Origin of the sequence: Rhodoferax sp. GW822-FHT02A01 (assembly GCF_038784515.1) — a bacterium.
GTDB lineage: Bacteria > Pseudomonadota > Gammaproteobacteria > Burkholderiales > Burkholderiaceae_C > Allorhodoferax.
This window is the reverse complement of sequence record NZ_CP152376.1, coordinates 4,158,637-4,389,322: the sequence shown is the minus strand read 5'-3', so window position 1 is coordinate 4,389,322 and position 230,686 is coordinate 4,158,637. Positions and strand designations below refer to the sequence as shown.

Annotated in this window: 207 protein-coding genes and 2 tRNA genes (2 of these 209 running past the window's edge); 89 read left to right on the top strand and 120 right to left on the bottom strand. The window is 59.7% G+C overall.

Translation table 11 applies throughout. The annotated features are described in order from the left end of the window. Together fabI and AAGF34_RS20810 are read left to right on the top strand one after the other, a co-directional pair. Nucleotides 1-165, top strand: partial view of an enoyl-ACP reductase FabI gene (gene fabI, locus AAGF34_RS20815; RefSeq protein ID WP_342617619.1) — the final stretch only. Its footprint begins 633 nt before the window's first position; 165 of the gene's 798 nt are visible here — the last part of the coding sequence; its start codon lies beyond the left edge, outside the window; it ends in the stop codon at nt 163-165. Nucleotides 166-182: 17 nt separating this feature from the next. Beyond that, on the top strand, nt 183-1,499 hold the full coding sequence (locus tag AAGF34_RS20810) for a hypothetical protein (protein WP_342617618.1): 1,317 nt from the start codon (nt 183-185) through the stop codon (nt 1,497-1,499). Between the two features lie 42 nt (nt 1,500-1,541). On the opposite strand, the gene AAGF34_RS20805 is transcribed toward AAGF34_RS20810, so the two are convergent. Further along, complete coding sequence (locus AAGF34_RS20805) at nt 1,542-3,812, bottom strand: arginine/lysine/ornithine decarboxylase (RefSeq protein WP_342617617.1); 2,271 nt, start codon at nt 3,810-3,812, stop codon at nt 1,542-1,544. 132 nt (nt 3,813-3,944) lie between these two features. Between AAGF34_RS20805 and AAGF34_RS20800 the strand changes: the two genes are divergently transcribed. The 4 genes from AAGF34_RS20800 to nifH all read left to right on the top strand — a co-directional run bounded on the left by AAGF34_RS20800 (nt 3,945) and on the right by nifH (nt 7,132). Then, nucleotides 3,945-4,370 carry an NfeD family protein gene (locus AAGF34_RS20800; protein WP_342617616.1) on the top strand — a complete coding sequence of 142 codons (426 nt, stop codon included), beginning with the start codon at nt 3,945-3,947 and terminating at the stop codon, nt 4,368-4,370. Between the two features lie 27 nt (nt 4,371-4,397). Continuing rightward, entirely contained in the window at nt 4,398-5,306 is a 909-nt protein-coding gene (locus tag AAGF34_RS20795) for a stomatin-like protein (protein ID WP_342617615.1), read from the top strand. A 48-nt stretch (nt 5,307-5,354) separates the two neighbouring features. After that, on the top strand, nt 5,355-5,786 hold the full coding sequence (locus AAGF34_RS20790) for a PilZ domain-containing protein (RefSeq protein ID WP_342617614.1): 432 nt from the start codon (nt 5,355-5,357) through the stop codon (nt 5,784-5,786). A gap of 458 nt (nt 5,787-6,244) precedes the next feature. Next, nucleotides 6,245-7,132 (top strand): nitrogenase iron protein, encoded by an 888-nt coding sequence (gene nifH, locus AAGF34_RS20785; RefSeq protein WP_342617613.1) that lies wholly within the window; start codon nt 6,245-6,247, stop codon nt 7,130-7,132. Between the two features lie 146 nt (nt 7,133-7,278). On the opposite strand, the gene AAGF34_RS20780 is transcribed toward nifH, so the two are convergent. The 4 genes from AAGF34_RS20780 to AAGF34_RS20765 all read right to left on the bottom strand — a co-directional run bounded on the left by AAGF34_RS20780 (nt 7,279) and on the right by AAGF34_RS20765 (nt 9,642). After that, nucleotides 7,279-7,368 (bottom strand) — tRNA-Ser (locus tag AAGF34_RS20780). A gap of 52 nt (nt 7,369-7,420) precedes the next feature. Beyond that, nucleotides 7,421-7,603, bottom strand: a complete 183-nt coding sequence (locus AAGF34_RS20775) for a hypothetical protein (RefSeq protein ID WP_342617612.1) — start codon at nt 7,601-7,603, stop codon at nt 7,421-7,423. A 145-nt stretch (nt 7,604-7,748) separates the two neighbouring features. Then, the gene (locus tag AAGF34_RS20770) at nt 7,749-8,186 is read right to left on the bottom strand and encodes a DNA polymerase III subunit chi (protein ID WP_342617611.1); all 438 of its coding nucleotides are present in this window, start codon (nt 8,184-8,186) and stop codon (nt 7,749-7,751) included. Between the two features lie 4 nt (nt 8,187-8,190). Then, complete coding sequence (locus AAGF34_RS20765; protein ID WP_342617610.1) at nt 8,191-9,642, bottom strand: leucyl aminopeptidase; 1,452 nt, start codon at nt 9,640-9,642, stop codon at nt 8,191-8,193. 24 nt (nt 9,643-9,666) lie between these two features. Between AAGF34_RS20765 and lptF the strand changes: the two genes are divergently transcribed. The 5 genes from lptF (at nt 9,667) to AAGF34_RS20740 (ending at nt 14,459) form a co-directional block, all read left to right on the top strand. Beyond that, the gene (gene lptF, locus AAGF34_RS20760; protein ID WP_342617609.1) at nt 9,667-10,779 is read left to right on the top strand and encodes an LPS export ABC transporter permease LptF; all 1,113 of its coding nucleotides are present in this window, start codon (nt 9,667-9,669) and stop codon (nt 10,777-10,779) included. Beyond that, a complete protein-coding gene (lptG, locus tag AAGF34_RS20755) occupies nt 10,776-11,882 on the top strand; it encodes an LPS export ABC transporter permease LptG (RefSeq protein ID WP_342617608.1) in 1,107 nt (368 codons plus the stop codon). The genes lptF and lptG overlap by 4 nt, the downstream gene beginning before the upstream one ends. Further along, nucleotides 11,879-12,250, top strand: a complete 372-nt coding sequence (locus AAGF34_RS20750; RefSeq protein WP_342617607.1) for a CbiX/SirB N-terminal domain-containing protein — start codon at nt 11,879-11,881, stop codon at nt 12,248-12,250. Before lptG ends, AAGF34_RS20750 begins: the two co-directional genes overlap by 4 nt. Before the next feature lie 84 nt (nt 12,251-12,334). After that, nucleotides 12,335-13,300: a CysB family HTH-type transcriptional regulator gene (locus AAGF34_RS20745; protein WP_342617606.1), complete on the top strand. Its 966-nt coding sequence runs from the start codon at nt 12,335-12,337 to the stop codon at nt 13,298-13,300. Beyond that, entirely contained in the window at nt 13,290-14,459 is a 1,170-nt protein-coding gene (locus tag AAGF34_RS20740) for a pyridoxal phosphate-dependent aminotransferase (RefSeq protein ID WP_342617604.1), read from the top strand. Before AAGF34_RS20745 ends, AAGF34_RS20740 begins: the two co-directional genes overlap by 11 nt. Before the next feature lie 33 nt (nt 14,460-14,492). Here AAGF34_RS20740 and hrpA read toward each other — a convergent pair whose 3' ends face one another. Further along, nucleotides 14,493-18,425, bottom strand: coding sequence for an ATP-dependent RNA helicase HrpA (gene hrpA, locus AAGF34_RS20735; RefSeq protein ID WP_342621147.1), 3,933 nt, complete (start codon nt 18,423-18,425; stop codon nt 14,493-14,495). A gap of 127 nt (nt 18,426-18,552) precedes the next feature. Between hrpA and argA the strand changes: the two genes are divergently transcribed. Next, nucleotides 18,553-19,899, top strand: a complete 1,347-nt coding sequence (gene argA / locus AAGF34_RS20730) for an amino-acid N-acetyltransferase (protein WP_342617603.1) — start codon at nt 18,553-18,555, stop codon at nt 19,897-19,899. A gap of 2 nt (nt 19,900-19,901) precedes the next feature. Continuing rightward, nucleotides 19,902-20,906, top strand: coding sequence for a formylglycine-generating enzyme family protein (locus AAGF34_RS20725; RefSeq protein WP_342617602.1), 1,005 nt, complete (start codon nt 19,902-19,904; stop codon nt 20,904-20,906). Nucleotides 20,907-20,930: 24 nt separating this feature from the next. On the opposite strand, the gene AAGF34_RS20720 is transcribed toward AAGF34_RS20725, so the two are convergent. The 3 genes from AAGF34_RS20720 to AAGF34_RS20710 form a co-directional block, all read right to left on the bottom strand. Continuing rightward, entirely contained in the window at nt 20,931-21,443 is a 513-nt protein-coding gene (locus AAGF34_RS20720) for a disulfide bond formation protein B (RefSeq protein WP_342617601.1), read from the bottom strand. Between the two features lie 113 nt (nt 21,444-21,556). Next, on the bottom strand, nt 21,557-25,330 hold the full coding sequence (locus AAGF34_RS20715; protein WP_342617600.1) for a translocation/assembly module TamB domain-containing protein: 3,774 nt from the start codon (nt 25,328-25,330) through the stop codon (nt 21,557-21,559). Further along, nucleotides 25,330-27,177: a BamA/TamA family outer membrane protein gene (locus AAGF34_RS20710; RefSeq protein WP_342617599.1), complete on the bottom strand. Its 1,848-nt coding sequence runs from the start codon at nt 27,175-27,177 to the stop codon at nt 25,330-25,332. The genes AAGF34_RS20715 and AAGF34_RS20710 overlap by 1 nt, the downstream gene beginning before the upstream one ends. A 143-nt stretch (nt 27,178-27,320) precedes the next feature. On the opposite strand from AAGF34_RS20710, the gene AAGF34_RS20705 reads away from it, so the two are divergent. Then, nucleotides 27,321-27,593, top strand: a complete 273-nt coding sequence (locus AAGF34_RS20705; protein WP_342617598.1) for an oxidative damage protection protein — start codon at nt 27,321-27,323, stop codon at nt 27,591-27,593. Between the two features lie 5 nt (nt 27,594-27,598). Further along, complete coding sequence (locus tag AAGF34_RS20700) at nt 27,599-29,455, top strand: FAD-dependent oxidoreductase (protein WP_342617597.1); 1,857 nt, start codon at nt 27,599-27,601, stop codon at nt 29,453-29,455. Here the strand turns inward: AAGF34_RS20700 and AAGF34_RS20695 are convergent. Continuing rightward, nucleotides 29,425-29,907, bottom strand: coding sequence for a DUF2917 domain-containing protein (locus AAGF34_RS20695; RefSeq protein ID WP_342617595.1), 483 nt, complete (start codon nt 29,905-29,907; stop codon nt 29,425-29,427). The two genes, AAGF34_RS20700 and AAGF34_RS20695, sit on opposite strands and share 31 nt — an antisense overlap. A 107-nt stretch (nt 29,908-30,014) precedes the next feature. Between AAGF34_RS20695 and AAGF34_RS20690 the strand changes: the two genes are divergently transcribed. Next, nucleotides 30,015-31,016 (top strand): LysR substrate-binding domain-containing protein, encoded by a 1,002-nt coding sequence (locus AAGF34_RS20690; RefSeq protein WP_342617594.1) that lies wholly within the window; start codon nt 30,015-30,017, stop codon nt 31,014-31,016. Here AAGF34_RS20690 and AAGF34_RS20685 read toward each other — a convergent pair. The 9 genes from AAGF34_RS20685 to AAGF34_RS20645 all read right to left on the bottom strand — a co-directional run bounded on the left by AAGF34_RS20685 (nt 31,013) and on the right by AAGF34_RS20645 (nt 43,047). Continuing rightward, on the bottom strand, nt 31,013-34,174 hold the full coding sequence (locus AAGF34_RS20685) for an EAL domain-containing protein (RefSeq protein WP_342617593.1): 3,162 nt from the start codon (nt 34,172-34,174) through the stop codon (nt 31,013-31,015). The two genes, AAGF34_RS20690 and AAGF34_RS20685, sit on opposite strands and share 4 nt — an antisense overlap. Before the next feature lie 80 nt (nt 34,175-34,254). Then, the gene (locus AAGF34_RS20680) at nt 34,255-35,466 is read right to left on the bottom strand and encodes an ABC transporter substrate-binding protein (protein WP_342617592.1); all 1,212 of its coding nucleotides are present in this window, start codon (nt 35,464-35,466) and stop codon (nt 34,255-34,257) included. 61 nt (nt 35,467-35,527) lie between these two features. Then, nucleotides 35,528-36,496, bottom strand: a complete 969-nt coding sequence (locus tag AAGF34_RS20675) for an ABC transporter permease (RefSeq protein ID WP_342617591.1) — start codon at nt 36,494-36,496, stop codon at nt 35,528-35,530. After that, entirely contained in the window at nt 36,489-37,601 is a 1,113-nt protein-coding gene (locus AAGF34_RS20670; RefSeq protein WP_342617590.1) for an ABC transporter permease, read from the bottom strand. The genes AAGF34_RS20675 and AAGF34_RS20670 overlap by 8 nt, the downstream gene beginning before the upstream one ends. Then, nucleotides 37,598-39,133, bottom strand: coding sequence for an ABC transporter ATP-binding protein (locus tag AAGF34_RS20665; protein WP_342617589.1), 1,536 nt, complete (start codon nt 39,131-39,133; stop codon nt 37,598-37,600). The genes AAGF34_RS20670 and AAGF34_RS20665 overlap by 4 nt, the downstream gene beginning before the upstream one ends. A 56-nt stretch (nt 39,134-39,189) precedes the next feature. Beyond that, a complete protein-coding gene (locus tag AAGF34_RS20660) occupies nt 39,190-40,170 on the bottom strand; it encodes a BMP family ABC transporter substrate-binding protein (protein WP_342617588.1) in 981 nt (326 codons plus the stop codon). A 61-nt stretch (nt 40,171-40,231) separates the two neighbouring features. Beyond that, on the bottom strand, nt 40,232-41,170 hold the full coding sequence (locus AAGF34_RS20655) for a nucleoside hydrolase (RefSeq protein WP_342617587.1): 939 nt from the start codon (nt 41,168-41,170) through the stop codon (nt 40,232-40,234). A 15-nt stretch (nt 41,171-41,185) separates the two neighbouring features. Then, nucleotides 41,186-42,106 (bottom strand): pseudouridine-5'-phosphate glycosidase, encoded by a 921-nt coding sequence (locus AAGF34_RS20650; protein ID WP_342617586.1) that lies wholly within the window; start codon nt 42,104-42,106, stop codon nt 41,186-41,188. Next, the gene (locus AAGF34_RS20645) at nt 42,103-43,047 is read right to left on the bottom strand and encodes a carbohydrate kinase family protein (RefSeq protein ID WP_342617585.1); all 945 of its coding nucleotides are present in this window, start codon (nt 43,045-43,047) and stop codon (nt 42,103-42,105) included. The genes AAGF34_RS20650 and AAGF34_RS20645 overlap by 4 nt, the downstream gene beginning before the upstream one ends. 51 nt (nt 43,048-43,098) lie before the next feature. Here AAGF34_RS20645 and AAGF34_RS20640 point away from each other — a divergent pair, with 51 nt between their 5' ends. The 12 genes from AAGF34_RS20640 (at nt 43,099) to AAGF34_RS20585 (ending at nt 53,715) form a co-directional block, all read left to right on the top strand. Continuing rightward, nucleotides 43,099-44,034: a ribokinase gene (locus AAGF34_RS20640; RefSeq protein WP_342617584.1), complete on the top strand. Its 936-nt coding sequence runs from the start codon at nt 43,099-43,101 to the stop codon at nt 44,032-44,034. Nucleotides 44,035-44,039: 5 nt separating this feature from the next. Further along, nucleotides 44,040-45,032: a nucleoside hydrolase gene (locus AAGF34_RS20635; protein WP_342617583.1), complete on the top strand. Its 993-nt coding sequence runs from the start codon at nt 44,040-44,042 to the stop codon at nt 45,030-45,032. Nucleotides 45,033-45,043: 11 nt separating this feature from the next. Then, nucleotides 45,044-45,886, top strand: a complete 843-nt coding sequence (locus AAGF34_RS20630) for a 2OG-Fe(II) oxygenase family protein (RefSeq protein ID WP_342617582.1) — start codon at nt 45,044-45,046, stop codon at nt 45,884-45,886. A gap of 86 nt (nt 45,887-45,972) precedes the next feature. Next, a complete protein-coding gene (locus AAGF34_RS20625; RefSeq protein WP_342617581.1) occupies nt 45,973-46,764 on the top strand; it encodes a sulfite exporter TauE/SafE family protein in 792 nt (263 codons plus the stop codon). 16 nt (nt 46,765-46,780) lie between these two features. Next, nucleotides 46,781-48,592 (top strand): nitrite/sulfite reductase, encoded by a 1,812-nt coding sequence (locus tag AAGF34_RS20620; RefSeq protein WP_342617580.1) that lies wholly within the window; start codon nt 46,781-46,783, stop codon nt 48,590-48,592. A gap of 22 nt (nt 48,593-48,614) precedes the next feature. Continuing rightward, nucleotides 48,615-49,001: a DUF934 domain-containing protein gene (locus tag AAGF34_RS20615; RefSeq protein ID WP_342617579.1), complete on the top strand. Its 387-nt coding sequence runs from the start codon at nt 48,615-48,617 to the stop codon at nt 48,999-49,001. Continuing rightward, entirely contained in the window at nt 48,998-49,798 is an 801-nt protein-coding gene (locus AAGF34_RS20610; protein ID WP_342617578.1) for a phosphoadenylyl-sulfate reductase, read from the top strand. The genes AAGF34_RS20615 and AAGF34_RS20610 overlap by 4 nt, the downstream gene beginning before the upstream one ends. Next, nucleotides 49,795-50,727 carry a sulfate adenylyltransferase subunit CysD gene (gene cysD / locus AAGF34_RS20605; protein WP_342617577.1) on the top strand — a complete coding sequence of 311 codons (933 nt, stop codon included), beginning with the start codon at nt 49,795-49,797 and terminating at the stop codon, nt 50,725-50,727. The genes AAGF34_RS20610 and cysD overlap by 4 nt, the downstream gene beginning before the upstream one ends. 1 nt (nt 50,728) lies before the next feature. After that, the gene (locus AAGF34_RS20600; protein ID WP_342617576.1) at nt 50,729-52,066 is read left to right on the top strand and encodes a GTP-binding protein; all 1,338 of its coding nucleotides are present in this window, start codon (nt 50,729-50,731) and stop codon (nt 52,064-52,066) included. Nucleotides 52,067-52,186: 120 nt separating this feature from the next. Then, entirely contained in the window at nt 52,187-52,516 is a 330-nt protein-coding gene (gene fdxA / locus AAGF34_RS20595) for a ferredoxin FdxA (protein ID WP_342617575.1), read from the top strand. Between the two features lie 18 nt (nt 52,517-52,534). Next, nucleotides 52,535-53,626, top strand: coding sequence for an NAD(P)/FAD-dependent oxidoreductase (locus AAGF34_RS20590; RefSeq protein WP_342617574.1), 1,092 nt, complete (start codon nt 52,535-52,537; stop codon nt 53,624-53,626). Nucleotides 53,627-53,639: 13 nt separating this feature from the next. Next, nucleotides 53,640-53,715, top strand: a tRNA-Asn gene (locus tag AAGF34_RS20585). Nucleotides 53,716-53,929: 214 nt separating this feature from the next. On the opposite strand, the gene AAGF34_RS20580 is transcribed toward AAGF34_RS20585, so the two are convergent. From AAGF34_RS20580 to AAGF34_RS20535, 10 genes are all read right to left on the bottom strand, one after another. After that, nucleotides 53,930-54,373 carry a hypothetical protein gene (locus AAGF34_RS20580; RefSeq protein ID WP_342617573.1) on the bottom strand — a complete coding sequence of 148 codons (444 nt, stop codon included), beginning with the start codon at nt 54,371-54,373 and terminating at the stop codon, nt 53,930-53,932. 110 nt (nt 54,374-54,483) lie between these two features. Beyond that, a complete protein-coding gene (locus AAGF34_RS20575; RefSeq protein ID WP_342617572.1) occupies nt 54,484-55,248 on the bottom strand; it encodes a hypothetical protein in 765 nt (254 codons plus the stop codon). Next, nucleotides 55,229-57,013 carry a GspE/PulE family protein gene (locus tag AAGF34_RS20570; RefSeq protein ID WP_342617571.1) on the bottom strand — a complete coding sequence of 595 codons (1,785 nt, stop codon included), beginning with the start codon at nt 57,011-57,013 and terminating at the stop codon, nt 55,229-55,231. The genes AAGF34_RS20575 and AAGF34_RS20570 overlap by 20 nt, the downstream gene beginning before the upstream one ends. A 46-nt stretch (nt 57,014-57,059) precedes the next feature. Then, entirely contained in the window at nt 57,060-58,349 is a 1,290-nt protein-coding gene (locus tag AAGF34_RS20565; RefSeq protein ID WP_342617570.1) for a type II secretion system F family protein, read from the bottom strand. After that, a complete protein-coding gene (locus AAGF34_RS20560; RefSeq protein ID WP_342617569.1) occupies nt 58,346-58,828 on the bottom strand; it encodes a type II secretion system protein in 483 nt (160 codons plus the stop codon). Before AAGF34_RS20560 ends, AAGF34_RS20565 begins: the two co-directional genes overlap by 4 nt. A 79-nt stretch (nt 58,829-58,907) precedes the next feature. Then, nucleotides 58,908-59,393, bottom strand: coding sequence for a prepilin-type N-terminal cleavage/methylation domain-containing protein (locus AAGF34_RS20555; protein ID WP_342617568.1), 486 nt, complete (start codon nt 59,391-59,393; stop codon nt 58,908-58,910). Continuing rightward, a complete protein-coding gene (locus AAGF34_RS20550; RefSeq protein ID WP_342617567.1) occupies nt 59,380-59,829 on the bottom strand; it encodes a type II secretion system protein in 450 nt (149 codons plus the stop codon). The genes AAGF34_RS20555 and AAGF34_RS20550 overlap by 14 nt, the downstream gene beginning before the upstream one ends. Nucleotides 59,830-59,914: 85 nt before the next feature. Continuing rightward, nucleotides 59,915-62,326 carry a cohesin domain-containing protein gene (locus AAGF34_RS20545; protein ID WP_342617566.1) on the bottom strand — a complete coding sequence of 804 codons (2,412 nt, stop codon included), beginning with the start codon at nt 62,324-62,326 and terminating at the stop codon, nt 59,915-59,917. Between the two features lie 38 nt (nt 62,327-62,364). Further along, nucleotides 62,365-62,910, bottom strand: a complete 546-nt coding sequence (locus tag AAGF34_RS20540) for a hypothetical protein (RefSeq protein WP_342617565.1) — start codon at nt 62,908-62,910, stop codon at nt 62,365-62,367. 60 nt (nt 62,911-62,970) lie between these two features. Beyond that, entirely contained in the window at nt 62,971-63,414 is a 444-nt protein-coding gene (locus AAGF34_RS20535) for a hypothetical protein (protein WP_342617564.1), read from the bottom strand. Nucleotides 63,415-63,818: 404 nt separating this feature from the next. Here AAGF34_RS20535 and gspG (AAGF34_RS20530) point away from each other — a divergent pair, with 404 nt between their 5' ends. Then, nucleotides 63,819-64,235, top strand: coding sequence for a type II secretion system major pseudopilin GspG (gene gspG, locus AAGF34_RS20530; protein WP_342617563.1), 417 nt, complete (start codon nt 63,819-63,821; stop codon nt 64,233-64,235). Between the two features lie 57 nt (nt 64,236-64,292). On the opposite strand, the gene AAGF34_RS20525 is transcribed toward gspG (AAGF34_RS20530), so the two are convergent. The 5 genes from AAGF34_RS20525 to AAGF34_RS20505 form a co-directional block, all read right to left on the bottom strand. Continuing rightward, entirely contained in the window at nt 64,293-64,571 is a 279-nt protein-coding gene (locus AAGF34_RS20525; RefSeq protein WP_342621146.1) for a c-type cytochrome, read from the bottom strand. A gap of 88 nt (nt 64,572-64,659) precedes the next feature. After that, entirely contained in the window at nt 64,660-65,424 is a 765-nt protein-coding gene (locus AAGF34_RS20520) for a hypothetical protein (protein WP_342617562.1), read from the bottom strand. Between the two features lie 10 nt (nt 65,425-65,434). Then, nucleotides 65,435-65,803 carry a hypothetical protein gene (locus AAGF34_RS20515; RefSeq protein ID WP_342617561.1) on the bottom strand — a complete coding sequence of 123 codons (369 nt, stop codon included), beginning with the start codon at nt 65,801-65,803 and terminating at the stop codon, nt 65,435-65,437. Between the two features lie 232 nt (nt 65,804-66,035). Beyond that, nucleotides 66,036-66,827 (bottom strand): hypothetical protein, encoded by a 792-nt coding sequence (locus tag AAGF34_RS20510; RefSeq protein WP_342617560.1) that lies wholly within the window; start codon nt 66,825-66,827, stop codon nt 66,036-66,038. 7 nt (nt 66,828-66,834) lie between these two features. Next, complete coding sequence (locus tag AAGF34_RS20505; RefSeq protein ID WP_342617559.1) at nt 66,835-74,055, bottom strand: FG-GAP-like repeat-containing protein; 7,221 nt, start codon at nt 74,053-74,055, stop codon at nt 66,835-66,837. A 1,156-nt stretch (nt 74,056-75,211) separates the two neighbouring features. Between AAGF34_RS20505 and AAGF34_RS20500 the strand changes: the two genes are divergently transcribed. From AAGF34_RS20500 to AAGF34_RS20490, 3 genes are all read left to right on the top strand, one after another. Then, nucleotides 75,212-75,607, top strand: coding sequence for a hypothetical protein (locus AAGF34_RS20500; RefSeq protein ID WP_342617558.1), 396 nt, complete (start codon nt 75,212-75,214; stop codon nt 75,605-75,607). Then, the gene (locus AAGF34_RS20495; RefSeq protein ID WP_342617557.1) at nt 75,608-76,297 is read left to right on the top strand and encodes a hypothetical protein; all 690 of its coding nucleotides are present in this window, start codon (nt 75,608-75,610) and stop codon (nt 76,295-76,297) included. A 161-nt stretch (nt 76,298-76,458) separates the two neighbouring features. Then, nucleotides 76,459-77,370, top strand: coding sequence for a hypothetical protein (locus tag AAGF34_RS20490; RefSeq protein ID WP_342617556.1), 912 nt, complete (start codon nt 76,459-76,461; stop codon nt 77,368-77,370). Nucleotides 77,371-77,483: 113 nt separating this feature from the next. On the opposite strand, the gene AAGF34_RS20485 is transcribed toward AAGF34_RS20490, so the two are convergent. After that, a complete protein-coding gene (locus AAGF34_RS20485) occupies nt 77,484-78,002 on the bottom strand; it encodes a helix-turn-helix transcriptional regulator (protein WP_342617555.1) in 519 nt (172 codons plus the stop codon). A gap of 335 nt (nt 78,003-78,337) precedes the next feature. On the opposite strand from AAGF34_RS20485, the gene AAGF34_RS20480 reads away from it, so the two are divergent. From AAGF34_RS20480 to AAGF34_RS20455, 6 genes are all read left to right on the top strand, one after another. After that, on the top strand, nt 78,338-79,372 hold the full coding sequence (locus AAGF34_RS20480) for a hypothetical protein (protein ID WP_342617554.1): 1,035 nt from the start codon (nt 78,338-78,340) through the stop codon (nt 79,370-79,372). Between the two features lie 91 nt (nt 79,373-79,463). Further along, entirely contained in the window at nt 79,464-80,447 is a 984-nt protein-coding gene (locus tag AAGF34_RS20475) for a lysozyme inhibitor LprI family protein (RefSeq protein WP_342617553.1), read from the top strand. 23 nt (nt 80,448-80,470) lie between these two features. Further along, a complete protein-coding gene (locus AAGF34_RS20470; protein WP_342617552.1) occupies nt 80,471-80,935 on the top strand; it encodes an HAD domain-containing protein in 465 nt (154 codons plus the stop codon). A 349-nt stretch (nt 80,936-81,284) separates the two neighbouring features. Further along, the gene (locus AAGF34_RS20465) at nt 81,285-81,782 is read left to right on the top strand and encodes a hypothetical protein (RefSeq protein ID WP_342617551.1); all 498 of its coding nucleotides are present in this window, start codon (nt 81,285-81,287) and stop codon (nt 81,780-81,782) included. A gap of 113 nt (nt 81,783-81,895) precedes the next feature. Continuing rightward, entirely contained in the window at nt 81,896-82,216 is a 321-nt protein-coding gene (locus AAGF34_RS20460) for a hypothetical protein (RefSeq protein ID WP_342617550.1), read from the top strand. Between the two features lie 225 nt (nt 82,217-82,441). Continuing rightward, nucleotides 82,442-83,023 (top strand): hypothetical protein, encoded by a 582-nt coding sequence (locus AAGF34_RS20455; protein WP_342617549.1) that lies wholly within the window; start codon nt 82,442-82,444, stop codon nt 83,021-83,023. Between the two features lie 147 nt (nt 83,024-83,170). Here the strand turns inward: AAGF34_RS20455 and AAGF34_RS20450 are convergent, their stop codons facing one another. The 3 genes from AAGF34_RS20450 to AAGF34_RS20440 all read right to left on the bottom strand — a co-directional run bounded on the left by AAGF34_RS20450 (nt 83,171) and on the right by AAGF34_RS20440 (nt 86,344). Continuing rightward, nucleotides 83,171-83,917 (bottom strand): hypothetical protein, encoded by a 747-nt coding sequence (locus tag AAGF34_RS20450; protein WP_342617548.1) that lies wholly within the window; start codon nt 83,915-83,917, stop codon nt 83,171-83,173. A 130-nt stretch (nt 83,918-84,047) separates the two neighbouring features. After that, nucleotides 84,048-84,989 carry a hypothetical protein gene (locus tag AAGF34_RS20445; protein WP_342617547.1) on the bottom strand — a complete coding sequence of 314 codons (942 nt, stop codon included), beginning with the start codon at nt 84,987-84,989 and terminating at the stop codon, nt 84,048-84,050. Nucleotides 84,990-85,690: 701 nt separating this feature from the next. Then, on the bottom strand, nt 85,691-86,344 hold the full coding sequence (locus AAGF34_RS20440; RefSeq protein ID WP_342617546.1) for a hypothetical protein: 654 nt from the start codon (nt 86,342-86,344) through the stop codon (nt 85,691-85,693). Between the two features lie 1,124 nt (nt 86,345-87,468). Between AAGF34_RS20440 and AAGF34_RS20435 the strand changes: the two genes are divergently transcribed. Both AAGF34_RS20435 and AAGF34_RS20430 read left to right on the top strand, forming a co-directional pair. Beyond that, nucleotides 87,469-88,401: a hypothetical protein gene (locus AAGF34_RS20435; RefSeq protein WP_342617545.1), complete on the top strand. Its 933-nt coding sequence runs from the start codon at nt 87,469-87,471 to the stop codon at nt 88,399-88,401. A gap of 559 nt (nt 88,402-88,960) precedes the next feature. Beyond that, the gene (locus AAGF34_RS20430; protein WP_342617544.1) at nt 88,961-90,043 is read left to right on the top strand and encodes a hypothetical protein; all 1,083 of its coding nucleotides are present in this window, start codon (nt 88,961-88,963) and stop codon (nt 90,041-90,043) included. Between the two features lie 282 nt (nt 90,044-90,325). Here the strand turns inward: AAGF34_RS20430 and AAGF34_RS20425 are convergent, their stop codons facing one another. From AAGF34_RS20425 to AAGF34_RS20410, 4 genes are all read right to left on the bottom strand, one after another. Then, nucleotides 90,326-91,372 (bottom strand): AlpA family phage regulatory protein, encoded by a 1,047-nt coding sequence (locus AAGF34_RS20425; protein WP_342617543.1) that lies wholly within the window; start codon nt 91,370-91,372, stop codon nt 90,326-90,328. Between the two features lie 87 nt (nt 91,373-91,459). Further along, nucleotides 91,460-92,797 (bottom strand): integrase, encoded by a 1,338-nt coding sequence (locus AAGF34_RS20420; protein WP_342617542.1) that lies wholly within the window; start codon nt 92,795-92,797, stop codon nt 91,460-91,462. A gap of 260 nt (nt 92,798-93,057) precedes the next feature. Beyond that, entirely contained in the window at nt 93,058-94,014 is a 957-nt protein-coding gene (locus AAGF34_RS20415) for a GGDEF domain-containing protein (RefSeq protein WP_342617541.1), read from the bottom strand. Nucleotides 94,015-94,286: 272 nt separating this feature from the next. Next, nucleotides 94,287-95,573 (bottom strand): DUF2325 domain-containing protein, encoded by a 1,287-nt coding sequence (locus AAGF34_RS20410; protein WP_342617540.1) that lies wholly within the window; start codon nt 95,571-95,573, stop codon nt 94,287-94,289. A gap of 323 nt (nt 95,574-95,896) precedes the next feature. On the opposite strand from AAGF34_RS20410, the gene AAGF34_RS20405 reads away from it, so the two are divergent. Continuing rightward, nucleotides 95,897-96,577, top strand: a complete 681-nt coding sequence (locus tag AAGF34_RS20405; protein WP_342617539.1) for a PEP-CTERM sorting domain-containing protein — start codon at nt 95,897-95,899, stop codon at nt 96,575-96,577. A 65-nt stretch (nt 96,578-96,642) separates the two neighbouring features. Here AAGF34_RS20405 and AAGF34_RS20400 read toward each other — a convergent pair whose 3' ends face one another. The 23 genes from AAGF34_RS20400 to gspG (AAGF34_RS20290) form a co-directional block, all read right to left on the bottom strand. Further along, nucleotides 96,643-97,380, bottom strand: a complete 738-nt coding sequence (locus AAGF34_RS20400; RefSeq protein WP_342617538.1) for a DsbC family protein — start codon at nt 97,378-97,380, stop codon at nt 96,643-96,645. A 21-nt stretch (nt 97,381-97,401) separates the two neighbouring features. Further along, nucleotides 97,402-98,043, bottom strand: coding sequence for a hypothetical protein (locus AAGF34_RS20395; RefSeq protein ID WP_342617537.1), 642 nt, complete (start codon nt 98,041-98,043; stop codon nt 97,402-97,404). Then, entirely contained in the window at nt 98,043-98,906 is an 864-nt protein-coding gene (locus AAGF34_RS20390; protein ID WP_342617536.1) for an ankyrin repeat domain-containing protein, read from the bottom strand. Before AAGF34_RS20390 ends, AAGF34_RS20395 begins: the two co-directional genes overlap by 1 nt. Then, complete coding sequence (locus AAGF34_RS20385) at nt 98,893-100,440, bottom strand: putative porin (protein ID WP_342617535.1); 1,548 nt, start codon at nt 100,438-100,440, stop codon at nt 98,893-98,895. The genes AAGF34_RS20390 and AAGF34_RS20385 overlap by 14 nt, the downstream gene beginning before the upstream one ends. A gap of 36 nt (nt 100,441-100,476) precedes the next feature. Beyond that, on the bottom strand, nt 100,477-101,145 hold the full coding sequence (locus AAGF34_RS20380; protein WP_342617534.1) for a hypothetical protein: 669 nt from the start codon (nt 101,143-101,145) through the stop codon (nt 100,477-100,479). After that, a complete protein-coding gene (locus AAGF34_RS20375) occupies nt 101,142-101,552 on the bottom strand; it encodes a biopolymer transporter ExbD (protein ID WP_342617533.1) in 411 nt (136 codons plus the stop codon). The genes AAGF34_RS20380 and AAGF34_RS20375 overlap by 4 nt, the downstream gene beginning before the upstream one ends. 2 nt (nt 101,553-101,554) lie before the next feature. Beyond that, the gene (locus tag AAGF34_RS20370; RefSeq protein WP_342617532.1) at nt 101,555-103,276 is read right to left on the bottom strand and encodes a DUF2341 domain-containing protein; all 1,722 of its coding nucleotides are present in this window, start codon (nt 103,274-103,276) and stop codon (nt 101,555-101,557) included. Nucleotides 103,277-103,376: 100 nt separating this feature from the next. Continuing rightward, the gene (locus AAGF34_RS20365; protein WP_342617531.1) at nt 103,377-113,747 is read right to left on the bottom strand and encodes a filamentous haemagglutinin family protein; all 10,371 of its coding nucleotides are present in this window, start codon (nt 113,745-113,747) and stop codon (nt 103,377-103,379) included. A gap of 30 nt (nt 113,748-113,777) precedes the next feature. Further along, nucleotides 113,778-115,337, bottom strand: coding sequence for a ShlB/FhaC/HecB family hemolysin secretion/activation protein (locus tag AAGF34_RS20360; RefSeq protein WP_342617530.1), 1,560 nt, complete (start codon nt 115,335-115,337; stop codon nt 113,778-113,780). 141 nt (nt 115,338-115,478) lie between these two features. Next, nucleotides 115,479-116,948, bottom strand: a complete 1,470-nt coding sequence (locus tag AAGF34_RS20355) for a hypothetical protein (protein WP_342617529.1) — start codon at nt 116,946-116,948, stop codon at nt 115,479-115,481. 77 nt (nt 116,949-117,025) lie between these two features. Next, nucleotides 117,026-117,805, bottom strand: a complete 780-nt coding sequence (locus tag AAGF34_RS20350; RefSeq protein ID WP_342617528.1) for a PEP-CTERM sorting domain-containing protein — start codon at nt 117,803-117,805, stop codon at nt 117,026-117,028. A 217-nt stretch (nt 117,806-118,022) separates the two neighbouring features. Continuing rightward, nucleotides 118,023-118,805 carry an XrtB/PEP-CTERM-associated transcriptional regulator EpsA gene (gene epsA / locus AAGF34_RS20345; protein ID WP_342617527.1) on the bottom strand — a complete coding sequence of 261 codons (783 nt, stop codon included), beginning with the start codon at nt 118,803-118,805 and terminating at the stop codon, nt 118,023-118,025. Beyond that, nucleotides 118,802-119,272 carry a type II secretion system protein gene (locus AAGF34_RS20340; protein ID WP_342617526.1) on the bottom strand — a complete coding sequence of 157 codons (471 nt, stop codon included), beginning with the start codon at nt 119,270-119,272 and terminating at the stop codon, nt 118,802-118,804. Before AAGF34_RS20340 ends, epsA begins: the two co-directional genes overlap by 4 nt. Further along, entirely contained in the window at nt 119,259-119,618 is a 360-nt protein-coding gene (locus AAGF34_RS20335) for a prepilin-type N-terminal cleavage/methylation domain-containing protein (RefSeq protein ID WP_342617525.1), read from the bottom strand. The genes AAGF34_RS20340 and AAGF34_RS20335 overlap by 14 nt, the downstream gene beginning before the upstream one ends. A gap of 1 nt (nt 119,619) precedes the next feature. Beyond that, entirely contained in the window at nt 119,620-120,096 is a 477-nt protein-coding gene (locus AAGF34_RS20330; RefSeq protein WP_342617524.1) for a type II secretion system protein, read from the bottom strand. Beyond that, complete coding sequence (locus tag AAGF34_RS20325; protein WP_342617523.1) at nt 120,093-122,183, bottom strand: secretin N-terminal domain-containing protein; 2,091 nt, start codon at nt 122,181-122,183, stop codon at nt 120,093-120,095. Before AAGF34_RS20325 ends, AAGF34_RS20330 begins: the two co-directional genes overlap by 4 nt. Next, nucleotides 122,180-122,686 (bottom strand): hypothetical protein, encoded by a 507-nt coding sequence (locus AAGF34_RS20320; RefSeq protein ID WP_342617522.1) that lies wholly within the window; start codon nt 122,684-122,686, stop codon nt 122,180-122,182. Before AAGF34_RS20320 ends, AAGF34_RS20325 begins: the two co-directional genes overlap by 4 nt. Further along, the gene (locus tag AAGF34_RS20315; RefSeq protein ID WP_342617521.1) at nt 122,686-123,228 is read right to left on the bottom strand and encodes a hypothetical protein; all 543 of its coding nucleotides are present in this window, start codon (nt 123,226-123,228) and stop codon (nt 122,686-122,688) included. Before AAGF34_RS20315 ends, AAGF34_RS20320 begins: the two co-directional genes overlap by 1 nt. Further along, nucleotides 123,225-123,752 carry a PilN domain-containing protein gene (locus AAGF34_RS20310; protein ID WP_342617520.1) on the bottom strand — a complete coding sequence of 176 codons (528 nt, stop codon included), beginning with the start codon at nt 123,750-123,752 and terminating at the stop codon, nt 123,225-123,227. Before AAGF34_RS20310 ends, AAGF34_RS20315 begins: the two co-directional genes overlap by 4 nt. A gap of 3 nt (nt 123,753-123,755) precedes the next feature. Beyond that, on the bottom strand, nt 123,756-124,586 hold the full coding sequence (locus AAGF34_RS20305) for a hypothetical protein (protein ID WP_342617519.1): 831 nt from the start codon (nt 124,584-124,586) through the stop codon (nt 123,756-123,758). Further along, complete coding sequence (locus AAGF34_RS20300) at nt 124,573-126,249, bottom strand: GspE/PulE family protein (RefSeq protein ID WP_342617518.1); 1,677 nt, start codon at nt 126,247-126,249, stop codon at nt 124,573-124,575. The genes AAGF34_RS20305 and AAGF34_RS20300 overlap by 14 nt, the downstream gene beginning before the upstream one ends. After that, nucleotides 126,246-127,436: a type II secretion system F family protein gene (locus AAGF34_RS20295; RefSeq protein WP_342617517.1), complete on the bottom strand. Its 1,191-nt coding sequence runs from the start codon at nt 127,434-127,436 to the stop codon at nt 126,246-126,248. The genes AAGF34_RS20300 and AAGF34_RS20295 overlap by 4 nt, the downstream gene beginning before the upstream one ends. A 2-nt stretch (nt 127,437-127,438) precedes the next feature. Next, nucleotides 127,439-127,852, bottom strand: a complete 414-nt coding sequence (gene gspG, locus AAGF34_RS20290; protein ID WP_342617516.1) for a type II secretion system major pseudopilin GspG — start codon at nt 127,850-127,852, stop codon at nt 127,439-127,441. 181 nt (nt 127,853-128,033) lie between these two features. On the opposite strand from gspG (AAGF34_RS20290), the gene AAGF34_RS20285 reads away from it, so the two are divergent. Continuing rightward, entirely contained in the window at nt 128,034-128,678 is a 645-nt protein-coding gene (locus tag AAGF34_RS20285; protein WP_342617515.1) for a lytic transglycosylase domain-containing protein, read from the top strand. Here the strand turns inward: AAGF34_RS20285 and phoB are convergent. Then, nucleotides 128,661-129,353 (bottom strand): phosphate regulon transcriptional regulator PhoB, encoded by a 693-nt coding sequence (phoB, locus tag AAGF34_RS20280; protein ID WP_342617514.1) that lies wholly within the window; start codon nt 129,351-129,353, stop codon nt 128,661-128,663. The genes AAGF34_RS20285 and phoB overlap by 18 nt on opposite strands. A 252-nt stretch (nt 129,354-129,605) precedes the next feature. On the opposite strand from phoB, the gene AAGF34_RS20275 reads away from it, so the two are divergent. The 25 genes from AAGF34_RS20275 (at nt 129,606) to AAGF34_RS20155 (ending at nt 157,044) form a co-directional block, all read left to right on the top strand. Continuing rightward, nucleotides 129,606-130,514 (top strand): EpsD family peptidyl-prolyl cis-trans isomerase, encoded by a 909-nt coding sequence (locus AAGF34_RS20275; RefSeq protein ID WP_342617513.1) that lies wholly within the window; start codon nt 129,606-129,608, stop codon nt 130,512-130,514. 22 nt (nt 130,515-130,536) lie between these two features. After that, entirely contained in the window at nt 130,537-131,961 is a 1,425-nt protein-coding gene (locus tag AAGF34_RS20270) for an undecaprenyl-phosphate glucose phosphotransferase (protein WP_342617512.1), read from the top strand. Between the two features lies 1 nt (nt 131,962). After that, a complete protein-coding gene (gene epsL, locus AAGF34_RS20265) occupies nt 131,963-133,156 on the top strand; it encodes an XrtB/PEP-CTERM-associated polysaccharide biosynthesis outer membrane protein EpsL (protein WP_342617511.1) in 1,194 nt (397 codons plus the stop codon). A gap of 19 nt (nt 133,157-133,175) precedes the next feature. After that, a complete protein-coding gene (epsE, locus tag AAGF34_RS20260) occupies nt 133,176-133,985 on the top strand; it encodes a polysaccharide export protein EpsE (RefSeq protein ID WP_342617510.1) in 810 nt (269 codons plus the stop codon). Between the two features lie 2 nt (nt 133,986-133,987). Beyond that, complete coding sequence (epsF, locus tag AAGF34_RS20255) at nt 133,988-135,364, top strand: chain length determinant protein EpsF (protein WP_342617509.1); 1,377 nt, start codon at nt 133,988-133,990, stop codon at nt 135,362-135,364. Next, on the top strand, nt 135,361-136,239 hold the full coding sequence (gene epsG / locus AAGF34_RS20250; protein ID WP_342617508.1) for a chain length determinant protein tyrosine kinase EpsG: 879 nt from the start codon (nt 135,361-135,363) through the stop codon (nt 136,237-136,239). Before epsF ends, epsG begins: the two co-directional genes overlap by 4 nt. Before the next feature lie 68 nt (nt 136,240-136,307). Further along, nucleotides 136,308-137,195, top strand: a complete 888-nt coding sequence (gene xrtB, locus AAGF34_RS20245; RefSeq protein ID WP_342617507.1) for an exosortase B — start codon at nt 136,308-136,310, stop codon at nt 137,193-137,195. Between the two features lie 4 nt (nt 137,196-137,199). Next, nucleotides 137,200-137,886, top strand: a complete 687-nt coding sequence (epsI, locus tag AAGF34_RS20240) for an exosortase-associated protein EpsI, B-type (protein ID WP_342617506.1) — start codon at nt 137,200-137,202, stop codon at nt 137,884-137,886. Further along, a complete protein-coding gene (locus AAGF34_RS20235; RefSeq protein ID WP_342617505.1) occupies nt 137,883-138,911 on the top strand; it encodes a glycosyltransferase in 1,029 nt (342 codons plus the stop codon). Before epsI ends, AAGF34_RS20235 begins: the two co-directional genes overlap by 4 nt. Continuing rightward, nucleotides 138,911-140,197 carry a lipopolysaccharide biosynthesis protein gene (locus AAGF34_RS20230; protein ID WP_342617504.1) on the top strand — a complete coding sequence of 429 codons (1,287 nt, stop codon included), beginning with the start codon at nt 138,911-138,913 and terminating at the stop codon, nt 140,195-140,197. The genes AAGF34_RS20235 and AAGF34_RS20230 overlap by 1 nt, the downstream gene beginning before the upstream one ends. Continuing rightward, nucleotides 140,194-141,357 carry a glycosyltransferase family 4 protein gene (locus tag AAGF34_RS20225; RefSeq protein WP_342617503.1) on the top strand — a complete coding sequence of 388 codons (1,164 nt, stop codon included), beginning with the start codon at nt 140,194-140,196 and terminating at the stop codon, nt 141,355-141,357. The genes AAGF34_RS20230 and AAGF34_RS20225 overlap by 4 nt, the downstream gene beginning before the upstream one ends. Then, the gene (locus AAGF34_RS20220; protein ID WP_342617502.1) at nt 141,350-142,921 is read left to right on the top strand and encodes a hypothetical protein; all 1,572 of its coding nucleotides are present in this window, start codon (nt 141,350-141,352) and stop codon (nt 142,919-142,921) included. The genes AAGF34_RS20225 and AAGF34_RS20220 overlap by 8 nt, the downstream gene beginning before the upstream one ends. 3 nt (nt 142,922-142,924) lie before the next feature. Continuing rightward, on the top strand, nt 142,925-145,291 hold the full coding sequence (locus tag AAGF34_RS20215; RefSeq protein WP_342617501.1) for a glycosyltransferase: 2,367 nt from the start codon (nt 142,925-142,927) through the stop codon (nt 145,289-145,291). Between the two features lie 10 nt (nt 145,292-145,301). Continuing rightward, nucleotides 145,302-146,414 (top strand): glycosyltransferase family 4 protein, encoded by a 1,113-nt coding sequence (locus tag AAGF34_RS20210; RefSeq protein ID WP_342617500.1) that lies wholly within the window; start codon nt 145,302-145,304, stop codon nt 146,412-146,414. Beyond that, nucleotides 146,411-146,995, top strand: a complete 585-nt coding sequence (locus AAGF34_RS20205) for a hypothetical protein (protein ID WP_342617499.1) — start codon at nt 146,411-146,413, stop codon at nt 146,993-146,995. The genes AAGF34_RS20210 and AAGF34_RS20205 overlap by 4 nt, the downstream gene beginning before the upstream one ends. After that, nucleotides 146,992-147,816 carry a hypothetical protein gene (locus AAGF34_RS20200; protein WP_342617498.1) on the top strand — a complete coding sequence of 275 codons (825 nt, stop codon included), beginning with the start codon at nt 146,992-146,994 and terminating at the stop codon, nt 147,814-147,816. The genes AAGF34_RS20205 and AAGF34_RS20200 overlap by 4 nt, the downstream gene beginning before the upstream one ends. Then, the gene (locus tag AAGF34_RS20195) at nt 147,813-148,655 is read left to right on the top strand and encodes a glycosyltransferase family 2 protein (RefSeq protein ID WP_342617497.1); all 843 of its coding nucleotides are present in this window, start codon (nt 147,813-147,815) and stop codon (nt 148,653-148,655) included. The genes AAGF34_RS20200 and AAGF34_RS20195 overlap by 4 nt, the downstream gene beginning before the upstream one ends. Next, nucleotides 148,652-149,866: a glycosyltransferase WbuB gene (locus AAGF34_RS20190; RefSeq protein ID WP_342617496.1), complete on the top strand. Its 1,215-nt coding sequence runs from the start codon at nt 148,652-148,654 to the stop codon at nt 149,864-149,866. Before AAGF34_RS20195 ends, AAGF34_RS20190 begins: the two co-directional genes overlap by 4 nt. Nucleotides 149,867-149,869: 3 nt before the next feature. Further along, entirely contained in the window at nt 149,870-151,033 is a 1,164-nt protein-coding gene (locus AAGF34_RS20185) for a glycosyltransferase family 4 protein (protein WP_342617495.1), read from the top strand. After that, nucleotides 151,014-153,266 (top strand): glycosyl hydrolase family 28-related protein, encoded by a 2,253-nt coding sequence (locus tag AAGF34_RS20180; RefSeq protein WP_342617494.1) that lies wholly within the window; start codon nt 151,014-151,016, stop codon nt 153,264-153,266. Before AAGF34_RS20185 ends, AAGF34_RS20180 begins: the two co-directional genes overlap by 20 nt. A gap of 45 nt (nt 153,267-153,311) precedes the next feature. Further along, nucleotides 153,312-154,223, top strand: a complete 912-nt coding sequence (locus tag AAGF34_RS20175; protein WP_342617493.1) for a hypothetical protein — start codon at nt 153,312-153,314, stop codon at nt 154,221-154,223. 160 nt (nt 154,224-154,383) lie between these two features. Then, nucleotides 154,384-155,067: a hypothetical protein gene (locus AAGF34_RS20170; RefSeq protein ID WP_342617492.1), complete on the top strand. Its 684-nt coding sequence runs from the start codon at nt 154,384-154,386 to the stop codon at nt 155,065-155,067. Between the two features lie 6 nt (nt 155,068-155,073). Beyond that, nucleotides 155,074-156,114, top strand: a complete 1,041-nt coding sequence (locus tag AAGF34_RS20165; protein WP_342617491.1) for a trypsin-like serine protease — start codon at nt 155,074-155,076, stop codon at nt 156,112-156,114. Further along, nucleotides 156,000-156,584 carry an NAD(P)H-dependent oxidoreductase gene (locus tag AAGF34_RS20160; protein WP_342621145.1) on the top strand — a complete coding sequence of 195 codons (585 nt, stop codon included), beginning with the start codon at nt 156,000-156,002 and terminating at the stop codon, nt 156,582-156,584. The genes AAGF34_RS20165 and AAGF34_RS20160 overlap by 115 nt, the downstream gene beginning before the upstream one ends. Nucleotides 156,585-156,654: 70 nt before the next feature. After that, a complete protein-coding gene (locus tag AAGF34_RS20155) occupies nt 156,655-157,044 on the top strand; it encodes a surface-adhesin E family protein (RefSeq protein ID WP_342617490.1) in 390 nt (129 codons plus the stop codon). On the opposite strand, the gene AAGF34_RS20150 is transcribed toward AAGF34_RS20155, so the two are convergent. The 5 genes from AAGF34_RS20150 to AAGF34_RS20130 all read right to left on the bottom strand — a co-directional run bounded on the left by AAGF34_RS20150 (nt 157,041) and on the right by AAGF34_RS20130 (nt 160,392). Continuing rightward, nucleotides 157,041-158,300: an N-6 DNA methylase gene (locus AAGF34_RS20150; RefSeq protein WP_342617489.1), complete on the bottom strand. Its 1,260-nt coding sequence runs from the start codon at nt 158,298-158,300 to the stop codon at nt 157,041-157,043. The two genes, AAGF34_RS20155 and AAGF34_RS20150, sit on opposite strands and share 4 nt — an antisense overlap. Before the next feature lie 104 nt (nt 158,301-158,404). Beyond that, entirely contained in the window at nt 158,405-158,536 is a 132-nt protein-coding gene (locus AAGF34_RS20145) for a type I restriction-modification system subunit M N-terminal domain-containing protein (RefSeq protein WP_342617488.1), read from the bottom strand. After that, the gene (locus AAGF34_RS20140; protein WP_342617487.1) at nt 158,533-159,222 is read right to left on the bottom strand and encodes a hypothetical protein; all 690 of its coding nucleotides are present in this window, start codon (nt 159,220-159,222) and stop codon (nt 158,533-158,535) included. Before AAGF34_RS20140 ends, AAGF34_RS20145 begins: the two co-directional genes overlap by 4 nt. Then, a complete protein-coding gene (locus tag AAGF34_RS20135) occupies nt 159,215-159,895 on the bottom strand; it encodes a hypothetical protein (protein WP_342617486.1) in 681 nt (226 codons plus the stop codon). Before AAGF34_RS20135 ends, AAGF34_RS20140 begins: the two co-directional genes overlap by 8 nt. Before the next feature lie 86 nt (nt 159,896-159,981). Next, entirely contained in the window at nt 159,982-160,392 is a 411-nt protein-coding gene (locus AAGF34_RS20130; protein ID WP_342617484.1) for a PPC domain-containing DNA-binding protein, read from the bottom strand. Nucleotides 160,393-160,472: 80 nt separating this feature from the next. Here AAGF34_RS20130 and AAGF34_RS20125 point away from each other — a divergent pair, with 80 nt between their 5' ends. Continuing rightward, nucleotides 160,473-160,826 carry a hypothetical protein gene (locus AAGF34_RS20125; protein ID WP_342617483.1) on the top strand — a complete coding sequence of 118 codons (354 nt, stop codon included), beginning with the start codon at nt 160,473-160,475 and terminating at the stop codon, nt 160,824-160,826. Nucleotide 160,827: 1 nt separating this feature from the next. Beyond that, on the top strand, nt 160,828-161,424 hold the full coding sequence (locus AAGF34_RS20120) for a zeta toxin family protein (RefSeq protein ID WP_342617482.1): 597 nt from the start codon (nt 160,828-160,830) through the stop codon (nt 161,422-161,424). A gap of 52 nt (nt 161,425-161,476) precedes the next feature. On the opposite strand, the gene AAGF34_RS20115 is transcribed toward AAGF34_RS20120, so the two are convergent. The 4 genes from AAGF34_RS20115 to AAGF34_RS20100 form a co-directional block, all read right to left on the bottom strand. Then, nucleotides 161,477-162,073 (bottom strand): RES family NAD+ phosphorylase, encoded by a 597-nt coding sequence (locus AAGF34_RS20115; protein WP_342617481.1) that lies wholly within the window; start codon nt 162,071-162,073, stop codon nt 161,477-161,479. A 9-nt stretch (nt 162,074-162,082) separates the two neighbouring features. Further along, nucleotides 162,083-162,553, bottom strand: coding sequence for a hypothetical protein (locus AAGF34_RS20110; protein WP_342617480.1), 471 nt, complete (start codon nt 162,551-162,553; stop codon nt 162,083-162,085). A gap of 167 nt (nt 162,554-162,720) precedes the next feature. After that, nucleotides 162,721-163,530 (bottom strand): hypothetical protein, encoded by an 810-nt coding sequence (locus AAGF34_RS20105; RefSeq protein WP_342617479.1) that lies wholly within the window; start codon nt 163,528-163,530, stop codon nt 162,721-162,723. Continuing rightward, entirely contained in the window at nt 163,527-165,293 is a 1,767-nt protein-coding gene (locus AAGF34_RS20100) for a DUF4357 domain-containing protein (protein ID WP_342617478.1), read from the bottom strand. Before AAGF34_RS20100 ends, AAGF34_RS20105 begins: the two co-directional genes overlap by 4 nt. A 228-nt stretch (nt 165,294-165,521) precedes the next feature. Here AAGF34_RS20100 and AAGF34_RS20095 point away from each other — a divergent pair, with 228 nt between their 5' ends. Further along, nucleotides 165,522-166,394 (top strand): tetratricopeptide repeat protein, encoded by an 873-nt coding sequence (locus tag AAGF34_RS20095; RefSeq protein WP_342617477.1) that lies wholly within the window; start codon nt 165,522-165,524, stop codon nt 166,392-166,394. Between the two features lie 94 nt (nt 166,395-166,488). Continuing rightward, entirely contained in the window at nt 166,489-167,121 is a 633-nt protein-coding gene (locus AAGF34_RS20090; RefSeq protein WP_342617476.1) for a hypothetical protein, read from the top strand. Between the two features lie 13 nt (nt 167,122-167,134). On the opposite strand, the gene AAGF34_RS20085 is transcribed toward AAGF34_RS20090, so the two are convergent. Both AAGF34_RS20085 and AAGF34_RS20080 read right to left on the bottom strand, forming a co-directional pair. Further along, complete coding sequence (locus AAGF34_RS20085; RefSeq protein WP_342617475.1) at nt 167,135-167,710, bottom strand: MOSC domain-containing protein; 576 nt, start codon at nt 167,708-167,710, stop codon at nt 167,135-167,137. A gap of 14 nt (nt 167,711-167,724) precedes the next feature. After that, on the bottom strand, nt 167,725-168,804 hold the full coding sequence (locus tag AAGF34_RS20080; RefSeq protein WP_342617474.1) for a 3'-5' exonuclease: 1,080 nt from the start codon (nt 168,802-168,804) through the stop codon (nt 167,725-167,727). Between the two features lie 92 nt (nt 168,805-168,896). Here AAGF34_RS20080 and AAGF34_RS20075 point away from each other — a divergent pair, with 92 nt between their 5' ends. From AAGF34_RS20075 to AAGF34_RS20065, 3 genes are read left to right on the top strand one after another with little or no spacing between them, the layout of a single operon-like run. Continuing rightward, nucleotides 168,897-169,802 (top strand): CoA transferase, encoded by a 906-nt coding sequence (locus AAGF34_RS20075; protein ID WP_342617473.1) that lies wholly within the window; start codon nt 168,897-168,899, stop codon nt 169,800-169,802. Nucleotides 169,803-169,814: 12 nt separating this feature from the next. Next, nucleotides 169,815-170,897, top strand: coding sequence for an FAD-binding oxidoreductase (locus tag AAGF34_RS20070; RefSeq protein WP_342617472.1), 1,083 nt, complete (start codon nt 169,815-169,817; stop codon nt 170,895-170,897). Nucleotides 170,898-170,929: 32 nt separating this feature from the next. Then, nucleotides 170,930-171,850, top strand: coding sequence for a TIGR02285 family protein (locus AAGF34_RS20065; protein WP_342617471.1), 921 nt, complete (start codon nt 170,930-170,932; stop codon nt 171,848-171,850). 27 nt (nt 171,851-171,877) lie between these two features. Here the strand turns inward: AAGF34_RS20065 and AAGF34_RS20060 are convergent, their stop codons facing one another. Further along, on the bottom strand, nt 171,878-174,238 hold the full coding sequence (locus tag AAGF34_RS20060; protein ID WP_342617470.1) for a YgiQ family radical SAM protein: 2,361 nt from the start codon (nt 174,236-174,238) through the stop codon (nt 171,878-171,880). 235 nt (nt 174,239-174,473) lie between these two features. Between AAGF34_RS20060 and AAGF34_RS20055 the strand changes: the two genes are divergently transcribed. The 8 genes from AAGF34_RS20055 to AAGF34_RS20020 all read left to right on the top strand — a co-directional run bounded on the left by AAGF34_RS20055 (nt 174,474) and on the right by AAGF34_RS20020 (nt 180,881). Further along, on the top strand, nt 174,474-175,316 hold the full coding sequence (locus AAGF34_RS20055) for an ABC transporter substrate-binding protein (RefSeq protein WP_342617469.1): 843 nt from the start codon (nt 174,474-174,476) through the stop codon (nt 175,314-175,316). 69 nt (nt 175,317-175,385) lie between these two features. Further along, nucleotides 175,386-176,072, top strand: a complete 687-nt coding sequence (locus tag AAGF34_RS20050) for an ABC transporter permease (RefSeq protein ID WP_342617468.1) — start codon at nt 175,386-175,388, stop codon at nt 176,070-176,072. Continuing rightward, nucleotides 176,069-176,782 carry an ABC transporter permease subunit gene (locus AAGF34_RS20045; protein WP_342617467.1) on the top strand — a complete coding sequence of 238 codons (714 nt, stop codon included), beginning with the start codon at nt 176,069-176,071 and terminating at the stop codon, nt 176,780-176,782. Before AAGF34_RS20050 ends, AAGF34_RS20045 begins: the two co-directional genes overlap by 4 nt. Before the next feature lie 5 nt (nt 176,783-176,787). Continuing rightward, complete coding sequence (locus AAGF34_RS20040) at nt 176,788-177,918, top strand: succinylglutamate desuccinylase/aspartoacylase family protein (protein WP_342617466.1); 1,131 nt, start codon at nt 176,788-176,790, stop codon at nt 177,916-177,918. A gap of 29 nt (nt 177,919-177,947) precedes the next feature. Further along, entirely contained in the window at nt 177,948-178,736 is a 789-nt protein-coding gene (locus tag AAGF34_RS20035; RefSeq protein ID WP_342621144.1) for an ATP-binding cassette domain-containing protein, read from the top strand. A gap of 4 nt (nt 178,737-178,740) precedes the next feature. Next, on the top strand, nt 178,741-179,637 hold the full coding sequence (locus AAGF34_RS20030) for an acyltransferase (protein WP_342617465.1): 897 nt from the start codon (nt 178,741-178,743) through the stop codon (nt 179,635-179,637). Between the two features lie 69 nt (nt 179,638-179,706). After that, complete coding sequence (locus AAGF34_RS20025) at nt 179,707-180,288, top strand: chromate transporter (RefSeq protein ID WP_342617464.1); 582 nt, start codon at nt 179,707-179,709, stop codon at nt 180,286-180,288. Further along, complete coding sequence (locus tag AAGF34_RS20020) at nt 180,285-180,881, top strand: chromate transporter (protein WP_342617463.1); 597 nt, start codon at nt 180,285-180,287, stop codon at nt 180,879-180,881. The genes AAGF34_RS20025 and AAGF34_RS20020 overlap by 4 nt, the downstream gene beginning before the upstream one ends. Here AAGF34_RS20020 and rlmB read toward each other — a convergent pair. Continuing rightward, entirely contained in the window at nt 180,878-181,660 is a 783-nt protein-coding gene (gene rlmB, locus AAGF34_RS20015; RefSeq protein ID WP_342617462.1) for a 23S rRNA (guanosine(2251)-2'-O)-methyltransferase RlmB, read from the bottom strand. The genes AAGF34_RS20020 and rlmB overlap by 4 nt on opposite strands. Nucleotides 181,661-181,714: 54 nt before the next feature. On the opposite strand from rlmB, the gene AAGF34_RS20010 reads away from it, so the two are divergent. Next, nucleotides 181,715-182,302: an HD domain-containing protein gene (locus AAGF34_RS20010; RefSeq protein ID WP_342617461.1), complete on the top strand. Its 588-nt coding sequence runs from the start codon at nt 181,715-181,717 to the stop codon at nt 182,300-182,302. Here AAGF34_RS20010 and AAGF34_RS20005 read toward each other — a convergent pair. Continuing rightward, the gene (locus AAGF34_RS20005) at nt 182,274-182,942 is read right to left on the bottom strand and encodes an ABC transporter ATP-binding protein (RefSeq protein ID WP_342617460.1); all 669 of its coding nucleotides are present in this window, start codon (nt 182,940-182,942) and stop codon (nt 182,274-182,276) included. The two genes, AAGF34_RS20010 and AAGF34_RS20005, sit on opposite strands and share 29 nt — an antisense overlap. 49 nt (nt 182,943-182,991) lie before the next feature. Here AAGF34_RS20005 and AAGF34_RS20000 point away from each other — a divergent pair, with 49 nt between their 5' ends. Then, nucleotides 182,992-183,600: an arylesterase gene (locus tag AAGF34_RS20000; protein WP_342617459.1), complete on the top strand. Its 609-nt coding sequence runs from the start codon at nt 182,992-182,994 to the stop codon at nt 183,598-183,600. An 18-nt stretch (nt 183,601-183,618) separates the two neighbouring features. Here AAGF34_RS20000 and AAGF34_RS19995 read toward each other — a convergent pair whose 3' ends face one another. The 23 genes from AAGF34_RS19995 to AAGF34_RS19885 all read right to left on the bottom strand — a co-directional run bounded on the left by AAGF34_RS19995 (nt 183,619) and on the right by AAGF34_RS19885 (nt 205,524). Next, nucleotides 183,619-183,801: a hypothetical protein gene (locus AAGF34_RS19995; protein WP_342617458.1), complete on the bottom strand. Its 183-nt coding sequence runs from the start codon at nt 183,799-183,801 to the stop codon at nt 183,619-183,621. A 17-nt stretch (nt 183,802-183,818) separates the two neighbouring features. Beyond that, nucleotides 183,819-184,640, bottom strand: coding sequence for a DUF2189 domain-containing protein (locus AAGF34_RS19990; protein WP_342617457.1), 822 nt, complete (start codon nt 184,638-184,640; stop codon nt 183,819-183,821). Nucleotides 184,641-184,703: 63 nt separating this feature from the next. Then, the gene (locus AAGF34_RS19985; protein WP_342617456.1) at nt 184,704-185,909 is read right to left on the bottom strand and encodes a PLP-dependent transferase; all 1,206 of its coding nucleotides are present in this window, start codon (nt 185,907-185,909) and stop codon (nt 184,704-184,706) included. A gap of 20 nt (nt 185,910-185,929) precedes the next feature. Continuing rightward, on the bottom strand, nt 185,930-186,454 hold the full coding sequence (locus tag AAGF34_RS19980) for a phosphoribosyltransferase (RefSeq protein ID WP_342617455.1): 525 nt from the start codon (nt 186,452-186,454) through the stop codon (nt 185,930-185,932). Between the two features lie 36 nt (nt 186,455-186,490). After that, entirely contained in the window at nt 186,491-187,867 is a 1,377-nt protein-coding gene (locus AAGF34_RS19975; RefSeq protein ID WP_342617454.1) for an adenylosuccinate synthase, read from the bottom strand. An 11-nt stretch (nt 187,868-187,878) separates the two neighbouring features. Then, complete coding sequence (locus AAGF34_RS19970) at nt 187,879-189,039, bottom strand: ATP phosphoribosyltransferase regulatory subunit (protein WP_342617453.1); 1,161 nt, start codon at nt 189,037-189,039, stop codon at nt 187,879-187,881. Between the two features lie 52 nt (nt 189,040-189,091). After that, nucleotides 189,092-189,283, bottom strand: a complete 192-nt coding sequence (locus AAGF34_RS19965; RefSeq protein WP_342617452.1) for a DUF2065 domain-containing protein — start codon at nt 189,281-189,283, stop codon at nt 189,092-189,094. Between the two features lie 12 nt (nt 189,284-189,295). Next, a complete protein-coding gene (gene hflC / locus AAGF34_RS19960; protein ID WP_342617451.1) occupies nt 189,296-190,201 on the bottom strand; it encodes a protease modulator HflC in 906 nt (301 codons plus the stop codon). A 9-nt stretch (nt 190,202-190,210) separates the two neighbouring features. Further along, a complete protein-coding gene (gene hflK / locus AAGF34_RS19955) occupies nt 190,211-191,590 on the bottom strand; it encodes an FtsH protease activity modulator HflK (protein WP_342617450.1) in 1,380 nt (459 codons plus the stop codon). A 38-nt stretch (nt 191,591-191,628) separates the two neighbouring features. Beyond that, nucleotides 191,629-192,801: a GTPase HflX gene (hflX, locus tag AAGF34_RS19950; protein ID WP_342617449.1), complete on the bottom strand. Its 1,173-nt coding sequence runs from the start codon at nt 192,799-192,801 to the stop codon at nt 191,629-191,631. A 48-nt stretch (nt 192,802-192,849) separates the two neighbouring features. Next, a complete protein-coding gene (gene hfq, locus AAGF34_RS19945; protein ID WP_342617448.1) occupies nt 192,850-193,098 on the bottom strand; it encodes an RNA chaperone Hfq in 249 nt (82 codons plus the stop codon). 99 nt (nt 193,099-193,197) lie between these two features. Next, the gene (der, locus tag AAGF34_RS19940) at nt 193,198-194,541 is read right to left on the bottom strand and encodes a ribosome biogenesis GTPase Der (protein WP_342617447.1); all 1,344 of its coding nucleotides are present in this window, start codon (nt 194,539-194,541) and stop codon (nt 193,198-193,200) included. Nucleotides 194,542-194,558: 17 nt separating this feature from the next. Beyond that, nucleotides 194,559-195,665 carry an outer membrane protein assembly factor BamB gene (bamB, locus tag AAGF34_RS19935; RefSeq protein WP_342617446.1) on the bottom strand — a complete coding sequence of 369 codons (1,107 nt, stop codon included), beginning with the start codon at nt 195,663-195,665 and terminating at the stop codon, nt 194,559-194,561. A gap of 29 nt (nt 195,666-195,694) precedes the next feature. After that, complete coding sequence (locus AAGF34_RS19930) at nt 195,695-196,390, bottom strand: tetratricopeptide repeat protein (RefSeq protein WP_342617445.1); 696 nt, start codon at nt 196,388-196,390, stop codon at nt 195,695-195,697. 12 nt (nt 196,391-196,402) lie between these two features. Next, the gene (gene hisS, locus AAGF34_RS19925; RefSeq protein WP_342621143.1) at nt 196,403-197,689 is read right to left on the bottom strand and encodes a histidine--tRNA ligase; all 1,287 of its coding nucleotides are present in this window, start codon (nt 197,687-197,689) and stop codon (nt 196,403-196,405) included. A gap of 41 nt (nt 197,690-197,730) precedes the next feature. Then, nucleotides 197,731-198,999, bottom strand: coding sequence for a flavodoxin-dependent (E)-4-hydroxy-3-methylbut-2-enyl-diphosphate synthase (gene ispG, locus AAGF34_RS19920; RefSeq protein ID WP_342617444.1), 1,269 nt, complete (start codon nt 198,997-198,999; stop codon nt 197,731-197,733). Beyond that, nucleotides 198,999-199,907: a helix-turn-helix domain-containing protein gene (locus tag AAGF34_RS19915; RefSeq protein WP_342617443.1), complete on the bottom strand. Its 909-nt coding sequence runs from the start codon at nt 199,905-199,907 to the stop codon at nt 198,999-199,001. Before AAGF34_RS19915 ends, ispG begins: the two co-directional genes overlap by 1 nt. Next, nucleotides 199,900-200,727 carry a type IV pilus biogenesis/stability protein PilW gene (pilW, locus tag AAGF34_RS19910; RefSeq protein WP_342617442.1) on the bottom strand — a complete coding sequence of 276 codons (828 nt, stop codon included), beginning with the start codon at nt 200,725-200,727 and terminating at the stop codon, nt 199,900-199,902. Before pilW ends, AAGF34_RS19915 begins: the two co-directional genes overlap by 8 nt. Then, nucleotides 200,724-201,875 (bottom strand): 23S rRNA (adenine(2503)-C(2))-methyltransferase RlmN, encoded by a 1,152-nt coding sequence (gene rlmN, locus AAGF34_RS19905; RefSeq protein ID WP_342617441.1) that lies wholly within the window; start codon nt 201,873-201,875, stop codon nt 200,724-200,726. The genes pilW and rlmN overlap by 4 nt, the downstream gene beginning before the upstream one ends. Before the next feature lie 8 nt (nt 201,876-201,883). After that, nucleotides 201,884-202,309: a nucleoside-diphosphate kinase gene (gene ndk, locus AAGF34_RS19900; RefSeq protein WP_342617440.1), complete on the bottom strand. Its 426-nt coding sequence runs from the start codon at nt 202,307-202,309 to the stop codon at nt 201,884-201,886. A 67-nt stretch (nt 202,310-202,376) separates the two neighbouring features. Further along, nucleotides 202,377-203,684: a pseudouridine synthase gene (locus AAGF34_RS19895; RefSeq protein ID WP_342617439.1), complete on the bottom strand. Its 1,308-nt coding sequence runs from the start codon at nt 203,682-203,684 to the stop codon at nt 202,377-202,379. Next, nucleotides 203,681-204,382, bottom strand: a complete 702-nt coding sequence (gene scpB / locus AAGF34_RS19890; protein ID WP_342617438.1) for an SMC-Scp complex subunit ScpB — start codon at nt 204,380-204,382, stop codon at nt 203,681-203,683. The genes AAGF34_RS19895 and scpB overlap by 4 nt, the downstream gene beginning before the upstream one ends. A 125-nt stretch (nt 204,383-204,507) precedes the next feature. Further along, entirely contained in the window at nt 204,508-205,524 is a 1,017-nt protein-coding gene (locus tag AAGF34_RS19885; RefSeq protein ID WP_342617437.1) for an RluA family pseudouridine synthase, read from the bottom strand. Nucleotides 205,525-205,538: 14 nt separating this feature from the next. On the opposite strand from AAGF34_RS19885, the gene AAGF34_RS19880 reads away from it, so the two are divergent. Further along, nucleotides 205,539-206,342: an outer membrane protein assembly factor BamD gene (locus tag AAGF34_RS19880; RefSeq protein ID WP_342617436.1), complete on the top strand. Its 804-nt coding sequence runs from the start codon at nt 205,539-205,541 to the stop codon at nt 206,340-206,342. Here the strand turns inward: AAGF34_RS19880 and AAGF34_RS19875 are convergent. Further along, nucleotides 206,311-208,305: an ATP-dependent DNA helicase gene (locus tag AAGF34_RS19875; protein ID WP_342617435.1), complete on the bottom strand. Its 1,995-nt coding sequence runs from the start codon at nt 208,303-208,305 to the stop codon at nt 206,311-206,313. The genes AAGF34_RS19880 and AAGF34_RS19875 overlap by 32 nt on opposite strands. Continuing rightward, a complete protein-coding gene (locus AAGF34_RS19870) occupies nt 208,306-208,509 on the bottom strand; it encodes a YdcH family protein (RefSeq protein WP_342621142.1) in 204 nt (67 codons plus the stop codon). A 113-nt stretch (nt 208,510-208,622) separates the two neighbouring features. On the opposite strand from AAGF34_RS19870, the gene AAGF34_RS19865 reads away from it, so the two are divergent. Then, nucleotides 208,623-209,384, top strand: coding sequence for a protein phosphatase 2C domain-containing protein (locus AAGF34_RS19865; protein WP_342617434.1), 762 nt, complete (start codon nt 208,623-208,625; stop codon nt 209,382-209,384). Here the strand turns inward: AAGF34_RS19865 and AAGF34_RS19860 are convergent. The 8 genes from AAGF34_RS19860 to AAGF34_RS19825 form a co-directional block, all read right to left on the bottom strand. Next, nucleotides 209,350-210,003, bottom strand: coding sequence for a hypothetical protein (locus AAGF34_RS19860; RefSeq protein ID WP_342617433.1), 654 nt, complete (start codon nt 210,001-210,003; stop codon nt 209,350-209,352). The two genes, AAGF34_RS19865 and AAGF34_RS19860, sit on opposite strands and share 35 nt — an antisense overlap. After that, nucleotides 210,000-211,103: a cell division protein ZapE gene (gene zapE / locus AAGF34_RS19855; protein WP_342617432.1), complete on the bottom strand. Its 1,104-nt coding sequence runs from the start codon at nt 211,101-211,103 to the stop codon at nt 210,000-210,002. Before zapE ends, AAGF34_RS19860 begins: the two co-directional genes overlap by 4 nt. A gap of 22 nt (nt 211,104-211,125) precedes the next feature. Next, entirely contained in the window at nt 211,126-212,553 is a 1,428-nt protein-coding gene (lpdA, locus tag AAGF34_RS19850; RefSeq protein WP_342617431.1) for a dihydrolipoyl dehydrogenase, read from the bottom strand. Nucleotides 212,554-212,698: 145 nt separating this feature from the next. After that, nucleotides 212,699-213,958 carry a 2-oxoglutarate dehydrogenase complex dihydrolipoyllysine-residue succinyltransferase gene (gene odhB, locus AAGF34_RS19845; RefSeq protein ID WP_342617430.1) on the bottom strand — a complete coding sequence of 420 codons (1,260 nt, stop codon included), beginning with the start codon at nt 213,956-213,958 and terminating at the stop codon, nt 212,699-212,701. A gap of 17 nt (nt 213,959-213,975) precedes the next feature. Beyond that, nucleotides 213,976-216,846 carry a 2-oxoglutarate dehydrogenase E1 component gene (locus AAGF34_RS19840; protein WP_342617429.1) on the bottom strand — a complete coding sequence of 957 codons (2,871 nt, stop codon included), beginning with the start codon at nt 216,844-216,846 and terminating at the stop codon, nt 213,976-213,978. Nucleotides 216,847-217,038: 192 nt separating this feature from the next. Then, complete coding sequence (locus tag AAGF34_RS19835; RefSeq protein WP_342617428.1) at nt 217,039-218,934, bottom strand: propionate--CoA ligase; 1,896 nt, start codon at nt 218,932-218,934, stop codon at nt 217,039-217,041. 100 nt (nt 218,935-219,034) lie between these two features. Next, nucleotides 219,035-220,732 (bottom strand): AarF/UbiB family protein, encoded by a 1,698-nt coding sequence (locus tag AAGF34_RS19830; RefSeq protein WP_342617427.1) that lies wholly within the window; start codon nt 220,730-220,732, stop codon nt 219,035-219,037. Nucleotides 220,733-220,743: 11 nt separating this feature from the next. Beyond that, a complete protein-coding gene (locus AAGF34_RS19825; protein ID WP_342617426.1) occupies nt 220,744-221,352 on the bottom strand; it encodes an isochorismatase family protein in 609 nt (202 codons plus the stop codon). Nucleotides 221,353-221,580: 228 nt separating this feature from the next. Between AAGF34_RS19825 and AAGF34_RS19820 the strand changes: the two genes are divergently transcribed. Continuing rightward, nucleotides 221,581-222,138, top strand: coding sequence for a C40 family peptidase (locus AAGF34_RS19820; RefSeq protein ID WP_342617425.1), 558 nt, complete (start codon nt 221,581-221,583; stop codon nt 222,136-222,138). Nucleotides 222,139-222,148: 10 nt separating this feature from the next. Next, nucleotides 222,149-223,408: a DEAD/DEAH box helicase gene (locus tag AAGF34_RS19815; protein ID WP_342617424.1), complete on the top strand. Its 1,260-nt coding sequence runs from the start codon at nt 222,149-222,151 to the stop codon at nt 223,406-223,408. Nucleotides 223,409-223,456: 48 nt separating this feature from the next. Here the strand turns inward: AAGF34_RS19815 and AAGF34_RS19810 are convergent, their stop codons facing one another. The 6 genes from AAGF34_RS19810 to AAGF34_RS19785 all read right to left on the bottom strand — a co-directional run bounded on the left by AAGF34_RS19810 (nt 223,457) and on the right by AAGF34_RS19785 (nt 228,800). Further along, nucleotides 223,457-224,776 carry an MFS transporter gene (locus tag AAGF34_RS19810; protein WP_342617423.1) on the bottom strand — a complete coding sequence of 440 codons (1,320 nt, stop codon included), beginning with the start codon at nt 224,774-224,776 and terminating at the stop codon, nt 223,457-223,459. A 61-nt stretch (nt 224,777-224,837) separates the two neighbouring features. Continuing rightward, nucleotides 224,838-225,872 carry a MerR family transcriptional regulator gene (locus tag AAGF34_RS19805; RefSeq protein ID WP_342617422.1) on the bottom strand — a complete coding sequence of 345 codons (1,035 nt, stop codon included), beginning with the start codon at nt 225,870-225,872 and terminating at the stop codon, nt 224,838-224,840. Nucleotides 225,873-225,976: 104 nt separating this feature from the next. Further along, the gene (locus AAGF34_RS19800; protein WP_342617421.1) at nt 225,977-226,699 is read right to left on the bottom strand and encodes a metalloregulator ArsR/SmtB family transcription factor; all 723 of its coding nucleotides are present in this window, start codon (nt 226,697-226,699) and stop codon (nt 225,977-225,979) included. Nucleotides 226,700-226,704: 5 nt separating this feature from the next. Next, nucleotides 226,705-227,058, bottom strand: a complete 354-nt coding sequence (locus tag AAGF34_RS19795) for an antibiotic biosynthesis monooxygenase (protein ID WP_342617420.1) — start codon at nt 227,056-227,058, stop codon at nt 226,705-226,707. Continuing rightward, nucleotides 227,055-227,402: an NIPSNAP family protein gene (locus AAGF34_RS19790; protein ID WP_342617419.1), complete on the bottom strand. Its 348-nt coding sequence runs from the start codon at nt 227,400-227,402 to the stop codon at nt 227,055-227,057. The genes AAGF34_RS19795 and AAGF34_RS19790 overlap by 4 nt, the downstream gene beginning before the upstream one ends. Before the next feature lie 87 nt (nt 227,403-227,489). Continuing rightward, on the bottom strand, nt 227,490-228,800 hold the full coding sequence (locus AAGF34_RS19785) for an aspartate aminotransferase family protein (protein WP_342617418.1): 1,311 nt from the start codon (nt 228,798-228,800) through the stop codon (nt 227,490-227,492). A gap of 115 nt (nt 228,801-228,915) precedes the next feature. Here AAGF34_RS19785 and AAGF34_RS19780 point away from each other — a divergent pair, with 115 nt between their 5' ends. After that, nucleotides 228,916-229,785: a LysR family transcriptional regulator gene (locus tag AAGF34_RS19780; RefSeq protein ID WP_342617417.1), complete on the top strand. Its 870-nt coding sequence runs from the start codon at nt 228,916-228,918 to the stop codon at nt 229,783-229,785. Nucleotides 229,786-229,859: 74 nt separating this feature from the next. On the opposite strand, the gene AAGF34_RS19775 is transcribed toward AAGF34_RS19780, so the two are convergent. Continuing rightward, a protein-coding gene (locus AAGF34_RS19775; RefSeq protein ID WP_342617416.1) for a Fic family protein crosses the window boundary here: on the bottom strand, nt 229,860-230,686 show its 3' portion. The gene runs 370 nt beyond the window's last position; only the last 827 of its 1,197 coding nucleotides appear in the window; its start codon lies off the right edge, out of view — the gene reads right to left on this strand; the stop codon is at nt 229,860-229,862.

Sequence of the window (230,686 nt, the reverse complement as noted above, 5' to 3'; positions counted from 1 at the left end):
GCCCATGTGGCCGACACTTCGCCTTTGCGGCGCAACGTGACGATTGACGAGATCGGCAACGTGGCTGCCTTCCTGCTCAGCGACTTGGCCAGCGGCATCACGGCCGAGGTCACCTATGTGGATGGCGGGCACAGCAAAACGATGGGCGCTGTAGCTGCCGAATGAAAAGCAATAATGCGGGTATGAAAACACCTATTCCTTTGCATCAACTTCCCTCCAAAAGCCTTTTCCAGAAGGGCGACGTTTTTGTTCTGTTCGGTGAGCTGTTCGGTCGCGGCTATGCCAACGGCCTGGTCAACGAAGCGCGCAAGGCCGGCATGCAGATCGTGGGCATTACCGTAGGACGGCGTGATGAAGACAACGCCCTGCGCCCACTGAATGCCGAGGAACTGGCCACCGCCGAACAGGCATTGGGCGGCAAGATCATCAACATCCCGCTCATGGCGGGCTTTGACCAGGATGCCCCCGCGGGCGGTCCCACGCCCACCGAAATGCTGGGCAGCATGACGCTCAAGACCTGGACGGAGCACAAGCTGGACTGGGCCCACATCGAGAAGTGCCGCGAAGTCGGCGTCAAACGCTTTACGACCGCGGTTGCAGAGGCCATGGCCCAGATCGATGCCCTGATCCCGCAAGGCCGCAACGTATTTTTTGCCCACACCATGGCCGGCGGCATTCCCAAGGCCAAAGTGTTTCTGGCCATTGCCAACCGGGTGTACAAAGGGCGCGGCGAGCGCTTCATGTCGTCCCAGGTGCTGCTCGACAGCGACCTGGGCAAGCTGATCCTGATGAACTTCGACGAGGTCTCCGCCAACACGTTTGGCCACCTCATCCAGGCCAGCGCCGCCATCCGCTCGCGCGTGGAAGCTGCGGGCGGCCAGGTTCGCTACTCGGCGTATGGCTACCACGGAACGGAAATCCTCATCGGCGACGAGTACGTGTGGCAGACCTATACCAACTACACCCAGGGCCTGGCCAAGATGCGCCTGGAGCGCATTGCGCAGGCTGCCTGGCAGCAAGGCGTCAAGGCAACCGTTTACAACTGTCCCGAAATCCGGACCAACTCCTCCGACATCTTTGCCGGCGTGGAGCTGCCACTGATCCCGTTGCTCAATGCGCTGAAAAAGGAGAGCGCCGGAGCCTGGACCGATGGGCAATGGCAGGCCTGCCAGGCCCTGTTGGTCGACGGCGTTTCGCTGGAGTCGGTGCTGCAGAAGGTGCTGGACTTCCAGACCAACCCTACGATGCAGCCTTTCCGGAATTTCGAAGCATGGCCCATGCCCAACCAACAGGATCAGGCCGACCTCACCATTGGCACGTCAGACGAAGTGCAGAAATTGCACAAGGACAGCAAGGCGCTGATAACCGACTTGCTCAGCAGCCTGGTGATTGAAGCCACAGGCCCCTTGATGTTCCGCGAATCGTCCGCGCCGACAGGCCCGGTGCTGTGGCTCAACCACGACATCATTGCCCGTCAGCTGGGCCAAATCCACGCCTGAGCTGCGTTGTAGATGGCGTCGACGTGACGCCATCTACGCTTTTTACGCCCTGACGCAGTCCGCGAAATAGTGGACCTTGCCGTCGGCATCCACCTCTTCCACCAGGCCGTGCACATCGGTCTCAAAGCCCGGGCAACGGGTATTGAACTCGCGTGAGAACTTGAGGTAGTCCACGATCTTCTTGTTGAAGACTTCCCCCGGAATCAGCAGCGGGATGCCGGGTGGGTACGGCGTCACCAGGCCCACGGTGATGCGGCCTTCCAGTTCGTCAATGGCCACGCGCTCGGTCTTGCGTTGGGCAATGTGCGCGTAGGCGTCGCTGGGCTTCATGGCCGGCGTCAGATCGCTCAGGTACATCTCGGTGGTGAGACGCGCAATGTCGTACTTGGCGTACAAGGCATGCAGGTGCTGGCAGAGGTCTGCCAGGCCCATTTTTTCGTAGCGTGGATATTTCTTGCAGAACTCCGGCAGGATGCGCCACATGGGCTGATTCTTGTCGTAGTCGTCCTTGAACTGCTGCAGCGCGGTCAACATGCTGTTCCAGCGGCCCTTGGTGATGCCGATGGTGAACATGATGAAGAAGCTGTACAAGCCGGTCTTTTCCACCACCACGCCGTGTTCGGCCAGGAACTTGGTCACGATGCTAGCCGGGATACCTGTCTTGGCGAACTTGCCGTTCAGGTCCATGCCGGGCGTAACGATGGTGGCCTTGATCGGGTCCAGCATGTTGAAGCCGGCGGCCATTTTGCCGAAACCGTGCCAGTTGGCCTTGGCGGTCTTGCTCTCGCCCTTGATGACCCAGTCAGATGCGCGGCCAATGCCCTCGTCCGCCAGCTTGTCCGGTCCCCAGACCTTGAACCACCAGTCGTCACCGTACTCTTCGTCCACCTTGCGCATGGCGCGGCGGAAGTCCAGCGCTTCGGCAATGCTTTCTTCCACCAAAGCGGTACCTCCCGGAGGCTCCATCATGGCGGCGGCCACGTCGCAGCTGGCAATGATGCTGTACTGCGGCGAGGTGGAGGTGTGCATCAGGTAAGCCTCGTTGAACAGCGGACGGTCCAGCTTGACCGTCTGCGAGTCCTGCACCAGCACGTGGCTGGCCTGGCTGATACCGGCCAGCAGCTTGTGAATGGACTGGGTGGAATACACCACGGCGTGCTTGGGGCGCGAACGCTTCTTGCCCATGGCGTGGTACGTGCCATAGAAAGGGTGGAACGCAGCGTGGGGCAGCCACGCCTCGTCAAAGTGCAGGTTGTCCACGTAGCCGTCGAGCATGTCCTTGACGGTTTCGGTGTTGTAGAGCACGCCGTCATAGGTGCTCTGGGTAATGGTGAGCACGCGGGGCTTGACCTTCTTGGCGTCCACGCCCTTGAGCAAAGGGTTGGCCTTGATCTTGGCCTGGATGGCGGCGGGCTCGAACTCTTCGCGGGGAATCGGGCCAATGATGCCGAAATGGTTGCGCGTGGGCTTGAGGAACACCGGCACCGCGCCGGTCATGATGATGCTGTGAAGCACCGACTTATGGCAGTTGCGATCCACCACCACCACGTCATCGGGCGCCACTGTGTGGTGCCAGACAATCTTGTTGGAGGTGCTGGTGCCGTTGGTCACAAAGAAGCAATGGTCGGCATTGAAGATACGCGCCGCATTGCGCTCGCTGGCACCGATGGCGCCGTCATGGTCCAGCAACTGGCCCAGCTCTTCCACGGCATTGCAGACGTCGGCACGCAGCATGTTTTCGCCAAAAAACTGGTGAAACATCTGGCCCACCGGGCTTTTCAGGAAAGCGACACCACCCGAGTGGCCGGGGCAGTGCCAGCTGTAGGAGCCGTCTTCGGCGTAATCCAGCAAGGCCTTGAAGAACGGCGGCTGCACGCCTTCCAGATAGCTCTTGGCTTCCCGGATGATGTGGCGTGCCACAAACTCCGGCGTGTCCTCAAACATATGGATGAAGCCGTGCAGCTCGCGCAGGATGTCATTGGGAATATGGCGGCTGGTCTTGGTTTCGCCGTACACGTAGATCGGCACGTCCAGGTTTTTGCGGCGCACTTCTTCTATGAAGTGGCGCAGGTTCAGCACTGCGGGGTCCAGATCGGGGCCGGGTGTGAACTCTTCATCGTCAATCGACAGGATGAAGGCACTGGCGCGGCTTTGCTGTTGCGCAAATTGACTTAAGTCACCGTAGCTGGTGACGCCCAGCACCTCGAAGCCCTCCGACTCTATGGCCTGCGCCAGGGCACGGATGCCCAGACCCGACGTGTTCTCGGAGCGAAAGTCCTCGTCGATGATGATGATGGGAAAGCGAAACTTCATGAAAGGCCTCCAACGACTGGGCGAAAATCAGCAAATAGGCGCGAAGTGTAAGTACATATGGTGTGGGTTTTATGGTGCCCCTCACTATTTGGCCCACAATGTGGCGTCATCAACACATCGGGATTCCTGAATATGGCTGAATCGACCGTCTGGTGGCTCATTACTGGAGGCGCCGTGGCAGCCGAGCTGCTGACCGGCACGTTTTACCTGCTGATGCTATCCATCGGCTTTGCGGCGGCAGCGGCGGCTGCGCATCTGGGACTGGGGCTTGCCGCGCAAATCGTGACGGCGGCTGTGGTGGGAGGTGGCGCCGTGGTGCTCTGGCACCTGCGCCAGATGAAGCGCCACAAAGAACCGGCCGCGCAGGCCAATGCCAATGTCAATCTGGACATTGGTGAGACCGTGCAGATCGACCAATGGAACCCCGACGGCACTGCCGATGTCCATTACCGGGGCGCCCGCTGGACGGCCATTCACCGTAGCGGTGTAGTCCCCAGTGCCGGTCCCCACCGGGTTGCCGAATTGGTAGGCAACCGTCTTCTGGTCGACAAGGCCTGATTCTGAATTACCCAACCTGGAAGCACCATGGAAATTGCAATCGTCTTATTGGTTATCGCAGTACTGTTCATCAGCCGCAGCGTCAAAGTCGTGCCGCAGCAGCACGCCTGGGTGGTGGAGCGCCTGGGCAAGTACCACGGCACCCTCACCCCGGGCCTCAACATCCTGGTGCCCTTTGTGGACAAGGTGGCCTACAAACACGTCCTCAAAGAAATCCCGCTGGATATCGCCAGCCAGGTGTGCATCACCAGGGACAACACCCAACTGCAGGTGGACGGCATTCTGTACTTCCAGGTCACCGACGCCATGCGGGCCAGTTATGGCTCAAGCAATTACATCGTGGCCATATCCCAGCTGGCGCAGACCAGTCTGCGTTCGGTCATCGGCAAGCTGGAGCTCGACAAGACGTTTGAAGAGCGTGACATCATCAACGCCCAGGTGGTAGCGGCCATTGACGAGGCGGCGCTGAACTGGGGCGTGAAGGTCTTGCGCTATGAAATCAAGGACCTGACGCCGCCTAAGGAAATCCTGCATGCCATGCAGGCCCAGATCACCGCCGAGCGTGAAAAGCGTGCCCTGATTGCCGCGTCTGAGGGGCGCCGCCAGGAGCAGATCAACATCGCCACCGGCGAACGCGAAGCCTTCATCGCCCGCTCCGAAGGCGAGAAACAGGCCGCCATCAATCAGGCCCAGGGCCAGGCCGCATCCATCACGGCAGTGGCGGACGCCACCGCACAGGCGATCGAACGCATTGCTGCCGCCATCCGCCAACCTGGCGGTGAACAGGCGGTGCAGCTCAAGGTTGCGGAAAAGGCGGTGGAGGCCTATAGCAAGGTCGCAGCCGACGCCACCACCACTCTCATCATTCCCGGCAATATGAGCGAAGTGTCCACGTTGATTGCAACCGCAATGAAAATGGTGCAAAGCACAAAATAGCCTGTACGCCGGATTAAACTGGGTATCCATACTGCCACGGAGATAGCCTTGCCACCCAGCGAATCCAAAGCAACCGTTTACGTCCAGGCGCCTAATCGCAGAGCAGACTCCCGCCACGCGCCTATAGACCGCGCGGCAGTCTGGTTCAATCTCGGACTGGCCATTGGAGAAACCTGCGAACTCAAAGACGTCAGCATGTCGGGTTTCGGCATTCAGTGTGACGAGTGGCAGCTGCCCGTCTTCCTGGGGGCCGAGGGCAAGTCCTTTTACTGCGTCTTGCTACTGGGTGAAGCCCACTTCGGCTGCATGGCGCGAGTCGCGGCCACCCAGGGCAACCAATACGGGCATGTCGGATTTCATTTTGAAGCCATTCCGGAGAACAGCATTCGCCTGCTGCACGGGCTGATCGAGTGCATGGCCCAGCGCGATGAGCGGATCCGCGCGTTGGAAGCCCTGACGAAGAACGCAGTGACCAAATAGGTTAGCCAGGACCACTGACGAAGGCCTCAACCCGATTGAGGTATTTCAAGGCGACGCGCGCAGTTGCTCGAAGTATGTGACGTTGACTACATCACCGCGTAGCAATGAAGACAACGATTGTTTGGATTGTTGGCAAATGCCGCTGCACCTTGCTGCATTTGGTGTTTTGTCTGGGCGCTTCGGCTTCACTTCGAAGAGTCGCATTTCCCGAGTGATACATGGCCGCCGCCACTCGCCAAGGAGCCTTGATTGCTCAATCTATTGCCGGAGTGAGGGTGACCTGTTGGCCAATTCCGCGACGATGGAAAAAACATGGCACGGAAGGTGCGGTTAGGACGTTGCGCGGACAAAAGTCCTGCCGAATCGTGGTCCTTCTAACGAGAGTCGCAGACACGTCAGGCTGACATGGTCGTGGCTACGCAACCTTGTTCTTCAACCTCTCTGAATGGATCATCCCAATGGCTAAACTTCGGCAAATCGCCTTCTATGGCAAAGGTGGTATCGGTAAATCAACCACCTCTCAAAACACCCTGGCCGCACTGAGCGATCTGGGCCAGAAGATTCTCATCGTCGGCTGCGACCCCAAGGCCGACTCCACCCGCCTGATCCTGCACGCAAAGGCCCAGGACACCATTCTGTCCCTGGCTGCGGAAGCCGGCTCTGTGGAGGACCTGGAACTCGAAGACGTGATGAAAGTGGGTTACAAAAACATTCGCTGCGTGGAGTCCGGTGGTCCTGAGCCAGGTGTGGGCTGCGCCGGTCGCGGCGTGATCACCTCAATCAACTTCCTCGAAGAAAACGGGGCCTATGACGGAATGGACTACGTGTCCTACGACGTGCTGGGTGACGTGGTGTGCGGCGGCTTTGCCATGCCCATCCGCGAAAACAAGGCACAGGAAATCTACATCGTCATGTCCGGCGAAATGATGGCCATGTACGCAGCCAACAACATCTCCAAGGGGGTTCTCAAGTACGCCAACTCGGGCGGTGTGCGCCTGGGCGGCCTAGTCTGCAATGAGCGCCAGACCGACAAGGAATACGAACTGGCTGAAGCACTGGCCGGCATGCTGGGCTCCAGGCTGATCCACTTCGTACCGCGCGACAACATCGTGCAGCACGCCGAGCTGCGTCGCATGACCGTGATCGAATACGCACCTGATTCCAAGCAGGCCGACGAATACCGAACCCTGGCCAGCAAGGTGCACAACAACGCCGGCAATGGCACCATTCCCACCCCCATCACCATGGATCAGCTCGAAGACATGCTGATGGAATTCGGGATCATGGAAACCATCGATGAAACGCAAGTGGGCTTGAAAGCTGCTGAGGTGGCCGCAGCCGCTTAATACGAGCCGGGCTGGCTCCTCGGTTTTACAAAAACACAACGCACAAACGAAAAAAGCGATTGCAGTGCAATCGCTTTTCCGTTGGGTGGGTTTTTGGGCGGATTGCTGGAACAACCCTCTTGAAGCCCGAATGAATGCTAACTATCTGGCGGAGCAGGCGGGATTCGAACCCGCGGTGGGTTTTACCCCACGCACGCTTTCCAGGCGTGTGACTTAAACCGCTCATCCACCGCTCCAGAGCCTATGATTCTAACATCAAGATCTGACTAAATTCCGCGAATTGGCAGATCAATCGTGATCGCGCTGCATGTTTGGCAAGGCCTGCTCAATGGCTTCGCGTACAGCTTCCTCTATTTGCAGATGCAAAGAAGGGAGCAGGGTGCTGAATTGCGCCTCAAACAGCTCCAGGGCTATTGAGCGCAGCTCCGCCTCCAGCTGCGGGCGCACTTGCCAGATGACTTTTTGCGCCAAGGCGTTCCGGTCAATTTGCTGCGGCACAACGTTGGTGGGTGCGGCGGGCGACGCTGATGGCGCGGGCGCCGTCCCACCTGCAGGTGGTTGCACGACCTGCGTCAGGGTAGGAACGTAGCGGGGAGGCATGCGGTTTGGCACAGTGTCACTCCCCTGCCCTGGTTGTCAGATCATGCCGAGTGATGGTGTAGCCCAATTCCGTATAACGCTTCCAGCGGCGACGCGCCTGGCTGCGATCCTGCTCATCGGTACTGACCACTTCAATCACCCGCTGGAACTGCTCAAAGCCCTGGGGCACATCGTCCGACAGATTGACCAGGATCGGCACATCGGCATGCAAGGGCTGATCCGCACTCTGCAGCAGGACTGCCGAACGGGCTTTGACTGCGGCTGGTGCCGTAGCGTCGCAATGGGTGATGAAATCCACCGGCCCCAGATTCCAGAGCGCCTTGTCCAGTTCTCCCACCATCTGCGCACTGGAGCGCACCAGCAAGCGCGCGCCCGTGGCACTGGCTTTGCGCAGCAGCCGGCAGGTGTAGACCAGCCTGTCCGGCGCACCGAAGTGAAAGGCTATTTCGGTCACTTGTCTACTTGGCTGCCGCTTGTGCGGGGGTCAGGAGGTACTCGACCAACAGTCCTACGGGGCGACCGGTCGCGCCCTTGGCTGCCCCACTCTTCCAGGCAGTGCCCGCAATGTCCAGGTGCGCCCACGGATACTTTTCCGTAAAGCGTTGCAGATACTTGGCCGCGGTCACGGCGCCTGCCGCACGACCAGCCACATTGGTCACGTCGGCAAACTGGGTCTTGAGGCCCTCGGCATATTCCTCGTCCAGCGGCATGCGCCAGCACAGGTCCTGCGCAGCATCGCCGGCAGCGCCCAGCGCCTGGGCCAATGCCTCATCCGAAGAGAACAATCCGCTGCGAACCGCACCCAGTGCCACCACACAGGCACCAGTGAGCGTGGCAATGTCAATCACCGCCTTGGGTTTGAAGCGCTCGGCATAGGTGAGTGCATCGCACAGCACCAGGCGACCTTCTGCATCGGTGTTGAGAATTTCGATGGTCTGGCCGCTCATGCTGGTCACCACATCGCCGGGTTTGACGGCACGGCCATTGAGCAGGTTTTCGCAGGCGGGGATCAGCCCCACCACGTTGATGGCAGGCTTGAGCTCGGACAGCGTGCGGAACACGCCCAGCACGCTGGCGGCCCCGGACATGTCGAACTTCATTTCGTCCATCTCGGCTGCAGGCTTGATGGAGATGCCGCCGCTGTCGAAGGTGATGCCTTTGCCCACCAGAACCGTCGGCGCCGCAGACTTGGCCGCGCCGCTGTACTTCAGCACGATGAAGCGCAGAGGCTCTTCCGATCCCTGTGCCACGGCCAGGAAGGCGCCCATGCCGAGTTTGGTAACGGCCTTCGCGTCCAGCACATCACAGGTGATGCGGGCATGTTTTGCCAGGCTTTGCGCAGCTTTTGCCAGCACCGTGGGCGTCGCATGGTTGGCCGGACGGTTGGCCCATTCCTTGGCAAACTCCACTCCCGCAACCACCGCGGTGGCGCGCTCGAAGCCGCCAGCCAGCTCATCCGCGTTACCCGCGCCCACCAACACCGATTGCAACACCCGGGCTTCGCCCTTGGACTTGGTCGTCGTGTAGCTGTAACTGGCATCTGCCGTGGCGGCCACGGCAGCGCGCAAGGCAGCAGCGCTGGGGTTGGAGGCAAACACCACCACCAGCTTCTTGAGCTTGTCGGACTTGGCTGCGGCATAGGCCGCACTCACGGCGCTTCGGACCTGTTTGGCGCTACCGTCCCCAATGCCGGCCAGCACCACGCGGGCAGCTTGCACCACCGGCGGCTTGTACAAGGCCAGGACTTTTCCCGCTTTGGTCTGTGCATCGCCGTCCTTGAGGGCACGGCCTATCAGAGCGGAGAACCCATCCTTGGCGGGTTTGTAGTCATCACCCAGCAACACCAGCAGCGCGTCGCATTTTTCGGTGGCAGCCTGAGCAAGGCTGAGGGACTTGAGTTCAAAGTTCATAATTCGGGTTCTTCCTTCGACGCAATGTTATTCCATTCCTCCATCCGCAAAGAACTTGCCCGTAGTTTCGGGGCCACGCTGGTCGTATTGGCAACCGTGGTCATGACCATGACGCTGATCCGCACCGTCGGAGAAGCCTCACGCGGAACCTTCAACCCCACCGATGTGATGATCGTCATGGGCTACACCGTGCTATCGGACATGCCCACCATCCTGTCCATGAGCCTGTTCATCGCCATCCTGAGCGTGCTCACCCGCATGTACAAGGACAGTGAAATGGTGATCTGGTTCGGCAGTGGACGTGGACTGACTTCGCTACTGACACCATTGCTGCGCTTTGCCTGGCCCATTCTGGTGATCATCGTGGTCCTGGCTTTCCTGATTCTTCCCTGGGCGTTTGGCCGTATCGAGGACCTGCGTGACCGCTATGAGAAGCGTGGGGATATTGCCCGCATCCAGCCAGGGCAGTTTCAGGAATCCGCCAATGGCGACCGTGTCTTCTTCATCGAAAAGAATTCCGAAAACAAGGAAGTCGGCAACAACGTCTTCATCGCCACCAACGAACAAGACAAGCAGACCATTACCTCCGCGCGCAGCGGCCATATTGAAGTCATTGGGCCGGACAAGTTCCTGGTACTGCAAAACGGACAACGCCTGGAGCGCAATGTTGGCAAGGCAGACATGACCGTGAGCGAGTTTGAACGCTACGGTGCCCGCGTGGGCGCCGATGACGTTTCAGCCCGTACCTACATCCCATCCAGTTCCCTGACAACCATGCAACTGCTGCAGGAGTCCAATCCGCAGTATCTGGGCGAGCTGTCCTGGCGCATAGGCCTGGTGCTGGCAGCATTCAACTTCATCATCATTGGCGTAGCCGTCGCGGGGACCAACCCGCGCGTAGGCCGGGTGGCCAACCTGGGATTCGCTTTCCTGATCTTCGTGGCGTACTTCAACTTCCTGGTTCTGGGCAAGAGCTGGGTGGAGTCCGGGCGCATGCAGTTCGCTCCGTTTCTGTTGGGGCTGCATGGCGCCGCCCTGGTTCTGGGGCTGCTCTGGCTGGCCAAGCGCAACAACAATTGGGTCTTGCGTCTGAAACGGCACAACACAGACCAGTCCACCGAAAGCAGCCCCTCATGAAAACCGTTCGTCGATTGCTGTACCGCGAGGTGGTCATCGCCGTGGCACTGGTGACCCTGGGCTTTGTGGCGCTGTTTTTCTTCTTTGACCTGGTGGAAGAGCTGCAGTCTGTCAACCGTAGCGGAGCCCTGGGCTATCGCATCCCGCAGGCGCTGATCTATATCGGCCTGACCATGCCCAACCACATCTACGAACTCATGCCCATCACGGTGTTGATCGGCACGATCTTCGTCATGGCCCGGCTGGCGCAGAGTTCGGAGTTCACCATCCTGCGCACCAGCGGCTTGGGCCCCTGGCGGGCACTGCGCACCCTGCTCACCTTGGGCTTGGTCTTCGTGTTGTTCACCTTCGCCGTGGGCGACTACATCGCGCCGCTGGCCGACAGGACGGCGCAGCTTCTCAAGGCCCGGTTTCAAGGCCAGGTGACGGTGGGCAAGACCGGCGCATGGCTGAAGGAAAAGCAGGCCTACGGCAGTTTTGCGGTCAATGTGGGCGCACTCTCGGGTGATGGCGACATGAAGGATGTGCGCATATTCGAGTTTGACAACCGAGGCCATCTGGTGTCCGTCACCCAGGGACAGACCGCCACCTTTGGCGAGCACGATGACTGGTTGCTCAGCGGCGTGGATCGCACCGAGTTCACCACCGTCGACAACCAGTCCGGCCATGTGGATAGGACCTTCCCGCCCAGCTTTCGCTGGCCCACGGGCGTAACTGCCGAAATGGTGGCTGCGGCCGTGTTGCGGCCCGAGCGCATGGGAACCATCGACCTGTTCCAGTACATGCAACACCTGAGCTCCAACAACCAGTCGGCCCAGAAATACGAAATCCAGTTCTGGAAAAAGGTGTTCTACCCCTTGAGCTGTCTGGTGATGGTGGTGCTGGCCCTTCCCTTTGCCTACTTCCATTTCCGCTCCGGCAGCATTGCGAGCTATGTGTTCGGTGGCGTCATGGCGGGCATCAGCTTTGTGCTGCTGAACAACGTGCTCAGCGACCTGGGCACCCTGCAAGGCTGGCAGCCCTGGTTTACCGCAGCCCTGCCGGGGCTGATCTATTCCATACTGTCCCTGACCGCCTTCACCTGGCTGGTTCTCAAGCGATGAGCGCTACTGCCCCACATGCCATCGTGCTATTCGCGCACGGATCGCGTGACCCTCTGTGGCACAAGCCGATGGAGGCAGTGGCGCACCAGATTGCCCAATCCCACCCCCACGTGCTGGTGCGTTGCGCCTATCTGGAGTTGAGCACGCCCGATCTAGCAACCGTGTGTCATGCATTGGTCGACCAAGGTTGCCGGGAAATTGCGGTTCTTCCCATGTTTCTGGGGGTTGGAAAACACGCCCGGGAAGATCTGCCGTTGCTGATTGCCGGATTGCGCCAACAACACCCCGCCGTCCAATTCGATCTCAAGCCGGCGGTCGGGGAAGACCCGCGCCTGATACAGCTTCTGGCTGGCATTGCAGCTGAGTAAGCGTGGCTTCGGCCTACGCCTGTTGTGGATAATGATCTTGGTTATTATTCCTTTTGGGTATTAAAAGATCACACTGGCAACCCCATGAACCTTCACCAATTCCGTTTTGTGCAGGAAGCTGCGCGCCGCAATCTCAATCTGACCGAGGCCGCCAAAGCACTCCATACCTCCCAGCCCGGCGTGTCCAAAGCCATCATTGAGCTGGAAGAGGAGCTGGGCATCGAAATCTTCGCCCGCCACGGCAAACGCCTCAAACGCATCACCGAGCCGGGCCAGCATGTGCTGCGCAGCATCGAGCTCATCATGGGCGAAGTGGGCAATCTCAAGCGCATTGGCGAGCAGTACAGCACCCAGGACAGCGGCACGCTGTCGATTGCAACCACCCACACCCAGGCCCGCTACGTGCTGCCCGAAAAAGTGGCAGCCCTGCGCGCCGCCTACCCCAAGGTCAACATCAGCCTGCACCAGGGTGCGCCCGGCCAGGTTGCGCGCATGCTGATCGACGATGTGGCCGAAATCGGCATTGCCACCGAGTCTCTGTCGGACTACGCTGAACTGGTCACCCTGCCCTGCTACGAGTGGCAACATATGCTCGTAGTGCCTGCGGACCATCCGCTGGCCAAGCAGGAACACTTCACACTGGCCGACATCGCCAAAGAGCCGCTGATCACCTACCACCCGTCTTTCACGGGCCGCACCAAGATTGACACCGCGTTTGCCCACGCCCATCTGGAGCCACGGGTGGCACTGGAAGCCATCGACTCCGACGTGATCAAGACCTATGTGCGACTGGGCATGGGCATTGGCATTGCAGCTGAAATGGCGGTCCAGGACATCCTGGAAGACTGCGCCAACAACGGTGGCAAGGGTGGACTGGTGGCGCGCCCTGCAGGGCAACTGTTTGGAAACAACATCACCCGCGTGGCATTCAAGCGCAGCGCTTACCTGCGCAACTTTGTCTACACCTTCGCCGAGTTACTCAGCAACCGCCTGAGCCGCGATCTGATCATCAAAGCCATGACCGGGCACGTAAACGACTATGAACTCTGAAACCCGATTCAGCACTCCGGCGATCAACAGCCGCCTGCCCAACGTGGGCACCACCATCTTTACCGTGATGTCGGCGCTGGCCTTGCAGCACAAGGCCGTCAACCTGGGCCAGGGCTTTCCGGACTTTGCCTGCGATCCGGCCCTGGTCGATGCCGTCACCCAGGCCATGCAGGCCGGCCACAACCAATACCCGCCCATGATCGGCGTGCCGGCCCTGCGTCAGGCCATTGCTTCCAAGGTGCAGGCCCTGCACGGCCACAGCTACAACCCGGACACCGAGATCACCATCACCGCCGGGGCCACGCAAGCCATCATCACCGCCATCCTGGCCATCGTGCATCCGGGCGACGAAGTCATCGTGCTGGAGCCCTGCTACGACAGCTATGTGCCCAATATCGAACTGGCCGGTGGCATTGCCGTGCGCGTACCGCTCACACCCGGCACCTTCCGCCCGGACTTTGACAAGATTGCCGCAGCGCTCAGCCCGCGCACCCGCGCCATCATCATCAACTCCCCGCACAACCCCAGCGCCACCGTGTGGACCGAAGCGGACATGCGCACGCTGCAGGATCTGCTGGCGCCCACCGACGTGCTGCTCATTAGCGATGAGGTCTATGAGCACATGGTGTTTGACGGGCAGACGCACCAAAGTGCCGCCCGCTTTCCGGCGCTGGCGGCGCGCGCCTTCATCGTCTCCAGCTTTGGCAAAACCTACCACGTCACCGGCTGGAAGGTCGGCTATGTGGCTGCCCCGGCAAGCCTGACAGCGGAATTCCGCAAGGTGCACCAGTTCAATGTGTTCACCGTCAACACCCCTGTGCAATACGGTTTGGCCCAGTACATGGCTGACCCCACTCCGTACCAGAACCTGCCCGCCTTCTACCAGCGTAAGCGGGACCTGTTCCGCGATGGCCTGGGCAAGACCCGGCTGCGCCTGCTGCCCAGCCAGGGCAGCTACTTCCAGTGCGTGGATATTTCCGAGGTCAGTGACCTCAATGAAGCCGACTTTTGCCAGTGGCTCACCAAAGAGATTGGCGTGGCTGCCATTCCGCTGTCTGCCTTTTACGGCAACGGATTCGACCAACGCGTGGTGCGCTTCTGCTTCGCCAAGCAGGACGCCACCCTGCTTACGGCACTGGAGCGGCTGCAAAAGCTCTAAGCGCGCACTGGGCCCCGCGCTTGGCGGGGTGCCTCAGCTCAGTTGCGCCCAGGCCTTGTCCAGCCGCTTGACGCTGACCGGCTGCGGTGTGCGCAGCTCTTGCGCAAAGAAGCTCACCCGCAGCTCTTCCAGCAGCCAGCGGAATTCCAGCATGCGGTCGTCCACCACGCCTTTGCGCTCGGCCACCAGACGCCAGTAGCGCTGCTCCAGCGGACGCAGTTCGGCCAGCCGGGCGGCATCGCGCGCAGGGTCGGCGCGGTACTTTTCCAGGCGCAGGGTGATGGCCTTGAGGTAGCGGGCCAGGTGCTGCAAGCGGTCCCAGGGTGCGGCATGCAGAAAGCGCTTGGGCATGAGGCGCTGCAACTGCTGAGCGGCGTCGGCGGTGGCCTCTGCAGCGTTCTTGCTGTCCTTGATCTTGCGGGCGGCGGCGGCGTATTCCTGCAGGATGACTCCCGCCAGCCGCGCCACCTCGGTGGCAATCAGCGTGAGGCGGCCACGCCCCTCCTCCACCCGCTTCTTGAAGGCAAATTCGTCTGTGGGCAGCGGGTCCAGCAAAAAGGCGCGATCCAGTGCCAACGCAATGATCTGCTCACGCAATTCCTCGAGGGTGCCGCCTGAGGTGGCACTGTCCTTGGCGCCTTCGGTACGGCCCACCTGCATATAGGCCACAGCCATCTTCTGCAGGTCAGGAATGTTCTTTTCCAGGTACTTGAGCGCGTCCTTGATCTGCAGTGCAAACAGGCGGCGCAGGCCGGCGCGGTGCCTGGCGGCGGCCGTCTCGGGCTCATCAAACACTTCGATGGTGACCGCGTCGCCGCCGTCAATCAGCGCCGGAAAGCCGATCAGCGTCTGGCCGCCCTTGCGGATTTCCAGCAGCTCGGGCAGTTCGCCAAAGGTCCATGCTGTGTGGCGCTTTTCCGTGGCCACGGGTGGCGTTGCGGGTTGTTTGCTGGCACTTGGGTTCGGCGAAGCGGCAACCGGCTTTGCACCATGCGCTTGCGCCGTTTCTCTCGTAGCGGCCGGCGCAGCTGTCGCAGCGCCTTGGCCCAGCTTCAAATTGGCCAAAGCCTGAAACGCTCCGCGCGCCTGCTTGCCCCATTCGGCCTTGAGCGCACCCAGGTTGCGGCCATGGCCCAGTACCCGGCCATGCTCATCCACCACACGGAAGTTCATGAAAAAATGCGGGGGGAGCATGTCCACCTTGATATCGGCCCGCACCACATCCACCGATGTGGCGTCACGTACCAGCTTCAGCACCGCATCGGTGAGGCTGCCTGCGCCAAAGCGTGCCGGGTCGTTGAGCGCTTCAGCGAAGCGCGTGGCGGTTTCCGGCAGCGGCACCAGACGGGAGCGTGGCCGCTGGTGCAGCGTCTTGATCAGCGCCTGGATCTTTTCGCGCAGCATGCCGGGCACCAGCCATTCGCAGCGCTCCTCGTTTACCTGGTTGAGCACAAACAGCGGCACGGTCACGGTCAGGCCGTCATGCGCGTCGCCCGGCTCATGCAGATAAGTGGCGGCGCAGTCCACGCCCCCTAAGCGAATCGTCTTGGGAAACGAGGCGGTGGTGATGCCCGCAGCCTCGTGGCGCATCAGCTCTTCGCGGGTAAGCATCAACAGACGCGGGTTCTGCTTGACCGCTTCGCGGTACCAGTTCTCAAAGCTGTAGCCGCTGCACACGTCGGCCGGTAGCTGCTGGTCGTAGAAGGCATAGATCAGCTCATCGTCCACCAGCACGTCCTGGCGGCGTGCCTTGTGTTCCAGCTCCTCCACCTGCGCAATCAGTTTGCGGTTGGCGGCCAGAAACGGCAGCTTGGTTTCCCACTCGTTTCCAACCAATGCCTCGCGGATGAAGATTTCGCGCGCGCCCTGCAAGTCGACCCGGCCATAGTTCACCTTGCGCCCGCTGTAGACCACGATGCCGTACAGCGTGGCTCGCTCCAGCGCCACCACTTCGGCGGCCTTCTTTTCCCAGTGCGGGTCCAGCAACTGTTTCTTCAGCAGATGGCCACCCACCTGCTCCAGCCACTGCGGCTCGATGGCCGCGATGCCGCGGCCAAACAGGCGCGTGGTCTCCACCAGTTCGGCCGCCACGATCCAGCGCCCCGGCTTCTTCACCAGATGCGCACCCGGATGCGGGAAGAACTTGATGCTGCGTGCGCCCAGGTATTCGCCCGACGCGCCGTCGGTCTCCAGCTTGCAGCCCACATTGCCCAGCAAACCTGCCAGCATGGACAGGTGCAGCTGTTCGTAGCTGGCTGGCGTGGTGTTCAAGCGCCACTTGTGTTCGGCCACCACCGTGTGCAGCTGGCTGTGGATGTCACGCCACTCGCGCACACGCCGCATGTTCACAAAGTTCTGGCGCAGCAGCTGCTCGTATTGGCGGTTGCTCAATTTATGGGAAGTGACTGGGTGCGCCGACATCAAGCGGAGCGCGGAGGCGCCAGCCGCCCCCCTGCTCGCGTGCCCATTTGCCTCACTACCACCGCGTGCGTCGTGAATCCACTTCCACAGCCGCAGATAGCCGCTGAACTCGCTCTTCTCGTCGTCAAACTTGGCATGCGCCTGATCGGCCTGCTGCTGCGCCTCCATGGGCCGGTCGCGCACGTCCTGCACGCTCAGGGCCGAGGCAATCACCAGCACCTCGTCCAAGGCGCCACGGCTGCGCGCCTCCAGAATCATGCGGCCCACCCGCGGGTCCAGCGGCAGGCGCGAAAGCTCCTGGCCCATAGGCGTGATCTCATTGGCGTCATCCACCGCGCCCAGTTCGTTGAGCAATTGGTAACCGTCTGCAATGGCGCGGCCCGAAGGGCGGTCGATGAACGGGAAGTCTTCCACAATGCCCAGGTGCAGCGACTTCATCCGCAGAATCACTCCGGCCAGCGAGGAGCGCAGGATTTCGGGGTCGGTAAAGCGCTCGCGCCCTTCAAAATCCTTCTGGTCGTACAGGCGAATGCAGATGCCGTTGGCCACGCGCCCACATCGCCCGGCGCGCTGGTTGGCGGCGGCCTGGCTGATGGGCTCCACCAGCAACTGCTCCACCTTGCTGCGAAAGCTGTAGCGCTTGACGCGGGCCGTACCCGCATCGATGACGTAACGGATGCCTGGCACGGTGAGCGAGGTTTCGGCCACATTGGTGGCCAGCACGATGCGCCGCCCGTTGTGGCTGTCAAAGATGCGGTCCTGCTCAGCCTGCGACAGGCGGGCAAACAGCGGCAGCACCTCGGCATTGCGAAACACGGGCTGATGACTCAGGTGCTTGCGCACGTGATCAGCTGCCTCGCGGATTTCGCGCTCGCCGGGCAGAAACACCAGGATGTCGCCCGCATTGTGGGCATCGCGCCAAAGCTCGTCCACCGCATCGGCAATGGCGGAGTTGAGGTCGTATTCGCGGCTTTCCTCGAACGGGCGATAGCGCTGCTCCACAGGGAACATGCGGCCCGAAACCATGATGATGGGTGCCGGGCCGCTCCTGGACTCAAAGTGCTTGGCAAAGCGGTCCGCATCAATCGTGGCCGAGGTGACCACGATCTTCAAGTCTGGCCGATGCGGCAGGATTTCACGCAGGTAGCCCAGCAGAAAGTCGATGTTGAGGCTGCGCTCGTGCGCCTCGTCGATGATGATGGTGTCGTAGGCGTTGAGCAGCGGGTCGGTCTGGGTCTCGGCCAGCAAAATGCCGTCGGTCATCAGCTTGACGGATGCATCCTTCGACAAACGATCCTGAAACCGCACCTTGTAACCCACCACATCGCCCAGCGGCGTCTTGAGCTCCTCGGCAATGCGCTTGGCCACGCTGCTGGCGGCAATGCGCCGCGGCTGGGTGTGACCGATCAGCCTGCCGCGCTGCCCTGCCGGATAGTTCAGCTTGCCGCGACCCATGGCCAGGGCGATCTTGGGGAGCTGCGTGGTCTTGCCCGATCCGGTCTCGCCGCACACGATGATGACCTGGTGGCGCTGCATGGCGGCCATGATTTCGTCGCGTTTGCCCGACACGGGCAGCGACTCGGGAAAATCGATTTGCAAAGGGCTGGCTATCAAGGGACTCACTTCGTAGAGAATCGGGAATTATCCTCTGCCGCCTCATCTACAGCGCCCCATGACCTCCGTCTTCAATTTCACCTTTGTGCCCTGGTTCCGCTCGGTGGCGCCCTACATCCACAAATTCCGCAACCAGACCTTTGTGGTGGGCATTGCCGGCGAGGCCATTGCCGCGGGCAAACTGCCCAGCCTAGCGCAGGATCTGGCCATGATCCAGAGCATGGGCGTGAAGATCGTCCTGGTGCACGGCTTCAGGCCGCAAGTGGCCGAGCAGCTCAAGGCCAAGGGGCATGCGGCCAAGTACTCGCATGGCATCCGCATCACCGACGAAGTGGCGCTGGACAGTGCGCAGGAGGCCGCTGGCCAGTTGCGCTATGAAATCGAAGCGGCGTTCAGCCAGGGTCTGCCCAACACCCCCATGGCCGACTCCACGGTGCGGGTGATATCGGGCAACTTCCTTACCGCCAGACCCGTGGGCATTGTCGACGGCGTGGACTTCCAGCACAGCGGCGTGGTGCGCAAGGTGGATACCGCCGGCATCACCAAGACGCTGGAGATGGGCGCCATGGTGTTGCTCTCGCCCTTCGGTTTCTCCCCTACCGGCGATGCCTTCAACTTGGCCATGGAAGAGGTGGCAACCTCGGTGGCCTCGGCATTGCAAGCCGACAAGCTGATCTTCCTGACCGAGGTACCCGGCATCCGCATGAAGCCCACGGAGCCCGCCGGTGAGGACAATCCGATTGACACCGAGCTGCCGCTGGCCGCAGCCGAGCGCCTGCTGGCCGAGCTGCCTGCGGCCAACCACCCGACCGACGTGGCCTTTTACCTGCAGCACTGCGTCAAGGCCTGCAAGAGCGGCGTGGAGCGCAGCCACATCATCCCTTACTCAGTGGACGGCTCCATCCTGCTGGAGGTGTATGTGCACGATGGCATAGGCACCATGGTGGTGGACGAGAAGCTCGAAGAACTGCGCGAGGCCACTGTGGACGATGTGGGCGGCATTCTGCAACTCATAGAACCCTTCGAAAAGGACGGCACCCTGGTCAAGCGCAGCCGTACCGAGATCGAACGCGACGTGGGCTACTACACCATCATCGAACACGATGGCGTGATCTTCGCCTGTGCTGCGCTCTACCCCTACCCCGAAGCCAAGACCGCTGAAATGGCAGCACTCACCGTCTCACCCGACGTGCAGGGCCAGGGTGACGGCGAACGCGTGCTCAAGCGCGTGGAGCAGCGGGCCAAGGCCGCCGGGCTGGACAGCATCTTTGTGCTGACCACCCGCACCATGCACTGGTTCATCAAGCGTGGCTTTGTGCAGGTCGACCCCGACTGGCTGCCCGAGGCACGCAAGCGCAAATACAACTGGGACCGCAAGAGCCAGGTCTTGGTCAAGAAGCTCTAACCATGCGTCCCACCACCTGGCCCGCGCTGCTCCTGATATTGGTTCTGAGCGCCTGTACCACGCGGGGTGGGCCGGATGCGGCACATACAGCGTTCACCAACTCCGTAGGACTGCGCATGGTGCGCATCCCCGCCGGGGAGTTTTTGATGGGCAGTGATGAGCCTGCAGAGACCCTGCACAAAAGCTACCCGCTGGCCGAACAAAAGCGCCTGGACGACTTGTTTGACGAAGCGCCGGTGCACCGGGTGCGCATCACCAAGGCCTTCTACATGGGGGCCACCGAAGTCACCGTGGGGCAATTCCGCCAGTTCGTGGAGCAGTCCGGCTATGTGCCGGAAAGCATTGCCGATGGCACCGGTGGCTATGGCTACAACCCGCAATACGACGCCAGCAAGACCCAACGGGGCGATGCCTTTGAGGGGCGCGATACCCGCTACAGCTGGCAGAACCCAGGCTTTGCCCAGACCGATCAGCACCCGGTGGTCAACGTCACCTGGAACGATGCACAAGCCTTGGCCCAATGGCTCAGCAAACAAGAAGGCCGCTCTTACCGCATACCAACAGAGGCTGAGTGGGAATATGCAGCGCGCGCCGGCACCCGCACCCGCTACCACTGCGGCGACGAGCCGACCTGTTTGCTGAAAGTGGCCAACACCTTTGACGAGGCCGCCAAGCCCTACTGGCCGCAGTTTGCCGCCAATGCGCTGAACGGCAATGACGGCTTCGCCTTCACCGCACCGGTGGCCAGCTTTGCGCCCAATGCCTTTGGCCTGTACGACATGCATGGCAATGCCTGGGAGTGGACACAGGACCTGTATGCCGAAGACTATTACGCGCACGCTCCCGTGGACGACCCCAAGGGCCCGGAAGAAGGCAATGTGTATGTGCGCCGTGGCGGCTCCTGGCACACATGGGCGCTGTATGCACGCTCCAGCTACCGCAACTGGAACTCGCCGCAAACGCGCTACACGCTGGTCGGAATCCGGCTGGTGATGGATGCGCCCTAGCCTTGCGGCGCAGGCCTCACCGCCTTAACGCTTGGCTTGGCGTACCAGCAAGGTCAGGGCGACCAGGGCGGCAAAGCAGAACCAGACGAACGACCAGTTGGCAATGGAGCCGCCCAGAAAGGTCCAGTCCACCTTGGAGCAATCGCCGCTGCCCTTGAAAATCATGGGCAAGGCGCGCTTGAGCGGGAAGTTCTCGATCATTCCGTAGAGGTCACGGCCGCAGGAAACCACCTCGGGTGGATACCACTGCAGCCAGCTCTGGCGCGCGGCCACAAAGGCGCCGGCCAGACTCGACACCAGCAACAGCACCGTGGAAGCAATCAGCAGGAAACGCTTCGCCGTGGCTGCACCCAGCACCGCAAAAAACACCACCAGGAAATCGCAGTAGCGCTGCACGATGCACATGGGGCACGGCTCCAGGCCCACCACATGCTGCAGATACATGCCAAAGGTCAACATGCAGACGCAGATGAATGCGATGGCGGCCATCACCCGACGCGGGGCGTAGTCAAAATTTTCCAGGACAAAAGTAAACATGCGGACTCAACGAGGTTGGACAAAGACAAGCTGGCATTCTCCCCTAACTGTGTTAACCATTCGTGATGCTGGCTCTTAAGCCCCGGGGCACCATTACCGGCCTCGCCCCGCACTCAGTCGTAACGTGTAGTAAAGATCAGGTCCACACCTGTTGTGATGCCAGACTCGCCACGCAAGGTAAAGCGCCTGGACAGGTCATAAAAGACGTAGAGCGTACCCAGCGTGCCCGCCAGGCTACGCTCATAGACCACGTAGAAGTCGCGCGACAGGCGCTTGCCAACCTTCACCGTGGTTTCCGTTCCCGCCGTGCCATCCAGATTGGTCACTGCGGTCTGCCCCAGGGACACTTCGTCCAGCCCCAGGGCGCTCACCAGATTTTCACGCTGAGAACTGCCGGACCCGGCAAACAGCGCCAGGGCTGCCTGTTGCAGGATGACGGTTTCCGCACCGCCATTGGCGCTGGAGCGTCCCAGCACCAGCCAGGAGAGTTTTTCGATGTCCGAGAGTTCTGGGTCGGAATACAGCCGCACCACCGGCAACTGCGCCGTGCCGCTGACGTGCACGCCCACCACCTGCGTCAAATTCGGACGGATGGCCCGGATGTCCAAGGCCGGGTTGTCATAGGCACCGGTAAAGCGCAGCGTGCCTTCTTCGATGGTGAGGCGCTGCCCGTAGGCGCGGTAGGTTCCATTGACGGTGCGCAGCTCGCCCGTGAGGCGCGGTGGCGCATCACGCCCCTGGGCCTTGAGCACCAGAATTCCCGCTAACCGCGTGCTCAGGCCCCGGCCCTGAATCAGGAAGTTGCTGCCCGGGTCCAGCGTCACCACAATGTCCGGCACCACGGTGCGCGCCACCTTGCTGGCCGGATCGGAGGATGCAGACGTTGCAGGCTTGGAAGTCGCCTTGCTGCGTTTGACCAGCACGTCAGAACCCAGCCGGGGTGCCGTGTCTTCCGGCAACACAATCATGGCCTGGTCCGCCTCCAGGGCGCCGCGTATCTGCAGGTTGGCATCCAGCAAATTGGCGCTCAGGTTGCCCGACACCACCAACCGCTGGTCCGGCTTGGCCGTGACCCTGAACGCCCGCGCATTGGCCACCAAAGCCATGCGCACATGGTTCATCAGCGGACTGCCGGCGCTGGCAGGCAGCCAGTCCAGCGTGCCGCCAACCACCAACTGGCCTCCGCTCGCGCCCCCGGCGCCCGACAGCCTGAATTCCGCGATGTCCATATGCTGTCCATCGATCAACAGATGCATGGAGCCGGCACTCAGGTCGATGCCATCCACCACCGAACGGATGGACATGTCACGTGCTTGCAGGCTACCTTTCCACGATGGCTTGCTGCGGGTGCCCGACAGGGTGGCGTTGGCCTCCAGCGTGCCATTGATGCGCCAGCCCACGGGCGCAAACAGGGACCAGGCGCCCACCCGCGGCAGGTTTGCCTGCACGCTGCCCTGTAGCGGCGCGTCTGCGGGCCAAGTGGTGCCGCTCTCGCCGCTGGAGATCCGTGTGGAGAAGTCAACCTGTGCATTGCCACCGGCATCGCTGGCCCAAACCAGATTGGCGTGCACCGCTTCACCGGCAATCTCCACTTCCACGTGGGCATCACGCAAACCGGCAGGCAAGGAGCCGCCCGTGCTGTCACTGCCCAGCAATTGCAGATCGCCGTTGCTGCGCTGCAAGCGTGCGCGCAGTTGGAGACCATTGCCACTGTTGCTGGCATCCCACTGTCCGCCCAGCACCACATCACCGCGCAGCCCCAGATTGGCCAGCCGGGTCTGACCCAGAGCCTCCAGCCACGCCAGAGGGACACCCTGCAGACTGCCGCGGCTGGACCAGCGCGCAACGCCGGGACTGGCCGCACTTCCCCGCTGCGACCAGCCAATCGGCTCCCACTGCAACTGGGCCACACCCGGCGCTGGTCCACTCATGCGCAAGGTGCCTGCGCTCACCGATACGGACTGGGCCAGCGCACTGTGCTGCCAATCCAGCGTCAAGGGTTGCTGCAACTGCAGACTCCAGGGCACCGACTGCAAACCGTCCTGCAGACTGGCTTTGAGCTGGGTCATCCGCACGCGCAGGTCACCGCTATCCTGTTGAGCCAACTGGGCTTGCGACTGCAGCGCCAATCGAGAAGTACCCCATTGCACATCGCTGCGCAGCGCCACGTCCAGCACCGCCAGCGTACCGGACACGTCCATCTGCAGATCGCTCAGGTGATAGCGGTCCTGCACGTCCAGGCGCTTGCTGCTCAGAGAAGCGTTCAACTTCAGACCACTGCCCCGGTTTTGCCAACCGCCTTCCCATCGCGCACTGATCTCCGCCGCACCCTGCGCGACCAGACCCTGTAGCTGGCTACCGAACCCCGGGAGCGTTTGCATCCATGGCAAAAAGGCGCCGGCATCCTTGATCTGCCACTGCGAACTGCCCTGCCCCGCACTGGCGCTGATCTGGCCGTTGATGCTGCCCTGGCCGCCTGGGAAGCTGGTCTGCAATTGCAGCTGCGCCGCGTCGCTCCGGGTATTCCACTGCAGCTGACCATTCACCTGGGCTTGCGCCGATTGCAGGGACACGTTCTCCACCACCAGCGCGGGTGACTTCCAAAAGCCTTTGGCCAGTGCCTGCATGCGGCCGGCAGCCCCCTTGGACATGGAATTGGCTTGCACTTCGAAAGCCGTGCCCGAGGGCGTTTGCCGTACTGAGAACTCTCCATCCACAGCACCCACATTCCAGCGCGGATCCACCCGCATCCAATCCAGTCCCCGCACCGTGCCTTTGGCAGTCCAGAGCGCGGGACTGCCCGAGTAGCTTCCTTGCGCATGCAAGGTGCCGCCCGCCAGGGCGGCCTGCAGGTCGGACACCAGCCACTGGCCATCGCGGTATTGCAGGCTGGCAAGGGCGCTCTGCAGCGGCAGACGGTTCTGGCTCCAGGGGCCTTCCAGGCGGTTTTGCAATTGCAGCGAAGCCGTCCAGCCGGCGCCCTGTGGCGCCACCCGCACCTGGCCCGACAAGCTGGTTTGGGGCGCCTGCGGCCACAGGCCCGAGAGGTCCAGCGCACTCCATTGGCCGTTGGCACTTTGCAGGGGTTGCGGCTGCGCGGGCTGCAGTTGCGCCTGCAGATGGGCCTGCGCCCCGTGCAAGGAGCGTTGCGCCGGATCTGGCTGCAGGTCCAGCGTCAGTTGCAGCGATGCATTCTTGCCATAAAGCGTGCCGGCCAGTTTTGCGCCGGCCAGCAGTGTCACGTCGTGCTGCTGCACCGTGGTGGCAACCGATCCGCTGGCCCGTACCGCTAGCGCACCCGGCAGCGCCGCCTGCAGGCTGGCATCCACCTGGTAGGAGCCTGCGGCCATTTTGAAGCGGACATCTTCCAGCCGGTGCAGACTGCCATCAAAGCGATAGTGACCCTGCAACTTCTGCACCGTCCATACGGGTGCTCCGGCCCATTCCACGCTGTCCACCCGAAACGGTGCATCCACATGCAATGGCAATCGAATTTCTGAAAACGGGCTAGTGCTCGACGGGCCGCGGTCTTCCACGCGCAGTGCAGCGGCTTGCAGACCAGTCAAACGCAGTTCGCCCTGCAAAAGGGCTTGCCATTCCCAGGCCATCTGCAGGTCCTGCACTTCAACCGACAGCGGCCCTTTTTTCCACAGCACGTGTCCTATATGGCCGCCTCGGGCGACGGAACCTTGCGTGTCCTTGACCTGCAAGGTCTGGCCGGCGGGCAACAGGGGCCCCAGCAACCACAGTGCCTGCGCCAGTGAGCCCTCAGAGCTGCACCAGACCAATATGCCGGTCAGGGCAGTCAACACAAGCCCAGTGACCAACGACAAGACCAAACTGAACGAAGCGCCCAGTGCATGGAAGGTGAGCCGCAGCCAGCGCATCAAAACACGAAGCCCACGTTCAAGTGCAGGCGAAATGCTTGCGTTGCCACACCGTAGGCCAGGTCCATCTGCAGCGGGCCGATCGGGCTCTTCCAGCGCGCACCCACGCCCACACCCACCTTGAAGCTGAATTCCTCGGTCCGGTTCGCCACCGCGCCGGTGTCCACAAACACGGCGCTTTCCCAATCGGTCAGGATGCCGGCCCGCACGATGGGGCGCTGCCACTCGATGCTGGCATTGACCATGTAGCGCCCGCTCTCGGCGCTGAGCACGCCGTCGTGCGTCACCCCGATTTCATCGCGCTTGTAGCCCCGTACCGTGGTGTCGCCGCCGGTCAGAAAAAGCTGGTTGAAGGGCACATTGTTGGCGTTGTCCACAATCATCGCCCCCACCTGTGCGCGGTACACCATGCGCCCGGCACGCTGGCGGTTGAAAAGACTGTCACCTGGGCGCTCCAGCGGCTGATAGAAGCGCCCGTTCAGCAGAAAGCGCGAATACGGTTCTTGATCTGCGCCCAGCACCGAGCCCACGCCCAGTTCACCGCCAATGCCCCAGCCGCGCTCGGGGAAAGGAATGCTGTCAAAGTGCCGCAGAGCAAAGGCGTAGTTGACGGTCAGAGCCTCGTTGGCATTGCTCTGGTCGATCTCGCGGTACACGGCCTGTGTGCGTTCAAACTGCAGGTAGTAGCTCTGGTCCAGATCGGCCTGCGTGGTGAAGCGACCAGCACGGTAGCGCCGGGTGTTGACGTCGATCTCGGCAATATGCTGCTGCTGGACCAGCGCCGATGCGGCCCAGCGCCATTGGTTGTCACCCGGTTGCGACGTCCAGTCGCTGGTAAAGGTCTGGGTATCGCGGTCGGCGGCGATTTTGTTGACGGTGCGCCAGCCAATGCCGGGTACCAGGTTGTGGGTGTGCTCGGCGCTCCATCGTGCGCCCGAATCGGTGCTGGCGCCAATGCCCAGCACCAGTTTTTGCATGGCCGCTTCCTTTACCTGGGCGCGTACCGTGGCGTAATCCGGATCGCCGCTCTGGTCCAGGCTGAAATAGGCCGAATCGTAGTAGCCGCTGTCCGTCAGCCGCTTCTGTGCATCCACCAGCGCGCTGGCCGTGTAATCCTTGCCTGCAGGCAACCGCGCCAATCGCCGCACCAGCAAGTCGCCGTAGCGCTCTACCCCTTCTACTTCCAAACTGCCGATACGGTAGGCTGGCCCGGAGTCCAACGTCACCGACAGGTCAGCATACGCGGCATCGGCATCAACGTCAGCCTGCGAGCTCAGCAGGCGCGCCGCCGCATAGCGCTCGGACACCAGTTGTTTGAGCGCGTGCTGCTTGGCATCGTCCCAGCGTTCTTGCGAGAAATATTCGCTCTCGGGCAACGTCCAACCGTCCTGCACGGCATTGCGCTGGGCACCGGCTTTGGGATCCTGCGCAATCGGCCCCTGCAATTCCAGATGGACGGCACGCACGGTGGTGCGCGCACCGGGTTCCACTGCAATCTTCACGATCCGCGGCAACGGCGGCTTGGCAGCTTGTAGCTGCACCTGGATCTGGGGAGAAAAATAGCCCAGAGTCGCCACCAGATCGCCAATGTCCTGCGGCGCGGTGAGCAACAGGGTCTGTATTTCTGAGTCGCTCAGGTCTTCCAGCAAACGGTAGCGCTGCAGATCCATGTTGCGCTCCAGCATCAGGCGGATATCTTCGGGCGCTTCGATGTGGATATCAAAGGCAATCGGAGAGGCTGCTTTGGCGGCTTGCAGCTCCACCGCAGCGGGCGACTGCGCCACCGCGGGCAGGCAAAGCGCCAGACCCGCTGCAAAAACGTAGAAGCGAAAAAAGGGTACGGGCATGTCCGGGCAACTGTACCGCACCATGTTGCACCGCGTGATCAGGTAACCAGAGTGCCTGCGCTGGCTGGGTGCTTGTCAAACCGAATAAGATCAACCATTCGACATTTTTGCGCAGCGCGCTGCGCTCCTTACAGAGGTATTCCATGGCACGTACGGTTCAATGCATCAAGTTGGGTAAAGAGGCTGAAGGCCTGGACTTTGCCCCCTATCCCGGCGAGCTGGGCAAGCGCATCTGGGAAAACGTGAGCAAGGAAGCCTGGGCGGCCTGGCTCAAGCACCAAACCATGCTGGTGAATGAAAACCGCCTGAATCTGGCCGATGCACGTGCGCGCCAGTACCTGGCCCGCCAGATGGAAAACCACTTCTTCGGTGAAGGCGCAGACGCCGCACAAGGCTACGTGCCGCCCTCGGCCTGAGTCGCGTGACCGAAGACGCCGGAGCACCCTCGTTGCATCCGGCGGCCATCCATCTTCATACCTATTGCGCCGCACAGGCCAGTTGGACCGTATTGGATACCGGCTTTGGTCAAGGCCGGACCTTTGCCGAAGTGCGGCAATGCTGGCGCAGCCAGTTCCCTCGCCCGCCCATGCTGCATTACGTGGGAGTGCTGTCTTTGGAGCAGGCGTTGGCATTGCAGGCCGCGCATCAGAATCCCAGCAACGATGAATTCCCACGACAGGCCGACCTAGCGGACCTGTGTTTCGGACTGGGTGAAGGCTTTCACCGCTTCCTGCTGGATGACGGCGCGCTGTCGCTTACGCTGTGCGTGGGTGAGCTGCCTGCCATGCTGGCACAGCAGGAGATGCAGGCCGACACCATCGTCGCGGATGCCTCGGCCGCCCTATGGGACAAGTGGCTGATCAAAGCCCTGGCCCGCCACTGCAAGCGGGGCACTTCGCTTCACTTTGACGCCGCATCGCCGGTGCAGGCTGCGCAGCTGGAAGCCGCCGGCTTTGTACGGCAACCGCCTGGTGTGGGACGGGCCGCCTACGCCGTGTTCAACCCGCGCTGGACTTTGCGCAACAGCCGACGCCCCCAGGCAACCGCCAGGTACACATCCGGAACTTGTGCCGTGATTGGTGCGGGCATTGCGGGCGCCAGTGTGGCGCATGCACTGGCGGTGCGGGGGTGGACTGTAGCGGTTCATGACGCGCATCCGCATCCCGCGGGAGGCGCTTCCGGCCTGCCGGTGGGATTGGTGGTGCCCCACCATTCGTCCGATGACAGCCCACGCTCGCGCATGTCGCGTGTCGGCACGCGGCTGATGCTGCAGCACGCCGCCCGTTTGCACAAAGGAACGGACTGGAACCCCAGCGGCGTGCTGGAGCTTCACCCCGAAGCGATTGGTCTGGACGAGGTGGAAGCCGAGGTGCGGTCCCCGTCCTCCAGTCCAGGGCCCGCACAGGCTTGGGCGCGCGCAATGACCAGTGGCGAACTTAGCGGTTTGTGGCATCCCTATGCCGCCTGGATCAAGCCCGGGCAGCTGGTCACCCAATGGCTTGGCCACCCGGGCATTCAATTCCATGGCAATTCCCGCATTGCCAGTCTGGAGCGCAGTGGCGGCAACTGGTTGCTTCGCGATGCACAAGGCAGGCCGGCCGGTCGGGCAGACGCCGTGGTGTTTGCCAATGCCTTTGCCTGCCAGAGCCTGTTGCAACGCTTGAATGCGGGACAGGCAGGCGCAATCTCCTGGGTGCCGGACTTATGGAACAAGATAGAGGCGCTGCAGGTCCTGCACGGCACGCTGAGCCTGGGACTGTGCCCATCGGCAATCCCGGTCGACTGGCCTGCGTTTCCGGTCAACGGCCACGGCAGCTTTGTTTCGGGCGTTCCCGGCGAACAGGGCCTGCGCTGGTTTGCCGGATCCACTTTCCGCGCCGATGCAAAGGCGCTGGCCGATTTGGCACAGGAGCAGGCAACCAATCTGGCCAAACTGCAGGTGCTGCTGCCGCAGGTGGCAAACACACTCGCCCCCCAATTCGAGAGCCGGCAGACGCAGACCTGGCAAGGCCAACGCTGCGTCACCCACGACCGGTTGCCACTGGTGGGGCCATTGGAAGAAGGTGCGGCCCCCACACTGTGGCTGTCCGCCGGTATGGGGGCACGGGGCCTGAGCTTTTCTGCACTGTGCGCGGAACTGATCGCAGCCTGGATGGGTGGCGAGCCGCTACCCATCGAAAACCAGCTCGCCAGAAGCCTGAGCACTCTGCGCCCACGCCGGCAACGCACCACCCAAGGTAGCTCGACTCAGGGTGCGTTGGACTCCAGGCAAGTCTGAACCTTGCCGCGCCCTGCCACCAGGTAATCCGAGTAGCCGGCAAGCCCCCGCAACAGCCGCACCAATGAGCGTGCGACCAGCACCAGACCCGTTGCCAGTTCCCTTGCTGGCTGTCCAACGGTCTGTTGCCAGCGCACGGCGCTTGCGCTGACGGCATCCGGTGCCCATTCCAGCTGAACGACAGCGTCATGGTCGGAAGGCCAGGACTCGATCACCACCGTCTGGCCGGCGGCCAGGTGCAATGCCGCGCCGCTTCCCAGGAAGATATCGCCCGGCTCGATCTCAGGGCACCAGCGCGGTTGGGGCTGATAGGACGACGTGCTCAACGTGGCCCACACCCGTCCACTGGTCGTGCGCAGCAGGCCAGCGGTTTGCGGACGGAAGGTCTGCGCCTGGCCCCGGGCCAGTGTCCAGGCGGTAGGAGTGGATGCGGAAATGCGATCGGTTTGCATGGTGGAGTCCTTTCTGTTTCGGCAATGAATAATCGCCCACAGCGGCAGCACCGTCCAATGAAATCGGGATATGCTATTCATTCCGTTTACGCATTAATGGATAGACCATGCCCGATCCATCCTCGCAACCATCCGGCATCCCCATGCGCAGCCGACCCATTGGGATGGGCTATCTGCGTGCGCTGGAAGCGGTTGCCCGCCATCTGAACTTTCGTGCCGCTGCCGATGACCTGTCGCTGACCCAGAGTGCCATTTCCCGCCAGATCCAGTCGCTGGAAGAGGAAGTGGGCGTGCCCCTGTTCCTGCGCCACACGCGTTCGGTGGAACTCACCAGCGCCGGTGCCCAGTTGCTGCGTGCCGCCATTCCCTCACTGGAGCGCGTAGACAGCGCGGTGCGACAAATCCGCCAGAGCGCTGGACGCAAGAGCGTGGCCATTACCACCTGGGCCTCTTTTGCGTCCATGTGGCTGATCCCTCGCCTGGAGGCTTTTCAGAGCGAATATCCGGACATAGACATCCGCATCGATGCCAGTGACAACGCGGTCGACCTGGGCACCAGCGATGTGGACCTGGCGCTGCGTTACACGCGCCCCGAGGGCGCCGGGGAAGACGCCATACGTCTCTTTGGCGAACAGCTCACGCCGGTGGCCAGCCCCTGGCTGCTCAAGGGCAGCAAGCCGCTGCTGCGCGGCGAGGACCTGATCCACCATGCGCTGCTGGAAGCCAGTGACACCCACCGCACCCATAACCTGGAATGGCTGAGCTGGCGGCGATGGCTGGATTCACAGGGACTCAAGCGACTGGAGCCCAAGCGCTGGCTGCATTTCAACTATGCACACCAGATCCTGCAGGCCGCACTCACCGGTCAAGGCGTAGCGCTGGCCAGAATGCCGCTGGTGGCAGACAGTCTGGCCAGTGGTGATCTGCTGGAGGTACTGCCCGGGCAGCGCATGGACACACCACTGGCCTACTTTTTGATCATCAACCCGCGCAGCAAGGTGCGGCCCGAAATCCAGGCCTTTTGCAACTGGCTGCTGGCCCAATCCGCTGCGACGCGTCAGGCCATTGGTGAAAGCGGCGTGCCCGGGCCCCTTGACCCCAAGGCCTAACGGGCCTTGCGCCTGTCCTTGGTGACCGGATTGCCCTTGATGTAGCGCACAAATTCTTCCACCGGCAGCGGCTTGCTGAACCAGAACCCCTGCAGCTCATCGCAGCCCAGCGCAATCAGCGATTGCGCCATGGGCCAGCTCTCCACGCCTTCGGCCACCACGGTCAATCCCAGGGTGTGACCCAGAGCGATCACCGCATGCACGATGGCAGCATCGGCACTGTCGTCCAGCATGGCCATCACAAAGGACTGATCGATCTTGAGCTTGTCGATATCAAAGCGCTTGAGGTAGGCCAGGCTGGAATAGCCGGTGCCGAAGTCGTCGATGGCAATGTTGACGCCCAGCTGCTTCAGGGCCTTGAGCTTGTCTTGCGCCGAGGTGGGGTTGTCCATCAATTGCGATTCGGTCAGTTCCAGCTCCAGGCCGGAAGGCGGCATGCCGGTCTCCGCCAGTACGTCGCGAATCTGGTTGACGAAGTCCACATCCGCCAATTGCGCGGCAGAGATGTTGACCGAGAGCCCCAAACCTATGAACAGGCCGGACTGCTGGAACTCCATCCACTGGCGGCAGGCCTCGCGCAGAACCCACAGTCCTATGGCCTTGATCAGACCGGTTTCTTCGGCCAGTTGGATGAATTCGCCGGGTGGAACCTGGCCCAGCACCGGATTGTTCCAGCGCAACAAGGCTTCGGCGCCCTGCACTTCCCGCGTCTTGGCATTGATACGCGCCTGGTAGTGCAGCTGAAACTCCTGCTTCTCGAGTGCCAGACGCAGCTGCGCCTCCATGACTTGACGGGCCATCACCCGGTTGTTGGTTTCCAGCGAGAAGAAGCGCGAGGTGTCGCGGCCCGCGGCCTTGGCCTCGTACATGGCCGCATCGGCCAGACGCATCAATTCACTCTGGTCGGTCGCATCATCCGGATACATCGCCACGCCCACGCTGCAGGACACGTTGAGCGTATTGCCTTCGACCACGGCGGTCTGGCGCAAGGACGGAATCAGCCTGCCGGTCACCGTTTCGTTCAATTCATCACGACCGGCCACATGCCGCATGATGATGACGAACTCGTCGCCGCCCAGACGGCATACCGTGTCGTCGGCACGCACCGCCTGCGTCAGGCGGCGTGACACCGTGCGCAGCAGTCCGTCGCCGATATGGTGGCCCAAGGTGTCGTTGATCAGCTTGAAGCGGTCCAGGTCAATGAATAGCACGGCCAGCTTTTCGCCGGAACCTTGCGCCTCGGTAATCGCCTCGGTGAGTCGCTGCTGGCACAGGGCGCGGTTGGGCAGCTCGGTGAGCACGTCATGCTGGGCCAGGAAGCGGATGCGTTCCTCCTTGGCCTTGCGGTCGGTGATGTCGATGGAAATACCGATGTAGTTGACGACCTCGCCCACCGTGGCGTTCTTGTGCACCGCAGAGATCATCAGCCAGGCCGGGTACAGGCTGCCATTGCGTCTGCGCATGCGCACCTCGCCCTGCCAGGATTCCTTGTCCTTCAACTCGGACCAGACATTGGCCACGTCGTCGCCCATCAATACCGACACGTTCTCGCCCAGCACCTCGTGGAAGTCATAGGCGGTGGAGCGGCAGAAGGCGCGGTTCACGCTGATGATGCGGCGTTCCTCGTCCATGATGATGATGCTTTCGCTGGATGCTTCAAACACCTTGGCCCACAGCTCCAGGCGCTGCTCCATCACCTTGAGCTTGTTGATGGGCGTAAACGCGGTGAGCACCGCATCTTGGCCCTGAAATTTGAGCCTGCGAGCCGACAACACGGCCCACGAGGGTGTGGAGGTGCCCATCCAGCGCACCTCGAATTCATCGACGGTGCCGAAATCTGCCAGCCTTTGGAAGAATCGCCCGCGCATGGAGGAGTCCAGACCGGTTCGCCAGGGGTCTTTGGTGCCACCGTTGAGCCAAGGCAAGGCCGGATTGTTGGCGTGCAGCACGTCGTGCTCCGGGATGGAAGTCACCAGGATCGGGATGGGCAGTGCTTCCACCAGTTCGATCTGCGCCTCTGCTGCGCGGGCATTGGCGATGAGTTCCTGCTGGCGTAGACGGTCATGATCGAGCTGGGCCAGCATTTCGTTGAACGCATTGAAGAGCTGCCCAATTTCATCGCGGCTATGCCAGCTGGCGCGGTGGGTGTAGTCGTTGGAGCGCCGAACCAGATCGGCGACCTTGGCCAGCCGCTGCAGCGGACGGGCAATCTGGCTTGCCACCAGATAGACCAGACTCAGAATGCTGCACAGCAGGACCAATGCAGTCCCCAGGTGGATCCACATCCGTGTGAACAACCCGTCCACACGCAGCTGCAGCAGCACCTTGAGCTGGACAATGCATTCGCGCCAGGTGCCGTCCAGGGCCTGGATGGCGCCTTGGTAGGCGCCATCCACCTGCGCCATCTGCTCCTTGGTCAGTTTGGTTTCGGCCGCATCCTTGACCGTTTCCTGGAAGTGCCGGCCTTGCTCCAGTAAGGTCTGGCGGCTGTTCTGCAAAGCGGCGCGCAGCTGCGGGGAACCCGCCAGCCATACTTGTTCATAGTCGGACTCCATGCCCTGCAGCACTGCATCCAGCCGCCCCACCAGTGTCAGCAGTTGCGCCGCCTGCGCCTGGTTGGGCGGTGCGGAACCACGGTTCTGCATGAACTGCTTGGTTTCGTGCAACAGTTGCAACAGCTCGGGAAAGCGCAATACGGACAGGGACATCACGTAGTAGCTGTCCAGATCCGGGTCCAGGATCAGGTTGGACTGGTTGCCCACGGTGGTGAGCAGGTCGCGGCCCAGGGAAATCACCTTGGCCTTCTCAATCTCCGAATCCTTCTTGACGGTTCCCAACGCGCTGACAAAGCGGCCCGCCATGTCGGTGGTATTGAAGGCTGCATCGTTCTGGTCCCGCGCAGTTTTCAACTCGGCCAGCGGGTCCGTCGGGCGGCCGGCATAACTGGGGTCGAGAAACACGCCGAGCAGATTGGTGCGCACGGCGTCGGTGTAGTTGGCGCCGACCACTTCCTTGCGGGCAAAGTCGATGGCAAGGTACTTTTCCTGGATCAGGATGCTGGAGACGTAGATGACCGCCGTCAAGTCCAGCAGGTAGATAAGCGTGAGCTTGCGGCCCACACTGAGTCGACCGAGCCAAAGCGAAAATTTATTGATCATGAACCGAATCCCATGTAACCCACTTCCCCCTGTTGCGCCCCACCAGTTGGCAGTCCTGGGCGGCCCTTTTCTCTAATGGGCTACTGCATCGCAGCCGCCGGTCTGTGCGCCTTCACATACGCATCAGTGGGTTGATAGTCCTTCCCATCGGCATAGCGCCACTGCGCCATGGTGCCCTTGCCGCCACGCAGATCCAGCTTGCCAACATAGGCGCCCATAGTGGATTGCTGGTCGATGGCGCGGAATTCCACCGGACCAAAGGGCGTGGTGAATTTCAGGCCCCGCATGGCGGCGACCAGCTTTTCGTTGTCCACACTCTTGGCCTTGCGTATGGCTGCAAAGATGGCTTGCATGGTGGAATAGCCCACGACCGAACCCATCTTGGGGTTTTCGTTGTACTTCTTGTAATAGTTGGATGCGAAGGATGCGTGGTCGCGGGTGTCGATCTGGTCCCATGGGTAGCCAGTGACGATCCAGCCCTTGGGTGTCTCATCCTTGAGGACGTCCAGGTATTCCGGTTCACCCGAGAGCAAAGACACGACTGGCGTCTTGGGGAACACATTGCGCTGATTGCCCTCGCGTACCAGTTTGGCCAGATCGGCCCCAAAGGTCACGTTGAAGATGGCATCGGGCTTGGCTTGGGCAATGGCCTGCAGCGTGCTGCCGGCATCCAGCTTGCCCAATACCGGCCACTGCTCGGCTACAAACTCCACGTCGGGACGCTTGGTCTTGAGCTGTTCACGGAACGTGGCCACTGCGCTTTGGCCGTATTCGTAATTGGGCGCAATGGTGGCCCAGCGCTTGGCGGGCATCTTGGCGGCCTCCTCCACCAGCATGGCGGCCTGCATATAGGTGCTGGGGCGCAGACGGAAGGTGTAGCGATTGCCCTTGTCCCAGACCATGGCGTCGGTCAGGGGTTCACTGCCCACGTACAGGCGCTTGTTGCGCAGCGCGTGGTCGGCAAGAGCCAGTCCCACGTTGGAGAGGTAACCACCTGCCAGCACATCCACCTTTTCACTGCTGGTGAGCTCGATGGCATGGCGAATCGCCTCCTCGGGCTTGCCGCCATCGTCACGCGATACCACTTCGACCTTGCGACCCAGCAGCCCGCCTGCGGCATTGACTTCTTCCACCGCCAGCTGCCAGCCCTGTCGATAGGGCCCGGTGAACTGCGGAATGCTGGAGTAGCTGTTGATCTCGCCGATCTTGATGGGCGCGGACTGGGCCTGCACGGATGCACTGCCAACCAGCAGGGTGAACAACAGGGAACTCGCAACGACTTGTATTTTCATGAATCCTCCAGAGCACCAACCCCACCATCTACATGACGGCAGTCAATTGAGAGCCCGCTATCTATCGCTCTTTCAGGTAAGGACGACCCAATGCTTGGGGTGCCACCGCCTTGCCAATAAACCCAGCCAGCAACACTACCGTCAGCACATAGGGCAAGGCCTGTATGAACTGCACCGGCACTTCACCCACCACAGGCAAGGGCACGCCCTGCATGCGAATGGCCGCCGCATCCAGAAAACCAAAGAGCAGGCAAGCCCACAATGCGCCGACCGGACGCCAACGACCAAAGATCAGCGCCGCCAGCGCCATGAAGCCGCGCCCGGCGGTCATGTTCTGGGAAAAGTTGGCACTCTGTGCCAGCACCAGATAGCTGCCAGCCAATCCACACAACATGCCGTTGAGTGTGAGTGCGGTGTAGCGAAGGCGCTTCACCGAAACTCCTGCTGCGTCCACCATCTGCGGGTTCTCACCCACGGCGCGCAGACGCAAACCAAAGCGAGTGCGGAACAGCAGCCACCAGACGGCCGGTACCAGCGCATAGGTGAAATACACCAGGGCGCTGTGCGTAAGCAGCCCTTCGCCCAAAACACGCCCGATATAGGGAATAAAGCCCAGCCAGGTGCCAGCGTCCGGAAACAGTGGCTGGATGCGTACGCTGGTGGCCACGGGCGGCGTCTGCCCACCTTGCGCAAACCAGGCAATGCCCAGCACCACGGTCAGGCCCACGGCAATGATGTTGATGGCCACACCCGAAACCACCTGGTCGCCCCGGTAACTCACACAGGCCAGCCCATGCATCCACGACAACAGCACGGCAACCGCCATGGCGGCGAGCAAGGCAATCGACGTGGAGCCAAATACGGCGCCGGCGGCACCCGCCGCAAAGGCGGCGAACAGCATCTTGCCTTCCAGACCAATATCGACCACGCCGGAACGTTCGGAAAAAAGACCCGCCAGAGCGCACAGAATCAGCGGAGTGGACAGACGCAAGGTAGACGCCAGCATGGCGCCCAGGGAAACTTCATCCATGCCGGGCTCCCGCGGGAAGCAGGCGCAATGCCACGCCCACAAGGGGTGCAATGACATAGGTCATGGCGCCAGAGAACAGCACGATGAAGCCCTGCAGCATCACCACCATGTCTCGACTGAAGCCCGGCACATCAAAGGACACTTCCGCTCCTCCCTGAAAAAGCGCTCCGAACAAAACGCTCGCAAAAACAATGCCTATCGGATGGTTGCGCCCCATCAGCGCCACTGCGATGCCGGTAAAGCCGGCTCCGCTGACAAACTCCAGAATCAATTTGCCACTGACACCGGCAATCTCGTTCATGCCAACCATGCCCGCCAGTGCGCCCGATATGGACATGGCTATCAGCGTCTGGTGTTTGGAGTTGATGCCGGCGTACTCAGCCGCACTGGGACTGGAGCCCACGGCGCGCAGCCGATATCCCGGACGGCTACGCCACATGAAAAGGTACACGCCCACACAAGCCAGCAGGGCCAACACCAGACTCAGGTTCAGCGGTGAGGCAGGCCAATCCACCCCGACCCAGGACATGGCCCGCTGCATGCTGGGCAGGATGGCGGAATCGGCAAAAGCCTTGCTTTCGATCGCCATGGTGCCCTTGGGGCGCAGGTGGTTCACCAGCAGGTACACCAGGATGGAGCTGGCGATGAAGTTGAACATGATGGTGGTAATCACCACGTGGCTACCACGGTAGGCCTGCAAATACGCAGGAATGGCAGCCCAGACCAGCCCGAACAAAACGCCTGCCAGCAGCATGATGGGCAGCATCGCCCACATGGGAAGACTGTGTGACAAATACAGTGCTGCCAGGCCGGTGCCCAAGCCCCCCATCACCGCCTGCCCTTCCCCGCCGATATTGAAGAGGCCGCCGTGAAATGCCACGGCAACTGCCAGCCCGGTAAAGATAAAGGTGGTGGCGTAGTACATGGTGTAGCTCAGTCCGCGCAGCGTGCCGAAGGCACCTTGTACCAAGGCACCCATGACTTCGGTAGGGCTTTGCCCGACCAGACTCACCACGCCTGCCGCCACCAACAACGCCACCAACAGACACACCGCGGGCAGCAGAACCAGATCGGCCCACCGTGGCAAGGGAACACTTGCACTCATTCTTGGAAACCTCCGGTCATCAGCAGGCCCAGACCCGCCTCGGTGCAATCGGCAATCGCGAGTTCACCGGCAATACGACCCTGGTTCATCACGATGACACGGTCTGCCAATGCCAATATTTCGTCCAGCTCGCTGGACACCACCAGCACGGCACAACCGGCATCGCGCATGGCGCGCAAGCGGCCATAGATGAACTCAATGGCACCGATGTCCACGCCGCGCGTGGGCTGGCCGACCAGCAGAATCTTGGGCGCCTGGCCCAACTCCCGCGCCAGCACCAGCTTTTGCTGGTTGCCTCCGGAGAACTTGCTGGACAAAAGTGCCGGATTGCGCGGGCGCACGTCGAAACGCTCCATCATCTCTGCGGTGGCTTGGCGCATGCGGCCATGGGCCATCCAGGGGCCGTCACTGTAGGCACTCAGGTTTTCATAGCCCAGCACAGCCGACTCCCAGGCAGCGAAATCCATCACCAGGGCGCGCGCATGCCTATCCTCTGGCACGTGGGCCACGCCCAAGCTGCGTGCGGTCTGCGGGTCCAACCAGTGTTGCGGCGAAAAGCGGTGCACACCCAGCTTCAACTCCCCACGCGTAGGCGTGAGCAGACCGCTGAGCACATCCAGCAGCTCGCTCTGGCCGTTGCCCGAAACGCCGGCAATACCCACAATCTCTCCCGCGCGCAACTGCAGATCGATGCCAGACAGCCGCAACACCTGCAAGGCATCGCGCACCTCCACCTGGCGAACATCCAGCAACACCTGACCAGACTGGCGGGTGTCGCCGTTCACGCGCCCCATATTCACTTTGCGGCCCACCATGGACTCCGCCAAGCCTTCGATGGAGGCTTCTGCAATGGGGAGCTCCTGCACCACCTGTCCGTTGCGCATCACGGTGACGACATCGCACAGGCCCATCACTTCCTTGAGCTTGTGCGTGATCAGGATGATGGTGGTGCCCTGGTCGCGCAGTCCCCGCAACACGTCAAACAGTTGCAGGGTTTCCTGCGGTGTCAGTACGGCCGTGGGTTCGTCCAGGATCAGCACCTTGGCGCCGCGGTACAGGGCCTTGAGAATTTCCAGCCGCTGCCGGTCTCCCACCGCCAGATCAGCGACCAGCGTATCGAGTTTGACGTGCAGTCCGGTGGACTGCATGAGCGCATCGAGCTTGCCGCGTACAGTCGCCGTGGCGCGCTGAAGCAGCCAGTGGGGCTCGGCCCCCAGCATGACGTTTTCCAGCGCCGTCAGGGTATCGACCAGCATGAAGTGCTGGTGCACCATACCAATGCCCAGGGCAATGGCGTCGTCCGCGTTGTGGATGTCCGCCTCTTGACCAAATACCGAGATGGCCCCCGCTTCTGCACGGTAAAAGCCGTAGAGAACCGACATCAAGGTGCTCTTGCCCGCACCGTTCTCGCCCACCAGGCCGTGGACGGTACCTGCGCGCACGGTCAGATGCACATCCACATTGGCTTGCACGGCGCCAAAGCGCTTGTGGATGCCCCGCATGTGCACCGCCAAGGGTGCGGAATCAGTCATTCAGTTCAATTGCCTCAAAGCGTCCCCGGCCAAATGGCCAGGGACGTGGATCAGCTTCAGTACTTGCAAGCGTTGTCGGCCATGTAGTCGGCCACTTTGATCTTGCCGCTGATGATGTCAGCCTTGGCGGCTTCCACCTTCTTCTTCATGTCGGCAGTCACCAGCTTGGCATTGTTCTGGTCCATGGCGTAGTCCACGCCACCCTCCTTCAGGCCCAGCACGGTGAGGCCGGGTTTGAACTCTTTGGACACGTTGTACACAGCCACGTCCACGCGCTTGAGCATGGAGGTCAGCATGGTGCCGGGTTGGAGGTGGTTCTGGTTGCTGTCTACACCGATGGCCAGCTTGCCGCTGTCCTTGGCGGCCTGGTACACACCGGTACCGGTGGCACCAGCAGCTGCGAACACCACGTCGGAACCCTTGGCAAACTGGGCCTTGGCCAGTTCACCGCCACGGGCGGGGTCATTCCAGGCAGCACCCGTGGTGCCGGTCATGTTCTGGAATACTTCGGCCTTGGGGTTGGCGAACTTGGCGCCCTGCTCATAGCCGCACTCGAACTTGCGGATCAGGGGAATGTCCATACCACCCACGAAGCTGACCTTGCCGGTCTTGCTGGCCATGGCAGCCATGGCACCGACCAGGAAGCTGCCTTCCTGCTCCTTGAACACGACGGACTGCACATTGGGGGCTTCCACCACCATGTCCACAATGGCGAATTGCAGCTTGGGGAATTCCTTGGCGACCTTCTCCACGGCCGAAGCCTGCGAGAAGCCCACGCTGATGATGGGGCTGGCGCCCTTTTCAGCCATGCGGCGCACGGACTGTTCGCGCTGGGATTCGTTGGTCACTTCGAACTCGAGGTATTTCTTGCCCGTGTCCTTCTTCCACTTTTCCATGCCGTTGTAAGCGGCTTCGTTGAACGATTTGTCGAACTTGCCACCCAGGTCATAGATGATGGCGGGCTCGGCCACGGCAGCAAAGCTTGCGGCCAGCGAGGCGGCGAGTACGCTCAGTTTCAGAATGCTCTTGTGTTGCATGACAAATCTCCGTTGATTGCGGGTTAAAGAAATGATGTTAGCGAAAAAAACTGCGCCACCCTCATAGGGTTTTCAGGCGCGAGGTTAATAAACTGAAAAATCCATCGGCATCCACCATACGCATGACCTTGGCATTGGCCGGCCTGCCACTCACAGCCCACCAGTCAACCACGGTCATGCCCATGGTCAATTCCGAGCCGGTCTCCACCACCACATTGCAGTCACGGCCCTGGAACAGTTCTGGCTGCAGTAAATAGGCAATCACGCAAGGATCGTGCAAGGGGCCGCCATCGCTGCCGTACTTCTGCTCGTCGTAACGCTCAAAAAACTCCAGCAACTCCACGCAGGCTTTGGCTACCGGTGTGCCCAGTGCGCCGATGGCATCCACCCGTTTGCGCGTGGTCAGGACCTGGTGTGTGACGTCCAGTGGCATGAGCACCAGGGGGATGCCACTGCGCAACACCACGTCGGCGGCATGCGGGTCCACATAGATGTTGAATTCAGCCGCCGGAGTGATGTTGCCGCCTTCAAAAAAGCCGCCGCCCATCATCACAATCTGCCGGATGCGTGATGCCACCTCAGGCGCGCGCTGCAGGGCGAGTGCCACATTGGTGAGCGGCCCCAGGGTGCACAGCGTGACTTCTCCTGCAGGCTGGCTCTGCAGCGTCTGCACGATGAAATCCACCGCATGCTGGGCCTGCAGCGGCATGACCGGCTCAGGCAATTCCGGCCCATCCAGTCCGGTGCGACCATGCACGTGTTCAGCCGTCACCAGAGGACGCACCATGGGCCGACTGGCACCGGCATACACAGGCGTGTGCGGTTTGCCTGCCAGTTCGCAGATCTTGCGCGCGTTCTTCTGCGTCAGGGGCAAAGGCACATTGCCCGCAACCGTAGTGATACCCAGCACGTCCAGCTCGGGAGAGGCCAGCGCCAACAGGATGGCCAGCGCATCGTCCTGCCCGGGATCCGTATCGATGATGATTTTTTGCGCAGCCATGCAAAAGCCTCGATTTCAGGCGGCGTTGTAGGCCACGGCAATGGCAGACGCCAGGCGCGCATTGTTCAACACCAACTGAATATTCGAAGCCAAACTGTCTCCACCGGTTATTTCACACACGCGTGCCAGCAAGAAAGGTGTGGACTCCTTGCCTGAAACGCCCTGCTCTTGTGCCTCCCGCAATGCCTGCTCGATCGCCTGATCAATGGCGTCACGCGGCATGGCGAAAGCCTCGGGAATGGGGTTTGCAACAACCATGCCACCCTGCAGGCCCATGGCCCATTTGGCCTTGAGCACGGCGGCAATGTCGGTCGCAGAATCCAGGCGATAGTCCACCTTGAAGGCGCTGTCGCGTGTAAAGAAGGCAGGCAGTGCATCGGTCTGGTAGCCCACCACCGCGACGCCATGCGTCTCCAGGTATTCCAGGGTCAGACGCAAGTCCAGAATCGACTTGGCACCGGCACACACCACGGCAACTGGCGTTTGCGCCAGCTCCTGCAGGTCGGCTGACACATCGAAGCTTTCCTGTGCACCGCGGTGCACGCCGCCAATGCCTCCGGTCGCAAACACGCGGATACCAGCCATGGCAGCAATCACCATGGTGGCAGCCACCGTGGTGGCACCGGTTTTCTTGCTGGCAATGATGAAGGGGATGTCGCGGCGGCTGACTTTGGTGACGGCGTGCCCGGCCTTGCCGAGCTGCTCGATCTCGTCGCGCGACAAGCCGGCCTTGAGGCGGCCGTTCACAATGGCGATGGTGGCGGGCACCGCGCCGTGCTGACGCACCTCGTCTTCCACCTGCAAGGCGGTGGCCACATTTTGCGGATACGGCATGCCATGCGAAATGATGGTGGACTCCAACGCCACTACGGCAGCGCCCCGAGAAAGGGCCTGTTGTACCTCGGGGGCAATGTCCAGATAGGAAGTTTGGGTCATAAAGTATGTTGTTCGAGTCGAGCCTGCACCGCAGCCACGCTGAGCTCCGGCGAATTGGCGAATGTACTTGATAGCGTGAGTTCAGCGCAGGCCATGGCCCAAGCCACCGACCGATCCAGCGGCATGCCCTGCAGGTAGGCATACACCAGACCAGCCAACAAGGCGTCGCCCGCCCCGGTGGCGCTCTGCATTTGGACAGGCTGTGCCGCCCTGCGACCGGTGATGCCGTCTGCATCACACCAGACCACTCCGTTCTCAGCCAGGCTGATGACCACTTGCCGTACACCGCGGGCGTGCAATGCCAGTGCTGCTTCACAGGCCGATTGCGGCGTGGAGATTTCCACACCACTCAAGGCCTGTGCCTCCATCCGATTGGCCTTGAGCGTGTGCAGGTGCGGCAGCACCGGCAGCAACTTATGGCATTTGGCCACGGAAACGGCCTCGGCAAAAATGGCTTGCCGCGGCCAAAGGCTGCAAATGGTTTGCAACACATCGGGGCGCACATTGCAGTCCACCACGATGGCCTGCGCCTGTTCCAGCAGGCTGGCGTGACTGAGTACCAGGTCGGGCGTGAGCTGCTCCAGTATGGCCATGTCGTTCACCGCCACGCCCATGTCGCCGTCCACACCATGCAGGGACACGTAGGTCGCGGTGCGTTGGCCTTGCAGGGTGGCGCAGGCGCGCATGTCCAGGCCAATGGCCTGCGCTGACTGCCGCATCACCAGCGCGAAGGTATCGTCCCCCAGGACGCTGAGCAATCGCGCATCCACCTGCAGCCGACACAGGTTTTCCGCCACATTGCGCGCCACGCCACCAGGACTGCAGGTGACGACGCCCGGATTGGAGTCCGCCGCACGCATGGGCGCATGCGAATGCGCCGATATATCCATATTGGCGCCGCCGATCAGGGCGACATAGGGAGACTTGGCAGACGTGGTCATGGATGGATTAAACGGCACAATACAACGCTTTAAGAACGTAGGAGGCGCGTGATGATACTGGTGGCTGGTTCCGCCAACCTGGACTTTGTCGTTCGGGCTGATCACATCCCCAGCCCGGGGGAAACCGTGCTGGGCCGTGACTTCAAGACTTTTCCCGGAGGCAAGGGCGCCAACCAGGCGGTTGCCTGTGCCCGCGCCGGCGGAGTCGCCACCCACATGCTGCTGGCATTGGGGCAGGATGCATTTGCCGCACCACTGGAAGCGTCACTGCAAGGTGCGGGTGTCAAGCTGTTGACCGTGCGCCGCATCGACGAGCCCACCGGGACGGCTTTCATCTGCGTGGCCAACTCCGGGGAAAACGCCATCACCGTGGCGCCTGGCGCCAACGCCACCTTGCGCCCTGAGCATCTGCCCGCCTTGACTGGCTACACGCACCTGTTGCTGCAGCTGGAAACGCCCATGGACAGCGTCCTGGCCTACGCCCAGGCAGCCCGCAAGGCGGGTGTGACGGTGGTGCTGAACGCGGCCCCGGCGCGGGTACTGCCGCAGGAATTGATTGCCCTTGTGGATGTGCTGCTCGTCAACGAAGGCGAGCTGGCACTGGTCAGCCAGTGCAGCGGCAGTGTGGCCCAGTGCCTGGAGCAATTGCCCGTTCCCACTGTGGTGGTCACCTTGGGTGCGCACGGCTGCGTCGCCCGCCATCAGGGGGCATTGCAACTGCAGGCCTCATTCAAGGTCACCCCGGTAGACACCACGGGCGCGGGGGACACCTTCTGCGGCAGCCTGGCTGCGGCCTTGAGCCAAGGCCAGAGCATGACAGACGCCTTGCGCTACGCCAGCGCCGCCGCAGCACTGGCCTGCACCCGCCTCGGGGCACAATCCAGCATTCCCGAAGCGGCCGAGGTCGCGCAACTTTTGCGAGACCAGCCCGATGTCAACACACCCGACCGCCTGAGCGCCCTGCGTTCCCTATGCGGCATCCACTAAACACCATGCAAAGCAACAAACCGCGCAAAGTCATTTTCGACACCGACCCCGGCGTGGATGACGCCATGGCGCTTTATTACGCGCTGGCGCACCCGGATATCGATGTGGTGGGCATCACCACCACCTTTGGCAACGTGTATGTCGAACAGGCCGCGGCCAATGCGCTGTACCTCACCGCGCTGACCGGTCACGACATTGCCGTGACCCAAGGCGTTGCCAAGCCCTGGTACAAGCACTCCGAGGCACCCCCAGACTCCATTCACGGGGCAGACGGCCTGGGCAATCTGCTGGACCGGCAGGAACACGGCAAGACGCTGGACCCACGCTCATCGGCCCAGTTCATCGTGGACACCGTGCGGGCGCACCCCGGGGAAATTACGCTGGTGGCAGTTGGCCCTCTGGGCAATCTGGCAACGGCCCTGAAGCTGGACCCGGAATTGCCCAAACTGGTGCATGAAGTGATTCTGATGGGAGGAACCGTGCTGGAGCCCGGCAATGTGTCCCCAGTGGCCGAAGCCAACATCTGGAATGACCCGCATGCCGCCGACCTGGTGTTTACCGCTGGCTGGAAACTCACCATGGTCGGACTGGATGTAACCCACCAGGTGATCCTGCCCGTGTCGCTCTTTGAGCGCGTGGCCCAGCACCACCAGCACCCCGCCACCGACACGCTGCTGCACGCGGTCAAGTTCTATGCCGACTTCTACAGTGGTCTGTATCCGCATGTAGCCACCATCCATGGCTGCTTCGGTCACGATGTGCTGGCCTTTGTGCACCTGACCAACCCCGAACTGTTCACCACCGAAACCGGCCGCATCCGGGTCGCCATCGATGGCCTCGCCCAGGGGCAGACCATTTTGCGCCGCAGAAACCTGCATTACCCGCACGGTGGCTGGGGCGCTGACATTCCGCTCAGCCAAGCCTGTATGCGGGTGGACGCCAAGGCCAGCCGCCAGCTGGTGGAAGACACCTTGATGCGCGACTGGCTGACCAAGTAAAGGAGAACCCCATGCATTTACCCGTTGTTGATTTTCTGAGCCCGACGGCCCCACAAGACTTCTGCAAAAGCCTGCACGAGACCGGCTTTGGCGTGCTGAAGAACCATCCACTGGACCAGACGATGGTGCAGGGCATTTACGACGAATGGCTGGCCTTTTTCAAAAGCGATGCCAAGAACCGTTACCCGAACGATCCGGTCAAACACGACGGCTATTTTTCGCCCAAAGTGTCCGAAACCGCCAAGAACCACTCCAAGAAGGACGTGAAGGAGTTCTTCCACATCTACCCATGGGGCCGCTATCCCGCTGAAGTGTCGGACGCAGCGCGCCGCTACCACGCCCAAGGCAGCCAGCTTGCAGCCACCCTGCTGCGCTGGGTGGAGGAGTATTCACCGGAAGAGGTCAAGGCGGGCTACTCCATGCCCCTGCCCCGCATGCTGGAGGGCAGCGACCACACCCTGCTGCGGGTCCTGCACTACCCACCGCTGACCGGAGACGAAGAACCCGGCGCCGTGCGTGCGGCGGCCCATGGCGACATCAACCTGCTGACCATTTTGCCGGCCGCTACCGAACCCGGCCTGCAGGTTATGGATAAGGATGGCCAGTGGCAGGACGTGCCCTGCGACTTCGGCCTGCTCATCGTCAACATCGGCGACATGCTGGAAGAAGCCTCCGGCAAGTACTACCCGTCCACCCTGCACCGGGTGCTCAATCCCACGGGCGAGGCGGCAACCAAGTCGCGCATCTCCCTACCCTTATTTCTGCATCCGCGTCGCGATGTGGTGCTTTCCGAGCGCTATACCGTAGGCAGTTACTTTGATGAGCGCATGCGGGAGCTTCGAGGCACATACTGAAACTGAGGAAGCTTATTCGCAACTCATATATAGGTATAGCCAAAATATCGTTTTCTATCTAAGCAAACAAAATTACATTAGCCCGCATGCATGAACTACCGTTCGTCCTTGCGGGCTTTTTTGTTGGCGCCATTGTGGGTCTCACCGGTGTCGGTGGCGGCTCGCTGATGACGCCCATCCTGATTTTCCTGTTTGGCATCAAACCTTATCTGGCTGTAGGCACGGACCTGCTGTTTGCCGCATTCACCAAGATGGGCGGCACGATCAAGATGGCGCGCTCCGGGCGCATTGACTGGATAGTGGTCCGCAACCTGTCGGCGGGCAGCATTCCCGCTTCCCTCATCACCCTGTATGTGCTGCATGTGGTGGGCCCAGCAGACCCCCAAGTGCAGGCCGTCATGACCACCACCCTGGGGTGCGCCCTGCTGCTGACCGCCGTGGCCACCCTGTACAAGGCCATTCGTGGCAAGACCAGCCCGAAGACCGTGGCCCTGGGTCAGGAAATTCTGGCGGCCACACCCAAACACTGGAGCTTGCCACTGCTGTTCGGCGCCGTGATTGGAACCTTGGTGACCCTGACCTCCGTGGGCGCCGGCGCCATCGGCGTGACTGTCCTCATGCTGCTGTACCCCTTGCTGCCCCTGCCGCGCATCATTGCCGCCGACATTGCCTACGCGGTTCCGCTGACGCTGGTGGCCGGTTTGGGACACGCCTCCATCGGCTCAGTGGACTGGCCCATGCTGGGCGCGCTGCTGGCCGGTTCTCTACCTGGCATCTGGGTCGGATCGCACCTCACACCCAAGGCACCCGAACGCCTGATACGCTCGCTGCTTTCATTTTTGTTGGCCTATGCGGGCCTGAAACTCATCGCTCTTTAAAGCGGACTTCTGATCTATGTACCAATACACCGAATTCGACCGCCAATTCATACGCGCCCGGGCTGCACAACACCGTGACCAGCTGGAGCGCAATCTGGCCGGTACCTTGAGTGACGACGACTTCCGTCCCCTACGTCTGCAAAACGGTTGGTACATCCAGCGCTACGCGCCCATGCTGCGCGTGGCCGTGCCCTACGGCGAACTGGCCAGCCGCCAGTTGCGCGTGCTGGCACGCATCGCCCGCGAATACGACCACCCGTCCAAGGAAGTGTTCGACAAGGCCATCGGCACGCAAGCCACCTGGGGCACCACGCACCTGCCAGTGGGCTACGGCCACTTCACCACCCGCCAGAACGTGCAATTCAACTGGATTCCCCTGACCAAGAGCGCCGACGTGATGGACCTGCTGGCCACCGTGGACATGCACGGCATCCAGACCAGCGGCAACTGCATCCGCAACATCACCAGCGACGAATTGGCTGGCGTGGCTCCGGACGAACTAGCAGACCCGCGTCCGTTTGCAGAAATCATGCGCCAATGGAGTACGCTGCACCCCGAGTTCGCCTTCCTGCCACGCAAGTTCAAGATCGCCATCACCGGCGCCACCCAGGACCGCGCGGCCACCTATTGGCATGACGTGGGCCTGCACCTCAAGCACAACGAGGCCGGCGAACTGGGCTTCAAAGTGCTGGTGGGCGGCGGCATGGGCCGCACCCCGGTGATTGGCACCACCATCCGCGAGTTCCTGCCCTGGAACCAGATCATGAATTACCTGGAAGCCGTGGTGCGCGTCTACAACCGCTGGGGCCGCCGCGACAACCTGTACAAGGCGCGTATCAAGATCCTGGTCAAGGCCGAAGGCCAGCGCTACATCGATGAGGTGGAAGCCGAGTACCAGGAAATCATCACCCGCGACGGCGCGCCGCACACCATCACCCAAGCCGAGCTGGACCGTGTGACCGCCTGCTTTGTGCCGCCCGCACTGGACCTGAATGCACCGGCCCGCAGCGGCAAGGTGCCTGCCGAACGCCAGGCCGATTACGAGCGCTGGCTCAAGCAGAACGTATCGGCGCACAAGAATCCCGCCTTGCGTGCCGTCACCCTGTCCTACAAGCGTCTGGGCCAGGCTCCCGGCGACGCCGATGCTGACCAGCTCGACACCGCAGCCGACCTGGCTGACGAATTCAGCGCCGGTGAAGTCCGCGTCACGCACGACCAGAACCTGCTGCTGCCCTGGGTACGCGAGCAGGACCTGCCTGCCCTCTGGATCGCCGCCAGCCATGCTGGCCTGGCCCGCTCCAATGTGCGCCTGCTGACCGACATGATCGCCTGCCCCGGCGGCGACTTCTGCGCGCTGGCCAATGCGCGCTCCATCCCCATCGCTGCGCAAATCACTGAGCGCTACCAGGACATGGACGAGTTGCATGACCTGGGCGAGATCGACCTGCATATCAGCGGCTGCATCAACTCCTGCGGTCACCACCACAGCGGCCATATCGGCATTCTGGGCGTGGACAAGGATGGCAAGGAGTGGTACCAGGTATCACTGGGCGGCTCCGACGGCTCCGCACTGAGCGGCCCGGCCATTCCGGGCAAGGTCGTGGGCCCATCGTTCGGCGCCGGCGAAATCCCCGGTGTGATCGAGGCCGTACTGGACACCTTCAGGCTGCATCGCAATGGCCGCGAAACCTTTATCGACACCTTGCGCCGCGTCGGCATGGACCCCTTCAAGGCAGCGGCCAACTCGGCCCGTCTGGTGGACCTGCACGCCGAAATGAACCAATTGCCCAAAACGCCCGGCTATGCCCGTGACGCCCAGGAAGCCTGAGAAACCGATGACTGATCTGACCATGAAACTGCTTTCCGCCGCAGACCCCAGCACACAGGAGCCTGTGCCCAACACCTTGGTGGTGGCCAATACCGAAGACCCGCGCAACCTGGCGCTCGAAGGTGTGCAGCGCATAGACCTGCACTTCCCGAAGTTCACCGATGGCCGTGCCTATACCCAGGCCTTCTACCTGCGCCGCCGCGCGGGGTTCAAGGGTGAGATCCGCGCCACCGGCGATGTGCTGATCGACCAACTGGTGCAAATGGAGCGTCAAGGCTTCAGCGTGGCTGTGCTGCGCGCTGACCAGCACCTGGAGTTCGCGCAAAAGCAATTCGACCGCTATCGCGCCTTCTACCAGGGTGATGCCGTTACCCCCCAACCCGTCTTCAGCCGTGGAGTCGCCGCATGAACGCCATCGAAATGAATGCCCGCCCGCACAAGGACTACACGTTGCACCTGGCCGAAGCCCAGGGCGTGCTTGCCCAAGCTGCGGCGCAATACGCCGCCGTGGATGGTGGTTCGGTGCGCGTGACGCAGGCTTCCAGCCTGGGCGCAGAGGACGTGGTCATCAGCCACATCATCAACAGCATGCAGCTCGACATCGGCATCTTCGTGCTGGAGACCGGCCGCCTGCACAAGCAGACGCTGGAGCTGCTGGAGCAGTTCAAGGCCAGCTCGCGTGCGCCGGTCACGGTGTACACGCCGGTACAGGAGTCCGTGGTGCAATTCGTCGCCAAGGAAGGTCTGGACGCCATGTACAAGAGCATCGACCTGCGCAAGGCTTGCTGCGCCATCCGCAAGCTCGAACCACTGGAACGTGCCCTCAAGGGCAAGGACGCCTGGATCACCGGCCTGCGCCGTGAGCAAAGCGGCGCCCGCGCCGACGTACCGCTGGTGGACACCTCCGAAAAGCGCACCAAGATCAACCCGCTGGCCAACTGGACCTGGGGCGACGTGTGGCACTACATCAAGGAACACAACGTGGCCTACAACCCGTTGCATGACGCCTTCTTCCCCAGCATCGGCTGCGAGCCCTGCACCCGCGCCATCAGCCTGGGCGAGGACTTCCGTTCTGGCCGGTGGTGGTGGGAAGACGAGGCCGCCAAGGAATGCGGCCTGCATGTCAAACACGCCGACGGTGCCGCAACGGCCGCAGTTTCTGCGCTGCCCGTTTCCGCCCTGCCACCTGCCAAAGCATCTGTATGAACGCAATGACCGACCAACACCATTTCGAACGGCTTTCCAACCAGCACCTGGACGCGCTGGAAGAGGAAACCATCTTCATCCTGCGCGAAGTCGCAGCCGCTTTTGAGCGCCCCGCCCTGCTGTTCTCTGGCGGCAAGGACTCGCTGGTCATGCTCAAGTGCGCCGAAAAGGCCTTTGGCGTGGGCCGCATTCCCTATCCGCTGCTGATGATCGACACCGGCCACAACTTCCATGAAGTGACCGACTTCCGTGACTTCCGCGCCAAGGAACTGGGCGCCGAGCTGATCGTGCGTAGCGTGGAAGACTCCATGAAGCGCGGCACCGTGCGCCTGGCCCACCCAGGTGAGAGCCGCAATGTGCACCAGTCGGTCACGTTGCTTGAGGCCATCGAAGAGTTCCGCTTCGACGCGCTGATTGGCGGAGCACGCCGCGACGAGGAAAAGGCTCGCGCCAAGGAACGCATCTTCAGCCACCGCGACAGCTTTGGCCAGTGGCAGCCCAAGGCGCAGCGTCCCGAGCTGTGGACCCTGTTCAACACCCGCCTGCAACCCGGCGAACACTTCCGCGTGTTCCCCATTTCCAACTGGACTGAGCTGGATGTGTGGCAATACATCGAGCGCGAAAAAATCGCGCTGCCGAGCCTTTACTACACGCACAAGCGCGATGTGGTGGAACGCAAGGGCCTGCTGGTGCCGGTGACCGAGCTCACCCCTGCCAAGGATGGCGAAGTGGTCGAGTCGCGCGACGTGCGCTTCCGTACCGTGGGTGACATCACCTGCACTTGCCCGGTGGACAGCCTGGCTGCCAGCGCCGCCGACATCGTGATTGAAACGCTGTCTGCTGAAGTCAGTGAGCGTGGCGCCACACGCATGGATGACAAGACTTCCGAGGCTTCCATGGAGAAGCGCAAGAAAGATGGGTACTTCTGAAATGACAACCGCAACAACGACAACCACATCCACCACAGGCGTGGACACCCAATCCGCATTGCGTTTCATCACCTGCGGCTCCGTGGATGATGGCAAAAGCACGCTGATCGGCCGCCTGCTGGTAGACAGCCGCTCGGTGCTGTTGGACCAACTGGCCAATGTGTCCAAGAGTGGTGAAGCCGATCTGGCCCTGTTCACCGATGGCCTGAGCGCCGAGCGCGAACAGGGCATCACGATTGACGTGGCCTACCGCTATTTCGCCACCCCAGCACGCAAGTTCATCATTGGCGATGCGCCTGGCCACGAGCAGTACACCCGCAACATGGTGACTGCGGCCAGCAGTGCGCATGCTGCCGTGGTGCTGGTGGATGCCACCAAACTCAAATGGCAGGACGACGGCGATCTGGAGTTGCTTCCCCAGACCCGTCGCCACTCGCTGCTGGTGAATCTGCTGCGCGTACCTGGCATTGTGTTTGCTGTGAACAAGCTCGATGCGCTCGAGTCGGCAGACAAGCCGGAAACCGCGGGCAATGCGGCCAAGGCCTTCCAGAAGATCCGTCAAGCGCTGCAGCAGTTTGCGGAACACGCGGGCATCCAGGTGACCGCCATCGTGCCGATTTCTGCCCTCAAGGGAGACAACGTCGTACACGCCTCGGCCGGCTGGTGCGGCTACACCGGCCCCAGCCTGCTGACCATTCTGGAGCAGTTGCCCGTCACAGCACCTGAAACCGATGTGCCGTTTGCGTTCCCCGTGCAGTGGGTGGAAAAGTTCTCCTCCTCCAGCGACACCAGCCAGGGTCGTCGCGTGTTCTGGGGACGCGTGGCCACTGGCAGCGTGCAGCCCGGACAACGCATCTCCATTCTGCCCAGCGGACAGACTGCCACGGTCGCACAGGTGCTCAACCATGTACGCGTTCCGAAAAACGTGGCCGCCGGACACGGCGCAGGCATCATTCTGGACCGCGAAGTGGATGTCTCCCGCGGCGACTGGCTGCTGGCAGCCGACGACGCACCGGCTCACTTTGAGCCAACCCGCGAGATCAGCGCCACGGTGGCCTGGATGGACGACGAGCCGCTCGTGGCCGGACGTGTCTACTGGGCACTGCACGGACACCGCTGGATCAAGGCCAAGGTCAAGCGCATCGTGCACAGCCTGGACATCAACACGCTCGAAGAGCATGATGCAACCCAGATCCTGCCAAATGCCATCGGGCATATCGAGATCGCTTTGCAGGAAGCCATTGCGGCCGTTCCCTACAAGACGTCCCGCGTGCTGGGCTCCCTGATTCTGGTAGATACGGCCACGCACAAGACATCGGGCGCGCTACTGTTGAATTGATGCATCGCAACGGCCTGACATGCCTCGGTAACCATATTGCCGGGGGTGTCGGGAAAAGCCAATAAAATCGGGGGTTCGGCGGACTCGCCCCCCTTTCCAACTTTTGCCTGAAAACCAAAAATGACACACATCGTCACTGAAGCCTGTATCAAATGCAAATACACCGACTGCGTCGATGTGTGCCCTGTGGACTGCTTCCGCGAAGGCCCCAACTTCCTCACCATTGATCCCGACGAATGCATTGACTGCGCTGTCTGCATCCCTGAGTGCCCAGTGAACGCCATCTACGCTGAAGAAGACGTGCCGCGCGACCAGCAACACATGATCAAGCTCAATGCAGAGCTGGCTGTGCTGCCCTCATGGAAGAGCATCACCAAGCGCAAGGCGCCACTGCCAGAAGCTGAAGAGTGGAAAGACCGCACCGACAAGCTGTCCCAGCTGATTCGCTGAGCGCAGGCGCCGTCCGGCATGTCTGCTGACATTCAGCCCGGCTTGATAGAGGCCGATGCAGTCATCGTAGGTGCCGGGCCGGTCGGGCTGTTCCAGGCCTTCCAGCTGGGGCTGCTGGAGATTTCCGCCCACATCGTCGACGCGCTGCCCTACGTGGGTGGCCAATGCGTTGAGTTGTACGGCGACAAACCCATCTACGACATCCCCGGCATTGCCATGTGCACCGGGCGCGAACTCATAGACAACCTGCAAAAGCAGGTAGCCCCCTTCAGGCCGGTGCTGCACCTGGGCGAATTAGTGAACCAGGTCGAGAAGCAAGCCGATGGGCGCCTTCTGGTTGCCACCAACAAAGGCACACAGTTCCTCACCAAGGCACTCTTCATTGCCGCAGGCGTAGGCGCGTTCCAGCCGCGCATGCCCGGCGTGGAGGCGCTGCACCCGCTGGAGGGCTCGCAAGTCCTGACCGCATTGCCACAACCAACCGACTGGTCTGGCCGCAAGGTCATGGTTCTGGGTGACTCGGAAGCGGCACTTTCTGCCACCATTGAACTGGCAACCTCCGCAAGCCCGCCCGCATCCGTGACCCTATTGCACCGGCGCAATGTGTTCACGGCAGAGCCGGCCACTACCGCAACATTTCGCACCATGCTGGAAGATGGACGCATCAGCTTTGTGGCCGGACAACTCACGGGCGTGGAATCCGACGCTGGGCGCATGACATCAGCCAGCATATTGAACGCAGAAGGTGCGCAACAGTCAGTGTCCGCGGACCTGATGGTTGTGCTACTTGGACTGTCGCCCAAGCTGGGCCCCATCGCCCATTGGGGCTTGGACATGGAACGCCGCCAGATCAAGGTCGACACCGAAACCTTTGCCACCGATGTGCCTGGCATTTTTGCCGTGGGTGACGTCAACACCTACCCCGGCAAGAAGAAGCTCATCCTGTGCGGATTTCACGAATGCGTGCTCGCCGCCTTTGGCGCTGCGCCGCTGATTTTTCCGGACAAGAAGCTGTTGCTGCAGTACACGACCACCAGCACGCGGTTGCACACACTATTAGGCGTAAATTCTTCAGCTGCTGTTGAAAGCAGTCAAAAAACTACGCTATAATCTGAGGCTTCATTCCTCGATAGCTCAGTCGGTAGAGCGCCGGACTGTTAATCCGTAGGTCCCTGGTTCGAGCCCAGGTCGAGGAGCCAGAAAAACCCTTATGGGTACTTGAAAGCCTGCTATCTAATTGGTAGTAGGCTTTTTCGTTTGGGGATTGTGGTGCCAGTCTGGTGCCAGTTTTTGCCCTGATGGTGTTGGAACTTCTTGGATGCTGCTGGACACAAATGCCAGCGGACATGGCAAGAAGCTACCTTTGAATTGCACCGTCCCGGTTTGAGGCAATAGAGAACTGGATCATGAGCTTCACAACACCTTTAAATTGACCGTCCAGCTCGCTCTGAATACAGGCGCTGTAGCGACCCTTGCCCCCATTGGTTGGCCTACAACCTGCGGCGTACCGGTACCTGAACTTGCCGCCACAACACCAAGCTTCCATGGCTTTTGTTCATTGCCTGCGTTTAGTACCTCTGTAACACGCGCAGCGGTTGCCAGCGAATCGATTTCGTAGTCCAGACGCAAAATATTGCCCGTGGTGTCCACAGTAAACGCCTTTAGAAGCGCACCGCTCACCTTGACGTTTTCCACCGCAGCAAAGATTGGATTGATGTCCTGCAATACTTTGGCCTGCGCCAATGCCACGCTGCCAGCACGTGGATCGATCTTTACTTCAATCGGGGTTCTAATGCGCCGCAATTCACTGCTGTTCTCCGCAATCTGTTGACTCTGCGTCTTGACTTCATCGGCCAAGAACGACCACTTCCACATGGTTCCCCCAACTACCAAAACGCAGGCTAGCGCTGCAATTGCCCATACCCGTCGCCAGGTGTTTGCATGAACAAACTCAATTTGTACCGGCCTCACATTGTTCTCCAGTGCGCAGCCCATGCGTTGGGAAAACCTTTAGACACAGTTCCCTGGGACCGACCAAACCTTAAGGTCAGTACCTCGTGATCGGCTAGATCGTTGGCAATCTTCCATTGCCGAATTGCTATGGTGCTGGATTCCGGTCCTGCATCGAATGCTAGGTGCTGCGCGTCTCCCGCATCGGTCAGTAGCGTATTGCCATCCAGCTCCTGCAGCACCAGTGCGCGTATTTGCGCCTGCTTAGCACGTCCGCACTCCGTTGCCACGGACCAGAGCGGGCGCAACGTCCGAATTGCGGCTGCCTTACCTTTGGCCCAAGCATTTAGCTGCTCTAACAGGACGCCGTCCACACTGGCAACCACGCCAACATTGCCAGCATCAAACCCAATCACGCTACGTGCCCCCTCCCCGGCCCGATCGCCCCCCGAGTCTGCATTGACAGCACCTCCCAGCATGCCTGCAAAATACGCTTGTAGTTCATGAAACCTTCGCACGCCTTGTGGAACTGGAAACGCGTCAGCCCGGCACCGAGCACCGCTCAAGGTCAGGTGCAGATTGTGGCGCTTTGGTGTCTTGCCACCCTTTGAGCTATCAGCCGTGCCCATTGCTTTCCAACACCGCGCAACGGACTCCAGCACCTGCGCCATTGGCCACGTTGGGGGAAACTCAATGACCTGCTTTGGCACGCCACGCCCTTCCACCATTGCTATGGTGGTGCCCAGATAAATGTTCACCGACTCAGACCAAACCGACCACACGGCGGACCTCCTCCAACGTTGTGTTGCCAAGCACTACCTGAGAGACGGCACGCGCCAACAATCGGTGTGATTGGTCGGGATAGAGCGCCAAGCGCATTTTTTCCATGGGAGCCCTGCTCACAATCAACTCCCGTATCGCATCCGTCATCACATGCACCTCAGCGGTCACAAACCGCCCCTTATAGCCAGACTGCCTGCAGTGCGGGCAGCCTACTGCCACCGGCAAACGATCCGGCACTTCCAGGTCCAGGCTGCTGAGCTTGTTGGTTTCTTTCTCAGTAGGTTCCCGCCACTCATGGCAATGCGGGCAGAGCTTTCTTAAAAGCCGCTGTACCACGACGCCATTCAGTGCAGATGCGAGCGCAAAGGGCTCAATCCCGAAATGCTGGAAGCGACCCAGCACATCAAAAAGACTATTGGCGTGCACGGTGGTGAACACCATGTGGCCGGTGAGCGAACTCTGAACGGCGATCTGCGCGGTCTCCGGGTCCCGGATTTCACCCACAAGAATTTTGTCCGGGTCATGACGCAATATGGAGCGCAAGCCCGTTGCAAAGGTCAGCCCCTTTTGTTCATTGACCGGAATTTGCAATACCCCCGTGAGTTGGTACTCAACGGGGTCTTCAATGGTGACGATCTTCTCAAGGCCATTGTTGGCTTCCGACAGTGCTGCATAGACGGTGGTGGTCTTCCCAGAACCCGTGGGGCCAGTAATCAGCAACATGCCGTGCGGCCGCTCTGCGAGTTCCCGCAACGCCTCCACCAAACGCTCCTCAAACCCCAAGGATTGCAGCGTCAACTCTGATTGACCATCGGTTTGCGATTGCAAATGGGTCTTGTCCAACAGACGCAGAACCACGTCCTCCCCGAAAATGCTGGGCATCACCGAGACACGCAAGTCCATCTCCACAAAACCCGTGTGACTCCAGCGAATGCGCCCATCCTGCGGACGCCTGCGCTCCGTGATATCGAGCTGTGCCATCACCTTGATACGGGATACCACTTCTTCGGCCTTTTGGGTGCTCGCCATGCGAGGGCCCGGCGCCATCACACCATCCAATCTGAACTTGATACCCAGGCCATCTTTGTCCGTTTCAAAATGGATATCACTGGCGCCCTCCCGAACCGCATGGGCTATAGCGTCATCCACAAACTGCACCACATCCGTGGAATCGTTTTGCGGCATTGCTGAATGTGATTTAACGGCAGCCGTATTTTCAGAAATGGCGACGTTCTCGGACGCCTGCACGCCCTTCGACCGTTGCTCAGTTACTTGCGCCCATTGCTGGCCGCGAGCCAGTGCCAGGCGTACACCAGGAGTACCGCTACGCATCAGTGCAGTCGTAACCTCCTTTTGCCAGGGGTCGGGACTTAGCAGATAGGTTGAATCTCCCACATGTATTTCCTGGTAACTGGGTGCTTGTGGGTTTTCCTTTCCCATACGGTATTGTTCCCACTGCGCATCTGCAATGACTGCGACTCCCTGGGACTCCAGCAATACGGCTGCCAGTTCTTGCTCGTGGACCGCAGTCTTGCTTTCTGCGGCGATTTCCTCTTGCAGCAGGTTCCACAGACCCTGTATGTCTTTGCCGGGCTTCTGCGGAGCCTCGGTACCAATGGCATTTAAGCGCTTGCGTGCACGGATCAAGGCAGCACCCAATGCGGATGCACTGATCGACTTTGCGCCCTTTGCTGCATCTGGTCTTTGAGCCTTTAAGTCAAAGGGACTCGCGTTTGCTGCGGCCTTTTCTGGGTTGGTGTTCATGGAAGTATGCGCTCAATAGGTCTGGTCAGATGTATCGCTTAAGGTTTCAAAGCAATTGCGTGGCCATGTCGAAGACTGGCATGTACATAAGAATCACGATGCCTCCCACCACGAGTGCCACGGCCAGCAACAAAAGAGGCTCTGCGATGCGGGTGAGGCGCTCCACAAAGAGTTCGAACCGCTCCCCATGCATGCGCGAGACCACATCGGCTGCTGCATGGAACTCACCATTGCGCTCGGCAGCGGCCATCAGGCGTCGGCCCACCTCATCACATAAACCATGGTCAGCAAGGGCCTGAGATACCGAACCACCCCGCTCAATGCGCTGTTTGACTTCCTGCAATGCGACTCTCAAAGGGGCAGACAAGGCGGATCGGGATGCCACTTCCATGGCTTCGGTCATGGCATACCCGCCTTTCAAGAGCAGCGTGAGTGCCTGGTACATCATGGCCAATTGGAAATCTTCTACGCGCAGGCGAATCCAGGGAATGCGCCGGGCCAAAGACATCATGTTCGCTTTGGCCTGGCCACTGCTGACCCAGACCATCAACATCGCAGCCAGTGCAAGGAGCACTCCAATTACCATGGTGCGGTTCTTTCCGATGAAATGGGTAAGTTCCACAGTAATCGCAGCACCACCCGACACCCCTGTGCCCTCAGCACCACCAGTGCGAACGGTTTCATACATGGAAGCGAAATTGGGCATGACAACGAGCAACAAAAATACCGAAATCACTAGCCCGACCGTACTCACCAAAGCGGGGTAAATGGCCGCACTAATGATTTTTTTGCGCAGATTCAGTACCAGCGAATCAAACCGCAAATAGTCATCCAGTGCTTCCGCCAGATTGCTGGTGCGCTCGCCCGCTCGCACAGCTGCCACTAGAACCGGCGGTGTTTGAGGCAGTTCGGATAGCGAGGTGGACAAAGACAACCCCTTTTGCAGCCGGGTAAGCAACATGCCCGCCAGGCTCACTTTGGTCTCTGCGCCATTGGCGCTGCCTGGCCCTGATTGATCGCGCAGGTGCTCCTTGGCGCTCAGCGTATCCACCGCCTCCACCACCGTCATGCCTGCGCGCAAAAGGGTGCGCACTTCCTTGCAAAACAGCCCATAAGCATCACGCTTGATTTCTTGTTTGGGGCGCAGCCAGCCAAGCCAGGACGCGCCTCTCTGCTGCGCCTTGACGCTCAGGACCGTAAACCCCTCTTGCTGCAATTTCTGGCGCAACGCAGCTTCACTTGCCATGGCCATGTATTCGTCGCGGACCTGTACGTCGCCCAAGCGTACATAGCGCACCCGAAACTGCATGGTGGCACCAGTTGCTTGCGTGCTCATTTGGCGGTCTGCCCTGGTTGCACCGATACATCCTGGTATTCAAATACCCAATCGCTGTAGTGCAAGGCGGGTTGCAACGTGGAAGCTGCTATCTGTACTGCCGGTCCGCCCGTTACGTTAGACATAACAGACCAAGCATCCAGCACCGCGACCCCGGCACGCAAAGGTGCCGCGTCGTTGGTACTGCGAATGCCGCGAATACCCCCTTGCTTGTCGCGCACTAAGTCCCAATCCATCTTCCCCGTGGTGGGGTCTGGGTAGATTTCGCGCATGTACCGCGTGATCCCGATTTGGCGCCTGTCTTCCAATAGATCTTCCAGATTGGCCGGGAGCTTTTTTACACTTCCAGGCGTTGCGGTGTAGTACAGCGCGATGGCGTGTACCGTTTCTTGGCCTATGCGAAGCAGTTCGTTTTCTCGGTCGCGCTTGGCGTCCGTGGCCACATAGGTCATGACCGAGGTGCTGGCGATGGCGATCATGGTCAAAGCTGCCAGGACTGCCAAATAGGTGAATCCACGCTGCGCATGCTGACGCAATGGGGGGCGAATGGACATTGCTCTACCACTGCGCATAGTCGCTCCCATCACGCGCATGGCCGCTGGCACCGCTGTGCACATCGTAGATCCCACTGGACCCATTCGAGCCATTGGTAGCCGGCGCGCCAGTAGACGGAGAACTACCTTGCGCATCCCTGGACTGCACCAACACCCAGGTATCCGTGCGCTGGGTCACCGGGTCCTCGGGGATGGCCCGGATATAACGTTTGTCCACCAACTCAGACAGCGACTCGGGGTAGCGCGACTGGTCCCGGTAAAACTGGTCAATGGCCGTGCGCAGTCCCACCAGGTTTTGGCGCAGCACCACTTCGCGGGCCGTATCCACACGGTCCATGAAACGTGGGGCAACCAGGCTGGCAAGAATGGCCAGTACGGCCATCACAACCAACAGTTCGATGAGCGTAAAGCCTCGGGAGATGCTGACTCGCGCCCATTGCAGCCGCTCGGCATTGGCTCCAACCCCAACGATCCACTTACCACCGCGCATAAAAACTCCCGTCCAGCGCACGCGCCGTGGACTTTGAATGCACGTCATAGACGTCTGCCCCCGGCTCGGGCCTGTCTGCCGGGGATGCGTAGGAGCGTAGCTGCCAGGTCTTCTCGGGAGCCAGCGAGGGGTCCGCAAACGGGTCACGGGGAATGGCGCGCAGGAAGTACAGCATTTGCCCCTTGGACTGAGGCCGCGTATCAGGCGTTCCATGGACCAGTGTTTGCAAATCCGGCGGATAGCCCGAACTTCCAACGGCCACCACAGTGGGGTCCTGACCAACAACGCGCTTGTATTCGTCCAGGGCGCTTCGGATTTCGCGCAACGCAGATTTGAGTTCACGCTCTTTTCTGGCGACTACCAGCGTCTCGCCCAGCGGCAAAACGGCAGCAGCCAGCACACCCAGGATGGCCATCACCGCCAGTAGCTCCACCATAGTGAAGCCCCTTGAATGGCGACGGCCAGAGTGTGTATGCCTGCTGCCCATGACATCCGTTGCGATCATTCCAACCTCTGCCCCGCTACTGCACCTGGATCTTCAAGGCGGGTAACTCACCAAGTGCCGCAGGGGCTCCTGTACCCATGGGCTTGAGGCTGGTGATATCCAATCCAATAGTGCTACCCCCACCATCCTTGCCGCTCTTGCGCACGCGCAGTTTGAGTTCGACCACCGATCCCTTGCCACGAATACCCGTGGAATCACTGCGCAACAGCCCCACTCCAATGCGCCCAGTGCCGATGTTCACCGACTGGGTAAAGCTGGTTGTTGCCCCATCTTGCTTGAGAAGACTGCCTTCCGTCACATCCAGCACCTCAAGGTCCGTGGCGGAAAATCCAATCTCCAGTGGAACGCCCCGGATAGGAGCCCCGCTTTCCAACTGCAGACTCACGGTGAAGACGTCTCCGGCCTTCACCGATTCGGGTGCGAGCCAGGTCACCTTGATTGGTCCATTGTCGACTGGTGTTGCGGTGCTTGGCCCTGGCGCACCGGCAGCGGCTCCTGTCATTGCGTTTGGGTTGGGTGTCGAGCTTGCAGCGGCCGTTGCGCCACCTGCTGGCAACTGGGTTGGTTTAACAGCCGAGTCATTGGTGATCACCTTTGGCGCGGATGTGCTTGTCAAGTTAGCGGCCCTGTTGCGCTGTTGGGGTGGCAGCATCAACCTGCTTGCCAGCTCGCTCCCCACCCACATCTCCGCCTGCGCAATGTCTGGTCGTGGTGCGGTCCTGAGGATGCGCGGGGTAATGGCCAGTACCAATTCGGTTCGGGACTTGTCATCACGCTGGCTGGCAAAGAGGCGTCCCGCAATGGGCAAATCCCCCAGGCCCGGAAAGCGGTGCGCATTGGAGATGTCTTGCTTGTTGATGAGGCCTGCCAGCAGTTGGGTTTCACCGTCACGCAAGCGCAAGGTGGTGTTGGCGTTACGCGTGCCAATCTGGTAGGCAACAGTCCCCGATGACGTGGTCACCGCACTGCCCAGGTTGCTGACCTCAAGGCCCACCTTGATCGTGACGTCATCGTCGGGCGACACAATCGGCTCCACATCGAGTTTGAGTCCCACTTCCTGGTAATTCACGCTTTGACTTACAAAGCCAGTGGCGCTGCTGGTGGACGTGATGATTGGAATCTTGTCACCAATCAGAATCCGGGCCTTCTCTTTGTTGCGCGCACGAATCTTGGGATTGGCCAGGATGTTGCTGTCTCCCACTTCCCGTCGCAAGTTCAAAACCAGATTGGGCAGGCTCACCCCGATTCGGTCCCCATTGAGCGTACCCAGGCTGTTAACTGTCAGGCCTGAAGCACCCGATTCCGGCAGTGGGTTAAAGGTAAAGCTGTTCGGAAAATCCAGCCCGAGGTTGTTCAGAATGGTGGTGTTGACCTCCATCACTTCCACTTCGAGCATGACTTCGGGCTCCGCCAGATCGTACAGAGCCACCAGCCGCTCCGCGAGCGCCACCACTTCTGGCGCCTCTCTGATGGCAATCATGTTGGCGCGCTCGTCCACAAAGGGGTCCTTGATGCGCAGCATGGAACGCAGCAGCGTTGCCGTGCTTTGCGCCGGACTGTTGGCAAGATAGAAGACACGCACAACCTGCTCCTGGTGCTCGCGCTTCTTCTCAGGCGTGTTGGGGTAGATGAAGACGGTCTTGGCGTCGATGATGTTGCGGGCCAATTGGTTTGCGCCCACCACCAGGTCAATGGCGTCTTCCACACGGGCTTCACGCAAATAGACTGTGGCCCGCGTATCGAGTCGCACATCCTTGTCCAGCACAAAATTCACGCCACTGCCACGGGTGATGGCATCCAGCACGGCGCTCAAGGGAGCATTCTTGAAGTCCAGTGTGATGGGGCGTGTCTCTGCCAGACCCGTTTGCGCAGGGGCCTCAAACCGGATTTCTTGCTGCAGCCGTCTTTGCAGGGACACCAACTCCGGCTGGCGGGGGGACTCGCGTAGCACGGCATCCAAACGGCGCAGTGCCTGTTCTTTCTTGCCAAGGCTGATCAAATCGGATATCTCGGATAGCGCTGATTTTTGCTTGCGCGCCAGCACCAGGTCTGCTTTGAGGTCCAAGAGCCGGGTGTTTAGCGGGTCGAGGACCAGGGCGCGAGACAGGGATTTGTCGGCTTCATCGAACTTGCCTGCATTGCGCAGTTGCGTGGCCTCATTGGTCAGTCTGGCAACCGCTTCGTTTTTTGCGGAACTCAGGCCCGCACGCAGGGTGGAGCTCTCAGGATAATCGGATAGACCATCGGTCAGGGTTTGAATCGCCTGCTCGTAGTTGCCATCATGCAAATCGTTGGTGGCCCTGTCTCTTAAGCGCTGCTCCGCACATCCGGCCATAACCAAGGAAGCACCCAGAGCAAAAGCCAAAGAGATGCGCACGAACGCATTGCGTAGCCGGGGACCAGGATGGGGGCGGGATACATGCGCCATGCTGGTTGTTTTTGGGGGAGCAAAAGCTTGCAGGAGTTTCATCGGGTTTGGTACTTTTGCGCAGGTGGCAGATCCAGTCGGGTAGTGCGACCCAGCGCCGGGTAGCTGAATTCCACAGCGCGCTCGGAGATGGTGAGAACTTTGTAGCCATTGGGCAAATCCAGGCCAGGAGTCAGCGCCACGGTGGTGTCACCCGTGGCCATATACACCACGGTAGTTCCGTCAGGCGTTGTCATGCGACCAGCGTAGACCATGTTCAGGGGTGGCGGCTCAGGTGGCGGGGGTGGAGGCGGCGCCACTACGGGCACAGGCTTTTGGACAACGGGAGGCGGTGCCGGTTTGGGTAGTTCTGGAGCAAACGGGTCTTTGTCATTGAGTTCTAGTGCGGGCCGCTCGGTACTTAATGCCTCCGCTGACACTGGGGCACTTACACGACTTGCGGAATCTGGCCGCACCACCGCGGCCACGACGGATGTAGGTGACACGACACTGCCGGGAGCGGGCGCACTCAAGTTGAGCCAGACCAACAGGAGTGCGGCGCCTAGCAGAATGACCAGCCGATAACGCTGGAACCAGGTAGCCATCACGAAGGGCTCCTCTCGTGTCGAGGCGCACAGGAGACTGCTCCGCCGTGTCTCAACGGCCTAGTCTTTGACATACCAGACCAGAGTGACATGTACGTCCTGCCGCGAAGGGTCCGTTGGCATCGCTTGCAGGGAAAGCGTGTTCACGGCCAAAGAGTGGTATCGGCCCAGCAATTGACTTAACCAATCCTTGCTGGCCTTATAGGATGCCGTGGCTGCGACGTTAAAAATCACAGCGCCAATCTGTGTGGGCGTCGCTGCTCTGGGTTCGATCCCAAGGGCCGTGATTTGAACGCCAGCTTCTTGCGCTGAGCGGCCAATGTCACGCACGACGTCATCCGTTCGATTCAGCGAAGGCAGGGTATCCGCAAAGGCAGGTTTCAATGGGATGGGTGTGACGCTGGACGCTGCTTTTATTTTGGTTTCAAGTGCTGTGCGCTGGAGCTTCAAGTCTCGCAAGTCACTTGCGACATGTGCGAGCAACAGCCAGGCAAGACTTGCCACGAGCAACACGCCTCCCATTGCAAGGACCCAGTGTGCTCGGATAGGCCATCTGTTCAGAGGTGAGGTGCGAAGCAACAATGCACTAGACACTGCTTGCTGCAGCCTGCTCTTCCATCCATTCCCATGTGCAGGGTTCACGGGAGCAACCTTGCGAGCAGACGCGAATGGCTAAGCACTGATCTGTGTTCCCTGTATGAGCGGTTACGTGTATTTATTTGGACCTCACACGAAAATTTGCGACGGATCGCCAGAAGATGGCTACAAACTCGTTGTGAGGAATTACCATTGTCGCCTGTTCCTGCGACACTAAAAGAATGAAACTTTTGCGTACACGGCCTTTGCACATTCAGAGGCAGCACACCATCTCCAACACCGTTGACACAAAGCCTCACGCTATTCGAGTTTTGAGAAAAACCCCAAAGGTTGCGGGATTCACTTTGCTCGAATTGCTGGTGGTCATGGTGATCATCGGGCTGCTGGCAGCGTATGTGGGGCCACGGTATTTTGCGCAACTGGGTAAGTCCGAGCAGGGTGCCGCCAAAGCACAGATTGAGGCGCTGGCCAAGGCGCTGGACACCTTCCGGCTGGATACCGGGCATTACCCATCGAACAATGTGGGGTTGAACGCGCTCACTGTGAAACCAGCCAACGAGACCAAATGGCAAGGACCCTATTTGCAGAAAGACGTGCCGCTCGATCCATGGGGTCGTGCGTATATTTATTCCCTCAAAGATACCGGTGCGGATTTTGATCTCAAGTCGCTGGGCAAGGATGGCCAAGTCGGTGGTGAGGGTGACAACGCGGACGTGTCGTACAGGTAAAGGCACAGGCAGGGCCACGAGCGCTGGCTTAGGTAAATTCGAGGCGATTTGCCGCCACTACTTCAGGCCAAGCACCCAGCCAACAAGTGTCTTTGCTTCCTCGGCGCTGACCTGTGGATTGGCGGGCATGGCGTAAACACCCCAGACACCTGCGCCACCTTGCATGACCTTGGCAGTCAAGCGATCTTTGGCTTCTTTGTCACCTCGATACTTTGCGGCTACATCTTTGAATGCGGGGCCTACCAGCTTTTTTTCTACGGTATGGCAGGATAGGCAATTTTTGGTCTGCGCTAGTTCAGTTTGCGCCAGCGCAGATTGACCCAATGCCAGACACATCAATAGCGCAGTGGATAGCTGAAGAGTGAATTTATTCATTGATTTACTCATTGCCAAGATTGTTCCAATCGGCTGAAGCAACACACTCTCAATTGCTCACTTCAGCGGTGTTCGTTGCGCTAACCGGTGCCTTCATCAAGGTGCGGTACGACGGAACTGCTGCAAATGCGTCCTGTGGTTTGCTGAAGCCAATCGCCTTGCGGGAGGCATCCTGCAGTTGAACCGCCCACTCCTTTACTCGATTAAGGACGGCTGCCTTTGCGGGATCAGCTTCCACTGCTGCAGACGTCCAATTCGCATCTGAAGAATCTGGAAGACCCAACATTCGAATCGGTAATGCGATTGCAATCGCAAAAAGTCTTCCGCTAGAGGCCGATTGCGTGGATCGCACAATGAAATTTTCGGCTCCTTTTGACCCGGTGGGTCCAGCCTTGACATCAATTGTCATGCAGTTATCGTCTTGACCTTGCGCCTTGTTAACGGCTGCCAGATGAACTCCTGCGCATGGATTGCCAGTCCAATAGTCATTTGGTCCACCACTTGATAGGTTTACTGTCATATCCATGCCGACATAAGCGTTGGTCTGCGGATCAACCAATTCAAACAGTGAAACCCATCCCAGATTGACCGACGTCGCTTCGCCGCGAGCTGAACTCGTACTGGACTCAGATTTGAAGAGCCGCCAATTGCCCGCTCCCTGATAGATGGAGTAGCCACCCACCGTGAAATCTGGTTTAACTTCAGCTCCAACAGACATTTCCACGGGCTTACCGCTAGCGAAAATATCTGTCGCATGAACAGCGGAAGACAGTAGCAAAAAGGCGGATGCAAGGTATATTTTCTTCAAAGTCATAGTTACTAGCTCAATTGTTTAAAACTCTCGAATGGCGGTGTGCCGACTCTAGCCTCACACCAAAACTAAACAAGTTGTCCCAACTCAAAACACTTGCCCCAGCAATTAGTACCCCCAGACCACTCGCTGGCGTCGAATTCGGGTCAGTAATAGGTGCTGATGCTGTTGTACCAACACCATTGGAACTTCCCGAGCTACCGCTTCCAATTGAATGTCCATGCTCGATTAGGTTGTAATGTGAGCTACCGTCTGAATTTTCATGGCTCCAAGCGTCATATCCCGTCGGATCAAAAAATTTCAGCGAATTGTTATACACAAAGCTATAGCGGTTAAAGCTGCGCAGATCATACGGATAGGTCACATGCGAATCCGCGCTCATGCATCGACTTACCAACGGGCCATACACCCGCCCATTCACGCTAACGCCACGCCCTGACACCCTTTTCCGTACCAATTCCCGTTTTGCCCATGCGCAGCGCGGCTTTGCAGGCTTTTTGCCCATGGCAACATCCGTTATCGCGCCAATTATTCTTAGACGCACTTATTTACCCGCACACGTAGGCGCATCGAAGTCCATCTGCACCATCCATATCAGCGTTCTGCACAACAAACTATCCAATGCAGGGTTTAAAATCTACACCTTTTGCGCCAACGGCCTGCAAAGCCCGGCGCAACGCTGCGGAAGCAACCACCATTCGGAAACTTTTCCCACCGCTACCGAAATACTGCTTGGACTTGAAGATAGGATAGTCAACTTTTGTCGCAGGCAGGGGGTAGGGGCCTCGCGTAATGGGCAAATATTTTTCTGAGCCGCATACATCGCATCGCGTCTTACCCCAACGTTCATCCATATCCAATTCCACCAAATGGGGTATGTCAAGTTGCACTACCGAGTCCACAACAGCTCCTGTATCAACCAAGACTACGGGCTTGCAACCCACATCCAACGGCTGAAATACGTCTCGCCATAAGTCTGGTCGAACAAAGTATTCGTCGTATACCCAGTGAAGTTGAAGTATTGATTTGCTACCCCATGTGGGAGCCTTCTTTATTCGAAAGAGTTCTATCTGCACCTTGCGATTTTTACATCGTTCGCAAAAGCTTTTCGGATCGTACGTATTGCTTAAATACCCAAAATCATCGGAAGGCTCCGGGTATCCATAGTGCCAAGTCGGAACCACACCAAAGTACTCAGCCAACCTCAATTCGCGTTCAGAAAACTTTGTTGTCGCCATATCTACAGCTTCAAACTGCAATGCAAGTTCAGAAACCTTGGACCATCGGATGTCGTCTTCTGCAATTTTGAAACTTGTGAATCCGGTTTTTAGAGCAATACCAGCCGCAAGGAATGCAGTTTGCTTGGCCTCGTCGGAGAATAAAGAAATGCTATGGATGATTTTCACAATGAGATTATTTTAATCCAAGAGCTCGCAAGATAGCGGGGTAACCTTCATATATCTGTCTGGCAGTGTCCTGTATCTTATCTACCGTGGCATTGAGAGTGCCCTCGCCATACGAGATTGCAGCGCGCCAAGCGTTTGTAAACTCTTGATGTTCCTCTTTAGTTGCTACGACACTTAACATTTCGCGCGGCTTCTCTCCGAGGGTATCAGCAAACCGCTTTTCATAGAGGTGGTGTCTTTCATCGCCAGCCTCCAGTGCAGCCTTCTTTAAAACTCTATATTCCTGGACGCCTAATTCGCTGGCTTTTTCCAGTTCACCAAAACCTTTATTAACCTCCTTAATTCCTTGCAGAATACCTTCGACTTCTTTTTCCAATTTTATGGAACCAATTATGCCAATCTTGATATCAAACCCAGGCATACCCGGATAATCTACTATCTTTTGTATCAAATCTTTCAGGTCGGCAGGCAGAGCACTATAGATAGTTCCATACGGGTCTTGCATTGCCGAACCAGTTTGGGCCTCAGGCACTAGTTTTGCAAATGTATTTACTATGTTCAGTTTATTGGGATCAGCAGGAGCGGAGACGACCTTGGAATTCCCTTTGCCCCAGATGCCTTGACCATGCGCAGTTGGGTTGTAGCTCGTGGTTCCATTGGGATTCTCATGAGCCCAAGCGTCCAGTCCCGTCGGATCGGTGAACACCAATGGATTGTTCAACACATAGCTATACCGATTGAAACTCTGGAGATCATAGGGATAGGTCACATGCGGGTCCGCACTCATGAACCTCCCCACCAACGGGTCATACACCCGCCCGTTCATGTGCACCACACCCACCTCATCAAAATGCTCATGCTCGGTGTAGCCGCGCTTTGTAGCTACTGCCACCAGCCGGTCCAGACTATCTGGAGTTCCCGGCAAAGTGTTGATATTGCGCCGCTTGCCCCAAGGGTCATAAGCAAGTCGCTCTGTTACTGCACCGGTTTCATCGGCGACAACGGAGATGGAGCCCAGATGGTCATGCAACAAATAGTTCGTGGACGTCGCTGTCAGGCCGTTAAGTGTTCCCGTGCGACTGGTAAAGAGCGCAAAGGCCTGGCCGTCTGCCGTGATGTAGTGGCGGTTTTCAACAGTTCCATTGGCGCGGATCTCTTTTTCATAAGCGAGGTCCAAACCGCTTTCACCATTGAGATACCAGGTGTTGCCTGCAAAGTAGCTACTCGTTCCGTTGCCCGAGAGCACCAGGTTGGACTTGATGCGTTGGTGCTCCGGTCCGTACACAAAGGTGAGCGTGCGGTCCGAGAAATTGTAGGAACTCGGTGGCATCGACACCGTGCTGGTGATGATGCAAGTATTGTTGTTTAGTTGCCCAGTGCTGCATGTGTAGACCGGTTGCGCAGCGGGGTAAGTGGTAACCGTGCAATTTGTGTTAGTGGCATCGACATTCTGACCCGCAGCGCAGGAGTAGGTATAGAAGGCAACGTAGGCCGACTTGTAGCTCGTGACGTAGCAGGTCGTGCCGGAGAGGGAGCCACCTGAGGGACAGGAATAGCTGACGTAGGTGGCTACCCAAGTAACGTTATCATTATGACCACCGGACATAAAGCCACATTGAAGACCATTTTCGTCTGTTAGCATCCACGTCCCTGGGCTTGGACACACCGTAGTAGCGGTAGCCACATACGTGGTCGTTATTGAGCAACTAGTTGAACCTGTAGGAGGGGAATATCCCGCTGGGCAAGCGTAATTGGGTGTTGCCGTAACTGGACCGACGATTGACACCGTAGGGCAAGTCGAACCAGACTGCGTTGGACCGTTGGCACTGCACTTATAGCCCACTTTTGTGGCCGGAATGGTCGAAGTCGTTGTCAGCGTGCACTGGCCAGTGGTGGCGTCGAGCGTGTAACCTGGCAGAAGGCAGTAATTGTTAGTGACCAGGTTGCTATAGGTAAATCCCGCAGGCATATTAAAGCTGGTGTAACTCTCATAACGCACGAACTGCCTGTGGTTGACTGCGTCGTTGGTCACCGTATAGGTCAAGTTGCCGTTGCCCAGCGTCGTGCCTCCAACAGTTTGCGCGCCCGCATTGGCATCGTCAAAGGCATAGCTCAAAGCCTGTGTGCCCGTGAGAGAAACAGTGGCCCCTGGATTGGTCTCCAGGGTGACGTTGGTCATGCGGTTGGGGCGGGCGCCGTCATACCAGTAACGGCCCACATCGCTGCGATAAGCAATGTTGCCTCGGGTGTCATACATCACCTGCGTGGTCGTGGGTGGACTCACGCTTCCTCCAAGGATCGTGGAGAGAGTCAGGCGGTTCAGACTGTCGTAGCTGAAGCTCTCCTGGGTACCCACACCGGGGGCGTTGTCATTGCGAGTGGTGAGGTTGCCCAAAGCGTCATAGGAGTAGCTTTGGTTCATCACGTTGCCACTGGCCTGGCCGTCGGTGGTGGCGACTTGGGCGCTCAGGCGCTGCGTATCAGGCGTATAGGACTTGACATGGGTGACTTTGCCACCGAGTTTGTACTGGGTGACGTGGCCTGCGGCGTCCATGGCCTGGACCTGGTAGCTGGTGGTCTGGGTAAAGCCGTTGGTGCCGCCGCCATTGACGGCCAGCAAATAGCCCAGAGGGGTGTAGCTGTAGGTGGCCTGGTAACCGGTGGGCCAGGTCTTTACGCTCACGCGGCCTGCGGAATCATAGGTTTGGCTGAGGGTCGCAGGAGAGGCAACACTATCCAGAACGATTGCCGTGCTGGACACACGCCCCACTGCGTCAAAGGTGACTTTGCGGTTGTAGCCGTTGTCGGTCTTGGCTTCGCACAGCTTGCCAACGGATTTGATGCAGGCAGTGCCATCGAACTTGGTGTCATAGCTCCACTGGCTATTGAGGTCCGGCTCCAGACGCTGGGTCATCCGGCCCAAAACGTCATAGGACATCGTAGTGGTCTGGTTCAGGCTGTCACGCTGACTGACCAGCTCGCCAAAGGCGTTGTAGCTGTAGGTCCAGCTCCCCATGGCCGGGTCCTGCATGGCGATCTTGCGACCGCGCAGGTCGTATTGCATGGCAGTGACCGACTGGGACGCATTGGTGGACAGCAAGTTGCCCCAAGCATCGTAGGAGTACGTAACCTGACTCCACTGCGCATCTGTAACACTGGCAACCCGACCTTGCGCGTTAAGGGTGGTGGTCTTGGTCTGACCGGCTGCGTTCTGTACGGTCGTTGACAAGCCGTTGTAGGTGGTCGTGGTGGTTGCCACCCCACCGGTCGCTACGCTATCTGGATGGCTTTCAGAAGTCGTACGCCCCAGTGCGTCATAGGTATAGCTGGTCCAAACCGGAGTGCCACCAGCGAGGTCGTACAGATTGGATTGCTGAGAGATTCGACCCAGCGTGTCGTACTGGGTGTCTTGCACCAAAGTGGGGGCAGCGCCTGCGCCATCAAACCCTTGGGTCTGCACGCGCACGACGTGGTTCAGCGCATCAAAGAACTGGCGCTTCTCAGGGCTGCTGACCGTGGTGCTGGTGGTGGGTACGCCGCCCGCGCCGGGAGTGCCAGCACCATAGCTCTGCTCAATGACGTACCACTTCGGCACGGCGCCTGCAACTGATATAGGGCAGTCGTTGGCACATGCCTTGTAGCTCCAAGTGGTAGAAGTGCCATCTGCCCGCACCTCTTGGGTCTTCCGGCCAAATGTGTCGTAGCTCCAACCGGTAGTCAGCCCATTGGGGCCGGTGAGGCTGGTGGGCGTACCGAAGCGATAGTCATAGACGCGGCTCTCAGACTGCAACAAAGCGTTGGTGCTGGATACGGGGAAGTAACCGTCAGCGCCAAAGCTGTTAGTACTGGTTCTTGGGGTTGCCGCACTGGTGATGGTTGGCGCTGTGGCACCTGCACATGCCGCAGCGCTGGTGCTGCTGCGATTACCAAAACTGTCATACAGGTACGTAGTCTGCAGGCAGTAGTTCGGAGTGCCTGGCTCCTGGGTCTCCTGATAGACCAGCCCCCGAGCGTCGTAGGTATATTGATTGGTACGGGTGATGTTCCCGGAGGGGGCCGCACTGAGCACACTGGTTTGCTGCAATCTTGGGGCAATCCAGTTGGTGGTATCCGCGGCAGTAAAGACGTTGGTCGTGGTCTTGCTCAGGCCATCATCGGTTCCCACCACGACCTGGGTGGGGTCTCCGAACTGGGTGGGTTGTCCATAGGTATAGCTGCTGGTGGTTACCGGCAACACGGCTCCGTTGAGGTCCCAGGCGGATTCCACCGTACTGGCCACATAGGGGAAATAGCTGTTTCCAGCTGCCACTGCACACGACGCCGCTGTGCGGGGAATCTGGCAACCAGGGGTAACCGTCGTGCGCTTGATAACCCCGGCGTTGCCAGCGTATAACAGACGCGTTTCGCTCAGCGAAGGCATTCCAACATACGGCCAGTCCTGGTGGTATTCCGTGTAATGGTCAATCCCGGTTTCGTGGTCATGGCTCTTGACCCAGCGAAAACCCAGCATGCCCCGACCATTGGCCTGATCTGCTTTGAGGCCACCATAGGTGTAATTGGCAGTAGTCGTGCCTCCAATATCGTTGCTACTGGTAGCTGAGCTCACCACATAGAAGGGAGCCACCACATCAACAAGTGGATAGCCTGCTGCATTGCCTGCGGTGTCCTTGGTATAGACACTTCCGGATGGTTGCGAGGTCAACGGGCTGTAAGTTGCCGTGGTGATGGCTCCCAGGCTGGACGTAACCGACGCAACAAAGTTGCCTGTCACGGCACGGTTATTGGTCGCGGCCACCACGTTGGTGCCATCGAATCCGATCACATCGGGCAGTCCATCGCCATTGAGATCGACCACAAAGCGCGGATTGACGGTGTTGTTAACCCAATTGCCTGCACTTGTTCCGAAGTTCCCTACCCATGGCACAGGCTGATTGAAGCCCGCTCCATTGTTGGTGGAGACGACGACACCAGTGGCGGAGAAGCCCACAATGTCGGGCAACCCGTCACCATTGACGTCTATGAGGTAGCGGGGTGCTACGTCGTTATCAGCATAGCCTTGGGATAGGCTGAATTGACCACCAAGCCACAACGCAGGTGCGGCGAATCCTGCGCCGGTGTTGATGGAGACCATGACTCCATCGGGCGTAAAACTAACAATGTCGGGAAGGCCGTCACCATTGACGTCCACAAGGTAGCGCAACGTGTAATACGTGCTGAGTGGGAAATAGACCGGGTTGTTGTTGTGGGTGACGGTTCCACCGTCGCAGTACGGCGTGGGCGAATTCGGATCATTGGTTACCAATGTTCCGCCACTCGGGCAACTGTAGTTCACCGCTGAGTAGCTAGGACTAAAACAGGTTGTCCCGGACGCGGTTTGTCCTGGAGCACAGGCATAGTTCGCACTGCCAGCCACTGGTATGGAAAAGCCACCGCCCGTGTTCAAGGCTACAGTAACTGCCCCGTTGGCAAATCCCACAATGTCCGGCAAGCCGTCTCCATTGATGTCCACAAGGAACCTTGGGGCCGTTAGGTTATTGCCCCACCCCTGGGACGTTCCGAATTGGCCGGTAATCCAATGGGTTGGAGCATTGAAGCCGTTTCCATTGTTAATAGCCACATTCGGCCCGCTGGCATCAAACCCCACGATGTCGGGAAGGCCATCCCCATTGACATCAATTAGCTGACGGGGATTGACCGAGTTGTCGGCAAAACCTTGATTCGGGCCAAACTGATTGGCAAGCACAAGCTGCGGAGCGGCAAAGGTGCCGTTTCCGTTGTTTAGTGACACGTACACGCCATTGGCATGGAAGCCCACAATATCGGGCAGGCCGTCTGCGTTCACATCCACCAGAAATCTGGGAGCCGTGTTGTTGTCCGCATATCCTTGCGCCACACTGAACTGGTTGCTTAAGGCATAACTAGGCGTATTGAAGGTGTTGTTGCCCGCGTTGATAGCAACATACACACCCTGGGGACCAAAACCTACGATATCGGGCAGGCCATCCCCGTTTACATCCACCAGCATGCGCGGATAGAGATTGTTGTCGGTCCAGGTTCCCGTGCCGTACTGGCTGCTTAGCCACGTGTTCACCGCAGCAAAGCCGTCCGTGCCTGCACCGCCCCAGGCGAGGGACACAGGACTTTGGCAAACTCCGGCCACATCGCACTCCGTGATGCTGGCAAGCTTGCTCTTGTCCAAGGCAGTACTCTGCGCACCATAGGCCAGTCGGTACTCTTTGACCAAGGACGCACCCACGTAGGTGCGAATGGCATTTACCCGCTTGGTAGACTTGAACACGGCCCCTGCCGAATAGCCCGCGATAGCGTCCAGTCTGCTTGTGTCGGTGAAGAACTGAACGGAAGCACTGGTTGCAAGCACTGGGCTGCTCGTAGCATTGCCCGTGTAGTCAATGCGGGCAGGGTAATAGGTGCCGTTGACGGTGTCCTCATCGTAAGTTGCGGTCAGGTAGTTGCCAGCGAGGTCCGTGATCTTGTTCTGCGCCCAGGCGCGTGCGGTCCCAGATGTCCAGGTTGCACTGGGGTTGAACTTCACCGCTTCGATGCGCGAATCGGCTGTGTTGCCATACTCCATGGTCAAGCCACTCTTGGTCTTGACGATGAAGTACGCAGGACCTGATCCGGCAGAGCCATTGGCTACGATTTTGCTGAAACTATCGATCTCGGTGCGGTACTCGCTGCCTGAGGCCCCATAGGCACCGGTACCTGGCACCAGCATGAGCCTTTGTCCATCCAGGCAGAACTTGTCATTGGTATCAAAGTTCACCCCACCGCCAGTAACACCGTCCTGCGCACGGGTGGCAGCACACCTGGTAATCGAGGACAGTCCCGACAATGCCCAGCCAACGCCAAGCATGCCATTGCCGCCTTGGCTGTTGTAAGTCAGAGCCAGTTTGGGTGCCATGTTGGCAACACCCGGTGGCAACTTCAAGGGAACCTGGTAGCTGGCAGCTCCGCTTTGCGATACACCAAACGCGACTGGCGTATCGATCAACCCAGGAGACGCATTGGTGATTTGTGCGCTGGCAAGTGAAGCAAACCCAAAGGTTGCACAAAAGCTTAACGTTGTGACCAATCCGTGGACAATGAGTCCGTGACCATAACGCTGCAAATGGCTACGCAGAAATTGGCTAAAACGTGCGCCAATCGTTGAGCCCATATGGACACCGTCTGCGCTCTGCTCTGACTTGACCTGCTTACTCTGCACCATGGATACGCTTCCCTAGTTTTTTTAATTTCGCGACATCTCTCAAAATTCAGAACGCATCAATCCCTCACGCAATCAAGCGTGAAAAATTGCGGCAGCACCTACTACGTGTAGGAATGCCTGCGTACGAAATTCAAAGTTGGTATTTGTCCAACCGTCCCTCACCAACTCACGGTTGAACGAGAATTTCTTAGTGTTTTTGTGGGTAGAGAAATGCTACTACAAAAAGTTACAACTTTTTTGACGGTGTAGTTTTTCGGTATCTACCACATACAGACGAACCTATGAAATGAAGAACATATTTCCCACCTATGCGCACAGTGCGAACACTGCGGGCGCCCTGGGAAACAACTAGTCATGACCATGATTTTGATGATGGTCATTGGCTATTTTTGCCTGCAAAACCAACCGTCAAGAACTACACCTTTTCCTAGTGGGCACAAGTTGTGCTCGTCGCCCCCCCACGACACACGGGCGTTGCATCTGCTGCCCATCTTGATAGGTTCAATTGGCAAAGCGCCTTCGACCCAAAAGCCTTTCGCCGAGCACCGGTCGCTAACCAATTCACGAAAACATTGGTAACTGGAAACAGACATCGCAAACGAGTTTTACTGATCCAAGCAGGCTGTACGCCGCGTTTCCATGATTGCAAGCATTTTTGTGCTGACATCGGTATGGACGGTGTTTCGATGGACGCGCTGAGCGCTTTCAAGTCTTCCAAAGATGCTTGTTTTATCGAGCTTTTTGCACTGTTTTCGTAAATAAATTGGAACCATATTGCTAAATTAGCATAATTTACAGCAGTTAAATTCCAAATTTCTAGCTCAATTTGGTATAATCAACTCACTCGCCAACCATCTTGAAAACCGGAATTTCCAAGACTTTGGTGACCGACGTCGGAGTGCTCTTGACCGGCGTGCGGCGGACGAATGACGAAGAGGCCATGTATCCAAACCGATGCAGCTTCTGCGCACATTTGCCCGGATAGTTTTTCTCCCCTCCCCTTGACCTTGTAGCTGCTGCTCACTGCAGTACTGCTTCTGCGTGCCCGTGCCTGTTTGCACCGGCGTCATTGCTCTCGTGATGACACCGGGGCGCAGCCGTGCCCGAAAGGTACGAGGAACACCCACCACGACCGACGACTACGAAGGAGTTCCCCATGTACGACGGAATGAACGACGACGAACCCAAAGCACCGGCCCACCTTACGGCATCCGACAGCGGCACTCCATTGCCACAGCAGCACAACCAACTTCCAAACGCACCACTGTTCCAGCTGGGCCAAGTTGTTGCAACACCAGGTGCACTGGCTGCGCTTGAGGAATACGAAGTCGCACCCATCACGCTGCTCAACCGGCATCGGTACGGCGACTGGGGCGATCTGGATGCAGAGGATCGCAACGCAAATAACGCAGCGCTGGTACACGGCAGCCGCATTCTTTCGGCGTACTTGTTGAAGCGCAACGATGCAGGCAAAGCAGTTACGCAAAGGATCTGGATCATCACGGAAGCAGATCGTTCTTCAACCTGCCTCCTGCTCCCCGAGGAGTACTGAATGAGCGCTTCCGTTGTTCATAAGTACGTGGCATGCATTCGTGCGGAAACGGATGTGCAATACGCCATGCGTGGTAGACGCCGCACCCGATATGACGATTTCCATATTCAGCAATCGGAACTCGATGGAGCCTGTGGATTGGTCACAGTCCTGCAGTGCGCCATGGCACTTGGTGGCATTCGACGCAAGGAAGTGGAAGAAATCGCCAGTGCCAAGTCCGGCCCCTTGCGGGCACTGTGGACACTGGCACGACGCGACTACTTCACCGGCACCACTGAACAGGAGCTTGAGCGTATGGTGGCGGTCTTCTCTCCCATGTTGACATGCAAGGTTGTGAAGTCCAGTCGGCGGGACACACTGGGCCGCGAAATCGTTCGTGCCATTGACGCTGGCCATATTCCAATCCTGGGGCTGCATTCGCGTACGTTCCGGCACTGGACGTTGATCGTGGGCTATGAGCGGTATGCCAACAAGACACGTCCCTTGGCGCTGTTGTCACTCGACGCTAGTGACTCGCGGCCCCATTGGGGCGTGTTCTACAACGCACGCTGCGCCATGACTCCCAGTGCTTTTGCTGGCAAGAGTCGAAAGCCAAAGAAGTATTGCCTGAGATACGCCAGCACCGATGGTGAAACGCACCTGGTTCGGTTGCAAGGGCTGGTGATAGTCAAACGCGGCCAACCACCGTAAAGAGGTCCGATCGGCAAAGTCCACCAGACCTCCTGCCATTGCACCGCTGCAAACGGCAAGCACCACTGCGTGCTTGCCGGGGCTTTTTCACGCCCATGTTTTTTGTCTCCTGTCCCATTTTCCTTTTTCCCCCTTCTTCCTTCACCCAATGAGGTACCACCATGTTTGAAGAAACCAAGTCTTCCCCAATTAGCACAACTGAATTCCTTGCTTCCAACTCTGGCCGCATGAATCCTGCAAAACTCAAGCACCAGAAGGACTCCACCACAACCGCTTACGCAAAGGACGTGCAGCAGTTCGTGAACTACGGGGGAACAATCCCAAGCAGCCCGGAAGACGTTATTGGCTATATCAGGCTGCTTGAACGCCGTGTTGCGCCAGCAACGGCAGTCAGACGGCTAATGGCCATCCAGGACGAACACTTGAAGAGGGGTTTGAACTCCCCCACTGCCGATCCCCGTGTTCGCGCCGCCATGCGATTCCTGGCAAAGGGACTTCCTCCGCACAACTTACTGGACGGTGATGCCAAGACACCGGTACAGAAACGGCCTGAAGGGAAACGCGGTGCGGCACCCATCACGCGACCATTGATGTTGCGCATGCTCGATGCCATGGGAACAGGCCGGCGCAGCCTGGACCGACGTGATACGGCCTTACTCTTGCTAGGCTTTATTGGCGGACTCAAGCGCGGTGCCATCTGCGCACTCAATCTGGAAGACGTTTCGTTTTCCGAAGATGCCATGCTGCTGCGCATGGGCTCGGGCAGGGATTCAGAAGACAAAGAATCGCGCCGAACCATTGCCATTCCTTTCACCCGCGGTCCCCTTTGTGCAGCAACTGCTGTACAGGTTTGGATTGCTCACAATGCGCTGGAAGGTTGCACCGGCCCATTGTTCCCCCGATTTACGCGCTCGGGAGAGCCGCTACTCACAGACCGACTGGATGCAGCGTATGTCTCTCAGGTGGTCAAGCGCAGGCTAAAGGATGCCGGAATCGAGGACGTGTCCAGATTCAGTGGCGAGAGTCTTCGGCTGGGTCACGCGCAAGAAACCAATGTTCGGCGTCGATCTTGATGGCAGTCAAACGCGGTCAACGCACGGTGAAGTGCTGTCTCGACTGTTTCCGTGACCACAAACCATTCTGAGCACACACGGTCCCGGCAGGACACATGTGCATCGGAACTGCTTTAACGCGCTCCAGCGTTCTTGCCGGTGGCTCCGTAGAGCGTGTTTGCAGCCGCTTCGTCCAAGTCGGGATCGAACAAGACACGCACATCGACGTTCAGTTCATCTGCAATGCGTTGGATGTTCTTAAGCGCTGGGTTGCGAATGGTGCGCTCCAGCCCACTGATGTACGTCCTGTCGATTTCACAGAGGTCTGCCAATTGCTCCTGGGTCAACTCCCGCGATATGCGCACCAAACGCATATTGCGTGCGAAAAGCTCAATGAGCCGCCTGTCGCCTTCACGCTTTTCCTTGACTCTGCGGCGTCCAGAATTTCGCGACTTTTTGACGGAAGAAAGTGGGCTCGAAACTTCAGGGGTGGCGAGGGACTGGTTATCGGCTGGAATCGGCGGCACAGAGGGCATGCCGCTGATAATTCCGCTATGCAGATTAAAAGACCACGGAATATAAGTATCAAATTGATATGCTATAGCCGTTGGAAGGGAGGACAGTTCATACCCCCTATGCGATGCACTGCCCATTTAATTCATATGAATTTCTCCAACTTCAGCGCCTTTATGGCGCTTTTTAAGGAACCATGATGCGACTTATAAGCAACATTCATCAAAACCAGTTTCTCTGGCGGCTACGCTCTACTACGGTGCTGGTGGCATCCATAACGACACTGGCTTTCACTGCCAGCTTCACCGGAACTGCGTATGCCCAAACCATTTCCCTGGGCAAGTTCTTCACAGATTTGCTGGCACCGGCCAAGCAAGGACCAGTAGATGCTGCGCCAGCAGCGCCGGTTGACACGACCACGCCCGCAGCCACTTCGGCACCATCGCCAACAGCCCCTTCGGCGCAAGCAGTGCAATTGGCGCTGCCAGCAAACGGGGTTGCGCCAACTTGGACCACCAAAGCGGCATTCCTGCAAGCGGTTGCACAGGGTGAACTGCACGAGGTCGATACAAGTTGGAGTACCGGGGTTCTGACCGGCTCAAAAGACGTCCTGGCCGTCACCAATTCCATCATCGTGATCCTGAACCAGGAGTACGGTGTGCCGCCACTACCAGCCACCGGTGACTGCCAGCAAGACACAGCCAGGTTGATCGTTAACGCTCTTGCCTATCAAAACAAACTCAAGCTGGAAACGCTCACGGACGACGGGCCAAACTTCTACAGCCTGCCGCAAGCGAATTCGTCCTATCCGGTACAAATTCAATCCACCCTGGCAGCAATGGGAACGCGCAACTGCGTTTTGCGGTCGCTGCTTACCACCAAGACCCACCCAATAGGTGATGCGTTTGCTTTGCTGCTCAACGAATACGGGGATGCCACCACCCAGTGGATGAATGCAGAGCGTCCCCGCCGTGTGCAAGCGTATGCAGACGATATTGCGCGTCAGAGGGCCGCTGACACCGCCAAGGACGCGGAGCGGGATCGCAAACACGCCGAGGACGTTGCCAAGGTAGTGAAGGAACGGGAGGACCGAGCCAAACAGGAAGCTCAAGCGCGTGCTGTGCAATTGGCCCGCGCACAGACCGCTGTTGCGCGGAACGCTGAAAAGATCCATGCACTGGGCGTGTCTGCGGACTTCCTGAATGCCACGCTGTACGTGAATTACTTGGGCCAGTGGCGCTCGTTCATGGCATGCCGCCAGTGGGTTGCTCAACTCTTTGACAACACTAACATAGCTTCCGTCGAGGGTCGCTCTCGTGGTGGCCATCCTGGTATTGCCATCAAGGTGGGGGCCAATCCCGCTTTGAGTTTCTTGTTTCGGATGGAGGGCAAAGACGCGTACGTCTATGCATATGAACAAAGTGGTGCGCTCACTGTCCTGACCGACCCACAACAACTGAGCAGCATTGCGGTCCTGATGAACGTTTACGCCAGCGGTGCGGCCCCTTGACCGTGCAACGCGTTTCGTACTGCATGAATGGCCCGGGCATCACACCACTCTATTTCAACCAATTGAACTTTTTTACACACTGGAGAATGACATGACAAAAGCTGGAGCAATCATCGGCATCATCGCCGGCATTTTTGGATTCTTGGCAGCCATCACAACGCTGCTGTTTGGCGGGCTCAGTTCCGCGTTTGGTGCGCACGGAGCCAATACGGTCATTGGCCTGGGATGGGGCGGCGTACTGTTTTCATTTGCGACCATCATCCTGGGAGCCATTGCCTTCTCCAGACCGAAGAAAGCTGGCATTGGGATGATCGTGACGTCAATCCTGGGGGCGGTGCTTGGCGGCACGCTGGTGGCAGTCTGCATGGTGCTATCACTGGTGGGTGGCATCCTGGCTGTCATTGGCGCCAAAGACATCGCGGCCAGCACAGCAACACCGGTGACTGCAGGGGGAGCACTACCAGCAAGCGCAGCAAGCCAGACCATGACCAAACGCATTCTGGTGCTTGTCGCACTCTTTGCCGTGGGGGGCGGAGCCGTACTTCTGTCGCAAAGACTGAAGCAGCCGGACGGCACAGACACGCAGGCTCCAGTAATTGCAGCCGGTGGACTGACTGGCGAGGCGGCACCCAAAGCCAACATGGCAAATGAAAGTGTTGCGGTGACCGGTGCACAGCCGGTGACAAAAGACGACGCACAGCAGCAATCCAAATCATCCGTCATAGAGACCGCTGCCGCACAACCGATCGCCGCACAAAAAGCCTCCTGGGTTCCCAGCTTCGATTGCACCAAGGCCGTCAGCTTTGCTGAAAAGGCGATTTGCAGTGATCCTCTCTTGGGAAAGCTGGACGGTGCTCTGGCTGAGAATTACAAGTTCATGCAGGCTGCAGACATTGGAGATGGCGCCAAGGCTGATCTAAAAGCGTCTCAACGGAAATGGGTTGCTGAGCGCAATAAATGCGTTGACAACCAATGTCTGGCTGATACATACCGCAAGCGGATTGATGACGTGTGCGACTACCCGGTCATCTCGGGTGCACACCCTGCATGTAATGCGGCCGAAGACATCAAATAAATCCGAGAGCAGAGGGTAGCACCATGATTCTCTTTTTGGATTTCGATGGTGTGCTGCATCCCGATCCGTGTGACCGGCGGGACTGGTTCTGCCAGTTACCGCTGCTGGAAAATGTGTTGCGTCAGCATCCCCATGTTGACGTTGTGATCAGCAGTAGCTGGCGCTATGACCACAGCCTGGAGCAATTGCGGGGGACTTTTGCGGAAGACTTGCGCTCGCGCATTGTGGGGGTTACGCCAACGGACGCACGGCCCCAGGTTGAGGACTGGATGCCGCAAGCGTTGCTGCCAAGCCATCATCGGGAAATTGAGTGCCGCAAGTGGCTGCAACGGTATCGCTCAACACAAACGCATTGGCTTGCCATAGACGATGTGCGGGAGTGGTTTGCGCCGGATTGTAAAAATCTGCTGGTGACTGACTCCGGCAAAGGATTCCGGCCCGAACAGGTTGAATTCCTTGAAAAATGTATCAAAGATACTACTGGCTAGAAACCAACAAATTGCGCCGGTTGATCAGATTCGTCAAATTAGTTCATTTTATGCTTTCCCTATGTAGCGAGGAAGCTTAAGGCCGTGAAATCGGATGGAGATTTTTATCCAATGTATTTAGGCATCTTCGACTCATAGGCTATGGTGCAAGTAAAGGATATCCTCAAGTAATTGAGCCGGCAACCAAACTAGCTTGAAAATCTGTATGCTCGTCCCAATGAAAACGTTCAGATTGTTTACCTATGCTGCATATCGACCGCAGTCCTTTTCGCAAGCATGCTTGAGTAGGTATTGGTCTGACGAGTTGGAGAGATAATGGTCTTGTTCGAGAGACAGGGGGTTTTACACCATGAATCCGATCGACTGGCTTTGCGTTCATGCTCCGGGTTTCGCGGAGCTTCCTTCAGAAGACCGCCAAGCCATCTTTCACTTCTCGCTGCTCTGGAGTTTGTTCGAGGCCAGGGCACTTCGCACTCGCGGTTCTGCGAGCGCAATTCTTGCCATCACGCAAGAGTGGGCGTCTCATGGTCAACTCACGCTCGCGCCCTTCGAAGTAAGTCTCGCTTATTTTCGCACCCGTTACATTGCTAGCGGTCAGCCGACGAGACTACTAGAAGGCCTCACCTTGCGCAATAATGACAGTCCAGCACTTGTACTGTCAGTCCTCAAGGGCGAGAACACGAACGCCGCAGATGCTGTAGGCGCCTTACTCATTATCGTATTTCGCCTGCGCAACAATCTATTCCACGGGGTCAAATGGGCTTACGGCATTCGGGGCCAGCGTGAGAATTTCAACCACGCAAATGCTATGCTAATGAGCGTACTGGAAACTCAGGGGTATTTGTAAATGATGACCAACTCGGTTGCGTAGTAGACCTGTGAATAGTCTGCGCATGCCGCTTACTTCTGCGTTAGGCTCCGTTAGAAGGCAACCGCCATCTCATTAAACCAAGCAAAGCCATGGCAACAAAAGCAAGATTCTATGAAGTTGAGCGGCAAAATGGGCACGAAACGCAGAGTGCCATCATTGCAGCACCAAGCAGAGAGCAAATTGAGAGCACCCTCAACACGAAAGACATAAAAGTCAACAAGGTCAAGTTCCTAGGATGGGCGCCCGTAACTGCGCGACCAGACGAATGTGAGATTCGTCATGAATTTAATGCACGAGTGAACGGTCAAGAAGTAACTATCCATGCCCAAACACCCGGTTTCGACTACCTCAATCAACAGTTCCCCGCTGAAGTTCAAGATGTTATATCTTTCTTAAATGAAAGCAAGTAGTACCGAATATATTTGATGAGCCAATATACACCGATCGAATGAGTCAATTCATTGGAAGAGTTCTTCGATCCATTCAACGTTTCGGGGTAACCTCACTTGAAAATGCAAATATCACAAGCATCGCAGACGCGGCTTACAGGGCAGGAGCAGTAAATATGCAAAAGGTTGGCGATCAATAATCTCAAGTCAAAAATCACAATTCAATTTTCGTCAAGGAGTTTAAGCATGGGATTCGAATCTCTAATGAAAGACAAGGTATCTGTACTCAAGAAAAGCGGCGGAGAATATAATAGCATTTCCGCCTCAGTGCAGAGCGGAAAAATCTTTATACAACGCGCAGATATTCTTATCGAAACAGGTGATCTCATAACTCGAAAAATGTCAAATGGCGGGTCTGAGACATTTGAAGTTTTGGACCCTGGATTTCATGAGCAATTTCACGGCATCCCTGCAGGTTATCAAATGCGCGTCAAAAAGCTGGGCGCACCTGAAGCCACAGCCGCGATTCAGCACATTACATACAATATTTCCGGAAGCAATGCGCACATCAATAACAAATCGAATGATAATTCAACAAATATTACTGTAAGCTCTATCGCATTAGAGAAAATTGCGGACTTGCGACGAGAAATAGATACATCCCTACTCCCTTCTCAGAAGAAAGAGGCATTGGAGGTTGTAGACGCCGTTGAAGCTCAGTTCAAGACTGGCTTACCCAGCAGGCCTGTAGTCAATGCTTTGCTTGCCGGGTTGCCACACGCAGCGAACATTGCAACGTTAGTCTCAGCAATTCAGGGACTATTTTGATTTCATCGTTTAATAAATTCTGCAATACGGCCAACAAGACCTTCCCGGTAGTCCGACGCGGACACCAACACGACAATGGCCCGCGAAGTAGCGACGTGACGCGCAGGCTCCACGGTTACCCCTCCCCCTGCAGAATAACTTGCAGTCCTAGCGGGTATTGAGCGGCCTCAAGCGGCTGGGGTCAAATCCCCATGCCACGCACAATGCGTCGAGGCAGTATTGCAGCGGGCTTAGGGTTATCGGGTCCGCCTGCGGCACTTCATCCGGCCATAGGAGCTTCGCTGCCGCCAAAGTTCTCGTGAACGCCGGAACGGGCACCATTGGCCCTTGCCCATCTTTTCGTGCGATGTAGCCGGACTCAACGTCAGCCGTGCACAGGTCGGTGTAGCCTACCAATAGCGCAATGTCGCCATCTAGGTCTTCGCGAACCCGAGTCGCTCCTTGGATAGCCCCAAGCAAACGCCGAATAACGGTACGTTCTCGCTTACGCCAATAGCGGTCCGCCGCTTCATCGGTAACGCGTGATAGCCATCGCTTAAGCCCCGCCGCATCAAGAGTGTATGGCCACGTCAGCGGCACCTCCAGCAACTCTGAAATTCTCACCTTGGTACTGTCTATGCCATTGAACCACTCCGCCCCAAGGGATTGCTTCGCCAAGTGCACGTGACACCACTCTTCTTTATGTCCGTTTTGTGGAAAGACCGCGACCATTTTGACTTGGCACCGGAACTTCTGCGCGACTTGCACCAGACGGCTTTCAGGTTGGGCACTACGACCAATCTTTATGGCACCGAACTGGTTCTGCATCACATACAAGCTTTGAGCCTGAGTAGTCTCATTCCGCAGGGACTGCAGATCATCGGGCTTAATTAGGAGAGAGGCCGGGTTTGGCATGAAAGATATTATGCGTATTTTTCACGTTGGCTGCGGTCGATGACTTCACGGTCTACGGCATTCTATTTAGTGTTGCAGAAGAGATTATTTAGCAATCATCCTGCTAGGAATGAGATTCCAAACAAACACTTCATTTCAGCAAGGGCACCTTGGCTATCTGAGACATTAGCACCAAATTCGTTAATATTTTATGGGTTGTATAAGTATTGAAGCGCCTACCCGTTACAGTGTTAGCTACACCGGCATCTACATTCCATAGGGCAAGCACAATGACTTCATCGTCTTTCTCAATACTATTAAACCAGTTTGCATCGTCAGACCATATACTTACCTCGTAACCCACACCATTATTTAAGTCTTCTGGATTTTGGCGGTATGCGCTCTTCTGCAGGTTTATTACGTTTCGATTTCTGTATTTACCTACACCAATCCGCTTAGAAGTAACCTTTCCGTGCAGTGCCAAAGGATGTGTAACCGTATTGTCCCGGATGACACTGAACGCTTCGCCGTGACATTCTGTTTCAAAATAAAACCTCGCCCATGGAACGATTGTATTCCCCTCAAACACCAACTGGAGATAGGTCGAAATTTCCTCATCGTCATCACACATGGCTCTGATCAATAGAACCCGCTTTGCCGAATTTATATAGGCTGGCAACTTTCCTGACGATTTGGAATATGCTGTCCCAGTTCTTGTTCTTGAACTCACTTGCCCAGGTTTGCGTGCAACTACAGATTTCGTCAACTCGTCCTTGATTATTACTAAGCGAAGACGGTATTGGCCTTCACTCACGCTTTCAAATAGTTCCTTCGATTCCTTGGCAATTTTTTCTATTTTTTTCTGTACTGCAAAACTGCAATCAAATGCATGGCTAGCACCTGGAAGCAATCTGAAATAGGCTTGAACAATATGGGATTTTTCATCTCGCTCTCGGGGGTAAGATGCATTGTGAGTTACAAGGGCTAAGCAGAACTTGCATTTCAGTGGCGGAGTGCCCATGCCTTTAACGTATGTCTCAGCGCCCCACTCGTTGCCTGCGCTATCCAGCGCCACACCCATCTTTATTCCCATGCGGATTTCCAAGTTTGGTTATCGAAAAAGATTGGCTTCACACGTAACTAAGTCTAATACATCACTCTGGCGCAGTCACCCGCAATGGAAGCATATAGCATTGCATTAACGAAAACCGAACTGATTACTAGAAAAGCAAACCGTCACTAGCCGTCCACCGTATTTACTCATCTATATACCCCAGATGGAATCGAAGGTGACATTAAATTGTTCTCATGCGAACAATTCACAGCGGAGACTCCCCAAAGGTTCGTGTCTAAACTTGGTTTGTAGCCGGCGGATTCACCCGATCTGGTTGCCCGCATTCGCTAGTCCTGCCAGGACTCATGCGCATACACGTTATCCGCCACTACTCGGCTGTCCCACCTGAAGACACGTGCGGCATTGACGAACCGACGCCCCCCGAGCGTTGCTGGCGCTGGCACCGCAATGTCTATCCCTATTGCTTCCTTGATGGCTGATCAATGGCGATAGATGGTTCTTTTTGGATCACCCAATTTGGACAAGTCCTCTCCCCATGTGACCAGTGCAAAAAAGTGCCGTATAGTTTCTCCAGCGAACTCAGATTTTCACACGAACATCTCAAGACCGATTGAGCCAACCGGCAAGGCACAGACAAACTACCATCCGGCTTCAGACACCGGGAGCCACTTGAACAGCGTACTGCCGGCTGTTTGGCAATCGACACTTGTTCGCAGCAACTAGTCAGCGACCTGAGTTTGCCGAAGTCTGGCATAGTGAACATGGTCACCCAAATAGGTTGTACTCCAATATCCAATCAGTACGCAGAATACAAGTGTCGTCGAGATTGCAATAAGATGCGGCCAGCTTAGCGGCAAACTCGGCGAAAGGGGCCACGCGATATATAAAGACAGTTGCGCCCACACAAACAACGTAAAAAGGTTAACTATCTGATTAACTTTCGAGACCGAGACGGCACTTGGTCCAGTCACATTTCTTTCAAAGAAACCGTCACCACCGGTAGGTCTACGTAGCACCGTTTTGTAAAGCGGCCCAGTAACTGGATTCTCCAACATATCAACGTGATTTTCCCAGTTCTCTTGCCATTGCTTGCTTCCTCTATTCACCTGGAACCAAGCAAACGTGAATACGAATCCAATGCAGGCTAAAGCAAATGCCAAGAACCGCTTTTCCGGTGAATCTGGGCTCGACGTAGAAACCGCAAAGTATCCGACAAACGCCGCCGCGATCAATGTCCAGAAATACGTTGCCCGTTTCCAGTAAAGCTCAATCTCGAACTTCCGGTTGTCACGGGCGTGTTCTAACGCCTTGGCTAGCAGTTCCGGATTTGGAGGATCGATACCGAACGCTTCAAGGTATTCCTTTGAATTCATGGGTATCCCTCCTTCATTGAGCCAAGAGTTAGAACAGTTTATTGCATGTTAGATCAAAAGCGGCCAGCCACGATTGACAGGTCCTTAGCCGAAAATGTCCCTGCACACATCTACGCTGCCCGAAGCAAAGCAGTTCTTGGTCTGTGACGAGGCGTACAGTGCGCGGCACGTAAAGAGATGAGTGCACAAACGTGACCAGGTCCACAATGTCGCCGCGCCATACGATCCGCGTCAGTCCTGCCAGGACTCATGCTCATACACATCCTCAGCCTTCACGCGGTTTTCCCACCGGAAGACCCGTGCAGCATTAACGAACCGCCGATCCCCGAGCGTTGCTAACGCTGACACCGTAATGTCTATCCTCATTGCTTTCCAAATGGCATTGCGGTGCAGCCTCCTATTCAATACACCAAGCCTGCTATGTCTTCGGCCTACTGGCCCACACCCAACTGACTGAAAGCACAGACCGGTGAACGAACGCGCTTAGCCGGGATTGGTCTGATTCCGAATTTACCTTGGGGCTAGCATCCCATCTTCGTGAACTTCTGAATTAGCAGCCCCCGTCTTTCGTCATCCGGCAAAGAATCGTCCTTCACTGATCGTCGGCTTGAACCGCCAGCACTAGTCCCAGATCACGCAGAGACTACGCGAAAGTCTAAGCGTACCCTGTATGGACGCCGCCGGATATTGCGGCAACTGCCTCGAAGTGCTAATATGGACGCGCCTATACATTCTGCGATGAATCGGAGGATCATCATATGAAACTTGGCCTGTGTCCAACACAGATTCTCAGGCGCTCTCAGCGTCAGGTAACCCGGTAATTCGACCTGGTTTTGTAAATTGAGCAAAGTCTCCGTGAATGGGTACTCACCCTCTCGTAGACATAGGCTAGGCGCATCAGCCAAGCTGAACATCGCTCCGGGTATTCACCCCCCTCCGCTGGTGGCAATCCAGCACGTACAACTCAAGACAATTCGTACCCTCCAATCGGCCATACCGATTCGGAACCCTTAGTCGCTGCGTACGACCGGATATGGCCACACCGTTGGACTTCCGTTCATCGCCGCAATCGCGTAACCATGAGCCGCCCCGCCCTTGCGGGGCGGAGCCCGTAGGAATCGAATATGACGAAAGCCAAAAAAGGAAAGAGTAATACTGTCCGTAGCGAGCGCACAACTTTGCCCCCGACTCCTCTGACACCTCTTGCAAAGGGTTTGACCACCATATGTGTGCGAGACGCTGCACTTATTCCGCAGGTCCGCTGCACAATTGAACATCTGATTCTCACGAAAAGTGCACGGCTTGGTGTGCCTATGCCTGAGGTCGCCGAGTTGATTTCATTGCATGCTGGAACAATCCGTAGCATCGAATACGCAAAAGTGCTGTCAGCAGCAAATCACACCAAGGAAGGCGTCGGACCGGTTCATAAGCACAAGGTCTTTCAATCACCGGGCGGCTTTAATTGGACCGGACCTGAAGGTTTGAGCGTGGTTCTTCCTTTGATTGAGAAGGCCACAGGATGCGTCACCTTAGAGCAACCAACAGACCGCACGTTATCGGGATTGAGCGCAGAGGGAATGTTTCGCATCCGTGCCGCGTCAACGCAGGCTGGCGTATGGACCATCCTGTTTATGTCCCATCCGGAAGGTCATGAAAAATCGGGTATACACCGTGTCTGCGATGAGTACTTCGAGGTAACACGCTGCGACCCCGATCCCGGCTGGGAATCAGCTTTTGCAGTTGACTGCATTGACCTCAGTCGATCCAATGATTTGGACCTTGGCAAAGTCATGTGCAATGTCAAATTCATCGAAGGGAAGATGGTTCGTCGCTACGAAAAGTTCGTGTCAGTCGACCTGAAGATACGCTTGATGGCCCACCTGCGCGGTCAGAAGATGACCATGGAAGAAATTGGACGTATTGCGATGTTAGACAAATCCCAAGTGAGCCGCAGCTTGAAAGGGATACGCCCACTTGTGAGCGCCACTTGGGATGACGACATGCAACGCAAGTGGCTGGAAGCCTGCGAACTGCCGGAAGTGCCCTCCGCCGCCTAACTGATCGCCAGCGAGGCCGGTTGCTTCCGATTAACCGAAGTTCTGTTGCGCGGATTGCCTACAACAAATGCAACACGTGCAACAAGTTCATCGGAAATTCACTGCAACCAGCCTCGCATGAGCGTACCCACTGCTGAAAAGTACCAGCGAATCAGGTCAACAACAGCAGTTGCTGACCGGCATGGCGAGCAATGGTAAGTGCCGAATTGAAGAGGGACAATTTGAGGAAACCGCAAGACATGTATAACGAATTTTCACCAAATTGCATCTATCCACTTTTGGCGCGTCAAGCAAAGGTAAGCGGCGCGTTTTATTCGTACCAACGCGCGCCCAAATCTGAAAACATCTGAATTTCTAGTTGTTTTCAGAAATCGACAGCCACTAATTTACGACTATAACCATATGTATAGATTAGTAGCAGATGTAAATAGTTCGTATAGGTGAGTAAGCACATAAGCAGGTGACATGTGGCCCATAGCATGAGGGACCGATGGGCACTGACGCTGGTCGGCACGACCGATACGTGCATGACACCAAACACAAAGCTTTAGGACACATCATGAGACTGATACCCTATAAAAAGGCTGCGCTTGACAAACTCAAGTTCGCTTTCGCCCAAGACGAAATCCAACCGTATACCCGTGACATTAAGACAGCGCTTGATGACATGGTCCGAGCAGGCCGGGCCACCAAGCTCTCCACCCAAGGCAAGGGCTATGTGAATCGATACCGTGTGGTACTCAATGACAAGGACGGTCTGCTCGTAGAAGTGACGCCCAATCGCCCAGACAATGCAAAGTTGGGATTGACCATGGAGTACACGCCCGCCCATCTCGATAAGTCGGAGCGCGCCATTGTTGTTGAAGTAGTGCACGAGATTCTTGGTACAGATGCCCGCCGATTGCTGGGTACCGTTGTTCTTCTCATAGTGCATATTGCAGTTGACTTCCCGTTTGATATTGATGAAGTTGCCATCGAAGCCCGCAGCAAATCGACGTGTGCATCTTGGGGGAAGGTCTTTGGTGACAAGAGCTTCTTGCAAACACAGTACTTTGGTTCTAGCGCCAGCGACTCGCAGGTGGTAGCTTATGACAAGGGTGCGGAACTGTATGTCCAATTGGCAAAGGCTCCTGCCACCACTACCAAGCTTTTTGAGTATGACGAAGAAGCCGATAAGCTCGGGCCCCGTCTGCGGCTGGAAGACAAGAAAACTCTGACACGTAGCCCAGTGCCCTTGCATGACTTGGCGCAGATTGCGGCTCCGTTTCGGGGCGTTCACGTCTATGCAATGGTGGACGCTGAGGAAAAGCTCAAGAGCCCATTGGAACGGCAGACACTGGCACTTGCGAAGGCCGTTGGCTTGCAGGCCGCGTTGAACGGTCTGGACAAGGGGGACCGGGAGAAAATCCGCCGCAAACTCATTAGCTGCCAAGTTGAGTGGTGGGATGCCACTACGTATTCCAACGCACTGGAGAAGCGTCTGAAAGCCACCCGGCTGTTCCCGGACGACGCATTTCACCCTGTAGCTGAACGTGAGAAGTTGGCCAAGTCCAGTTCGGTGAAATCCACTGACCGTGGTGACAAAAAGCGTAAGGAAAAACTGGCAACTAAGCAGCGTCCTGGCAAAAAGAAGCCACACTAATTTCAAGCTGCAGATGTGAGGAAATCGCCGGGCTTTTAATCGCCCTGGTGATGGATTATTGCCCGCCGTAGACGCGGCAAAATTGCCCCTTTCAAATGCAGTGACGCTATTCTGGGTAATCACCTCGCCGACGTCATGGGACAGGCGCTATCTTTATCTATCTCATTTCCGCACATGAGCGCAATTGCTTGCTGGATTTGTCGGAAGACCGTGTGAGCAGCAGCATCACGCCCATCACCACCCACCAGATGACAACTGCGACCAGCCCGAAGATGGCCACAGCTACTTTGCCAGATCGCCAAGGAGCTTCTTGATGTCCTGTGTGCGCCAGCCGACTCTGCGCTTGCCACCAAGGGGCACCGGAGAAGGGTATGTCCCCTTCTGGATACCGTCGTACCAGCCAGACCGGGAAACAGTGGTGAGCGCCAGCACTTGGTCGATGTTGAGGAAACCGGGCTGGTCCAAGTTGACGTTGCGCAGCAGGTCATCCCTGACTGGTTTTGGTGCCCGTCGTTTCGCTGGCTTGGAGTTTTCCGTTGGTTCGTCCGGCTCCTGGCTGGACCGTTCTTGAGCGTTCCCCTCATGCTTTGTTAGCGCTTGTGCTTGTACTTGTGGTGCGGGGGACAGTGGTGGTGACAAGGGCAGGGATGCCAGCATTGGTGTTGGCTCTGGATGTGCTGGGCTTTGAAGTGCGTTGACCTGGGCAGGTGCAGTCTCTGCCGGCATACCGACGTCCGGCACAGAAGAAGGGACAGACCGGGTTTGGTTCACTATGGAGGCAGCGCCGCCTGGTGCAGACAACAATGGCAAAAGAGGTGGCTTTAACTGCCAGAACTGGTTTGGGATGGTGATTCCGCCAAAAGGATTCTGATCTTTGACAAATTCAATGAAGCTGCGCAGGGAAATTTCTGTACGGTCGGTGGGTTCTGTATCCGAGGCAGGGAATGAACGCAATCGGTCATCCAGCCGCTGCCACTGCTTAAGCGTGAGGAGATGCCCTTCAAAATGTCGGCAACGAGGATCGTCGAGTTCTTTCAGCTTGGCAACATACTTGCGGCCCGGCGTGATGTTGTGGACCAAGCAGATTGCGCTGAACAGGGAGACCAGGAGTCTGTCGTTCCAGACGATCCAGTTCGGCTGGTGTCTTGGCCGCTTGGGCTCATTGGGCACGCTTAATTCAGAAGCATTCATGGCGTCGTTGGGTGGCGCCACCACGTCACCAGTGTCGGATGCAATCTGCTGCTCTACGTCTTCCGCTATATCGCCATGGCCGCTACTGCCGGTCTCGACTTCAGTGGCTACTGAGGTATTTGGGCTTTCCCGATTCATTTCCAGTGATCCTGCAAATCGCCTTCGGACGTTCGGACATTCCGACGCCTAGCCCATATTACCGGCGAAATCACCCAGGGAAAAGGACTAAACCAATTTGAGGGAGGGAATTAACTTGATCTGCTTGCCCTCAAGCAGCGCATGCAGGACTTCCAGTGCAAATTGCTTTTCCGGTACATAGTCATGACCATCGTAATGTTTATCTTGTACCCCAGTTAGTCCATGCGACTGTAAATGAGCACGAATTTCGCGGCTCACACCAGCAACCGCCAATGCAGTTTCAACTCCTGAGCGAACGCGCTTTAGCTGAAAGTTATCAATCTTGGTTTTCGCCACATCCTTGGCCCAATTGGTCATCGTCATGGCGCTTAACGGCGTAGCTCCGCCATCGGTCGATATTGCGTACTCGCCTGTATTTTCTTTTGCGAGTTCAGAAATTGCTGCCGAAATGCCTGAAAACAGTGGCAGAAAATTTACTCGCGGTGGCTTTCCAGGACGCCCCTTGCCGTCAAACAATGTGAATGTCTTGTCAGTGACGTTCTCTCTCTTGAGCTTGCACAGTTGCTCAATGCGCTGGCCGCCGCTCAGCAAATGAAGCCGCAGTGCGGCACCACGGATACCAGCAATGTCTTTGATCAGACCCCAATATGTCTGGAGTTCTTCCAATTCAAATTGATTTTTGTCAGCTTTGTCAAACTCAGATTCCCTTTTGGTTAACGCCACAGGGTTGCTGGAAATTTTGAAGGACTTGAAAATCGCTGGAATGGATGCCCGTGATTTGCTGTCAAGCCCGCACTGATATGCCGCCAGCAAGTAGGAACGCAGCTTGTTGGCGGTTCGCCCTTTTTCAGCTTTGATCAACGTACGCATCATGTCGGTTACGTTCTCAGGGGTGAGATGAACCGCCGGTCCATTGGCAATGTCAGGATGTGCGTCCTTGACATGATGTTTAAAAATGGAACGTGCGTCTGAAGCCGAACGCCGCTCTTTACCCTCCAGGTAGGAGACGTATGCATCCAGGAGCTTTGAAACGCTATGCTCCTGGGCGTCAGTCAGCGCATTTTGGGCGGCTTCGTGATCACGCTTGATTGAAGCTACGTGTCCACGGTAACCGCCAACAGGTGCGTTTTGTACTTGGATGGTCGCTCTTTCGCGGCATGCCTCGGTTGCAGCGGCCACTGAGTAGCCCTTGCTGCCAGGAGACAAGGATTTGGGAGGCGCACTGGCGTCATAAGGACCGATGACCACGCGGTCGCTCTTACCGTCATGGGTATATCGCCAGTAAAAGGTGATCGTGCCGGACGCCAAGCGACGTGCTTGCAGTGCGCCACACTGGTCAATCTTGCTGATGGTGGTGAACTGTCCGATTTTGAGCGAGCGCAGAATCTCGCCGGTGGTTTTCTCTGCGGATGGTGTAGTTTTCATTTTCGTGACCGCAAGATAGACTGGTGCCAATTTGGTGCCAGTTTAAAGCCAAATGCTCTTGTACGCTTACGGACTATTATGGACTCTATTTTGTTATAAATCAACAGCTTATGTTGACTTCAAATACTCACGGAAAGCTACAAAAATTGACTTTTACGGACTGTTAATCCGTAGGTCCCTGGTTCGAGCCCAGGTCGAGGAGCCAGATATGAGAAGGGTTTGCACGCAAGTGCAGACCCTTTTTCATTTTTTGACGCTGATTACGCGTTCTCTGCTTGGGACGCTGTGGACGGCCCTGACAACTGCTCCATTACGTATCTGTTCTTGCCCAACTCTTTTGCTTTCAGCAACCCATGATCAGACAGCTGAATCAACTGGCCTGGTTCTATTGAGCAATGGCTGCAGACCGCAACTCCAAGGCTGCAGGTTACAAACAAAGTTGCCTCAGAAAGCTGAAATGGTTTTTGGAAGCTGTCCAAAATACGCTGGGCCATGTTCTCTACCTGAACCACAGACTCGGTTCCTCCGATGAGAACAAAGAACTCATCACCGCCCATTCTTGTTACGGTGTCGTTTTCCCTCAGTGCACCCGTGATGCGAGACCCGACCTGGACCAGAAGTTGGTCTCCAGTGGCATGTCCATAGTGGTCATTGACTTTTTTGAAGCTATCCAGATCGAGGCTAATGCCCGCAACTATTTGCCCAGAACGTCGAGCCGATGAAAGCGCTTGCACTATTCTGTCGTTCAAGAGCAGCCGATTGGGAAGTCCCGTCAAGAAGTCATGCGTTGCAAGTTCTTCCGCCGCTGCCTTGGCCATTCGCAACTCGTTTTCCAAATGCTTTAGCTTGCTGACGTCCACAACATGGGCATAGATTCCCTCCACAACCCCTTGAACGATGTGGGGCGTATAAGTTGCCAAGCTGAATCGCACGTCGCCGTCGGGGAGCGTAATTTCACGCTCGAACACTTGCTTTTCACCCGCCATGGCCTTCAGGATGTACGGCAGATTTTTGGCATACAGAGGGCCCAACAGATCCCTCATTGAAATCCCCGCCATCTGATCCACGGATCTGCCAAACCAGTCGTAATAGGCACGGTTTGCGAATTGGCATCTCTGATCCCGATCCCAAAAAGCGATCATTGCATCTATGTGGTCCAGTGCAACAAGCGCCAATTCAGCACGTTTGTCAGGGTGCTCACTTGCTTGCTGCTTCATGCGAATCTCCTTATGAATATGCATTCATATGGGATAAGGTTACATTTTTAAATCTATCAAGTATTGATATTGGTCATATCTGAGGCAACCAATGCGGAGATAAATCAGGTTCACTCCCTTGCCTATCCACAGGTCTCTGGTTCAGGCCGCGGATCGAGGAGCAGGAAGAACCCATGAAATACGCGAAAGCCTGCTACATATTCGGTAGCAGGCTCTTTTGTTTGAGCAACTGTCAAGCGTGTTCGCCTAGACCTTGAATGTCCCGACCTCGTTTAAGAGGATCCGCCAACGCATTGCGCATTGCCCGTGGTGTTTTGAGACACGGAAGCACTCTGTGCCGAAATGTCCGCTGTGTCCAGCCTTGACAGGTGTTCCAAGCCGCGAACCAAGGACGAAGCGCTTGGACTCTCGACAAATACGCACTGTTTGCCGGTGCGTTTGCAGAAGTCCTTGACCTTCCAATAGGCGTTGTGGCTGATGCAGCCCGTCTGGCAAATCACCAGGTCGGCAGCCTCCAGACTGGCATCCAGAACGTTTTGGCTTTGCTCCAAGCCGCCGTCGTGGTGGGTAAACCTGCCTCCGACGCGCTCTATTGCCTGGCGATAGTTGGCAATGCTGCCGCTTCGTCCCCCCACACACAACACGGTCTTCTGATTCAATCGCAACGGTGCCGCGGATCGGTACGGTCTTGCGGTATCTGCTGTATGCGTGCCTTGCGTGTTCATGGATTCGGTGCACAGCGCTTCCAGCAGTCTTGCAGCGGATCTCAGCTTGGATTGCAACTCGACGTTATGTGCTTCGAGCTGGGAATGTCGCGCCGTCAGCAACTCGAACTTCCTCAGCAAACGCGGGGTGGCCTGCACATCCTGCATGCGGCCCCCACACTCTGCTAACTGAGCGAGGCGGCTGTCCTTGGCAGCAATCTCTGCCTGGAGTTGCAAGACCTGTGCGGTCAGCGCCTTCACTTCGCCGCACTTCTCTGCGAGCATCCGTGTGCATCGATCTTGCACCTTGGACAACTCCCGCGTGAGCACTGCGTTTTCATCCATCAGCGCATGGAACCTGGCCATGTCCACACGCACCGATGCCCCCGCCTGATGCTGCAACATGTGCATGTCGCGACACAGTGCGTCCTGTAGCGCGCCATCGCACCGCGGGTGTGTCAGCGCCGCCCAATAGGCACCCGCCACATCGCCGTGGCGCATGGCAGCAGCCCACAGGTCTGCAACTTCCTTGGCCGTTTTCGCCGCGCGGTAGGCCTTGATCTGCAGCGCATATCGCCTTTCCAGATCGACTTGCATGAGCTCGGACAGCACGTTGCGACGCGCGCACTGGGCCACCGCGCCCACGTGCACCTGGTAGTCGTCGAACAGGGTCTTTTCCCCGGCGGCCTTGTTCACCAGATGGCGCAATGCGTCCAGCGGGAAGCACACACCCACCACAGTGCAATGGCACTGGTGCTCCAGGTCCCAAAGCCGTCTGCGCCTGGAACCTGTTGATGAGGGCTGCAAAGGTGCGGACGTAGGCGCTACGCACGCCAAATTGGGTTTGCTCAACATAGTGCTTCCTAAAACTGGTTCAGGCACTGGCTGGCAACGGCTGGCTTGTGCAGTCTGGTGATATTCACCCGATAGAGCGGACACCTTTGATGCAACAACGCTTGTCCGTTTACCCATTCTAGTTGCGAACCATTCTCATTGGCAACAGATCAACCCCAATAAGTTCCGTGGCATTCGGCGGTCATAAAAGAGCTACTTTCGGACTATGCGATGGATGTCCTGTAGCACACCGCCGTAACGTTCAGGGCGCACATTCCCCAACTGAGGTTCGATCAAACGACTTCACACCTTCATCCATAAATCAACACCCTGGGGAATAGACCATGACCAAATCTGCGTTTCAACTGAAAGTACTCGCCGGCCTCTTGCTGGTCATCGCCGGCAGCGCATCCGCCGCCACCTACACCAACGTTCCAGGCGGCGCGACCACTGGCTTGCCCTTCGCCTACTTTGGCAACGCAGCCAACCCAAGCGGCGACTCACCCAAGGTTGGCGAAGTGTTCTCCCTCACTTCGGCCGAAACACTCTCCTCCTTCAGCTTCTACGCGCTTGGCAATGTTGCAGCATCCCTGCAACTGAACGTGGCGCAATGGAACCCCACCACCATTGCGGCCGGAACACCCCTGCTGACCACCAGCGGTTCCGCAGTCGAGACCTTCAATTCGACCGGCGGCTACACCACCATTTCTTTCGACAACCTGGGCCTGAACCTGAATTCCGGCACCAGCTACATCGCCTACCTGACCAGCAGCGATCCCAGCGTGACGGGCATTCAACTGTCGCGCATCGCCAAGACAGCTGACACCACCGGCTTCGGCACTGCGGAGGCCCACTACAGCACCGTCAGCAACAGCTGGGTGCTCGGTCCGAACAACGGTTTCCTGAATCTGCAATACACGGCCATCACAGCCGCCGTGCCCGAGCCCGAGTCCTACGCCCTGCTGCTCGCCGGCATGGGCCTGATCGGTGCTGTGGTCAAGCGCCGCAAGGCCAAGCAAGCGTAATCATGTGCTGAACAAAAAAACGGGAGCTCAGGCTCCCGTTTTTTGTTGGTGCGGGGCTAACGCATTCAGTGCACCTGCACCTCGCCCAGCAGTTTCTCCACCTGCTTTGCATCCTGCGCGCCGGGCACGCGTCTGCCATCGGCCAGAAACAAGGTGGGTGTTCCTTCCACACGGTAGCGCTGGCCAAACTCCAGATTGCGGTCCAGGGCCGTGGTGTCGCAAGGCATGATGCCGCCGGTGGTGGCAACCTGATTCAGGATCCAGTCCTTCCAGGCGGCGCCACGGTCCTTGGCACACCAGATCTTCTTGGACTTTTCCTTGGAATCGGGCCCAAGTATGGGATACAGATAAACCTGCACGGTGACGTTGTCCACCTCCTGGAAGTCCTTTTCGAAGCGCTTGCAAAAGCCGCAGTTCGGGTCTTCAAACACGGCAATCTTGCGCTGACCGTTGCCACGCACAATGGTGAAGAAGTCCTTCTTGGGCAAGTCCTCGAACTTGATGGCCATGAGCTTGTCCATCTTCTCTTTGGTGAGGTCGCGCAGGTTCTGGGTATTGAGCAAGCTTCCCTTAATGATGTAGTTGCCCTGGGCATCGGTGTAGTACAGGTCGGTACCGTTGACGCGCACCTCATACATGCCCGGTATCGGCAGCTTGGTTACTTCATCAATGGTCTTGAACTCGGGCAAGCGCTTAGCCAGGTTCTTGCGGATGACCGCCTCCTGCGCGCACAGGCTCACGCTCAGCGTAGCCAGCATAAGAGACAGGCCCAGAGGCCGCAGACGAGACAGTTTGCTTTTCATGGCGAATCCTTACGGTGTAGCTTATTGGGCCCGCTCTGCGGGCCGCAGGCGCTCGGCATCGAGCTTGTCGCGGTACTCCTCCATCAGCGACTCGAAGGCCACACGCTTGGCGCCACTGAGCTGCTGAGGTAATTGCATCACATCCACTTGCGCGGGCTCGGCGCATTGCGCCACCAGCTTGCGGCCCAGGCCGTACAACTCGGTGTTGCGCTTCTCGCAGGCGTTGACTTGGCGGGTGCGGCTGGTGAGTGCGCCCTCCGACACTTTCAACTGGGCACTGGTCTGTGCCAGCTCCTTGTCGAGCGTCGCTGCGCGCTCTTGCGAGGCTTTCAGTTGTCGCTCGAGTTCAGCCTTGGCAGACAGCACTGCCTTGTTCTCCTCCAGTGCAGCATCGAGAGCTATCTGCAACTGCTTGTTCTTTTGCCCATCGGCATTGGCGCGCGCCTGTTCGCTTTTGACGCGCAGCTCCAGTGCCGCCTTTTCTTCGTCGGTTACGCGCAGTTTTTCCTGCAGCGCGGTCTGCGCCTGCTGCACGGTTTGCAGTTGCGTCTGGACGCGGCGCAATGCCTCGCGCTCACGGGCGCCGGGTTTTTCTTCGGCATGCAGTGCGCTGCCGGCAAACAGGCATGCCAGCGAAACCAATGCAATCCATGGGTATTTCATCAAAACTCTCCCAGCGTATAGCTGCTGCTGGCAGGCAGTGCCAGCTTCTTCACATCCGGCTTGGCGCCTGCTGCCAACAACAGTTGCACCATGTCATCGCGCTTGTAGAACTCTGCCCAATACAACGGCGTGAGTCCGTCCCGATCCGACGTGCTAGGACTGGCGCCATGGCGCAGCAGCAAGGCCAGCATGGCCGGATAGTTTTCATTGATAGCCACCATGCACAGGCTGTCACCCTGGCGGCTTCGCGCTTGCAGCCTGGCTCCGGCCTCCAGCAGCGCAGCGGCTGCGTCCACACGGTTGAGGCGCACCGCCTGCATCAAGGGGGACTCACCCGTGTCGGTATTGCCATCCACCTGTGCGCCCTTGCTGATGAGCAACTTGACCACTTCGGCGTGCCCCCCCAGCGCCGCTGCAGCCAGAGGCGACATGGCACCGCCGCGCCCGTCGGCCACGGCACCGGCGCGCAACAAATGCCGCACCACATCGCCCTGGCCCTGCTGTGCTGCCAATTGCACCGGTGTGCTGCCCCACTCGGTCACGGCGTTGACGTGCGCTCCCGCATTCAACGCGGCCTTGGTTGCTGCCAGATCACCATTGCTGGCGGCCTTCATTAGCACGCCATTGGCTGAAACAGTGGAAGCCGGCGGCCAATCCTGACCGCTGGCGACCAGTTGCTTGTTTTCCGCGTCCGGTGTGCGAAAGCGCACCATGTCTTCGGGCGTCTGCACCCCGGCTTCCAGGCGCCGGCGCAAGGCCAGTTGCTCGGGCGCCATGGCGCAGCCGGAGATCTGCACCAACAGGCACAGCCCCAGGCCAAACGTAACCAGCAGTGAACTGCTATGTGCGTCAGAACTTGGCATTGAAATAAACCTGAAGAACGTTGACTGCCAGCGGCGGGCCGGAGACTTCGTTGCTGGAGAGCCAGCGTGCAGATATCCAGTTGTTGCGGCCCAGCGCGTACTGCATGCCCAGCACATAGCCCTTGTTGTTGGTGCCGCCCAGATGGAAGTCGTTGTCGGTCATGGAGTCCAGCACGGCATCGGCTTCCAGGTAGCGGTAGGCCAGCGAGGCTTGCCAGTCACCGCGCAGCAGCATGGACGGCATACCCACAGCAAACTTGAGCATGTAACCGGTGGTCTGACGTGCCACATCCAGTCCGGTGCGTTGCAGGATCTTCTCGTGGTCATAGCCTATGTTCTCCACATAGTCCAGGGTGGAGATCAGGTGCACCGGGTCGTTCAGGCTTACGTCCAGCATGGCCGTCAGGTTGACGAGCTGGTAGTCCGAGGCCAATGCGTAAAGCGATGTCGCACCGCCATCGTTGGCAATATCAAACAGGGTGTTGCCCTTTTGCCGGAAGCCCGGGGCCGTGTTGTTGGTGGTGGTGAGGTTATAGCTGTTGCGTTCACCGCTGACGTGCTGGAAGTCGTAATAGCCCAGGCCGATCTTAGCGCGCTTGTTGTTGTCTGGAATCCACTCCACCCCACCTTGCAATCCGACCAGCCATTTGGATTTGGCCTGGTTGGATGTGGAGGTTTCAATATCCTGCAACGCAAACAGACCGGTTCCCACAAAGGGGCGCCAGACTTGGTCGGTCTTGGCCGCCGGATCCATCTGCACCTGGATGCCATCCAGCGTCAGGTTCTCGTTCCAGACCAGGTCGGTTCCAAACCAAGGCGTGGGCATGCGTCCGGCCGTCACGTTCAGCCAGGGCAATCCCTCGTCGTCGTGGTAACGCATGAAGGCGCGGTCCAGCGCAAAGCTGCTCTTGACACCGGATGCGCCCAGGGTCTGGCTGGTCGACAGCGCGTCGGCGGCGGAGCCGGTGGTCAGGCGCAAGGCGGCGAACAGATCTTGCGTGACCTTTGCATTGATGCCCAGCCGTGCGCGCATACGCAAGCGGTTGCGCTCATCGGTCATCTCATTGATGTTCTGGCCGTTGGCTGCAAGATACGTGGCCGATGCGCCGTTGCTGCTACCGTAGGTGTCGCTCTGCAGACCCACACGTATATCGCCTTCCACCTTGATGCGGTCTACCCACTCGGGGATCGCGTTGGCATCGGCCCAACGTTCGGCCTTGGCCTGGGCAATTACCTCTTCGCGCAGCTGGTCGCTGATCTGCTTCTTCACAATTTCGGGCACATAGGGCACGCGGATCGGCGCCTTTTCTGTCTTGGCCGTAGCAACCTCCGGCGCAGCACCCTTCTGCTCCGCCTGGCGCACCAGCTGGTCGGCCTTTTCCTGGGTCAGAAAGCCCTGCTGCACCAGCGCCTGGATCAGCCCCAGCGTGGTCTGGCGCAAGGCTTCCAGGCTTTGCGCCTCATCTGCATGGGCATGGCCCGCGGCGGCGAGTAGCAGCACTGCACACGCCACTGCCGAGGTCTTTGTTTTCATATTGGGGATAAACATCACAGCTATTTCTTTCTTTATTCATCGAGACGCAACGCGCAACCGGATCGGCTGCGGCATGTCGCTGGGTGTGTTTTCGCGCATGGCGGGCATGGCCCGCAATGCGGCCTTGATGGCTTCGTCCACTTCGGGCTTGTCACCGGCGCCCAGCAGCTCCACGCGGGTCACCACGCCCGTACTGGACATCCAGACATTCACGCTGCGCTGAAACTCCCCCGCAGTGCGCAACTTCTTGTCCCTTGCAATCACGTCCTGGATGCGCTCCTTCAGCAGCGCGCCATACCAGGCAAATTTGTTGCCCGTGCCGCCGCCCCCTCCTCCGATCAGGTCCGAGCCGCCCTTCTTGCCCACTAGCCCGAAGCCGTCGCCAGCTCCAGTCCCTGCCGCGTCCACCGCAAGGTCTGGGCCTGGCGGCGGCGCCTCGGCCTTGGTGGGCGGAGCATCCGGCTTGGGGATGTCCATCTTTTCCTTGATCTCTTCTTTGGGCGGCGGTGGCGGCGTCTTGGGTGGCGGTGGAGGTGGTGGCGGCTTCATCAGCGCAATTTCCTGAATCACCTTTTTCTTGCGCGGCTCCTCACCTCCGGCCATTAGCTTGACCAGCCAGGCCACCAGCAATCCCAGCGCCACGACAACCGCAAGCGCCAGCAACGGCAGGCGATAGCGCTGCCATGAACTCTTCTTCGCACTCACTTGACCAACCGCTGCGTCACCAAGCCAACCTGGTTCAGGTCCAGCCGCCCCAGCATGTCCAAGACTTCCATCACCTTGGCGTACTGCACCGCCGAGTCACCCTTGAGCACCACGGGGAAGTCCGGCGTGGCGCCCTTGAGCGCCACCAGCCGCTGCTCCAGATCCTGGATGGTGGCCATGGGATAGGCGTCCAGATACAGGCTGCCATCCTGCGTGATGGTGATGGCCTTGGTAGCCGGCTTGGCCAGACTGGGCGTGTTGCTGGCCTTGGGCAGATTCACCTTGATGCCCTGCACAGAGGCTGTGGTCATTAATATAAATATCACCAGCAGCACATACGACAGATCCAACATCGGTGTGATGTTGATGTCGTCATAGACTGCACCGTCTTCTTGCGCCTTGGACATGATCAGCCTCCGTAGTTTTCCGCCATCTTGGTGACGAACTCATCCACGAACACCGTCATGTCGGCACCCACACCCTTGATGCGCGTTTGCAGATAGTTATAGCCAAACAGCGCGGGAATAGCCACACCCAAACCCGCCACGGTAGCCACCAGAGCAGCGGCGATACCGGGGGCAATCGCGTTCACATTGACGTCACCTGCAGCAGCAATGGCGGCAAAGGTAATCATCACGCCCACCACCGTGCCCAGCAAGCCCAGGAACGGTCCGCCGGAAATGGCAATCGTCAACAGCACCATGCCCTTGTCCAGCCCGTGGCGCTCGCGCGTGAGCTGTGCATCCAACGTGGCACGCACCGCATTGATGGATTGCGACGAAACAACCGGGAAGGCGTGGTGCTCATCATTCACCTTGGGGAAACGCGACATGAGCTCCATCACACCCACCTTGTAGATGCGGTGCAGTGATGACGAAGAGAAGTCGTCCGTGCGTGCAGACAGACCATCCAACGCACCGGCATGTGCCTTGGCATCCTGACCCAGTTCCAGCAGCTTGCGAGTGGTCTTGCCAAACTCTTCGTTGAAGTGACGGTTGGTGCGCTCCATGCGATTGAGCAGCACCAGCTTTTTGCCCATTACCCACAGGGCAATGAAAAACATCAGTACACAGATGCCAACCACCACCCATCCGTCCACCGTCAGGTTCTGCAGCGTGGCCTTGAAGTAGTTGGGGCCTTCACTGGTGTCGGTGGTTTGCTCTTCCCCTTGCGAAAGCAACTTGCCTTGCTCAGCCTGTGACTGCACCTGAGCCGACAGCCAAGCCTCATTGCGCGCCACACCCGATACCTGGATTTCATCCACCTGAGCGACCAGCGTTGCGCCTACACGCAACGCATCGGTGGCTACGAGCAAACCAGCCGCATTGGCCACAGCCTTGCCATCCACAAACAACACGGCCTGCGCGCCACCGCTCACCGCCACATGGTGCCAGGTGTTCAGGCTCAGTGCCTCTGCGGCCTTGGAGGTCACCGTACCCATTTTCAAAACCGGCACGCCACCGAGCAACGACACGCTGACGTTGCCAAAGGAAAATACTTCTCCATCACCGCGCTCCGGGTTGACCCAGGCCGACACGGTGATTTCCTTGGTCTGTTGCAGCGTAGGGTTTTTCACGACCACACCACCGTCACCATTGAGGTGTGCAGAGCCTGCGATCAGACCGGACGGAACCACGGTGGCATGTGACTCGGTGGCATGCAGAGCCTTGCCACTGGCATCCTGCGGCAGGCCTTGTGTTTCACCCAGGTGGTACACCGCGAGCTGCTGCGCATCAAACACCGGCGCAGGCGCCGCTGCCGCCGCCTTGGTATTGCCGTAATACATCCAGATGTGTTGCGTGGAGTTGCCCGTCTGCAGCTTGGGCACTTGCACCCAGACAAAGGCCAGGTTGTTGATGCTGTCAAAGCGCTCTATCTGAAACGGCAACTGGGTCTTGTCATCTTCGGCCAGGAAACGCAAATCGCTGCCATCCTCTTTGCCCGCCAGAAAATCAAAGTTGGCACTCGACAAACGCACCAGCACCGGCACTTGCGACACATCGCTGGAGATGCCTGCAGCCTTGGTGTCCAGGGTAATTTTTTTTCTGCCAGTCCAGTCCTTTTCCCACCAGGCGTGAGCAGACAGGGGCATGACCAAAAACAGGGCGACGATGGCAAGAATACGTTTCATGGAAGTTGGATATAAATAGTCAAAAAGAACGCGGTTCGCCCTGAGCGGCAATCCTATGAATAGCGTATGTAACGCGTATGACATGGCGCTGCTGTTCATGTCACTCACCAAAGCCCAGCACGTCCACGCGCACGACGGGTGGCCGTAAGGAAGTGGCCAGTGCCTGGGCCGAGCGCGCTGAATCCGCAGCGCTCTGGCTGGCCGCGGCAATCGTCTTGCTGGCGTCGTCACTCATGGAGCTGGCACCGGATGCGGCAGCGGTCACAGCGCTCATGTCGGCTACCGGCACGCCCACCGATTTGCCGCTCACCGTGACGTTGTCGGCGCCCTTGAAGTCCAGTGCGGCCACGTTCAGGTTGCCGGCCCGAATACCGGCGTCGCCTGCATTGACCGTGCCTTTGGGAGCAACCAGATCCACATCGCCCGCAGTGACGCCTGCAGTGGCCAACGCGCCGATACCGCTACCGGTGGCTGCGCCTTGCAGCACCAGACTGGTGGTGCCGGTTTCATAGTTGGTCACCAGCAGTGGCGGCGGCACGGCGCTGGCGGTCTTCTTGCCCTTGCCGGCGTCAATGCCGCCTTCGCTGGACCACAGCATCACGTCACCACCACCCAGCGTCAAGATGCGCGACTGGTTGACGATGATGTCACTGCGCGCAAAGCCTTTGATATTGCCCGTGCCCGCAACCACCATGCCCAGCACATTGCTCAAGGGAGACTTGGAGCTTCCAACCAATGCCTCGGGCGTGTTGGCCAGACCCACCACCACTTTGCCGCCTGGCACCATGAACTCGATATCACCGCCGCTCTCCGACTTCACCCGGCTGGCAAACAGATTCACATTGCCCTTGTAGTTTGCAAAAGTACCGTCGTTGGATTTGGTAGATATGCCCGGAAACAGCAACTCCAGCGCCGCATAGCCGCGCGCGTAGTCACCTTTGAACGCGCTGGATTTGTCGTTGTAGTCACGCCCGGTGGTGCGCAACGCGGTGTACACCATGTTGCGCATTTTTTGCCGATGCGTTTCGGTGTTCTGGCTGGCAATGGCAGCAACGGCCGTGCGGGCCTGTGCGGCGTTCAGGCTGTCGTCGCCCGCCAGCCAACGGGCCTCCCATAATGTGGCGTCGTCCGTAGATCCCGCCTCCAACTTGGTCAGCAAGCGCTGAACCGCAGTCACATAGTCGATGCCTTGCGCACCCACACCTGCTGCGAGCTGCAGGTCTGCACCCTGGCTTGGCAGATTCACGTTCTCCTGGTTGCCCAGGCTACGGATGCCACCGGATGTGCCAAGGTCCAGGTTGCGGCCGGCGGTCACCTCCAGCCTGCCGGAGCCTGCTACCTTGATGCCGTCGTTCTCGGTGCGCTTGGTGGCCGCCGCGTAAACAATATCGCGTCCGGCTTGTACCAAGCTGACGCTGTCAGTATTGGCGTTCTGTATCACGGCGTTGAAGTCCGTCACATCCTCACCGGCGCGCACCTGTACTGCCTTGGAAATATCCAGCGTTGTGGACTTGGTGTCGTCTGTGGCCTGGGATACGCCCGACACATCTCCTGTCACCGCATAGATGTGCGCCGCTTCCGTGTCATTGGCATGCACAGGCGTACTCGCGTGTTTTTGTGCCGTCGTACTGGTCAGCACATTGGAGGGCAACGAGGGGTCAATCGGCGTGGCCGGAGCGGGGATCAATGCGGGGTCTCGGTCACTCACGGTCAACGAGCTATTCAAAGTCACACTGCCCTTGGCCAGCAAATCCAGCTGCCCCGTGGTGGAGGGCATTAGCGTAGACACGCCACCGTTGGGTGTAACACCCACCTTTACATTGCCTTGCAAGGCCAGCATCTCCAGTCGAGAAGGCATGTAGTTGATCAATTCTCCGTAGCCTCCCTCGGAGGAAACCAAAATATTGGTGTAGGCATTTGTCAGGCTGGAAACGCCTTCACCACCAGTGGCTGTATGCAAAACAACGTCGCCAGACAGGCTGCTCAACGACACCTCGGAGGTGTCGCCGTATGTGGAAAATGCGGTACGTCGTGCAGTACCAGCGGGATTTCCTTGCAGGTTTCCCGTGGTGTTCGATCCCACAGACTGGGGCAATAGCGTCGGGTTGACGACTGCCAGAATATTGATGTCCCCTAGCGCCTGCACCTTGGCAGAGGCATCACCCAGCGCAATCACCGGATACACCGTGCCGATGATGGAGCTGTTGACAGCCCCCCCGACTTGACCACCCGCCTTGACCACCAGCGACCCGTTGTCGGCGTAGAACTCACCTCCCAACACATTGCCACCGGCTTCCAGGCGCACATTGCCTCCACCCGTCTTGAGCAACTTGCTTGCATCGGCGGTGGCGGAATTCAGTCGGCCTTGGGTGGCTGCACTAGCACCCACGTTGATCAGGTCGGCACCGGCTGTGATCGACACATTGCCACCACCCAGCGTGGCTACGCCTTGCTTGAACAGGTCAAAGCGTGTCCACCAGGCGGGTGAAGCGGCAACGGTGGAAGTGACCCCGCTCTGGGTATACGAAGCCACATAAGTTCCATCCGCAGACAGACGGCCCTGCCGGAACAACCACTCTGAATAAAGCTGATCGGAAGCCACCATGCGGACGTTGCCACCGGCTTTGAGGCTGACGTCGCCGCCGTTGCGGGTGAACTTGGCGTTCTGCGCAGATATCGGTGCGACAAAGTCAGACAAGGTGGCGGAATACAGCTGCCCGGCGGTATAGACCACAGACCCTGTGCTGCCCAAGGTGATGTCGTTGGCCGCTGCCAGCGCAATGCTGCCAGTCCCGGTGCGTATCATTTTGTCGGCAGCCAGCGCCAGGTTGCCTGCGGACGCGCCAGCCGCCTTGGTGGTCATCACATTGGCAGCAGCCGTGTCAGCACCTGCAACAAAACGATACGACCAAGAGTTCTTGCCGCTTCCGTCAGCGTTCAATGCCAGCGGCGAGGTTGGCACGCTTCCGGTTGGTGTTGTGTTGCGCGTGGCGTTGACGAATCCGTCCGACACATTGGCATTGACGTTCAGATTGCGGCTGGCACGCAGCGTCAGTGCGCCCGGCTCCAGCGTACTGGTACGCAGCGTTGCAAAATTCAAATCGCTACTGATGCTCAGGTCGAGTGCCGACTGCACTTCCACGCCGGCCCGCACATGCAACAGAGACGGGTCCAGATGCGTGCTGAGCGCACTGGCAATGGCACCCGCATGGGCCGTGACACTGGCGTTGTCAAACACCATGTTGCCCTGGGTGAGGGTGCTGCCGTTGTTCCAGGCGGTGCTGGTCAGCGTACCGGTGATGTTGCTCACACCGGTATAGGTCTTGACGGCCTCCACTACCACGGAGCTGGCGCCGGTGATGCTGCCGTTCAAGGCTTCTACCTTGACACCCGTATCCACGCTGCCATCGGTACGCGCGGCACGCAGGTTCACCTGCCCACCCACGCCACCGGCGAGTGCGCTGACGTCCAAGTTGCTGCCAGCTTCCGCGCGGATCTTGCCGCTGGTGGAGCCCAGCGCAACTTTCCCACCCGCCTTGCCGCTGGCGCTGGAGGTGGCGCTCAGGGAAGCGGTGGACGCCAGCGTCAGGTCCGAGCCCGCGTTCAACGAGATGCTGCCCTGCTCCGCTCCTGAGGCTACAACGGAACCTTTGACCGTTAGCCTGCCCGCATCCGCAGCAATGTCCACCGTCTTGGCACGCACTACGTCTGCCGTATCGACCGTGACATCTCCATTGCGTACACGCAGCTGGCGCTCGCCGACAAAGCCGCTGCCCAACGCGCCGTTGAAGCTGGAGAAACTCGCCAAGGTACCTACGTCGACCTGCACGCGCGCACCCTCCCCACTCTCGCCCTGTGCATTGGCGGCGTTGGTGCCTCGCACATTGCCGCTGGCCAGTTGTACCGTGCTGGTATTGCTGCCCTTGGCGGATAGCACCAGCGTGCCAGCGTCACCACCGGCGGCGCCTGACACATCGACCCAAGCCCCGGTGTCAAAACGTACATTGCCCGCTGCGCTGGTGAGTTCTACCCGACCCGCTGAAGACACACGCTGCTGGTCAAAGAAGCTGACCGTCTGACCAGACACGTCCACCTTGGCGTTGGCACCCAGGATGACATCGCCACTGTTGGCCACCACCTTGAGGCTGCCCGCATACAGGTCCACTTCGGTGTTGATGGCCACGCTGTCACCGGACAGCGTCCACTTGGCGCCCAGTTCGGTGACCGGCGTCAGGGCGACTGCGGACGTCAATGCATTCACCGCGACCGAGCCACCATTGACTGCCAGGGTCTGGTCAGAGCCTGCCGCGCCGGTGATGCGGGCGGTGTTGACGACAACCGGTGCATTCACGTTCAGGCTGCCCGTGCCCTGCCCCACCACTTGCCCGGAAGAAATCGAGACGTTCGAAAACTGGTCCAACGTCTTGTCGCCATTGCCCAGAACCAGTGTGTCGCTCACCACGTGCAACTGACCCGCACCGGTGACGCCGCCATTGGAGAACGCAACCCCACCCGGATTCGACAGTTGCACCGTTTGCGCATGGATGGACGCGGCATTGCCGGCAGTCCCGTGCCCCACGATGCCTGCCCCCTGTAGCGTGAGACTGGCCAGCGTGGGCCGTTGGCTCTCATTCAGACCACCTACCTGCACATCACCATACATGTCAAATGTGGAGTAGCTGACTAAGCTCATGCTGGCCAACGCACTGAGCGCATCCAGTTGGGCTTGTGTGTATGTCAAGCCGGTCACGTTGGGCGTGCTGCCGGTGTTGCCAAAGTTGATCTTGGACGCACCCACGGATAGATAGCCTGCCACTGCCTTTCCATCTTTCTGAAAGACGTAGCTGCCTTTGAAACTGTTGTCCTTGGTGGCGTCCAGTGTGATGGCCTTGGCGGACTGCAGTACGCTGCTGGCGTCACCGGTGACCGTACCGCGCGTGCTGCCCGGGTTGCCACTGCGCACCAACGTGGCTGTGCTATTGGCTACACGCACCAGGGCACCCATGCCCGAAGTGGTGAGCGTGCCGCCATCGGTGCCGCTGCCATCGGCGACGATTTTGCTACCGGCCTTCAGGTCCACCGCATTGTTGGCGGCCAGAATGACTTCGGGGGCCTGCAAAGGGGTTGCCGAACCATTGTCCAATGTGACGTTATTGGCACCTACCTGTATGCTGGTCGTGCTGCCACTCACCGTGCGTGTACCGCCCAGCAACAAGCTGCTGGCGCCCATGGCATTGAGGGTGTCTACGTTCACCTGTGTGGCCGTGCCGTAGTTGCCTGCGGTGGCGCTGTTGACAATCGCCAGTTCATTGGCACTGATATCCACAACAGCGCCTTTTCCACCGCTGGCTGCTGCCGTCACGAAGGTGCCGTTGAGTTGCAGGCTGGACGCCCCCTGGCCGGTCGTGGAGATGCTCAGCTGCCCGGCATCTGCAGGCCCATTGCTGCTGGCAAAGAAGTCCGAAGCCTGGGTTACGGTCAGTTCCGAGCGTGCATGCACTTGCGCCCCAGTCAGCACCTCAAAGCCCTTCCAGGTGGCATCCCGTGGCGCATTGGCGCGCGAGTCGGTCAGGTAACCGCTGGCAATGCGCACACCGTCTTGGCGCGTGTATTCCTGCCCCGGCAGGATGCTCGACGCCGTATCCAGACGCACGGCATAGGCACCTGGCAACAGCGCGTAGTGGGCTGGCAGCAAGGTGTAGGTGCCGGCCTTCAGGCCCGGCACTCCACTGAGGTAAATGGATGTGCCAACGCGCAGATTGAAACTCTCTTGCGGATCACTGGGCGCAAAGCCGCCCTTGAAGCTGGGCACTACGGCGTAGATGTTGGCATCACTCAAAATATCGCGCGAACCACCAGGCCCCACGGTGAACTCATACGCCTGGACATCACCGCCACCGGCCACGTTGACGGTGGAGCCGCTTTGCATGTCCACTGCGGTGGCGCTCACGCTGACCGACTTTTGCGGCAGTGCGGACACCTCCAATTGCCCTTTCGGTACCTTCGCAGGATCTACGTTAACCACCCACTTCAAGCCATTCTGAATCTGGCCCAGCGGCAAAATCGATCCGGCATCCGCCGCCACCGAGGTCACGCTTCCGGCAGACAAGGTCACCGCGTTGCCAGCGTTCAATGCAATCTGGCCCAGCGGCGCCCAGATGCGTCCGGCCTGCTCGATATTGGCGGCGTCCACTTCCAGGCGCCCCAGTGCTGACAAAGGCTGGGTAGGCGCATCTCCCACCGCTTCAAAACGGATGGTCTTGCTCGGCGCCTGCAGCGTGATATCGGCATAGGTGCTGGGTGTGACCACACCTGCTTGCAAAGTCAGGTTGCCAGTGCTGGTGATAGTGGCTGAGTTTTCATACGTATCGGTGGTCTTTCCTGCCGCATCCAACTTGTCGCGCGTGATGCCACTCAGTTGCACCAGTTCCGTCCCCGTCAGTGTGGAAGAAGCCATGCCTTTGAGACGCAAGTTTCCCGCGAGTTCCAGCATGCGGGCATTGGCCGTCAGCGTGCCCGCGCTTTGGCTGGTTCCAGCGGTACCGATGCGGTTGTTGGTGTCATAGTTGCCCAGGCGCACGGCGTCGGCGGTCAAAGTCACATTGCCGCCATCGGTCTCAATACGTGCGGCGTCGAGCTTGAGTTCGCGCATGGGCTGTGCCCGGCTGCTACCGATGTCCACATTGCCCTCCAGCACAATACCGTCCGGACTGCTGATGGATACCGTATCGAATCCGCCAGCCTCTATGGTGTCAGCTCCAAGGCGGGAGCGGACGACCGTTCCAGGAAGAACCACCGGATTCACATCGGTGGCCGTGCGGTTGCTGATCTGCGTAGCGACGCTGCTGGCCAGGTGAATCTCACGTGCATAGGTGTCATAACCGGCTTGACCGTCAGGACGTGTGGTCGTTGTCAGCGTGATGCTCAGGTTGCCATTGCGATAGCCATCCGATCCGCCCTGTGCTTGGAGAGTGGAGTCCAGAACCAGGGCCTCCTGGGCAGACACCACCACACTGCCGGCCTCGCTGCCCTGCATGCGGCCTATGCCCCCGCTCTCGTTCTTGACATCCAACCACACCGGGGCGGCACCGTTCACCGAGATGCGGCTGCCTTTGAGCGCGGCTATATAGCCCTTGGTGGAATTGAGATTGACGGTACCGCCTGCGTATACGGTGCCCTTGGTTTGGCCTTTGGAGTCAACCGAAGTTACCGCGATGCCGCTGGCATCCAGTACCGCGCCGCTACCTAACCACAAGGCATTCGCATCAGCTGCATTGCCGGGTGTCAGATTACCCCGGTCCAACAACAGATTGATAGTGCCGCCGTGTGCGACCACGGCTCCTTCTACGTCCAGCGTATTGAGCGCATTCAGGTTCAGCGTGCCGCCGGCCTCGGTGGTAAGGCTGGCGCCGCGTCCAATGGTCAGCACACCAGTTCCGGCGGTGTCTTTCTGCGCCGAGAGTGTCACATTCACGGCCTTGCGCACCGTGCTGTCGTCTAACAGTACCTGGCCCACGTCGGCCATAGCCGTACCGGTAGCCAAGGAACCCACACCCCGGAGTGCGCCCGTACCAACATCCTGCGACAGGATCTTGCGGTTGCTCTGCTGTGCAAGCACTTGCGTTCCCGCTGCTACATCCAGCGATGTCAACCCGGTCAACTGGTAGCTGCCAAAACCTCCGCGCGTCAGGAGTCCGCTATCCAGTCCCAGCGTGTCGGCAGCCGCTTGCCCTCCCAGCTGAATCTTGTTGGCCGTGAGCTTGAGTGTGCCACCCTGCGTGGCACCATAGGCCTGCATGGCGGAGGGCAAACCGTTGACGCCGTAGGCAGACACCTCCAGCGTGCCGGCCTTGCCGTTGCTGATCTTGCCTTTGCTGTCCATATAAGCACCAGCACTTGCGTCCAAGGATGCGCCTTGGCCAAAGCTGACCATGCCCTCGGTCAGAAAGCCGCCACTGGGATCGCCAATGACCGCAGCCGTCACACTGATGGTGCCGGCATTCAGCAACGGCACAACAGACGCCGCCGTACCAGCCAGCTTGTCGTTCACCCATTTGCCACCCACGCTCAATGCCACGTTGTCGGCAATCTTCACACTGGGGGTGCGGGCGCCAATGTCGGTACCAGAGGTGTTGCGGGCCGACAGCGTGATGGCGCCGCCTGCGACTGTGATGTCCTTTTCAACCGTCAAGCCAGTGGCCACCAACGTGACTTCACCCTTGTCGGGTGCCGTCAGCGTGGCATCGCTGACCAGGCTGTTGTTGGCATAGATGTCCAGGTTGGCAACCTTGTCCACGCCCAGCAACTGGCCGTTGATTTCAAGGGTGGCTTGCTGCGTAGCGGTCAGTGCTGCATCCTTGGCAAAATCCGCGGCCAAGCTGCTGGCACCGTCCTTGATCAGTACCTGCTGGTTGGATTTGTAGTCGGTCGTGGAGCCAAGGCCGGAGTTGATCGTCAGCGTGGCGCCCTTGGGCGTATTGGCACTTGCGCGCTGCAGCCTACCAACGGTGGTGGTGCCATGGATATCAGACTGGATATAGGCCGACCCCAAGGACGTCACATTCAGGGTGCCCGCATCCTTGCCCTCCACATAACCTTCCACATAACGGCTGGAAGGTCCGGAGCTATAGGTTTCGGTGTGGTTCCAGCGTCCATAGTCCACCACCAGCTTGGACGCCAAGCTGGTGTAGCGGGTGGTCGCCAGGGCCTTGGATATATCCACCGTTTTGCCACCGGAGCTGACCAGGCTGCGCTGCACCACGGCGCTCTGGTAGTCCAGACTGCCACCCGACAGATTGATGGTGGAGCCGTTTTCCAGAATGGTTTCGCCTTCCGAACGGATGTTCACGGTGCCAGCTGCAGTGGACCGCTCTGCCACGGTGCGCGTGGTCTTGGCCGCATAGGCCGTCAAGCTGTCCTGGGCAATCAACGAGTTGGAAGTGGCTTGCGCCGTGGCGATGTCCACGTACACGGTCTGGCCGCGCAAGGGGCCCACCTGGTTGATGGGCGAGTCCTTCAACTCGTCACCACGCAATTGCACTTCCACGGTGTTGCGCGCCACCGATACAGCCACGTCGTTGAGGCCGGAGACATCGATCAAGGCACCAGATGCGATGTCGATGCGCGCCGTGCTGGATTGTTTGGCGAAAGGGGAAACCGACTGGAGTGTGGTGGAGTCATCCACCGCCAGAAAGTCCACCTTGCCTGACGGCGCAATCACCTGTGCGCCACTGGCCATGTAGATGCGATTGCCCACCACACGTACTTCCGAGCGCTTGTCCAAGCCGATGCCACCGGTACCATCCACCGAAGTGGTGGTATCCGCCACTTCGGGCATGACCGTGGTCACACTGCCGCTGCCCAGCACGACGTTGCCGGTGGCACTGGGATCGCCCATGGTGGGCCTGAGCAATGGGTTGTTGTAGCCGCTGGCCGTCAGGTACACGGATCCGTTGGACACCACCGAGGTAGTGGCTTTTGCAATGCCGTTCTGGTTGACGGCATAACCCACCATGGTGATGTTTCCGCGCGGTGTGAACAAGGTACCGCTGTTGCTGGCCAGGCCCAGCTTGTCCTCGGTACTGTTTGCCAAGCCAGCAGGCACCGCAGTGTGGGTCGCTCCGGCATCGGTAGGAACTTCCACCTCCACCAGCAAACCGCGCGTATTCAGATTGGCATCATCTGACACACGCAAATAGGCCTTGCTACCCGCGGCCAGTACGACCTGCCCATCGGGCGCTGTGATCGTGCCTCGGTTGACCACGGTGGGTGCCAACAGCATGACGCGGCCCTGGCTTCCCGCTGTGATCTGTGCGCCTTCCATGACCTTGATGAAGCCCTTGTTCACCAGGTCGGCATTGTTGAAATCCTTGGTGCCATTGAACTGCGCCTCATTGCCACCCAGCAATCCGTTGGTGATGAAGCTGTCCACCATGTTCAGGCTGCTGGCCGTGAAGTTGTTCAAGTTGACCTGCGCGCCATTCATGAAGGCGATGCCGTTGTTGTTGACCAGAATGATGTTGGCCTGCTGCCCGGCGCCTTGGGTAATGGCACCCGAAATGACGCTGGGGTTGGCGTCCCAGATGCGGTTGAGCGAAGTGAAGCTGGCGCCTTGCACCAGGTTGTTGGTGGCCAATGAATCCACCTGACGGAACTGCACGGTATTGCCTGCACCGATATTGAAGCTCTTCCAGTTCAGGATGGACTTGTTGCCCACCTGGCTGACCACACCCACATTGCCGTTGACCTGGTAGCTCGCCGTCCCCAGCTTGGCAAAGTTGCCTGGAACTCCCCCATTGGCAGCCACAGGCAGCACGGCATAGGCAGGGGCCGCCATCAGACTGCCAGCTAGCATTGCGCCAGCCAAGGTGACGCTGGCCGGTGATTTACCCCGCCTGCGGGCGGTCTCTGCCTGCGGCACAACCATGCCGAGCGTGGCACTGAATACAAGCTGATAACAATTGCGGTTCATGGCGGGTCCTGGTCGGTAAGGCTTGGGCAATCACCACTCTTGGGCGAGTCGGAAATGCAGGCGGTTGTCGCCCTGCTGCGTGCTATTGATATGGTTCTGGGCAATGGCCCAGTCCAAGGTGAGGCTCAGGCCGCGCGCGCCGTTCACGCGCAGTCCCAGGCCGTAGCTGCCTAGTTCAAAACGGGAGGTGGCAAACAGCGGGTCCACCACTGTCACCCAGCCCTGGTCGGCAAACGCCAGTAGGCGCACATCACTCACCCACGATGGCGCATCCGATGCATTGGCGGGTGTCAACAAATTGGGGGTAACGGCTTCCAGCGTGAGCGCCATGCCCGTCTCGCCCGAGGCGGCCGAGTCGTAATAGCCACGTACCGTGTCCACACCGCCGATGGAAAACTGTTCATTCGATATCAGCGCCTGACCTGCCAGCTGCCAGCTGCCACGCGCCTGCACGGTTGTGCCCTTCTCCCAGGACTCCTTGTGCGAAAAACTACCGCGAAGATAGGAGTAGTTGGGGCGGCCTTTGAAACGCTTGTCGGCAAACTGCTGGTCGGTACCGACCAGGCCCATTACATGGAAGTTGAAGCCCACGTTCAACCGGGTCTCGCGCATCGTGCCATTGAAGGTGCCATCCCAGCCCAGGGTGAAGGGCATGTAGGCAATGGGTGTGTTGAAGCTGCCGCTGGCCAACTGCGACACGGTCTGGTTGAAGTCCTTGTAGTCCACTCCCAAGGTGGCAGTCTGGTAGTAGTCGGCGCCACTGGGCAGGTTGGCGATGTAGCGCAATCCGTAGATATCACCAATGCCCGCGGTATTGGTAGCCTCGGTCAGGGCCACATCTGAAGTTGTATGCACCGCATACAGTGCCAGCATGTCGCCATTGCGCTGCGGCCAGTTGTAATTGAGTGACAGCACCCGGCTTTCATTGGGTTGCTCGGGCACGCCCTGCAAGGCTACGCCCAGGCTGTGCTGCTGGTCCCACATATTGTCCCAGCGCATGGAGACGGCAGCATGCGTTGGCGTGGTGCCCTCGCTGTGGCGGTCATTGAGTTCCGCGCTGCCATGGAAGGGCAAATCGTCCTGCACCTTGAGCTCCACCTCCACCGTGCCCGGCTCCTTGCCAGGCCGCAAGATGGGGCTGACGCGGCGGTCGGCGCCCCGGTTCAGTGTGGCCAGTTCTTCTTGTACCTGGTCGAATTGAGGAACCTTGCCCTCGGCCAGTTCGGGCACCCGGGCCTTGATCTCACCCAGGCTGAAATACTGCGACTCCACCACACGCAGGCGGCCCACGGGGGCTTCGGTCACCGCCAGTGCCACTTCGGCGTTTTGCACCTTCTGCAAGGGGATGGAGACCACCACAGTCAGGTAGCCAGCATCGTGGTAAGCCTTCTCCAATGCCGTGCGCGCTTCTTCCACATCGGCGAGCGTCTTCTGCTCACCCAGATAGGGATATACGGCACGCTCCACGGCGGCCACCGGCAGCAGACTTACACCATCCACCCGATACTCAAAAATATCAAACCGGGCTGCGTCCTCTGCTTGCGCGTTGCTCAGCACCAGAGCCATTAGGCAAAAGACAAGTGTGCGCATGCAGCCAATCAATCGCATCAAAATTTTCCCCTACCCCGCTCACCCGGGTAAAACAACAAATGGCGATACGCAGTGACCTGCGTATCGCCTGTACTTTCGAAACCCCCGCCAGGCTAGGCCGAGGGCTTGGACCTCAACCGATCAGTAGTTGCGGTTCAGAGGAGCGCACTGGTTGCCACCTGCATAGGACACGTTCAGTGTCTGGGCGCTGGCGTTGGAGCCATTGGGGATGGCAGCGGCGGTCCACTTGGTTTCCTTCACAGCAGCCAGAACGGCGGGGCTCTGGGCCGAAGCCAGGAACTGATTTACAAAGGCCAGCTTGGCGCCGGTAGTGCGTGCGGTGGGGATGTTGAAGCTGGTCCAACCCTGCATGGCCCAGTCACCCGTTGTCAGGGCAGCCACGGTCGGGAAGGTGCCGGTGCCGGAGGTGACAGGGCCCACAGTGGTGCTCAGGCCGTCACCGGTGATCTGACCTGCGCCGTCCAGCGAACGGAACTGCCAGTTGCCGGTGGTCAGGGAAGAACCAATGCTATCCAGGGACAACACGCCAATGGCCTTGTAACCGCCGGTGGGGAATGTGCCATCACCAGGCGTTCCAAAGTCGATGGTCACGGGGTTGCCATCACGGTCCTTGGCGGTGTAGGAGCCACCAGTTACGGCCTTGTCCAGGCAGGTGCGCACATTGCCGGAAGAATCGTTCTCGATCACGATAGCGCTGCCTGCGCCATTGGCAACGGTGAACTTGCGTGCGACAGGATCCCAAGCGGCAGAGTCATCGCGGTTCAGAGGCAATTGCGTTGCAGAACTGCTGCAGGGATAGTTGCCAGCCCACATGTTCATGACGGCCTGAGTGCCGGAACCGGGGGTACGGCGGCAGATCACGATGTCACCGCCGACTGTGGTTCCAGCAACGCTGGACCAGTCCACGACCTGACCGGACATGATGGCGGCCACGGTAGCGCGGTTGAACTTGGCAGTGGCTTCCACATTCTTGGTCACGGGGATGCCAAAGGCCTGTGCATACATGGGCTTGGAGGTCAGCAATGCGCGCTCTGCGGTGGTCAGTGCAGTGGCGGGTGTTTCACCTTCGGTGTTCACAGGCGCTGTGAAGAAGATAGGGGCCACGTCGGACATGCCAGCATCCGGCACGCGGTTGACGCTGTCGCACTTGTAGGGAGCGGCAGTGGTGCCAGCACCGGATGCACCGCAGGTCGCTGCAGTCACGTTCAGGGAGGTGATGGATTCTGCGCGGGCAACAGAGTTCACACCGTAGATGGAGCCACCGCTGTTGCGGTAGATCACGATCACGGCAGAACCAGCGGGCCAGGCGCCAGCGGCAGCCTTCAGGTTGCCAGCCACGGCCACGTAGCCGGAGCCGTTCAGGGCGGTGGTGCCATCGTTGTTGAAGTACACAACATTGTTCAGCAGATTGGTCACCAGAGCGTCAAAGCCCTTTTGCACAGCGGATGCACCGGAGATGAAAACGATCTGGCCGGAAGTGTTGGCGGCGTTAACCAGAGTCTCAGCTGCGGAGCCGGCAGGCAGAGCGGCCTGGGCGGAGAAAGCGGAAGCAGCAATGGAAGCTGCAATAGCGATTTTGGTGAAGTTCATTTTGTATCTCGATCAAGGAAGGTTGGGAGAGCGGAAACATCCTTGCAGCACCGAGACTGCAAGGATGGGGAGAGCACTTAGGCGGCGCGGTTGCGGCGGCGGGCGATGGAGCCGATCATGCCGATACCTGCCAGCAGCATGGCCAGGGTTTCGGGTTCGGGAACAGCAGCCACGGTACCGATGGAGAAGGTGCCATTGGAAGAAATCCAGGCGTGGGCCGCGGTGCCGTTGTAGCTCAGACTGGCGTAGGTGGACTTGGCGGTGGTGGCGTTGGGGGTGTTGATGCTGATCACGCCCAGGCCGCTGGCATAGTCGCTGTTAGCCAGCGTGCCATTGCTGTTGAAGTTATATCCATAGCCAGCATTGCCATTACCCAAGGAAGAGTTGCCAGGATAGGCAGCACTGCTCACGGGGACGATGGACTCGGTCACACCAGCTGCAGCAAAGGCACCCAGATTCAGCTGCTCGTTGATAAACAAGCTACGCGCCACATTGGCAATGCGAGCATTGCCGTTGGTGATGGTCACACCAGCATTGCTGCCGTCGGTGGTCGTGATGCCACGCTGTGCACCAAATTGGTCATTGGCAAAAATGGTCCACGTCACATTGGCTGCATTTGCAGTCGACAGCCAGTTGGTCCAGGCGCTGTCGGTGAAGCTGTAACCGGTGCCAGAAGACACGGCAGCGATCAGGCTGTCGATGGTCAGACCGGTGTTCAGCGCGAAGGAGGTTTGGCCATCCCATGCGGCAAACAGCAGACCGCCGTTGCCGCTGGTAGAACCGTCGTCGATGATGTTGGCGTTGGCTACGCCGGAAACCAGGGCTGCAACAGCCAGGGCGATGAGTTTGATTTTCATAAAAGTGTTCCCAGATAAGTTTCAAAGGTGTTGACTTAGGCTTACCGATTTCTTTTAGGGAAATCCGCTTACCCCTTGCGTCGTCAAGCAGCGGTCTATGCTTAACTGGGATGAACTTTACGAACCAGACATTACAGATACAGCAATCAGAAACGGGGTTTCACTAGTCCTTTCAGACAGTTCTGTATCAATTTTTGGCCTATTCGCGCAACAGGCCCTAGTTCTGATCGGTGGGAGCCACCAGACGCAGCGTTGCGCTCTTGCCGACCGCTTGCGCTCGGTTGGTGACATTGAGTTTTCGCATGATGTTTTGCACGTGGCACTTGACCGTGGGCTGGCTGATTTCCAGTATCTGGCTGATTTCCAGATTGGTCTTTCCGTTCTTGATCCAGTGCAACACCTGGATTTCGCGCTTGGAAAACATGGCCGACGGAAGCACCTCGCTGGCACTGCCGACACCATCGGTCTGCCTTCCTAGCACGCGGTACAACACCATGTGCAGATAGGGCATGAAGAGATGCAACAGATGAATGTCCCGTGGGCCAGGCGAATGCGGCATGCCGGCAAACAGGAAGAAACTGCCAAAGTGGCCCTGAACCTCGGAGGGGCCGTGGGCCACGGCTGGGCCCAGCTGCAGCTTCTTCATATCGGAAATCAATTGCCGGCGGCCTACCTGCTCGGTGGACGTGGGGCAGTACACGCGCGGCTGGCGACCGTAGCGCAGCCAGTCGTCAACCACATGGGGCAACAAGTCCTTGACCGGATCGGTGCCGCCCTTTTGCAGCACCTTGCGCGGGCTGCGCGAGAAGGTCTCGAAGCGGAACTGCATGCTGTCCATGTCGCCAAACGCGCAATACACCGTCTCATGGGGAATGAAACCCTGCAATGCGCCCTGCGCCCAAAGATAGAACTGGGGCCGGTTGGCAATCGTGAGCGCACCCTCCAATGTGGTCGCCAAATGTTCCAGATCGTGCCTGGTCAGACGCACCTGCTTGTTCATGGATCACCTCCCGTCGTGCCTGCTCTAAAGACCCATTGCGCGTAGCTGTCGGCACCATTGAAGGCCTCGTCAGCCCCTTCGAAATGGCGTTTGAACGGGTGTAGCTGGGAGCGGCTGTGCAGCCCCACAATGCGCTCCCCTGCCGTGACCAACACCCAGTCCACCCTCCCCGTCATGGGGTCTGCATACAACCGTCGCAGATGGCGGAGCCGGACCTGCGAGCGGTGGTCATCCAGCAGGTCCTCCAACTGCGCCGGGTACTGTTTGACCCCGCCCACGGAACTGGCGTAATAACTGTCCAGCGCCTGACGGTATTGCTGCCCGACAAACAGCAGCTCGACCTCGCGGGCGCGCTGGGCGCTGGTGTGCCATACCTGGCCCGCCGTTGCCGCCAGCAACCCCAGTGCTGCAATGGCAAACAGCACCATCAGGTAGCCAAAACCGCGTTGACGCTTACCAGTCCGCATACGGTTGAGCCTCTCCACCGGCGCCGCTGTGTACGTCCCATATGCCGGGCTCGCCGACCTGCGGAACAGTGATCCAGCTGTCGCTGCTGTCCGACATGGGATCTATGGGCAGGCGCGCCAGGTAATGCCTAGCCACCAGCTCCTGCAAATCTGCGGGATAGCGACCAGTATCGCCATGGAACTTGTCGATGGAGTCGCGCATCACCGCCAGGGTTTCGCGCAGGGCGGCTTCACGCGCCCGATCCAGGTGATTGAAATAGCGCGGCGCCGCAATGCTGAGCAGCATGGCAATGATGGCCATGACCACCATCAGCTCGATCAGCGTAAAGCCCCGTTTCTTCTGCATCTCACCAGTCCCGCAGTGGTATGCCGTTGAGGCCGATGCGATCGGAGTGCGAGTACACATCAAACACGTCGTCGCCCTCCATCGGCATGTCGGGCGCACTGGCATAGGAGCGCTTGCCCCAGGTGGCTGCGGCCGGCACGCTGGTATCGGCAAAGAACGGGTCACGCGGCAAACGGCGCAGAAAGTAGATCTTGGTCTTGTTGGGGTTCTTGGCGTCCACCACGCCGGCTTCCAGCTCTTCCAGCGTCTGCGGGTAGCCCGAGCCATCCGCACGGCGCGCAATACGGCCGCTGTCGCTGGCGCGCTTGTAGGCATCCAGCGCCTCGCGGATCTGGCGCAGGCTGCTGCGCAACTCCCCTTCCCGCAGGCGCTGCACGCTCAAGGTTCCCAGCGGCACAGCCACCATGGCCAGGATGCCGACCAGAGCTACGGTAACCACCAGCTCGATCAACGTGAAGCCGCGCGCCCTGTGTGTCATGGCTTCATGGGTTGCAAGGTCACGCTGGAGGCGGGCATGGCTGCAGGCGCGCCAGCTTCGGGTGCAGCGACGGGCGCTGTGGCCGGTGCGGGCTCTACCACCACGGGCGTCATGTCAAACGCTGGCATGGAGGCAATGTCCTGCACCCCTTCGGCAGGCTCCGAAGTCGGCTCGGCAGCAGCGGCTCCGCCCCGAGCCCTGGGCGCGGGTGTGTCGCGCGGACCACCCGGCGGATAGGACGACAGGGACAGCGCGCGCGGCTCACCCTTCTTCACCTGCAATGGCGCCTTGAAGCCCACTGCACTTTCCGAACCCGCGGGCACATTCAAACCCACGCCCTGGGGCTGCGCCAGGTTGCGCACGATGTGGGGCGTGATCAGCAGAATGATCTCGGTCTTGTTCTTGGAGTCGCTCTGGCTGGAGAACAGGCGCCCCACAGCAGGGATATCGCCCAGACCCGGAAGTCGGTTGGCACTGCTGCGCTCTTCGTCACTGATGAGGCCGGCCAGCACCTGGGTCTCGCCATTTTTCAGGCGCAGTGAGGTGGCTGCAGTGCGCGTGCCGATCTGGTAAGCCTGCGACCCCGCCGGTCCGGTGATCTCCTTGACGATGCTGCTCACCTCCAGGCCCACCTTGATGCCCACATCGTCGTCCAGATAGATATTGGGCTCCACATCCAGCTTCAGCCCCACATCCAGAAAAGCCACCGAGGCAGCCACGCCGACGTTGGCGGTGGACGTGGTGGTGAACACCGGCAGCTTGTCGCCGATATGGATCTTGGCCTTCTCGCGGTTCTTCACCCGGATACGCGGGTTGGCCAGCATGTTGCCGTCGCCCACCTGGTTCTTCAGGTTCAGCATCAGGCCGGGGTTGGCCACAAAGGATGTCAGGCCGCTGGTGTTGTTGAGGTCGATGTAGCCAGACGCCAACGCGCCGCCCAGCGTAGTGCTGGACTGCGTGACGTTGCCGTTGACGATGGTCGAGCTGGTGCTGGGTGTGAGCAGTCCGTAGCCCACCTGATCCGGAAACCGCAAGCCCAGTTCGCGCAGCTTGCTGCGCGACATCTCCAGCACCTCCACATCCAGCACCACCTCGGGCTCGGCAATGTCCAGAGACTCGATCAGGCGCTCGGCCAGACGCACGGCTTCGGGCGTGTCCTTGATGACCAACAGATTGAGCTTGTCGTCGATGAAGATGTCCTTGGTCTTCACCAGGGTGCGGATCATGGCCTGGGCCTGCTTCACGTCGGCGTTGGCCAGGTAAAAGCTGCGCGTCACCAAGTCCACATAGTCTTTGGCCTTGGCCGGTGTGTTGGGGTAGATCAGCACCGTGTTTCCGTTGAGCACCTTGCGCTCGAGCTGGTTGGTCGTCAGGATCAGCTTGAGCAGGTCGTCAATGCTGGTGTTGCGCACGAAGATGGTGATCTTGGTGTCGCTGCGCACATCCTTGTCCAGCACGAAGTTCAGGCCCGAGCTGCGCGCAATGACCTCGAACACCGTCTTCATCGGCGTGTCGCGGAACTCCAGCGTCAGCGGTGTGGAGAAGCTGGGCTGCAGACTGGGCGCGGCCACCTCGGCGCGCGCTGCCTTCTCGCGCAGACCATTGAGCAGGCTGCGTGCCTGGGCGTTGTTGGGATTTTCGCTCACCACCGCACGCAGAATGCGTTCAGCCGCGGCCGGGTCCTTAGCCTCCACGAGCCGCTGAGCCTCCAGCACGCGCGCATCCAGGCGTTGTTGCGCGACCAGGTCGGCCAGGCCCTCGCGGGCGCGCTGGTTGTTGGCATCCAGCGCCTGCACGCGGCGATACAGTGCCTGCGCCTGCTCCGGATGACGCGCAGCGCGCTCGGCATCGGCGGACAGCAACAACTGGTTGGTTACGACGTCGCGCTGGCGGAAATATTCGGTGCGCAGCTCATGGTCGTCGGGGTATTCGCGCGTGGCGCGCTCCAACTGCAGCACCGCCTCATCGGTGCGGCCTTCGGACATGAGCTGCCTGCTGTCGCGCACGGCGGTGTTGCTGGCACAGCCGGACAGCAGGATCAGGCAGGCGCAGCACAGCAGTGCCAGGGTATGGGGAGCGGTTTTCAATTTTCAGTTCCGAATGTGAGACGCTGCTTCTCATTGAGCGGCAGGTAGACAAAAGTCACGTCGGTGGGAGTGATGCTTTCCACCCGGTAGCCAGAGAGCGTGTCGCCGCTGTGCAGCACATGGCTGCGCCCACCCTGGGTGACGAAAACAGTGACTGCGGCACCGTCCTGCATCTTGCCGATGTAGGCAAAAGGCAGCGGAGGTGCACGCGGTGGAGGCGGCGCAGGCGCCTTGGCATGCACCACGGGCGGCAGCCAGCTGTGCACGGCAAACGGATTGGCCTTGCTCTGGTGCAGACGTTCGCCTGCGGGTGCCGGCACATTCGCGTTGGCAGTGTCTGCGGCGCGTGCCACCACGCTGTCAGGCGCAGGCATGCGCTTCAAGGGCCGATCGACCGCCACTTTGTCGGCGTCTTGTGTGCCCGGCCAGGGACCGTCCCATACCGAGGCGATCACTGTCAGCACCAGGGCCAAGCCCATCACCACATGACGTACGGCTGGCATCAGGGCGCTCGCAGAAAGACGGTAAAGCGCACATGCGCATCCAGCAGATCCTGGCCCACGTCATCGCGCCGCAGACTGACTTCGTCCAGCGCTGCATGGGGCAAGGCATTCATCACCTGGGCCAGCCAGGCATGCAGGTGCACATAGTCGGCGCGCAGCGGCACACTGATCTGGTAGCGCAACAAGGGGCCGGTGCCCAGGCGGGTGACGCGGTATTCGGCCGTGACCAGCGACACCTTGTTGCGCGCAGCAGCCTGGTTCAGCACCGCGATGGCTTCCACCGCCTCTGTCGCATCGGGCAGTGTGGCAAAGAACGCGGCCTGGGCCTGGGCCCGGGCTTCGCTGGCCTGGGGCTTTTGCGCCTGCGCCTGACGCTGCGCGCTCAGCTCCTGATGCAGTTCAGCGTTGCGGGCATGCAGGCTGTCCACCCACAGCAGTTGCAGTGCCAGCGCCGCCAGCAGCACAAACAGTCCGGCTGCCGCTGGCCAACCGTGGCGCTGCAACTGGTAGCGCATATGCGCCATGATCAGTGCGCCGCTCATGATGCGTCCACCCAGCTTGCGTCCAGCGAGAAGCGCACCACCTTTTGCGTGCCCGAGAGTTTCTCTTCCTGGCCGGTGAGATACACCTTGCGCAACTCCGGCGAGCGGCGCAATGTTTTCACATAGACCAGCGCGTGCTCCATGTCCTTGGCTTCACCCGTCAAACGCAGGCTGCCTTCGGTGGCCTGCACCTCGATGCTGATCAGCGCCACATCCTTGGTGCTGAGGCGCTCGACGGCGCGCAGCAGTGCGTCCCAGGGCCGGTGCAGTTGCGCGTCTATCTGCGAGGCCGACTGCGCGTCGTCCCGCGCCAAAGGCGCGATGCTGACCGGGTTGCGTTTGCTGCCCTGGCTGGCACGCGACTGGCGGGCCTGGCGCGCTTGCAGGGTTTGCCACTCGGCATCGGCTTGCAGATAGTCCTGCGCCACCCACGCGGCGCAAAGCAATCCCGCAGCGGCCAGAAGCACGCCCATGGGTGTGAGGTGCCCTTTGCCAGCGGACCAACGGATGTTGAGTGCCTGCATGCGCTATCTCCCCAGGGCCAAGCGCAGCCCGGGTGTCGCGCCCAGACCCATTTGCCAGGGGCTGAGCCAGGTAAAGGCCTGGTCACCGGTGGCACCAGCAATGGTGGCAACCGAAGGGGCCGGCCCCTCACCGGCCAGGTACAGCGGCAGCTCCATCTGCGGCACATCACAGGCCATGGCAATCTGCGCCAGCAGTGCCAGCAACGGTGTGCGCCAGTCACCCGACAGGCGCTGGCTCTGCAATGCCGTCCACTGGCCGGCCTGCAGCAGCCCCAAGGTCAGCGTGTCGGCTTCTACCGTACCAAACCAGGCGTTGGGTTCTTTGAGCACACCGCGCCAAGCATCAAATGCGGAGGAAAAATACGCAGTGAGCCACTGCAGCCGCGCACCATGGCGCTCACAAACCGATGCAAGTGCCTCAAGCAACGCACGGTCCACGGCCGCTGCCGGTACGGTGTGGCCGGGCGCCATGGCGGCGGGCAGGATGCTCCAGTTCTGCGCAGACTTGCCATAGGTTTCACGAAACCTGAGTGCAGCGTAGGCCGCCATTTCGTCACGCCCCGACAGTTCCAGACGCCAGGGCAGCAACTGCCAGCGCACAAATCGCCCCGACAGCACCACCTGCACACGGTGACTCTGGCCCTGGTTGGACTCCAGCCACAGCGACAGACGCTCCACCGCCGCACGCCAGGGCTCATCGACAAGCGGATCGGCACTGCATGACAGATGTTCGACCGCCTGCACGCGCCCCCGGCCCAGCAGCGGGACCTTGCCGATGCTGATGGCCTTGTGCGACAAACCGACCCGGACCACGGACATGCTAGGAGACCACACGGTTCAACTCCTGCAAGGTGGTTTCGCCCCGGCGCACCATGTCCAGGCCCGCATCGCGCAGCAGGCGCGTGCCCTTGCGCATGGCGGCTTCCTTGATGCGGCGCACCGGCTCGCGGGTGACGATCATTTCGCGCAGCTCATCATCCAGTATCAAGACTTCGGCCACGGCCTTGCGGCCTTTGAAGCCGGTGCCACGGCAATGCGCGCAGCCCATGCCCGCACAAAAATGGAAGTCCTGCACCGCGTCAAGCCCAGAGCTGGCCAGCAGCTCCGCATCTGGCGTAACCGGCGCCACGCATTCGGTGCAGTTGGCGCGCACCAGGCGCTGTGCCACGATGCCGTTCAACGCGGCGACCAGGCTGTAGGGGTCCACGCCCATGTGGGTGAAGCGGCCCAGCACGTCGAACACATTGTTGGCGTGCACCGTGGTCAGCACCAGGTGACCGGTCAATGCGGCCTGCACGGCAATCTGCGCGGTCTCGCCGTCGCGGATCTCGCCCACCATGATCTTGTCCGGGTCGTGACGCAGGATGGAGCGCAGACCACGCGCAAAGCTCAGACCCTTTTTTTCGTTCACCGGGATCTGCAGCACACCGGGCAACTGGTATTCCACCGGGTCTTCGATGGTGATGATCTTGTCGTGGCCATGGTTGATCTCGTTGATGGCGGCATACAAGGTCGTGGTCTTGCCGCTGCCCGTGGGGCCGGTGGCCAGCAACATGCCATAGGGCTCGCGCGACAGTGCGCGCAGTGCCTTCATGGTGACCCCGTCAAACCCTAGCGCCTCCAGGCGCAGACCCACCACCTGGTCCGACAGGCTTTGCTTGTCCAGAATGCGCAGCACCGCATCCTCGCCATGGATGCTGGGCATGATGGAGACGCGAATATCTATCTCGCGGCCATTGGCAGCCACCTTGAAGCGACCATCCTGCGGCACGCGTCGCTCGGCAATGTCCAGCTCGGCCATGACCTTGATGCGCGAAATGATCTGCTCCGCATGGTCCATAGGGTGGTTGCTGCCTGCAGGTGCCAGCACACCGTCAATGCGGTATTTGATGAACAGCCCGTTGGGCGCCGTCTCCATGTGGATGTCGCTCACGCCGGCCTTGAGCGCGTCATACAGGGTGGAGTTGACCAGGCGCACCACTGGGCTGGAGTCTTCGTTGATGCTGCGCAGCGAAATGTCTTCGGCATGCGGTCCCTGCTGCAGGCTGGCTTGCGTGCCGACGATGTCGTCCATGGCGCGCATGGACTCCTCATGGCGTTTCAGCCAGGCCGCAATGTCGCCAGCGTGGGCCAGGCAATGCTCGAACGCTGCGTCAAAGCGCTCACCAGCCCAGGCGCGCAGATCCAGGCTGAAGGGATCGGAGATCACCAGCAGCAGCTGTGCGCCCGAGCGCAGCATCAGGCATTCGCGCTGCAATGCCTCGGCATAGGGCAGCAGCTCAAAGGCGGGTTGCATGGTGTGCATCTCGGCCACGCCGAGCACGCGCATCTGCACGGTGGCAGCCAGACGTTGCACAAAGTTGTGCTCGTCACCGCCCTCGCCTTCCAGCGCCTCTACCAGCCGACAGCCGCGTGCCTTGGCCAGAGCGCGTGCGGTGGCCACTTCCTCCTTCGAAAAGGCGGGCAGCAGATGGCGTTGCTCCAGCGGGAAGTTCATCGCACGCTCTCTGCCAGCTGGAATATGGGCATGTACATCAGTACCACCACGGTCCCTATCACCAAGCCCATGACCAGCATCAGCAAGGGCCCGAGCAGACGCGTAACGCGATCGGCCCAGCGTGCCATCTCCTCGTCGTGAAAGGCCGCGGCACGCTCCATCATCTCGCCCATATTGCCGGCACGCTCACCCACGCGCAGCATGCGCAGCGACACCGCCGTGGTCAGGCCAGCCACTTCAAAAGCATGCGAGATCGTCCGCCCTTCGCGCACACTGCGCGCCGCAGACACCAGACGCGGCTGCAGCGCGGAAGACAGCAGCCCCGTCACCATGTCCAGTGCCGGCATGATGGCAATGCCACCGCGCAACAGCATGCCCAGGGTGCGGTACAGGCGTGCCAACTGGTACACGCGCATGCGCTCGCCCATGGCTGGAATGCGCCACACCACGCTCAGCAAGCGCTTTCCCACAAGCCGCATGCCGCCCGCCACAGCCACAACCACCAGTCCGGCCAGCAGCATCAGCACCACGTACCAGTACTGCTCCAGCGCCAGACCCCACTGCAGCAGCAGGCGCGACATGAATGGCAGGTTGCCGCCCATGTCTTCATAGATATGCGCAAAGCGCGGCACTACATAACCCATCAGGAACAGAATCACCAGACTGCTCACCGCCACCAGGATGACGGGATAGATGGCCGCACTCACCAGCCGGCCGCGCAGAGTCTCCAGTTGCCCAGCGTAGACCACATAGCGCTCCAGCGATTCCGACAGGCCACTGGTGTGCTCGCTGGCGCGTACCGAGGCCACATACAGCGGGTTGAAGACATGGGGCACGGCCTCCAAAGCGGCGGAGAAGGGTTGCCCCTGGCGCAGCTTGGCAAGAATCCCCTGCAGCACGTCGCGCACCGCAGGGCGTGCCTCTTTCTCTGCCAGCGTCTCAGTCGCCTCCACCAGGCTCACACCGGAATTCAGCAGTGCCAGCAACTCCTGGCTGAAGAGCTGTAGCGGAAAATCTCCACCACCTTGCGGTGCCTTGAGGCGACTGAGCCAGGATGCCGGCGCAATGGACAGCACATCCAGACCCAGCGTCTGCGCCTGTAGCCGCGCATCACCGGCATTGGCTGCTTGCAAACGACTGACGACCACGGTCGCATTCGGCTGCAATGACTTGACGACGAATTCCATACCTACCAATTGACAATGTCTTCGTCTTCACCCGTGCCGCCAGGCTTGCCGTCCTTGCCGTAGGAGAACAGGTCGAACTCGCCGTGGTCGCCCGGATATTTATATACATAGTCGTTTCCCCACGGATCCTTGGGGAGCTTCTTCTTCAGATAGGGGCCCGCCCACTTGGCCTCGCCTGCGGGACGGTCATTCAAGGCGGCCAGACCTTGCTCTGTGCTGGGGTAGTGGCCCACGTCCAGACGGTACTGGTCCAGACTCTTTTCCAAGCCGTCGATCTGCGCACGTGCAGTCTTGACCTCGGACTTGCCAATCTGTGAGAAGAACTTGGGCGCCACGTACCCGACCAGCATGCCAATGATGACCATCACCACCAGCAACTCCAACAGCGTAAATCCAGACGAACGTTTTGGCAGCATGAAAGTGGGACCGTCTTATATTGGGGAATTGACCGGGTCTTGCATGGCAAGTGGCCCCGGATGAAAGTGAGGGGCCAGTCTAGGTCGGCCTTGTGACATGGCCGTTACAAAAGGCACGACATTCGCATCACATCACTGCCACACCACTGCAACAATGCGCGCGCACAGTCTGCCCACCACCATGCCTGCGCATCCTGATCACAAGCCGCCCTTCTTCGTCGCACTGCTGGTCGCGACGTTTGTACTGTGGCTTTGTCCCCTGCGTGCGCAGGCCGACGTATATACCTTTGTGGCGGAAGATGGCGTCACACACTACAGTGACCGCCCAGACGATTCGCGCTTTCAACTATTGCTGCGCCAGATGCCAGACGGCGCATCCGATACACCGCAAATCGTTGTACCCGACGGGTTGGCTGCCACGTATGCTGGCGACATTACCGATGCTGCACGCAATCACCACGTAGAAGCGGCGCTGCTGCATGCCGTGATAGCGGTGGAGTCCCAATACAACCCGCGCGCTGTCTCACCCAAAGGTGCATTGGGAATGATGCAGCTGATGCCAACGACCGCGCGCGCCATGGGCGTATCCGACCCGATGAATGCCAGCCAGAATATTCGTGGCGGCGCCAAATATCTGAGGATGTTGCTGGACCGGTTTGCCAACAACAAATCACTGGCGCTGGCCGCCTACAACGCCGGTCCGGCAGCGGTGCTCAGCCACGGCGGTCGCATACCGCCCTTCGCCGAAACACGTTTCTACGTTCCGCAGGTATTGCGACGCTACAACGCCCTGGTGCAGCAATCCACATCAAATGATGCTGAGTGACAAGCAATAGCCACTGCCACGCAGGGTCTTGATCATGTGACTGCAATTGCCGTCGGTCAGCGCCACCCGCAAGCGACGTATATGCACGTCAACGGTACGCTCATCGCCCTGGTATTGATCACCCCACACGCTGTCTAGCAACTGTGCGCGGCTGAATACGCGGTTGACATGCAGCATGAAGAAATGCATCAGACGGTACTCGGTCGGCCCCAGGACCACGAGTTGTCCGTTGGCATAGATGCGTCTGGCAGCAGCATCCAGTCGCAGTGCACCGACTTCCACCGTCTGCTCGCTGGCCAGCGAAGTGCGACGCCTCAGGATGGCGGCGATGCGTGCCAACAGCAGGCGCGGTGAAAACGGTTTCACCACGTAGTCGTCAGCGCCGTTTTCGAATCCAGTGATCTTGTCGCGCTCATCATCGCGCGCGGTGAGCATGATGATGGGCACGTCGCGTGTACGCACTTCGCTGCGCAGCAGGCGCGTCAACTCAATGCCCGACATTCCGGGGAGCATCCAGTCGATCAGCACCAGGTCGGGTAGTTCCTCTCGCACGATGGCGTGTGCAATTTCCGCGTCATCTGCAACCTGCACGACGTGACCCGCTTGGGACAGATTGACAGCCACCAATTCCTGTATATCGCGGTCATCGTCCACTACCAGAATTTTTCCAGCCATGGGCGTATTTACTTTCGTTAAAGGCAGTAGGTTAAGAAGTATTGGTGACCCTTTCGTGAAACCATGGCCACAAAATCTTGCGCCTCCTGACACCGATTTGTCACGCCACGATGGTTTACTCCACGTCAGCCGAATCGCAACATATATATGTCGCTTTTCTTTATATGTATACGGCCAGCGTGCCTTGATCGCACTCCAATATTCATGAAACCTTTTCAACGATTTTTGCCCCAGATGCTTTTGGTTGGGGCCGTGGCAGTCAGTCTTGTTGCATGCGGTCAAAAGGACGACAAGAAGGTGGCAACCCAGGTTGCAGCCAAGGTCGGGGATGAAGAAATATCGGTGCACCAGATCAACCAGGTACTCAACAGCGCCAAGACCAGCGGTGCCACACCGCAGGCCGTACAGGCCATGAGCCGCGAGGTGCTTGAAAAGCTGATCGACCAGCAGTTGGCCATCGAGCAATCCAACGAGAAGAAGCTCAACCGCTCACCTGAAGTGGTGGCGCAGATCGAATCGGCCAAGCGGGAAATCCTGGCACGCGCCTATATCCAGCAATTGGTCAGCGGCCTACCCAAGCCAACGCAGGAAGAGATCAAGCAGTACTACACCGAGCATCCGCAACTGTTTTCCGAGCGCCGGGTGTTCAATCTGCAGGAGTTGATTGTTCCCGCGCAGGCCGGCATTGCGGAACAACTGGGTACGCTGGTCAATGCAGGCAAGCCCATGGAGGAAATTGCCAACTGGCTCAAGGCACACGACGTCAAATACTCCGGCGGCGGCGCTACCCGTGCTGCCGAGCAGATCCCCATGGAGCTGCTGAACCGGCTGCAAAAACTCAAGGACGGTCAGAGCTTGGTGGCACAGACGCCGCAGGCCATCACGCTCATCCACATCGTCGCTTCCAAGACGGTGCCTGCGGACGAGGCCGATTCACTTCCGCGCATTGCGCAGTTCCTGAGCAATCAACGCGCCAGCGAAGCCGTAGCTGCCAACATGAAGGCACTGCGCAAGTCCGCAAAGATCGAATACATGGGCGAGTTCGCCAAGACCGATGCAGCAGCAGCGCCCACCCCGGCCTCAGCCGTCAGCGCCCCCGCAGTTTCTGCTGAAGACCAGAAGCGGGCTGACCTGGAAAAGGGCGTCGCAGGGTTGAAGTAGAACAGCATGGCAGTCCGCGCCCATGAGCACGTACCCACACGCAAGCCCTTCCGCTTCAGCGCTAGGAAAAGCCACGGCTCCGGCCTGGCCGGGCCGCAACAACATGCTCAGCCTGCTGGAGAGCATGCAGTGCTCTGCCGCGCTGATTCTGTCCCTGTGGGCCACTTCCTACCTGCTTGAGGGTGAGGTACCGACCCAGCTGTTCCTGCTATCCATACTGACGTTTGCGCTCACGTTTCCCGGGCGTCCCATACTGCATTCCAGCTATTGGGGACTGCTGGCAGACGTCCTGCTCAACTGGTTGTGGATTGCGGGCCTGCTGGCACTTGCGGGCTACGGCAGCGGATATCTGCATGAGTTTTCCAGGAAGGTACTGTGGACCTGGCTGTGGGTGGCACCCCTGAGCGATCTGGGCCTTGCGCTGCTGCTGCGAGCCAGCGCCCCCACCATCCTGCGCCTGCAAGGCCCCAGCCAACGGGCGGTCATCGTCGGCATGAACGAACAGGGCCTGTCATTGGCCGGCAAGCTCAAGGCCTCGCCCTACTCCGGCATAGAGCTGGTGGGCTTCGTGGACAGCCGCAGCATCAGCCGCCAAGGTGCGACCGAGGAGCAACAGCTGCTGGGCAAGCTCGACGAGCTGGCAAACCTGGTGCAGACCAAACGCATCCAGATCATCTACCTCTCACTGCCCATGGCTTCGCAGCCGCGCATTCTGGCGTTGCTCGACAGCCTGAAGGACACCACCGCGTCCATCTATTTCGTGCCGGACATGTTTGTGACCGATCTGGTGCAGGGGCATCCGGCGTCGGTTGCCGGCCAGCCGGTGATATCCGTTTGCGAGACACCATTCCGCGACGGCAACGGCTTCATCAAGCGTACGAGCGACATCCTGTTTTCGCTGGTCATTCTGATACTGGTCTCTCCGGTACTGCTGGCCATTGCGGTGGCCATCAAAGTGACAAGCCCAGGCCCCATCATTTTCAAGCAACGACGCTACGGCCTGGATGGCCAGGAAATTCTGGTCTACAAGTTCCGCTCCATGAGCGTCACTGAAGACGGCAACACCATCGTGCAGGCGAAGCAGAACGACAAGCGCATCACCCCGCTGGGTGCCATCCTGCGCCGCACCTCGCTGGACGAGCTGCCGCAGTTCCTGAATGTGCTGCAGGGCCACATGAGCATTGTGGGACCACGCCCGCATGCCGTGGCGCACAACGAGCTTTACCGCAAGCTGATCAAGGGCTACATGGTCCGCCACAAGGTCAAGCCCGGCATTACCGGCTGGGCGCAGGTCAACGGTTTTCGTGGCGAGACCGACACGCTGGAAAAAATGCAGGGCCGCATCAACTACGACCTGGACTACCTGCGCAACTGGTCTTTGCGGCTGGACATCCACATCATCCTCAAGACCGTGCGCCTGGTTGTTCAGGACAAGCAGGCCTACTGACATGTCTGCACCGACCTTCACGCGGCACGTCATCGCACCGTATGGATATCTGCTCACGGCTGTGTTGGCGTGGCCCACCTCCTGCCTGGCCGAGACCGACAATCCATTCAGCCTGCGCGCGTCGGTCAGCAGCCAGAACGACAGCAATATCTTTCGCCAATCCGCTGCGGCTTCCGAGCAAATCAGCACGACGTCTCTGGGACTGGGTTTCAAGACCCGGCAAAGCCTGCAGGGCGCCTATGTGAACGTCAATCTGGTAGACAACAAATACCAGAACTTCAGCTATCTGAATTACACCGCGACCAACTACGACGCAGCCTGGCAGTTTGCAGTCACGCCACGGCTGCAGGGCAGCCTCAGCTGCAGCTGGCAGGAGAGCCTCAACAGCTATGCAGACGTGAGGAACACCACGACCCGCTACCTGAACAGCAACCGCTCAACCCGGCTGGACGCCAGCTATGACTGGGATGGCGCGTGGAGCCTGTCGGCCGGTCTGGGGCAGACCCTGCAGAACAGCCAGCGTGACCAGGTTCAGGGCTCGGACTTCACATCGACCTCATCCAACCTGGGCCTGGGTTACACCTTTGGCTCGGGCAGCAAGGCAAGCATCAGCACGCAATCGTCATCGGGGCAATACCTGGATCAGCCGGTGACGCCGGGCGCCATCTTTGACGACAGCTTCAGCCAGACCGACAACGAAATGCGCCTGCATTGGGCAGTCACCGCAACCCAAGCGGCCGACCTCTATGTGGCCAACCGAAGCGTCACCCATCCGCATGTGGCGGCACGCAACTACAGCGGCACGGTTGCCGGTCTCAGCGGCAACTGGGCCTTCAGCGGCAAGACGTCGCTGTCGGCGGGCTGGGCGCGCGAGCTGTCCACCTACCAGACCATCGATGCCAATTACAGTCAGACCGAACGCATCACGCTGGGTGCCGACTGGCAGATCCTGGCCAAGCTGGGACTTGTGCTGCGCCACGATCTCGCCCACATAACTTACCTGGGTGGACCGTTCCCCGCATTCCGGAGTCGGCGCCAGGACGACGTGACCAACACCACGCTGGCGCTGACCTGGACGCCACGCAGCCAATGCACGGTGTCGGCCTCGCTGCAAAGCAGCGCACGCACATCCAACTCACCGGGTCTGGACTACACCAGTTCACTCACCGCCCTCACCGCAACCCTGAGCTTCTGACTGCACGCACTCACCGACCATGAATCCATTACGCCAAACCCTGTACCTGTTGCTCTCTGCCTTTCTGACCGTGTTCGGTTGCGCCGCACACGCCCAGGACAAGCCGGACTATTTGCTGGCAACCGGCGACTCTGTGCACATCCAGGTGTTCCAGAACCCGGACCTGAGCATTGACGCACGCGTGTCCGAAACCGGCAGCATCAGCTATCCCCTCATAGGCGCCGTGGACATAGGCGGCCTGTCGACCATGGCCGCCGAGAAGCGCCTGGCCGACGCCCTGCAAAAGGGGGGCTTTCTGCAGAACCCGCAGGTCACCGTAACCTTGGTACAGGTACGCGGCAACCAGGTCTCGGTGCTGGGCCAGGTGAACCGGCCGGGCCGGTTTCCGCTGGAAAGCATCAATACCCGCCTGAGCGACATGCTGGCCAATGCCGGAGGCACCACACCCCTGGGCGACGACACCGTGATCGTCAGCGGTGTGCGCAACGGCAAACCGTTTCGCCAGACCGTGGACGTACCGGCACTGTTTCTGGAAGACAAGGGTGCTGGTGACTTGGTTCTGCAAGGGGGCGACGTCGTCTATGTGAACAAGGCGCCTGTCTTCTACATCTACGGCGAAGCCCAACGCCCTGGCTCCTACCGCATCGAGCGCGGCATGACCGTCATGCAGGCCCTGGCCCAAGGCGGCGGCCCGAGCGCACGCGGCAGCGAGCGGCGCCTGCGCCTGCACCGCAAGGGCACAGATGGAAGCGTCCAGCAGATCGAACCCCAACTCACCGATGCAGTGCAGTCGGACGACGTCATCTACGTCAAAGAAAGCATCTTCTAATCATGTCGTTCCAGCAATTCCTATTGATCCTGCGCGCCCGCTATATCGCAGCATTGGCTACCCTGTTGCTCACGGTGGCGGTTGTGACCGGTGTCAGCCTGTGGCTACCCAAGCAGTATTCGGCCAGTGCGGCCGTCGTGGTTGACGTCAAGTCCCCCGACCCGGTCACCGGCATGATGCTGCAGGGCATGATGGCCCCGGGCTACATGGCCACGCAGATCGACATCATCAACAGCGACCGCACAGCCAAGTCGGTGGTCAAAGCGCTTAAGCTCGAAAGCAGTGGCCCGGTTCAGGAAATGTGGCTGGATGCCACCAAGGGCAAGGGCCAGCTGATCGACTGGCTGTCGGCCCTGCTGCAGAAGAATCTGGACGTCAAACCCTCGCGCGAGAGCAACGTCATCAGCATCAACTACACCGCCACCGATCCAACCTTTGCGGCCACCGTGGCCAATGCGTTTGCGCAGGCCTACATCGACGTCAACCTGGACCTGCGCCTGGCACCGGCCCGCCAATATGCGGCCTTCTTTGCGGAGCAGACCAAGGCCGCGCGCGACAAGCTGGAGGCGGCGCAAAAGGCGCTGTCCGACTACCAGCAGGCCAACGGCATCACCTCAGCCGACGAACGCCTGGACTACGAGACCGCCAAGCTCAACGAAACCAGCAGCCAGCTCACCGGCGTGCAGGCCCAGACCACCGACAGCCAGAGCAAGCGCCAAAGCGCCAAGGCAGACACCGTGGCCGAAGTCATGCAAAACCCGCTGATCAACAGCCTCAAGACCGACATCGCCCGGCTGGAAGCCAAGCTCACGGAAAGCAGCGGCAACCTGGGCAAGAACCACCCGCAGACCCTGCGCACCGAGAGCGAGCTGGCCACCGTGAAGGCCCAACTGGAGCAGGAAACGCGCAAGGTCACCAGTTCCATCGAGACCACCTACCAGGTCAGCAAGCAGCGCGAGGAGCAATTGCATGCCGCGCTGAATGCGCAAAAGAGCCGCGTGCTGCTGCTCAACAAGCAGCGCGATGAATTGAACGTGCTGCGCCGCGAAGTGGAATCAGCCCAGCACATCTTTGACACCATGAGCGCACGCGCCTCCCAGAGCAACATCGAGAGCCAGACCAACCAGACCAATATCGCCGTCCTCAATCCGGCGGTGGCGCCCACCAGCGCATCCAAACCCCGCGTCCTGCTGAACATCGTGGTGGCCATGTTCCTGGGCACGCTGCTGGGTGTGGGACTGGCCCTGGGGCTTGAGTTGCACAACCGCCGCGTGCGCTCCTCCGAAGACCTGACCGATGCACTGGATCTGCCGCTGCTGGGCCAGCTCAGCTCCATCAGTCAGTTATTGAAGACCTCTACCGCCGGAGTCCGCGCATGAACGCCCCTCTTCTCTCCGGCAGCATGGCCGGCAACACGCGCTCCATCGGCGACATTCTGGTGGCCACCGGGCGCCTGGACAGCGAGGGACTGGCACGCATCCTGGAGCGCCAGCGGCAGCAAAAGCAGGCCTTTGGCGAAGCCGCCATTGCGCTGAACCTGCTGACCAAGGAAGACATTGATCTGGCACTGTCCAAGCAGTTTGACTACGCCTACCTGATCGAGGGGCAGAGTGACGTCAGTCCCCAGTTGGTTGCCGCCTACAAGCCGTTCAGCCGCGTCGGTGAAAACCTGCGCGCCGTGCGCAGCCAGTTGATGCTGCGCTGGTACAACAACGACACGGGCCACAAGGCCATGGCCGTGGTGAGTGCGGGCAAGGGCGACGGACGCAGCTTTGTCGCCGCCAATCTGGCCATCGTCTTTGCGCAGCAAGGGCAGCGCACCCTGCTGATTGACGGCGACATGCGTGCGCCGGCCGAGCGCAGCCAGCACGCCCTGTTCAAGCTGGAAAAAGGCCCGGGTCTTTCCGGCATATTGTCCGGTCGCTGTGGGCTGGAGGTGGCACAGGTGGTGCCCGGTCTGCCAGGTCTCACGGTGCTGCCTGCCGGTGCACAGCCTCCCAATCCGCAGGAACTGCTGGGCCGCGCCGTGTTTTCCCAGTTGCTGTTTGCCGCCGCCGAGCAGTTTGACGTGATCCTGATCGACACGCCCAGCGGCAGCGACTATTCGGACGGCGAAATCATCGCTGCCCGGGCCGGCGCCGCCGTCATGGTAGCGCGGCGCAATGCCAGTCTGGTGCCCCACATCCGCAAGCTGGGGCAGCGTCTGCAGGACGGCGGAGTAGCCCTGGTCGGCTCGCTGCTCAACGATGTCTAAGTGCGTCGCCACCGCTGCGAAAGCGTGCCAGCAAGACGCGCGGGCACTTCTGCTTGAAAGGTAACGCTGTGTTGCTCAACGCAAAATCTCTCAAGGCAGCTGGCATGCTGGCCTTTCTGCCCGTGGTGGTCGGGCTGGTCGTGATGTACGGCCCCACGCTGTACGACTTGCTCAGCGGTCCCTGGAGCCAGGACGAGCAGATGCACGGCCCCATCGTGCTGGCCATCTCCGTGTGGCTGATGCAGCGCAACTGGAGCACCATGGTTCAGGCATCCGAGAACGGATCGCCCAGCGCCTGGGGTTGGCCGGTGCTGGCCATTGCGTTGCTGCTTTACGCCCTGGGCCGTTCGCAAGGGATTGGCTTCTTCGAGGTGGGTTCCTTCATCTGGATGCTGATGGCTTTGCTGCTGTTGATGCGCAACGGCACGGCGCTCAAGAAGCAATGGTTTGCCCTGTTCTTCATGCTGTTCATGATCCCACTGCCCAGCTCGATCGTGGACCTGGTCACCATGCCCATGAAGATGGCCGTCTCCTATGTCGCCGAGCATGTGCTGTACTGGGCAGGCTACCCCATCGCGCGCACCGGCGTCGTTCTGCAAGTGGGCCAGTACATGCTGATGGTTGCCGACGCCTGCGCGGGCCTGCATACGCTGCTGACGCTGGAAGCTCTGGGGCTGCTGTACCTGAACGTGGTGCGGCGCGACTCCACCTTCCGCAACATCGGCCTGGCCCTGCTGATCGTGCCGATTTCATTCACTGCCAACGTCATCCGCGTGATGGCGCTGACCCTGATCACCTACCACTTCGGCGATGCCGCAGGCCAGGGCTTTCTGCACGGCTTTGCCGGCATGGTGCTCTTCATGAGCGCCCTGCTGCTCATCATCGGCTTTGATACCGCACTGCAGGCCTTCGAGGCCTATCGGCAACGCACCCTGCTTCACACCGCGAGGATCTGAAACCATGCGCCTGTCCATCAAGAAATGGCTTCTGCTGGCACTGATGCTGCTGTCCGCCGGATTGGGCGCGACGCTGCGCCCCACCCGCTTCCTGGCAGATGAATTGCCCACCGTCGATCTGAACGCCATGGTTCCCACTGCATTCGGCGACTGGCACGAGCTGCCGGGCACGGTGATGCAGATCATCGATCCGCAGCAGCAGGAAACGCTGGAGCGCATCTACACCGAAACGCTGAGTCGCACCTATGTCAACGGCCAGGGCTACCGCATCATGCTGTCCATTGCCTATGGCAAGAACCAGAACAAGGGTCTGGAGCTGCACTCTCCCGAGGTGTGCTACCCGGCACAAGGCTTCACGCTCACGGATCGCGAGAAGACCACGCTGCGCATTCTGGGTCAGCCGATTCCGTCCACCCGCATCCAGACCCATATGGGGCAGCGCTACGAACCCGTCACCTTCTGGACGGCCATCGGCGATACCGTGACCTCCGGCACATTGCAAAAACGCGGCGTCGAATTCCAATACGCCATGAGCCGGCGCATACCGGACGGTTTTCTGGTGCGGGTCTCTTCCATAGACCGGGATACCGACAAAGCCTACGACATCCAGGCCCAGTTTGCCAACGCGCTGATTGCCGCCATTCAACCCGAACACCGTCATCGCTTCGTAGGTGACCTGCAGCACCTATGATGGCCGCCCTCTCCGTCCTCTACCTGGGACCACAGAGCGGCACCTGCCTGGACCGTGCCAACGCGCTGCGGCGGCTTGGACACGGCGTCGAGCATCTGGATTTGCGCCAGTTGCTGCCGCAGACGCCGTGGGTGGACCGTATCGCCTGGCACTTGGGGGGCGACCGGCTGGTGCCCTGGCTGCTGCGTCGGCTGGACGGTTTCCTGCGGCACAAGCAGTTTGACGTCTGCTATGTGGATGGTGGTGAGTTTGTGACGCCCAAGGCCATTGCCCTGCTGCGCGAGCACGCCCGCATCATCATCAACTACAACATCGACGATCCGCTGGGGCCGCGCGACGGGGCACGCTTTCGCGCCTACCGGCAAAGCCTGCCCTTCTATGACCTGAACGTCGTGGTGCGCAACGAAAACGTGGCCGAGGGCGAAGATCTGGGCGCGCGCGAGATGCTGCGTGTCTACCGCAGCGCCGACGAGGTCAACCACGCACCGCGCCATCTGTCCCAACATGACCACCAGGTGTGGGACTGCGATGTGCTGTTTCTGGGCACCTGGTTCCCGGAGCGCGGCCCTTTCTTGAAGGAACTGATCGAGCGTGGTGTGCCACTCACCATCCAAGGCTCGCAGTGGCACAAGGCGCGCGAGTGGCCCATGCTCCGGCGCCACTGGCGCGGCGGCGCGATTGCGGGCGATGACTATGCCAAGGCGATCCAATGCGCCAAGGTCAACCTCGGCTTGCTGTCGCGCGAAAACCGCGACCTGCACACCACCCGTTCGCTGGAGATTCCGGCACTGGGTGCCCTGCTGTGCGCCGAACGCACTTCCGAGCATGTGGACATGTACCAGGAAGGAAAGGAAGCGCTGTTCTGGAGCGATGCGCAGGAGTGCGCCGAGATGTGCAACTACGCGCTGGCAAACGAGGACAGGCGCCGGGCCGTTGCTGCTGCGGGTCATCAACGTGTCATGCGCAACGGGCACTATAACGAGATGATAGTCAACTCCATTCTTGCGCACGCAAGCTTCAGCTGATGAAGCGCAGGGTGATTGCGGGCATGGGGGCCAATTCTTTTGGCATGGCCATCACGATTGGCATCCAGCTGCTGTCGCTTCCCCTTTTTCTGCACTACTGGGACACCGCCACCTACGGCAACTGGTTGATTCTCTCTGCCATACCGGCCTATCTGTCCATGGCCGATGCCGGCATGGTGACGGCCGCGGGCAACAAGATGGCCATGGCCATGGGCCGGGGTGATGCATACGAGGCCAACCGCGTCTTTCAAAGTGCCCAGCTCTTCATAGCAGTGGTATGCAGTGCCATCGCTGTGCTGGCCATACCGCTGGCGCTATTTGTGCCGCTGCCCGGAATAGACAACGCCGACATGCGCTCGGCCTTGGCGGTGCTCTCACTGAGCACGCTGCTGGCTCTGGGAGGAGGCCTGTCGGAGGCCGTATTCAAAGCCACGCAGCGCTACGCCACAGGCACCATGCTGGGCAACATCACCCGCCTGGCTGAATGGCTGGGCATGATGTTGGGCTTGGTGATCTTTGGAACGTTCACGGCCGTGGCCCTGGGCGGATTGCTGTGCCGCCTGGTCGGGCTGGCCTATGGCAGCTGGCTGGCGCAACGGGGAACGCATCCCATGCGCTGGGGAATAGCTGCAGCCGACCGGCAGGAACTGCGCGCCATGGCGGCACCCGCTGCGTCCTTCATGGCGTTTCCGCTGGCCAATGCGCTGAGCTTCCAGGGTGTCACCCTGTTGGTTGCGGCCCAGTTCGGCCCGAGCAGCGTGGCCGTGTTCAACACCTACCGCACCCTGTGCCGTGTTGCGGTTCAAACCACTGCCATATTCAGCCATGCGCTGTGGCCGGAGCTCTCCAGGCTGTTCGGCCAGGGTGACTTGGCGGGCTTGCAGCAGACCTATCGCAGAGCCTCCGGTCTGGGTTTCATCCAGGCCGTGCTGCTCAGCGCCTTGCTCTACCCCCTCGCCCCCTGGTTGCTGCAGCTGTGGACCCATGGCGCCATTGCCTTTGCACCCTGGCTCATGCTGTGGATGCTGGTGTACGCCGCAGTCGGTGGCAGCTGGCACGTTCCCCGCGTGTTGCTCATGGCCACCAACCAGCATGCGCCACTGGCTGGCTGGTCCATTGCCGCCGGTGCAGTGACGGTGACGCTGTGTTGGCTGCTGGGCATCGCCTACGACATCAATGGCGTTGCCATGGGCATGTTGCTGGGTGAGATGGCCATTGCCATGCTGTGCATTCGCCTGGCAGCACGCCTGCTCGGTACGCCCTCGCTACGGGTCGCCAATCCATGAAAATCGCCCTATCCACCATTGGCAAGTTCCACACCTTCGATCTGGCGCGCGAGCTCCATGCGCGCGGTGTGCTGGCTGGAATTTACAGCGGTTATCCCCAATTCAAACTGCGCAACGAAGGCATACCGCCCAACCTGATACACACATTCCCCTGGGTGCATAGCAGTTACATGGCCTTTCCCTGGAAGCATCGTCTGAGCACAGCCGTGGTGCAGGCGTGGGAAAACATCAATGCCATCACCTTTGGACGCTGGCTGCAAAACAGTGTCCGTGACTGCGATGCCTACGTGGGCCTGTCGGGCTCTACATTGCAGGCCGGGCGAGCCGCTCAGGCGCGCGGTGCCAAGTATGTGTGTGACCGGGGTTCTGCGCATATTCGGGTGCAAGACCAGCTGCTGCGTGAAGAGCATGCGCTGTGGGGTCTGCCCTATGCAGGCATCGATCCCCGCGCCATAGCACGTGAAGAGGCCGAATACAGCGATGCCGATGCAATCACAGTGCCATCCACCTTTGCATTGCGTAGTTTTCTGGCGCAAGGCGTTTGCGGTCAACGCGTAAAGTTGCTTCCGTATGGCGTCAACCTCACGCGATTTGAACCTGTCGGCAAACCGGTTAGAGATGAGTTCAATGTCTTGTTTGTCGGTGCAATGAGTTTGCAAAAAGGCATTCCCTATCTGGTGCAGGCGTTCAACCGAATACAGCATCCCAAGAAGACGCTGACCTTTGCCGGGTCTCCTTCCGTAGACTTGATCCAGTTGCTTTCCGCCCGGAATGTGTGGCCACAGGAGGCCAGAGTTCTTGGCCACGTGCCACAGACCGAATTGAAGCAATTGATGAGTGCAAGCCACGTATTGGTCTTGCCAAGTATTCAGGAGGGCTTTGGCATGGTATTGGCGCAGGCCATGGCATGCGCCTGTCCGGTCATAGCCAGCGAAAACACTGGGGCCGACGATCTGTTCACGAATGCGCGTGAAGGTTTCATTGTTCCCATCCGACAGGTGGAGATGCTGACCGAGCGCCTGCAGCGGCTTGCAGACGACCCGGACGAAAGAACCCTCATGGGCGAGCGTGCGCTGCAAGCCGTCAAAGGCATCGGTGGCTGGAACAGCTATGGCGACAACGCCATGGCCATCTATCGTGGACTGCTGAGCCATGCGTAGCTCCCGCTTCATGGTGCTGCTGTTTGCCGCGCTGGCCCTGCTGGCCTTTGCGGCGCAGTTTGCGATTGACTTCAGCGAGGACAATATCGCAGCCAACTGCCTGGTGCTGGCCTCGTCCCTGGCGATATTGCTGTACATCCTGTGGACCGACGCGATCCAGACGCATCCGCTATCCACCTTTGCCATATTTGGCTTTTGCGTGACCACGCAGCTGGGTGCGCTGCTTGCGCAGTCAGCCTACTGGACACCTCTTGCACAGAACCTGCGCCAGCCGGTTGAAACATTTGCCACGCTGGCGTTCTACCAATCCATTGCAATTGCAGCGCATGGTCTGTACCGCGTGTTGTCTACCTTCCGTGGAAAGAGGCAATCCACATCGCTCGTACGCTCCACGCTCCAGTCCATCGGACTGTATGACACACCTTCGGCTGGGACCCTGTGGGTCATGGGCGTATTTGGCCTGCTGAACTTGCTGATGGCAGGTGGTGCGGGCATTGCCAGCAAGGTGGCGCAGGGCTTCTCGTTTGCAGTGTGGGCACCATTCCTGATTCCCATGTACGTGCTGGAGCAAGGCAGCAGCTATTGCAATGCCCGCAAAAACTACTTTTTTCTGGGTGCTTATGTACTGCTCATTGCCGCCATTGCAATTGCCATCAATGCACGTAGCCTGATGCTTGCCGGGTTGATGACTATCGCCTTGTTCGGGATCCTGAGCGCCATGCGCAGCCACCACAAGGTGCGAGCCTCCCAGGTGGGGAAAATTGCGTTGGTCATCCTGCTGTGTGGGGTAGCAACCATTCCCCTCAGTGAATTGGTGACTGCCATGGGTCTGGCCAGAGGTGCACGCGCAAATGCCGGCCCGATGAAGATGATTGAGGAGACCCTTTACTACTTGAGCGAGCCACAGCTTCTGCGTGCCGAGCAGGATCGCACCAAGCACATCAGCCTGAACAGCAACTACGATGAAACGTATTTTTCCAGCTCCCTGATCGGCAGACTGGTGGAAACCAAGTTTCATGACAACGCGTTGTATTTCGCTTCGCGGTTGAGCGATCGTGATGAAGCAAGACTGCTGGACTTGACCACCGACCTGTTCTGGAGCACCCTGCCCGACCCCATGCTCAAAGCCATGTCCATTGGCGTGGACAAACAGGAGCTGCGCTTCTCCATGGGGGACTACCTCAGCTACCTTGCAGGTAGCGGAGACCTCGGTGGCTACAAGACCGGCTCGCACCTGGGTCAAGGGCAGGCGGTGTTTGGCGTTGCCTATCCCGTGGTGTATTTCTTTCTGTGTCTGCTGCTCTTCATATGTGTCGATGTATTGGCTTACCGCAATGCCCAGGGCGGCATGTGGATCTCCGCCCTCGGCATGCTGGGCATTTGGCGCATGTTTCAGTACGGCATCTCCGCAGAATCGTTGCACTTTCTCTTCATGAGCATCGTGCGTGGGCTGCCCCAGAACCTGGCGCTCTACCTGCTGATCTACTACCTGTCGCGCGCGGTAGCGCGCTTCCTGGCGCAGCTCACAGGAGTCACAACCCAAGGCGCACTCGCGTTGCGATAGACCATGCATATCGTGCTCTTCTCCCACCCGGCGTTCATGTGCTCGCAAAGCATGCCGCGCTTTGCGAATATGCTGCGCGACGCCTACCTGGCCCGCGGCCACCAAGTGCAAGTGTGGTCACCGCAGGCCAAGGTGTACGACTGGGTGGCACACGGCCCTCTGAAGAAATGGGCCGGATATGTAGACCAGTACATCCTGTTTCCATTGTGGGTGCGTGCGCAGCTGGCCCGACAACCTGCACAGACCCTGTATGTGTTTTGTGACCAGGCCTTGGGGCCCTGGGTGCCACGGGTGAAACATCTGCCCCATGTGGTGCATGTGCACGACTTGCTGGCGCTGCGCTCGGCCCTGGATGAGGTGCCAGAGCATCGCACCGGCTGGACGGGAAAGCTCTACCAGCGCTATATACGACACGGCTTCCGACAGGCCCGGCATTTCATTTCGATATCCAACAAGACGCGCAACGACCTGCACCAGTACGGGCAGCCGGCTGCTGTCATTTCCGATGTGGTCTACAACGGGCTGAACTATCCGTTTGCCCCCATGGCCCCCGCCAAGGCGATGGATACGTTGAACCATGCAGGTTTGGCTGTGGGTGCCGCCGGCATGCTGCTGCACGTGAGCGGCGGCCAGTGGTACAAGAACTTGCCCGGCGTGATACGCCTGTATGCCGAATATGCCAGGTCCACGCCCGCACCCTTGCCCCTGTGGTGCGTCAGCCCCGAGGACTCCGCTGGGGTACGCACAGCGTTGGCCAATGTTCCCGCCCCCGGGCGCGTCGTGTTCATCAAAAGCTTGAGCGCAGAAGCCCTGGTGGCAGCCTACTCATTGGCCCGCGTATTTGTGATGCCAAGCCTGGAAGAGGGTTTTGGCTGGCCCATTATTGAGGCACAGGCCTGTGGCTGCCCGGTGCTGACGACCGATGCACCACCCATGAACGAAATAGGCGGCCCGGCAGCCACTTACCTACCACGCCTGCGACCAGAAGACGATGTGCAGCTCTGGGCCCAGGCAGGCACAGGCAAATTGAAAGCTCTGTTGGCCCAAACGCAGGATGAGCGCCAGCAACGGGTTGACCTGGGTCTGCAGCATGCCGCGCAATTCAACGCTGACAGCGCGATCGCCGCCTATCTGCATGTGTACGAGCGCATCCTAACCAACAGGACAGCCCGCCGAGACCGCCCCGCATCCATCCCACCACGGTCACAAGTTCACATGAAGACCTTGCATATCCTCCCCTCCATTGACCCGAGCGGCGGTGGCCCCATGGAGGGCGTGCGCCAGCACGGCATCCAATCGCAGCAATGGGGGCACACAGTCGAAGTTCTGACCCTGGACGAGCCTTCCGAGCCCTTCATCAAAGAATTCCCTGTAAAGGTTCATGCCCTGGGCGACAGCGTAGGCGGCTACCGATACAACCGCCATCTGGTGCCCTGGCTGCGCTCCAACGCGCGCAATTACGACGCAGTGATCGTCAACGGCCTATGGCAATACCACGGCTTTGGCGCATGGCGCGCATTGGCAAATATGAAAGTGCCTTATTTTGTTTTCACGCACGGCATGCTGGACCCCTGGTTCAAGCACACCTACCCACTCAAGCACCTCAAGAAATGGCTTTACTGGCCTTGGGCAGAGTATCGATTGCTACGTGATGCCAAGGCTGTGCTGTTCACTTGTGAGGAAGAACGCCTGCTGGCTCGCAAGTCATTTTGGCTATACCGCGCCAAGGAAATTGTCATCAATTACGGAACCAAGTTGCCTCCAAGCGATGCAGAGGGATTGAAAAGCGCATTCGAGGCTGCGTTTCCCCAACTGCAAGGCAAGCGACTGATGCTCTTCCTAAGCCGCATCCAGGAAAAGAAGGGCTGCGACATGCTGATTGAGGCGTTTGCAAAAGTAGCAGACCGTGACCCGCGCTTGCATCTGGTGATGGCTGGCCCCGATCAGACTGGCTGGGTTGCCACGCTCCAGGAGCTGGCCGAACGACTCGGCGTGGCACAGCGAATAAGCTGGACAGGAATGCTGCGGGGTGACCTGAAGTGGGGCGCGTTCTACGCCTGCGAAGCATTTGTGCTGCCGTCACACCAGGAAAACTTTGGCATCGCCGTAGCCGAAGCCCTTGGATGCGGATTGCCGGTTCTGATATCCGACAAAGTCAATATCTGGCGCGAAATAAAGAGCGACGGTGCCGGCATTGTCAGCACCGACACCGTAGCGGGAACCACTGACGCTCTGCTGCAATGGCTCGATATGAGCCAAAGCAGCCGCGAACGCATGGCGACACAGGCAAGGCTCACGTTCCAGAAACGCTTCACCATTGAGTCGATGACCACCAGCATCAATGCTGCGTTGCTGAGTTCCACTTCATGAGGCACAAACCATGAAGATCACTGTGTTACAGGGCGCCTTTCTGCCAGTGCCACCAGCCTTGGGCGGTGCTTGCGAAAAGATGTGGTTTCTGCTGGGCCAGAAGTTTGCGGCGCGCGGCCATCAGGTGGCGCATGTGTCCAGGGCGTGGCAGGGCTTTCCTGCACAGGAGCACATACAGGGCGTAGTCCACCTGCGGGTGCGCGGGTACCAGACGCCCACGCGGCTGCTTTGGCTCAAGCTGCTGGATGCCATCTACACCTGGCGCGCCATCCGCGCCATTCCGCCGGACACCGATGTGGTGGTCACCAACACCTTCTGGGCACCGCTGTTCATTCCCCTGTTCCGGTCCGCCAAGGTCTATGTGGATGTAGCGCGCATGCCCAAGGGCCAGATGCGCCTCTACAGCCGCGCCGCACGGCTGCGCGCCAACTCCACGCCGGTGCTGGAAGCGATTCGTGCCGAGCTGCCCATTCACCGGAAGTCGCAGGCCAGTGCCATACCCAACCCGCTGCCCTATGAACCCGCGCACTCGGTGGAGTGGGCAGGCAAGCAATCCATGATCCTGTTTTGTGGACGCCTGCATCCAGAAAAAGGCCTGGACCTGCTGGCGCAGACGGTCAATGCCTTGCCGCCCGGTTGGGTGCTGACCCTGGTCGGGCCATGGAAGACGTCTGAAGGCGGTGGCGGCGCTACCTATGTGGACCACCTGAGGGCGCTTTTCGATCCCGCCAAGGTGCGCTTTGAAGAGCCCGTCTACGACATCGAAAAGCTCAACCAGTTCTACCAGCGTGCGGCGATATTCGTCTATCCATCGGTGGCGGAAAAAGGTGAAACCTTCGGCCTTGCGCCCCTGGAAGCAATGGCCTGGGGCGCGGTGCCGGTGGTCTCCAGCCTGTCGTGCTTTCGCGACTTCATTCACGACGGTGACAACGGGCTGTTCTTTGACCACCGCAGCCCCTCGGCCCAGAACCAGCTGGCGCAGTGCGTGCTGCGCCTGGTCGAAGACACCGATCTGCGCTCGCGCCTTGCGGCCCGGGCACTGCAGGTCCGGCACACGCATTCTGCAACGGCCATTGCCGACAGCTTCCTGGCCGACTTCGAAAAGCTCCTGGTGGCGCCATGACACGGGCAGCGCTGCATACCCACCAGCAGGACTCGGCCTATGCCAGTCCGTGGACGCGCGGCGAGCAGCTGCGCATGCTGCTGTGGAACCTCTGCTGGGCCGCCTTTTGCTGCTGGACACCCAAGCCGCTGAACCGCTGGCGACTTTTCTGGCTGCACCTGCATGGCGCAACGCTGCACGGAACCCCGTTTGTGCACCAGCGCGCCCGCATCGCCATTCCCTGGAAGCTCACCATGCACCATCGAGCCTGCCTGGGTGATGGCGCCGTGGCCTATACGCTGGGCGAGATTGAAATCATGCAGGACGCCACGGTGGCGCAGGAGGCCTACCTCTGCACGGGAACGCACGACTTCAGCTCGCCCGTCAGGCCCCTGCAAACAGGGCGCATCGTCATTGGTGCGAGCGCCTTTGTGGGTGCCCGCGCCTTCGTGATGCCGGGCGTGTCCATTGGTGCGGCAGCCATCGTGGGCGCCTGCAGCATGGTGACCAAGGACGTAGCCGCCAACGACCGCGTGATGGGCAATCCGGCGCGTTCATCCAGTCCCCTCCATTCCACTGCTGCAAACCGGAGCACAACATGACACCACAGCTCGTACCCGTATCCCGCTGCGCCCCCAGCGTACTCCTCACGCTCAAGGGAAAGCTGGACGACTTTTACGCAAAGGTCACTGACTACAGCGCCTTTGCCACGCCGTCCGACCAGGTCCACTGCTGGCAACATATTGCCGATCACATCAAGGCCCGCGCCCGCAGTTCTGGCAAGGTCCGCGTTCTGGAAGTCGGTGCGGGAATGAGCGGGTTCGGCAAATTCCTGAGCGATCAGAATCTGCGTGATCAGTGCACATGGGTGGTGCAGGACGTGACTTCCCAGAATCGCACCTGGCTTGAACTGAATGCGGACGAAGTGCACATCGGTGAAGTCGATTCGGCTGCGCTGGTGGGAGACTTTGACATCGTCTTCTCCACCTTCGTTCTCGAGCACGTGGTCAACCCGCAGGCGCACCTCAATGCACTGGCCCAATTGGTCAAGCGGCGCAAGGGAACGATCTTCATCTTCTGTCCGCGGTACGACGTTCCTGGATATGCAACGCCGTCGAGCCGCCATCTTGCAACATCACGGCGCCTGCGCTTTATGGGCCAGGGGCTGTTCTCGCGCCTGGCAACACTGCTCACGGGCAGCCCCGCGTTCCTGGTTCAAACCGACCTGGCGGCATTTCACCAACCGTTTTTCACCGACGCAGACGCGGTGCACTGGGCATCGGTGTTTGATCTGAAAAGCTGGGCCCGCAGCCACAAGGCATCCTCACGCTCCCTGAAGCTGGGCAACCCCCGATTTCCCTCCAAGGACTGGGTGGTCAAGCGCATGCTGACGATTGGAATTGCCATCACGTTTGACCGATGAATTCCATATCCGTCCTCATACTCACCAAGAACGAGCAGCAGGACCTGCCGGGCTGCCTGGCGTCTGTGGCTTGGTCCGACGACGTGCATGTGCTGGACTCGCACAGCACCGATGACACCCTGCAGATCGCGCAATCTGCGGGTGCTTCGACCACGTTGCGCGTCTTTGATGGATACGCCAGCCAACGCAACGCGGGGCTGCAGCTTGCTTTCAAGTATCCGTGGGTTTTGATCGTGGATGCCGACGAACGCATCCCTGAACCCCTGGTAAGCGAGATGCAGGCGTTTGTGGATTCGGCATCACCTGCAACGGCGGCGGCACGCATGCAACGGCGCGACATTTGGTGGGGAACCTGGCTGCGCCATGCGCAAATTTCCCCGTACTTCGTCAGGCTGGTACGCGTGGGCCGCGCCCGCTATGAGCGCGAAGTCAATGAGGTGCTGGTCGTGGACGGCGCGATTCACGACCTGCGCCATACCTTTGACCACTACCCTTTTTCCAAAGGCCTGGACCATTGGATTGCAAAACACAATGTGTATTCGCGCATGGAGGCGCAAGTCATTGCATCGGGCAACGGCGTGGAACCTACCTGGGGCAAAGCGCTCTTTGGCAAGGACTTCAATGAACGCAGGGTGCATCAGAAAGCCATTTTCTATCGCCTTCCCGGACGCCCACTCATCAAGTTCCTCTACATGCTTCTTGCACGCAGGGCGTTCTTGGACGGTGCGGCCGGCATGCGTTACGCAACGCTGCAGGCAATCTATGAGTACATGATCGTGTTGAAGGTCAAAGAGCTCAGGCATGCAGCGCTGTCCGTGCCACCGGTTCTCTCCCCATGAAGATCCTGATCTACAGCGCCAACTTCGCGCCCGAGTCGGTCGGCATCGGAAAGTATTCGGGTGAAATGGCAGCATGGTTGGCCGAACAAGGGCACCAGGTACGTGTCGTGGCCGCACCGCCCTACTACCCCGACTGGCGACTGGCGGCCGGCTATGCATGGCCGCCCTACCGGCGCGAGCGATGGAGAGGCGTCGATGTCTGGCGCGCGCCCTTGTGGGTGCCGCACAGCCCCGGCGGTCTCAAGCGCGTGGTGCATCTGGTGACGTTTGCTGCTTCATCACTGCCCGTCATGCTGTACCAGTTGGTGTGGCGGCCCGATGCCGTGATGACGGTGGCACCCGCACTGGTGTGTGCTCCAACGGGATGGTTGGTGGCGCGGCTGTGCGGTGCCAAGGCGTGGCTGCACATTCAGGATTTTGAGGTCGATGTGGCCTTCCAGATGGGGCTGCTCAAAGGGCGCACGCTACAGAATGTGGTTCTGGGCCTGGAGCGCTGGCTGCTGCAACGCTTTGACCTGGTCTCTTCCATATCCAACAGCATGGTGCAGCAGCTGCGGCACAAGGGTGTGGCAGCACACAAGGCCGTGCATTTCCCCAACTGGGTGGACCTGAGCCATGTGCGCCCCCTCGCGGCACCCAGCAGCTATCGGGCAGAGCTGGGCATTGCAGTGCATACCAAGGTGGCGCTGTTCTCCGGCACGCTGGGCGCCAAGCAGGGCTTGATGGTGATACCGGAAGCGGCCCGCCATCTGGCCCACCGGTCGGACATTCTGTTCGTGGTCTGCGGGGATGGCGCGCTCAAGCCTCAACTCGAAGCTGCGGCACAGCAGTTGCCCAACCTCAAGCTCCTGCCACTGCAACCGTTTGAACGCCTGGGCGATCTGCTGGGCTTGGCAGACATGCATCTGTTGCCACAGAGCGCGGAGGCGGAAGACCTGGTGCTGCCCTCCAAACTCAGCGGCATGCTGGCCAGTGGGCGCCCGGTCATTGCCACCTGCAGGCAAGGAACCGAGATCGCCTCAGTCGTCAGCCTGTGCGGGAAAGTGGTGCCGCCTGGTGACAGCCTGGCACTGGCAGAGGCCATCGCGCAGCTGGTCGATGATGACCACCACAGCAAAGCGCTGGGACACAGGGCACGTGGATATGCCGAAGAGCATCTGGCCACGGATAGCGTTCTGGCACGCATGGCAAACCTGCTCGGAACGCCATAGCCCATGCGCCATTTGCTCTTGGCGACGGTCGAAGACCCGCACAACCCCAAGTCATGGAGCGGCACGCCTTTCAACATGCGCAAGGCACTGGAACGCAACTTCGAGCGTGTGAGTGTGCTGTCTTCCGGGACCCCGCAAAAAGGATTGCTGGATGGCGCCCTGCGCATGGCATGGGGTCGCCAGAAATACCCGCTGTGGATGACACGCACCGCGCTGAAGACCTATGCAAAACGGTTGATAAAGGAAGTGCAGGAGCAGCGCCCGGATGCGGTGCTGTGCATCTCCAGCCAGCACCTGATTTATGCCGGCGCACTCGACGTTCCGGTCTACATGATCTCGGACGCACCCTGGATGGCCTACAAGCAGGCTTACCAGGCGTATGAGACCATACCGTTGCTGGCCCCCACCTACGCCAGGCTGGAGGCGGATATGGCCAAAGGCATCGCCGGCGTCATCTACCCTACTCCCTGGGCCTGCAATGAAGCGATCAGGCGCTTTGGTGTGGATACCCACAAAGTCCACTTGCTCCCCTTTGGCGCCAACAGCCATTGCGTCGATTCAGATGAACGGGTGTCGGCCCGCGTCCGTCAGCGCAAGCTCAATCCCTTGCGGTTCCTGTTCATCGGAAAAGACTGGGAGCGCAAGGGTGGACCTTTGGCGGTGGATGTCGTGAACACGCTCAACGCACAAGGCGTGCAAGCCAGCCTGGATGTGATTGGCTGTCAGCCTGCATTGGAGACACGTGACCAATCACACGTTCGAGTCCTGGGCTACCTTTCGCCGGACAAGCCAGAGGACCGCGCGACGATGGCTGCGGCCTTTGCCGAAGCGGACTTCTTTCTTGTCCCCTCCCATGCCGAGTGCTTTGGCCTCGTCTTTGCGGAGGCTCAGTCCTACGGCTTGCCCTGCATCGCACTCAACAGCCAGGGCATACCCGGTGTGGTGGACGACCAGACAACCGGCCTGCTGTTTGATGCCTCCACAAGCGCCATGCACATTGCGCAGCGAATCCTTGCGCTGATCCAGGCGCCCGGAGCCTACCAGCGCATGGCGCTGGCAGCCCGCATGAAATTCACCCGCGAATTGAACTGGGCCACCTTTGGCAGCCGCATTCGCTCCTTGATCACCTCCTCTTCAGGCCAAAGCCATGACAACACCCCACCGTGATCGCAAGGCAGACCTGTTGCGCATCTGCAGCCTTGCTGCCTACATCGCCGGCAGTGCCCATGCGGCAGACCCCTTGAGCACGGAAAGCTCCGCTGCTCCCGTCGTTTTCAATGCGTCAAGAAGTGCCCGGCCTGGTGACATCGTGGGTCTGCAGGGAAAGAACTTTGGCAAGGCTCCCGTGGTTACGCTGACCCGACCGGGGGAGTCGCCGCTGGACTTGCCGTTGGTAAACCAGTTTGGCACGGGATGGCTGTCTTTCCGGATTCCGGAGTCAGCCACCGGCGCATTGGCCGTGCATGTGGACAACGGCCAGACTGCCAGTGCGCCCATTCTGCTCAATGCCGCACGCGCCTTTCACCTGGACGCGATGCAGATCGTGCCCAAGGGAGCTTTCAAAGTCTTTGGGCGCAATCTGCTGTTACCCGGTTTCACACCGTTGGTGACCGTGGGCGGATTGCCTGCAACGGTAGACACCGCCTCCAGCGACGAGCACATGCTGCAGCTCACCGCACCGGACGGATTGCGTGCGACCAGAAGGGTTGTGATCACCGTGGACAATGGCAACGGCACGGGCCCGTCTGCACTCGATCGAGATATTGACGTGGCAACGTCTGGCCGTGGCGATCCCTTCGCGTTGGGTGTGGGATGGGGCGCCGCTTTCAGCGACATCGCAACGCGCGTTGTGCGCGCTGACACGGACACACGCCTTGGCAACAAGCCGCTGTGCAACGGCGCTACAGATGACACGGCCGCAATCCAGGCCGGCATAGACAAACTGGCCGCAGCGGGCGGCGGTGTACTGCAACTGCCCGCTGGCAATTGCCGCCTGGCTGGCAGCGTGGCGCTCAAGTCCCGCGTGGTTCTGCAAGGCGCTGGCAAGGATGCAACGCTCATCCAGTACGAAGCCAGCTATCCGCTCATGGCAAGGTCACAAGACTTGGTAGGCGTGCGCAACCTGACGCTGAAGAATGTACGTGCGGGTATCGAAAGCCCGCTGCTGCAAAACAATACGCGGATCTTTCTGCAGAACGTGCGGTTTCTATTGGGTGGTGGCATCCACATGTACTTGTCGGGCAACACCAATTTTGTGGTGACCGACTCTGACTTTGTGCAACCCAAAAACGCGGGTGGCTATGGGCCTTACACATTGGGTTCCAGCGGTGGTATGGTATTTGCACGCAACACCACCACCTTCGCGGACGGCGGAACCAACTTCTCCAGCATTCATGACGCCTATGTGGCAGACAACCGCTTTACACGCGATGCCCGTGGCAACCAGAACTCCAAAGTCATCACACACAGCCTGGCGATGGACTTTGCCCATCGGGTTGCCATCGTCGGCAATACATTTGACGTTCTGGGAGGCCCCATAGTCAATAAGTCTCGCAATGATGGAGAAACGCTATTGACCGAAGGTGGCGGTGGACGGCGTACAGAGAACCTAGGTACAGTGGCGCGCGCCACGCCAACCACCCTGTCAGACCCGGCCAACAAGCAGAACATCGCGCTGTTTGAGGGTGGCGTCATTCCCGAAAACTATGGCGTAGCCATTGTGGGTGGCAAGGGCGCTGGGCAATCACGCAGGGTAATGGCCTACCAGGCCGATACCATCACGGTGGATCGGGTGTGGGACGTGGTTCCTGACAGCAGCAGCCGCTACGTGACCTTTATCTGGGGTCTGGAAAAGTCACTCATCAAGGGCAATACGCTGAGCCAGAACCCACGTGGCATCTGGCTGTACCAAACCGCGGTGCGTGACATCGATATCGTCAGCAATGTATTTGTAGAAGGCGGTGGCATCTACCTGCGTTCAGCACAGAACATCAAAGACCGCTTGTTCACGCCCCTGTATGGCGTACGCATTGCCGGCAACACTGTCACCAATACCACCGGGGAGTGGCGCTCCTACATCAGCGTGCTGTTCGTACGCATGGATGAGCAAGACTTTGGCGTTGGCACCATCGGTGTGGAAGTCCGCGACAACATGATGCGCGCCAACACGCCCAATCTGACAATGCCGCAGGAAGAGTCAGGCGGAGCGGAGGGTTATGTGAACCGCATGCATGCAGAAGGACCCGGCCAGGTGCAGTCGTTGAACCAAACCCGGTTGCTGGGAACCATCTTCCAAAACAACACCTGCGTGGGCTGCAACATCGGCGTCATCGTGCGTGATGGCGCAAAAGGTACGGTGCAGGACGGAAATACAACCGGCCCGGCGCAGGCGCCGAAATAGCTTCTCGCGAATACGTCAATCCAGTTGAATCTCAGGTGAGCACCTATGAAATCCAAGCACATAAAACGATTCCTTGCGTCCGTCGCGTGCCTGCTGGTGGTAGCCGAGGGCGCGGTGCGCCTCAGCGGTGCAGTGGATTTCCCGATCTACTCCGTTGACAACGAGATTGGCTACCTACCCGCCCCCAACCAGTCTGGCAAATTCCTGAACAGAAATTCCTGGGTTTTCAACGACCGCAGCATGGGCACCGAGTTGGCTTGGAGCCCTGCCAAGAAGCGCAATCTTCTGCTGATTGGGAACAGCATTGTGATGGGGGGCAATCCTTATGATCAAGCAGATAAACTTGGACCCCTGTTACAGGTCAAGCTGGGTGACAAAGTTACGGTCTGGCCCATAGCGGCCGGGGCATGGACGAATGTGAACCAAAGCGTGTACCTGCGCCGCAACCCCGATGTCTTGCGAGCAGCCGACTTCTTTGTATGGGAATACATGAATGGTGGCTTCAGCCAGCTGAGCCCGGACCGCGGACAATATGTTTTTCCCAGCGAGCGGCCGTTGCTTGCAACCTGGTATGTCTTGAGGCGCTACGTATTGCCAAGGTTTATTGCATTCAATATGAATGAGCTTCCCCCCACTGGACAGTCTCAACAGGAAAACGTGGAGCAGTTTGAGAGACTAGTGGCCGAAATGTCAGCCAGAAAGGGCAATAAGGTGCCTGGAGTTCTATTCATGTATCCAGGTAAGGAGGAATACATCGCGATGCAAAAAGGAACGGACTATGCGCCTGACCGGAAAGAACTGGAACGCATTGCTGCCACTTACGGGTTGAAGATGATCGATGTTGCCAAACGACCTGAATGGAATGTAGGTTTGTATCGTGAGGGGACGCATCCCACGGTAGCCGGCAACAAGGTGTTGGCAGAGATTCTGGCCACCACGATTCAAGAGGCACTCTAGGAATCCCCATCTAATCGTCCTTCATACCATTTTGTTACCGAATTCACATATTCCAATCCAATCGAACTAGAAAACTGCAATCCATCGTTGCGAACCATTTCATGCTTCTTGTGTAACTTAGTTATTTTGTGACAACCACTGTCACAAACAGGAGTACACCATGAAGATTCGATTGATTTATGTGCTGACCTTGGCACTTTCCCTGTGGACCGCCAGCGCATCGGCGGCCAACGTGACGGCGTCCATGCTGGTTACCCAGGCGGGTGGTTTGTCCTGGGATGAGGACCTCTCCGGTCTCATGACCCAGCTGCAGGACGGGACCAACTATGGCAACCCGGACATGTATTACGCCGTGTCCGCCATCAACAACAGTTCGCTGACACAGACCTACACATTCACCATTGGTTCGGCAATCACACCTACCGTGAGCGGGGCCAACACGGTATATACGGAGTTTTCCGGCAGCCTGACGGGCCGCAGAGGGGTGTCCAAGAGCATTGACGCTGTTTTCAGCAGCGGCATCCAACGGGTTGAGCTTTCCGCAGACAACGGCTTGACCTTTGTGAATGCCGGTGTAGATCTAGGACAAGGCACCACATCGACCGGTGCCAGCAGCATCTTCGGCCTGTATTCGGCAATCAATTCGAATGGACCAACGGGCCAGACCTGGAACTACATGCGACTGGTTAGCACATTTACGCTGACCGGTAATAGCGCTGTCGCATTGACCGGCTACGCTTCGGTCACCCCCGTGCCCGAAGTGGATGAGGCGGCCATGCTACTGATGGGTTTGGCCATGCTGGCTTCCGTCGCGCGCTACCGACGCACCAAGCTTGACACCTGAGAACTGATGAACACATCCAAACTACTGGGGGCCAGTCTGTTGGCCGCAGCGCTGATCGCCCCCTTCCCCTCTCTGGCGCTTGTGGGAGGGGCCGGTGTTGCGCCGAACAGCGCGAGCTCGCCGTGGTCTGGGGTGGGAAGCCTCAGTGTAGGGGGCAATCTGTTCACCGGGACGCTGATTGCACCTGGCTATGTGCTGACCGCCGCGCATGTGATGACGGGGGCCAACGCGTCCGATGTCAGCTTCGAGGTGAACGCTGGCAGCAGCTACAGCGTGGCAGCCAGCCAGATCTACATCAATCCGGACTACACCGCCAGCACCGCAGGCAATGCGCCGGGGGACCCCACAGTGCACAACGACCTGGCCATCATCCGCCTGGCAGATGCGGTAGGCACGAACATTCCGTTTTACAGCCTCTACACCGGCAGCCTGCAGGGCGCTGACCTGAACTTTGTCAGCTTTGCCGGCAGCACTTCGGTGAAGAAGACCGGCGAGAACATTGCCGACGTGGTACTCAGCAATGCCGCAGGAACCAACCAGACCTACCTGTTTGACTTCGACGGCCCCGACCTCAGCACCAACCGGCTGGGCGCCAACATCAGCGCCAACGGCACCTTGGGGGCCAACCGGGAAGCGTCCCTGGTCAACGGCGATTCCGGCAGTGCCGCCTTTGTGTACGTCAACGGGCAGTGGCAGTTGGCCGGCATCAACACCTTCGAGGTGACGTTTGCGTCCGGCCCCACCACCAGCGGCGCCTATGGCACGGGCGGCGGCGGCATTGCGCTGGCAGGCTATTCACAGTGGATCAGCAGCGTGATCGCCGCTCCTGTTCCCGAACCGGAGAGTTGGGCGCTGCTGTTGGTAGGATTGGTCGGTATGGTCCCGCTGATACAGCGTAAAAAAGGAACTCCATGGACGCCACAAAACTCGTCATCATCCCCGGTAGCGCGCGCGAAGGCTCGCTCAATCGCAAACTCGCCGCAGTGGCCGCCAAACTGGCAGAGGCTGCGGGAATGGCAGTCACGACAATCGACCTGCGCGCTCTGAATCTGCCCATTTACGACGGCGATCTGGAGGCTGCAGCCGGTGTGCCGCAAGGTGCACATCAGCTGCAGCAAGCTATTGCAGAGAGCGACGCTGTGCTGATCGTCACCCCGGAATACAACGGATTCCCTACCCCGCTGGTCATCAATGCGTTTGACTGGCTGTCGCGCATTCAGGGTTCACCCGCGCAGCCTGCCGGACTATCCATTACGGCCAACAAGCCGGTCGGCTTGCTGTCCGCTTCCCCCGGTCCAGGCGGTGCGCTGCGCTCCATGAACTTCATGCGGCAGTACCTGCAAATGGCGTTTGCCATGCTGGTAGTACCCCAACAATATGCCCAGGGCAAAGCCCATGAAGCCTTCGATGAAGCCGGTGCACTGAAAGATGCAAGAGCGGTACAGTCGGTTGAAACCGTGTTGACCTCGCTCAACACCCTGGCCCAGGCACTGAAGGAAGCCAAGCACCAACGTTAGACTTGACGCCCACTAGAAAAACGGGTCTTCAGATATGGGCGGCGGCAAAAGAGCATTCATCACAGCCTTGATGGGACTACTTGCCGCTGGCGCATACGCAGCTCCAGTCTGGACCCTGGTGGACGAGGACGAAGCCATTGCCATGTCAATCGACGTGCAGTCCATGGTCACCAGCCCTGAGTCCGTCATCGTGGATGTGCTGATCGTCTACAAGCACACACAGCAATACGAGCAAACAGACGGTACCACCGTCCCCTATATTGCCGCGGTGGGCCCGTTCTACTTCGGCTGCACAACCAACAAGTTCGGCGTCGCCAACCGCACCACGCTCTACAAGTCAGCCGACACTTCAGAAGCCCCAATCGGCACCTATCTGGACAAGTCCTTCACCGGCAAGTTCTACATGCTGGACGCGCCGCCCGGCCCCACCCTGCAGAAAATCGCCAAGCTGGTTTGCTAGGCGGCTTCTTCGGCGCCCAGGTCACTGGCAATCAATTTGAACTGTTCCAGCGCGGCTTGCAGGTCTTCCACAATTTCCTGCGCAATCACGGCGGGCGGCGGCAGGTTGTCGCTATCGGCCAGCGAGTCGTCCTTGAGCCAAAAAATATCCAGGCTGGCCTTGTCCCGCGCCACCAGCTCTTCATAGCTGTACGCACGCCAACGCCCGTCCGGGCTTTCAGGTGACCAAGTGGCCTTGCGCTGCTGTCGCTTGCCTGTCTTGTAGAGCGTCACGAACTCGTCCAGGTCTGCGCGCGTGAGTGGGTTGGTCTTGAGCGTGAAGTGCTTGTTAGTGCGCAGGTCATAAATCCAGAGCTGCTTGGTCCACGGCGTTTCGCTTGCGCCCTTCTTCTCAAAGAACAGCACATTGGCCTTCACACCTTGCGCATAGAACAGGCCGGTGGGCAGGCGCAATAGCGTATGCACATCGCACTCGTGCAGCAGCTTCTTGCGGATAGTCTCGCCCGCACCGCCCTCAAACAACACGTTGTCGGGCAGCACCACCGCGGCCCGCCCGTGCGTGGCCAGCAGGGTCTTGATGTGCTGCACAAAGTTGAGCTGCTTGTTGCTGGTGGTAGCCCAGAAGTCGTCGCGCTCGATGGTGTCTTTCTCGGTGCTGGTGCGGCCGTCTTCGCCCACGATGACTGTGCTGCTCTTCTTGCCAAACGGCGGGTTGGCCAGCACCACCTCATAGCGCTCGCCCGGGTCGGCGGCCAGCGCGTCGCCCACCACCACGGGTACCTGTTTTTCGGAGCCAATGCCGTGCAGCATCATGTTCATGGCGCACACCCGAGCCGTGGCCTGCACCAGCTCGTAGCCGGTAAGGGCCTTTTCCTTCAGGTGCTTGAGCTGGTCGCGCGTCAGGCTCTTGTTGTGGCTGGTGATGTAGTTGTGCGCAGTGAAGAGAAAACCACCTGTGCCGCAAGCAGGGTCTGTAATGCGTTCGCCTGGTTGCGGCGCCATGCAATCCACCATGGCCTGGATCAGTGCACGCGGCGTGAAGTACTGGCCCGCACCGCTCTTGGTGTCTTGCGCGTTCTTTTCCAACAGGCCCTCATACGCGTCGCCCTTCACGTCCGCGCCCAAAATGGTCCAGGTCTCGGCGCCAATCAGATCGACGATCACCCGGCGCAACTTGGCCGGGTCCTGAAACTTGTTTTGTGCCTTGCCAAAAATCAGGCCCAGCGTGCCCTTCTGCTGCCCCAGTGACTCCAGCACGTGGCGGTAATGGTCAAACAGCTCGTCGCCATCCTTGCCAGCAGCGAGGGCCAGGAATACGCCCCCAGCACGAAGCAGGCCTGGTTGTGCGGCGGCTGGGCGCGCTAGTCCGCCATTTTGAGGAACAGCAGGTAAGTGAGCTGCTCCACATAGTCGCCATAACTCATGCCGTCGTCACGCAGCACGTTGCAATAGTTCCAGAGCTTCTGGACGAGGGTGTTGGTGGTGGTGTTCATACTTCTTTCAATTGTGAGATCTGCTTCAGCCGTGTTTTAACGGCCTGCTCTCGCTCCGGATCACTCAGCAAACCGGGCAACGCGTTGTGAAAATCGGGCATGTCCAACAGTGCAGCGACAGACTGGCCCACGTGTTTGCGAACGGCCACATCTGCAGTAGCCATTTCCTGCGCCACCGTTGAACGCCCTTCCACTACGGTCATGATGTCTTCCAAGTCGTGGCTCAGGTACACGTCATTTTGACCACGGTCTTTGAAAGCCTCGAACTTGGTTGCCAGAAAGAGCGGAGCCGACAGATGCCGCAATAGCAGCCCTTCTGCTACTTCGACAGACTGCGCTGCTTCAAACCCTACGCGGTACCACGGGTTGGCAAAACCCAGAATTTTTTCATCCAAAGGCACCAGATCCAGTTGCATGCGATTCCAGTACCAGCGAAACGGTGGCGTGTTGTCTGCCATGGTTTGCTTGAAGCCGCGCTGCGTCATACCTTCTGCCAACAGATGGTACGCGGCCAGGGATGCCACTTCCACAATGGCATCTACGTCCTCTGTGGGGCGCACGTCCATCAGGTTGGCGTTGTCCACCAGCAAACCCGTAGCGCAGCCGCCCACGAATACCACCTGCTTGCATAACGGCCCCATCGCCTGGGCCATTGCGATCAACAGACTCAAATTGGGATTAGCCATACATGGGCCCTTTTGCTGGTTTGGGCGCGCCGGGGTCAATCAGCGCTTGCAGACGCTCCAGCGCCATCCCTCTTTCGCGTGCCTTGCCCACCCGCAGCGCATCAAACAGGGCCAGCATTTCATACAGCTTGGCGTCTTGCATAGCGGCAAATGGAACCGACGGGTGCAGTGGCTCCACCCCCACGCCACGCACCGAACCATTGGGGTGCGGCCACACAAAGTCTGTGCTGCCAGGTGCAAACACACCGGCAAACGCGGGGGCGCTATGACTTGTTGGCACACCTACTACCAATGGCAACTTCTCTGCCGGGAAGGCGTACTTAGCGCCATGCAATGCAAATTCGACCAAGTTGTGTAGATGGGGCCGCACTGCGTTGTCGGACGCCGCTTCGCCGTCTGGCAACGCCGAGCGGCGCACCCGCTTGCGAGTAACCCGGTAGATGGCAACTGGCTCCTGCACGCCTAACGCCGCGTTACTGCCAGCATCGACTGGCTGGGACGGCAACTCCCGGTTGGGCAACAACAACCCCGCCTGCAACCCGCGCTTGATGCAGGCATGCGCCTCCGAGACGCTGATGCCCAGCTCCTGCGCCAGCCGCGCATACGTCCAGCGTTGCTCACCCCAAGCCACAAGCTTGAGGGCTACCAGGAAGTCTTGGGGTTTGAGTTGCATTTACATTCAATATTCGTGAATCGCGAATATTGAATGTAAATGAACCGCCATGAAAAAGCAAGCCGTGACACTGAACCGATGCAGTTTCACTTGACTTCCCGAATGACCAGCTCGTCATACCCGGTTTGCGCATCCGGCTCACGGGTGAACTGCCAGTCCGGCAGCAAGGCCAGCAGCACTTCCGCTGTGGTGAGCACGATGCAACCCGGCGCCACATGCCCACCAAGCACCCGCCCCGTGGCCGTGGAAACCGCCATGTGCATATGCGAGGCGGTCTTGTCGCCATCCACTGCCACCGTTCCCGACAGCGTGAGGATTTCCATGCTGCCCGTCAGCCGCGTGGGCTGAGCCGCTCCAGCCAGACGAATACCCGCCGTGGACAGGCTGCCAATGCCAGACAGCACAAAGGCCGCGCGGCAGTTCTGGGCCTGGACGACGGCTTCCAGCGCTTTGCGCAGGTCCTGACCTGGGGTTAGACGGATGGGGATGGTCTTCATATGTCGATACGCCTTGTAAAAACCATATCTTGATCATCATATCCATTTTGGCGCAAAATGCGCCAAACAGGAGAATCACCATGACCCCGACCAACACTGGTTTTGCATCCGTCAAACTGCCCGCCGCGCTGGTGAACCAGGCGCGCGAAGCGGCACAACCCATGCGCCGCTCGGTGGCAGGTCAGGTGGAGTATTGGGCCACGTTGGGGCGCATCGTGGAACACAGCGGCCTTACCGCGCAAGAAGCGCAAACCGCCATTGCCAACTACGAGGCTAGCGTGCAACGCTCCCGTGTCGCCAGCAATGAGTCCACAAACCAAGCCGACGCTTTGCTCGCCCAATTCATGGCAGTGGAAAACGATGGCAGCTTGGCGCAGCGCGTGCGCGAAGTAGTGGCAAGCAACCAAAGCAAAGTCAAACCTACCCACGCGTAAGTTGGCGAAACCCGTCTTTTACCTGCTCGCAGGACCCAACGGTGCGGGCAAGTCCACCTTGTACCGGGCGCTCGTTCTGGCAGGCACCATCCCGGCATCGGCCGAATTCGTCAATGCCGATGTGCATGAAGCGGCCCACCTGCAGCACCTCACCGATCCCGAGCAACGCTCGACGCTGGCCAGACATTGGGCCGATGCGCGCCGGGCCGCTCTGCTGCAGGCAGGGCAGTCGTTTGTCAGCGAAACGGTGTTCTCGCATGCGTCCAAACTGGCGTTGATTCAGGAGGCGCAATCCAAGGGCTTTTTCGTGATGCTGCTTGTGGTGGCACTGGACCACCCCGAGCGACTGCTGGCACGCGTAGCTCAACGCGTCGCAGAAGGCGGCCACACCGTACCTCCAGAGCGCATCCTGGCACGCTACCCACGTACGCTGGAGCATTTGACGCAAGCCGTGCGCATGGCCGACGCCGCCATTCTTTACGACTCTGCTGACGTCACACCCGGCACGCACACAGCCGTGGCAACGTGCAAAGGCGACTGGACGCAAGAGCTGGTGCAACCCTTGCCGGAATGGGCACGTCAGATTCTATGGAGTTGAAAAGTCTGTGACGAAAAAGCCTTGGCCCGGGGGCAGGCGGATGGGTAAGGTTTCATTCTTTCAGGATAGGCACTTGTGATCCTCGGGCCGCGTTTACCACCGCCTTGAGCAACAGCCCGGTGCCAGGCTGCACCAGCGCTTCTGTGGTCACCTTCCTGGTCTTGTCGATGCCATCCATGAACAGGCACACACAGCTGTGACTGGCGTGCTGAGCGGATGCGTACAACACGCCATGGAGCCCCTGTTGCCTGCATGCACGCGCAAACGCTTGGCTGGTTTCGTAACGCATGGACTGCAATACAGGAAAGTGCGTCTCCAGCCCGCGTAAGTCCACCAGCCGCAATGGCGAATGTGTCTCAAAGGTCAGCAGTGCGCGCTGCTCGATGCGAATCCAATGACAGCTGCGCGCCTCTCGGCGAAACAGGCTTTCGTACAAAGCTGTCTCAGGGTTGTCAGCCAAATAGGCGGTCGCTTCATCCGCCAGATCGAAGCGCCCGGCCAAACCACCGGGCGGGGCCAGCACATAGCCTTTGTGCCGCACGCTGTCCTTGCGGGCCGTTGTGCGTTGCACCCTGTACCAGTGCTGGTGCGCGGGAATTTCGAGAACAGGCGGCGTGTGGCCCAGTAAGGATGGTGTTTTGAAATTCATGGGATGAGGTCAATGCGCCTCAGCCGTTGCCAATGCCACGATGCGCTCCAGCGGCGCGCCCTGCTCCAGCGCGGCACGCGGCGTCTGGCCATCCAGCGCAGTGGCAGGGGACTCCAGAAACGCCAGCAACTGCCAGCCATCGGGCGTACCCAACTGCTTGGCCACGGGCTGCAGCGCAGGCCAGATCGCAGGTTCAAACTGCCAGCGCGGCAGCTTGAACCCCCGGCGCAAATGCGAGACGCCAATGCAGCGGCCCGACTTGATCCAGGCGTTGATGGTCACCCGCGTGGTGCCCGCCAGCGTGGCGGCTTCGTCGGTGGTGATCATGTCGGCGGCCTCCATGCGCTCGCGGCGGTACTGCGCGCCGGAGCGCAGCACGGCTGCAGTCTGCGCGGCAGTGGCGTAAGGGCTGGCATCAGAACCATGGCGAGGCTGTGTGGATTCGGGGGCAAACGGTGAAGTGAGAGCGAGAGTGTTCATGCGTGCAAAGCTCACTGGCAAGTTAATGCACTAATTTTAACGCATTTGGTTAATTTGGGAAGATTCGTTAAGTTGGGAAATTCCTATAGCCCCATCTGTTACGCCAGAATGTTTGACCCTGGAGCCAGCATTCATTGCGCATACGACTAACAAAACGGAAGCAGGCCTCAGCGCACACCGAAAATCCAGCCCTCCAAATCCGCCATCGCACGCTCGGCTAGCGTAAGCGGCGGGGAAAAGTAAGCGGCCAAAGAGCCATGGGCAGCCATCCCCGCCATCCACTTGGCCGTGGCATAGGCATCCTGCTGATCCGTGGTGCGCGCATCCCGCGGGAAGCGATTGCGAAAGATCGATGGGTACACCTCCACAATGACCGACTTACCCGGCGCGGGCGTCCAACCGTCAAACGGCCAGAAATGCACCTTGTCGCCCGCTTGATCACGAAGCCACTTGAGCCACGGGATGCCCGCATGGGTGGACTTTGCTACCGAGCCTTGCACATCAAACAGAAACACGCTTTTGGCAGACGACGTCCATTTCTCAGTGAGGCGAAACTCGTCCGCCGTGCCGGTGCGCGAACCTGGTGGCGGCGCATCGCCACTGCGGTACAAGTTGCCGTCGCGCACAAAGTCCACATACACGTAGTCACCATGCGTGGGCCAGTGATGCACAAAGTCCGCCAGAAACTGCGGCCAGCTCTCCAATCCATAGCGAGCAAAGTAGCTCATGGGCATTGAAAATCCGTGGTCAATGCCCGCCAAGAACCGCGTGCCCTTGTTCACCTCGTTCAGTAGCTGCTCAGCAACCTCGCGGCGCGTCCAGTTGACACGCTGGCCGTTGTTGGAAGGCGTAGGACTATGCCAAGCCTGCGCATCACCAGAGTCGGCCTGCACCGCATACACCTGCAAGCCCTTGAGGCGAGATGTAGGTGCTTCGGCGCCGGAATAGTCGATACCGATGTAGCAATCAAAGCTCACGCACTTGCCTCCGCTTCCTGCAGCTCCTTGAGCGTGCGCCCATCGGCCGCCTTCCATTCGACGCGCCCATTGGCACTGCGGCCAAGAACCACGGCTGCCGCCGTGCTCGGAGAACTGAAGCTGTAGTCCTGCGTGAATAGATAGAGCCCGCCCTGCATCGCCAGCACGCCGTTGCCAATCAACTCCTGCCGAACATCAAACATGCCCCGCACATGCTGCGCCATGCTGGGTACGGCCTCTGCCACCGCCTGCGACCCCGCCCGCACCACAAAGCCCTGGCTGGCCTCATAACCCGTGGCCTGTACCCCCTTACCCTTGCAGGTGAGCACCGGGCCCGCCTTGGCGGCAGGAGCCTTGGGCGCCTGCTCAAACGCATGCACCCCCAGCACTGGCAACATGCCCAGCATGTGGCCCAAGAAGACTTCCATGTCGGCCCGGTCAGCCTCGCTCAGGGAGGGCTCAGCGGGCTGGTTGGCGTTGTCCAGCGGCAAGCGCTTGGCTGCGCGAGCCAGTGCGATGAGGCGCGACTCCAGAAACTGCACATGCGCCTTGTTGAGCTGCCCAGCCGTAGTGGTGGTGAAGCCGATGGCGCGGGTCCAGAAATCCTTTTGCGCATAGTGGCTCTCCAGCCGGGGGCGTATGGGGTCGCCCTCGCCCACGTAGAGCATGTCGCCCTCAGGCTGCATTTTGGAAATCATGTGCAGCAAGAAGAGTAATGCACCGTCGTTGATGCGCGGCAGGCCTGGGCCAAAGCGACCTTTGAAACCAAAGGTGTCGTGCTCTTTGGTGACAAAGTCTTTTTCAGGTTTCCACTCCACACCAAAGGGCGGGTTGGCCAGCATGAAGTGGAAGTGTTCGTCTGGGTGGCCGTCGCCATCTGCAAAACCGTCTTTGGGTTTGCCTGTACCCAGCGTGTCGCCAAAGACGATGTTTTTGACATCCTCGCCTTTGATCATCAAGTCCGAACCGCAGATGGCAAATGACTCGGGGTTGTACTCCTGCCCAAACAGGCGCACATCGGCGCTGGGGTTGAGGCCTGTGTCCGGGTCAATGATAACTTTTTCAGATTCCGACAGCATGCCGCCCGTGCCGCAGGTCGGGTCGTAGATCTTGATGAGCTTGGCCTTGCGGTACACCAAGTCGTCATGCGTGAACAGCAGGTTGACCATGAGCTTGATGACCTCTCGGGGAGTAAAGTGGTCGCCAGCCTCTTCGTTGGCCTGCTCGTTAAAACGGCGCACCAAGTCCTCAAACAAATAGCCCATGGCAATGTTGGGAATGGTGTCAGGGTGCAGGTCCACTGCGGCAACCTGTTTGACCACATCAAAAAGGCGGTTGGCTTCGTCAAGCGTAGCTATCTCTTCCTCAAACTTGAACTTCTCAATGATCTTGCGGGCACGGCTGGAAAACCCCGCCATGTAGTTCACCAAATTGGCAACCAACTTGTCCGGGTCACCCAGCAAAGTTTGAAAGGTGAACTCGCTGGTGTTGAAGAAAGCCAGGTCAAATTTGTGAAAGACCATCTTTTCAATGGTCTCGGTGTCGTACTTGGGCTTACCGTCTTTATCGGTTTGCTCTTTGAGCCGTTTGTGATACTTGATGACTGCGTCTTTAGTGGCTTCCAGCACGCAGTCCAGGCGGCGCAACACGGTTAACGGAATCATGACCCGGCGGTACTGGGGTGGCCGATACGGGCCACGCAGCAGGTTGGCAATATTCCAGATGATGTCGCCGTGTTGTTTGAATGCGTCTAGGTTTTTCATGCAGGCGATGACTTGGGTGAACGATTGAAATGTGTTGTTTTTTTGCAGAGAGGGCAAAGAACAGCCCTATTGACTCCTGCTTTTTGCTCTGGCGTCACTGCTTGCCTCCTTGGGGCCATTCTAGAGGGGTAACACCCCACAGCTTTACCCGAAATCTACACATTGCTACTTGAAAATATGCAGCAGGGCATAACATTCACCCTGTCAGTTTTTATAAAGGTAACCCTTATGCGTTTTCCGTCGTTTTTCACCACTGCACTGCGCTGGCTCGTTCTGGCAGCGTTCCTGAGCGCTGGTCTGGCGATGGCCCAACAAGAGCCGACCATGAACCAGATCTATGCCACGGCGCAGGCTGGCAAACTGGATCAGGCCCAGGTGATGGTCCAGCAAGTGCTGGTCGCGCACCCCAACAGTGCCAAGGCGCACTATGTGCAAAGCGAGTTGTTCGCGCGCCAGGGCAATCTGCCCAAGGCACGCGAGGCGCTGGCTACCGCCGAGCGGTTGGCTCCCGGACTGCCCTTTGCCAAGCCGGAAGCCGTGCAGGCCCTGCAAAGCCAGTTGACTGCACCCGTCGCAAAGCCCCAGGCACTGTCCGTCATGCCCTACTCTGCCCCACCCGCAAAGCAGTCCACCTCTTGGCTGCTGCCCGCGCTGCTGGCCGGTGGTGTGATCGTGGTGGCTTACTTTGTGTTCCGTCGCAGGACGCCGCAAACCTTTGATCAGCCCGTGGCCTATGGCAATGGCCTGAGTGGCCCGCAAACATTTGGCACACCCGGCATGCAGCCGGCTTATGGCCCGGCAGGCTATCCGCAGCCCGGCTATGGCCAACCCGCTGGCAGCGGCTTGGGCGGCAGGATCATGGGCGGTGTTGCCACCGGTCTGGCCGTGGGTGCCGGTGTGGTGGCGGCCGAAGCCATTGGCCGCAGCCTGATGGGCAACCATGAGAGCACCGGTCAGAACTCCAGCGGCTACGTGGGCAACTACGAGCCTGTCAGCAGCAATGCCGACATGGGTGGCCAAAACTTCGGTGTGAGCGACACCAGTTGGGAAGACTCCACCTTGGCCGACAGCAGCGGTGGCGGCAGCGACTGGGATAGTTGAAACGGCGTGTAAAGCCTGTCAGCTACACCTTTGTGGCAACCCGTTAAAGGGATGATGCGGGGCGTTTTGCCCCGCACCAGATAGGTGTCTGATCATGAAAAAGTCTCTGTTTATCTTGGCCGCCCTCGCCACCTGCGGCGTGGCATCCGCACAGGATGTAGGTCGGGTGATCTCCTCTACACCGGTGTACCAGCAGGTCGCAGTGCCCAGACAGGTCTGCAGCAACCAGCAAGTGGAAGTGCAACCGCCCAAGTCCGGCGCAGGTGCCGTCATGGGCGCCATCGCTGGCGGTGCCGCTGGCAACGCGCTGGGCGGACGTGGCGCAGGTCAGGCTGCGGCAACCATGCTGGGCATTGTGGGTGGTGCGGTTCTGGGCGACCGCATTGAGGGTTCCCCAGAACCCGAAATTCGCAATGTGCAGCAGTGCTACACTCAAACCTATTACGAAAACCGCGCTGTGGCCTACAACGTGGTCTATGAATTTGCCGGCAGGCAGTATTCCGTCCAGCTACCCAACGACCCCGGCCCAACCATCGCCTTGCAGGTTAGCCCGGTGGGCGCATCCCCGACGGTACAAGCACCGCAAACCACCTACATCCAGCAACCTCCGGTGGTGACCATCACACAACCGGTCTACCCGATCTACTATCCACGCCCCTACTACCCGCCCATCTACTTTGAATGGGGCTACGGTGGCTGGGGCCATGGTGGACGCCACTGGCGTTAAGGGAAGCTGCGCTTCAGCGCATGTGCTTGAACATTTTGGCTTGAAAGCGCTCGGGAATGCTGACACTGCGCGAGCCAGGATGCAGCACAAAGCTCTCACCGGGCCGCAAGGTGCCCGGTTTTTGCACTGACAGGTAGAAGCCGCAGAATCCGCTCTGCGCCATGGCTTTGACCGCCGTGTTGAAGCCCATGGCCGCGTTGAACTTGAAGCAGGGTTCGCGCGGCTGCTCCACCCTAAGCGTGCAGTCGGCAAACTCCAGCACATCGCCCACCCACACGTCCTTCTCCAGCAAACCTTGCAAGCTCAGGTTTTCTCCTAAAGAGCCGTAAGGCAGTGCTTCATCGATGCGTGCCAGACCCGCCTGTACGCGCAGGTCCTGCCAAAAGCCATAGTGTTCCGTTGGATAGGCGTACACCGCCTTTTCCAGACCGCCATGCACACTGGGGTCGGCCTGCTCGTCGCTTGCCAGCCCCATAGGCTGGGCGGTCACCGGGCCAGGAACCTCCGTCTTGCGTATGGCCGTCATCACGGCCCGGCCATTGATCAGCACCTTGCGTGCGGTGCCGGTCTGAATACCCTGTATCTGCATTGGCTGTGCCTTGGCTAAAGCTGCTGCTGCGTCACCACGCCCGCGCGGCTGGAGTAACGCACAAGGGCGTCCAGCTTCTCGATCTGCACCACGGCACGGCGGGTGCCGTACACGTTCTCCTTGAGCCACTCGCATTCGGCATTGAGTGACGCGTCGTCCTTCAGCTTGGTGTGCCACACCCGCTGCTCGGCATTCCAGCGGTAGCCTCGGCTCTTGAGCTTGTCCTTGGCCTCAAACGGTGCGTTGGTCGCCTGCAGCGCGTAGCTGGGGCGCTTGGCAGCCTCCAGCAACTGGGCCAGCCCCGTATGGGCGGCCTGCGGTAGCTTTTGGGCAAGCACGGCCAGCAAGGCATGGCAATCCATCTCGGCGCGGTGCGCGTCGTAGAACCAGCCGTTGGCCTGGGCCAGACTCTCCAGCTTGGAGGAGCTTTGGCCTTGGGCCTTCCAGTCGATATCGGCAAACGAGCAGGCCCAGGGCACCGGCGCAAACTGGGCCAGGCGGCTTTCTACAAAGGGGCGGTCAAACCCGGCGTTGTGCGCCACGATCAGGTCCACGCCTTCTAGCAACTGCTTGATGCGGTCCTCGTCCAGATGCTGGCCCTGCACGTCCGCATCGTGGATGCCGGTCAGAGCCACCACCTCGGGAGGAATCGGCCTGCCGGGGTCTTCCAGACCGTCATACACCTGCACGTCTCCCACCGGCAAGCCGGTGGCTACGTCAATGTCCACGCGCAGCATGGCCAGCTCGATGATGCTGTCTTTGCTGGCGTCCAGGCCGGTGGTCTCGGTGTCCAGCAGCACCACACGCACCGCCTGGCCGCTGAGCGTACCCGGCCATGTCAGCAGTGGCTTGAGGCGTCGCTGCACCCGGTAATCAGGGTGGGACTCCAGCTTGCGGGCCATTTCCTCCCAGGCATCATCCGATGGAGTGTGCGTCTCGGTCGCAGTCAGCTGTACCGTGAAAGGCGGCGCCGATTCTGCTGCAACCTTCTTGGCAGTTTTGGGTTTGGCAGCGCGCTTAGCGCGCACGGGTTTTTCACTGGCGGCAAGTGCCAATTCCGGGAACAGTTCGAGAGCGACGGCTTGCGTATTCAATGAGACCCCTTGATTCAGACGCGTGACGGAAAGAGCCTGCATTATTGCCCCTATCATCTTCCCCACGCCCAGAATAGATACGAGGAACTTGCATGTCCGCTGCCACCCGGTCCGTCATCCCACCCAAACCGCTCAAGGGCGTGCGCATTCTCAGCCTGGCGCTGAACCTGCCAGGCCCGGCTGCCCTGATGCGCTGCCGCCAGATGGGTGCCAACTGTGTCAAGCTGGAGCCGCCGCCCCACCCTTCCTTTCCCCAAGGGGCCACCGGCGATCCGATGTCCTTCTACAGTCCCGGTGCGTACGACGCCATGCACCAGGGCATTCGCAGCCTGAGCGCCGACCTCAAGACCGACAGGGGCCGCGCCGCACTGCACCGGGAACTGGAAAAGGCCGATGTGCTGCTCACCTCCTTTCGCCCGTCCGCGCTGAACAAGCTGGGGCTGGACTGGAAAGGCCTGCACAAGCGCTACCCCCAGCTCAGCATGGTGGCCATCGTCGGTGCCCCGGGCGCGCGCGCCGAAGAGCCCGGCCACGACCTTACCTACGTGGCAGAAAACGATCTGGTCACCGGACTGGAATTACCCGCCTCGCTGTATGCCGACATGGGGGGCTCGTTGGTTGCGTCCGAGGCCGTGTTGCAGGCGCGCCTGCTGTTCCTGCAAAAGGGGAAAGGCGTTCGGTTAGAGGTCGCGCTGTCCGAAGCGGCTGCCTATTTGGGGCTGCCTCGCGCCTGGGGCCTGACCACCGCCAAAGCCATGGTGGGTGGCGCCCATGCTGGCTATCAGGTCTACGCCTGCAAGAACGGCCGCGTGGCCGTGGCGGCACTGGAGCCCCACTTTGCTGCAGCACTGGCGCAAGCGGCAGATCTACCTGCCAACGCGGACATGCTGTCAAAACAGACCCATGCCGCACTCAAGGCATTCTTCGCTGGCAAGACGCGCCAGCAGCTCGACACATTGGCGGCGACACGCGACATCCCGCTGCACACCTTGCGTTAGAAGGACATCGCCATGGGCAGCAAACACGTCATCGTCATCGGCTCGGGCATTCTGGGCGCATCCACCGCCTGGCACTTGGTGCAAGCAGGTGCGCGCGTCACCATTCTGGAGGCCGCGGAGCCCGGGGGCATGGCGACGCGCGATTCGTGGGCCTGGCTCAATGCCAGCTGGGGTAATCCGGAGCCCTACTTCCGTCTGCGCATACGTTCGATGCAGGAGTGGAAGCGGTTGCAACAGCAAGTGGCGCAATTGCAGGTGCAGTGGAGCGGTGGCCTGCTGTGGGACCTGCCGCCTGACGCGCTGGAAGCCTACGCCGGCGAGCACAGCGCCTGGGGCTATGGCATCGAGCGCGTGGATGCTGCACGGGCGCTGCAGATTGAACCGGCCATATTGCAACCTCCTGAGCAAGCCCTGTATGTGGCACAGGAAGGCAGTGTCGATCCGCTGGCTGCCGCCATGGCACTGCTGGCGGGAGCGCAGGATGGTGGCGCGCAATTGCTGGCCCACACCCCGGCGACCGGACTGCGTATGGAGCAGCATCGGGTCATCGGTGTGGATACCCCGCAGGGCCTGCTCGAAGCCGATGAAGTGGTGTTGGCCGCTGGCATAGGCAGCGCTGCCTTGCTCAATGACTTGGGTTTGCACTACCGCATCGATGCTCCTCCCGGTCTGCTGGTGCACTCCAAGCCGACCATTCCTCTGCTGAGAACCCTGCTGATGACGCCCGATCTGCATGTGCGCCAGACCACGCAAGGCCGTCTGGTGGCTGGCACAGACTATGCCGGTGACATTGCCGGCGCAGATCCGCGCGAACTTGCCCGGCAATTGCACGGCAAGGTGCAGGCCATGGTGCGCGGCGCCGAGCAGTTGGAGATGGACTTCTACACCCTGGGCCGGAGACCTACGCCTGGTGACGGGTTTCCCATGGTTGGCCGGCCGTCGGGCCTAGCGGGCTTGTATCTGGTCCTCAGCCACTCCGGCATCACGCTGGCGCCGGCACTGGGCCTGTTTGCGGCTGCAGAACTGCTGCAGGGCGTGCGCGACCCGCTGCTCATCCCCTACCAACCGGACCGGCTTCTGCAGAATAATGGATAGGCAAACCAAGAACAGCGTCTGAAAGGAGAAGGGTGACCATACGAGCTGGCTTCATCGGGAACCTGCGCACATTTGTGGCATGTGCGTTGGTAGCCGTGGTCCCCACGAGCCACGCGCAGACTCCGCAGCTGACCATCACCTGGATGCTTTGGGACTCCGCGCCCGGCGTCATTTTTTCAGACGGCAAGCCTACCGCCGGCTATGTCTTCAGCATTACCAAACTGCTCACTGACGCTTGGCCCGAAGCGCAGCACAGGCTGGTGCGGACCACCATAGAAAACGCCTGGAGCAATCTGGACCGCGGTTTGGAAGCCTGCTATGCCAGCGCACTGATCACCCCGGAGCGCGAGCGCAACTACTACATGACACAGACACTGGTGGTACCGTCATTGGCCATCGTTGCCAGACCGGAAGCTGTGTCCAGATTGCCGAAAAACAGCAAAGGCGAGGTGCTGGCGGCGGAGCTGTTTGATAGCCAGGAGCTGCGCGGTATTCTGGCAACTAACCGCAGCTACACCGCACTGCTGGACGCCTTGCTCAAGAGCCGTGCAGAAGGGTCCAACATCAGTTACGCAAAACAGCTCAGCGGCAGCAGCAACATCCTGCAGATGCTGGCCGGCAACCGGGGCGACTACACCATTGAATACGCCACAGCAGCCTTGTACCAGGGCACACGCACGCCGGAAGTGGCGCAGAGCAATCTGCAGGTGTTACCGATTGCGGGTTTGGAGCCTGTCCCAGCAGGCATTGCCTGCCCGCGCACGGAATGGGGACGTACCGTCATAGTGAAGGCCGATGCCCTGCTGAGCAAGCTGATCACTCGTCCCGAGTACTTCGACGGCTACAAGCGCTGGCTCCCCCTTACGGAGCAGAAGTATCTGGCGCCCTACATCAGCACCTTCATCAAGCAGCGCAGCCAACCCAGCCCGGCGGGCAAATACGGCCCGCCCTGAACGCCGCTAAGCGCAGCGGAGCGCTTCTTACGAAGGCTTTCGGCCGCCTCTGGAAGCTCCGGTTACGCGCGGCGGCAAACCGGTGTGCTGGGTCAGCATGCTGCCTTTGCCGGGCTGGCGTGCGACGCGGCCACCGGCTGCGGGGCCGGTCTTGGCCACAGCCTGCGTGGAGTTCTTCTTGCGGGCGCTCTGATACCCACCGTCACCCAGCGGCTGGAAGGTGGGGATCAAATGGTGTTTGCCGTTGCCGATCAGGTCGGCGCGCCCCATGGCTTTGAGTGCTTCGCGCAGCAGCGGCCAGTTGCTAGGATCGTGGTAGCGCAGGAAGGCCTTGTGCAGGCGGCGGCGCTTCTCCCCGCGCACCACGTCTACGCTTTCCTCAGCACTCTCGGCCGTACGATGCACGCGGCGCAGCGTGTTGCGGCCGGAGTGGTACATGGCCGTAGCCGTGGCCATGGGGCTGGGATAGAAGGTTTGCACCTGGTCGGCCCGAAAGCCATTCTTCTTCAGCCAGACCGCCAGGTTCATCATGTCTTCATCCGTCGTGCCGGGGTGGGCGGCGATGAAGTACGGAATCAGGAACTGCTTCTTGCCCGCCTCTTCCGAGAACTTGTCAAACAGCTGCTTGAACTTGTCGTAGGAGCCGATGCCGGGCTTCATCATCTTGGACAGCGGGCCCTGCTCGGTATGTTCAGGCGCAATCTTGAGATAGCCGCCCACGTGATGCTGCACCAGCTCTTTCACGTACTCCGGGCTCTTGACGGCCAAGTCGTAACGCAGGCCGGAGCCTATGAGTATCTTCTTGATACCCTTGAGCGCCCTGCCCCGGCGGTACATATGGATCAGCGGGCCGTGGTCGGTGCCCAGGTTCTGGCAGATGCCCGGGTAGACACAGCTGGGCTTGCGGCAGGCAGCTTCAATCTCGGGGCTGCGGCAACCCAGCCGGTACATATTGGCCGTGGGCCCTCCCAGGTCGGAAATGGTGCCGGTAAAGCCCTTGACCTTGTCACGGATGTCTTCGATCTCCTTGATGACCGAGTCTTCCGAGCGGCTCTGGATGATGCGGCCTTCGTGCTCGGTGATGGAGCAAAAGGTGCAGCCGCCAAAGCAGCCGCGCATGATGTTGATGCTGAAGCGGATCATCTCCCAGGCCGGGATCTTGGTGGCGCCGTCGTGGCTACCGTTCTCGTCCGCGTAGCTGGGGTGCGGACTGCGTGCGTACGGCAGATCAAACACCATGTCCATCTCGGCGGTGGTCAGCGGAATGGGAGGCGGCGTGATCCAGACATCGCGGGCGGTGGCCCCCTCCCCGTGCGCCTGCACCAGCGCGCGGGCATTGCCGGGATTGGTTTCCAGATGCAGCACGCGGTTGGCATGGGCATAGAGCACCGGGTCACTCTTGACCTGCTCATAGCTGGGCAGACGGATCACCGAGCGGTCACGCGGCGGAACCCTGAGCCGCCCCTTGAGCGCCGGGTTGGCCACAAAGGCAATCGGGGAGACGCCATCTGCTTTTCCGGATGCAGCGTCACTGGCGCCCTGGGTACCGTCCTCCTTGGAACAGGTACCGCCTTGCCGGGCGGCCTGTTCGCTGGTGGTCATGTAGGGGTTGACGTGGGACTCCACCCGGCCCGGTTCATCCACGGTGGTGGAATCAATCTCAAACCAGCCATGGCCGCTTTCGTCGTCCGGCCTGCGCACAAAGGCCGTTCCACGTACATCGGTGATTTTTTCGACCGGCTCACGCGCTGCCAAACGGTGTGCAATCTCGACCAAGGCGCGCTCCGCGTTGCCATACAACAGCAGATCGCACTTGGCATCCACCACGATGGAGCGGCGGACCTTGTCACTCCAGTAGTCGTAATGCGCAATACGGCGCAGGCTGCCCTCAATGCCACCCAATATCAGCGGAACGTCCTTATAAGCCTCGCGGCAGCGCTGGCTGTAGACGATGGCAGCACGATCGGGGCGCTTGCCCGCCACATCGCCAGGCGTGTAGGCGTCGTCGCTGCGGATCTTCCGATCGGCCGTGTAGCGGTTGATCATGGAATCCATGTTGCCCGCCGTCACACCCCAGAACAGATTGGGTTTGCCCAGCACCTTGAATGCCTCGGCGCTGGTCCAGTCCGGCTGGGCAATGATGCCCACGCGAAAGCCCTGCGCCTCCAGCATGCGGCCAATCACCGCCATGCCAAAGCTCGGGTGGTCCACGTAGGCGTCGCCCGTTACCAGGATGACGTCACAGCTGTCCCAGCCCAGCTTGTCCATTTCGGCGCGGCTCATGGGCAGGAACGGGGCCGTGCCAAAGCGGGCGGCCCAGTACTTGCGGTAACTGGACAGCGGCTTGGCGGCGCGCGCGAAAAAAGACACGTCTAGGGGAGCGTTCATCAAAAATACCGGGGGGAGATAGGCCCAGAGTGTAATGTTTCACGCATGCCATGGCCTTATGAAAGGGTACTGCCGGCCTCGGCCATCCCCCGTATGCACCAGCATGAGGCACCGTACAAACCCCATGCGATTAGTTCAATCAGGCACCAAAATTGCGTGCTTTGGCCCGTAGAATCAATTTTCTATCCCATTAACTCGCCCGCGGGAGACACTTCGGGCACTTTAAGGAAACCAAATGAAGAAACTGCTTTTGACGCTGGTCGCCGTTTCGGCGCTGGCCGCTTGTGGCAAGAAGGAAGAAGCTGCGGCCCCTGCTGCTGCACCTGCGGCAGCTCCCGCTGCCAGCGCACCTGCACCTGAGGCTGCAACGCTCAAGGTCGCCATCGACCCGACCTACGAACCCTTTACCTTCAAGACCAGCGACGGCAAACCCACCGGTTTTGACGTGGATATCGCCAACGCCCTGTGCGAACAGATCAAGCGCAAATGCGAGTTCGTGGAACAAGTCTGGGACAGCATGATCCCCGGTTTGAACGCCAAGAAGTACGACGTCATCATCAGCTCCATGTCCATCACCGACGAACGTCTGAAGGAAGTGGACTTCACCGACAAGTACTACAACACCCCCAGCCGCATCGTTCTGAAGAAAACCGTCAAGTACACCGACCCGGCTTCCATCAAGGGCAAGAAGATTGGCGTGCTCAAGGGCAGCACCCAGGAGAAATACGCTCTGGGTGAGCTCAAGCCCGCTGGCGTGATCGTCAACTCCTACGAAGCGCAGGACCAGGTGTATCTGGACATCAAGTCCGGCCGTCTGGACGGTACCGTGGCTGACTACCTGGAAGTCTCCGGTGGCTTCCTGAGCAAGCCTGAAGGTGCCAACTACACCTTGGTCGGCCCCGAGCTGAAAGAGCCCAAGTACTACGGCTACGGCGCCGGCATTGCACTGCGCAAGGGTGAAGACAAGCTCAAGGGCGAACTGAACGAAGCCATCAAGGCCATCCGCGCCAACGGCACCTACAAGACTTTGAACGACAAGTACTTCAGCAAGTACAACATCGACGTCTACGGCGAATAATCCGCCCCAAGGTACGACAGCGCGTCACACAGGCGCGCTGTCGTTTTTTGTAGTTTCTTTCGCCCCCTCATGAACGCCTATTACGTCGCCATTTTGCAGGGCTCGGTACTCACAGTCGGCGTTTCTCTGGCCGCGTTGCTGGTCTCCATCGTGCTGGGCCTGCTGGGCGCCGCAGCCAAACTCTCGGGCAACCGCGCGCTGGTCATGCTGGCCTCTCTGTACACCACGGTGATCCGCGGCATCCCTGATCTGGTGGTGATGCTGCTGGTTTTCTACGGCGGCACCATCGGAATCAACCATTTGCTGGCCGCCATGGGTAGCAAAGGCAATATCGATATCAATCCATTTGCAGCCGGCGTCTTGACCATCGGCTTCATCTACGGTGCCTACATGACCGAGTCTTTCCGGGGCGCCATTCTGTCCATCCCCAAGGGCCAGATGGAAGCGGCCTGGGCCTTCGGCATGGGTCGGACACAAACATTCCTGCGCATCACGCTGCCCCAGATGGTGCGCTACGCCCTGCCCAGCTTTACCAATAACTGGCTGGTGCTGATTAAGGCAACGGCCCTGGTCAGCCTGATCGGCCTGAAGGAAATGACCTACTTGGCCAAGCAGGCCAGCGCGGCCACGCGCTCGCCCTTTGCCTTCTTCCTGTTCACCGGCGCACTTTTCCTGATCTACACATCGGTTTCGCTCTATGCGCTGCGCAAGATCAATGCGCGCTTCAGCCTGGGTGTGAAGAGGGGGTCGCTATGAAGTGGTCCGTCATCTTCGAGCCGCAGAACCTGGCGCTCTATGGCAACGGCATCCTCACCACGCTGGGCCTGCTGTTCTCCTCGCTGGGCATTGGCGCAGTGCTGGCGCTGATTTTTGCCCTGGCCCTTACCGGCCCCTGGGCACCCTTGCGCTGGATCGTCGGTGCCTACACCTATGTCATCCGCGGCACGCCGCTGCTGATCCAGGTCTACATGATTTATTACGGACTAGGCCAACTGGAGTGGATCCAGGCGCGCTGGGATGAAATCTGGCCCTGGACCTACTTCAAGGAACCGTTCTTCTGCGCCCTACTCGCCTTTGCCTTGAATACGGCGGGCTACACCGCCGAGATGCTGGCTGGCGCCATCCGAGAAACCAACGCGGGCGAGATTGAAGCGGCGCAGGCCTTTGGCATGAGCCGCTTCAAGGTGATGCTGCGCATCGTGTTGCCAAGCGCCATGCGACGCTCCTTACCGGCCTACAGCAACGAGGTGGTGATGATGCTGCAAAGTACCAGCCTGGCCAGCGCCGTGCCCAGCATGCTGGACGTGACCGCAGCTGCCAGCCGGGTGTATTCCGACTATTACCTTCCGTTTGAGGCTTACATCGCCGCCGCGGCCATCTACCTGGTTGCATCCTTTGCCCTGATACTGGTTTTTCGCATGGCTGAAAAACACTTCCTGGGTTACCTTGCACCGCGCAAACACTGAATTCCATGCAACGTACCGACCACGCTCTTTTGTCACCCAGCCTGGGCAGCCGTAAAACACTGACCAGCTTTCACTTCGGCACGCCCGGTGCCAGCCCCAAGATCTATATCCAGGCCAGCCTGCATGCCGAAGAGTTGCCGGGCATGCTCGCGGCCTATCACCTGCGTCCCATGCTGGAGGCAGCAGAAGCTGCCGGACAAATCGCCGGGGAGATCATCCTGGTGCCGGTCAGCAACCCTATCGGCCTGTCGCAACGGGTGGACCACAAGCCCATGGGTCGGTTTGAACTGGACACTTCCGAAAACTTCAATCGCCATTACCCGGACTTTGCTAAAGCGGTACTACCGCAGATTCAAGGCCAACTGGGAGCAGACCCGCAAGCCAATGTGCGCGTAGTGCGCAAGGCCATGTCGGAGCACCTGGCGGCCTGGATCCCGCAGACCGAGCTGCAGAGCATGCGCAAAACCTTGTTGACGCTCTCGCACGATGCCGACATCGTGCTGGACCTGCACTGCGACTGCGAAGCGGTGATGCATTTCTACTGCGAAGAAAGCTGCTGGCCTCAGCTCGCGCCTATTGCCCACTTCATGGGCAGCCGCGCCATTCTGCTGGCCAAGGATTCTGGTGGAGGCCCCATTGACGAGAGCCTGTCAGGCGTCTGGTGGCGCATGGCCGAGGCGCTCAAGGCCCAGGGTGTGAATCACCCCTTGCCACAGGGCTGCTGCAGCACCACCATTGAATTGCGTGGCGAGGCAGATGTGACCTATACCTATGCGACACAGGACGCCCAGGCCATCTTTTCCTATCTGGAGCACATCGGCGTACTGCAGACCGGCAATCGGCCCGAAGTCCCTGCCCCACTGTGCCAGCCCACGCCGCTGGCCGGCTCCGAGACTTTGCGCGCCACAGGACCGGGCGTCGTCACCTTTTCCGCCACGCCCGGCCAGTTGATGAAAGCCGGTGATCTGGTGGCCGAAGTGATTGATCCCATTGAGGGCACCGTGCAGAAAGTGTGTGCCGGCGTGGACGGCGTCCTCTATGCCCGCATCCGGGACCGCTATGTGACAGCCGGTTGCGAGCTCGGCAAGATTGCAGGCGCCATCCCCTTCAGAACCGGCCCTCTGCTGGGCGACTGAGCTACCTGCCCGCAGACAACACCTTGAGCATGCAGACCATGACCACAACAACCACACTCAAACTCCAGGTCGAGAACATCCACAAGAACTTTGGCCCCAATGAGGTGCTCAAAGGCGTCTCGCTGACTGCCCATGCGGGCGACGTGATCAGCATTATTGGCAGCTCCGGCTCTGGCAAAAGCACGTTCCTGCGCTGTATCAACTTGCTGGAAAAGCCCAGCCAAGGCCGCATAGAAGTCGCTGGCGAAAAGCTGCTTCTGGTCAAGGGCAAATCCGGCGATCTGGAAGCTGCAGATCCCAAGCAGTTGCAGCGCTTGCGCACCAAACTGGCCATGGTGTTCCAGCACTTCAACCTGTGGGCACACATGACGGTGCTGCAGAACATCATCGAAACGCCAGTGCACATCCTGGGCGTGCCCAAGGACCAGGCGGTGGAAACCGCGCGCAAATACCTCACCAAAGTGGGCCTCAGCGGCGTGGAAGACCGCTACCCGGCCCATATGAGCGGCGGCCAGCAGCAACGCGTGGCCATTGCACGTGCACTGGCGGTGGAGCCCGAGGTGATGTTGTTCGACGAACCCACCAGTGCGCTGGATCCGGAGCTGGTGTCCGAAGTGCTCAAGGTCATGAAGACGCTGGCACAGGAAGGTCGCACCATGGTGGTGGTCACGCACGAGATGGGCTTTGCGCGCGAGGTCGCCAATCACCTGATCTTCTTGCACAAGGGCCTGGTTGAGGAAGAAGGCAACCCGGCCACCGTGCTGGCCAATCCCAAGAGCGAACGACTGGCCCAGTTCCTGTCTGGCAGCCTGAAGTAGGCCTATGCTGTTTGGCTTGCCTTCGCCGCTGCGCGGGCTGATTGCCACGCTGCTGCTGATCGCCAACATCCTGTTCTGGGTGCCCATTCTGATGGTGTTTGCAGCCATCCGACTGGTGTTGCCCTTCCGGCAAGTACGTCTGGCAGTCGACCCCGTGCTGGTTGGCATTGCCGAAAACTGGATTGCCTGCAACAGCGGATGGATGGCGCTGACCCAGCGGACCGAATGGGATGTGCAAGGCATAGAAGGCCTGGACCCGCACAACTGGTATCTGGTGAATGCCAACCACCAGTGCGCGGCGGACATCTTTGTACTGCAGCATCTGCTGAACCGACGCATACCGCTGCTCAAGTTCTTCATCAAGCAGCAACTGATCTGGGTGCCCATCATGGGGCTGGCCTGGTGGGCATTGGATTTCCCGTTCATGCGCCGCCATAGCGAGGCCTATCTCAAGAAACACCCGGACATGCGTGCCAAGGACCAGGAGTCCACGCGGCGCGCTTGCGCCAAGTTCGCACTGATTCCCACCAGCGTGACCAACTTCATGGAAGGCACGCGCTTCACCCCAGCCAAACACGCACGCCAGCAATCACCCTACCGCCATCTGCTCAAGCCCAAGGCGGGCGGCGTGGCACTGGCCATGAATGCCATGGGCAACAAGTTCCAGGCCGTGCTGGACGTGACCATCGTCTATCCGGATGGCATCCCGCACTTCTGGACTTTTCTGTGCGGTGGCATGCGGCGCGTCATCGTGCGCGTGCAGAGCCGGCCCATCCCGTCGCATTTATTGCAGGGTGACTACGGCAGTGACCCTGCAGTCCGCGAGGCTTTCGCCACCTGGGCGCAGCAGATGTGGAGTGAAAAGGACGCACAGATCAGTGCACTGTTCGAATCCCGTTAACAGATATTCCGCCATGGTCTTGCAGTCCAGCCGCTGCGGCCGCCGCATGCTGCGGTAAGCTCCAAGCCCATGCGCCCCGCCTCCAAATCCGATTTGTTCTGGTCCTTTTCCTGGCTGGCCCTGCAGGGCTTTGGTGGCGTGGTCGCCGTGGTCCAGCGGGAGCTGGTGGAAAAGAAACAGTGGCTTACGCGGGAAGAGTTTGTTGAGGAATGGGCGGTGGCGCAGATATTGCCCGGCCCCAACGTGGTGAACCTGTCGCTGATGATCGGGGACCGCTACTTCGGCGTCCAAGGCGCACTGTTGGCTTTGGCTGGCATGCTGTTCTTTCCCTTGCTGATCGTGATGGCGATGGTGATCGCCTTCTCCGGTATTTCCGATCTGCCGCAGGTGCAGGCCGCATTGCGTGGCATGGGCGCAGTGGCTGCAGGTCTGATTACCGCCACCGGGCTCAAGCTCATTACCGCAGTCAAGCTCAATCCCATGGGCAAGAAGATGTGCTGGCTGTTGGCTGCACTCACCTTTGTTGCAATCGCCGTACTGCGCTGGCCACTGATCTGGGTATTGCTCGGCATTGGCGGAATGGCCTGCATCATTGCCTACCAGGCCATATTGCGCATTCAGGCACGCAGCAGCGGAGAGGGTGCGCCATGACCCTCACGCTCAGCTCCCTGGACTGGCTTCACTTGCTGGGGCACTTCCTCTCGCTTTCACTGCTTGCCATTGGTGGTGCCATCACCACGGCACCGGATATGCACCGCTATTTGGTGGAGCAGCAACATTGGCTGACGGATAGCCAGTTCACTTCCAGCATTGCACTGAGCCAGGCGGCACCCGGGCCCAACCTGCTGTTCATCGCGTTACTGGGCTGGAACGTGGGCATCAATGCCTCCGGAGGCCTGGCAGCTGGTGCGTCCGCTTGGCCATTGGGCTTTATGGGTGCCGCCATCGCCATGCTGGGCATCCTGTTGCCAAGCACCACCCTGACCTTTGTCGCCGCACGCTGGGCCCACAACAACCGCGAACTGCTGTCGGTGCGCGCCTTCAAGGCAGGCATGTCACCCATCGTGATCGCTTTGCTGGCTTCCACCGGCTGGATACTTTCCAGCAAGCTGGGCAGCGCCGCAGAGAGTTGGCGCCTGTGGCTGCTGACCGCGGTGGTGACACTGCTGGTGTGGCGCACCCGCATCCATCTGCTCTGGCTGCTCGCCGCAGGTGGCCTGCTGGGCGCCCTGGGCTGGGTTTAGGCGGCGCGGGCTGCGCTGCGTTGGCGCACGGCTTCGTACAGGCAGATACCGCTGGCCACGGACACGTTCAGACTTTCCACCGCACCCAGCATGGGGATGCTGACCAGTTGATCGCAGGTCTTGGCCGTGAGCTGGCGCATGCCATCGCCTTCGGCCCCCAGCACCAGTGCCACCGGTCCTTTGAGGTTTGCCTGGTACAGCGTGTGGGTGGCCGCATCGCTGGTACCAATCACCCAGATATTGCGTTCCTTGAGCTCATTGAGCGTACGGGCCAGGTTGGTCACCATGAAGTAGGGAACCGTCTCTGCTGCACCACTGGCGACCTTGGCCACCGTGGCGTTGATGCCGGCGGCGTGGTCTTTGGGTGCGATCACGGCGTGCGCACCTGCGCCATCGGCCACCCGCAGGCAGGCGCCGAGGTTATGCGGATCGGTCACGCCGTCCAGCACCAGAATCAAAGGTTGGGTGCGTTCGGCAACTGGCAAATCGGCGTTGGATGCGTCCAGGTTTTCCAGCAGTTCGTCCAGCGAATGCACCTGCTTGATTTCCTGAACGCGGGCAGCCACACCCTGGTGGCCATGGCTGCCAGCCAACTTGGCCAGACGCAGGCCGTCGGCCTCGATCAGGCGTACGCCTGCTTCAGCGACCTTTTCCAGGAACTGGCGCATGCGCGCGTCGCGCCGGGTAGGCTCGTAATAGATCTCGACGATGGATTGCGGGGCCGTCTTCAGGCGCACGCCCACGGCATGGAAGCCGAACAGAACTTTGGGGGATGACATGGGGTGATTATCGACGCTCCGTCGGGGCCTTGGTCCCGGTGCCACAATTCGCCCATGTCCCCTTCTGATCTACAAGGCTGTCTGACCTTCATCCGCGAGGCCGAGCGACTCAAGAGCGTGCTGCGCAGTGCCTATTCTTCTACCGGACGACAGGAGAGCACTGCCGAACATACCTGGCGCTTGTGCCTGCTGGCTATGGTGTTTGAATCCGAATGGAAGGAGCTGGACGCCCTGAAGATTCTGAAGCTGTGTGTTTTGCACGACCTGGGAGAAGCCTTGCATGGCGACGTACCTGCCGTACTGCAACACCAGGCACCCAACAAATCGGCGCAGGAGCGCGCAGACCTGCAAACGCTGATGCGTACCCTGCCCTACGAACTATCCAGCGCCTTCATGGCCTTGTGGGAAGAATATGAAAACGCCGCCAGCCCGGAGGCCCGCATTGTCAAAGGCCTGGACAAGCTGGAGACCATCTTGCAGCACAACCAGGGTGACAACCCGGCGGACTTTGATTACGCCTTCAACCTGGAATATGGCAACAAATACATGGGCGCACACCCTTTGCTACAGCAGATCCGCGCCCTGGTGGATGCCGACACGGCACAACGTGGTTCTAAACCACCCGCCCCGCCTCAATCGTGATGCTGCGGCTGCAGCGGTTGGCGATGCCGCGGTCGTGCGTGACCAACACCAGCGTGGTCCCCTGCTCCAGGTTCAGGGCGAACATCAGTTCCATGATTTTTTCACCGGTGGCAAAGTCCAGGCTGCCGGTCGGCTCGTCGGCCAACAACACGGCCGGGTGCATGACGAATGCCCGGGCCAAGGCCACGCGTTGCTGTTCGCCACCACTGAGCACCTTGGGATAGGAATTCAGGCGTTGCGAAAGCCCGACCCGACCCAACATATCCGTAGCAGCCTTGCGCGCGTCCTTGCGACCATCGAGCTCCAGCGGGAGCATGACGTTCTCCAGCGCGGTCAGGCTGCCCAACAACTGGAAACTTTGAAACACAAACCCCAACTTGCGTGCACGGACTGCCGCGCGTGCATCCTCATCGATGGAGAACAGGTCCTGACCGGCCAGCCGTACCGTGCCACGGCTGGGCGTATCCAGTCCGGCCATGATGGACAGCAAGGTGCTCTTGCCCGAGCCGGATGCGCCGACGATGGCCACGGTCTCGCCGGCATTCAGCGCAAAATCGATGTCCGACAAAATCTCCAGCGTGCCGGTGGAATCAGTCACTGCCTTGAAAACATGGTCAACGGAAATAATGGAATCTGACATGAAGCTCTCTTTGGTTCGCCGTCACTTTAGCGTGCTTGTGTTAATGGCAATGTTTGCAGGGCCAAACAGTGCATTCGCCCAAAAGGTCGATGGCACGCCAGCACGCACCATTCTGGTGGTGGGCGACTCGCTGAGTGCCGAGTATGGCCTGCAGCGTGGACAGGGTTGGGTGGCCCTGCTACAGGCGCGCCTGTTGTCGGGAAAATCCAAGGCTGTCGTTGTCAATGCCAGCATCAGCGGCGACACCACCGCGGGGGGGCGCAGCCGCCTGCCTGCACTGCTGGCACAACACAAGCCGGCCGTGGTGGTGATTGAGCTGGGCGGCAATGACGCCCTACGCGGGCTTCCTCTTGCCACCACACAGGACAACCTGCTGGCGATGGCGCAAGCAGCCAAGGCAACTGGCGCACGTGTGCTGCTGCTGGGCATGCAAGTCCCGCCCAACTATGGGAAGGCCTACGCCCAGCAGTTTGCGGATACGTTTGTGCATGCGGCCAAGGCGAGCAAGTCCGCATTGGTGCCCTTCTTCCTGAAAGGTGTCGCGGACGGGCCTGACGCTGCCAAGATGTTCCAGGCGGATCGCATTCACCCGATCGCCGAGGCGCATCCACTACTGCTCAGCAACGTCTGGCCGGAGCTCAGCAAGCTGCTGCGCTAGTGCAGGTGCCCGATTGGATCAGCTGGGATTTGCCGCAGGTGGTGTGGGGATACCAGCCGCGTCTTCGGGCGATTGCAGGGAATCGTCCCCGGATGCATCACCCGTTTTGCGCTCAGCCTTGGATTTGAGCTTTTCTTCTTTCTTCTTCTTTTTGGCCAGTTCTTTCTGGCGTTTTTCGTAACCGTAATTGGGTGTTGCCAAGATGTGCTTTCGTTAATTCATGGGACTGTAACATCCTGCGGCCAGCGTACCGCACCACGGTAGGCATACCAGCTGCCGTAACCCAGCAGCGGCCCGGTCACCAGCAGGCCGATTTCCCAGGGCATGAACAGCGAAACTCCGACGAGAACGATGATCAGAACACCCCAGAACAATATCACCGCAGTGTTGTGGAACATCACTTCCAGGCTGGTGATGGCCGCCGAAATGGCATCGGTATCACGGTCCAGGATCATGGGGATGGAAACCGCTGAAATGGAGTACACCAGCATCGCAAAGGCGCCACCTACGATGGCATAGGCCGCCACGAACTCCCAGTTTTCCGGATTGAAAATGGCTTGCATCACGCTGCTTGTTGAAGGCATGCCGGTATTGAAGAACACCGCAAATACCACCAACGAAGCGCGCCCCCAGAGCAGCTCCATGACGATCAACACCAGCACCAGCAGGCCCATGCTTTTGATGTGGCTGTCCCAGCAGGTAATGGAGGAGGACAGGTCGGGGGCAATACCAGCCTCGCGCCGGCGACTCACTTCATACAGGCCCATGGCCAGAAAAGGACCAACCAGCAGACAACCTGAGGCAATGCTCATGGTGTACTCAGGGCTGGACTTGAAAACCGCGCCCAGCACGACCGCCATCAGCCAGAACGCTACGCCGTAGAAACTGCTGATGCCAGGGTGTTCCACCATGTCGCGCCATCCAGAGCGCAACCAACCCAGGGGGGCAAAAAAGCCCAGCGCATGGATGACCTTGACGGGTCCTTCCGGGGGTGGGGGAACGTAAGGTGGTGGTGCTTCGAAGTCTGGCAGGGAACTCATGAATCCAGATTAACCGGAGTCAAGTACCCTGCCTACTCAGGAAAACACGGGGAGCGTCAACCCTTAGCGCAATACGCGCAGCGCCTGCTCAATATCGCCCTGCAGATCCTGAACGGCTTCCAGGCCCACTGAAAATCGTACCAAAGTGCCCTTCTCCAGGTGGGCTGGCCAGTTGGTACGCATATGGTCCAGTTCATACGGCACCACCAGACTCATGGGGCCGCCCCAGCTGTAACCAAGTTTGAAGAGCCGCAAGGCATCGCAAAACGCGTCTGCCTGGTCACGGCTGAAGCGGCCGTCCAGCATCACGCTGAACAAACCCGCAGCACCACCCACCGCATTCACACACAGGCGCTTCCAATGCAGATGTCCGGGCGAGCCGGGAATGGCCGGATGCAGCACTTGCACAAACTCGGGTTGGGTATCGGCCCATTTGGCCAGCGTGCGTGCCGCCTCATCGTGCGCTTGGTAGCGCAAGGCCATGCTGGGCAGGGAGCGCAGGATGGCTTCCACATCGTTCATTCCCACACCCAGGCCCAGACGCATATGGGTGAGCTTGAGGCGCATGTGCAAGCCCGGATCGCGGGTGATCACACTGCCCATCAACACGTCGCCCCCGCCACTGGGGTATTTGGTCAGCGCGTGTATGGAGATATCCACCCCCAGCGCGGGTGACTCGTCGGGCAGAAGGTCAAAGGGCTTGAAAGCCAGGCCCGCACCCCAGGTGTTGTCGAGTGCGGAAAGAACCTTGCGCTGCTTGCAGATGCGCAGCATGGTGACCAGATCGGGAAACTCCAGGGTGCAAGACCCGGCCGCCTCCAGCCAGACCAGCTTGGTACGGCTGGAGATTTGCGCTTCCAAATCCTGCGGATCCATGGGGTCGTAGTACTGGTGCGTAATGCCCCAGTGCATCAGCTCGCCTTCGACCAACGACTTGTTGGGCCCATACGCGTTGTCCGGCAGCAGTACTTCGTCACCGCTCCTGAGCACCGACAATGCGACCAGCGCAATGGCGGCCAGTCCGCTGGGAACCAGCAGGCACTGCAAGCCCCCCTCCAGCGTGCACAGGCGCTCTTCCAACTGATAGGAGGTGGGCGTGCCGTGCAAACCGTAGGTATAGGCCGACTTGTCTTTCCACTCACGGCTGCGCATGGCCGCCACGCTGGGAAAAATAACCGTGGAGGCCTTGAACACCCCGGGTTGGGGTGCTTCAAAACCGCCGGGTGGCTGGTAGGCGTGATGGATCAGATCGGTGACAAGTCGCTTCATACGTGGGCTTCAGCAGGCGTTCAAACGCTCCACTTTTCGATGAGTTGCTGAGGACGCAGGGCGTCGTAACCTTCGAACGGCTGGTGAATCCAGGGGTTGGTCGGCAGGAACTCCACCGAATAGTCCGGCGTGAACTTGGAAAGCGCCTTGGTCCAGATTACGGCGCTGCGCAGCTCCGTGATGGGCTTGTAGTTGTTCTTGAGCTGGCTGATCACCGCGCTGAGCGTGACACCGGAGTCCGCCAGATCGTCCACCAGCAGCACGCGCCCGGCGATTTCGCCCTTGGGTGTGGTGATGTAGTGGGCAATGTCCAGGTTTTCCTGGGTCTGTCCTGCATTGGAGCGGTAGGAGCTGGTGGACATGATGGCCAGAGGCTTGTCGAACACGCGCGACAGAATGTCACCTGGGCGCATGCCGCCACGCGCCAGACACAGAATGGTGTCGAACTCCCAACCCGACTGGAACACTTTGATGGCCAGTTTTTCAATCAGGTTGTGGTACTCGTCGTAACTTACATAAAGGTGCTTACCGTCTTCAGTCAACATCGCATTACTCCTGTTTTATCGTAATTCGCCTGCGGCTCAGTCGGCCAGATAAGGGTGACGCATCATGATGGTGTGATCGCGATCCGGGCTGGTGGACACCATGTGAATCGGTACACCGGTGACCTGCTCGATGCGCTGCAGGTACAGGCGCGCATTGATGGGCAGCTTGTCGTACTGGGTGATGCCCACGGTGCTGTCGCTCCAGCCTTCCATGACCTCATAAATCGGCTTGCAGCGCTCGATGTCGTCGGCGCCCATGGGGAGGATATCCACCGTTTCGCCGTCCATCTCGTAACCGGTGCATAGCATCAGCTCCTTGAGACCGTCGAGCACATCCAGCTTGGTGATGCACAGACCGGACAGACCATTGACCTGGGCCGAGCGCTTGAGCAGTGCGGCGTCAAACCAGCCGCAGCGGCGCGAACGGCCCGTGGTGACACCCTTCTCAGCGCCCACGGTGCTCATGTGGTATCCAGGCGTGCCGGGCTCTTCCCAAGCCAGCTCGGTGGGGAACGGGCCACCGCCCACGCGGGTGCAGTAAGCCTTGGTAATGCCCAGGATGTAGTGCAGCATGCCAGGGCCCACGCCGGAGCCTGCGGCAGCGTTGCCAGCGACGCAGTTGCTCGAGGTGACATAGGGGTAGGTGCCGTGGTCCACGTCCAGCAGAGTGCCCTGGGCGCCTTCGAACAGCAGGTTGGCGCCATGCAGATTGGCCTCGTTGAGCTCACGTGACACGTCGGCAATCATGGGCTTGAGCAGTTCGGCATGCTTCATGGCCTGGGCATAGACGGCATCGAACTGCACCTGACCGTTGGCCATGAAGGGCTTGAGCTGGTCGCCGAAATCAAAGGCCTCGGAACCCAGATAACTGACCAGAATGTGGTTGTGCAGATCCAGCAGATCACGCAGCTTGGAGGCAAACCGTTCCGGATGCTTGAGATCCTGCACGCGCAGGGCGCGGCGGGCAATCTTATCTTCATAGGCCGGGCCGATGCCGCGACCGGTAGTGCCAATCTTGGCGCTGCCGCCCTTTTCGCGGGCCACTTCACGGGCCAGATCCAGTGCCACGTGGAATGGCAGGATCAGCGGGCAGGCCTCGCTCACGCGCAGACGCGAGCGCACTTCCACGCCAGCTTTTTCCAGACCTTCGATTTCCTCGAACAGCTTGGCTGCCGACAGCACCACACCGTTGCCGATATAGCACTTCACACCGGGGCGCATAATGCCACTTGGGATCAGGTGCAAGGCGGTTTTTACGCCGTTGATGACCAGCGTGTGGCCTGCGTTGTGGCCACCCTGGAAACGCACCACACCCTGGGCGCTTTCGGTCAGCCAGTCCACCAGTTTGCCCTTGCCTTCGTCGCCCCACTGGGTACCGACCACCACTACATTTCGACCTTTGGTTGTGTTCATTTCGTGTGTTCTCAAATTGCTGTCACGATCCACTGGCCACTCACGTTTTTGAGCTCGCGGTCGCAATGGAATTCATCTACTTCACTCTCATGTCCGGGCAGGACGCAAACCACCGTTTCACCTTGCTGCCGCAAGGCGGCAATGGCGCTACGCAACGCGGAATCCTCACCCCAAGGGGCGCGGATCGCCGCGCGCAAGGGCGGCAGCTGGGCCGCAGTCGCCAGTTCCTTGACGTCCAGACTGAAGCCTACCGCCGGACGCTTACGGCCAAAGACCGAACCCACCTCGTCATAACGCCCTCCTCTGGCCAGCGCATCGTGGGCGTTGGGTGCATAGATGGAGAAGCGAACCCCGGTGTAGTAGGCATACCCCCGCAAATCGGCCAGATCAAAACTAACTGACACATCGGGAAAGGCCGCAGCAATGTGGTTACCCAGCCATTGCAACTGGCTGAGCGCATGGGCAACTTCAGGAAGCACAGGCAGCTCTTTGAGAGCGTGCTCCAGTACGCTGCTGTCGCCGTACAGGCGCACCAGACTTTGAATGGCGGCGGCAATTTCCGGCTTGCACGATGCGGTGATGGCTTGCAGTTCGGTTGCATCCTTGCCGGTCAGCGCGGTATGCACCTGCTCCTGCTGAACGGCATTGAGCCCGGAAGCACCCAGCAGGGCGCCCACGATGCGCGCATCGGCCAAGTCCACGGTAAGCGGCCCGACGTGGGTGGCGCGCAAGGCATCGAGCGCCAGCGTCAGGATTTCCAGGTCGGCTTCCAGGCCGGAATGGCCATAGATTTCGGCACCGAATTGCAACGGTTCGCGACTGGCGTGTGGTCCGCCTGGGCGCGTATGCAAGACCGGGCCGCAATAGCACAGCCGCGCAACGCCGCGGCGGTTGAGCAAATGAGCATCGATGCGGGCGACCTGGGGCGTGCTGTCGGCCCGCAAACCCATCATGCGGCCGGAGAGTTGGTCGACCAGTTTGAAGGTTTGCAGATCCAGCGCCTCACCAGTCCCGGAGAGCAGCGACTCCAGATGCTCCAGCATGGGCGGCATAACGAGCTCGTAGCCATAGCATCTCGCCATGTCCAGCAAATCTCGACGTATTTCTTCGATGTGGCGAGCCTCGGAGGGCAGCACATCGGCAATGTGATCCGGAAGGACCCAAGCAGACATGGAATGAGTGGGGCTGTTAAAACGGTGATTTTACCGGCCCCGGGGACCGGTTTCAGGGCGCCAGCCACCAAATCATCAACAAGCCCGCAGAAATGCTGACCATGGCAAACATGCGGATCTGCCCGTCACTGAGCTGCAGCAGCTGTGAAAACGTACGCCGCCAGTTGCCTGGCGACACAAAAGGATAGAGCCCTTCGATCACCAGCACCAGGGCCAGCGCCATCCACAAGGTATCGCTGTCCACGCTGATTCCAGGCTATTTCTTGGCGGGCGGATTGCTTCCCGAGCCTCCGTTGCGTAGCACCTTGAAGAACTCGCTGGAAGACGGATCCAGCACCATCACGTCGCTCTTGTTGGCAAAACTGGCCTTGTAGGCGTCCAGGCTGCGATAGAACTGGGCAAATTGCGGGTCCTTGCCGAAGGCTTCGGCATAGATGCGGGCAGCTTCCGCATCGCCCTCACCCTTGATCTTCTGCGCTTCGCGATAGGCGTTGGCAATGGTCACTTCGCGCTGGCGGTCGGCATCGGCACGGATCTTTTCGCCCTCAGCTGCGCCGGTGGAGCGCAGCTCGTTGGCCACGCGCTTGCGTTCGGCTTCCATGCGTCGGTAGACTGACTCGGTAATGGCTTCCACGTAGTCGACGCGGGTGATACGCACGTCCACCACATCCACACCCCAGGGTTTGTCGCCACGCACCTTGTCCAGTACCTCAGCCTTGACGTCGGCCATGAGCGCTTCACGCTTGAGGGACAGCAACTCCTTGACGGTGCGCTTATTGATCTCTTCCTGGAAGGCATTGCGCACCACCCGGTTGAGCTGGCTGGCACCGGCAGTCTCGTTCAAGCCAACGTTGCGGATGTACTCAGTGGGCTCCGTGATGCGCCAGCGCACGAACCAGTCGATCACCACACGCTGCTTTTCGGCCGTCAGCATGGGCTCGGAGTCGCTGCTGTCGAGCGTCAGCAAGCGCTTGTCGATATAGGAAACGTTCTGAAACGGCGGTGGCAGCTTGAAGTTCAAGCCAGGCTCGGTAATCACTTCCTTGATTTGTCCAAGCGCATACACCACGCCAAACTGGCGCTGGTCCACCACAAACAATGTGGAACTCGCCAGCACGATGAGCACCAGCAGCGAAGAAAGAATCAATCCAATACGGTTCATGCGGTACTCCTAGCGAACGTCACGGTCACGGGTGCGTGCTGAATCACGCGTGCGTGCGTCCGAGCTAGCGGGTGTGCTGGTCAAAGGGGTCACCGGTATCACGGTGCTTCCGGCCGGAGCTGCGGCGGCATCATTGCTCGCAGCACCCGCGCCATTCATCTGCAATATCTTGTCCAGCGGCAGGTACAAAAGGCTGGAGCCTTGGCGCGACTCCACCACCACCTTGGTCACATTGGTGTAGATCTGCTGCATGGTGTCCAGGTACATGCGATCACGGGTGACCTGCGGCGCCTTCTGGTACTCGGCATACACCGAGCGGAAACGCTGGGCATCACCCTGCGCCTGCGCTACCACGCGCGCCTTGTAGGCATCTGCCTCTTCCTTCAGGCGGGAGGCTGAGCCCACAGCGCGCGGAATCACGTCATTGGCGTAGGCCTGCGCCTCGTTCTTCGAGCGCTCACGCTCTTGGCCGGCCTTGAGCACATCGTCAAACGAGGCCTGCACCTGCTCAGGTGGGCGCACGCCACCTTGCTGCAAATTGATGCCGACCACTTCAATCCCCACCTTGTAGCGATCCAGAATGTCCTGCATGAGCTTGCGCACCTGGGGTGCGATCTGATCACGCTCCTCGGACAAGGCAGCGTCCATCTTCATGCGACCGATCACTTCACGAACTGCCGTTTCTGCAGCCTGCACTACGGCATCCTGAGGGTTCTTGCTTTCGAACAGGAAAGCGCGGGCATCATTCAAGCGGTACTGCACGGCAAACTTGATGTCCAGGATGTTTTCGTCCTGCGTCAGCATGGCGGACTCCTTGAGTCCGGTGGCCTTGAGCACGGTGTCACGTCCGATGTCCACGGAGCGGATCTGCGTGACGAATACCAGTTCATGCCGCTGAATCGGATACGGCAGGCGCCAGTTGAAACCGGCGTTCACCGTGGACTTGTAGCGTCCGAATTGGGTAATCACCGCCTGCTGGCCTTCCTGCACAATGAAGAAACCGGTACCCAGCCAGATCAGCAGCAGCACGCCCAGGATCAGTCCGATGCCCACACCCGCACTTTTCATATCGGGCTGGAAGCCGCCGCCATTGCCTCCGCCTGGGGCGCCCTTGCCTTTGGCGCCGAACAGGCTTCCCAGCTTGCGGTTGAAATCGCGCCACAGCTCATCCAGATCAGGCGGACCGGAGTTGGCAGAAGAAGGACGCCTGTCAGGGCGACTGTTATCTGCTGGCAACTTGGAGGGCTCGGAAGGCCTGTCACCTTCGACGGACTTGCCTTCGTCCGACTTGTCTTCGCCACGCCCCCAGCGGGAGTCGTTCAGATTGAACATGCGTTTGAGACCCTGCAAAGGGCGGCTCCAGTCGAACCGGGGTAATAGGAGTTTCATTTCTTCAACATTATTGGCTTAGCGCCGATTGTGCCCAATCACGGTGCCGCCCCGTCAATTTCAGGGATATCACCAGACAAAATTTCAACGGGAGCCGAAGCCGCCACCACAGATGACAACTTCTGACGCAATTCGGCCAAGCCTTGCAGACTTTTGGCACTGACAAACACACGCGGCGTTTGCACGCCGTCAATTTCGTATTCATCCACCAGACGCACGGGACGCTGGTCTTCTGGCAATGCATCGATCTTGTTGAACACCAGCAGTTGGGGGATGTCTTGCGCACCAATCTCCGTCAACACGCGCTGAACCTGGGCAATCTGCTCCACATACCCCTCGTTGGATGCATCCACTACATGCAGCAACAGGTCGGCATCAATGGCTTCCTGCAAGGTTGCCTGAAAGGCATCCACCAGACCGTGCGGCAGGTCACGGATGAATCCGACCGTATCAGACAGGGAAACCGAACGCCCGGCCTCCCCTAGGTACAACTGCCGCGTCGTGGTGTCCAGGGTGGCAAACAACTGATCGGCTGCATAGGCACGCGCCTTGACCAAGGCGTTGAACAAGGTGGACTTGCCTGCATTGGTATAGCCGATGAGTGAAATGTTGAACGCATCACGGCGTTCACGTTGGCGTCGCTGGGTTTGACGCTGCTTCTTGACCTTGGCCAAACGCTCCTTGGTGCGCTTGATGGTTTCACCGATCATCCGGCGATCCAGCTCGATCTGCGCCTCGCCAGGACCGCCGCGCATGCCGATGCCGCCACTTTGCCGCTCCAGGTGGGACCAGCGGCGCACCAGGCGGGTGCTCAGGTACTGCAGGCGAGCCAATTCAACCTGCAACTTGCCTTCATGGCTGCGTGCGCGCTGGGCAAAGATTTCCAGTATCAGGAATGTCCGGTCATTCACAGGCAGTCCCAGATGGCGCTCCAGATTGCGCTGCTGGCCGGGGCTGAGAGATTGGTCAAACAGCACCTCGCTCGCACCAGTTTGGGCTGCCAGCAGTTTGATTTCGTCAGCCTTGCCGGAACCAATGAAAAGGGCCGCGTCTGGTGCCCTGCGTTTGCAGGTCACACGCGCGACCGGAGTCATGCCGGCTGTCTGGGCCAGCAGACCTAGTTCTTCAAGCTCACCATCGAAATTCGGCAAGCCCAGATCCACACCGACAAGTATCGTTGCGGTACCGGCTATGGCAGGATGATCTGTCAAAGTGCGCGATGCGACACCAGTGCGACCGGACCGGGCGCTGCTGTCAAATTAAGCAGCGGGAGCCTCATCACCGCTGGCTGCATTGAAAGTCACTGCACGGCCGGGAACGATGGTGGAAATCGCATGCTTGTAGACCATTTGCGTAACCGTGTTACGCAACAGCACTACGTACTGATCAAAAGATTCGATTTGACCCTGCAATTTGATACCGTTGACCAAATAAATGGAAACCGGCACATGCTCCCGACGCAGTGCATTCAGGAAGGGGTCTTGCAAGAGTTGGCCTTTATTATTCACGATATTTTCCGTGTTCGAAAAAATTGATAAGTACAAACGATAGCACACTTACCGCACATACCATGTAGGACTTGCGGATTTTCCAAACTCATATGCTGGCTATTCTTCGTCCGCGTAGGGATTGCTGGCGCTTTTCATCTGAATCCGCAAGGGAGTTCCGACCAGATTGAACTCCTTGCGGAATCGCCCTTCCAGGAACCGCTTGTAGGCCTCGGTCACATGTTCCAAGGAATTGCCATGGATCACGATGATGGGGGGATTCATGCCACCTTGATGGGCATAACGCAGCTTGGGGCGATACATGCCCGTCTTCTTGGGGGTTTGAAACTGGACCGCTTCCAGCAGCAAACGGGTCAGCACCGGGGTCGGCATTTTGCAGTTGGCCGAACGGTGCGCCTGGGCAATGGAATCCCACAAGGGCCCCAGTCCTTGGCGCTTCTGCGCGGAAATAAAGTGCACGGTGGCAAACTTGAGGAAGCCCATGCGGGTTTCTAGCGACCGCTTGACCAGCTCGCGCTGGTATTCGTCCACCGCATCCCACTTGTTGACGGCAATTACCACCGCCCGCCCGGACTCCAGGATGTAGCCTGCGATATGTGCGTCCTGGTCAGTAACCCCTTGGGTCGCATCGATCAGCAGCAAGGCAACGCTGGCGGATTCAATCGCCTGCAGGGTCTTGACCACTGAAAACTTCTCAATCGCCTCAAACACTTTGCCTTTGCGGCGCAATCCAGCGGTGTCCACCAGCTCAAACCGTTGTCCGTTGCGCTCGAACGGCACAGAGATGGCGTCGCGCGTGGTGCCCGGCATGTCGAAAGCAACCAGACGCTCCTCGCCCAGCCAAGTGTTGATCAGCGTGGACTTGCCGACGTTGGGGCGTCCGGCCACTGCCAGCTTGATGACGCCGGGGTCTTCGTCCTTACCGTCTGCGTCATCGTCTTCATCCGGCAAATGCAAAGGTGCCAGCGCCATTTCAACCAGCGTGCGAATGCCCTGCCCGTGCGCAGCGGAGATGGGAACGACTTCACCCAGTCCGAGCTCAAAGAACTCACCCAGTTGCACGCCCTGGGTCATGCCTTCGGCCTTGTTAGCAACCAGCAGACAAGGCTTGCTCAATTTGCGCAGGTACTTGGCTATGTCATGGTCCTGTGCCGAAAGCCCGCCGCGCGCATCCACGACAAAGACAACGACGTCCGCCTCGGCTACTGCCTGGCGCGTCTGTTTGGCCATTTCCTTGTAGATACCACTGCTGGCATCAGGCTCGAAACCACCGGTATCAATCACGATGTACTGGTGCTTGCCTTGCGAGCCGTGGCCGTAATGACGGTCACGGGTCAACCCGGCGTAGTCCGCCACGATCGCGTCGCGGGACTTGGTCAGGCGGTTGAAAAGTGTGGACTTTCCAACATTCGGTCGGCCGACCAGGGCTATTACGGGTTTCATGAATAAATGCGCCCTGCTTATTCCGGGCGAAATGCGTAAATGGAACCACGACGGCTCACGGCCAGCAACGTCTTGCCAGCCAGAACGGGGGCAACGGCAATACCGGAATCATCGGTCATCAGGCGGTTCAGCGCGGATCCGTCATCTTTGGACAGAAAATGCAAATTGCCGGAATCGTCACCAAACACCAGGGAGCGGCCTATCACCAGTGGCGCGCTGAGCACGCGGAAACGATAGCGTTCCACGTCCCATAGCCGGTCACCGTCCTTGCGCTTCCACGCGTACAGGCGGCCATCGCCTTCCGAACCAACGACCATGGCTGCATCACCGGAAACACCGTTGCCACCATTGGCTGTCTTGCTCCACAGTATGCGACCGCTTGCAGCATCCACACACGACACGGCGTACTGGAATGCACGCAAGCAAACCTGGTTACCTTCACGACTGAATCCTGCCACCACGTCCACCAATCGCTCAACCTCATTGGTGCCACGGGGGCTGACCACTGCAGTTTCCCAACGGGCATTTCCATTGGCGGGATTCAAACCTGCCACTCGGCCAGCAAATCCAACGACCAATGTATCACCCACCGCAGTCAACAGGCCTGCCTGTCCAAGCACAAGTGGATCACCCGTACGTGTCTGTTGCCAGAGTTTCTGTCCACCTGCCGCATCGAAGGCACTGACCGTACGGTCACTCGACAGAGTAAAGACCCGTGCGCCCGCTACCAAGGGAGCAGTCAGCGTCAAGGCTTTGAGCTTTTGACGCCAAAGGACCTTGCCTTCTTCCAGCACGATCAGTTCATTGGCGCGCGACACCACGGCAGCGTAACGACCGTCGCTTCCGACTCCGGCACTCAAGGGCGTATCCAGATGGGCGCGCCATACGTCAGCACCCGTCTGGGCGTCCAAAGCGGCCACCGTGCCATTGCCGCCAGCGACGTAGGCCCGACCATCCACGACCCGCACATCCAGCGGAAAGTCCACTGTACCCACCGATCCCGACCAGACCGCACGCACATTCATCAAGGGCACATTGGGAGCCAATGCCGCGGGCTTGGGTCGATCCGGCCCCGCACAGGCAGCCAGAACCACTGAAACCACCAGCGCAAACAAATAACGCATCACGACATTCTTCCCGTCAAAAAGAGCAATCACTTGGCCGCCGCTTGGTCGCCAGCAACCGAGGCTTTGGTGCTCTCGTCTGCCTGAGGATCAACGCCCAGGCTGTTGAGCTTGACCACCACGAGACGGCGGTAGTCCACGCCCGCGTCAAACAGCTTGTAGGCTTTCAAGTATTGCTCCTTGGCCTCGGCCTTCTTGCCTTGCGCCATGTAGATATCGCCGCGGCGGTCCGCCTGGAGTGCGGCAAACTCTTCCGCCACACCAGAATCCAGCACTTTCAGCGCTTCGTCATAGGCTTTGGCATCGATCAGCAATCCAGCCAAGCGCAGACGTCCCACCGATGCGTAACCGGCGTCCTTGGACTTTTCTGCCACCCACGTCAAAGCTGCCTTGGCAGCATCGAGCTTTCCGGCTTCATACAAGGTCTTGGCCACCAGAAGTCCAGCCTGCGGAGCGTAGGTCGTGGAAGCAAAGCGGTCTTTCATGTCGCCAAAGGCCCGCTCCAGCTTGTCGGTGTCTCCTTCATGGGAGACTTTTTCCACTTCATCAAACATGGCTGCGGCCTGTGCAGCCTGATTGCGTTGCCAATATTGGTAGCCGTTCCAGGCGGCAAACGCGCCCAGAACGACGATCAACACCCAGGTGATGGCGTTGCCGTATTGCTTCCAAAAGTGCTTGATTTCATCAAGTTGTTCTTGTTCTTCGAGATCTAGATGATTTGCCATAGGACTAAGGAGTTAAGCGATGGATTGTAGGCTCTTGCCCCACTGGGCAGCCTCTGACAAGGCGCGGGTTTGCTGGGCAACGGTGGAGTCTCGCAGCGCTTTGACAGTGACTTGGCCCTGTGCCATTTCATCAGCGCCAAAGATGAGTGCATAGCGCGCACCTGAGGAGTCTGCCCGCTTGAACTGGGACTTCATGCTGGCCATGCCTTCTGCCGTTGTGGCGTGCATCTGCACCGACAGGCCCTGACTGCGCAGGGTCTGCAGGCAGCCCATCACCTGGGGCAAAAAGGCAGCGTCGGGCACTACCGCATAGGCGTCAAGTGCAGGGCCGTCTTCAGCAGCACCCTGCTCCTTCAGAAGTTCCAGTACACGCTCGATACCCATGGCCCAGCCAACCGCCGGAGTTGGCTTGCCGCCAACCTGTTCGAACAGGTAGTCATAGCGACCACCCGCACAAATGGTGCCTTGCGAGCCCAGCTTGGTGGTGACGAACTCAAACACCGTGAGGTTGTAGTAGTCCATGCCACGCACCAGACGCGGATTGATGCTGTAGGCCACGCCGTTGGCTTCCAGCACGTCGGTGACCGTCTTCAAATGGCGTTTGGATGCCTCGCCCAGGAAGTCCAGCAGACGCGGCGCAGCTTCGATTACTGCTTGCATTGCCGGATTCTTGCTGTCCAGCAACCGCAATGGGTTGAGGTGCAACCGGCGTTTGGCCTCTTCGTCCAGTACATCCAGATGGGCTTCAAAATGCTGGATTAGCGCCGCGCGGTGGGCGTTTCGCTCTTCCGGTTGGCCCAGGCTATTGAGCTGCAGTGCGACATCGGTCAAGCCAATTTCCTGCCACAGTGCGTGTGCCATCAAAATCAGTTCGGCATCCACTTCGCCACCGGAAAAGCCCAACGCTTCGGCGCCGATTTGATGGAACTGGCGATAGCGCCCACGCTGCGGGCGCTCGTGCCGGAACATGGGACCCATGTAGTACAGGCGCTTGCCGCCGTTGTAGAGCAGAGAATGCTCGATCGCCGCACGCACCACACCTGCCGTGTTTTCCGGCCGCAGCGTCAGTGCCTCGCCATTGAGCCGGTCTTCAAAGGAATACATCTCCTTTTCGACGATGTCGGTCACCTCGCCCAGCCCGCGCACAAACAAGGCCGTGGGCTCCACGATGGGAGTACGCAGGTTTTCGTAGGCGAAACGGCGCATCAGGTTGCGCACGCGTTCTTCCAGAGCTTCCCATCGGGCGGAGTCCGGTGGGAGGATGTCATTCATGCCTTTGACGGCAGCGAGTTTTTCCACTTTGCGTGGTGTTGTTTTTTCGTTCATGCCTTGGGTGATATTCAAGCGGAAACCGCGTCAGCGCCGAAGCGCTGCTGGATGTAGTTCTCAACGACTTGCTGGAAATCGGAGGCGATATTTTCGCCGCGCAGTGTCATGCGCTTTTCGCCGTCGATGAAGACAGGCGCAGCAGGTGCCTCGCCGGTACCGGGCAAGCTGATGCCGATGTCGGCATGCTTGCTTTCCCCTGGGCCATTGACGATGCAACCCATGACGGCCACCTTGAGGTTTTCAACACCGGGATAGCGCTCACGCCAGACCGGCATCTGAGCCCGCAGAAAATCATCGATCTGCTGCGTCAGCTCCTGGAACGTGGTGCTGGTAGTACGGCCACAGCCCGGGCAGGCCGTAACGCTGGGCACAAAGGTGCGCAGGCCCAGCGACTGCAGAATCTCCGAGGCAATGACCACCTCCTGCGTACGCGACTCGCCCGGAGCAGGTGTCAGCGATACACGGATCGTGTCGCCGATACCCTCTTGCAGCAGCACGGCCAGAGCCGCGGCGGAAGCCACTGTACCTTTGGTACCCATGCCGGCCTCGGTCAGGCCTAAATGCAGGGGGTAATTGCAGCGTCTACCCAGTTCGCGGTATACGGCAATCAGGTCGCGTACACCACTGACCTTGCAAGACAGCGTGATCCGGTTGGCAGGCAGTCCCATTTCCTCGGCGCGTTGTGCGGAGCCGATTGCTGAGGCGATCAGGGCTTCGTACATCACCGGCTTGGCGTCCCAGGGTTGGGGACGGCGGCTGTTTTCGTCCATCATGGACGCCAGCAGTTCCTGGTCCAGGCTACCCCAATTCACGCCGATGCGCACCGGCTTGTTCCAGCGGACGGCAGCCTCAATCATCTGGCCGAACTGGCGGTCGCGCTTGTCACCCTTGCCCACATTGCCGGGGTTGATACGGTACTTGGACAACGCCTGTGCGCAATCTGGAAAGTCACTCAGCAGGCGATGGCCGTTGTAGTGGAAGTCACCAATGAGCGGCACATCCACGCCCATGCGATCCAACTGCTCACGGATGTAGGGCACAGCCTGCGCCGCTTCTGGCGTGTTGACCGTGATGCGCACCATCTCGGAGCCGGCCAAAGCCAGTTCCTTGACCTGAACCGCCGTCTCGATGGCCTGCTCCGTGTCGGTATTGGTCATGGACTGGATACGCACTGGTGCGCCTCCTCCAACGGTCACGACCCGGCTGCCCCAAACGACAGTTGATTGCAGCGAAGAGCGCACACGGGGTGTGGCCAACTCAATGGGCTTTTGTTGTTCCATCACTTCACCTCAAAACGGGCCACATTGTTCTTGTTCAGGGTGTCCAGGCTGAAGGGCTGTCCGCGCACCTCAACATCGGTCGCACTGACGTTCCCAACAACGACGGCCAACGGCAGCTCGCCGCCTGCCGCACCGGTTTCACCAGTCTTCAGTGTCTTCTCAAACTGCACAGTGCCTTTGGCATCGGTCACCCGCACCCAGGCTTCCGACTTGGCCTTGAATGCGATGACGGTTGGAAGGGCCACTGCTGGGGCAGACGAAGCAGCGGCAGACGGGGCGGATGCCATCTTGGCGGGCACCTGGGCCGACGACACACCGTCGGTCGCACCGCTTGCCACCACCACGGATGGGACGCTTGCCAGAGGAGCCGGGGCTGCAGGCGTTTGCGATACGCCATTTGCAGCAGTTTCAGCGGGAGCCGCCGCATCGGCTGGGGCGGCCACGGGTGCCGTGACTGCGGGTTCTACGTGGCGTTGCTCTGGGAAGAACAAGACTACCAAAGCACCCAACAACAAAGCCAGCACAGCTAGCACTGCAGGCTTGGTGGCAAAGCTTTTCAGTGATCCACCGTGATAGCCTGCGTGGCTGCGAAACGGCGTATTGATGCCACGGTCGTCCGCTTCAAATCGCGGTGCTGCCGACTGTGGCAACTTGCTCAGAATCGGTGAAGGATCTACCTTGAGCGTGCGACACACGCTGGCTGCCAGCGCCCGTACAAACACCGCATCCGGCAAGTCCTGCAAGCGGTCCGCCTCCAGCGCCTCCAGCTTCTTGACCGGAACCTTCATCGCAACGGCGAGAGCCGCCACATGCAATCCGGACGCTTCTCGCGCCTGGCGCAGCAAGGTGCCAGCGGTAATCTCGGCCTCAGCAGGTGTAGCGGCACTCACAACAGATTCATCACTCATCAAAGGCTCCGCGCTCCAGTGCCAAGGCTTCCTTGGACTGAGCAAATCGCTTGAGCAATTGAGACTCAAGCTGAGATTGGGCTTCGCGCAGACCCAGACTGCGTTCGATCTTGATACCCAGCCACAAGGATTCGGCAGAAGCGCGCTCGCTATTGTTGATACGACGCGCGTAGAACTGCGCCCTCACCCAGTCGCCGCGCTGTGCCAGCAGGTAGGCCAGGTTGTATCCAGTAATGGGATTGGAGGCATCGAGCTGATAGGAGCGTGTAAAACTGTTCTCCGCCTCGGCCAACTGCCCGCTGTTCATTTGGCAGATGCCCTGCTCCTGCCAGGTCTTGGAGCGTTGTCCGTAGTTTGGATCTGCCAATGCAGCGGAGAACATCCGCATGGCATCAGCAGGCCTCTTCATCTTGCAAAGCAACACACCATAGTTGTGCTTCACGTCCGACGAATTGGGGTTGATCGAAAGCGCCTTCTGGAAGCTGGCTTCGGCCTGTGGCAAGTCGCCGGTCTTCATCTGGATCAGGCCACGCATCCAGTAGGGCTGGAACCAGGAAGGATCGATCAATATGGCCTGCTTGACCTCGTCCAAGGCGAAATTGTTCTTGCCGTCCTGGAAATACAGCACCGCCAGCTTGAGCCGATTGTCTGCACGCTTGCGGCTTTCGGGCTCGTCGGAATCCGTGAAAGTTTCGGGCGTGGAAGACGCCGATACGCCGCTGCCCGCGCACCCGGCAACGCCACCTGCCACCAGCAAGGCCAACGTCCAGCCCAACAGAGCCGTGAGCGAAATGGATTGCAGCACTCGCAGTTTCATCATGGTTCGCAGTCTCTCAGAGTCTCGGTGGCGCCTGCCACCGGGGTCAACATAATGGTGCGCTGCTTGGCAATGCGCTTTTCCACCGCTGTGCGGTCCTGCACGTCACCGGCAAGCTGACCACAAGCGGCATCGATATCGTCGCCTCTTGTCTTGCGCACGGTGGTAACGATACCGGCATCGGCTAGCACTTTCGCAAATGCCTGCACGGCAGCGTTATTGGAGCGCTTAAGACCGGATGCGGGGAAGGGATTAAAGGGAATCAGGTTGAACTTGCACCAGCTCTGCGCCGACTGGGACTTGATGAGGTTCACCAGTTCCTTGGCATGCGCGGGCGTGTCGTTCACGCCATCGAGCATGCAGTATTCAAAGGTAATGAAGTCGCGTGGCGCAAATGCCAGATAACGCTGGCAGGCCTGCAACAATTCATGCAACGGGTACTTGCGATTCAACGGCACCAAGTTGTCCCGCAATGCATCGTTGGGCGCATGCAGCGACACGGCCAGTGCAACCGGGCAATCCTGTCCCAGGCGGTCCATCATGGGCACCACACCCGAAGTGGATACCGTGACGCGCCGACGCGACAGGCCATAGCCATGGTCGTCCAGCATGACGCGCAGGCTTTGCACCAAAGGCTGGTAGTTCTGCAGCGGCTCACCCATACCCATCATCACCACGTTGGAGATGACACGGTCCGGGGTCTTCAGGTACTTGCGCAAAAAATGCTCGGCAAACCACAGTTGACCAATGATTTCGCCCGCTGTGAGATTGCGACTGAAGCCTTGGTGGCCAGTGGAGCAAAAGCGGCAGCCTACGGCACAGCCGGCCTGCGAAGACACACACAGCGTGCCGCGATCTTCTTCAGGAATGAACACGGACTCGATGGCATTGCCACCGCCCACGTCAAACAGCCACTTGATGGTGCCGTCCGCAGAAATATGCTGGGAAATGACGTTGGGTGCCTGAATGTGCGCCGTTGTCTTGAGCTTTTCGCGCAAGGACTTGGCCAAGTCACTCATATCATCAAATTGGGCTGCGCCTTTTTGATGAATCCAGCGAAACAACTGGGTGGCGCGGAAGCGCTTCTCACCCAGCCGCTCGCAAAAAGCAGCCAATCCTTCCAGATCGAAATCAAGCAGGTTGGCCGTCATTGCATAAATTAACGTGAATAGACGTTCATGCCGGGGAAGAAGAATGCGATTTCAACCGCAGCCGTCTCCGGGGCATCAGAACCGTGCACAGCGTTGGCATCAATGCTGTCAGCGAAGTCAGCACGGATGGTTCCCGCGGCGGCCTTCTTGGGGTCGGTCGCGCCCATCAGGTCACGGTTCTTGAGAATGGCGTTTTCGCCTTCCAGCGCCTGGATCATCACGGGGCCGGAGATCATGAAGTCGACCAAGTCCTTGAAGAAGGGACGTGCCTTGTGCACAGCGTAGAAAGCTTCGGCTTCGCCGCGTGACAGATGAGCCATTTTGGCAGCCACGATCTTGAGGCCGGCGGCTTCAAAACGTGCATAAATTTGACCGATCACATTTTTTGCAACGGCGTCAGGCTTGATGATGGAAAGTGTGCGTTCGATAGTCATGGAGATTCCTGATCTGGGTTGAGTAATTTGCTTACATAAGCAAAGCTACTGATTTTAGCATTGCAAGCTAGCCCGGGCGGCCTCTCCCCCCGCGGCGTGGACCGCCGGGACCGCCTGGTCGCGAGCCACGATCCTGGCGCTGGCGATTGAAGCTATCCGCACCGATGTATCCCACCGAAGTTTTCATGGGGTCGGGCTGACCAGCGCCGCCCGAGCGCTCTGGCGCACGGTCGCCCCGCGCTCCATTACCCTTGCCGCCGCCATTGAATCCTGCGGGTGCGCGCCCTGCATTGCCATTGGCGTTGCCACCATTGGCACGCGGACCACCGGAACGCCTGCGGTTTCCGCGCGGGCCGCGGTTGCCCGGAGCGCCATTGCCGGCACCATCGCGTCCACCTTCAGCGCGCTCACCCGCCTTGCGCGGTGCGCCGGCAGCTTGCATCAGCCCGCGGATGTCCGACTCGTCCAGCTCCATCCAGGCCCCGCGCTTGAGCCCTCGCGGCAGCATCATGGCGCCATAGCGGATACGGATCAGGCGGCTGACTGCATGGCCCACCGCCTCCAGCATGCGGCGCACTTCGCGGTTGCGGCCCTCAGAGATGGTGACGCGGTACCAGCAGTTGGAGCCCTCTCCGCCCCCATCTTCAATCGAACCGAACTGTGCCATGCCGTCGTCCAGCTGCACGCCATCCAGCAACTGCTGCTTTTCTTCCTTGGTCAGGGCGCCCAGAACGCGTACTGCATACTCGCGCTCCAACCCAAAGCGCGGGTGCATCAGATTGTTGGCCAACTCACCAGAGCTGGTGAAGAGCAGCAGCCCCTCCGTATTCAAGTCCAGGCGACCAACCGATTGCCATTTGCCCTGCGGGAGCTTGGGCAATTTGCGGAATACGGTGGGGCGGTTCTGCGGGTCATCGTGGGTCACCACCTCCCCCACAGGCTTGTGATAGGCAATGACGCGCGCTGGCGGCGGATCGATTCGCACCCGGATGGGCTTGCCATTGACCTTGATGCTGTCTCCGAACTGGATGCGTTGGCCAATATGGGCCGGCTCGTTGTTGACGGATATACGTCCTTCCAGAATCAGCTGTTCCATCTCCAGCCGCGAGCCCATGCCGGCTTGTGCCAGCACTTTGTGCAGCTTGGGCGTTTCGGCCATGGGCGCGAGCACGCGCTTTGGCGGGGCGAGTTCGGTGATTTCCTCGTCGGCATCAAACTGGCCGGAAAGAATGTCGTCAAAGCGAGTGGCCGCGGTCGCGGGCACCGGTGCAGCAGAAGCATCCTCTTCAGAAGGGGCTACGGTAAACACGACGGCGCCGGGTTCAACCGGGGCTTCTTCGACCTCCTGGGGTTTTGTGGAGTCGGGTTCAGTCATAGCAAGGTTCCATCCATAGGGGGGTTGGTATCGGTTCCGGCAGAGTCGCCGGCTTCCTCTACAGGCTGCTCCGAAACGGGTAAATCCATTTGCAGCTCGGGCTCATCCGGGTTGGGCTCGGGAGCCAGCAAGGCGGGTTGCTCTTCTTCCAAAGGCATCAACGATTCAAATGCCTGGGACGCTTCGGCCGGACCTTCCAGCAAAGGCAACTGATCCAGCGACTCCAGCCCCAAATCATCCAGAAACTGTTTGGTGGTTGCGTAAAGCGCCGGACGGCCTGCAGCTTCACGGTGACCAATCACTTCCACCCAGCCGCGATCTTCCAGCTGCTTGATCAGCAAAGAGCTGATGGTGACGCCACGGATATCTTCCATGTCGCCGCGGGTCACCGGCTGGCGGTAGGCAATGATGGCCAGCGTCTCCAGCGTGGCACGGGTATAGCGCGGTGGCTTCTCGGGGTGCAGGCGGTCCAGGTACTCACGCATCTCCGGACGGCTCTGGAAACGCCAGCCAGTGGCCACGTTGACCAGCTCCACACCGCTGTTGGCCCAATCGTCGCGCAGTTCCTGCAACAGTGTTTTGAGCGTGTCTGCACCCAGCGCGTCGGCAAACAGCGCTCGCATGTCACGCACAGGCATCGGTTGTTGGGTGCAAATCAGCGCAGTTTCAAGCACCCGCTTTGCTTCAGCCAAGTTCATAGTCAGGCAATTTCCGGAAACATCGCCATCACGGCGACACATCAATGAGATTTCTTCGGAAGGCAAACAGGGGGAGGACCCTGTGGCGACCCTCGCAACGATGGTACGGCGTGGTCTGCAGCCCTTCAGGCTTTGCCAGATTGTAACGCAGGCACCATTTGCGCCAGTGCACGCTGCATGTCGGTGGGAAGATCGGCGTCAAACTGTAGCGGCTCGCCCGTCACCGGGTGGATAAATGCCAGCCGGGTCGCATGCAGCGCCTGGCGAGTCAGACCCAACTGGGGCAGGCCGCCGTACACGCTGTCCGCCACCAAAGAGTGACCGATGAAAGCCATGTGCACCCGGATCTGATGGGTTCTGCCCGTATGCAATTTGCAATGCACCAGGCAATGGGTGGCGTCACCGCGACGGAACTCAAAGTCGGTGCGCGCCTCCTTGCCCGACTGTGTGGCCAGGTCCACCACCGCCATGCGCAAGCGATTGCGCACATCCCGACCAATGGCCGCATCCACCGTGCGTTGCACCGGCCCGTTCCAGGCGCCATGCGCCAGCGCCAGATACTGGCGATTGACCTCTCGGGCAGCAATGGCTTTGACCAGTGCATCCATCACGACGCGGGTCTTGGCCACAACCATCAGGCCGCTGGTGTCCTTGTCCAGACGGTGCACGATACCTGCCCGCGGCACTTCCAGGAAACACGGAGCGTGGGCCAGCAACCCGTTGAGCAGCGTTCCGCTCCAGTTGCCTGGCGCGGGATGCACTACGAGGCCCGCGGGCTTGTTGACCACCATCAAATGCTCGTCCTCGTAGGCGATGCCGAACGCCACCTCCTCCGGCTTGAAAGCCTGGCTTTGCGGCGTGGGTTTGAGCTCCAGACTGATGGAGTCGCCCGCCCGAACCTTTTGCGAGGTCTTGGTAACGACCTTGCCGTTGACCGTAACCAAACCGGACTCCAGCAACTGCTGCAAATAGCTACGGGAAAATTCGCTGACCGAAAGGGCCAAAACCTTGTCCAGGCGCTCGCCGTGGTACCTTGCGTCCACCTGCAGGATGCGGATATCGGAGTCCGGCCCCAGCTCTTCCGACTCCTCGCTGCCAAGCTCAAGGGGGGTGGCCGATATAATCCCGTCCGTCTGTTTCAAGAAAGTTTCCCACAATGTTGCGAGTCAAATTATCGGTCGTTTATGCTGTGGCGCTAATGACCGCGGCCTTGGGGTTGGGTGGATGCTCCACCCCAGTCGACAAGACTGCCACCATGAGTCCCAACGCCATCTATGCGGAAGCCAAAGACTCTGCGGACTCCGGCCAGTATGACAAGGCCATTCCCCTGTACGAAAAGCTGGAAGCGCGTGCCGCTGGTACACCGCTGGCACAACAGGCCCAGCTTGAGAAGGCTTACGCGCAGTACCGCACACAGGAGCCGGCACAGGCCATTGCAACCTTGGACCGCTTCATGAAGCTGCATCCGGCAAGCCCTGCCTTGGACTACGCGATGTACCTCAAGGGCATCATCAACTTCAATGACGATCTGGGTCTGTTCTCAGCCATTTCCCGTCAGGATCTGTCCGAACGGGACCAGAAAGCCTCCAAGGAAGCCTTTGAGTCCTTCAAGGAACTGGTGGCCCGTTTCCCGAATTCCCGCTACACACCCGACGCCACCCAGCGCATGAATTACATCGTGGGTTCGCTGGCGCAGTACGAGGTGCACGTGGCACGTTACTACTACAAGCGCGGCGCTTATCTGGCTGCGGTCAACCGTGCGCAGACGGCAGTCGCAGACTACCGTGACGTGCCCGCGGTCGAAGAGGCCATGTTCATCATCTACAAGTCGTACGACGCCCTGGGCCTGACGAAGCTGCGTGATGACGCCAAGCGCATCATGGAAACCAACTACCCCAATTCTGAGTTCCTCACCAAAGGTGAGCGCACTAGCAATGATCCTTGGTGGAAGCTCTGGTAAGCGCCTCTAGCGCTTGCCGGTAGTCCGCTTCACTATTCAGCCTGCGCATTGCAGGCAAGGTGGCCAACAGTTGGCGCCCGTAGCCCATCTGGGTCAGGCGCGTATCGCACACGACTAGCACACCCTGGTCTGATTCCCGCCGTATCAGTCGACCGGCCCCCTGCCGCAGGGCCACGGCCGCCTGTGGCAAATGCAAATGCTTGAACGGATTCTTTCCCTGGCTCTCCAGAGACTTGGACCGTGCCTGCAACACCGGATCATCCGGCGGTGTGAACGGCAGCTTGTCAATCACCAGCAATTGCAAAGCTTCGCCGGGCATGTCTATACCCTCCCAGAAGGTGGCAGATGCCACCAGTATGGCGCCCCGTTGTCTATCTTCAGCGTACTGCAAAAAACGCGATAGCAGCTCGCGCTTGGGCAATACGCCCTGCACCAGAAGCTCCAGATCAGCATGCCCCTGCATGGCGGTGGCCAGGGCATCGCCAATAGTGCGCATGGCCCGAAGCGTGGTAGTTAGTACCAGAGTACGTCCACCAAGTTGCCGCGCACCCTCCAGGGCAAGTTGAGCCACCGCGTGGCTGTGCGAGGCGTCGCCAGGCTTGGGGAAATGTGAAGGCACGTACAGGGCCGCCTGCCGCGCATAGTCGAACGGACTGGGCACTTTCAGGACATGCGCACCGGCCAAACCACAGCTCTCCACAATCCAGCTCAGACCGGCATCGTGACCCAAGGTGGCCGAGGTAAATATCCAGGATTTGCCCGCCCCCGCAGTCGCATCTTCTTGCTGCGCAAACACACGGGTCTGCATGGCCAGGGAAATATCCATGGGAGACTGCAGCATGCGCACCTGACGCCCGACCTCCAGCCAGCGGACCGCGCCGGGCGGAATCGGCTGCAGGAACAATTGAAGCTGCTCCATCAAGTCGCCACACCGCTGCTGCAGCACCTGCAGCTCGGGCGCTGTCTCCGCCAGCATGTCCAAAGCGTCATGGGCATGTGCCATGGAAGCCTGGCAGGCCTGCAGGAAGTCATTCCAGCGTTCGCCAACCACACGCCACTCCATCCGTACCGCTGCGTCCTGTACAGGAAAACGCGAGCGCAAGGCCTCAGCGCCCTGCTCTATTGCCTGGGCCAGCTCAGGCCAGGGCGCAAGGCCACGCGCGTGCACTTGCGCAACACGCTCTAGGTCCCGTGCATAGTTGCTGAGCTGACCGCTGCCCAACTGCCGCCCCAGAAACTGCACGCCGATTTCATTGAGCTGGTGTGCCTCGTCGAATATCACGGTGTGCACGCTGGGGAGCAACTCTGCCACACCGGATTCACGCACATTCAGATCCGCAAAAAACAGGTGATGGTTGATCACAACCAGATCCGCTGCAAGTGCCTCGCGCCTGGCCGTGTTTACAAAGCAGCGGCTGAACTGCGAACAACGGGCACCGAGACAGTTCTCCCGCGTGGAGGTGACCAACGGCATCAGAGGTGAAGAATCATCCAGCGCTTCCACCTCGGACAGGTCCCCGGTCTGCGTGGCATGGGCCCAGCTTTCAATACGTGCCAGTTGGTGCAAGGCCCGGCCGTCATCCAGACGCCAGTCTTGCCGTGCGGATTCCAGATGGTGCAGGCATAAATAACTGCCCCGCCCTTTCAGGAGCGCCACGCGCAGTGATACACCAAGCAACTCACGCAACCTGGGAATATCGCGGCCAAACAGTTGGTCCTGCAATGCCTTGGTAGCGGTGGACACCAGTACGCGCTTGCCCGAAAGCAGTGCGGGTACCAGGTACGCATAGGTCTTGCCCACGCCCGTTCCGGCCTCCACTATCAACTTTCCCCCCTGCTCGATGACCTGCGCCACGGCCTGGGCCATTTGCAACTGACCTTCACGCGGGCGGTATTCCGGCACCGATGCAGCCAGGGGGCCGCCGATGCCAAAAGCTGCGGCAACTGCCTGGTTTTCGACCATTCAGGCGGGCTCGTCCGGAAGCAGAGATTGCTCGATACGGGCAATTTCGTCACGCAAGGCCAAGCGCCTTTTCTTCAGCCTGCGCATCATCAGCTCGTCCACCGGCGTTTTGTCAGCAGCTTGGTCAATCAGTGCGTCCAGATCGCTGTGCTCCATCCGCAGCGCAATCAAGCGTCGCTGTGGGGAATTCAAGTTAAGGCTCAAGGGGAAATAAGAATAAAAGTTTGCGCCGCTTTGGTGTTGGATCAACACCTGCTGGCTCGATAATACGACCAGAATACAGTTTACCGAGAGGAACGCTTCACGCGAGCGCAACAATGGCTACCACAGGCTACCGTCTTACCGCTTCCACCGGCATCCACAAGGGCGACCGTGACTACCAGCAAGACCAGCTGGCGCTGCTGCAGCATCCGCGCGTGAATGGATGCATCCTGGCCATCGTGGCCGATGGCATGGGTGGCCGCAGCGGTGGGCGCAAGGCCTCCGACCAGGTGATGATGACCGCCAAACAGGTATTTGACCGTTATGACCCGGCAACCGAAGATGCCTCCGCCATCCTGAAGCAGATCGTGGATGAAGCCCACTTGGTCATCAAACTCACAGCCATTTCCTCCGAGCAGGAACCCCACAGCACGATGGCGGCATTCATCATCAATCCGGGTGGCGATTGCCACTGGGCGCATACCGGTGATTCACGCATCTACTACTTTCACGGCAACACCTTCGTCAAACGGACCAAAGACCACTCCTATGTGCAGGCCCTGGTGGACAAAGGTGAGTTGACGGAGGAGCAGGCGGCAGTACATCCGCAGTCCAATATCCTGATGGGTTGCCTGGGCACCGAAAGCGATCCGCCGATTGCCTACCACTTCATCCCCCAACTGCGCGCCGGTGACACACTCATGGCCTGCAGCGACGGTGTCTGGCATTACTTCAAGAACAGCGAAATCGGTTCCGTCCTGTCCACGCTGTCTGCCCGCGAAGCCACCGAATTCCTGATCGACAAAGCCCGCTCCCGCGCGCGTGGGGGCGGCGACAACTTGTCTATTGTGGTTGTGAAGCTGGAGCCACTGGGCTGACAGCCTGGGAAGCCGCTGGACGGGGAGGCAGCGGCTTGCCGGTCTTTTCACTGATGCGTTTGGCCGCCGCCTCGCGCTTCTTGGCGGCTTCAGCCAACTTGTTGGCATAAGCCTCCCGGTTCTGCGCCTGCTGGGCAGCGGTCGGCGCCGTAGTCTCACGCGGCCCCGAGGCGGCGACGCCTGGATTGGTCGCCTTGGCGGCATGCTCCGCCTGCTTGTCCTTTTGGGCCTGCTGCCGGTCCTGCGTCGTATTGCCGGCCGAATCCAGCTCCGCCTGGGCATCCTTGTCGGCCTTTTCCTGGGTCTTCTGTTCGATGCGCTCCAAGGCTTCTGCACCTTGCTGCTTGCGCTCTGCGTCATGCAGGCTGATTTCCTGCCGCTTGAGATCGCGCAGCTTGGCCGTGCGCCTGGATTGAACGTCTTTGAGACAGCTGTTGACGATAAAGTGCTTGTAGCACTCTGCTTCCTGCGCATCAAAGGCCGCGTTTTCGCGTGCCCGCGTGGCTTCAATCTGCGCCAGAGCGTCCTGTGAGTCAGACGCCTGCGGTGGCGCCACAGCTTGTGCCCACAACGGCTGGGTGAGCAGCACAGAAAGCACCCAGGTAGCGATGCGCTTCATGTCAAACCCGTATCCACAACACGCCGCTCCAGCGCCAGGTATTCCTTGGACTGCATCTCATGGAGACGCGACACCGTGCGGGGAAATTCATGCGCCAAGGGGCCTTCGGTATACAGCTCATCCGGTTCCACCTCCGCAGAAAGAATCAGTTTGACCCGCCGGTCATACAGCACGTCCACCAGCCAGGTAAAGCGCCGCGCCTCGGACGCCAGACGTACCGACATGCGCGGCACGTCGCTCAGAAATACCGTGTGGAACCGTGAAGCGATTTCCAGGTAGTCGTTCTGCGAGCGCGGACCGCCGCACAAGGTCTTGAAGTTGAACCAGACAATGCCACCAGCTTTGCGCCAGGCGTTGATCTGACGCGACTCGATGTGGAGCACCGGGTCTTCGTCCTGCTGCTCGGCAAGCGCATCAAAAGCTTGCTTCATGGCCTCGTCGGCCTGTGGCCCCAAAGGGGTGTGATAGAGCTTGACTGCCTCCAGCGTGCGGCTGCGGTAGTCGGTTCCGTTGTCTACGCTGAGCACTTCCATGCGGCTGTTGAGCAAGGCAATGGCCGGCAGGATACGGTCACGGTGCAAGCCATTCGGATAGAGATCGTCCGGCTTGAAATTGGAGGTGGTGACAAAGCCCACACCATTGGCGAACATGGCCGACAACAGGCGATGCAGGATCATGGCATCGGTGATGTCCGCCACATGGAACTCATCAAAGCAGACCAGCTTGTAGCGCAGGGCCATGCGCCGGGCCAGCTCATCCAGCGGGTTGACCGTGCCTTGCAGGTCCGCCAACTCGCGGTGCACTTCGCGCATGAACTCGTGAAAGTGCAACCGCGTCTTGCGCTTGAGCGGAACAGAGTTGAAGAAGCAGTCCATCAGGAAGCTTTTGCCCCGCCCGACTCCACCGTACATGTACACGCCACGCGGAATCTCGGGCCGGTTGATCAGCTTTTTCAGGGCGTTGGAGCGCTTCTCCTTGTAGTGCGTCCACTCCTGGGCACAGCGGTCCAGGGCCGCAACGGCGCGCAGCTGCGCCGGGTCGGCTTTGTACCCGCGCGCGGCCAACTCCGCTTCATAAGTCTCTTTGACGCTGCGCCGCACCGGCTTTTGTAACCGCGTCGGATTAGAAGTTCAAGGTACGCTTGTCCACTGCCAGAGCGGCTTCCTTGGTCGCCTCGCTCAGGGAGGGGTGCGCATGGCAGATACGGGCGATGTCTTCTGCGCTGGCCTTGAATTCCATGGCCACCACGGCTTCGGAGATCAACTCGCTGGCCATGGGGCCCACGATGTGGACGCCCAGGATTTCATCGGTGGTTGCGTCCGCCAGGAACTTCACCATGCCCGTGGTGTCGCCCAAGGCGCGTGCCCGGCCATTGGCGAGGAATGGGAATGTGCCAGCCTTGTACTTCACGCCATCGGCCTTGAGCTGCTGCTCGGTGCGGCCCACCCAGGCGATTTCCGGGCTGGTGTAGATGACCCAGGGAATGGTGTTGAAGTTCACGTGTCCGTGTTGGCCCGCAATGCGCTCGGCCACGGCAACGCCCTCTTCTTCTGCCTTGTGCGCCAACATGGGACCGCGCACCACGTCACCCACGGCCCAGACGCCGGGCACGTTGGTCTTGCAGTCACCATCCACCACAATGGCGCCACGCTCGTCGAGCTTCAGGCCAATGGCTTCGGCGTTCAGGCCAATGGTGTTGGGCACGCGGCCGATGGAGACGATGAGCTTGTCGGCATCCAGGGTCAGTGCTTCACCCTTGGCGTTGGTGTAGGCGATGGACACGCCCTTCTTGCCGTTCTTGATTTCGCCGACGGTTACGCCCAGCTCGATCTTCAGGCCCTGCTTGTCAAAAGCCTTCTTGGCTTCCTTGGCGATCTGTTCGTCCACAGCGCCCAGGAATGTGGGCAAACCTTCGAGGATGGTGACTTCCGAACCCAGACGGCGCCACACGGAGCCCATTTCCAGGCCGATCACACCGGAGCCGATCAATGCCAGCTTCTTGGGCACCGCGCCCACGCGCAATGCACCGTCGTTCGACAGGATGTTTTCCTCGTCGAAAGGCGTCCCGGGCAAGGCACGTGCGTTGGAACCGGTAGCGACAATGACTTGCTTGGCAGCAATGGTCTCTTCGGTCTTGCCCGCAACGGCGACTTCAATACCGCCTTCGACAGCCTTCACAAACGAGCCACGTCCATGGAAGAAAGTGACCTTGTTCTTCTTGAACAAGTACAGGATGCCGTCGTTGTTCTGCTTCACAACGGTGTCCTTGCGGGCAATCATCGTGGCCACATCCATCTTTAGGTCCTTGACCGTAATGCCGTGGTCGGCGAAGTGGTGGTTGGCCTGCTCGAAATGCTCGCTGGACTGCAGCAGGGCTTTGGAGGGAATGCAGCCCACATTGGTACAGGTTCCGCCAGGAGCCGGGCCACCCGCTGCGTTCTTCCACTCATCGATACATGCAACGTTGAAGCCCAGTTGGGCCGCACGAATGGCAGCGATGTAGCCGCCAGGACCACCGCCAATAACGACCACATCAAATTGTTTGCTCATGATTCACTCTTTCGTTATCCACATCTGACACGCGTGACGTGCCTTTGTTCAAGAACACCGCGGAACTGGCTTCGCCAGGCCGCGGGTGTTGCCCCCTGCAAGGGGGAAAGCGAAGTGCACGCAGTGCACGTAGCCGGGGGGTGTATCAAATGTCAAACAGCAAGCGTGCTGGATCTTCCAACGCTTCCTTCATGGCCACCAGACCCAGAACCGCTTCACGGCCGTCGATGATGCGGTGGTCGTAGGACATGGCGAAGTAGTTCATGGGACGCACCACCACCTGACCGTTTTCCACCATGGCGCGGTCCTTGGTGGCATGTACGCCCAGGATGGCCGATTGCGGCGGGTTGATGATGGGGGTGGACATCATGGAGCCGAAGGTACCGCCATTGGAGATTGAGAAGGTACCACCGGTCATTTCTTCCATGCCCAGCTTGCCGTCACGTGCCTTGACGCCGAACTCGGCAATCTTCTTCTCGATCTCGGCAAAGCTCATCTGGTCGGCGTTGCGCAGAATCGGCACCACCAGACCACGGGGGGAACCCACCGCAATACCAATGTCGAAGTAGCCGTGGTACACGATGTCGTTGCCGTCCACCGAGGCATTGAGCACCGGGAACTTCTTGAGCGCGTGCACTGCGGCCTTGACGAAGAAGCTCATGAAGCCCAGCTTCACGCCGTGTTCCTTCTCGAAACGCTCTTGCATGCGCTTGCGCATTTCCATGACCGGGGCCATGTTGATTTCATTGAAGGTGGTCAGGATGGCGTTGGTGGACTGCGATTGCAGCAGACGCTCGGCCACGCGCGCGCGCAGACGGGTCATGGGCACGCGCTGCTCAGGACGGTCACCCAGGCTGGGCGCGGCAGGTGCGGAAACCTGCGGCAATGCCTTGGTCGGCACGCCGGTAGGGATCACCGCGGCCGTGGATTGCACGCCACCTGCGACAGCGGCCAGCACGTCACCCTTGGTCACGCGGCCGTCTTTGCCGGTGCCACTGACGGCACCCACAGCCAGGTTGTTGTCGGCCAACAGCTTGGCAGCAGCTGGCATCGCAACGCCAGCCTTGCTGTTGGAAGCCGGGGCTGCAGCTGCAGGTGCCGACGCAGCGGGAGCCGCCGCCGCAGCGGCAGGCGCAGCTGCGGCGGCGGCAGCGCCAGCTTTTCCTTCGGTGTCGATGCGGGCAATCAATTGCTCTGCAGCGACAGTGGCACCATCGCCTTGCACCAGCTCAGCCAGTACGCCAGCGGCCGGCGCGGGGACTTCCATCACCACCTTATCGGTTTCAATTTCGATCAGGATTTCATCGACCGCAACCAGATCACCGACTTTTTTCTTCCACTGCAACAGCGTGGCTTCAGCAACCGATTCAGACAGCTGCGGGACTTTAACTTCTACGATAGCCATATCAATTCTTTCGTGTTTTATTTGGTGAGCACAAAGCCCTTGAGCTTGCCGAACGCGCCTTCAACCAGCGCCTTTTGCTGTTCCTGGTGCAGATGCGAATAGCCGACTGCAGGAGAGGCAGAGGCGGCACGTCCCGAGTAACCCAGACGCTGGCCATCGGCCATGTTTTCATGCAGATAGTGCTGCACGAAGAACCAGGCGCCCTGGTTTTGCGGCTCATCCTGGCACCACACAACTTCCGTCGCATGGGGGTACTTCTTCAGTTCGGTCGAGAACGCCTTGTGCGGGAAGGGATACAGCTGCTCCACACGCACGATGGCCACGTCGTCGTGTCCTTTTTCCTCGCGCTTCTTGACCAGGTCGTAATAGACCTTGCCGGAGCAAGCCACCACACGTTTGACCTTGTCGGCCTTGATGTCCTTCTGCTCGGGCAGGATGGTCTGGAAACCACCCTTGGTGAACTCGGACAGCGGAGAGGTTGCGTCCTTGTTACGCAGCAGCGACTTGGGCGTCATGATGACCAGCGGCTTGCGCAGGTTGCGCACCATCTGGCGACGCAGCACGTGGAAGATCTGGCTGGCGGTGGTGGGCTGCACGATCTGCATATTGGTGTCAGCCGCCAACTGCATGAAGCGCTCCAGGCGGGCCGAGCTGTGCTCGGGGCCTTGGCCTTCGTAACCATGGGGCAACATCAGGGTGATGCCGTTGACACGACCCCACTTCACTTCGCCGGAGGCGATGAACTGGTCGATCACCACCTGGGCGCCGTTGGCGAAGTCGCCAAACTGGGCTTCCCAGATCACCAGGGTGTTGGGATCGTTGGAGGCGTAGCCATATTCAAAGGCCAGCACCGCCTCTTCGGACAGGATGGAGTCGATGACGACAAAGGGTGCCTGGTTTTCGGTCACGTTAGCCAGGGGCACATAAGTGCCGGTATCCCACTTTTCGCGATTCTGGTCGTGAATCACGGCATGGCGATGGGTGAAGGTGCCGCGTCCGCTGTCTTCGCCGGATAGACGCACCGGATAACCGCTTGCCACCAGGGTGGCGAAGGCCATCTGCTCGCCCATACCCCAGTCCACATTGACCTCGCCACGGCCCATGGCGGCACGGTTCTCATACACGTCCTTGACCAGCTTGTGGGCCGTAATGCTGGCGGGGATGGTTGTGACCTTCTCGGCCAGGCGTTTCCACTCGGCCAAGGGTACCGCGGTGTCACCCGCATCGGTCCACTTCTTGCCCAGGAACGGTGCCCAGTCCACCGCAAATTTGCTCTTGAAGTTGGTCAGCACCGGATCATCCGTGTGCTTGCCGGCGTCCATGGCGGCACGATAAGCCTTGACCATGTCGTCGCCCAAAGTTTCGCCCAGGCCTTGTGCAGCCAAACGGTCCGCGTACAGCTTGCGGGTACCGGGGTGCTGTGCAATCTTCTTGTACATCAGCGGCTGGGTCAGAGCGGGGGTGTCCTGCTCGTTGTGGCCCAGTTTGCGGTAGCAGACGATGTCCAGCACCACATCCTTGCGGAAGGTCATGCGGTATTCCAGCGCCAGCTGGGTTGCCAGCACCACGGCTTCTGGATCGTCGCCGTTGACGTGGAGCACAGGCGCTTCCACCATCTTGACGATATCGGTGCAATACACCGAGGAGCGCATGTCGCGCGGGTCCGATGTAGTGAAACCAATCTGGTTGTTGATGATGATGTGGACGGTACCGCCCGTGGTGTAACCGCGTGTCTGTGCCAGCGCCAGGGTTTCCTGGTTGACACCTTGGCCACCAAAGGCCGAGTCACCGTGCACCAGTACCGGCAGCACTTGCGCACCCTTCACGTCACCACGACGGTCCATACGGGCCCGCACCGAGCCCTCCACCACCGGGTTCACGATTTCCAGGTGGGAAGGGTTAAATGCCAGCGAGAGGTGCACCGGTCCGCCATCGGTCGCCAGATCGGAACTGAAGCCCTGGTGATACTTCACGTCGCCGGCTGGCAGGTCTTCAGGAGCGGTATGCTCAAATTCGGCAAACAGGTCCTTGGGCATCTTGCCCATGGTGTTGACAAGCACATTCAGGCGGCCACGGTGGGCCATGCCGATTACTACTTCTTGCACACCCTTGATGCCGGCTGCGTTAATCAGCTCATCCATGGCGGCGATAAAGCTCTCGCCACCTTCCAGCGAGAAGCGCTTCTGGCCCACGAACTTGGTGTGCAGGAAGCGCTCAAGGCCTTCGGCTGCGGTCAGTCGCTCCAGAATGGCTTTTTTCTTTTCTGCACTGAAATTGGGTTTGCTGCGAATGGATTCGAGCTTTTGCTGCCACCAACGCTTTTCAGCCTGCTCGGTGGTGTACATGTATTCAGCGCCCAAGGTACCGCAATAGGTTTCACGCAGCGCATTGAGCAGCTCGCGCAGGGACATGCGGTCCTTGCCGAAAAACGTGTTGCTGGTATCGAACACCGTTTCCTGGTCGGCATCGGTAAAGCCAAAGTACGCAGGGTCCAGGTCGGGAATAGCCGGACGTTCGGTACGCTTGAGGGGGTCGAGATCAGCCCAGCGTTGGCCGACATTGCGATAGGCGGCAATCAGCTGTTGCGCCGCAGTGCGCTTGCGCCCCATTTCGGCGTCGGCGCTGGCCAGCACCACCTTGGTGCCGCCGGACTTGGCCCGCTCTGCAAAGGCGTTGATGACGGGCAGATGCGGCACGTCTTTGGCATTCGTGCCATCCACCGCGGGCACGTGCTGCAGTGCGTCGAAATACGAACGCCATGAATCGGGAACGCTACCGGGGTTGGCCAAATAGTTCTCGTACATCTCTTCGACATACGGGGCATTGCCACCAAACAGGTAGGTATTGTTTTGGTACGCCTGGTATACAGACGACGCGGAATCACTCATATTGCGCTGACCTCCGTTCCCCTTCAGGGAACATTAGCTGGTTAAAGCTGGTTTATTAACCTTCCGCGACACGGCTGAACCGATTGGCGGATGCGACTGTGGCATTGGAAGGACCTTCGTTGCGGACTGGATTGTGCCACTGATTCGTATAAATAGCTGCACTTCACCGGCCTTTTACTCGACGACTGACGGTCAGCTGACTACCAAGTCCTTGATTTGCTGCAGTGCACCAGGGTCTTCCATGGTGGTCAGATCGCCAGGGTCGCGACCCTCGCAAACGGCCTGAATGGCGCGGCGCAACAGCTTGCCACTGCGGGTTTTGGGCAGCACATGCACGAACCGCACGCGCGCCGGGCGGGCTACCGCACCAAGCTGGTCATCCACCACTTTCATAATGGCGCCTTCCAGCTTCAGTGCGTCGGCGCTGGCGGACGCCACACTGGGGTCCTTGAGCACGACGAAGGCCACTGCCACCTGGCCCTTGAGCTGATCCGCCACGCCGACCACCGCCACCTCGGCCACATTGGCGTGACTGCTGATGCTTTCCTCAATCTCGCGGGTGCCCAGGCGATGACCCGCCACGTTGATCACGTCATCGGTACGGCCCAAGATGAAGAAGTAGCCGTCTTCGTCCTTCACACCCCAGTCGAAGGTGCTGTACATCACCCGGTTGTGGATGCTGGACCAGTAGGTTTTGACAAAGCGTTCGTCGTCACCCCAGATGGTTTGCAGGCAGCCCGGAGGCAGCGGGCCTTCCACGGCGATGACGCCCTTCTTGTTGGCTTCGTTGATTTCCTCGCCCGTGGTCTCGTCGATCAGACGCACGTCGTAGCCATAAACGGCCTTGCCTGGGGAGCCAAACTTGGTCGGGGCTTTTTCAACGCCATTGCAGATGGCCATGATGGGCCAGCCGGTTTCGGTTTGCCAGTAGTTGTCGATGATGGGCTTGTTGATGGCGCCCGAAATCCAGGTCGCAGTCGGCTCATCCAGCGGTTCGCCCGCCAGGAACAGTGCCTTGAGGCTGGACAGATCGTATTTGGTGAGGAAGGACGGGTCCTGCTTCTTGAGCACGCGCGCCGCCGTGGGCGCGCTGAACATCACGCTGACCTTGTACTTTTCCACCAGCTTCCACCAGATGCCAGCGTCGGGACGGATGGGCAGGCCTTCGTACATGATGGTTGCCATGCCGGCAATCAGCGGGCCGTAAATGATATAGCTGTGCCCCACCACCCAGCCGATATCGGACGTGGAGAAATAGGTCTCTCCCGGGTTGCCCATATAGATGTGCTTCATGCTAGCAGCCAGTGCTACTGCATAACCCGCGGTGTCGCGTTGCACGCCCTTGGGCTTGCCGGTGGTGCCGCTGGTGTAGAGGATGTAGCTCGGGTGGTCGGAATCGACCCACTCGCAGGGCACTTGTACATTCAGATTGGCTTCGCGCAGTGAGGCGTAATCTTCGTCGCGTCCGGCAACCTTGGGGAAATCGGCCAGGCCGCGGTTGACCATGAGCACCTTGGCTGGCTTGTGGCTGCTCAGCGAAATGGCTTCGTCCAGCAGGTGTTTGTAGGGAACCACCTTGCCGCCGCGCATGCCTGCATCGGCGCTGACGATGGCAACCGGCTTGGCATCTTCAATACGGCTGGCCAGGCTGTGGCTGGCAAAGCCACCGAACACCACTGAGTGAATGGCGCCAATGCGCGCGCAGGCCAGCATTGCAAAGCAGGCCTCGGCGATCATGGGCATGTAGATCAGTACACGGTCCCCCTTGCTCACGCCAAGAGACTTGAGAATGGCAGCCATGCGCTGCACCTCGGCGTGCAGCTCACGGAAGCTGTAGGCCTTTTCAATATCCGTTTCGGTGGAGACAAAGACCAGCGCGTTCTGGTCCGGGCGCGTGGCCAGATGACGGTCCACTGCGTTGTAGCAAAGATTGGTCTGGCCACCGGCGAACCACCGTGCAAACGGCGGATTGCTGTAATCGCAGACCTTGTCAAACGGCTTGTGCCAGTCGATCAATTGGGCCTGCTCGGTCCAGAATCCGTCCCTATCGACGATGGAACGGCGATGAAAGTCTGCGTATGCGGTCATTGTGCGGGTCTCCGGAGCCTTGTATTGCGGGGAAAACTGAATTCTTAATTATGGGCAAGCAACTTGCTGCAAGCTGACTTGCCCCACCGCCAGCATCCGATCAGTCGTCGCCGCCCACCTTGGAACTGCGCGAGATGGCGCGCACCAGCCAGATCGCGCCCAACACAGCACCGGCAAAACCGAAAAATCCAAACATGGGTAACCCAAAGATGGTAGGCCCACCTTTCACCGTCATGACAATCGACGAGCCAATGATGAGTGACGCAATCACGAGTGCCATGGATATCCGGTTGGCGGCTCGGTCGATCTGATCCCCCACCCGCTTCAAATGGGCCAACTCGATGCCGACCTGCAGGCGACCGCGGCGGGCGTTGCGTAGCAATTGGGAAAGGTCGTGCGGAAGCTGCTCGGCAAGCGCCAAGGTACGACGCAGCATCTTCCAGCCCCGCGTAGCGACCGCCTTGGGGCTATAGCCGGCACGCACCACCTGTCGCAACAGCGGCGTGGCCTGCTCAGCCATGTGAAAGTCCGGATCCAGGCCGCGGCCCATGCTTTCCAGCGAAACAAACGCCTTGATCAGCAGCGCCAGATCAGACGGCAAGCTCAGGTGGTTGTAACGCAGGATGGCCGTGATGTCGCCCAGCATCTGGCTCAGACTCAGATCCGCCAGCGGCAAACCATGGTACTGGTCCACGAAGGTTTCAATCTCGTTTTCGAGCTGGCTCAGATTGGCCTGATGCTCGTCGCCAGCCCAGTCCAGCAATACTTCGGCAACTGCCTGCGGCTCGCGCTCCACCAGCCCCAACAGAAGCTGCAGCAACTCGGATCGACGGCGCGCGGACAGGCGCCCGACCATGCCGAAGTCGATAAATGCCACGCGGTTACCGTTCAGGTAGAACACATTGCCTGGGTGGGGATCGGCATGAAACAGGCCGTCCTGCACGATCATCTTCAGCACCGCCTGCGCACCGCGCTGCGCCAGCTGGGACCGATCGAAGCCATCCTGCGCAATCAGTTGCTCCAGGTGGCTGCCCGAAACGCCTCCCATATAGTCCTGCACATTGACGCGGGCGTTGGTGTGCTGCCAGTGCACGCGCGGAATCACGATGTGGGGCAAGGCCTTCATGTTGTTCGCAATCCGCTCGGAATTGCGGCATTCGGCCGCAAGATCCAGCTCCTGCCGCAAGGACTTGCCGAATTCGCGCATCAGCAATTGGGGGCGGTAGGGCTTGAGCCATGGCAATTCGGCTTCGGCCATTCCCGCCAGATGACCCAACAGGCGTAAGTCAGCCTCAATGACTTCTGCAATGCCTGGCCGGCGGATCTTGACGATGACTTCAGTCCCGTCCGCCAACCGGGCCCGGTGTACCTGCGCAATGGAAGCAGCCGCCAGCGGCTGCGGGTCAAACCAGGCAAAGACCGCTTCGGGTTCGCCCCCCAGATCCTCACGCAGTTGGAGTCGCAGCGTCTCCAGCGGCAGGGCTGGCACCTGGCTATGCAGTTTGCCAAGTTCGGCAATCCAGTCAGGGCCCAGCAAGTCCACCCGGCCCGCCAGTATCTGGCCCAGCTTCACAAAAGTCGGCCCCAACTCTTCCAAGGCCAGACGGACTTGCACTGGCGGCGGAATACGTGCCAAATCGGCCGCAGTCTCCCAGCGCACGGCGTGCCCTGCCCGCTCCAGCCAATCGGCCAATCCCATGCGCCTGACCAAATCGCCGAAGCCGTGGCGGATCAGCACTCCGGCTATTTCGTACAGGCGTCCGGCATCTTTCGCAGCAGTCAGTGTTTCAATCAACATGGCCTGTAGCCCTACTTGATTAATCCCTGCACTTGGTTGAACGCCGGGTGCTCGGCGCTACGCAGCCACTCAAAGGCCACCATCTCGGTCGTCACCAGCTCCACGCCAGCGCCAGCCAGACGGTCGAAGGCAGCGTCGCGGTTGCGCTCGGTGCGCGAGCTACAGGCGTCGGTCACCACCCACACGTCAAATTCGTCTTCCAGCAGGTCCAGCGCCGTTTGCAGCAGGCACACATGGGCTTCACAGCCGGCCAACACGATAGTGTCGCGTTCGGCGGCAGACGGTTTTTGCAGATGCTTGGGCAGGCTGCGGGCATTTCCCTGCACCGGTTTGGCCGGCGGCCTGAGCAACTCGCCCAGGCCTTCTTCCACCGCGCTGAATTGCATCTTGACCAGTGCACGCGCACGGGCCTGCTTGAGCGCGTCCAGCAACTCCACTGCGGTGCCCCCTAATTTGGACGGGTTCTGCTCCGTATAGAAAGATGGCACTTGCAAGGTTGCCGCCATCTGCGTCAAGCGCACGGCGTTCTGCAAAACAGCTTGTGAATCCAGCACCGCGGGCATCAGCCGGTCCTGGTAATCAATCAGTACCAGTTGGGAGGATTCGAGATCTAGCAACATAGGGAACTTTCAGTCTTCGGATAGTGCAAGCATAACCAGCATTCCCGCCAAAAAGACAGCTGCCCGCCCGAACGGCGCTTTTGCTCCCGGCCGCTGGCAATGGCAACCAAACTTTACAATAAGCACATTTGTATTCTTACTTTGTTTATATATATCAAATAGTTACATCGCTTTATTAATGCATTACATCATTTGACTTAAGCCCCCTGGCAAGGTATGCTCCGCCCCATGCGTTTTTTAACCCTGCTGGTGGTGCTTTGCACCTTGCTTTTGGCATCGCTTTCTCATGCCGCCCCCGTCGATACCCCTGATGATGGCAATCGTGTGCGCAGTGACGTCGGTCTGCTCGATCGTATCGGCGAGGTGGGTAACCGCGTGGAAGCCAAGGCTTCACAACTGGTAGTCGGCGCGCTCGGGTTCCTGGGCGTGCCCTACCGCCGTGGCGGCAACAGTGCCGAAACCGGCTTTGATTGCAGCGGCTTTGTACGCGCCATCTATAAGCAGACCGAAGGCCTGCTGCTACCGCGCCGCGCCTCCGAGCAGGCTGCCGCCACCGAAAAAATCGACAAGGCTGACCTGAAGCCAGGCGATCTGGTCTTCTTCAACACCATGCGCCGCGCCTTCAGTCACGTGGGCATTTATGTGGGCAATGGCAAATTCATCCATTCCCCCAAGCCGGGCGGTGAGGTCCGTGTTGACGACATGGGTGCTTCGTACTGGACCCGGCGCTTCGATGGTGCCCGTCGGGTTCCATCTGAGTCCGTGAACGCCACGACCGAGCAATAAGCCGTACTGCATGGCTTTTTCCTCGCTGGGCTTGTCGCCCGCCCTCTTGCGCGCTCTCGAACGCCAGGGCCTGATCACCCCCACTCCAGTCCAATCCCTGTCCATTCCAGCCGCACTATCTGGCCGGGACACCATGGCTCAGGCGCAAACCGGCTCCGGCAAGACGCTGGCCTTTGGCCTGCCCATGCTGCACATTCTGGAAAGCCAACCAACGCCGAACCCGCGGATGGCACGCGCACTGGTGTTGGTGCCCACGCGGGAACTGGCAGTACAGGTTGGTGACGCGCTGCGCGCACTGGCCAACCAGTTGCCCAAGGACATCCGCATCAGCGTGGTGTTTGGCGGCGTGTCCGTCAATCGGCAAATGCTGGCTCTACGCTCCGGCACCGATGTGGTGGTCGCTACGCCGGGTCGCCTGCTCGACTTGGTTCAGCACAACGCGCTGGACCTGGGTGCCACTCAGATGCTGGTGCTGGATGAGGCTGATCGCCTGCTCGACCTGGGCTTTGAGGCCGAATTGCATCGATTGCTGGCCTTGTTGCCCGCCAAGCGCCAAAACCTGTTCTTCTCGGCCACCTTCGCGCCACCAGTTGCGGTCCTGGCGGCGACCATGTTGCACGATCCGGTGCAGATCAACATCGTCGCCACCGAAGAAACCAAGCCCGACATCCGCCAGCAAGCCATACGGGTTGACACCGGTAGCCGTACCCAGTTGCTGCGGCATCTGATTACCGCGAACAAATGGCAACGGGTGCTGGTGTTCGTGGCCACCAAGCACGCCGCGGAAATCGTTGCCGACAAGCTCCGCAAGGCACGTATCAACGCAGAACCCTTTCATGGCGAACTGAGCCAGGGCAAGCGCAGCCAGGTGCTGTCGGACTTCAAGGCTTCACGCCTGAAGGTGGTCGTCGCGACCGATATGGCTTCACGCGGGCTGGACATTGCCGAGCTGCCAGTGGTGGTCAACTACGACCTGCCACGCTCGGCGACCGATTACACACACCGCATTGGCCGCACCGGCCGCGCCGGTGAAACCGGGTTGGCCGTGAGCTTTGTGCCGTATGCCAGCGAGGCCCACTTCCGCCTGATTGAAAAGCGCCACGGCCTGGAAGTGCCCATGGAAACCGTGCCCGGCTTTGAGCCTGCACCGCCCGCTCAAGATCAAGCCGACAAAGAAAGCCCCTTGGCACCTCCCAGCAATGGCTGCATCAAAGGCAAACGTCCCAGCAAGAAAGACAAGTTGCGGGCGCTGGCGGCAAATCAGTCCTGAGGCAACGGCACTCCCGGTTGCTGCGTTCCGGCACAAACCGGCGCTGCATTACGCCTTGATGGGTCGAAGCGGCCCGTCCACGACATGGCGCAAAGGAGACGCCACCAGCGCGATCAACGCCACAAATGCCAGCAGACCGCCGCACGCTGTGAACAGCACACCCGGTGAGACATAGCGCATCAGCCAGCCGGTGACGGCGCCCGCCAGCGGTGCCAGCCCCAGAAAGATGAACATGAACATGCTCATCACCCGCCCCATCAGCGCAGGCGGCGTGCGCCCTTGGATCCAGGTAAAGATGGAAACCTGGATGAAGCCGCCCAGCATGCCGATGAGCGCCAACAGCGCCGCACCTTGCCAGGCGGAGGTGATCATCCCCATGGGCATGAACAACAGCCCTACCACGCCGTCCACCGCCAACAGCGTCATGCCCAGGGTGCCCAGGCGCCAGCCGGGGCGCGCGCCGGACAGGGCCATGCCGACCAATGTTCCACCCCCATGTGCGCCGAGCAGGATACCCAGCGCCGCTGCACCCAGATTGCGGGTGCTGACCAGAACCGGCATGGCAATTTGCACCGGCCCCGTGATCAACACGGCCACCACGCTCCAGTAGATAAAGCACAGCCGCAAGGCGCTGTCGTCGCGCAAGTGGCGCAGGCCGGAGAGCACAGCCGCCCAAACCGACTCATCGCCCTTCCCCTGCTGTCCCGTCGCACCATCCACGACGCGCAGCCGCACCTTGGCCAAAGTCCAGGCAGATAGCAAAAAGCTCAGTGCGTCCAGCCCAAAAGCCAGGCCCAGACCCTGCGCGTCCACGATAGCACCTGCCTGCACGGCGTCCGGGTGATTGCCAAACAGCGCAATCAGCAGGGCCGCCACCAACGGCCCCACAAACATCGACACTTGGCGCAAACCCATCATGACGCCGTTGGCCGCGGCCAGTTGGGAGCGCGGCATCACATGCGGCAGCATGGACGTTCCCGACGGAATGCTGAAGGCCGTCGCCAGTCCGATGGCAAACGCCAGCGCGTAGACCATCCATAACGCCAGGCCACCGCCCAGCACCAGAAACGTCAGCGTGCCAAGCAGCAAGGCATTGGCATATTTGGTGACCATCAACACCCGCTTGGGCGAAAACCTGTCCACCACGGCGCCGCCAATCAGAATGAACAGCGCACGCGGCAAACTGAGCAAACCCAGCACGGTGCCCAGCACCAAGGTGTCCTGGGTCATGCGCAACACCAGCCAAGGCAAGGCGACCAGGGTGAACTGATCACCTAGCAGCGTGACAAAAGATCCGGCCATCAGCCAGAGGAAGTTGGGGTCGCGAAACAGCGAAGCGCCAGGCGCAACCGGAGGAGAAGTGTTCATATGCATCCAGTGGTTCAAAGTCCAGAAACCCCGGATGCTCCGGCCTCACGCTGCGTAAGGGTCAAGCACTTTGTGCACAGGGTTGTGCAAATGCATGGTTCTGTGCCGAAAGCGCACGCTGCAGTACGCCAATGGTGGTGTCATCAAACACCGTGGCAGCTCGCAGGATGGGCTCGGCGTAATACGCTGCCATGAACTTGCGCAGCACCACCGCGTTGCCCGCACACAGGTCCAGCATCACCTGTTCCCACTGCGCCACAAATGCCCTTGCCTGCGGGCTACGCAGGTCAGCGTGGCTGTCTTGCAACGCGTGGGCCTGCAGCACCAGCACGCGGATGGCACTGTCCGGTACGGTCCGCAGCGTGTGCAGCTCCTCCTGGGTCAGGTGACGCTGCATGGCTGCCATGCGCAGGCCGATGGCGGCCGTGATGAACGCCACCACCTCCGGGCCGGGACCGTGCTTGAACTGAGCCTTGGGCTCGGTGCTGACCATCTGCCCCCATCGCTCGATCAGCGAAAAATTGTCATCCATCATCGACAGCGTCAGGTTCATCCAGCGCAATGCCAGGGACTGGGTGGCGGGGTCTTCGGCACCCAGTCCCTTGCGCATGGCCACCCGGACCTCAGCAATCAAGGGCTCCCATGCGGCACTTTGGGCCTTGCGGTTGTCCAGGATGCGTTTGATTTCCGCCGCGCTGAAGTATTTGGAATAGGTATTCATCAACGCCAGCGTGGACAGCCAGTCACCCATGTCCGGCGCCGCGCCAGCGTCCAACCGTTCCTGCAGCAACCGCAGCCGCTCGCGCAACTCATTGGCCTGTTCGATCTCATGGCCCAAGGCGCGGATCTGGCGGGCGATGGTGTCGCTCAACCCTTCACCATCCCGCTTGAGCATGGTCTTGACATCGGCCAGCGACAGCCCCAGATGCCGTAGGGCCTGGATCGCGTGCAGGCGTGCCACGTCAGTTTGGTTGTAAAGCCGGTAGTCGGCCTCGGACCGGGCCGACGGACGCAACAGGTCGATGGCGTCGTAGTGGTGCAAGGTGCGCACCGTCAGGCCCGTGCGACGGGCCAGTTCTCCCACTTTGAGTAGCACTGCAAGGCTCCTGGTTGTGCCGGCCTGTGACCCAGGCCCGCTGAGCGCGGAGTATCAACCCTTACGTTACGTCAGGGTCAACCCCATCGTGCAACCCATTTCTTCTAGAGATGACCCAAGGAGGGAAGCAGGCCGGCGAGATGCTTGTGACCCAATGGCGTCACCTGCAGCGCCCGTTCTCCGTCGTAACGACGCAACCATCCCCTGTGCAAGAAATGCTCCAGCATTTTTCTGGGCAATTTGCCGGCGATGTGGTCTCTGCGTTCAGACCAGTCCAGGCAGCGGTAGGCAATACCGCGCTGTCCAACGGGCCTCATGTCCAGGGCATCCCCATCCATGCCCAGAACATGCAAGCCGGCTCTTCCCTGGTCGGTGAGCAGATAACCCTCTTGCGCCGCTACCAGCCAATCTTTTGCCAACAACTGAGAAAACAGCTCTACACCCAGCCGCCCGGCGAGGTGCCCATAGCAGCAACGGGCCCATTGCAGCCGGGCCCGCGTCGGACTCGCCCACGCGGCCAGATGGGTGCGCCGCTCCGCGATCAGGGCCACCGCCTCCAGCGCATGGGCCACTTCGTCATCCGCCAACTTGTAGTAGCGGTGGCGACCGCGCTGCTCGCACACCAGCAGTTCCGCGTCCATGAGCTTGGCCAGATGAGCGCTCGCGGTGGGTGCAGTAACAGATGCCGCGCGCGCCAACTCACCCGCGCTGGCGTACTCCCCTGCGAGCAGGTAGCACAGCATGCGTGCCCGTGTTGCATCGGCAATCACCGCCGCGACACTGGCCAGCTTGGGCTCGTGGGGCGCTCCCGCACTTCGTTGTTGCACCCGGCTTACTCCTTCACTTGCAGCGCCAAATTGGAATCGTGCGGCGCTTGATCGCGCACGGTTTGAGTGTAGTCCCGCACCACCTGCGCCACCCGGATGCGATAGTCGGCAAACACCCGCGCCCTGCCCTCGGCCTGCCCGGCCCGGTGGTTGGTTTGCCTGCGCCAGCTGCGCACTGCCTCCTCATCACGCCAGTAGCTCAACGACAGATAGGTGCCGGGCCGGGTGAGGCTTTGAAAGCGCTCCACCGAGACAAAGCCGTCGATGTCCTGCAGGCTTTCCCGCAACTCCACAGCAATATCAAAGTACCGCTGCTCCATGCCCTGCAGCGGGGTGACTTCAAAAATGACTGCAATCACACGGCCTCCACAAACCCTGTGGGCGCGCGCAGGTAGCTGGAATCCACGACCAACGGAAAGGTTCTCTCTTCTTTCAGAATGAACCGCTCGCGCTGCGCAAATTCAAAATTGGCCTTGCCCTCCTCGTCGCTCCTCAAACGCGCCCGGTAGGCTTCATAGGCACTCAAACTGGCAAAGGAAATCATGCCCCATGCCTCGTAGTCAGTCCCCTCGTTGGGCAAGAAGTAGCCAATGAGGTGGCCGCCGCAGCGCGGGATGATCCGCGCCCAGTTGTCGGCATAGGTCTTGAACAGCGCTTTCTTGAACGGGTCTATCTCGTAGCGGATGAAGCAGGTGATGGTCATGGTGAACTTTCTGAATGGGTGAACACACACAAGTGTCGGCTCCCCACATCAGAAATGCTTCGCCCCGTAGCGAAGGATTGCTTGTACCTACCGCGCTACACACTTCGCAATCGCCCGCCCCAGCAGATCCAGCCCCTGGTCGATTTCCGCATCGCTCACCGTCAGCGGCGGCGCAATGCGGAACACGCCACCCATGCCGGGCAGTTGCACCACGTTCATCGACAGGCCCAGCTGCATGCACTCGCGGGTGATGGCGGCTCCCAGGCCGTCGGCGGGCTCCTTGCTGGCGCGGTCCTTGACGATCTCCATGCCCAGCAACAGCCCGCGCCCACGCACGTCGCCAATGCAGTCGTAGCGCTCCTGCAGCGCGCGCAGGCCATTGGCCAAGCGTGCGCCGGCCACCTTGGCACGCTCGGCGAGTTGTTCGCGCTGCACGATCTCCAATACCTTCAGGCCAATGGCGGCGGGCAGCGGGTCGGAGACGTGGGTGGTGTAGAACAGGTAGCCGCGCTCGTGCGCCTTCTCCTCGATCTCGGCGGTGGTCACGATGGCCGCCAGCGGCAGGCCCGCACCCAGTGTCTTGGACAGCGTCAGGATGTCAGGCACCACGCCATCGCGCTCGCAGGCGAACATGGTGCCGGTGCGGCCCACGCCGGTCTGCGCCTCGTCCAGGATCAGCAGCATGCCTCGCTCTTCGCACTTCTTCTTGAGCGCCGCCATGTAACCCACAGGCAGGTCGATGATGCCGCCCGAGCTGAGGATGGGCTCGGCAATGAAAGCCGCCAGGCTGCCACACGACTGGCGGTCCACCAGGTCAAAGCCATAGTCCAGCTCGCCCTTCCAGTCGTAAGCGCCGCTGGCATCAAAAAAGCGTGGCCGGTAGCCAAACGGCGCGTTGATGGCCAACGATCCCACCGCTGCCGGCCCCACACCGCGCCGCCCTGCGCTGTAGGTGGCCGCCGCAGCACCGCCCGTCATGCCATGCCATGACTGGGCAAAGCCCACCACCTCGAATTTGCCCGTGACCAGCTTGGCCATGCGGATGGCGGCCTCGTTGGACTCGGCGCCGGTGGTCAGCAGCAGACTGCGCTCCAGATTGCCCGGTGCCACTTCGGACAAGCGGGTAGCCAAGTCCACCACCGGGCGCGACAGCATGCCGCTGAACAGATGCTCCAGGCGGTGTGCGTAGTCGGCAATCACCGCGCTGATCTCGGGGTGACAGTGACCCAGCACCGCGCTCATCTGGCCGGAGGTGAAGTCCAGGATGGGCCGGTCATCCGCGTCATACACATAGCTGCCAGCGGCGCGCTCGATGACCACCGGGGCAAAGCTGCCGCCGTAGCGCACCAGGTGCTGGCGGGCGCGGTTCCAGAAAGCGGGGGCTTCGTTGCGTGACATGTGCGGTGCTCCTAGGCAAAAGGTTGGGAAAGAAGGGTTGAGAAGCACTGTAGGCACTTGCGTGGTTTCAGTAAATCGAATAGTTTTAATGCCTGTAATCAATTAGGCTGATATCGTGAGCACCTCCCTGGACATTGACCTGCTGCGCAGTTTTGCCGCCGTGGCCCAAGGCGGCACGCTGGGCGCTGCCGCTGCGCGCGTGGGGCGCACCCAGTCCGCCCTAAGCATGCAGATGCAGCGCCTGGAATCCACCTGCGGCCAAACCCTGCTGCACCGCACCGGCCGCGGCGTGCGGCTGACCAGCCAGGGCGAGCGCCTGCTGGTGCACGCCCGGCGCATCCTGCACCAGCACGACGAGGCACTGGCCGACCTGGCCGGCACAGGCTTGGCCGGCGCACTGGCCGTGGGCTGCCCCGACGACTATGCCGCCGCCTTTCTGCCGCACCTGCTGAGCGGCTTTGCGCGGCTGCATCCGTTGGCACGAGTGGACGTGGTGTGTGCCAGCACACCCCGCCTGCGCGAACGGCTGGCCACCCGCGCGCTGGACCTGGCACTGGTGTCAGCCCGTTGGGGCGATGCGCCCGAGCCCGGCATGCTGCCCGCCCTGCGGCGCGAACCCCTGGTGTGGGTAGCCAGCCCCGGCGTGGACCCACGTGACTGGGACCCACTGCCCCTGGCCCTCTCAGACCCCGACGTCATCGATAACCGCGCCGCCCGCGAAGGCCTGGAAGCCCAAGGCCGCCGCTACCGTGTGGCCTACGCCAGCGGCAGCCTCACCGGCCTCACAGCCGTGGTGCGCTCCGGCTCGGCCATCGCCGTACTCACCCGCTGCGCCGTGCCGCCCGACCTGCAGATACTCACGCCCGAAGTAGGCCTGCCCGAACTACCCATGCTCAGCATCGGCATTGCGTTTGCTGGCGGGAAGCCAACGCCACTGGCCGGGGCGTTTGCGGAGCATGTGCGGGATGTGTTGCCTACGCTTTAGGGATTTGCGGGCCTTGAGCAATGGCCCTGCTTGATCTGGCCCTCAGTGATGAAGCTGGGCATGGCGTCTGGTGATCATGTGCCGCTAACCGCATCTGCTTCCGCCTCCGGCCACAACCGTGGAAACAAAAAGCGCAACGCATGCTGCGGCAGGCCAAAGCGCACCTTGCCTTGCGGCGAGTCTGACTTGAGCAAACCGCGCTTCACAAGCGCCCCCAGCGCGTCGGTGGCCGCCCGGTCGCTCATGCCCAACATGGCTTTGAAGTCGCCCCGTGCCATCTCATCGCCACTCAAAAACAGGTAGTGCAAACCCCGCAGCGACTCCTGCCGCACGCCCGACTTTTCTACCGTGGCCTCGAACACCAGGCACGCCTCCAGGCGCGGCATCAGTGTTTGAAAGTCCAACATACTGGCCATGAAACCCACCTGATCCAGGCACACTTCCAGCACGTAGTCGGCCCAAGCTATCAAGGCCTGCTGGCTCAGGTTGCCGCGCCCATCCAGATCACCACGGCGCAGGCTGTCGGCATCGGCCAGCAGCGCGTAATAGCGATCCGTGCTACGGGCAAAACCCCGCAAGGGCGACCACAAGCCGCCGGTGTAGCCCAACGCGCTCAACAGCGTATGGGTGTGCAACCGCATGACCCGCCCATTGCCATCGATGAAGGGGTGAACCCACCCCAGACGCTGGTGCGCACAGGCCAAGGCCACCAGCGCCGCCTCGCCGCGGCGCACACCGCCGTAAAAGCTGGCCCAGCGCTGCAAAAATGCGGGCACGCTGGCAAAAGCTGGCGGCACGTGCTCACCCACCCGCACATCGCGCAGACGCAATTGCCCCGGCACAATCGGCTCGCCCTCGTCGGTAAACAGGTCTTCTGCGGGCAACCTGCCAAATAACTCCT

Bases quoted from the DNA above. Each gene is read 5' to 3' on its own strand.
- AAGF34_RS20100 (WP_342617478.1), bottom strand. From the start codon at position 165,293: ATGAAAAACCTAGACGCATTCAAACAACACGGCGACATCATCTGGAAT.
- AAGF34_RS20340 (WP_342617526.1), bottom strand. From the start codon at position 119,272: ATGCGGACTGGTAAGCGTCAACGCGGTTTTGGCTACCTGATGGTGCTG.
- AAGF34_RS20125 (WP_342617483.1), top strand. From the start codon at position 160,473: ATGACCCCGACCAACACTGGTTTTGCATCCGTCAAACTGCCCGCCGCG.
- AAGF34_RS20505 (WP_342617559.1), bottom strand. From the start codon at position 74,055: ATGGTGCAGAGTAAGCAGGTCAAGTCAGAGCAGAGCGCAGACGGTGTC.
- AAGF34_RS19820 (WP_342617425.1), top strand. From the start codon at position 221,581: ATGCGTTTTTTAACCCTGCTGGTGGTGCTTTGCACCTTGCTTTTGGCA.
- AAGF34_RS20155 (WP_342617490.1), top strand. From the start codon at position 156,655: ATGGGACTACTTGCCGCTGGCGCATACGCAGCTCCAGTCTGGACCCTG.
- AAGF34_RS20085 (WP_342617475.1), bottom strand. From the start codon at position 167,710: ATGCAGATACAGGGTATTCAGACCGGCACCGCACGCAAGGTGCTGATC.
- AAGF34_RS20705 (WP_342617598.1), top strand. From the start codon at position 27,321: ATGGCACGTACGGTTCAATGCATCAAGTTGGGTAAAGAGGCTGAAGGC.
- AAGF34_RS20750 (WP_342617607.1), top strand. From the start codon at position 11,879: ATGAGCGCTACTGCCCCACATGCCATCGTGCTATTCGCGCACGGATCG.
- AAGF34_RS20390 (WP_342617536.1), bottom strand. From the start codon at position 98,906: ATGCCAAGTTCTGACGCACATAGCAGTTCACTGCTGGTTACGTTTGGC.
- AAGF34_RS20055 (WP_342617469.1), top strand. From the start codon at position 174,474: ATGAAGAAACTGCTTTTGACGCTGGTCGCCGTTTCGGCGCTGGCCGCT.
- AAGF34_RS20720 (WP_342617601.1), bottom strand. From the start codon at position 21,443: ATGTTTACTTTTGTCCTGGAAAATTTTGACTACGCCCCGCGTCGGGTG.
- fdxA (WP_342617575.1), top strand. From the start codon at position 52,187: ATGACACACATCGTCACTGAAGCCTGTATCAAATGCAAATACACCGAC.
- AAGF34_RS20215 (WP_342617501.1), top strand. From the start codon at position 142,925: ATGCATATCGTGCTCTTCTCCCACCCGGCGTTCATGTGCTCGCAAAGC.
- AAGF34_RS19830 (WP_342617427.1), bottom strand. From the start codon at position 220,732: ATGTTGATTGAAACACTGACTGCTGCGAAAGATGCCGGACGCCTGTAC.
- AAGF34_RS20205 (WP_342617499.1), top strand. From the start codon at position 146,411: ATGACACGGGCAGCGCTGCATACCCACCAGCAGGACTCGGCCTATGCC.
- AAGF34_RS20050 (WP_342617468.1), top strand. From the start codon at position 175,386: ATGAACGCCTATTACGTCGCCATTTTGCAGGGCTCGGTACTCACAGTC.
- AAGF34_RS20025 (WP_342617464.1), top strand. From the start codon at position 179,707: ATGCGCCCCGCCTCCAAATCCGATTTGTTCTGGTCCTTTTCCTGGCTG.
- AAGF34_RS19895 (WP_342617439.1), bottom strand. From the start codon at position 203,684: ATGACTGAACCCGACTCCACAAAACCCCAGGAGGTCGAAGAAGCCCCG.
- AAGF34_RS20030 (WP_342617465.1), top strand. From the start codon at position 178,741: ATGCTGTTTGGCTTGCCTTCGCCGCTGCGCGGGCTGATTGCCACGCTG.
- AAGF34_RS20140 (WP_342617487.1), bottom strand. From the start codon at position 159,222: ATGGCTAATCCCAATTTGAGTCTGTTGATCGCAATGGCCCAGGCGATG.
- cysD (WP_342617577.1), top strand. From the start codon at position 49,795: ATGAACGCAATGACCGACCAACACCATTTCGAACGGCTTTCCAACCAG.
- hrpA (WP_342621147.1), bottom strand. From the start codon at position 18,425: ATGGCCGCCATGCAGCGCCACCAGGTCATCATCGTGTGCGGCGAGACC.
- AAGF34_RS20520 (WP_342617562.1), bottom strand. From the start codon at position 65,424: ATGACTTTGAAGAAAATATACCTTGCATCCGCCTTTTTGCTACTGTCT.
- AAGF34_RS20145 (WP_342617488.1), bottom strand. From the start codon at position 158,536: ATGAACACCACCACCAACACCCTCGTCCAGAAGCTCTGGAACTATTGC.
- argA (WP_342617603.1), top strand. From the start codon at position 18,553: ATGACCTCCGTCTTCAATTTCACCTTTGTGCCCTGGTTCCGCTCGGTG.
- AAGF34_RS20300 (WP_342617518.1), bottom strand. From the start codon at position 126,249: ATGAACTTCCCGCTGGAGCAACGCCATCTGCTGCCCGCCTTTTCGAAG.
- AAGF34_RS20230 (WP_342617504.1), top strand. From the start codon at position 138,911: ATGAAGCGCAGGGTGATTGCGGGCATGGGGGCCAATTCTTTTGGCATG.
- AAGF34_RS20805 (WP_342617617.1), bottom strand. From the start codon at position 3,812: ATGAAGTTTCGCTTTCCCATCATCATCATCGACGAGGACTTTCGCTCC.
- AAGF34_RS20630 (WP_342617582.1), top strand. From the start codon at position 45,044: ATGCATTTACCCGTTGTTGATTTTCTGAGCCCGACGGCCCCACAAGAC.
- epsE (WP_342617510.1), top strand. From the start codon at position 133,176: ATGAATCCATTACGCCAAACCCTGTACCTGTTGCTCTCTGCCTTTCTG.
- AAGF34_RS19835 (WP_342617428.1), bottom strand. From the start codon at position 218,934: ATGACCGCATACGCAGACTTTCATCGCCGTTCCATCGTCGATAGGGAC.
- AAGF34_RS19930 (WP_342617445.1), bottom strand. From the start codon at position 196,390: ATGGCAAATCATCTAGATCTCGAAGAACAAGAACAACTTGATGAAATC.
- scpB (WP_342617438.1), bottom strand. From the start codon at position 204,382: ATGAACTTGGCTGAAGCAAAGCGGGTGCTTGAAACTGCGCTGATTTGC.
- AAGF34_RS20335 (WP_342617525.1), bottom strand. From the start codon at position 119,618: ATGCAGAAGAAACGGGGCTTTACGCTGATCGAGCTGATGGTGGTCATG.
- AAGF34_RS20645 (WP_342617585.1), bottom strand. From the start codon at position 43,047: ATGACCACGTCTGCCAAGTCTCCCTATGTCGCCCTGATCGGCGGCGCC.
- AAGF34_RS20395 (WP_342617537.1), bottom strand. From the start codon at position 98,043: ATGAAATACCCATGGATTGCATTGGTTTCGCTGGCATGCCTGTTTGCC.
- hflC (WP_342617451.1), bottom strand. From the start codon at position 190,201: ATGAACCGTATTGGATTGATTCTTTCTTCGCTGCTGGTGCTCATCGTG.
- AAGF34_RS20610 (WP_342617578.1), top strand. From the start codon at position 48,998: ATGAACGCCATCGAAATGAATGCCCGCCCGCACAAGGACTACACGTTG.
- AAGF34_RS20135 (WP_342617486.1), bottom strand. From the start codon at position 159,895: ATGCAACTCAAACCCCAAGACTTCCTGGTAGCCCTCAAGCTTGTGGCT.
- AAGF34_RS20415 (WP_342617541.1), bottom strand. From the start codon at position 94,014: ATGAAGCAGCAAGCAAGTGAGCACCCTGACAAACGTGCTGAATTGGCG.
- AAGF34_RS20185 (WP_342617495.1), top strand. From the start codon at position 149,870: ATGCGCCATTTGCTCTTGGCGACGGTCGAAGACCCGCACAACCCCAAG.
- lptG (WP_342617608.1), top strand. From the start codon at position 10,776: ATGAAAACCGTTCGTCGATTGCTGTACCGCGAGGTGGTCATCGCCGTG.
- AAGF34_RS19875 (WP_342617435.1), bottom strand. From the start codon at position 208,305: ATGGTCGAAAACCAGGCAGTTGCCGCAGCTTTTGGCATCGGCGGCCCC.
- AAGF34_RS20075 (WP_342617473.1), top strand. From the start codon at position 168,897: ATGTCCGCTGCCACCCGGTCCGTCATCCCACCCAAACCGCTCAAGGGC.
- AAGF34_RS20330 (WP_342617524.1), bottom strand. From the start codon at position 120,096: ATGACACACAGGGCGCGCGGCTTCACGTTGATCGAGCTGGTGGTTACC.
- lptF (WP_342617609.1), top strand. From the start codon at position 9,667: ATGTTATTCCATTCCTCCATCCGCAAAGAACTTGCCCGTAGTTTCGGG.
- AAGF34_RS20550 (WP_342617567.1), bottom strand. From the start codon at position 59,829: ATGGTGGAGCTACTGGCGGTGATGGCCATCCTGGGTGTGCTGGCTGCT.
- epsI (WP_342617506.1), top strand. From the start codon at position 137,200: ATGCGCCTGTCCATCAAGAAATGGCTTCTGCTGGCACTGATGCTGCTG.
- nifH (WP_342617613.1), top strand. From the start codon at position 6,245: ATGGCTAAACTTCGGCAAATCGCCTTCTATGGCAAAGGTGGTATCGGT.
- AAGF34_RS20315 (WP_342617521.1), bottom strand. From the start codon at position 123,228: ATGAGCGGCGCACTGATCATGGCGCATATGCGCTACCAGTTGCAGCGC.
- AAGF34_RS20425 (WP_342617543.1), bottom strand. From the start codon at position 91,372: ATGAATCGGGAAAGCCCAAATACCTCAGTAGCCACTGAAGTCGAGACC.
- AAGF34_RS19915 (WP_342617443.1), bottom strand. From the start codon at position 199,907: ATGAGTGATGAATCTGTTGTGAGTGCCGCTACACCTGCTGAGGCCGAG.
- AAGF34_RS19975 (WP_342617454.1), bottom strand. From the start codon at position 187,867: ATGAACACAACCAAAGGTCGAAATGTAGTGGTGGTCGGTACCCAGTGG.
- AAGF34_RS20465 (WP_342617551.1), top strand. From the start codon at position 81,285: ATGAATCCGATCGACTGGCTTTGCGTTCATGCTCCGGGTTTCGCGGAG.
- AAGF34_RS20035 (WP_342621144.1), top strand. From the start codon at position 177,948: ATGCAGACCATGACCACAACAACCACACTCAAACTCCAGGTCGAGAAC.
- AAGF34_RS20360 (WP_342617530.1), bottom strand. From the start codon at position 115,337: ATGCGCACACTTGTCTTTTGCCTAATGGCTCTGGTGCTGAGCAACGCG.
- AAGF34_RS20640 (WP_342617584.1), top strand. From the start codon at position 43,099: ATGATACTGGTGGCTGGTTCCGCCAACCTGGACTTTGTCGTTCGGGCT.
- AAGF34_RS20495 (WP_342617557.1), top strand. From the start codon at position 75,608: ATGAGCGCTTCCGTTGTTCATAAGTACGTGGCATGCATTCGTGCGGAA.
- AAGF34_RS20620 (WP_342617580.1), top strand. From the start codon at position 46,781: ATGTACCAATACACCGAATTCGACCGCCAATTCATACGCGCCCGGGCT.
- AAGF34_RS20600 (WP_342617576.1), top strand. From the start codon at position 50,729: ATGACAACCGCAACAACGACAACCACATCCACCACAGGCGTGGACACC.
- AAGF34_RS19840 (WP_342617429.1), bottom strand. From the start codon at position 216,846: ATGAGTGATTCCGCGTCGTCTGTATACCAGGCGTACCAAAACAATACC.
- AAGF34_RS20460 (WP_342617550.1), top strand. From the start codon at position 81,896: ATGGCAACAAAAGCAAGATTCTATGAAGTTGAGCGGCAAAATGGGCAC.
- AAGF34_RS20170 (WP_342617492.1), top strand. From the start codon at position 154,384: ATGAAGATTCGATTGATTTATGTGCTGACCTTGGCACTTTCCCTGTGG.
- AAGF34_RS19880 (WP_342617436.1), top strand. From the start codon at position 205,539: ATGTTGCGAGTCAAATTATCGGTCGTTTATGCTGTGGCGCTAATGACC.
- AAGF34_RS20555 (WP_342617568.1), bottom strand. From the start codon at position 59,393: ATGCGCGGTGGTAAGTGGATCGTTGGGGTTGGAGCCAATGCCGAGCGG.
- ndk (WP_342617440.1), bottom strand. From the start codon at position 202,309: ATGACTATCGAACGCACACTTTCCATCATCAAGCCTGACGCCGTTGCA.
- AAGF34_RS20095 (WP_342617477.1), top strand. From the start codon at position 165,522: ATGCGTTTTCCGTCGTTTTTCACCACTGCACTGCGCTGGCTCGTTCTG.
- AAGF34_RS20635 (WP_342617583.1), top strand. From the start codon at position 44,040: ATGCAAAGCAACAAACCGCGCAAAGTCATTTTCGACACCGACCCCGGC.
- AAGF34_RS19810 (WP_342617423.1), bottom strand. From the start codon at position 224,776: ATGAACACTTCTCCTCCGGTTGCGCCTGGCGCTTCGCTGTTTCGCGAC.
- gspG (WP_342617516.1), bottom strand. From the start codon at position 127,852: ATGCTGCCAAAACGTTCGTCTGGATTTACGCTGTTGGAGTTGCTGGTG.
- AAGF34_RS20675 (WP_342617591.1), bottom strand. From the start codon at position 36,496: ATGGATGAAGTTTCCCTGGGCGCCATGCTGGCGTCTACCTTGCGTCTG.
- AAGF34_RS20695 (WP_342617595.1), bottom strand. From the start codon at position 29,907: ATGCAAACCGATCGCATTTCCGCATCCACTCCTACCGCCTGGACACTG.
- AAGF34_RS20525 (WP_342621146.1), bottom strand. From the start codon at position 64,571: ATGTGTCTGGCATTGGGTCAATCTGCGCTGGCGCAAACTGAACTAGCG.
- AAGF34_RS20490 (WP_342617556.1), top strand. From the start codon at position 76,459: ATGTTTGAAGAAACCAAGTCTTCCCCAATTAGCACAACTGAATTCCTT.
- AAGF34_RS20545 (WP_342617566.1), bottom strand. From the start codon at position 62,326: ATGGCGCATGTATCCCGCCCCCATCCTGGTCCCCGGCTACGCAATGCG.
- AAGF34_RS20715 (WP_342617600.1), bottom strand. From the start codon at position 25,330: ATGCGCTGGCTGCGGCTCACCTTCCATGCACTGGGCGCTTCGTTCAGT.
- AAGF34_RS20565 (WP_342617570.1), bottom strand. From the start codon at position 58,349: ATGAGCACGCAAGCAACTGGTGCCACCATGCAGTTTCGGGTGCGCTAT.
- AAGF34_RS20130 (WP_342617484.1), bottom strand. From the start codon at position 160,392: ATGAAGACCATCCCCATCCGTCTAACCCCAGGTCAGGACCTGCGCAAA.
- rlmB (WP_342617462.1), bottom strand. From the start codon at position 181,660: ATGTCATCCCCCAAAGTTCTGTTCGGCTTCCATGCCGTGGGCGTGCGC.
- AAGF34_RS20435 (WP_342617545.1), top strand. From the start codon at position 87,469: ATGACGAAAGCCAAAAAAGGAAAGAGTAATACTGTCCGTAGCGAGCGC.
- AAGF34_RS20740 (WP_342617604.1), top strand. From the start codon at position 13,290: ATGAACTCTGAAACCCGATTCAGCACTCCGGCGATCAACAGCCGCCTG.
- AAGF34_RS20165 (WP_342617491.1), top strand. From the start codon at position 155,074: ATGAACACATCCAAACTACTGGGGGCCAGTCTGTTGGCCGCAGCGCTG.
- AAGF34_RS20455 (WP_342617549.1), top strand. From the start codon at position 82,442: ATGGGATTCGAATCTCTAATGAAAGACAAGGTATCTGTACTCAAGAAA.
- AAGF34_RS20355 (WP_342617529.1), bottom strand. From the start codon at position 116,948: ATGAACTTCACCAAAATCGCTATTGCAGCTTCCATTGCTGCTTCCGCT.
- AAGF34_RS20725 (WP_342617602.1), top strand. From the start codon at position 19,902: ATGCGTCCCACCACCTGGCCCGCGCTGCTCCTGATATTGGTTCTGAGC.
- bamB (WP_342617446.1), bottom strand. From the start codon at position 195,665: ATGCGTTATTTGTTTGCGCTGGTGGTTTCAGTGGTTCTGGCTGCCTGT.
- rlmN (WP_342617441.1), bottom strand. From the start codon at position 201,875: ATGACGGCCAACCTGCTTGATTTCGATCTGGAAGGATTGGCTGCTTTT.
- AAGF34_RS20440 (WP_342617546.1), bottom strand. From the start codon at position 86,344: ATGAATTCAAAGGAATACCTTGAAGCGTTCGGTATCGATCCTCCAAAT.
- odhB (WP_342617430.1), bottom strand. From the start codon at position 213,958: ATGGCTATCGTAGAAGTTAAAGTCCCGCAGCTGTCTGAATCGGTTGCT.
- AAGF34_RS20320 (WP_342617522.1), bottom strand. From the start codon at position 122,686: ATGCCAGCCGTACGTCATGTGGTGATGGGCTTGGCCCTGGTGCTGACA.
- AAGF34_RS20690 (WP_342617594.1), top strand. From the start codon at position 30,015: ATGCCCGATCCATCCTCGCAACCATCCGGCATCCCCATGCGCAGCCGA.
- phoB (WP_342617514.1), bottom strand. From the start codon at position 129,353: ATGGCTGGAAAAATTCTGGTAGTGGACGATGACCGCGATATACAGGAA.
- AAGF34_RS20010 (WP_342617461.1), top strand. From the start codon at position 181,715: ATGTCCCCTTCTGATCTACAAGGCTGTCTGACCTTCATCCGCGAGGCC.
- AAGF34_RS20285 (WP_342617515.1), top strand. From the start codon at position 128,034: ATGCCTGCGCATCCTGATCACAAGCCGCCCTTCTTCGTCGCACTGCTG.
- AAGF34_RS20540 (WP_342617565.1), bottom strand. From the start codon at position 62,910: ATGGCTACCTGGTTCCAGCGTTATCGGCTGGTCATTCTGCTAGGCGCC.
- AAGF34_RS20475 (WP_342617553.1), top strand. From the start codon at position 79,464: ATGACAAAAGCTGGAGCAATCATCGGCATCATCGCCGGCATTTTTGGA.
- AAGF34_RS20060 (WP_342617470.1), bottom strand. From the start codon at position 174,238: ATGAACGCTCCCCTAGACGTGTCTTTTTTCGCGCGCGCCGCCAAGCCG.
- AAGF34_RS20115 (WP_342617481.1), bottom strand. From the start codon at position 162,073: ATGAATTTCAAAACACCATCCTTACTGGGCCACACGCCGCCTGTTCTC.
- AAGF34_RS20090 (WP_342617476.1), top strand. From the start codon at position 166,489: ATGAAAAAGTCTCTGTTTATCTTGGCCGCCCTCGCCACCTGCGGCGTG.
- AAGF34_RS20485 (WP_342617555.1), bottom strand. From the start codon at position 78,002: ATGGGCAGTGCATCGCATAGGGGGTATGAACTGTCCTCCCTTCCAACG.
- AAGF34_RS20350 (WP_342617528.1), bottom strand. From the start codon at position 117,805: ATGAAAATCAAACTCATCGCCCTGGCTGTTGCAGCCCTGGTTTCCGGC.
- AAGF34_RS19970 (WP_342617453.1), bottom strand. From the start codon at position 189,039: ATGTCTGCTTGGGTCCTTCCGGATCACATTGCCGATGTGCTGCCCTCC.
- AAGF34_RS20405 (WP_342617539.1), top strand. From the start codon at position 95,897: ATGACCAAATCTGCGTTTCAACTGAAAGTACTCGCCGGCCTCTTGCTG.
- AAGF34_RS19860 (WP_342617433.1), bottom strand. From the start codon at position 210,003: ATGAAGCGCATCGCTACCTGGGTGCTTTCTGTGCTGCTCACCCAGCCG.
- AAGF34_RS20295 (WP_342617517.1), bottom strand. From the start codon at position 127,436: ATGGAATTCGTCGTCAAGTCATTGCAGCCGAATGCGACCGTGGTCGTC.
- AAGF34_RS20070 (WP_342617472.1), top strand. From the start codon at position 169,815: ATGGGCAGCAAACACGTCATCGTCATCGGCTCGGGCATTCTGGGCGCA.
- epsF (WP_342617509.1), top strand. From the start codon at position 133,988: ATGTCGTTCCAGCAATTCCTATTGATCCTGCGCGCCCGCTATATCGCA.
- AAGF34_RS20625 (WP_342617581.1), top strand. From the start codon at position 45,973: ATGCATGAACTACCGTTCGTCCTTGCGGGCTTTTTTGTTGGCGCCATT.
- AAGF34_RS20590 (WP_342617574.1), top strand. From the start codon at position 52,535: ATGTCTGCTGACATTCAGCCCGGCTTGATAGAGGCCGATGCAGTCATC.
- AAGF34_RS20670 (WP_342617590.1), bottom strand. From the start codon at position 37,601: ATGAGTGCAAGTGTTCCCTTGCCACGGTGGGCCGATCTGGTTCTGCTG.
- AAGF34_RS20430 (WP_342617544.1), top strand. From the start codon at position 88,961: ATGAGACTGATACCCTATAAAAAGGCTGCGCTTGACAAACTCAAGTTC.
- lpdA (WP_342617431.1), bottom strand. From the start codon at position 212,553: ATGAGCAAACAATTTGATGTGGTCGTTATTGGCGGTGGTCCTGGCGGC.
- AAGF34_RS20310 (WP_342617520.1), bottom strand. From the start codon at position 123,752: ATGCAGGCACTCAACATCCGTTGGTCCGCTGGCAAAGGGCACCTCACA.
- AAGF34_RS20445 (WP_342617547.1), bottom strand. From the start codon at position 84,989: ATGGGAATAAAGATGGGTGTGGCGCTGGATAGCGCAGGCAACGAGTGG.
- AAGF34_RS20000 (WP_342617459.1), top strand. From the start codon at position 182,992: ATGTTTGCAGGGCCAAACAGTGCATTCGCCCAAAAGGTCGATGGCACG.
- AAGF34_RS19980 (WP_342617455.1), bottom strand. From the start codon at position 186,454: ATGTTGACTGAAGACGGTAAGCACCTTTATGTAAGTTACGACGAGTAC.
- AAGF34_RS20410 (WP_342617540.1), bottom strand. From the start codon at position 95,573: ATGTTGAGCAAACCCAATTTGGCGTGCGTAGCGCCTACGTCCGCACCT.
- AAGF34_RS20710 (WP_342617599.1), bottom strand. From the start codon at position 27,177: ATGCCCGTACCCTTTTTTCGCTTCTACGTTTTTGCAGCGGGTCTGGCG.
- der (WP_342617447.1), bottom strand. From the start codon at position 194,541: ATGAAACCCGTAATAGCCCTGGTCGGCCGACCGAATGTTGGAAAGTCC.
- AAGF34_RS20470 (WP_342617552.1), top strand. From the start codon at position 80,471: ATGATTCTCTTTTTGGATTTCGATGGTGTGCTGCATCCCGATCCGTGT.
- AAGF34_RS20220 (WP_342617502.1), top strand. From the start codon at position 141,350: ATGCGTAGCTCCCGCTTCATGGTGCTGCTGTTTGCCGCGCTGGCCCTG.
- AAGF34_RS19790 (WP_342617419.1), bottom strand. From the start codon at position 227,402: ATGACCATCACCTGCTTCATCCGCTACGAGATAGACCCGTTCAAGAAA.
- AAGF34_RS20450 (WP_342617548.1), bottom strand. From the start codon at position 83,917: ATGCCAAACCCGGCCTCTCTCCTAATTAAGCCCGATGATCTGCAGTCC.
- AAGF34_RS19985 (WP_342617456.1), bottom strand. From the start codon at position 185,909: ATGAAGCGACTTGTCACCGATCTGATCCATCACGCCTACCAGCCACCC.
- AAGF34_RS20175 (WP_342617493.1), top strand. From the start codon at position 153,312: ATGAAATCCAAGCACATAAAACGATTCCTTGCGTCCGTCGCGTGCCTG.
- AAGF34_RS20810 (WP_342617618.1), top strand. From the start codon at position 183: ATGAAAACACCTATTCCTTTGCATCAACTTCCCTCCAAAAGCCTTTTC.
- AAGF34_RS20400 (WP_342617538.1), bottom strand. From the start codon at position 97,380: ATGAAAAGCAAACTGTCTCGTCTGCGGCCTCTGGGCCTGTCTCTTATG.
- AAGF34_RS20650 (WP_342617586.1), bottom strand. From the start codon at position 42,106: ATGACCCAAACTTCCTATCTGGACATTGCCCCCGAGGTACAACAGGCC.
- pilW (WP_342617442.1), bottom strand. From the start codon at position 200,727: ATGATGAAACTGCGAGTGCTGCAATCCATTTCGCTCACGGCTCTGTTG.
- AAGF34_RS20660 (WP_342617588.1), bottom strand. From the start codon at position 40,170: ATGCAACACAAGAGCATTCTGAAACTGAGCGTACTCGCCGCCTCGCTG.
- epsA (WP_342617527.1), bottom strand. From the start codon at position 118,805: ATGAACAAGCAGGTGCGTCTGACCAGGCACGATCTGGAACATTTGGCG.
- AAGF34_RS20195 (WP_342617497.1), top strand. From the start codon at position 147,813: ATGAATTCCATATCCGTCCTCATACTCACCAAGAACGAGCAGCAGGAC.
- AAGF34_RS20385 (WP_342617535.1), bottom strand. From the start codon at position 100,440: ATGAAAACAAAGACCTCGGCAGTGGCGTGTGCAGTGCTGCTACTCGCC.
- AAGF34_RS20800 (WP_342617616.1), top strand. From the start codon at position 3,945: ATGGCTGAATCGACCGTCTGGTGGCTCATTACTGGAGGCGCCGTGGCA.
- epsL (WP_342617511.1), top strand. From the start codon at position 131,963: ATGTCTGCACCGACCTTCACGCGGCACGTCATCGCACCGTATGGATAT.
- AAGF34_RS20515 (WP_342617561.1), bottom strand. From the start codon at position 65,803: ATGAGCGCGGATTCGCATGTGACCTATCCGTATGATCTGCGCAGCTTT.
- AAGF34_RS20020 (WP_342617463.1), top strand. From the start codon at position 180,285: ATGACCCTCACGCTCAGCTCCCTGGACTGGCTTCACTTGCTGGGGCAC.
- AAGF34_RS20375 (WP_342617533.1), bottom strand. From the start codon at position 101,552: ATGTCCAAGGCGCAAGAAGACGGTGCAGTCTATGACGACATCAACATC.
- AAGF34_RS20370 (WP_342617532.1), bottom strand. From the start codon at position 103,276: ATGAAACGTATTCTTGCCATCGTCGCCCTGTTTTTGGTCATGCCCCTG.
- AAGF34_RS20680 (WP_342617592.1), bottom strand. From the start codon at position 35,466: ATGAAAATACAAGTCGTTGCGAGTTCCCTGTTGTTCACCCTGCTGGTT.
- AAGF34_RS20110 (WP_342617480.1), bottom strand. From the start codon at position 162,553: ATGAACACTCTCGCTCTCACTTCACCGTTTGCCCCCGAATCCACACAG.
- AAGF34_RS20365 (WP_342617531.1), bottom strand. From the start codon at position 113,747: ATGAACCGCAATTGTTATCAGCTTGTATTCAGTGCCACGCTCGGCATG.
- AAGF34_RS20420 (WP_342617542.1), bottom strand. From the start codon at position 92,797: ATGAAAACTACACCATCCGCAGAGAAAACCACCGGCGAGATTCTGCGC.
- AAGF34_RS20225 (WP_342617503.1), top strand. From the start codon at position 140,194: ATGAAAATCGCCCTATCCACCATTGGCAAGTTCCACACCTTCGATCTG.
- AAGF34_RS20745 (WP_342617606.1), top strand. From the start codon at position 12,335: ATGAACCTTCACCAATTCCGTTTTGTGCAGGAAGCTGCGCGCCGCAAT.
- AAGF34_RS20795 (WP_342617615.1), top strand. From the start codon at position 4,398: ATGGAAATTGCAATCGTCTTATTGGTTATCGCAGTACTGTTCATCAGC.
- AAGF34_RS20560 (WP_342617569.1), bottom strand. From the start codon at position 58,828: ATGATCGCCATCGCCAGCACCTCGGTCATGACCTATGTGGCCACGGAC.
- ispG (WP_342617444.1), bottom strand. From the start codon at position 198,999: ATGGAACAACAAAAGCCCATTGAGTTGGCCACACCCCGTGTGCGCTCT.
- hflK (WP_342617450.1), bottom strand. From the start codon at position 191,590: ATGAAACTCCTATTACCCCGGTTCGACTGGAGCCGCCCTTTGCAGGGT.
- AAGF34_RS20665 (WP_342617589.1), bottom strand. From the start codon at position 39,133: ATGACTGATTCCGCACCCTTGGCGGTGCACATGCGGGGCATCCACAAG.
- AAGF34_RS20615 (WP_342617579.1), top strand. From the start codon at position 48,615: ATGAAACTGCTTTCCGCCGCAGACCCCAGCACACAGGAGCCTGTGCCC.
- AAGF34_RS19865 (WP_342617434.1), top strand. From the start codon at position 208,623: ATGGCTACCACAGGCTACCGTCTTACCGCTTCCACCGGCATCCACAAG.
- AAGF34_RS20765 (WP_342617610.1), bottom strand. From the start codon at position 9,642: ATGAACTTTGAACTCAAGTCCCTCAGCCTTGCTCAGGCTGCCACCGAA.
- AAGF34_RS20235 (WP_342617505.1), top strand. From the start codon at position 137,883: ATGATGGCCGCCCTCTCCGTCCTCTACCTGGGACCACAGAGCGGCACC.
- AAGF34_RS20200 (WP_342617498.1), top strand. From the start codon at position 146,992: ATGACACCACAGCTCGTACCCGTATCCCGCTGCGCCCCCAGCGTACTC.
- AAGF34_RS20005 (WP_342617460.1), bottom strand. From the start codon at position 182,942: ATGTCAGATTCCATTATTTCCGTTGACCATGTTTTCAAGGCAGTGACT.
- AAGF34_RS20685 (WP_342617593.1), bottom strand. From the start codon at position 34,174: ATGATCAATAAATTTTCGCTTTGGCTCGGTCGACTCAGTGTGGGCCGC.
- AAGF34_RS19815 (WP_342617424.1), top strand. From the start codon at position 222,149: ATGGCTTTTTCCTCGCTGGGCTTGTCGCCCGCCCTCTTGCGCGCTCTC.
- AAGF34_RS20210 (WP_342617500.1), top strand. From the start codon at position 145,302: ATGAAGATCACTGTGTTACAGGGCGCCTTTCTGCCAGTGCCACCAGCC.
- AAGF34_RS20180 (WP_342617494.1), top strand. From the start codon at position 151,014: ATGACAACACCCCACCGTGATCGCAAGGCAGACCTGTTGCGCATCTGC.
- AAGF34_RS20045 (WP_342617467.1), top strand. From the start codon at position 176,069: ATGAAGTGGTCCGTCATCTTCGAGCCGCAGAACCTGGCGCTCTATGGC.
- AAGF34_RS20190 (WP_342617496.1), top strand. From the start codon at position 148,652: ATGAAGATCCTGATCTACAGCGCCAACTTCGCGCCCGAGTCGGTCGGC.
- AAGF34_RS20570 (WP_342617571.1), bottom strand. From the start codon at position 57,013: ATGAACACCAACCCAGAAAAGGCCGCAGCAAACGCGAGTCCCTTTGAC.
- AAGF34_RS19785 (WP_342617418.1), bottom strand. From the start codon at position 228,800: ATGTCACGCAACGAAGCCCCCGCTTTCTGGAACCGCGCCCGCCAGCAC.
- AAGF34_RS20655 (WP_342617587.1), bottom strand. From the start codon at position 41,170: ATGGCTGCGCAAAAAATCATCATCGATACGGATCCCGGGCAGGACGAT.
- AAGF34_RS19825 (WP_342617426.1), bottom strand. From the start codon at position 221,352: ATGTTGCTAGATCTCGAATCCTCCCAACTGGTACTGATTGATTACCAG.
- AAGF34_RS19990 (WP_342617457.1), bottom strand. From the start codon at position 184,640: ATGAGTTCCCTGCCAGACTTCGAAGCACCACCACCTTACGTTCCCCCA.
- AAGF34_RS20270 (WP_342617512.1), top strand. From the start codon at position 130,537: ATGAGCACGTACCCACACGCAAGCCCTTCCGCTTCAGCGCTAGGAAAA.
- epsG (WP_342617508.1), top strand. From the start codon at position 135,361: ATGAACGCCCCTCTTCTCTCCGGCAGCATGGCCGGCAACACGCGCTCC.
- AAGF34_RS20040 (WP_342617466.1), top strand. From the start codon at position 176,788: ATGCAACGTACCGACCACGCTCTTTTGTCACCCAGCCTGGGCAGCCGT.
- AAGF34_RS20500 (WP_342617558.1), top strand. From the start codon at position 75,212: ATGTACGACGGAATGAACGACGACGAACCCAAAGCACCGGCCCACCTT.